The 214050-nt window shown below is 32.5% G+C and carries 201 protein-coding genes and 5 tRNA genes (1 of these 206 only partly in view); 97 read left to right on the forward strand and 109 right to left on the reverse strand.

Annotated elements, in window-relative coordinates; all coding sequences use genetic code 11:
* Both DK508_RS08810 and DK508_RS08815 read left to right on the forward strand, forming a co-directional pair.
* Positions 1-1473 carry the 3' portion of a sensor histidine kinase gene (locus tag DK508_RS08810; RefSeq protein ID WP_109300377.1) on the forward strand. It extends 573 nt beyond the left edge of the window, so 1473 of the gene's 2046 nt are visible here — the last part of the coding sequence; its start codon lies beyond the left edge, outside the window; it ends in the stop codon at positions 1471-1473.
* A 4-nt stretch (positions 1474-1477) separates the two neighbouring features.
* Positions 1478-2110, forward strand: coding sequence for a response regulator transcription factor (locus DK508_RS08815; RefSeq protein ID WP_160114624.1), 633 nt, complete (start codon positions 1478-1480; stop codon positions 2108-2110).
* A 77-nt stretch (positions 2111-2187) separates the two neighbouring features.
* Here DK508_RS08815 and DK508_RS08820 read toward each other — a convergent pair whose 3' ends face one another.
* Entirely contained in the window at positions 2188-5316 is a 3129-nt protein-coding gene (locus DK508_RS08820) for a starch-binding protein (RefSeq protein ID WP_109300379.1), read from the reverse strand.
* Positions 5317-5789: 473 nt separating this feature from the next.
* Between DK508_RS08820 and DK508_RS08825 the strand changes: the two genes are divergently transcribed.
* A complete protein-coding gene (locus DK508_RS08825) occupies positions 5790-6146 on the forward strand; it encodes a hypothetical protein (RefSeq protein WP_109300380.1) in 357 nt (118 codons plus the stop codon).
* A gap of 147 nt (positions 6147-6293) precedes the next feature.
* Here the strand turns inward: DK508_RS08825 and DK508_RS08830 are convergent, their stop codons facing one another.
* Together DK508_RS08830 and DK508_RS08835 are read right to left on the reverse strand one after the other, a co-directional pair.
* Positions 6294-6581: a hypothetical protein gene (locus tag DK508_RS08830; protein ID WP_160114625.1), complete on the reverse strand. Its 288-nt coding sequence runs from the start codon at positions 6579-6581 to the stop codon at positions 6294-6296.
* A gap of 31 nt (positions 6582-6612) precedes the next feature.
* Positions 6613-6960 (reverse strand): hypothetical protein, encoded by a 348-nt coding sequence (locus DK508_RS08835; protein ID WP_160114626.1) that lies wholly within the window; start codon positions 6958-6960, stop codon positions 6613-6615.
* Positions 6961-7403: 443 nt separating this feature from the next.
* Between DK508_RS08835 and DK508_RS08840 the strand changes: the two genes are divergently transcribed.
* Genes DK508_RS08840 through DK508_RS08850 form a run of 3 tightly spaced genes read left to right on the forward strand, consistent with a single transcriptional unit; the run spans position 7404 to position 9007 of the window.
* Entirely contained in the window at positions 7404-7985 is a 582-nt protein-coding gene (locus tag DK508_RS08840; protein ID WP_109300383.1) for an RNA polymerase sigma factor, read from the forward strand.
* On the forward strand, positions 7978-8154 hold the full coding sequence (locus DK508_RS21340) for a hypothetical protein (protein ID WP_200831854.1): 177 nt from the start codon (positions 7978-7980) through the stop codon (positions 8152-8154). Before DK508_RS08840 ends, DK508_RS21340 begins: the two co-directional genes overlap by 8 nt.
* A 25-nt stretch (positions 8155-8179) precedes the next feature.
* Positions 8180-9007 carry a mechanosensitive ion channel domain-containing protein gene (locus DK508_RS08850; protein ID WP_109300385.1) on the forward strand — a complete coding sequence of 276 codons (828 nt, stop codon included), beginning with the start codon at positions 8180-8182 and terminating at the stop codon, positions 9005-9007.
* Positions 9008-9379: 372 nt separating this feature from the next.
* Here the strand turns inward: DK508_RS08850 and DK508_RS08855 are convergent, their stop codons facing one another.
* The 7 genes from DK508_RS08855 to DK508_RS08885 form a co-directional block, all read right to left on the reverse strand.
* Complete coding sequence (locus DK508_RS08855) at positions 9380-10231, reverse strand: T9SS type A sorting domain-containing protein (protein WP_109300386.1); 852 nt, start codon at positions 10229-10231, stop codon at positions 9380-9382.
* Positions 10232-10922: 691 nt separating this feature from the next.
* Positions 10923-12032, reverse strand: a complete 1110-nt coding sequence (locus tag DK508_RS08860) for a WD40 repeat domain-containing protein (protein WP_109300387.1) — start codon at positions 12030-12032, stop codon at positions 10923-10925.
* A gap of 428 nt (positions 12033-12460) precedes the next feature.
* Entirely contained in the window at positions 12461-13324 is an 864-nt protein-coding gene (locus tag DK508_RS08865) for a helix-turn-helix domain-containing protein (RefSeq protein WP_109300388.1), read from the reverse strand.
* Positions 13325-13340: 16 nt separating this feature from the next.
* Positions 13341-14909: an HAD-IA family hydrolase gene (locus DK508_RS08870; RefSeq protein WP_109300389.1), complete on the reverse strand. Its 1569-nt coding sequence runs from the start codon at positions 14907-14909 to the stop codon at positions 13341-13343.
* A gap of 101 nt (positions 14910-15010) precedes the next feature.
* The gene (locus DK508_RS08875; protein WP_109300390.1) at positions 15011-15880 is read right to left on the reverse strand and encodes a polyprenyl synthetase family protein; all 870 of its coding nucleotides are present in this window, start codon (positions 15878-15880) and stop codon (positions 15011-15013) included.
* 223 nt (positions 15881-16103) lie between these two features.
* On the reverse strand, positions 16104-16496 hold the full coding sequence (locus DK508_RS08880) for a hypothetical protein (protein ID WP_109300391.1): 393 nt from the start codon (positions 16494-16496) through the stop codon (positions 16104-16106).
* Positions 16493-16873, reverse strand: a complete 381-nt coding sequence (locus DK508_RS08885; RefSeq protein WP_109300392.1) for a hypothetical protein — start codon at positions 16871-16873, stop codon at positions 16493-16495. Before DK508_RS08885 ends, DK508_RS08880 begins: the two co-directional genes overlap by 4 nt.
* 1063 nt (positions 16874-17936) lie before the next feature.
* Here DK508_RS08885 and DK508_RS08890 point away from each other — a divergent pair.
* The 3 genes from DK508_RS08890 (at position 17937) to DK508_RS08900 (ending at position 21166) form a co-directional block, all read left to right on the forward strand.
* Complete coding sequence (locus DK508_RS08890; RefSeq protein WP_109300393.1) at positions 17937-18743, forward strand: LytTR family DNA-binding domain-containing protein; 807 nt, start codon at positions 17937-17939, stop codon at positions 18741-18743.
* A gap of 631 nt (positions 18744-19374) precedes the next feature.
* Positions 19375-20556: a DUF3440 domain-containing protein gene (locus DK508_RS08895; protein ID WP_109300394.1), complete on the forward strand. Its 1182-nt coding sequence runs from the start codon at positions 19375-19377 to the stop codon at positions 20554-20556.
* A complete protein-coding gene (locus tag DK508_RS08900) occupies positions 20549-21166 on the forward strand; it encodes a ParB N-terminal domain-containing protein (protein WP_160114627.1) in 618 nt (205 codons plus the stop codon). Before DK508_RS08895 ends, DK508_RS08900 begins: the two co-directional genes overlap by 8 nt.
* A gap of 124 nt (positions 21167-21290) precedes the next feature.
* Here the strand turns inward: DK508_RS08900 and DK508_RS08905 are convergent, their stop codons facing one another.
* From DK508_RS08905 to DK508_RS21070, 4 genes are all read right to left on the reverse strand, one after another.
* Positions 21291-22271 carry a DUF5004 domain-containing protein gene (locus DK508_RS08905; RefSeq protein ID WP_109300396.1) on the reverse strand — a complete coding sequence of 327 codons (981 nt, stop codon included), beginning with the start codon at positions 22269-22271 and terminating at the stop codon, positions 21291-21293.
* 523 nt (positions 22272-22794) lie between these two features.
* Positions 22795-23727 carry a type IX secretion system membrane protein PorP/SprF gene (locus DK508_RS08910; RefSeq protein ID WP_109300397.1) on the reverse strand — a complete coding sequence of 311 codons (933 nt, stop codon included), beginning with the start codon at positions 23725-23727 and terminating at the stop codon, positions 22795-22797.
* A gap of 850 nt (positions 23728-24577) precedes the next feature.
* Positions 24578-24652, reverse strand: a tRNA-Pro gene (locus tag DK508_RS08915).
* A 210-nt stretch (positions 24653-24862) separates the two neighbouring features.
* Entirely contained in the window at positions 24863-25012 is a 150-nt protein-coding gene (locus DK508_RS21070; protein WP_160114628.1) for a hypothetical protein, read from the reverse strand.
* A 266-nt stretch (positions 25013-25278) separates the two neighbouring features.
* Here DK508_RS21070 and DK508_RS08920 point away from each other — a divergent pair, with 266 nt between their 5' ends.
* The 23 genes from DK508_RS08920 (at position 25279) to DK508_RS09030 (ending at position 48075) form a co-directional block, all read left to right on the forward strand.
* Positions 25279-27570, forward strand: a complete 2292-nt coding sequence (locus tag DK508_RS08920) for a TonB-dependent receptor (RefSeq protein ID WP_109300398.1) — start codon at positions 25279-25281, stop codon at positions 27568-27570.
* 48 nt (positions 27571-27618) lie between these two features.
* A complete protein-coding gene (locus DK508_RS08925; protein ID WP_109300399.1) occupies positions 27619-28740 on the forward strand; it encodes a PQQ-dependent sugar dehydrogenase in 1122 nt (373 codons plus the stop codon).
* A gap of 19 nt (positions 28741-28759) precedes the next feature.
* Positions 28760-29227 carry a cytochrome c gene (locus DK508_RS08930; RefSeq protein WP_235016342.1) on the forward strand — a complete coding sequence of 156 codons (468 nt, stop codon included), beginning with the start codon at positions 28760-28762 and terminating at the stop codon, positions 29225-29227.
* Positions 29228-29316: 89 nt separating this feature from the next.
* The gene (locus DK508_RS08935) at positions 29317-30063 is read left to right on the forward strand and encodes a hypothetical protein (protein ID WP_160114629.1); all 747 of its coding nucleotides are present in this window, start codon (positions 29317-29319) and stop codon (positions 30061-30063) included.
* Positions 30064-30112: 49 nt separating this feature from the next.
* Complete coding sequence (locus DK508_RS08940) at positions 30113-31198, forward strand: anhydro-N-acetylmuramic acid kinase (protein ID WP_109300401.1); 1086 nt, start codon at positions 30113-30115, stop codon at positions 31196-31198.
* 60 nt (positions 31199-31258) lie between these two features.
* A complete protein-coding gene (gene udk, locus DK508_RS08945) occupies positions 31259-31867 on the forward strand; it encodes a uridine kinase (protein ID WP_109300402.1) in 609 nt (202 codons plus the stop codon).
* Between the two features lie 38 nt (positions 31868-31905).
* The gene (locus tag DK508_RS08950) at positions 31906-32265 is read left to right on the forward strand and encodes a septum formation initiator family protein (RefSeq protein WP_109300403.1); all 360 of its coding nucleotides are present in this window, start codon (positions 31906-31908) and stop codon (positions 32263-32265) included.
* A complete protein-coding gene (locus DK508_RS08955; protein WP_109300404.1) occupies positions 32258-33622 on the forward strand; it encodes a methylmalonyl-CoA mutase subunit beta in 1365 nt (454 codons plus the stop codon). Before DK508_RS08950 ends, DK508_RS08955 begins: the two co-directional genes overlap by 8 nt.
* 86 nt (positions 33623-33708) lie before the next feature.
* Positions 33709-34338: a hypothetical protein gene (locus tag DK508_RS08960; protein ID WP_109300405.1), complete on the forward strand. Its 630-nt coding sequence runs from the start codon at positions 33709-33711 to the stop codon at positions 34336-34338.
* 117 nt (positions 34339-34455) lie between these two features.
* On the forward strand, positions 34456-36588 hold the full coding sequence (scpA, locus tag DK508_RS08965) for a methylmalonyl-CoA mutase (RefSeq protein ID WP_109300406.1): 2133 nt from the start codon (positions 34456-34458) through the stop codon (positions 36586-36588).
* A 77-nt stretch (positions 36589-36665) separates the two neighbouring features.
* Positions 36666-37547 carry an SDR family oxidoreductase gene (locus DK508_RS08970; protein ID WP_109300407.1) on the forward strand — a complete coding sequence of 294 codons (882 nt, stop codon included), beginning with the start codon at positions 36666-36668 and terminating at the stop codon, positions 37545-37547.
* 138 nt (positions 37548-37685) lie between these two features.
* On the forward strand, positions 37686-38450 hold the full coding sequence (locus DK508_RS08975; RefSeq protein WP_109300408.1) for a ParA family protein: 765 nt from the start codon (positions 37686-37688) through the stop codon (positions 38448-38450).
* A gap of 6 nt (positions 38451-38456) precedes the next feature.
* Positions 38457-39365, forward strand: a complete 909-nt coding sequence (locus DK508_RS08980) for a ParB/RepB/Spo0J family partition protein (RefSeq protein WP_109300409.1) — start codon at positions 38457-38459, stop codon at positions 39363-39365.
* The gene (locus DK508_RS08985; protein WP_235016343.1) at positions 39355-39990 is read left to right on the forward strand and encodes a DUF5683 domain-containing protein; all 636 of its coding nucleotides are present in this window, start codon (positions 39355-39357) and stop codon (positions 39988-39990) included. Before DK508_RS08980 ends, DK508_RS08985 begins: the two co-directional genes overlap by 11 nt.
* A gap of 39 nt (positions 39991-40029) precedes the next feature.
* Complete coding sequence (gene dapB / locus DK508_RS08990) at positions 40030-40728, forward strand: 4-hydroxy-tetrahydrodipicolinate reductase (protein ID WP_109300410.1); 699 nt, start codon at positions 40030-40032, stop codon at positions 40726-40728.
* Between the two features lie 54 nt (positions 40729-40782).
* Positions 40783-42357 (forward strand): signal peptidase I, encoded by a 1575-nt coding sequence (lepB, locus tag DK508_RS08995; protein WP_109300411.1) that lies wholly within the window; start codon positions 40783-40785, stop codon positions 42355-42357.
* 28 nt (positions 42358-42385) lie between these two features.
* Positions 42386-43012, forward strand: a complete 627-nt coding sequence (locus DK508_RS09000) for a WbqC family protein (protein WP_109300412.1) — start codon at positions 42386-42388, stop codon at positions 43010-43012.
* 64 nt (positions 43013-43076) lie between these two features.
* Entirely contained in the window at positions 43077-43307 is a 231-nt protein-coding gene (locus DK508_RS09005) for an acyl carrier protein (protein ID WP_109300413.1), read from the forward strand.
* The gene (locus DK508_RS09010; RefSeq protein ID WP_109300414.1) at positions 43286-44476 is read left to right on the forward strand and encodes a cytochrome P450; all 1191 of its coding nucleotides are present in this window, start codon (positions 43286-43288) and stop codon (positions 44474-44476) included. Before DK508_RS09005 ends, DK508_RS09010 begins: the two co-directional genes overlap by 22 nt.
* Positions 44477-44536: 60 nt before the next feature.
* Positions 44537-45919: an MBOAT family O-acyltransferase gene (locus tag DK508_RS09015; RefSeq protein WP_109300415.1), complete on the forward strand. Its 1383-nt coding sequence runs from the start codon at positions 44537-44539 to the stop codon at positions 45917-45919.
* Positions 45920-45927: 8 nt separating this feature from the next.
* A complete protein-coding gene (locus tag DK508_RS09020) occupies positions 45928-46872 on the forward strand; it encodes a hypothetical protein (RefSeq protein ID WP_109300416.1) in 945 nt (314 codons plus the stop codon).
* 32 nt (positions 46873-46904) lie between these two features.
* Complete coding sequence (locus tag DK508_RS09025; protein ID WP_109300417.1) at positions 46905-47213, forward strand: DUF6122 family protein; 309 nt, start codon at positions 46905-46907, stop codon at positions 47211-47213.
* An 88-nt stretch (positions 47214-47301) separates the two neighbouring features.
* On the forward strand, positions 47302-48075 hold the full coding sequence (locus DK508_RS09030; RefSeq protein ID WP_109300418.1) for a M949_RS01915 family surface polysaccharide biosynthesis protein: 774 nt from the start codon (positions 47302-47304) through the stop codon (positions 48073-48075).
* Positions 48076-48124: 49 nt separating this feature from the next.
* Here DK508_RS09030 and DK508_RS09035 read toward each other — a convergent pair whose 3' ends face one another.
* The 7 genes from DK508_RS09035 to DK508_RS09065 all read right to left on the reverse strand — a co-directional run bounded on the left by DK508_RS09035 (position 48125) and on the right by DK508_RS09065 (position 54424).
* On the reverse strand, positions 48125-49108 hold the full coding sequence (locus tag DK508_RS09035; RefSeq protein WP_160114630.1) for an endonuclease/exonuclease/phosphatase family protein: 984 nt from the start codon (positions 49106-49108) through the stop codon (positions 48125-48127).
* A gap of 43 nt (positions 49109-49151) precedes the next feature.
* Entirely contained in the window at positions 49152-50036 is an 885-nt protein-coding gene (locus tag DK508_RS09040; RefSeq protein WP_109300420.1) for a rhomboid family intramembrane serine protease, read from the reverse strand.
* Position 50037: 1 nt separating this feature from the next.
* The gene (locus DK508_RS09045; RefSeq protein ID WP_109300421.1) at positions 50038-50790 is read right to left on the reverse strand and encodes a rhomboid family intramembrane serine protease; all 753 of its coding nucleotides are present in this window, start codon (positions 50788-50790) and stop codon (positions 50038-50040) included.
* Positions 50791-50797: 7 nt separating this feature from the next.
* The gene (gene mutL, locus DK508_RS09050; RefSeq protein WP_109300422.1) at positions 50798-52675 is read right to left on the reverse strand and encodes a DNA mismatch repair endonuclease MutL; all 1878 of its coding nucleotides are present in this window, start codon (positions 52673-52675) and stop codon (positions 50798-50800) included.
* On the reverse strand, positions 52675-52965 hold the full coding sequence (locus tag DK508_RS09055; RefSeq protein ID WP_109300423.1) for a riboflavin synthase subunit beta: 291 nt from the start codon (positions 52963-52965) through the stop codon (positions 52675-52677). The genes mutL and DK508_RS09055 overlap by 1 nt, the downstream gene beginning before the upstream one ends.
* Before the next feature lie 112 nt (positions 52966-53077).
* Positions 53078-53581, reverse strand: a complete 504-nt coding sequence (gene ribH, locus DK508_RS09060) for a 6,7-dimethyl-8-ribityllumazine synthase (protein WP_109300424.1) — start codon at positions 53579-53581, stop codon at positions 53078-53080.
* A gap of 69 nt (positions 53582-53650) precedes the next feature.
* The gene (locus tag DK508_RS09065; protein ID WP_109300425.1) at positions 53651-54424 is read right to left on the reverse strand and encodes a tol-pal system YbgF family protein; all 774 of its coding nucleotides are present in this window, start codon (positions 54422-54424) and stop codon (positions 53651-53653) included.
* A 136-nt stretch (positions 54425-54560) separates the two neighbouring features.
* Between DK508_RS09065 and DK508_RS09070 the strand changes: the two genes are divergently transcribed.
* From DK508_RS09070 to DK508_RS09080, 3 genes are read left to right on the forward strand one after another with little or no spacing between them, the layout of a single operon-like run.
* Positions 54561-55655 carry a DNA replication/repair protein RecF gene (locus tag DK508_RS09070; RefSeq protein WP_109300426.1) on the forward strand — a complete coding sequence of 365 codons (1095 nt, stop codon included), beginning with the start codon at positions 54561-54563 and terminating at the stop codon, positions 55653-55655.
* Entirely contained in the window at positions 55648-56070 is a 423-nt protein-coding gene (locus tag DK508_RS09075) for a lipocalin family protein (RefSeq protein ID WP_109300427.1), read from the forward strand. Before DK508_RS09070 ends, DK508_RS09075 begins: the two co-directional genes overlap by 8 nt.
* The gene (locus DK508_RS09080; RefSeq protein WP_109300428.1) at positions 56070-56366 is read left to right on the forward strand and encodes a DUF721 domain-containing protein; all 297 of its coding nucleotides are present in this window, start codon (positions 56070-56072) and stop codon (positions 56364-56366) included. The genes DK508_RS09075 and DK508_RS09080 overlap by 1 nt, the downstream gene beginning before the upstream one ends.
* A gap of 8 nt (positions 56367-56374) precedes the next feature.
* Here the strand turns inward: DK508_RS09080 and DK508_RS09085 are convergent, their stop codons facing one another.
* The 3 genes from DK508_RS09085 to DK508_RS09095 form a co-directional block, all read right to left on the reverse strand.
* Positions 56375-57805, reverse strand: coding sequence for a hypothetical protein (locus tag DK508_RS09085; protein ID WP_109300429.1), 1431 nt, complete (start codon positions 57803-57805; stop codon positions 56375-56377).
* Between the two features lie 264 nt (positions 57806-58069).
* A complete protein-coding gene (locus DK508_RS09090) occupies positions 58070-59500 on the reverse strand; it encodes a hypothetical protein (protein WP_109300430.1) in 1431 nt (476 codons plus the stop codon).
* A gap of 303 nt (positions 59501-59803) precedes the next feature.
* Entirely contained in the window at positions 59804-60979 is a 1176-nt protein-coding gene (locus DK508_RS09095) for a hypothetical protein (RefSeq protein ID WP_160114631.1), read from the reverse strand.
* A gap of 167 nt (positions 60980-61146) precedes the next feature.
* Between DK508_RS09095 and DK508_RS09100 the strand changes: the two genes are divergently transcribed.
* The 3 genes from DK508_RS09100 (at position 61147) to DK508_RS09110 (ending at position 65276) form a co-directional block, all read left to right on the forward strand.
* Positions 61147-61665, forward strand: a complete 519-nt coding sequence (locus tag DK508_RS09100) for an RNA polymerase sigma factor (RefSeq protein ID WP_109300432.1) — start codon at positions 61147-61149, stop codon at positions 61663-61665.
* 142 nt (positions 61666-61807) lie between these two features.
* The gene (locus DK508_RS09105) at positions 61808-62719 is read left to right on the forward strand and encodes a FecR family protein (RefSeq protein WP_109300433.1); all 912 of its coding nucleotides are present in this window, start codon (positions 61808-61810) and stop codon (positions 62717-62719) included.
* A gap of 4 nt (positions 62720-62723) precedes the next feature.
* The gene (locus DK508_RS09110; protein ID WP_109300434.1) at positions 62724-65276 is read left to right on the forward strand and encodes a FecR domain-containing protein; all 2553 of its coding nucleotides are present in this window, start codon (positions 62724-62726) and stop codon (positions 65274-65276) included.
* A gap of 114 nt (positions 65277-65390) precedes the next feature.
* Here DK508_RS09110 and DK508_RS09115 read toward each other — a convergent pair whose 3' ends face one another.
* Together DK508_RS09115 and DK508_RS09120 are read right to left on the reverse strand one after the other, a co-directional pair.
* The gene (locus DK508_RS09115) at positions 65391-65810 is read right to left on the reverse strand and encodes a nucleoside-diphosphate kinase (protein ID WP_109300435.1); all 420 of its coding nucleotides are present in this window, start codon (positions 65808-65810) and stop codon (positions 65391-65393) included.
* A 166-nt stretch (positions 65811-65976) separates the two neighbouring features.
* A complete protein-coding gene (locus DK508_RS09120; RefSeq protein WP_109300436.1) occupies positions 65977-67008 on the reverse strand; it encodes an alkaline phosphatase D family protein in 1032 nt (343 codons plus the stop codon).
* A gap of 79 nt (positions 67009-67087) precedes the next feature.
* On the opposite strand from DK508_RS09120, the gene DK508_RS09125 reads away from it, so the two are divergent.
* From DK508_RS09125 to DK508_RS09135, 3 genes are read left to right on the forward strand one after another with little or no spacing between them, the layout of a single operon-like run.
* Entirely contained in the window at positions 67088-68095 is a 1008-nt protein-coding gene (locus tag DK508_RS09125) for a bifunctional oligoribonuclease/PAP phosphatase NrnA (protein WP_109300437.1), read from the forward strand.
* Positions 68092-68643, forward strand: coding sequence for a gliding motility-associated peptidyl-prolyl isomerase GldI (gene gldI / locus DK508_RS09130; protein WP_109300438.1), 552 nt, complete (start codon positions 68092-68094; stop codon positions 68641-68643). The genes DK508_RS09125 and gldI overlap by 4 nt, the downstream gene beginning before the upstream one ends.
* A gap of 13 nt (positions 68644-68656) precedes the next feature.
* A complete protein-coding gene (locus DK508_RS09135) occupies positions 68657-69772 on the forward strand; it encodes a peptidylprolyl isomerase (protein ID WP_109300439.1) in 1116 nt (371 codons plus the stop codon).
* Positions 69773-69847: 75 nt separating this feature from the next.
* Here DK508_RS09135 and DK508_RS09140 read toward each other — a convergent pair whose 3' ends face one another.
* Positions 69848-71308: an aminoacyl-histidine dipeptidase gene (locus DK508_RS09140; protein ID WP_109300440.1), complete on the reverse strand. Its 1461-nt coding sequence runs from the start codon at positions 71306-71308 to the stop codon at positions 69848-69850.
* A 103-nt stretch (positions 71309-71411) separates the two neighbouring features.
* Between DK508_RS09140 and DK508_RS09145 the strand changes: the two genes are divergently transcribed.
* From DK508_RS09145 to DK508_RS09155, 3 genes are all read left to right on the forward strand, one after another.
* A complete protein-coding gene (locus DK508_RS09145) occupies positions 71412-72488 on the forward strand; it encodes a DUF3810 domain-containing protein (RefSeq protein WP_109300441.1) in 1077 nt (358 codons plus the stop codon).
* Positions 72489-72592: 104 nt separating this feature from the next.
* On the forward strand, positions 72593-75586 hold the full coding sequence (locus tag DK508_RS09150) for an amidohydrolase family protein (RefSeq protein ID WP_109300442.1): 2994 nt from the start codon (positions 72593-72595) through the stop codon (positions 75584-75586).
* Positions 75587-75642: 56 nt separating this feature from the next.
* A complete protein-coding gene (locus DK508_RS09155; protein ID WP_109300443.1) occupies positions 75643-76932 on the forward strand; it encodes an amidohydrolase family protein in 1290 nt (429 codons plus the stop codon).
* A gap of 60 nt (positions 76933-76992) precedes the next feature.
* Here DK508_RS09155 and DK508_RS09160 read toward each other — a convergent pair whose 3' ends face one another.
* From DK508_RS09160 to tgt, 9 genes are all read right to left on the reverse strand, one after another.
* On the reverse strand, positions 76993-78258 hold the full coding sequence (locus DK508_RS09160) for a TlpA disulfide reductase family protein (RefSeq protein WP_109300444.1): 1266 nt from the start codon (positions 78256-78258) through the stop codon (positions 76993-76995).
* 146 nt (positions 78259-78404) lie between these two features.
* Complete coding sequence (locus DK508_RS09165) at positions 78405-79529, reverse strand: alanine--glyoxylate aminotransferase family protein (protein WP_109300445.1); 1125 nt, start codon at positions 79527-79529, stop codon at positions 78405-78407.
* Between the two features lie 285 nt (positions 79530-79814).
* The gene (locus DK508_RS09170) at positions 79815-80603 is read right to left on the reverse strand and encodes a DUF6503 family protein (RefSeq protein ID WP_109300446.1); all 789 of its coding nucleotides are present in this window, start codon (positions 80601-80603) and stop codon (positions 79815-79817) included.
* 68 nt (positions 80604-80671) lie between these two features.
* On the reverse strand, positions 80672-81988 hold the full coding sequence (locus DK508_RS09175) for an asparagine synthetase B (RefSeq protein WP_235016357.1): 1317 nt from the start codon (positions 81986-81988) through the stop codon (positions 80672-80674).
* Positions 81972-83516: a replicative DNA helicase gene (gene dnaB, locus DK508_RS09180; RefSeq protein ID WP_109300447.1), complete on the reverse strand. Its 1545-nt coding sequence runs from the start codon at positions 83514-83516 to the stop codon at positions 81972-81974. The genes DK508_RS09175 and dnaB overlap by 17 nt, the downstream gene beginning before the upstream one ends.
* Before the next feature lie 169 nt (positions 83517-83685).
* A complete protein-coding gene (locus tag DK508_RS09185) occupies positions 83686-84639 on the reverse strand; it encodes an acetyl-CoA carboxylase carboxyltransferase subunit alpha (protein ID WP_109300448.1) in 954 nt (317 codons plus the stop codon).
* 51 nt (positions 84640-84690) lie between these two features.
* The gene (locus DK508_RS09190; protein WP_109300449.1) at positions 84691-85623 is read right to left on the reverse strand and encodes a DMT family transporter; all 933 of its coding nucleotides are present in this window, start codon (positions 85621-85623) and stop codon (positions 84691-84693) included.
* Entirely contained in the window at positions 85610-86680 is a 1071-nt protein-coding gene (locus tag DK508_RS09195) for an LptF/LptG family permease (protein WP_109300450.1), read from the reverse strand. The genes DK508_RS09190 and DK508_RS09195 overlap by 14 nt, the downstream gene beginning before the upstream one ends.
* Position 86681: 1 nt before the next feature.
* Positions 86682-87812 carry a tRNA guanosine(34) transglycosylase Tgt gene (gene tgt / locus DK508_RS09200; RefSeq protein ID WP_109300451.1) on the reverse strand — a complete coding sequence of 377 codons (1131 nt, stop codon included), beginning with the start codon at positions 87810-87812 and terminating at the stop codon, positions 86682-86684.
* 176 nt (positions 87813-87988) lie between these two features.
* Between tgt and DK508_RS09205 the strand changes: the two genes are divergently transcribed.
* The 3 genes from DK508_RS09205 to DK508_RS09215 all read left to right on the forward strand — a co-directional run bounded on the left by DK508_RS09205 (position 87989) and on the right by DK508_RS09215 (position 90651).
* Complete coding sequence (locus DK508_RS09205) at positions 87989-88834, forward strand: transketolase (protein ID WP_109300452.1); 846 nt, start codon at positions 87989-87991, stop codon at positions 88832-88834.
* A 19-nt stretch (positions 88835-88853) separates the two neighbouring features.
* Entirely contained in the window at positions 88854-89807 is a 954-nt protein-coding gene (locus tag DK508_RS09210) for a transketolase family protein (protein ID WP_109300453.1), read from the forward strand.
* Positions 89808-90045: 238 nt separating this feature from the next.
* Positions 90046-90651 carry a porin family protein gene (locus tag DK508_RS09215; protein ID WP_109300454.1) on the forward strand — a complete coding sequence of 202 codons (606 nt, stop codon included), beginning with the start codon at positions 90046-90048 and terminating at the stop codon, positions 90649-90651.
* A gap of 44 nt (positions 90652-90695) precedes the next feature.
* Here the strand turns inward: DK508_RS09215 and DK508_RS09220 are convergent, their stop codons facing one another.
* A complete protein-coding gene (locus DK508_RS09220; RefSeq protein ID WP_109300455.1) occupies positions 90696-92003 on the reverse strand; it encodes a hypothetical protein in 1308 nt (435 codons plus the stop codon).
* 90 nt (positions 92004-92093) lie between these two features.
* Between DK508_RS09220 and DK508_RS09225 the strand changes: the two genes are divergently transcribed.
* Entirely contained in the window at positions 92094-92495 is a 402-nt protein-coding gene (locus tag DK508_RS09225; protein WP_109300456.1) for an RNA-binding S4 domain-containing protein, read from the forward strand.
* A gap of 130 nt (positions 92496-92625) precedes the next feature.
* A complete protein-coding gene (locus tag DK508_RS09230) occupies positions 92626-93126 on the forward strand; it encodes a phosphoribosyltransferase family protein (protein ID WP_109300457.1) in 501 nt (166 codons plus the stop codon).
* On the opposite strand, the gene DK508_RS09235 is transcribed toward DK508_RS09230, so the two are convergent.
* Positions 93118-93639 (reverse strand): shikimate kinase, encoded by a 522-nt coding sequence (locus tag DK508_RS09235; protein ID WP_109300458.1) that lies wholly within the window; start codon positions 93637-93639, stop codon positions 93118-93120. The genes DK508_RS09230 and DK508_RS09235 overlap by 9 nt on opposite strands.
* A gap of 133 nt (positions 93640-93772) precedes the next feature.
* On the opposite strand from DK508_RS09235, the gene DK508_RS09240 reads away from it, so the two are divergent.
* The 3 genes from DK508_RS09240 (at position 93773) to DK508_RS09250 (ending at position 94138) form a co-directional block, all read left to right on the forward strand.
* Positions 93773-93845 (forward strand) — tRNA-Lys (locus DK508_RS09240).
* Positions 93846-93916: 71 nt separating this feature from the next.
* Positions 93917-93989, forward strand: a tRNA-Lys gene (locus DK508_RS09245).
* A 65-nt stretch (positions 93990-94054) separates the two neighbouring features.
* Positions 94055-94138, forward strand: a tRNA-Leu gene (locus DK508_RS09250).
* 68 nt (positions 94139-94206) lie between these two features.
* Here DK508_RS09250 and DK508_RS09255 read toward each other — a convergent pair.
* A complete protein-coding gene (locus tag DK508_RS09255) occupies positions 94207-94641 on the reverse strand; it encodes a hypothetical protein (protein ID WP_109300459.1) in 435 nt (144 codons plus the stop codon).
* Between the two features lie 278 nt (positions 94642-94919).
* On the opposite strand from DK508_RS09255, the gene DK508_RS09260 reads away from it, so the two are divergent.
* The 4 genes from DK508_RS09260 to DK508_RS09275 are packed head-to-tail and all read left to right on the forward strand — an operon-like array spanning position 94920 to position 98669.
* Complete coding sequence (locus DK508_RS09260) at positions 94920-95816, forward strand: MerR family transcriptional regulator (protein WP_109300460.1); 897 nt, start codon at positions 94920-94922, stop codon at positions 95814-95816.
* A gap of 13 nt (positions 95817-95829) precedes the next feature.
* Positions 95830-97320: an NAD(P)/FAD-dependent oxidoreductase gene (locus DK508_RS09265; RefSeq protein ID WP_109300461.1), complete on the forward strand. Its 1491-nt coding sequence runs from the start codon at positions 95830-95832 to the stop codon at positions 97318-97320.
* Between the two features lie 33 nt (positions 97321-97353).
* The gene (locus DK508_RS09270) at positions 97354-98193 is read left to right on the forward strand and encodes a phytoene/squalene synthase family protein (RefSeq protein ID WP_109300462.1); all 840 of its coding nucleotides are present in this window, start codon (positions 97354-97356) and stop codon (positions 98191-98193) included.
* A 26-nt stretch (positions 98194-98219) separates the two neighbouring features.
* The gene (locus DK508_RS09275) at positions 98220-98669 is read left to right on the forward strand and encodes a beta-carotene hydroxylase (RefSeq protein ID WP_109300463.1); all 450 of its coding nucleotides are present in this window, start codon (positions 98220-98222) and stop codon (positions 98667-98669) included.
* 11 nt (positions 98670-98680) lie between these two features.
* Here the strand turns inward: DK508_RS09275 and DK508_RS09280 are convergent, their stop codons facing one another.
* The 9 genes from DK508_RS09280 to DK508_RS09325 all read right to left on the reverse strand — a co-directional run bounded on the left by DK508_RS09280 (position 98681) and on the right by DK508_RS09325 (position 109514).
* Positions 98681-99169 (reverse strand): TlpA disulfide reductase family protein, encoded by a 489-nt coding sequence (locus tag DK508_RS09280; protein WP_160114632.1) that lies wholly within the window; start codon positions 99167-99169, stop codon positions 98681-98683.
* A 247-nt stretch (positions 99170-99416) separates the two neighbouring features.
* Positions 99417-100316, reverse strand: coding sequence for an anti-sigma factor (locus DK508_RS09285; RefSeq protein ID WP_109300586.1), 900 nt, complete (start codon positions 100314-100316; stop codon positions 99417-99419).
* A 71-nt stretch (positions 100317-100387) separates the two neighbouring features.
* Entirely contained in the window at positions 100388-101056 is a 669-nt protein-coding gene (locus tag DK508_RS09290) for a Crp/Fnr family transcriptional regulator (RefSeq protein WP_109300465.1), read from the reverse strand.
* 134 nt (positions 101057-101190) lie between these two features.
* Positions 101191-103461, reverse strand: coding sequence for an aconitate hydratase (locus DK508_RS09295; RefSeq protein ID WP_109300466.1), 2271 nt, complete (start codon positions 103459-103461; stop codon positions 101191-101193).
* A 300-nt stretch (positions 103462-103761) separates the two neighbouring features.
* Positions 103762-104196 (reverse strand): hypothetical protein, encoded by a 435-nt coding sequence (locus DK508_RS09305; RefSeq protein WP_109300468.1) that lies wholly within the window; start codon positions 104194-104196, stop codon positions 103762-103764.
* A gap of 105 nt (positions 104197-104301) precedes the next feature.
* Positions 104302-105258, reverse strand: a complete 957-nt coding sequence (locus DK508_RS09310) for a MoxR family ATPase (protein ID WP_109300469.1) — start codon at positions 105256-105258, stop codon at positions 104302-104304.
* Position 105259: 1 nt separating this feature from the next.
* Positions 105260-106729: a peptidylprolyl isomerase gene (locus DK508_RS09315; protein WP_370443833.1), complete on the reverse strand. Its 1470-nt coding sequence runs from the start codon at positions 106727-106729 to the stop codon at positions 105260-105262.
* Positions 106713-107561, reverse strand: a complete 849-nt coding sequence (locus tag DK508_RS09320; RefSeq protein WP_160114633.1) for a peptidyl-prolyl cis-trans isomerase — start codon at positions 107559-107561, stop codon at positions 106713-106715. The genes DK508_RS09315 and DK508_RS09320 overlap by 17 nt, the downstream gene beginning before the upstream one ends.
* Positions 107562-109514 (reverse strand): peptidylprolyl isomerase, encoded by a 1953-nt coding sequence (locus DK508_RS09325; protein ID WP_109300472.1) that lies wholly within the window; start codon positions 109512-109514, stop codon positions 107562-107564. It abuts the gene before it with no gap.
* A 170-nt stretch (positions 109515-109684) separates the two neighbouring features.
* Between DK508_RS09325 and DK508_RS09330 the strand changes: the two genes are divergently transcribed.
* The 3 genes from DK508_RS09330 (at position 109685) to DK508_RS09340 (ending at position 111030) form a co-directional block, all read left to right on the forward strand.
* Entirely contained in the window at positions 109685-110140 is a 456-nt protein-coding gene (locus DK508_RS09330) for an SRPBCC family protein (protein WP_109300587.1), read from the forward strand.
* Between the two features lie 45 nt (positions 110141-110185).
* On the forward strand, positions 110186-110425 hold the full coding sequence (locus DK508_RS09335) for a hypothetical protein (protein ID WP_109300473.1): 240 nt from the start codon (positions 110186-110188) through the stop codon (positions 110423-110425).
* A gap of 89 nt (positions 110426-110514) precedes the next feature.
* Positions 110515-111030: an OmpH family outer membrane protein gene (locus DK508_RS09340; RefSeq protein WP_109300474.1), complete on the forward strand. Its 516-nt coding sequence runs from the start codon at positions 110515-110517 to the stop codon at positions 111028-111030.
* A gap of 83 nt (positions 111031-111113) precedes the next feature.
* On the opposite strand, the gene guaB is transcribed toward DK508_RS09340, so the two are convergent.
* Positions 111114-112589, reverse strand: a complete 1476-nt coding sequence (gene guaB, locus DK508_RS09345; protein ID WP_109300475.1) for an IMP dehydrogenase — start codon at positions 112587-112589, stop codon at positions 111114-111116.
* Positions 112590-112914: 325 nt separating this feature from the next.
* On the opposite strand from guaB, the gene DK508_RS09350 reads away from it, so the two are divergent.
* Together DK508_RS09350 and DK508_RS09355 are read left to right on the forward strand one after the other, a co-directional pair.
* Positions 112915-113697: a phosphatase PAP2 family protein gene (locus tag DK508_RS09350; protein WP_109300476.1), complete on the forward strand. Its 783-nt coding sequence runs from the start codon at positions 112915-112917 to the stop codon at positions 113695-113697.
* Positions 113698-113961: 264 nt separating this feature from the next.
* A complete protein-coding gene (locus DK508_RS09355; RefSeq protein ID WP_109300477.1) occupies positions 113962-114297 on the forward strand; it encodes a hypothetical protein in 336 nt (111 codons plus the stop codon).
* A gap of 792 nt (positions 114298-115089) precedes the next feature.
* Here the strand turns inward: DK508_RS09355 and DK508_RS09360 are convergent.
* The 25 genes from DK508_RS09360 to DK508_RS09475 form a co-directional block, all read right to left on the reverse strand.
* Positions 115090-115551 (reverse strand): hypothetical protein, encoded by a 462-nt coding sequence (locus DK508_RS09360; protein ID WP_160114634.1) that lies wholly within the window; start codon positions 115549-115551, stop codon positions 115090-115092.
* Between the two features lie 339 nt (positions 115552-115890).
* On the reverse strand, positions 115891-117168 hold the full coding sequence (locus DK508_RS09365; RefSeq protein ID WP_109300479.1) for an RNA polymerase sigma factor: 1278 nt from the start codon (positions 117166-117168) through the stop codon (positions 115891-115893).
* A gap of 15 nt (positions 117169-117183) precedes the next feature.
* Positions 117184-117525, reverse strand: coding sequence for a YciI family protein (locus tag DK508_RS09370; RefSeq protein WP_109300480.1), 342 nt, complete (start codon positions 117523-117525; stop codon positions 117184-117186).
* A gap of 24 nt (positions 117526-117549) precedes the next feature.
* Complete coding sequence (locus DK508_RS09375) at positions 117550-117897, reverse strand: YciI family protein (protein WP_109300588.1); 348 nt, start codon at positions 117895-117897, stop codon at positions 117550-117552.
* Positions 117898-117974: 77 nt separating this feature from the next.
* Positions 117975-118409 (reverse strand): SRPBCC domain-containing protein, encoded by a 435-nt coding sequence (locus DK508_RS09380; RefSeq protein ID WP_160114636.1) that lies wholly within the window; start codon positions 118407-118409, stop codon positions 117975-117977.
* A 186-nt stretch (positions 118410-118595) separates the two neighbouring features.
* Positions 118596-118982 carry a hypothetical protein gene (locus tag DK508_RS09385; RefSeq protein ID WP_109300482.1) on the reverse strand — a complete coding sequence of 129 codons (387 nt, stop codon included), beginning with the start codon at positions 118980-118982 and terminating at the stop codon, positions 118596-118598.
* Positions 118983-119035: 53 nt separating this feature from the next.
* Positions 119036-119569 (reverse strand): DinB family protein, encoded by a 534-nt coding sequence (locus DK508_RS09390; RefSeq protein WP_109300483.1) that lies wholly within the window; start codon positions 119567-119569, stop codon positions 119036-119038.
* 98 nt (positions 119570-119667) lie between these two features.
* On the reverse strand, positions 119668-120243 hold the full coding sequence (locus DK508_RS09395; protein WP_109300484.1) for a YdeI family protein: 576 nt from the start codon (positions 120241-120243) through the stop codon (positions 119668-119670).
* Positions 120244-120282: 39 nt separating this feature from the next.
* Entirely contained in the window at positions 120283-120699 is a 417-nt protein-coding gene (locus tag DK508_RS09400) for a nuclear transport factor 2 family protein (protein ID WP_160114637.1), read from the reverse strand.
* Positions 120700-120959: 260 nt separating this feature from the next.
* Positions 120960-121439: a DUF1203 domain-containing protein gene (locus DK508_RS09405; RefSeq protein ID WP_109300486.1), complete on the reverse strand. Its 480-nt coding sequence runs from the start codon at positions 121437-121439 to the stop codon at positions 120960-120962.
* Positions 121440-121507: 68 nt separating this feature from the next.
* Positions 121508-122353 (reverse strand): methylated-DNA--[protein]-cysteine S-methyltransferase, encoded by an 846-nt coding sequence (locus DK508_RS09410; protein WP_109300487.1) that lies wholly within the window; start codon positions 122351-122353, stop codon positions 121508-121510.
* Positions 122354-122442: 89 nt separating this feature from the next.
* Positions 122443-123699 (reverse strand): DUF3570 domain-containing protein, encoded by a 1257-nt coding sequence (locus tag DK508_RS09415; RefSeq protein WP_109300488.1) that lies wholly within the window; start codon positions 123697-123699, stop codon positions 122443-122445.
* A 39-nt stretch (positions 123700-123738) separates the two neighbouring features.
* On the reverse strand, positions 123739-123954 hold the full coding sequence (locus DK508_RS09420) for a DUF4266 domain-containing protein (protein ID WP_109300489.1): 216 nt from the start codon (positions 123952-123954) through the stop codon (positions 123739-123741).
* Between the two features lie 36 nt (positions 123955-123990).
* Positions 123991-124974, reverse strand: a complete 984-nt coding sequence (locus tag DK508_RS09425; protein WP_370443835.1) for an FAD:protein FMN transferase — start codon at positions 124972-124974, stop codon at positions 123991-123993.
* Between the two features lie 3 nt (positions 124975-124977).
* On the reverse strand, positions 124978-125415 hold the full coding sequence (locus DK508_RS09430; protein WP_109300491.1) for a thioredoxin family protein: 438 nt from the start codon (positions 125413-125415) through the stop codon (positions 124978-124980).
* Between the two features lie 458 nt (positions 125416-125873).
* Complete coding sequence (locus DK508_RS09435; protein ID WP_109300492.1) at positions 125874-126377, reverse strand: ferritin; 504 nt, start codon at positions 126375-126377, stop codon at positions 125874-125876.
* A gap of 161 nt (positions 126378-126538) precedes the next feature.
* Positions 126539-127051 (reverse strand): PAS domain-containing protein, encoded by a 513-nt coding sequence (locus DK508_RS09440; protein ID WP_109300493.1) that lies wholly within the window; start codon positions 127049-127051, stop codon positions 126539-126541.
* Positions 127052-127205: 154 nt separating this feature from the next.
* Positions 127206-129674: a TonB-dependent receptor domain-containing protein gene (locus DK508_RS09445; RefSeq protein WP_109300494.1), complete on the reverse strand. Its 2469-nt coding sequence runs from the start codon at positions 129672-129674 to the stop codon at positions 127206-127208.
* Positions 129655-131016: an HTTM domain-containing protein gene (locus DK508_RS09450; RefSeq protein ID WP_109300495.1), complete on the reverse strand. Its 1362-nt coding sequence runs from the start codon at positions 131014-131016 to the stop codon at positions 129655-129657. The genes DK508_RS09445 and DK508_RS09450 overlap by 20 nt, the downstream gene beginning before the upstream one ends.
* 19 nt (positions 131017-131035) lie before the next feature.
* Positions 131036-132148, reverse strand: a complete 1113-nt coding sequence (locus DK508_RS09455) for an imelysin family protein (protein ID WP_109300496.1) — start codon at positions 132146-132148, stop codon at positions 131036-131038.
* A gap of 106 nt (positions 132149-132254) precedes the next feature.
* A complete protein-coding gene (locus DK508_RS09460; RefSeq protein ID WP_370443838.1) occupies positions 132255-133478 on the reverse strand; it encodes a DUF4856 domain-containing protein in 1224 nt (407 codons plus the stop codon).
* Between the two features lie 160 nt (positions 133479-133638).
* The gene (locus tag DK508_RS09465) at positions 133639-134097 is read right to left on the reverse strand and encodes a heme-binding domain-containing protein (RefSeq protein WP_109300498.1); all 459 of its coding nucleotides are present in this window, start codon (positions 134095-134097) and stop codon (positions 133639-133641) included.
* A 10-nt stretch (positions 134098-134107) separates the two neighbouring features.
* A complete protein-coding gene (locus DK508_RS09470; RefSeq protein ID WP_109300499.1) occupies positions 134108-134974 on the reverse strand; it encodes a hydroxymethylglutaryl-CoA lyase in 867 nt (288 codons plus the stop codon).
* A gap of 296 nt (positions 134975-135270) precedes the next feature.
* Positions 135271-135432 carry a hypothetical protein gene (locus tag DK508_RS21075; RefSeq protein WP_160114638.1) on the reverse strand — a complete coding sequence of 54 codons (162 nt, stop codon included), beginning with the start codon at positions 135430-135432 and terminating at the stop codon, positions 135271-135273.
* Positions 135433-135565: 133 nt separating this feature from the next.
* Positions 135566-137290 carry an AraC family transcriptional regulator gene (locus DK508_RS09475; protein WP_109300500.1) on the reverse strand — a complete coding sequence of 575 codons (1725 nt, stop codon included), beginning with the start codon at positions 137288-137290 and terminating at the stop codon, positions 135566-135568.
* Between the two features lie 431 nt (positions 137291-137721).
* Here DK508_RS09475 and DK508_RS21080 point away from each other — a divergent pair, with 431 nt between their 5' ends.
* From DK508_RS21080 to DK508_RS09480, 3 genes are all read left to right on the forward strand, one after another.
* Positions 137722-137874: a hypothetical protein gene (locus DK508_RS21080; protein ID WP_160114639.1), complete on the forward strand. Its 153-nt coding sequence runs from the start codon at positions 137722-137724 to the stop codon at positions 137872-137874.
* A 97-nt stretch (positions 137875-137971) separates the two neighbouring features.
* Positions 137972-138196 (forward strand): hypothetical protein, encoded by a 225-nt coding sequence (locus DK508_RS21085; protein WP_160114640.1) that lies wholly within the window; start codon positions 137972-137974, stop codon positions 138194-138196.
* Positions 138197-138338: 142 nt separating this feature from the next.
* Positions 138339-138956, forward strand: a complete 618-nt coding sequence (locus DK508_RS09480) for a hypothetical protein (RefSeq protein WP_109300501.1) — start codon at positions 138339-138341, stop codon at positions 138954-138956.
* A gap of 88 nt (positions 138957-139044) precedes the next feature.
* Here the strand turns inward: DK508_RS09480 and DK508_RS09485 are convergent, their stop codons facing one another.
* Both DK508_RS09485 and DK508_RS09490 read right to left on the reverse strand, forming a co-directional pair.
* Positions 139045-139677, reverse strand: a complete 633-nt coding sequence (locus DK508_RS09485) for a LysE family translocator (RefSeq protein WP_109300502.1) — start codon at positions 139675-139677, stop codon at positions 139045-139047.
* 6 nt (positions 139678-139683) lie between these two features.
* The gene (locus DK508_RS09490) at positions 139684-140706 is read right to left on the reverse strand and encodes a quinone-dependent dihydroorotate dehydrogenase (RefSeq protein ID WP_109300503.1); all 1023 of its coding nucleotides are present in this window, start codon (positions 140704-140706) and stop codon (positions 139684-139686) included.
* A gap of 88 nt (positions 140707-140794) precedes the next feature.
* Here DK508_RS09490 and pepT point away from each other — a divergent pair, with 88 nt between their 5' ends.
* Positions 140795-142033, forward strand: a complete 1239-nt coding sequence (gene pepT, locus DK508_RS09495; RefSeq protein ID WP_109300504.1) for a peptidase T — start codon at positions 140795-140797, stop codon at positions 142031-142033.
* 121 nt (positions 142034-142154) lie between these two features.
* Positions 142155-142691, forward strand: coding sequence for a hypothetical protein (locus tag DK508_RS09500; RefSeq protein WP_109300505.1), 537 nt, complete (start codon positions 142155-142157; stop codon positions 142689-142691).
* 91 nt (positions 142692-142782) lie between these two features.
* Here the strand turns inward: DK508_RS09500 and yajC are convergent, their stop codons facing one another.
* From yajC to DK508_RS09520, 4 genes are all read right to left on the reverse strand, one after another.
* Entirely contained in the window at positions 142783-143073 is a 291-nt protein-coding gene (yajC, locus tag DK508_RS09505; protein ID WP_109300506.1) for a preprotein translocase subunit YajC, read from the reverse strand.
* A 7-nt stretch (positions 143074-143080) separates the two neighbouring features.
* Positions 143081-143560 (reverse strand): DUF1573 domain-containing protein, encoded by a 480-nt coding sequence (locus DK508_RS09510; protein WP_109300507.1) that lies wholly within the window; start codon positions 143558-143560, stop codon positions 143081-143083.
* Between the two features lie 48 nt (positions 143561-143608).
* Positions 143609-144520 (reverse strand): transcription antitermination factor NusB, encoded by a 912-nt coding sequence (gene nusB, locus DK508_RS09515; protein WP_109300589.1) that lies wholly within the window; start codon positions 144518-144520, stop codon positions 143609-143611.
* Positions 144521-144686: 166 nt separating this feature from the next.
* On the reverse strand, positions 144687-145784 hold the full coding sequence (locus DK508_RS09520; protein ID WP_109300508.1) for a Glu/Leu/Phe/Val dehydrogenase dimerization domain-containing protein: 1098 nt from the start codon (positions 145782-145784) through the stop codon (positions 144687-144689).
* Between the two features lie 142 nt (positions 145785-145926).
* On the opposite strand from DK508_RS09520, the gene DK508_RS09525 reads away from it, so the two are divergent.
* The 3 genes from DK508_RS09525 (at position 145927) to DK508_RS09535 (ending at position 150763) form a co-directional block, all read left to right on the forward strand.
* Positions 145927-147684 (forward strand): ABC transporter ATP-binding protein, encoded by a 1758-nt coding sequence (locus DK508_RS09525; RefSeq protein WP_109300509.1) that lies wholly within the window; start codon positions 145927-145929, stop codon positions 147682-147684.
* A 79-nt stretch (positions 147685-147763) separates the two neighbouring features.
* A complete protein-coding gene (locus tag DK508_RS09530; RefSeq protein ID WP_109300510.1) occupies positions 147764-148150 on the forward strand; it encodes a PUR family DNA/RNA-binding protein in 387 nt (128 codons plus the stop codon).
* A 102-nt stretch (positions 148151-148252) separates the two neighbouring features.
* Complete coding sequence (locus DK508_RS09535; RefSeq protein ID WP_109300511.1) at positions 148253-150763, forward strand: M14 family metallopeptidase; 2511 nt, start codon at positions 148253-148255, stop codon at positions 150761-150763.
* Between the two features lie 28 nt (positions 150764-150791).
* Here the strand turns inward: DK508_RS09535 and DK508_RS09540 are convergent, their stop codons facing one another.
* Positions 150792-151673, reverse strand: a complete 882-nt coding sequence (locus DK508_RS09540; protein WP_200831856.1) for an alpha/beta fold hydrolase — start codon at positions 151671-151673, stop codon at positions 150792-150794.
* A complete protein-coding gene (locus DK508_RS09545) occupies positions 151660-152124 on the reverse strand; it encodes a DUF962 domain-containing protein (RefSeq protein ID WP_109300512.1) in 465 nt (154 codons plus the stop codon). Before DK508_RS09545 ends, DK508_RS09540 begins: the two co-directional genes overlap by 14 nt.
* 178 nt (positions 152125-152302) lie before the next feature.
* On the opposite strand from DK508_RS09545, the gene DK508_RS09550 reads away from it, so the two are divergent.
* Positions 152303-152860, forward strand: coding sequence for a thioredoxin family protein (locus tag DK508_RS09550; protein ID WP_109300513.1), 558 nt, complete (start codon positions 152303-152305; stop codon positions 152858-152860).
* Positions 152861-152863: 3 nt separating this feature from the next.
* On the forward strand, positions 152864-153391 hold the full coding sequence (locus tag DK508_RS09555) for a GNAT family N-acetyltransferase (RefSeq protein WP_109300514.1): 528 nt from the start codon (positions 152864-152866) through the stop codon (positions 153389-153391).
* Here the strand turns inward: DK508_RS09555 and DK508_RS09560 are convergent.
* The 5 genes from DK508_RS09560 to DK508_RS09580 form a co-directional block, all read right to left on the reverse strand.
* The gene (locus DK508_RS09560; protein WP_109300515.1) at positions 153388-153918 is read right to left on the reverse strand and encodes a YfiT family bacillithiol transferase; all 531 of its coding nucleotides are present in this window, start codon (positions 153916-153918) and stop codon (positions 153388-153390) included. The genes DK508_RS09555 and DK508_RS09560 overlap by 4 nt on opposite strands.
* Positions 153918-154712 (reverse strand): hypothetical protein, encoded by a 795-nt coding sequence (locus tag DK508_RS09565; RefSeq protein WP_109300516.1) that lies wholly within the window; start codon positions 154710-154712, stop codon positions 153918-153920. Before DK508_RS09565 ends, DK508_RS09560 begins: the two co-directional genes overlap by 1 nt.
* Before the next feature lie 299 nt (positions 154713-155011).
* Positions 155012-155944, reverse strand: coding sequence for a peptidylprolyl isomerase (locus tag DK508_RS09570; protein WP_109300517.1), 933 nt, complete (start codon positions 155942-155944; stop codon positions 155012-155014).
* Between the two features lie 158 nt (positions 155945-156102).
* Entirely contained in the window at positions 156103-156900 is a 798-nt protein-coding gene (locus DK508_RS09575) for a tol-pal system YbgF family protein (protein WP_109300518.1), read from the reverse strand.
* Complete coding sequence (locus tag DK508_RS09580) at positions 156897-157457, reverse strand: RNA polymerase sigma factor (RefSeq protein WP_109300519.1); 561 nt, start codon at positions 157455-157457, stop codon at positions 156897-156899. Before DK508_RS09580 ends, DK508_RS09575 begins: the two co-directional genes overlap by 4 nt.
* 107 nt (positions 157458-157564) lie before the next feature.
* Here DK508_RS09580 and DK508_RS09585 point away from each other — a divergent pair, with 107 nt between their 5' ends.
* The 4 genes from DK508_RS09585 (at position 157565) to DK508_RS09600 (ending at position 162063) form a co-directional block, all read left to right on the forward strand.
* Entirely contained in the window at positions 157565-158107 is a 543-nt protein-coding gene (locus DK508_RS09585) for a hypothetical protein (protein WP_109300520.1), read from the forward strand.
* A 122-nt stretch (positions 158108-158229) separates the two neighbouring features.
* A complete protein-coding gene (locus DK508_RS09590) occupies positions 158230-160920 on the forward strand; it encodes a CHAT domain-containing tetratricopeptide repeat protein (RefSeq protein ID WP_235016345.1) in 2691 nt (896 codons plus the stop codon).
* 110 nt (positions 160921-161030) lie between these two features.
* A complete protein-coding gene (locus DK508_RS09595) occupies positions 161031-161576 on the forward strand; it encodes a hypothetical protein (RefSeq protein ID WP_109300522.1) in 546 nt (181 codons plus the stop codon).
* Positions 161577-161865: 289 nt separating this feature from the next.
* Complete coding sequence (locus DK508_RS09600) at positions 161866-162063, forward strand: hypothetical protein (RefSeq protein WP_160114641.1); 198 nt, start codon at positions 161866-161868, stop codon at positions 162061-162063.
* Between the two features lie 66 nt (positions 162064-162129).
* On the opposite strand, the gene DK508_RS09605 is transcribed toward DK508_RS09600, so the two are convergent.
* Positions 162130-164334 (reverse strand): ATP-dependent DNA helicase RecQ, encoded by a 2205-nt coding sequence (locus DK508_RS09605; RefSeq protein WP_109300524.1) that lies wholly within the window; start codon positions 164332-164334, stop codon positions 162130-162132.
* A 237-nt stretch (positions 164335-164571) separates the two neighbouring features.
* Here DK508_RS09605 and DK508_RS09610 point away from each other — a divergent pair, with 237 nt between their 5' ends.
* From DK508_RS09610 to lptB, 4 genes are all read left to right on the forward strand, one after another.
* On the forward strand, positions 164572-165537 hold the full coding sequence (locus DK508_RS09610; protein WP_109300525.1) for an SIS domain-containing protein: 966 nt from the start codon (positions 164572-164574) through the stop codon (positions 165535-165537).
* A complete protein-coding gene (tatC, locus tag DK508_RS09615) occupies positions 165537-166370 on the forward strand; it encodes a twin-arginine translocase subunit TatC (protein WP_109300526.1) in 834 nt (277 codons plus the stop codon). Before DK508_RS09610 ends, tatC begins: the two co-directional genes overlap by 1 nt.
* Positions 166370-166726 carry a carboxymuconolactone decarboxylase family protein gene (locus DK508_RS09620; protein ID WP_109300527.1) on the forward strand — a complete coding sequence of 119 codons (357 nt, stop codon included), beginning with the start codon at positions 166370-166372 and terminating at the stop codon, positions 166724-166726. Before tatC ends, DK508_RS09620 begins: the two co-directional genes overlap by 1 nt.
* Positions 166727-166805: 79 nt before the next feature.
* Positions 166806-167552, forward strand: a complete 747-nt coding sequence (gene lptB, locus DK508_RS09625) for an LPS export ABC transporter ATP-binding protein (RefSeq protein ID WP_109300528.1) — start codon at positions 166806-166808, stop codon at positions 167550-167552.
* Positions 167553-167555: 3 nt separating this feature from the next.
* On the opposite strand, the gene DK508_RS09630 is transcribed toward lptB, so the two are convergent.
* Positions 167556-168314 (reverse strand): phosphatidylcholine/phosphatidylserine synthase, encoded by a 759-nt coding sequence (locus DK508_RS09630; protein WP_370443839.1) that lies wholly within the window; start codon positions 168312-168314, stop codon positions 167556-167558.
* Between the two features lie 163 nt (positions 168315-168477).
* Between DK508_RS09630 and lnt the strand changes: the two genes are divergently transcribed.
* The gene (gene lnt, locus DK508_RS09635; RefSeq protein ID WP_109300530.1) at positions 168478-170067 is read left to right on the forward strand and encodes an apolipoprotein N-acyltransferase; all 1590 of its coding nucleotides are present in this window, start codon (positions 168478-168480) and stop codon (positions 170065-170067) included.
* 26 nt (positions 170068-170093) lie between these two features.
* Here lnt and DK508_RS09640 read toward each other — a convergent pair whose 3' ends face one another.
* The gene (locus tag DK508_RS09640; protein ID WP_160114642.1) at positions 170094-171533 is read right to left on the reverse strand and encodes a hypothetical protein; all 1440 of its coding nucleotides are present in this window, start codon (positions 171531-171533) and stop codon (positions 170094-170096) included.
* A gap of 152 nt (positions 171534-171685) precedes the next feature.
* Here DK508_RS09640 and DK508_RS09645 point away from each other — a divergent pair, with 152 nt between their 5' ends.
* From DK508_RS09645 to DK508_RS09660, 4 genes are all read left to right on the forward strand, one after another.
* Positions 171686-173557, forward strand: coding sequence for an ABC-F family ATP-binding cassette domain-containing protein (locus tag DK508_RS09645; protein ID WP_109300532.1), 1872 nt, complete (start codon positions 171686-171688; stop codon positions 173555-173557).
* Between the two features lie 49 nt (positions 173558-173606).
* Entirely contained in the window at positions 173607-174185 is a 579-nt protein-coding gene (locus tag DK508_RS09650) for a hypothetical protein (protein WP_109300533.1), read from the forward strand.
* 67 nt (positions 174186-174252) lie between these two features.
* Positions 174253-174939 (forward strand): ABC transporter ATP-binding protein, encoded by a 687-nt coding sequence (locus DK508_RS09655; RefSeq protein WP_109300534.1) that lies wholly within the window; start codon positions 174253-174255, stop codon positions 174937-174939.
* 52 nt (positions 174940-174991) lie between these two features.
* Positions 174992-176431, forward strand: coding sequence for a sodium:solute symporter (locus DK508_RS09660; protein ID WP_109300535.1), 1440 nt, complete (start codon positions 174992-174994; stop codon positions 176429-176431).
* On the opposite strand, the gene DK508_RS09665 is transcribed toward DK508_RS09660, so the two are convergent.
* The gene (locus DK508_RS09665; protein ID WP_109300536.1) at positions 176408-176770 is read right to left on the reverse strand and encodes a CoA-binding protein; all 363 of its coding nucleotides are present in this window, start codon (positions 176768-176770) and stop codon (positions 176408-176410) included. The genes DK508_RS09660 and DK508_RS09665 overlap by 24 nt on opposite strands.
* A 427-nt stretch (positions 176771-177197) precedes the next feature.
* On the opposite strand from DK508_RS09665, the gene DK508_RS09670 reads away from it, so the two are divergent.
* A complete protein-coding gene (locus DK508_RS09670; RefSeq protein ID WP_109300537.1) occupies positions 177198-179570 on the forward strand; it encodes a TonB-dependent receptor domain-containing protein in 2373 nt (790 codons plus the stop codon).
* A gap of 287 nt (positions 179571-179857) precedes the next feature.
* On the opposite strand, the gene DK508_RS09675 is transcribed toward DK508_RS09670, so the two are convergent.
* From DK508_RS09675 to DK508_RS09700, 6 genes are all read right to left on the reverse strand, one after another.
* Positions 179858-180865 carry a 3-oxoacyl-ACP synthase III family protein gene (locus tag DK508_RS09675; RefSeq protein ID WP_109300538.1) on the reverse strand — a complete coding sequence of 336 codons (1008 nt, stop codon included), beginning with the start codon at positions 180863-180865 and terminating at the stop codon, positions 179858-179860.
* A gap of 244 nt (positions 180866-181109) precedes the next feature.
* Positions 181110-181346: a T9SS type A sorting domain-containing protein gene (locus DK508_RS09680; RefSeq protein ID WP_109300539.1), complete on the reverse strand. Its 237-nt coding sequence runs from the start codon at positions 181344-181346 to the stop codon at positions 181110-181112.
* 120 nt (positions 181347-181466) lie between these two features.
* Positions 181467-182102, reverse strand: coding sequence for a response regulator transcription factor (locus DK508_RS09685; protein ID WP_109300540.1), 636 nt, complete (start codon positions 182100-182102; stop codon positions 181467-181469).
* Entirely contained in the window at positions 182095-184149 is a 2055-nt protein-coding gene (locus DK508_RS09690) for an ATP-binding protein (RefSeq protein ID WP_109300541.1), read from the reverse strand. The genes DK508_RS09685 and DK508_RS09690 overlap by 8 nt, the downstream gene beginning before the upstream one ends.
* A 198-nt stretch (positions 184150-184347) precedes the next feature.
* The gene (locus DK508_RS09695; RefSeq protein WP_109300542.1) at positions 184348-185655 is read right to left on the reverse strand and encodes an AarF/ABC1/UbiB kinase family protein; all 1308 of its coding nucleotides are present in this window, start codon (positions 185653-185655) and stop codon (positions 184348-184350) included.
* A 43-nt stretch (positions 185656-185698) separates the two neighbouring features.
* On the reverse strand, positions 185699-186364 hold the full coding sequence (locus DK508_RS09700) for a TetR family transcriptional regulator C-terminal domain-containing protein (RefSeq protein WP_109300543.1): 666 nt from the start codon (positions 186362-186364) through the stop codon (positions 185699-185701).
* Between the two features lie 260 nt (positions 186365-186624).
* Here DK508_RS09700 and htpG point away from each other — a divergent pair, with 260 nt between their 5' ends.
* From htpG to DK508_RS09715, 3 genes are all read left to right on the forward strand, one after another.
* Positions 186625-188514, forward strand: coding sequence for a molecular chaperone HtpG (gene htpG, locus DK508_RS09705; RefSeq protein WP_109300544.1), 1890 nt, complete (start codon positions 186625-186627; stop codon positions 188512-188514).
* A 123-nt stretch (positions 188515-188637) separates the two neighbouring features.
* Positions 188638-189624, forward strand: a complete 987-nt coding sequence (locus DK508_RS09710; protein WP_109300545.1) for a response regulator transcription factor — start codon at positions 188638-188640, stop codon at positions 189622-189624.
* Between the two features lie 89 nt (positions 189625-189713).
* Positions 189714-192038 (forward strand): outer membrane beta-barrel family protein, encoded by a 2325-nt coding sequence (locus tag DK508_RS09715; protein ID WP_109300546.1) that lies wholly within the window; start codon positions 189714-189716, stop codon positions 192036-192038.
* Positions 192039-192223: 185 nt separating this feature from the next.
* Here the strand turns inward: DK508_RS09715 and DK508_RS09720 are convergent, their stop codons facing one another.
* The gene (locus DK508_RS09720; RefSeq protein ID WP_109300547.1) at positions 192224-194485 is read right to left on the reverse strand and encodes a S9 family peptidase; all 2262 of its coding nucleotides are present in this window, start codon (positions 194483-194485) and stop codon (positions 192224-192226) included.
* Between the two features lie 306 nt (positions 194486-194791).
* On the opposite strand from DK508_RS09720, the gene DK508_RS09725 reads away from it, so the two are divergent.
* Positions 194792-195646 carry a DUF6503 family protein gene (locus DK508_RS09725; RefSeq protein ID WP_109300548.1) on the forward strand — a complete coding sequence of 285 codons (855 nt, stop codon included), beginning with the start codon at positions 194792-194794 and terminating at the stop codon, positions 195644-195646.
* A gap of 74 nt (positions 195647-195720) precedes the next feature.
* On the opposite strand, the gene DK508_RS09730 is transcribed toward DK508_RS09725, so the two are convergent.
* A complete protein-coding gene (locus DK508_RS09730; protein WP_200831857.1) occupies positions 195721-196788 on the reverse strand; it encodes a M12 family metallopeptidase in 1068 nt (355 codons plus the stop codon).
* A gap of 175 nt (positions 196789-196963) precedes the next feature.
* Between DK508_RS09730 and DK508_RS09735 the strand changes: the two genes are divergently transcribed.
* Positions 196964-197425, forward strand: coding sequence for a hypothetical protein (locus DK508_RS09735; RefSeq protein WP_200831858.1), 462 nt, complete (start codon positions 196964-196966; stop codon positions 197423-197425).
* Complete coding sequence (locus DK508_RS09740) at positions 197422-197769, forward strand: MauE/DoxX family redox-associated membrane protein (RefSeq protein ID WP_109300550.1); 348 nt, start codon at positions 197422-197424, stop codon at positions 197767-197769. The genes DK508_RS09735 and DK508_RS09740 overlap by 4 nt, the downstream gene beginning before the upstream one ends.
* A gap of 192 nt (positions 197770-197961) precedes the next feature.
* On the opposite strand, the gene DK508_RS09745 is transcribed toward DK508_RS09740, so the two are convergent.
* Complete coding sequence (locus tag DK508_RS09745) at positions 197962-198378, reverse strand: hypothetical protein (RefSeq protein WP_109300551.1); 417 nt, start codon at positions 198376-198378, stop codon at positions 197962-197964.
* A 207-nt stretch (positions 198379-198585) separates the two neighbouring features.
* Between DK508_RS09745 and DK508_RS09750 the strand changes: the two genes are divergently transcribed.
* On the forward strand, positions 198586-199446 hold the full coding sequence (locus tag DK508_RS09750) for an AraC family transcriptional regulator (RefSeq protein WP_109300552.1): 861 nt from the start codon (positions 198586-198588) through the stop codon (positions 199444-199446).
* A 4-nt stretch (positions 199447-199450) separates the two neighbouring features.
* Here DK508_RS09750 and DK508_RS09755 read toward each other — a convergent pair whose 3' ends face one another.
* Entirely contained in the window at positions 199451-200230 is a 780-nt protein-coding gene (locus DK508_RS09755; protein WP_109300553.1) for a S1/P1 nuclease, read from the reverse strand.
* Between the two features lie 168 nt (positions 200231-200398).
* Here DK508_RS09755 and DK508_RS09760 point away from each other — a divergent pair, with 168 nt between their 5' ends.
* The 5 genes from DK508_RS09760 to DK508_RS09780 all read left to right on the forward strand — a co-directional run bounded on the left by DK508_RS09760 (position 200399) and on the right by DK508_RS09780 (position 206265).
* Positions 200399-201328, forward strand: coding sequence for an alpha/beta hydrolase (locus DK508_RS09760; protein ID WP_109300554.1), 930 nt, complete (start codon positions 200399-200401; stop codon positions 201326-201328).
* A gap of 42 nt (positions 201329-201370) precedes the next feature.
* Positions 201371-202177: a Cof-type HAD-IIB family hydrolase gene (locus DK508_RS09765; RefSeq protein WP_109300555.1), complete on the forward strand. Its 807-nt coding sequence runs from the start codon at positions 201371-201373 to the stop codon at positions 202175-202177.
* A 2-nt stretch (positions 202178-202179) separates the two neighbouring features.
* Positions 202180-204078, forward strand: a complete 1899-nt coding sequence (locus DK508_RS09770; RefSeq protein ID WP_235016347.1) for a peptidase M61 — start codon at positions 202180-202182, stop codon at positions 204076-204078.
* An 83-nt stretch (positions 204079-204161) separates the two neighbouring features.
* Complete coding sequence (locus tag DK508_RS09775) at positions 204162-205466, forward strand: DUF819 domain-containing protein (RefSeq protein ID WP_109300556.1); 1305 nt, start codon at positions 204162-204164, stop codon at positions 205464-205466.
* 58 nt (positions 205467-205524) lie between these two features.
* Positions 205525-206265 carry a DUF4369 domain-containing protein gene (locus tag DK508_RS09780; protein ID WP_109300557.1) on the forward strand — a complete coding sequence of 247 codons (741 nt, stop codon included), beginning with the start codon at positions 205525-205527 and terminating at the stop codon, positions 206263-206265.
* A 170-nt stretch (positions 206266-206435) separates the two neighbouring features.
* Here the strand turns inward: DK508_RS09780 and DK508_RS09785 are convergent.
* The 8 genes from DK508_RS09785 to DK508_RS09820 form a co-directional block, all read right to left on the reverse strand.
* Positions 206436-206509: transfer RNA gene (locus DK508_RS09785), tRNA-Thr, on the reverse strand.
* Positions 206510-206570: 61 nt separating this feature from the next.
* Positions 206571-206837: a hypothetical protein gene (locus tag DK508_RS09790; RefSeq protein ID WP_109300558.1), complete on the reverse strand. Its 267-nt coding sequence runs from the start codon at positions 206835-206837 to the stop codon at positions 206571-206573.
* Between the two features lie 35 nt (positions 206838-206872).
* The gene (locus DK508_RS09795; protein WP_109300559.1) at positions 206873-207334 is read right to left on the reverse strand and encodes a peroxiredoxin; all 462 of its coding nucleotides are present in this window, start codon (positions 207332-207334) and stop codon (positions 206873-206875) included.
* Positions 207335-207336: 2 nt separating this feature from the next.
* Positions 207337-207747, reverse strand: coding sequence for a 6-carboxytetrahydropterin synthase (locus tag DK508_RS09800; protein WP_109300560.1), 411 nt, complete (start codon positions 207745-207747; stop codon positions 207337-207339).
* On the reverse strand, positions 207744-208262 hold the full coding sequence (gene idi, locus DK508_RS09805) for an isopentenyl-diphosphate Delta-isomerase (protein ID WP_109300561.1): 519 nt from the start codon (positions 208260-208262) through the stop codon (positions 207744-207746). The genes DK508_RS09800 and idi overlap by 4 nt, the downstream gene beginning before the upstream one ends.
* Positions 208263-208500: 238 nt before the next feature.
* Complete coding sequence (locus DK508_RS09810) at positions 208501-210462, reverse strand: OmpA family protein (protein WP_109300562.1); 1962 nt, start codon at positions 210460-210462, stop codon at positions 208501-208503.
* A gap of 32 nt (positions 210463-210494) precedes the next feature.
* Entirely contained in the window at positions 210495-211451 is a 957-nt protein-coding gene (locus tag DK508_RS09815) for a type IX secretion system membrane protein PorP/SprF (protein WP_109300563.1), read from the reverse strand.
* Between the two features lie 50 nt (positions 211452-211501).
* On the reverse strand, positions 211502-214050 hold a 2549-nt coding region (locus tag DK508_RS09820; protein WP_109300564.1), incomplete at its 5' end, for an Ig-like domain-containing protein.

Consider the following 214050-nt stretch of genomic DNA (forward strand, 5'->3'; position numbering starts at 1 on the left):
CTAGGCGTTTCTCACACTATATTAGCCAAAAATTTTTATACCGTAAATGATTTACCCAAAGCATTAATTTATATTAATAAATCCATAGATTATCTATCTAAGGAAGCATATTCTTATGACGTAGCCATATGCAGAGCTCTTATACTAAAAGGAAAGATTTTATTGCATTTAAACAAGTATACAGAAGTAGCACAATGTGCTACTTCTGTTATTGCTCTTATTAAAAACAAAAATCAACCTGAGTATATGGCCCAGGCTAATATTTTACTATCAAAACTTCATCGGAAAAGAAAACAATTCGAAAAAATTCCCTCAAGAGATTTCTTCGTTAAAAAACATAAAAATATATCCTTTGGTACCTTATTCGAATTCTATAACCTGAAATTAGAACAAGCAATTTACAGTTCATCTTGGACAGAAGCCGGTGAACTCATCAAAATATTGGATGCACTAACTCCAAAAATTAGTGGATTAAAATTAAAACAATCTTTTTATAAATTATCATCCATCTATTGGGCTGCTATTAAAGATTTTGAAAAAAGTTATCATTCACAAAATCAACATCTTCAAATAAAAGAAAAAATTAATACTAGACAACAAACCTACATGGCTTATGACTTGGATCAGAAATATCAGCTTGCTAAAAAGAATAAAGAAATAGCATTGCAAAATTTTAAAATTAAGGAGCAAGAAAATCAATTACTTCTAAAGAAAAAGCATCAAACGTATTTAACAGTATCTATTTTATCGGCCATACTTGCATTCATTTCATTGCTTTTTATCTATCGACAACGTCAAAAAATAAAAGATAACGAAATATTAGCATTACAACGTAGACAGGAAATCATAAGACTTGAATCGCTCATTTCGGGAGAAGAAAAAGAACGTAACAGACTTGCACAAGATCTTCATGATGGAATTAACGGGGATTTATCTGCTATTAAATACAAATTTACTTCTATAAAAGCTTCGAAATTGGATAAAAAAGAAAGAGTTATTCATAAAGAGGCTATAACTATGCTTGACAATACAGTGGAGCAGGTACGAAGAATTTCGCATAACCTCGCTCCTTCGTCGTTGCAAAATTTTGATTTGGTAAAAACCATACAACAGTTTTGTAATAAAATTAGTTTTTCAAACTCCCTGCAAGTTAGCTTTCAACATTTTGGAAATAAAATAGAATTAGACAAACAAAAAGAAAATGCTATTTACAGAATTGCTCAAGAATTGATCAATAACGTTGTAAAACATGCCGAAGCATCAGAAGTATTAGTGCAAGTAAATCAATATAAAAATAAAGTTCATATTACTGTTGAAGATAATGGAAAGGGATTTGACTCCAATATCAAAAGTGACGGAATAGGATTGCAAAATATTAAATCCAGAGTACGTTTTTTGAATGCTGATCTGGATATTATTTCTGGAAATCAGGGAACCTCATTTCATATCATCATCGACCTTAACAAAATCTAAAAACATGGTATCAGTTTCTATATTAGATGATCACACCATGGTGCTGAAAGGGCTTGAAACCATGCTAGAAGATTCTGAAATAATTGAAGTAATCGGCACCTATCACCTGGGGCAAGAATTATTGAACGATTTAGCAAACACTACTCCAGATGTGCTATTATTAGATATTAATTTACCTGATGGTAATGGGATAGAGCTATGTAAAGTAATAACCAAATCTTATCCAATTATTTCAATAATTGGTTTATCAAATTATAGTGATACCGGTTTTGTTAAAAACATGATACGTAATGGGGCGAAAGGATATTTATTAAAGAACACTTCAAAAGATGAATTAGAACATGCTATACAAATGGTATATCGTGGAGAAACTTACCTTCCCACCGTTTTAAAAAATAAATTACTGAATGAAAGTATCGGGATTTCATCTTCATCTTTTATCCCCAAGATCACTAGACGAGAAAAAGAGGTACTTCAATTAATTGCAAAAGAGCATACTACCGAAGAAATTGCAAAACTATTATTCGTTGCCGCAAAAACCGTAGAAGCACATCGCAGTAATCTTATTCAGAAGTTGGAGGTACGCAACACAGCAGGTCTGATTCGCGTTGCTTTTGAAAAAGGTCTTTTGGTATAATTTCGGTATAGTAATATATTAAGAAAAGCCTGTTCCCAATTTGGTAACAGGCTTTAATATATAATTGAGAATACTGTTTATTTCACTATTTTGATTACTTCAGAAATATTACCTGAACTTACTTTGATCATATAAATCCCTTTTGGTAATGAAGAAGTATTTAAGGTAATCGAATTTGAACGTAGTTCTCCTTTTGGAGTTACGTTTGCTTTCTCCCCTCTTAGGTTATACATTACTACTTGCACTGGGTTCTTATTTGCATCACCATGAACAGTTATTGTTAGAATTTCATTAAATGGATTTGGTGCAACATTTACCAAATCTGTTCTTTGTTTAATAGCAGACGTACTTGGTCGAGCTCCCGATCCAGGGCATTCACTTGGGCAAATATCAAACCATTCATTATCATACCAACCTTCTGTAGTTCTAAATACATCACTAGTTTGCGAAACCCCACTATCATTAAATACAATTCCTACTTCTACCGATTGATCAATTGTAGCCGAGAACCAAGGTGATCCAACAATTGCTTTCATTGCTACCCCAGGCCAAGCTGGAGCACCAGGAATTGCCGCATTTGCATTTTTATCATAGAGATATATAAAAGCTGTATTCCATGATACTGGTTTCTTAAAATACACATTAAACGAAGTATCTACAATATCACCAGGGCAATCACTAGGACAAGTATCTGTCCATTGATTATCATACCATCCTTCGGTTGTTCTAAATAAATCATCGGTTTGCGTTCCTCCATTATCACTAAACACTATTCCTACATCGACTGTTTGATCAATAGTATAACTATACCACGGTGTATCTTTAACTAGTTGCATGGGAGCACCCGGCCAGGCAGGGAATCCAGGGATTGCAGCGTTTGTATTTTTATCATATACATATACGAACGCACTACTCCAATCATTTGGCTTTTTGAAATAGACCTCAAAAGGTGTGCTCACCACATCACCAGGACATTCGTTAGGACAAGTATCGAACCATGCATTATCGTACCAACCTTCTCCTACTCTAGTCAAATCATCACTTTGTGCACCGCCATTATCGTTAAATACGATACCTACTTGCACATTTTGATCTACAGTATACTTATACCAGGGTGAAGTAGCTTCTTGTGTCATTTCTATCCCAGGCCAAGCAGGAAATCCAGGTAACGCTGCACCAGTATTATTATCGAATATATACACGTAAGCAGATGACCAATCTGCTGGTTTTTTAAAATGTATATCAAAAGCCGATACATCCCCGATTATATAATTTCGAGTTAATACTAAAGATTCATTTCCTTCAGAATCTATGGCAATTGCTTTTACCATTGTTGTTTCATTTATTTCGAAAGGAATAGTATATGTTTGACTTGAAGCTGATGGTGTTGTGCCATCTGTAGTGAAATGAATATTTGTCGTTGCTCCTGAGGCTGTAGATGATGCTATCATTTCTACATTTATCGGACTTGTATACGTACCTGAAGCTGGATCAATTGATAAACTTACAGAATCCGATGTATCCAAAGGTTCTCCTACTAACAAAAGGCCAAATGTAGTCCCGAAGGTAACTGTCCCATTAGAAACAGTTGCTGTTAGATCAGAAAAATAATCTTTCAATACTGTACCATCAGGCCATAATCCAAATACATTAAGTGCTCCCACAAAATCACCGTCTTGTCCTTGAAAAACTAATGTTTTGTCACTTTCATTATTTCGATTGTATTCTCTTTTAAAAATATATGGCGAATCACTTAACTTTTGATGAGATCCTGCTCCTACAGAAATATGCTGTCTTCTAAATGTTCCTATCTTTCTCCAATGAAACAACATTCCTTCATCTATAGAATCCCAATTCATATCACCTCGATACCCAGCATCTACATAGGTTTGTGCATCAAAAAATTGTCTTCCAGACTCATCTCCATAATAAATTTGAACCCCACCAGGAGAAAGTAACAAAGTAGTACCCCCATAAAACATATTTCCTGTATAGAACTCACTAAAATCATGAGATCGAAGGTAACTTACCATATTATACTCTCCAGGCGTACCAAAGCCTCCGTCATTATTATTAAGCTTTGCGGCAAAAGAACTAAATATCTCTTCTTGACCTAAATCTGTATAGGCTTCTTTTGGAGAACGAAAGTTGATCATACTATTAAATTTACCAACAGTAAAATCATCGGGTAATTGGTCACCAACATTACCAATAATATTTACACCAGAGTGCTCTCCTGTCATATAAAAATCAAGGTCATCTAATTTTTTATCCGAGTTATTCTGCTTCCACTCTTTTAAGGCTAAAACAGCTTCATCTTTAAGCTCTGCCCATGCATCAACTCCTACATGTCTTTCGGTATCTACTCTAAATCCATCTATACCATATTCTCTAACCCAATCTGTCAACCATTTAATAAGAAAATATCTTGGTGCTCTTGGTTTTCCTGTTCTCGCAAAATAAGCATCTAGTTCGTCAAGTTCTTGTTGTTTTCTACCTTCGGTTTCCCATTTATCCAATAACCACTGCGGTAGCGCTACATTATTAAATGATTCTGTTCTTATATCTGGTAATCCAAAAAGCGGAGTCGTTAAATCATCACAAGGTAGTTCTCCGTTGTCAGTACCACATTGAAGCCTAATCCAATCGCTTGGGTAATCATCATCTACGAATTCTAATTGTCCATTAACTTCTTTAAAAGTTCTATAACCAGAATGATTCATTACAATATCTATCAGCACTCTAATTCCATGATTATGTGCCTCATCAATGAATTCTTCAAACTGAGCCGCCGAAGTAAAGTTTGGATCAAAAGCTGTCCAATCATTTGTATGATAACCATGATACGGGTAATCTCTAAAAGCAGGATCATCTGCAGGAGGGTTATTAAACCCATGTCTATTTTCAACTACAGGTGTCACCCAAATTGCACTTACACCTAGTTCATCAAAATATCCTTCACGAATTTTCTCTGTAACCCCGGCAATATCCCCCCCATGAAAATCGATTTCATTGTTTCTACTATTTTGTTGGCGATCAAAATTAACATCATTCGTTTCATCTCCATTATTAAAACGATCTGTAATAAGAAAGTAAATGGTAACATTATCCCAAGAAAAAGGTAATTCTCTTAGTGATTGTCCTGTACTAACATTTGGAAGCAATACACTTAAAAGCAATCCAAAATAGAGTAAGCGTTTTTTCATAATTAGTTTTTGGTTTGTGTGTTAATAATTAAATCATCTGGGAATCAATTATTAATCAACCCCTCAAACGTTGTAATAAATATTTCTAAAAAAAAATCGGTTTTGATAACTTTAGAAGTCTCATTTTTTCTCGCAAACGTTTGAGTGTTGATATTTTGTTTTTTTTGCGTTAAAAAATTGAATACTACCTATATAAACCGTGGATATTTTATTGATTCCTAAGTTTATTTAGATTTAAAAACATATATAAATAATTCAGTTTTTTTAAAATCAAAATCATAAAACAAATAGAAATGATCATTGTTATTTTTTGATATTACATTCCAGATGATCACTTACCGAAAGGAAGAATTGATAACACTTAGGGCAAAAACTACATTTTTATGCAAAAGAATCTCCTCTACTTTTGTTGTATCAAATTATCATAAATAGATAATTGACAATAATATAGTTAACCTTAAAACATTATCAACATGGAAAATACAATTGAAAAAAATCTAAAACACATTCACGAATTATTAGCAAAGGGAGAATTTATAGAAGCTATGGATACTTATTTACATGATGATGTAGAATTAAAAGAAGCTAATGATACTCCTAAAAAAGGAAAAGCTTTTAATCTTAAGTTCGAACAAGATTTTATTGATAATCAACTTGCAGAATTCGTTAAATACGAAGTAAATAATTATGCGGTAAACGGGAATCACTCTTTTTATGATGCGGTTATGGAACTAAAACTAAAAGATGGAAGTACAATGCTTTCTGAGCAGACTGTGGTTACCGAGTGGAAAGATGAAAAAATTTATAGAGAACGTTATTATCACGCCTAAGAAATGCTTTAAGCATTCTCTAAAATCATAAAAACCAATTACAAAAGTAATTGGTTTTTTTGGTTAACAACTAAGAAACCTCAATCCTTAGATCTAACCGTGCTAAATTAAAAAAAGTGAAGTAAATTAAAACATGATACTTTGTTTTTACCAAATAGTATAAGGCACGGTTATCGTCCATAACTCAGTAACCTTTTTGATCGTATCTTTTACTTTTCCAGTTATATTTTCTTTATGAATATCTTCTATTAAAAATATATCCAAAATGGCATCATAATAGTGTTCAGTAAGCTCGTGTTCAAATTGATTTTCTGGTTTTATATCAAGAATTTCTGTTTCGGTTTGTGCTATACCAAAATTTTCTTTAAATATTTGAAGCACATTTTTCTTAACAATACGTTCCTTTTCTACAGTATTCATAAAGAATGATTTCATAATTAGAGCTTAGTCCTTTTTATCGGAGTAGTTAATTTTTAACTATGATATTTTCTTTTTTATCAATATCCATTAAAATCAATCTTTTCTTTACCTGAGAAACCTCTTTTCGATCTCCTACAATTTCAATTTTATCTTCTTCATAAGTAATCGTAAAATGAGCTCCTATATACTCCTTAGCAGTTAAGTCATATTTAGAAAGTACTTTTTTCGTAAGAATAGAAAACTCAAGTACTTTTCCATTTTTGGCATCAGTAAAATAAATTGCCTTATCAGATTGTCCATTATACGTAGCAACGGTTTCAATAATAGTCAAATCGGGCACACTAGTAAAACTTGTCATTACCACGGCTATCAAAATCAAAATTACCTTTTTCATTGTGTGAATTATTTATCGTTTTATTTTTTAGACACAGGATTTTACAAAAAGTCACTTCTTATATACTTATTTATCTCAGAAAAACATGTTTTGTTAAAAACAATGAATTAAAACATTGAAAATTAGAAAGTTTGGTATTTCATCGATTAACTATGAATCTAAGCCAAAAAAGCCTAATTAATTTGATCAAAAAAATTGAATTCTTGTAGATGTTTGACAACTTCGAATGAGTAAAAGATAAGTTTTGATTCATCAAAAGTTTTCGAAAAACTACTGATCGTAGTTCATAAGAAAATAAGCATTGTTTATTACGATACTTCGCAAATAATCTAACTCATTGTTTTTAAATCAAAAAAAACGGTTAGAACAAAAAACATTCTTAATAAGTGACTTATTTGTAATACTGGTGTCTCAATTATTGTACAACCATCTAACAACAAACCTTGGAGACTGACAATACATTCCGTAATCTAACCGATGAGGAACTTGTTGCACAAATTGTAAAAACGAAAAACTCGCTTCTATTCGAGATTTTATACGATCGATATAGCGGCCTGGTTTACAATAAGTGCTATGGTTTTGTCAAGACTGTAGATGAAACAAAAGATTTAACACAAGATATCTTTTTAAAACTATATGTAAAACTACCAAGCTTTAAAGGAACTTCTAAATTTTCGACCTGGTTATATGCGTTTACTTATAATTTGTGTGTCAATCATATTAATCGTAATACTGCAAAAAAAATAGAAAAAGAGAGTGTTCCTTTACATGAAGATAATCACTTAATGATAGAAACGGATGATTACAGTTTATTTCAATTAAAAGTAGATAAACTTCAAAAAGCATTAGAAATGGTATCGTCTGAAGATAAAATGATATTGCTATTAAAATATCAGGATGATCTATCTATCAAAGATTTATCGATCGTGTTAGAAATCGGAGAAAGCGCTGTAAAAATGCGTCTAAAAAGAGCAAAAGCAAGAATAATAGAAATATATAATGAAAAACTAAATGCTTATGGATAATCCATTCAAAAAACTGGGACATCCCCCACAACCTGTTCCTAAAGAATTAAAGAAAAAAGTAATGGAAGATGTAGCTGCATTTCAGTTTTTTATGGAATTGGCTGGTTTATTCTCGATAAACTATGCCAAAGCGACTGAAAGCTTCTTTAAAAGAAGGAATCGAGATTAAAACTAAATAACATACAAATATCATCATGGAAACAATTACCAACTGGAAGCAATTGACTTTTAATTCATTAAACGAAATGTTTAAAAATGTAATGGAAACCGTGCCTAATTTACTAGGTGCAATTTTCATTCTTTTAATAGGATGGTTAGTTACTAAGATTGTAGTATTTATCGTAAAAAGAATCCTGAAATTTGCCAAAATAGATAAACTCACAGAAGTAATTAATGAAAAAGATCTCTTTGGGAAAACAGATATAAAATTCAATATTACTAAAGTAATTACGGGGTTTATTAAATGGGTGATGTTCTTGGTATTCTTAATTGTGGCATCTGATATTATGAACTGGCAAATTGTATCTGTAGAAATCGGAAATTTGTTACGTTATCTACCTAAACTTTTTAGTGCTATTGCCTTATTTATGATTGGACTTTATGTAGCCAACTTTGTAAAAAAGTCAATCCATGGAGTATTTAAATCTTTTAACCTTAGCGGCTCTAAAGCTATTGGCAATATCGTATTTTATGCCATAACGATTATCATAACGGTAACCGCCTTAAATCAAGCTGGCATAGACACTAGTATTATCACCAACAACTTGACCATTATTCTTGGAGCATTTTTAATTGCATTTGCAATAGGTTTTGGACTTGGATCTAAAGAGATAATTGGTGATTTATTACGAACTTTTTATATGAGAAAAAGTTATGAAATAGGTCAAAAAATAAAGTATAACAATATTTACGGTACTATAGAATCCATAGATCACATAACGCTTATAGTTAAAACCGAAAAAGGAAAAGTAGTATTACCCATTAAGGAAATAGTAGAAAATCAAATAGAAATAGAAGATTAATAAAGTTTTTAGTTAATATACACTTCATGTGATGATGATATTCTTAAACCGAGATATCCTGATGCTTTACTAGTACTCGAGGGAAACATTGAAATTGGAAAATAAATCTAATGGGAAGATCCACTATTAATAGCAAGAATTAGATGAGCTATATAGTGATTTCAATGGTATACTTGTTAAAACACCAGGTATCTTAGTTAGAGCTAAACAAATAATTCATTTTGACAAAATTTTAACACTTTTGCTTAGTAGCTTAAGGACTTCTTTCAATAGCATTAGTTAAATATTTTACGGGATTGAGATATCCGTTTTTGTACTCATCAAAAAAAATAATTTACCATACTTTCCTTTTTTTATCTTCTTCTTTCATCTTTAAGCCTTATTTATAATTATTCTTTTAACTACTTTGGCTCCTGTTTTAGTTTCTATTTCTAGTATATACATCCCACTATATAAATCACTTACATCTATTTGCAAGATGCGTGAGGAATACAATTGAACACCTAGCGTATTGTATATATTTACTTCCTGTAACTCTTCACCGTCACATAACCGAATATGAATTTTATCTTGTGCTGGGTTGGGATAGACTGTAAAATCACAGGACTTATTAGTTTCATTTAAAGGCCGCACAACATTTACTGTGACGGATTTAAACGATACCCTACTATCATAGTTTTTATACAAAATTCTGTCATTTAAGGGAGCTATCAAATCCATTTCACCTCGGTAATCATCCCCAAACCAATTATCTTTAAAGGTTCTTGTCCTAACTTCAAAAATGAGAGGACTGCCAGGCTCTACTACTACAGTAGTATGATCTGGATGATCTAAAAAAGACCTAATCTTGATACCTTCCATTTTTTGGGGAATGGTTACCTGTTCCAATTGATTACAACCAAAAGCATTACTCCCAATACTTCTCACACTGTTTGGTATGATAACGCTCTCTACCAATTCTCCTTTTTGAAAAGCACTTGTACCGATATGAGTTAAGGTATATTCTGCACCATTATTAACTACTTTTTCGGGAATATTTACACTAGAAGCTGTACCCGTATAGTCCACAACCATCACTTCAGTCGAGGAGATAATTTCATATCTTATATCACCAACAGCAAAGCTTTGCCCATAAGTGACCATCATTAAAAGAAAAGAAAAAATAACGGGACTCCACTTATTTTTAGATTGTAATTGATTCCTCATAACTTCTTCGACATTCATTTTTGATACATTTTTTATTACTTAACAGCATTATCATTGCGAATAAATGATGCTTATTTATACCAATACTGTTACATATACAGGTATATGTTTCTATTAGGTGGTATGCGAGTTGTTCCCTAAACACCCCAATTCTTAATTAAACTTCTATCTATTTTCAATAACTAAGAATGTTATCGAAGCAACCTCCCCAATACAATTTAACATACCACCTTTAACTTTTATATTTAAGTATTTGCACATATATTAGAAATCTCTTTATGCTGTATATACTTACATGTCTTATGTTTGGTGTTGTTCTTTGCTTTTATATATTTCCCAAGTTGTGAATTGCAATGTAAACTAGGTTTACTACTCCAAATAAAATAACGATCATCTGCACAAATACAATAAAGTACAACAGATATAGATATGATAATTTTATTCTGTTAATTGGTTTTTGCAACGCTTTGAACAATGCCATTGTAAAGACATCTTTTTTTACCATCTTTTTTTCCATTTTTTTGATTTATTTATTTTACATATAATACATTTAGTGGTATACAGGTCGCTCTCCAAAGGATTTCAATCCAAACTCATTAAAACAATTTTCCATTATTATATTACTACCATATTTAAAGTAATACCAAAGGAGTTGAGGGAACGACGACCTACCTATACTCCCACCATATAGGCAACACATTTTTAACTTCTATATTTGAATATTTGTGTGTTGCCATAAATTGGAGCTCTTTTCAAATTTATACACACGGACATAGCTTAATACAGGCACTTGTTTATTCCTATTTCCCTCTTTTTCGAAGGCTCCTATAAGGGTAATAGTATTGTCATTACTCAAGCTCATATTATTAAAACCTGATAGATTATACCCTGCTATTTTATCATCTATATCTGCACCTTGTTGTACCCAGTTATTAGATTTATTGTGGTAAGTTCTCACACACCCGTACCTCTTCTCTTTACTAGTATTATATGAAGCTATTGCAATGGCAGCGCCATTATTAGACAAGCTGATATTCCATCCTGAAAAATTACCTGTTGGTAATCCAACGATGTCTTTACCTACCTGTTCCCAAAGCCCTGATAGGTTTTGATAAACACTTACATATCCCGATGAAATCCCACCCTGATGAGCTCCTATAGCGACCATTTGGCCATCACTCGACAAACTCACACTTGCTCCGAAATAATCTTGTGCGGCTTTTCCATTTATATCTTTACCTACCTGTGACCATTTTCCTGATATATTTCTGTACACACGTACATGGCCCGAATGTCTGCCATTACCATTATTAAGTACCGCTCCTATGGCCAGAGTAGTGCCGTCCTGAGATAAGCTTACACTATAACCAGACCAATCCCCTTGCATTTCGCCATCGATATCTCCTCCTACTTGTTGCCAAACTCCTGCATTACTTTTATACACACGTACATGTCCCGAATTTTTACCGTTACGCCCATTGTTACGCTTGGCTCCAATAGCTACCGTAGTACCGTTTCCTGATAAGCTCACACTGTAGCCCGACCAGTCCCCTATTGCTTCGCCATTGATATCATTTCCTATTTGATTCCAAATCCCCGTATCTTTTTTGTATATACGTACACTTCCTGATTTTGTACTGTTATAATTAGCTTGATATGTACCTACAGCCAAGACGGTTTCATCATCGGATAAGCTTACACTGTATTCTGATAAATCAACTACCGATTTGTTTGTATTTAAAGCTATTTGAGCCTGAGCATAGTTAGCTAAACTTAGTATCCCAAAAAGAATAACCGTATGTTTCTTCAGTTGTATCAATTCTTGTTAATTTTAAAGCGAAGATTCATCGTATTTAGCTATCCCAATAAAAAAAGTGCTGAAGTATGTTAAAATTGGGACTAAAAATTTATTTCATGGGACTTTAAAAAAAATTGAACAGTTTTAATGGGTTTTGAGATAGCTTATTTTGGTATTGATTTTCTTTAATGAGATCGCCATAATTTAACTTTGCTCATATTTTGTTGAAGATTTTACAAGAAGTTTCACCTAAGATGACCGTTCTTATAGAAAATCATCTATTGTACTAAAGGATTTTAAGGCTACTGCTAGTCAGAAGACAGCTATTTTCGGCTTAGAAATAATAGCGTTCGACATAATTAGAAAAGGAGCATTTTAATTGATGCTCCTTTTTTTTGTATATAGATACATAAATGTTCAAACTTGTTATATAACTACAAGAGGTAAGTTTATATTTTTTCCAGCTTAGCAAATCCAACCGTTTTTCTATAATTATCTGGTGAAACACCTACTTTCTTTTTAAAAAATCTGCTAAAATAAAATTCATCTTCATACCCCAAATTAGCAGCTATTTGCTTTACTGGTTTTGAGGTTAAATACAATTCTCTTTTGGCTGCTACTACAATTCTATGGGTTATTAAAGAAGTTAAGGTTTGGTTTAAATATTTCTTTACTATTCCTGCCAAAGTTCTAGAACTCATACATAGCATATCTGCATATTCTTGCGGGGTATGTAATCGAGCATAATTGCTTTCTATAGCATCTACCAAATTTTGTAAGATTTCGGATTGTCTATCTGTAAACTTAAGCACTGTATCTTTATCGAATTTCTTTTTCTGTCTTACAGCTTCAATAAGAAACACTTTTAAAAAAGCCACCAATACTTCATGTTGCGCAATCGAATCTTCATTCATTTCTCTAGAAATTTGCTTCATAAGACTAAAAAACAAAAACTCCTCTACTATTTTAAAAAAAGGTAAACCATGAAAATTACCAAAAAGCACCCCTTCTGTTTCTATTTCATTTTGATGGCGGTATGTACAAAAAAAATCCGGATGAAAATTTAATATAAATCCCGAGCATTCTTCTTCCGAACTCAACATAAATGGTTGGTAAGGTGACAAGCAAATGATATGATTTTCTTTGAGTTTATATTCTGAGAAATCTATTTTCAAATTAAAACTATTACTTCTCAATAGGATAATAGAATAATAATTTTTTCTTTGTAAGTGTCCAAACTGATCTAGGTTACTAAACTGTTCTAACCTAAATGCCAATTCATTATTTTGCTTATTAATAATCGTTTGTACCATAAAACTTAGTTTAGTCTTAACTCAATATATTTAAAGCTTCTAAGGCAAATGCCGTACTAAGTTCTCTACTTCCAAAATATGTATTAGACCTCGGTGCTATAAAAAGCCCATACACCGGCCAGCCCCCATCTGCTAGTTGCGAGTCTAATAATTTTAAAAAATCTATTCTATTCACAATTCCTAGTTTTTTTAACGCGATGATTCTTAATGCTCTTTCTAATGGAAACGTTGAACAATTTACCCGAGTTATAAGTATTTCAGTAAGCGGCTTATAAAATTTTTCAAATTTATCTGGGAAATCAACTACCAATCTGGAAAGAAAAAATAAAAAGACATCTGGCGCCGGGTAATATCGCGTACCTTTAAGGTATTCTTTATTAATTAAAAAATCGAAAACAAATGCCTCAGTTTCTTTTAACTCATTTCTTTCTCCGTACCCTATTTGGTGCATTAAATACAATACATTAATAGCAACTATAGCATCTATTCTTGGTCTATTGTCATCAAAATATACCTGGATAATACCTTCTTTATTTCTATTATTTATCATTTGTTCTGCCACAGGTATAATCTCCTCTTTATTAAACTTATTATGGTTTAACAGAAAAGATAACACCATGGATGTTGTATCTAAATCATCTGGAAAATTTTCTGGCCTAGCCTCATTTTTGTAAAAACACCAACGCAATTTGTTTTGCCCATTATGGTTTAGTATCTCATGGCACATGGATGCTATAATATCTTTTGGAAGTGAAGTGTAGGAGTGTAAAATGACCGCTGTAGAAAATATTTCTTTAGAAAAATCTTCGCCTCCTATTAACTGTACGTTGTTACTCACAAAACTCTTGCAAAAAGGAAATTTGCGTAGTCTAAAATTTAAATAGCTTTCTCCTAATATCTTCTTTTTATGTGCTTCTGGTGTTATATTTTTTAGAGATATAGACCAACCACTTTCTATGGCCGTATATTCAAAATTATCTTTATTATATTTTAAGGTGCTAATTCCAAAGTTTGCCGCTTCCCGCAGGTTTTCCAACTTATCATCTATAAAGAGGGTGCTTTTGGTATTTATTGAAGCACTTGAAATAATGTATTGAAAAATATCTGGGTTTGGTTTTCTAAGTTGTAACAAAGCTGACACGTATATCCCATCAAAATATTTCCAAAAATCAAAATGCCTATATAAGTAGGAGAAAGATTCTAAATCTACGTTTGAAAGGCAATATATTTGCTTATTCTTTTTATGTAGCACTCTTAGCATCTCTAACATGAGCGGATTTACTTTTAAACTAGCCACACTTAACTCGAGCATTTCTTTGAGCTTACCGCAAGGAGTTTCTAACTCACAGCTAAGTGCCGTAAGTGCAAATTCTTGATTAATCACATTTTTTTCTAAATCCTGCCAAATAGGATGTTTGACCATTTTTCGTACATCATCTATTCCTTTTGTCTCTGAAGTAAAATGAACAGAATCCCAATCTAAAAGGACATCGCCCAAGTCAAAAACAATAGTGTCATAACTATCTAATATTTGTGATAATTCTTGTAAGCTGGTAATGAGTTCTGGGGTTAAAACTTCTTTCATGTTATTTTGATTTATTGGTGAAACATTTGACGTGGAATCTATCTTAGCTTTTTGTTCCGAAAAAACAATATGTAAGATGAGTGTTTACTTTCGAGATGATATTAGCGCTTCCTCAGAACCGTAAATCTTGCAAGTTCTTCTAAGACGGCTACACTATCGTTTTCAAATTCATCCAAACTAGCTATAGCTTTTTCTGCTAATTTGTTGGCTTCGATTTGAGCATTTTCTACAGAACCAAAAAGGGAAGGATAGGTTAGCTTATTTTCATCTGCTTGTTCTCCTGCTGGTTTGCCCAATGATTCTGTTGTTTCGGTTCTACTAAGGATATCGTCTTTTGCTTGAAATGCAAGACCTAAATAATATCCATAATCCAATAGTTTATTTATTTTTTGTTCTGATAGTTTACTAGAAATGCACCCACCTAAAATGGCGATTTGAATTAAAGCACTTGTTTTACCCGAGTGTATAAATTGCAAGTGTTGTAATGACACCATATCGTCTGCCCATGATTCGGCATTTAAATCAGCACATTGCCCTTTATGCAACTGATTATTTAATTTTCGAAAAAGTTCTATATCCCGGCAATATTTATGAAATGGGTACAATCCTTCTTCAAAAAGTCTTGAGGCAGCCAAAGTAGCTGTGTTGACATCATATTTTAAATGACATGTTCGTGCGTTTCTTCTAACGGCATCATTGTCTTGAATATCGTCGATAATTAGGGTATAGGTGTGAATGAATTCTACTGCTTTGGCAAATTCAAACGCTTGCTGTTTATCACCATTAAACCCCTCTGATATCGCAAAAACTATCGCCGGTCTTATTCTTTTCCCACCATCTCCCAAATTTAGCATGTAATACATAGCTTCATTTGTAGATTCGAGTATATTCGTATCCGGAAATGCAATATCTCTAAAAGCAGTATCTATTTTTGTTTTAGTTCTTGTGAGAACATCCTGGAGTTTTTCCATGTTTCTATATAGGTTTTGCGAGCTGTAGATTGAAGGATTTTAGTTGGATTCAAACACTTCAATATCTAATTTTTAACGCAATACACTTCATATAAATTTTAGTGATCTCGTTAAACAATTATTAAAATATTTGCGCGATTTGTTAATGCATTAAAGTAGGATTCGAAAAAGTGAAGGTTTAAGAAATACCAGAAAAAATATCCATTGTAGTAAATTAATACAATTATTCCTTATCCTTAAATAAATAGCTATATTCAATCTTAATTTGAAAGGATAATAATGCTAAATAGATTACGAGTTCCTTTTCTTTATCATCAATTTCTGTAGAGTTTAAAATTTCTGTGATCTCTGCAGAAATCGTTGAAGCTTCTTTTTGAATATCAATCAATAAAAAATCTTGTCTATCCAGCAATTGCAAATAAAAAGCTCTCCTAAAGGCATTGTGCCAATTATGAACAGATAGTTTATCAAAAATCCGTTTTTCTATATACCTATGCCTCCTATTATCCTTAAACCGTAATTCTTTGGCAATTGCTTTTTTATCTACTCCTTGGTAAGTTAAACTCAAATAAGTTAATTCCTTATCACTAAGTAGTTTTGATAACGTATGCATCATTTTGAAGTAATTATCAAATGTTTTAAAGTAGATGTTACTGTATGATCAAAATCAAGCACTGTATCTTGAGAGAATTGATATCCATATGATATATCCTTAAAGTCCTTTATAATTTTTGATGCATATCCTAATGCTATTTTTTCTACCGTTGCATCCACATAATCTTGTTTCTTCAATATGCCAAGTTCAAATGCTTTTTGAATTAAAACTGTCCAATTTTTAGTCTTAAATTTCTTTTTTAAAGTACCTCTTACATAACTTAAATCTTCCTTTCTAAGGGAGAGAAAATCTGCAATGTATTGATCGTCGAAATTAAGAACCGACAATTTCAAAAAGTACTTTTCTATATTTGACAATGTGATTAAATTACCCTCCATAATTTATTTTTTTCTCAAAATCCTTATGAATTCAAAGATCAATTCTTAATCTAGATTATTCCAAAAAAAGTGCTGAAACTTATATAAACTGGGACGAAGAAAGATTGAAATGTGATTTTAAAAACACGAATCCAATAGAATATTATTGTGCTGCTTTTATACAGTATGCACGCACATTGTCCTTCAAACTATCACCAAGAGTGCCAACCTTTTAAGACAATGATAAAGATTAAGAATGGACAAACAATCTCTAAAATATATTTCTTTGATACGCTATCACTTTTAATGGATTGTTTGTCCCAATTTTAATTGATGTGAACACATTTTATAGTTCTGTCTTCTACTAAAGTCCCATTTTTGTTTTCAATAAACGTTTATCCAACCACAGGTATAGGCAGTGGAGTGATCGTGTAGATCCTAATCAACCATTGGTCCTATATATGGATAAGTATTTTGAGTTAGTTTCAGGTTTATTAACGGCGGCGGGAACTTACAACGACGGTTCCCGTCGTTTTTATTACTTCTCTTTTTTTAATACGTTTCAACAGCTTATCTGATTACATTTTGATTCTCAGCTCCCTCTTCAACAAAACGAAACTACCCATATTATTAACCTAACGTAACAATAGATGTTTAATCTCTAACCTATAAATACTTGTGAAAAACTGTTTTGTAAAGTCCCTTAAAACCATTTTTTAGTCCCCATTTTAACATGCTTAAACACATTTTTTTACAAGAATGGATAATTAGGATGAATATTAGCGTAGGCAAGCGAAACCCTTATTGAGGCTTTACATAAAATTATCCATGCTTAATAGATAATTATCCATGTTTTAGCATAAAGAATGAAAGTAGCTTTGTTTATAAATAATAACGATATGCGCGTTGTTATCTTGACACTAAGTTGGATAAGTCGACTATGATATTCTCACATAATGACCTCAATTTCCAACCTAGATAAGGGCAAGTTTACTTTTCACCTTAGCATGTATCTGTTAAGGTCTTAAAAAAGTAACAACCACATTTTTGAGCTTATAGTACAAAAAAGAAAATTTAAGATTTTATGACGAACAAAGTGGCAATTTTGGCGAAGGAAAAATCACAATGCACATCCTTGTTAGAAGATTTAAAGTTAAGTGGCGTAAGAAGAAGTGCGATTTTTTTTTCTTGGAAGGATATATGGTTATCAGAACAGAAAAGTGAATACGATTTTATATTAATCGACTATTACTTTTTTGATATGTTTAGAGATGATATTGTGATATATCACGTATTTCATAAATATAAATACAAAATAACTTTTTACAGTAATATTTCACAAAAGGTAAAAACTCCGGAAGGTAATGTAACCATTGATTTGTATAGAATTTTCTTTAGGCCTTTTGTTGATTTTAACAACCTGGTAAAAACAACTGCAAATAAAGAGGAGCTTGCAGGCATACTAGAGGATTCGATAGAGCCTATATCGAAAGCGGAGAAAATATCGCCTCAAAAAGAAACTTTTTTCTTAAAGGAAGGATATTCCCTAATCAAATTTAACTTGAAAGAGGTCCTATGCCTGGAGAGTGATCGTAATTATATTACCATATACCTAGCGAACAATGGAAAACACCTGATAAGAGAAACACTCCAATCCGTATCAGAAATTTTACCCAAGAATTTTTTAAGAATAAATAGGTCCGTAATCATCAATATAGACAAAGTCTATAAGGTAGTAGGCAATAGAGTTCATATTGATGGTTTAAATAGTTTTAGACCGCTAATAGCGAACAAATACAAATTAGACATTTCAAATGCAGTCCCTTTATTTAGTCAAAAACATACTGTGAATTGGAATTATGAGAAAAACGAAAAGAACTGTAAAATTTAAAAACTAATATCCCGACTAAAAAACGAATAAATAAAATATGAAGAAAACAACAAAAATCTTATTGCGCATTGCACTACTAATATCTCTTTTATATATCAGCATATGTATATACCTATTGTTTAGGACATAACCTAGGTTAATCATGAAGTTAGTACAAAAACAATATTTAATATCAATATAAACTAACCATCTCGAAGTTTCTTTAGCCAAAAATGATTTAAAATTTACCTAGATGAGGCAACTTTTTAAAAAGTGTAGTATAGCGGTAAGAAGGCAATGAAATTCGAGAGAATTTCAATCATTTCATCAGAATTAAAAAAAGTCAAGATGAATTTTATTCAATAAAAAAACTTAAAAATGAAACATTTCGCAGAAAAACTATATGCTTTATGTGCCTTGGCAGTCATAATGTTCATATGTACAGTATTATTTATAATATCATTATTCATGGAATAACTCTGGTTAATAAAATCAAAATAACAAAGTCTTCAAAATGATCTTTGAAATAATACAAATTTTACTAGGTACTGCTAATATCTTACAAACTAGTGTACCAATTTAAAAATCTAACATAGAAGAAAAATAACGATAAAAGAAGTAAATGATATTAAATAGTAGCACTATATAAAATATGCCTAAAAATTATAAAAAAGATAATGTTTATGTCGCGGCTAAAAAACGCATACAAGATATTTTTAATACGTTCCCAAAGGTATACATAGCCTTTAGTGGTGGAAAAGACAGTACTGTAATGTTACATATGGCACTTGAGGTAGCAAAGTCAGAAAACAGAATACCTCTTGATGTATTATTTGTCGATTTAGAGGGGCAATACGATACCACAATACGCCATATTGAAGAGGTGGCTCTATATTCAGAAGAAATTAATTTGCATTGGATTTGTTTGCCTTTAAATCTTAGAAACTCAGTTAGTGTTTTTCAACCCCATTGGCGCTGTTGGGATCCGGAACAATCCAACGTATGGATTCGTCCAATGCCGCAATACCCACAAGTAGTGTCAAATCCGGAGCAATATACTTTTTTTAAATATGGAATGGAATTTGAAGATTTTGTATACCAATGGGGGAATTGGTTTTCAAACGATGAAAGGTGCACTTGCCTATTGGGGATTCGGTCAGATGAGAGTTTAAACAGGTTCTTTTCTGTTACTAAACATGGTTGGCGTGGCAAAAACTGGCTAAGTAAAGCTTCAGATAATTTAGTGTTCTCCTACCCTATATACGATTGGCGCACCGAAGATATATGGCGTTATGTAGGGAAACAGAAAATACAGTATAATAAACTATATGATTATTTTTACTTATGCGGAATGTCCATTCACAAAATGCGTATTTGCCAACCATATGGTGATGATCAACGCCAAAGCCTTGTCTATTATCAGCAGATAGAACCTGATACTTGGAACAAGGTAGTGACACGAGTTCAAGGAGTTAATTTTGGAGCACTTTATAGCAAAACAGTGGTTTTAGGCAGAATAAAAGTGGTGTTACCTGAGGGACTTACCTGGAAAAGATACACCTATATCTTATTACAATCTATGCCAGCCATTACAAGAAAGCACTATGTCGAGAAAATAAACACCTTTCTCAAGTGGTGGAATAACAATGGATTTACTTTAGACCTCATCCCGGATCAAGGGAATCTAAAATTAGAAAATACAGGAAAGATGCCATCCTGGAGAAGAATATGCAAATGTATCATCAAAAACGATTGGTGGTGCCGTAGTTTGGGCTTTTGTCAAACTAAAAACACGTATAAGACCTTATATGCAAAAAAACAACATCATGAATAAGAGTGTAAAACAAGATATTGTAGACATCATAAAAGAAAGTGATTTCATTTTCGAGGATTATAAAAAGCAACTCATAAAAAAGATTGTGACTACTTTCAATCAACATAGAGAACCTATTTCAGAAGTGTTTTGGATCCCTATAAGTTCCATTTCACCAAATAGTTATAACCCCAATAAAATGGCCACTCCAGAAAAACGCCTTCTACTTAGTTCTATGTTGGATCATGGAATCACTCAACCCTTGTTGGTAGCGCCAGAAAAAAACCAACGGTATGAATTAATAGATGGGTATCATCGCTGGAGAATTATAAAAACAAACAAAGAGTTACGTGACAGGTTAAATCAAAATGTTCCTGTGGTAGTATTGAATATATCCAACAAAAACCAAATTGTAGCCGCAATTCGACACAACAGGGCACGAGGGCAGCATCAGGTAGGAGAAATAAGCGAAGTCGTAAAAATCCTATCAAACAGCGGATGGTCTCCAAGAAAAATTATGGATGCCTTGGGAATGGAGGCTGATGAAGTACTGCGGTTAAAACAGTTCAAAGGACTTGGGGAATTATTTAAAGATGAGGATTATTCGCCATCATGGTCATGGGAAGAATAGACAACCTTAAACCATATAATTTAAATATAACTTTTTAGAACATTGAATACTAAAAAAATGGAGGTAAAATTTACCTCCATTTTTTGTACCTATTTATCGAATAAACTGTTCTGGTCTCTCTCTTTTATAGCTTTTTGTAAATAAATTCTCTCACCTGTTCATTGTTATCACTATCAGTGAATGTATATTCGAGCTTAATAGTGGTATTATCTTCTAACAAAAGTTTCAATCCTGATATGTTTTTAAGTGCTATGGTTTTCTCATCTTTTATCACATATTCCAGAGTACTCGTTTTGATAAATTGACATTCTGCATCGGTATCAAAAACAACCCTATCATTTCCTTTAGTAATTGTTGCTTTAATGTTTTCTGATAAAGGATAACTAACGCTTACGTTATAATTTAACAAATCTCTTCGATTAAAGGTTTTCTTATGCTGAATGAACTCAAAAACACTTTGAGCTTTAAATTCCATAGTGTTTTTTTGAAGGCAATCTCGGTCGGAGTCAATTTGCCACTTCCCTAAAATAGCTTGTATCACCCCTGTTCCATCAAAAATGTTGTCATCATCATTATCTGTCTCTTCGTCATCTATTTCCACATTATCCGTTTCTTCTTCCGGATTTTCCGCTAATTCTGAATTGTCACTTCTAATAAAAACATCTATCTGATCTTGTTCCTTGCCGCCATTAGTAATTTTTGAGGTAATCTGTAAAGTATCCCCGATCAACTGGATCTCAGAATCAAAATTAAAAAAAGCAACACTGTCCAAACCAATTACAGTATAGGTTCCAGATTGTGTAACTGTTCTATTACAAAGAGTTGTAGAATTACTGCCTAGTTTTAAAAAAGTTAATTCATAAGTGTCATCCTGATTAAACGTAGCTGTTGAATTTTTTAAACATTCGAATTCTGCAGGTGAAACATTTTTATTGTCAATGGTGCTGCTTATCAATTTCCAATCTCCAACTAATTTTTCTTTAGTGGCCAATATTTCTTCACTGTCTTCCCGGTTAGGATTAGCGTCATCATCAGAATTACACGAGAAAAATACTAGAGTAAGTAGCACAAAAAACAATGCTTTACAGGTTTTAATACATATCATATTTTTATTAATTTATATTTGGCAATAAAAATTGCTAGCAATTCCCTTAACTATTTTTTTGTTTTCAATATGGTAGTTCTCCACTATTTTAAACATAAATTCATTTATTTCTATAAAAACGGATCACACTGATACCTTTTTACAACGGTTCAAATTTTACCTTATTTCGTTTTTTATAGGGTTTAAAGCACACTACATTTAGTGCTAATACCCATTTTCGATTTTTCCAAGTGATATTCGTTATTCCGCAACTATTTGGAAGTATATAGATTGGTCACTGTAAAGGTCTCTAAACCCATTTTATGAAAAAACCATCTACCTTACTTAACCTACCTTATATAAGTAAAGAGATTTATAGACCAACCTAAATACACTCCCATTTTATAACTCCATAGTACTTATCCAATCCTACATACAATTGGCACTATGCATTTTTGTTTATTCTTTTTGATGTATTTTAAACCGTTGTATTTATGCATAAACACATATAATTATTACTACAATATTGGTTATTACATCTATACTAATATAGTTGCTCTTGCTCTTGCGGTTGTTTTTCTGAAAATAGTGGAACTTTTACTATCACTTCGTGATTTCCTCTTCTATAATTACTGATAGCAGTTATAGCACTATCATAAGCATACCCTACCTTGATTCTATCCAACATCTTAAATAACACAACTGTACTAATGGATTCTTTTAATCTATAGCTGAGACCAAATTCTGCTTTGCCATACAGATCGAACGTACCACTAATATCCATGGAGAAAGGCACCTCGCTTATTACTCGTGTTAAAAAAAAAGGGGTAAAGGTCAAATTCTTGTTTAAAGGAAAATGATAACCCGCTCCCATAAAAAATTGCATTTTGTCGGTGGCCTGTGTTACAATGCCCGATTCCTTTTCGTATCTTTTTGTTTTTAATAAGGCTGGTGCAGATATGTTTACATAAAAGCGTTCTCCTTTTAAATAGGCACCCATCCCAACATTTGGATTGAACACACTTACATTTTCTGAAAAAAGTGGGTCCTCATCAAGTCCTATCCCTGCCAAATCAATATTAACCGAAGAACCTCCCGCTTTAATCCCTAAAAATAAATCTAATCTTTCCTTTAATTGTAACCTATAGGAAAAATCAACAAAAACATCAGTTTCTTTGAGTACAAACACACTACTGTTGGTAACAGAAAGACCCAACCCCACCTTATCACCTATACCTTCTTTTCTACGCATTGGGCCGCTCAATGAAAAACTCCAGGTTTCAGGCGCTTCATCTAGACCCGCCCACTGCGCTCTATAGTTTGAGGTGAGCTCAAATTTTTCAGCAGCTCCCGCATAGGCCGGGTTAATAATATTCATGTTATAATTGTACAGTGTAAATGTTACATCTTGTTGGGCGTAAGACTGAATGAAACATATCGCGATTGCTATAAAAAAATATAATTTGTTATTTTTCATTTGACAGTTTTTTTAACCTTTTAAATATTAATTAAAAGCAAAGAATAGTCAAATGAAGAAAACACCCAATAATTAGTGCTAAAACCAGTTAAACAAGGGATATAATTAGGTGTTTTTGGGATTTTGAAAAAGGAATCGAACGCGGTTATGTGGCGCTGTTTTTACCATGGATACGCGAACACGAACCTTCGAACCTATCCTTGCCTTATCAATAAAAGTAGTGACATTCTTAAAACAGAGATCAAAAGTGGTTAGTGCCCAGGTCAAGGATGAACAAAATCCCCAAAACATATTCCTTTCATGCCTTTATCACTTTTAATAGCCTGTTTGTCCCGGTTTCAATCGATATGGACACTTTTTATCGTTGGTCTTGTGCTAAAACCCAATCTTTGTTTTCAACAAAGAGTCATCCAACAGTAAGTTTGCACAATGGAGTCATAGCGTGGGGCCATAGCATCCATTGGTCTTATAAGGATAAAATTTGGTTCTTTGAGTTTGTTTAAGCAACGGCGGGGATATAAAATAGCGATCCCCGTCTTTTTTGTAGAACAAGACCAGATACCAAAGCCCTTGTAATGCACGATCTAAGGTGTTTGAAAATATGGGGTATATCCTTATATGGGGCATTGGTTTAACAATAATTTATAAAATCAAAAGTCAAATCATGCCTCAAAGCTCTATAAAATTAATACAATTCTAGTGAAACATTGCACACCTAATTGCACCCCTTTTATATGGTTTTAAATGGTTTTAAATGGTTTTATTTGGCATTAGAAAAAATGAACAAAAACAAAAAACACCGGTAATCATACGATTAACAGTGTTTTATTATGACCTATCTCTAGGTTAGTCGGGGTGGCAGGATTCGAACCTGCGACCTCCGCGTCCCAAACGCGGCGCGATAACCGGGCTACGCTACACCCCGATAAGGTTATGCTCTTAGCGGGCGCAAATATACGCAATACTATTTATTTCTACCTAAAAAATAAGCAAATATTAATCGCTTATTTTATAATTAAAAACAAAATACTCCAGAGAAAGACCCCGGAGTATATCATATCTCTTTAGTTTTTAAGATGTTTATGTGTGATTAAGCAATATTAAACACTACTCAATGATCTAGTTAAACTAATAATTAATGTACGTGACAACTTGTAATATATAGTGAACGCTCATGACACCCTCGTGAACCTCCACCTTTAACAGTATTTAATTCTTTTTTTTCGATTACAGAAATTGTTTGTTTTTTCAAATTTAATTTTAAATCCGATTTTAATTTTTTCATGTTATGAATTTTAGTTTAATGCATACTCTATTTCTATAGGATTTTCTGCCATCTCCTTAAAAACAAAATAGATACTTTATATATTTGTACATTTTTGTTTTTTGAAAATTAGCAAAAAAGTAAAGCGCCTGTTAAGCTTTATTCTTGAGATTTATAAATCTCAAGAAGTAATCTATATCTTTATCTAGGATTAAAAAAACAGTAATACAATCATGATTTTTAAAACCATTTGCCTTTAGTTTACGATATTTGATCAAAAATAAATCTTGAAAAAAACACTCTTATTCTTATTCTTCCTATACAGCTTATCTATATATTCTCAATTTGATGTAAAAGGAATTGTAACAAGTAGCATCGATAGTCTTCCTGTAAAAAATGTAAAGGTCATTGATGAGACTTCAAACACGAAAGTATTTACTGATATCGATGGGATGTTTTCTATAAAAACCCATGGTACTATACGTTTCAACAAAGAAGGTTATGAAGACATACAAATAGTGATACAAAATGAAACATATAATAGTAATATACCTGTTGTTATTTCTCTATCTCGTATTACCAATTTGACCGAAGTACTGATTGAAGATTATGCAAATCCACATAAAGACAAATATGCCACTAAGGCCATTTCTTATATTTCGACCAACGATATTAATCGTGCAAATCCTATAGAATTACATCCGGTTTTAAATAGAGTATCTGGTGTTTTTATGCAAAACGGAACTCTAAACACTAATAGAATCACAATTCGAGGTATTGGAGCTCGAAACTTGTTTGGTACGGCCAATATCAAAGCCTATTTTGGTGAAATTCCGTTAACAGATGGAAATGGAGAATCTTCTATAGAAGATCTTGAGCTTGGAGCATTATCAAGTATCGAAATCCAAAAAGGTTCTTCATCGAGTAGCTATGGTGTTGGATTAGGAGGAACTATTTTATTGCATCCAGAATTTGCCTTCAATAGAGCAACCGAAGTTCAGTTATCAAATACATATGGAAGCTATGGTTTGCGTAGAACTCTTATTAAAGCATCAACAAGTGGAAAAAAAGCAAATCTAAACGTTTTGTATAGTAATAACCACACAGGTGGCTATAGAGATAATAATGAATATGATCGTAATACCATAACGTTAACCTCTAATATACATGGTGGAGAAAATGATAGCTTTTCAATATTTGGAAGTTACATCGACCTTAAAGCCGGAATCCCTAGCTCGTTAAACCAAGAAGATTTTGACAATACACCTAGACAAGCCGCTTTTACTTGGGGACGTTCTCAAGCTTTTGAAGATGTAGATTATGGTATTTTGGGGATTACCTGGAAACACAAGTATACCTCTACACTATCTCAAGCTACAAGTATTTTTGGTTCTTTTAGAAATAATTACGAACCCAGACCATTTAATATATTAGAAGAAGAATCGACAGGAATTGGGATTAGGTCACGAATTTCGGGAACTGTACCTATCGTTCAAAAAGAATTGACTTGGACTATTGGAGGAGAACTCCTTTTGGATAATTATAACGGTAAGACGTTCGAAAATCTATACGAGGATTTCCCGGTAGGTACTGGGAGTGTGATAGGAGATCAGCTTTCTGATCTAGACGAAAAAAGATATTATTATAATATTTTTGCCGAAGCCAATTACAACATTACTAAAAAACTACGAACAAATATTGGTTTACATATTAATCAAACATTTTTTGATATTCGAGATCGATTCTTATCAGACAACGAAGATAATTCTGGTGAGTTTGATTTTGATCCTATTTTTTCTCCAAAATTAGGTATTAGCTACGAATTGAATTACAATGTAACCCTATTTGGGAATATTGCAAATGGTTTCTCTACTCCTACTACATCAGAGACATTACTGCCTGACGGTTTATTTAATCCCGACATAAAACCCGAAATAGGATGGAACTACGAAATTGGCGCTCGATATAGTTTTTTTCATGATCTTATCTATGGGACATTATCTGCGTATACACTTCGGGTACAAGACTTATTGGTATCTAGAAGAACAGTCGATGATAACTTTTTTGCTATCAATGCAGGAAAAACAATACATAATGGAATAGAATTCAATGTACATTTTGATATTATAAAAAGAAAAGAAACAACATTAAAATTCTTTTTCAACACATCAATATTTAATCATCAATTTGATGATTTTATAGACCTGGATAATGATTTTTCGGGTAACGACCTAACAGGTGTCCCTTCAAAAACAATTAATATTGGTTTAGATTTCATTCAAAATGGGTTTTATGGTAATCTTAATTATCAGGCTATCGGTAAGATTCCTGTAAATGATGCTAATTCGCTATTTAGTGATAATTATGACCTGGTACATGCCAAGTTTGGTTACAAAAATAAAATCGGAAGTCGTCTTTTTTACGATGTATTTGCTGGTGCTAATAACATTTTAGATACCAAATATGCTTCTCAAATTCAGATCAATGCTAGAGGTTTTGGCGGCAACGCGCCTCGATATTTCTATCCAGGCTTACCTTTCAATGCTTACGGAGGGATTAACATAAAATATAGATTATAGATAATATTTCTTTGTATTTTTCGAGATAAAACCAAACACTCGCAATCAATGAAATTATCGTCGGTCCTATTTTTTTTGGTAATTGTATTTTCGGCTTGCGGCCAAGAAACCAAAAAAAAAGATGTTCTATTGCAACCAGATCCAAAAAATTACACAACAGAACTAGTAGTTCCTGATTTACAAATCCCTTGGGGAATGGTATGGCTACCTGATGGAAGTATGCTTATCACCGAAAAAAGTGGAGAACTTATTCACTTTAAGGACGGAAAAAAAGTATCTATTACCAATGTCCCCGAAGTTTATAACAGAAATCAAGGAGGTTTATTAGATATAGAATTGCATCCCAAATACGACAAAAACGGATGGATTTATATTACATATTCTTCTAAAGAGGGCAGCGAAAAAGGAGGAAATACAGCATTAATCAGAGCCAAATTAGAAAATAATCAATTAGTAGAAATTGAAAAACTCTATAAAGGAACACCCAACACAACTCGAGGACATCATTTTGGTTCTCGTATCGAGTTTGATAACGAAGGGTATCTATATTTTTGCATTGGAGATCGAGGTAATAGAGATGTAAATCCACAAGATATTACAAAAGATGGTGGAAAAATTTATAGATTAAACGATGACGGAAGCATTCCTAAAGACAATCCTTTTGTTAATGAAGAGAATGCTAAAAAAGCAATCTTTTCTTACGGTCATCGTAATCCTCAAGGAATGGCAATACATCCTAATGGGACTATTTGGGTACATGAACATGGACCCAGAGGTGGTGATGAAATTAACCCTATTAAAAAAAGTGTAAATTATGGATGGCCTGTAATTACTTATGGAATCAATTATAGCGGTACTGCAATAACAGATATTACCAAGAAAAAGAACATGGAGCAACCTTTATATTATTGGGTTCCTTCTATCGCCCCAAGTGGAATGGATTTTGTTACAAGTAACAAATATCCCGAATGGAAAGGTGATCTTCTTGTAGGTTCCCTAAAATTTCAATATCTTGAACTACTGGAACTTACCAATGAAAAAGTAACCAGCAGAAAAAAGTTACTTGAGGGCATGGGGCGTGTTAGAAATGTAAGGCAAGGACCAGATGGCTATATATATGTTGCTATAGAAAATAAAGGGATTGTAAAAATAATCCCGAACGCAAATTAAAAGAATAAATACGAAGTAAATGCAGGTGAAAAAACATATAAAACGCCTTTTTATAATAGAAGTAATTGTCTTAATTATAAGTATTACTATCACAGCACAACAAGGAAAAACAAACGCAAATTACACAATGCTTGTCCTTGATGATAGACAGGATGAATTATCCCAAAGTATGGCAAGAGGAGAAGAAGTTTATACTGATTTTTGTATGCAATGCCACCTACCCGATGGAAAAGGAACTCCAAACGTTTTTCCTCCGCTTGCGGGTTCGGATTGGTTGGTTAATAAACGAAAAGAAAGTATTCATTCTATAAAGTATGGTTTAAATGGGCCAATCGAAGTAAATGGAAAAACCTACAATAGCGCCATGACTTCATTAGGGTTAGAGGATGAGGAAATTGCAGATGTAATGAATTATATAATGAATAGCTGGGGCAACACTCAAAAAACAATAGTTACTATAGAAGAAGTTACAGATATAAAAAAATAATCACACAACAATACTAGAGTATTAAACGTTAACGAAATATTCTATACACACAAATGAGGGGCAAAGTTTCGATTACCAAAACACTCTTTATGAGGTTTATAGCATTTTATTTCATGTTATTAACCCCAGCGATCATTAATGCTCAAAATCCAGATGATTCCCCTAACAAATATCGATTTAAATACCGATCAGAAGTATATAAAGGCACCAGAATGCAGATAACGGGGCAATTAAGAACTTTAAAAAATGAATCAAAATTCGTGGATATCCCTGATGAGATAGAACAAGAACTTCATTCACTTTTTATATCTGCCAAAAAACAACCTATACCCAAATATTATAAAAAACGAGCTATCGTATTTCTAGATGCGTTGTATAGTTATGAAGATTTTGCCGATGTATACGAAAATGCTTTATACGAAGTTGTAAAGAAAGTAAAAAAAGATATGTACGTGGTTGATTTCAAGTTTGAAAGACAATTCACAAAAAGTAAGGTAAAATTAGATCGTGCAAAAAAAGAGGAAGTCATTAGTATTGAAAAATTTGATCTACTTAAAAAAGATTTGATCGATAATCAAACCAAATTATCATCTCATAGATGGATGAAAGGTAAATTTGAAAAATATAAAAGTTTCGATATTGTTAAAAATCCAGATGATTTCATGAAAGCTTTTAAAAAATCAGAAGCTGTATATGTATACAGATTATATAATGAAAAAAGGATTGATAAAATCGAACCATACCTCGAAAATCAAATTATAGACTTCTACTACAAAAAATCACTACCAGAAATCAATCCAGAAATACTCGATCTGCAATACATTACCAAAATATAATTGGGCCAAAAGAATATCATTAAAATTATTTTATTAGTTTGGTATTAAAATGGCGATCGCACAAAAAACATATAAAGTTATCGGTTTAATGTCTGGGACCTCTCTTGACGGTCTGGATATAATATACTGCCATTTTAAAAAGAATATTGATACTTGGGATTTTTCAATAGAAAAAACTGAAAGTATTGATTACACTTCCCATTTTAAAGAAAAACTAAAAAAAACTGTACACTTAGAAGCTTCAAAATTAATAGCTTATCATAATCAATATGGTACTTGGCTTGGAGAACAGGTTAAAAACTTTATAAATACAAATAAGGTTAAAGTAGATTTTGTTTCTAGTCATGGTCATACCGTTTTTCATCAACCACAAATCGGATTAACATATCAGATAGGATCTGGGCAACATCTCGCAAATGCCTGTAAGCAAAAAGTTATCTGTGATTTTAGAACAAACGACGTTGCCCTTGGAGGACAAGGAGCACCTTTAGTCCCGATCGGAGATCAATTATTATTTGGGGATTATGATTTTTGTCTTAATCTTGGTGGGATTAGTAATATCTCCTTTAATCATCAAGAAGAAAGAGTTGCTTATGATATATCACCAGCCAACATGTTATTAAATTATATCTGTAAAAAAATCAATTTAGAATATGATGAAGGAGGTAAATTGGCAGCATCTGGATCGATCAATACGCAATTATTGGATCAATTAGATAAATTAGCATATTATAAACTCCCCTATCCTAAATCCCTAGGGTTTGAATGGTTTAGGGATATAGTTATTCCTATCATAGAGGATATCGATGATTCTGTAATCAACCTTTTACATACATCGGCATATCATATTGCTACACAAATAGCAAATGCAATAAAAAACATCAAAAAAAAGAATCCCTCTGTATTAATAACCGGAGGAGGAGCAAAAAATAATTTTCTAATTAAAGTGCTCAAACAAAAACTAGACAACCAAGTTTCTGTAGTTATCCCATCTATAGAAATTATTGACTTCAAAGAAGCTTTAATCTTTGGTTTCATGGGAGTTTTGAGAGATCAAAACGAAATTAATTGTTTACAATCTGTTACTGGTGCAACAAAAGATTCTTCATCTGGAGTTATATATAAACCTTCTTGAATAAAAAATTATAACAAAGATTGATTTGCATTCTGTAAATTTGCCACAAAAAGGATATAAATGCTAATTATTGGTATCGCCGGGGGAACAGGTTGTGGAAAAACTACAGTTGTTAATCAAATCGTTAATGAATTACCCGAAAATGAAGTCTGTGTGATTTCTCAAGATTCATACTATAAAGACACGAGTCATCTTACATATGATGAGAGGACAAAAATAAATTTTGATCATCCGCAATCAATTGATTTTGATTTATTGGGAGAACATTTACAAGCTTTAAGAAAAGGCGAAACTATACATCAACCTGTATACTCATTCGTTGAGCACAACCGTACCAAAGAGACAATACCCACAAAACCAAGTAAGGTGATGATTGTCGAGGGTATTTTGATTCTAACTAATGCCAAAATTAGGGATCTATTTGATATCAAAATTTACGTACAAACTGATAGCGACGAACGATTAATTAGAAGACTTAAGAGAGACATTGCAGAACGTGGTAGAGATATGGATGAAGTTTTAGACAGATATCAGAACACCTTAAAACCAATGCATCAACAATTTATTGATCCTACAAAAGAATTTGCTGATCTTATAATCCCAAATAACAATTATAATAATGTAGCTGTTGATATTGTTAGAACAATTATAAAAGAACGCTTGAATTAACTTTTGTACCTTTACAACCAATATTATTCTCACATCGATTGAAGCTAAAAAGTTATTTTCAGGAATTAAAAAACAAGCCGGCACTGATACCGATATTTGCCATATTTTTAAATAAATATGTGCTTATCGTATTGCTTTTTGTGATTTGGATGTTATTTCTGGATACCAATTCGTGGTTAATTCATAAAGAATTAGATCAAGAAATTAAAGAGTTAGAAGATAACAAAGAGTACTTTATTAAAGAGATCGTTAAAGATCAAAAGGATATTAATGTACTAAAAGATAGTAGTGAATTAGAGAAATTTGCTCGTGAAGAATATTTTATGAAAAAAGATGATGAAGAAATCTACATCATCGAATATGAAGATAGCCTTCCTAAAACCAAAAAAGATGACTAAACCCTTATTTGATAGTTTTGATCAAGTTTCTGCCAAACAATGGAAGCAAAAAATTCAATTTGATCTTAAAGGTGCCGATTATAATGAAGCTTTAATTTTCAAATCTTTAGAAGGGATTGATATTAAACCTTTTTACAATCAAGAAGATATAAACGAAATAGATAATGCTAATTTTTATACATCCTCCTGGAAAAACTCTATTAAAATAGAAGTTGATAATGTAGAGGTTGGAAATAAAAATGCAATAGAAGCTATTGAGAAAGGGGCAGAAAGTATATTTTTTATTATCAAAAAAGAGGGTGTCGATATAAAAGAACTTTTACAAAATATTAGTTCAGAAATTCCCATTTATATAGAAACACAATTTCTATCTGCCGACTATATTTCTAAATTAAACGATTTTTGTAAAAGCAAATCTTTAACAACCTATCTCTTTACAGATATTATCAATCACCTAGCAGAAACAGGTAATTGGTTTAATACCTTAAAGGAAGATCATGAATCTTTGAACAAAATCACAAGATCTGAATTCCTTAAAAGTACCATCAGTATCGATATGGGTTTATATCAAAATGCAGGAGCTACTATGGTTCAGCAATTGGCTTACGCTTTATCACACGCCAATGAGTACCTTAATCACTTTACTAATAATGATAGTAATCCATTAAATAACAATAAGGTAGCGTTTAAGGTAGCAATAGGTGGGAATTATTTTTTCGAAATTGCAAAACTTAAAGCATTAAGAATACTTTGGAGTACCTTGGCAAAAGCATATGAAGTGAACCAAGAATGCCATATCATGGCCTATCCTTCGCATCGCAATAAAACCATTTTAGATTATAATGTAAATATGCTTCGCACAACTACAGAGTGTATGAGCGCAATAATAGGTGGTGCAGATACAATCTACAACCTACCATATGATGATATTTATAATCTTGAAAACGATTTTGGAACAAGAATATCTCTAAATCAACTTTTAATTCTTAAAAATGAAAGTTATTTTGATTTGGTAGATAATGCTGCTTCTGGATCTTATTATATCGAAAGTCTTACAGACCAGTTAGCCGAAAAAGCATTGTCTTTATTTAAAAATATAGAAGAAGGCGGTGGTTTTTTATCTCAATTAAAATCTGGAATGATCCAGAAAAAAATAAAAGAAACTGCTCGAAAAGAACAGGAACTTTTTGATGATGAAAAAATTATTCTTACTGGTGTAAATAAATATAAAAACGCTGACGAAGCGGTTCCGACCTTCCAAAAACCTGTTTTTTTAGAAAAAAATGTAAGAAAAACACTACTCGAACCCGTGATAAAACGCCGATTAAGTGCGATTATGGAGAAAAAGATGCAATAAAACGTTAATATTTGCTAACTTATTGTTAACTTGCATACTAAATCATAAAGTTTAGCCTATACATTAACATTACTAAATCTAAATTAATGCCCCTTAAGATTAGATCTAGGATTATAATCATCTTTTTGATTATATCCGTACAGACAGCTTATGCTCAATCGAGTCACTATTGTCAAAGTGTCGATGAAACTGGAATTATAAAAAAAGCATTCGCTTCATTCGAGAATGACTTATTTAGTTACTACAAGTTCGGAAACGATTCTATAAAGACGTATAGAACTTTTCTGGCCGAAGTAGCTAGCCTATCCATTGATCTTAGAAAACTTCCTTCGGATAATTCTATTCAACTAGCACGTGAATTCAAAAAAATTGCGAGTAATAAAAATTCTCTCTGGATCAAACTAAGTGAATACGAGAATCATGAAGCCTACAAAAAATCTCACCCATCAACATCTAATCAAGAAAACGAAGAAGAAATTTTAATCTTTAATTATAGAGGTGGATTTATACAATGTTTAAAAAACTCTAGTGATAGTGATGATTTTGTAGATCTTATCAATTCTCTTGAACAAGATGGAAATATTAGCACATCTTTAATTGCTCAAAAAATATATTATATCCCAAATAAAAAATTTAGCAGTATTGAAATCAAGAACTTTATTGCTTTCGATATTTACTACTCTATACTCATGGTAATTGAAAAAGCTTTTGGGTAATTTTTAGCATATTCTCATTAAAGTGCCAAATAGCTGTGTTTTTTTAAATAAAAATCATTTCTAAAAGCTTAATTTTATAGCCTCGTTAATATAGCATTCGAAACGAAGCGTTGAGTAATGAATAGAAAAGACATACAACACATACAACTTCCGAAAAAATCAGTATCAAATAATGAACCCAGTGTTTCAATATTTAATACCTCTGAAGGGATAGATATAAAATCTGCTTATCAAAAAAGCGATATCTCTAATCTCGAGCACCTTAATTTTTCTGCTGGAGTTCCCCCTTATTTAAGAGGACCATATTCAACAATGTACGTTCGCAGACCATGGACCATCCGCCAATATGCCGGTTTTTCTACTGCCGAAGAAAGTAATGCTTTCTATCGCAGGAATTTGGCTGCTGGACAAAAGGGATTATCCGTAGCATTTGATCTTGCCACGCATAGAGGTTATGATAGTGACCATGAAAGAGTATTTGGAGACGTTGGAATGGCCGGAGTGGCTATAGATACGGTTGAGGACATGAAGGTTCTTTTTGATCAAATTCCTTTAGATAAAATGTCTGTATCCATGACCATGAATGGTGCCGTTTTACCAATTATGGCTTTTTATATTGTAGCGGCTCAAGAACAAGGTGTTGATCAAAATCTCCTTTCGGGAACCATCCAAAATGATATTTTAAAGGAGTTTATGGTGCGTAACACGTACATCTACCCTCCTACTCCATCTATGCGTATTATTAGTGATATCTTTAAATATTGCTCTAAAAATATGCCTAGATTTAATCCAATTAGTATTTCTGGATATCATATGCAAGAGGCCGGCGCCACTTGTGACATAGAATTAGCATATACCTTGGCTGATGGTTTAGAATACATAAGAAAAGGAATAGAAGCTGGTTTGGATATTGATTCCTTTGCTCCTCGATTATCGTTCTTTTGGGCTATTGGAATGAACCATTTTATGGAAATTGCCAAAATGAGAGCAGCAAGAATGTTGTGGGCAAAATTGATCAAACAATTCAATCCGCAAAATCCGAAATCTTTAATGCTTCGAACACACTGTCAAACCAGTGGTTGGAGTTTAACTGCGCAAGATCCTTTTAATAATGTAGCCAGAACATGTATTGAAGCGAGCGCTGCAGCATTTGGTGGTACTCAAAGTTTACATACCAATGCATTAGATGAAGCCATAGCTTTACCTACAGATTTTTCGGCAAGAATAGCAAGAAATACACAAATATATTTACAAGAAGAAACTCAAATTACTCGAACTGTTGATCCTTGGGCAGGAAGCTACTATGTAGAATCTCTTACAAATGATATTGCCGAAAAAGCTTGGGAATTAATTCAAGAAGTAGAAGAGCTAGGTGGTATGACTAAAGCTATTGAGGCAGGTATACCCAAAATGAGGATAGAAGAAGCAGCCGCACGTAAACAAGCAAGAATCGATAGTGAACAGGATGTTATCATAGGAGTTAATAAATATAAACTAGAAGAAGAAGAAGCTATTAGCACTTTAAAAGTGGATAATCAAGCGGTTAGAACGCAACAAATAGAAGGATTAAGAAAGGTAAAAGCTTCTAGAGATGAAGAAAAAGTAAAACAAGCTCTTATCAATTTAACCAATGGAGCTGATGATAACACGCAAAATTTGCTAGCTTTAGCAGTAGAAGCAGCAAGATTGAGAGCTACACTTGGAGAAATTAGTGATGCTCTTGAGAAAAAATTTGGAAGATATAAGGCACAAATAAAATCTTTTACCGGAGTGTACGCGAAAGAAATAAAAAACGATGAATCTTTTGAAAAAGCTAGAGAATTAGCTAATCAATTTGCAGAATTAGAAGGGCGAAGACCTAGAATTATGATTGCCAAAATGGGGCAAGATGGTCATGATCGTGGTGCAAAAGTAGTCGCAACTAGTTATGCAGATGTTGGTTTTGATGTAGATATTGGTCCTCTTTTTCAAACTCCAGAAGAAGCTGCTAAACAAGCAGTAGAAAATGATGTACATATTGTTGGTGTTTCTTCTCTCGCAGGTGGTCATAAAACATTAGTTCCTCAAATCATTGCTATACTTAAAGAATACGGCAGAGAAGATATTATGGTTATTGTAGGAGGAGTAATCCCACCAGACGATTATGATTTTCTTTTTGATGCAGGAGCCGTAGCTATTTTTGGACCAGGAACAAAGATTAGCGATGCGGCAATCACAATTTTGGAAATTTTAATTTCTACGTTTGAATAGGAATAAAAATACTATGCGCGCATAGTATTTAGAATATAAATTGTAACTTTCAGCAAATATTAGATAATCATAAACATATGAGTTATACAAATAAAATGCTTCGAGATGGAGCACTAGATGGAAAAACTATAGTAGTTACTGGTGGTGGTAGCGGATTAGGCAAATCAATGACTAAGTATTTTCTAGAACTTGGAGCTAAGGTGGCTATAACTTCACGTAATCTTGAAAAGTTACAAAATACAGCTAAAGAATTAGAAGAAGAAACTGGCGGAATTTGTCTCCCATTACAGTGTGATGTAAGGCATTATGATCAAGTTGAAGCAATGAGAGATGCCGTTATTAAGGAATTTGGATCGGTTGATGTACTTCTTAACAATGCCGCAGGAAACTTTATTTCCCCTACAGAACGTCTATCTGCTAATGCTTTCGATACAATTATAGATATTGTTTTGAAAGGAACAAAAAATTGTACACTTGCCTTTGGAAAACATTGGATTGACACACAATATAAAAACACAGTTGTTTTAAATATCGTTACTACCTACGCATGGACAGGTTCGGCCTATGTAGTGCCTAGTGCAACTGCAAAAGCTGGTGTTCTTGCTTTAACCAGATCATTGGCTGTAGAATGGGCCAAATACGGAATGCGTTTCAATGCTATTGCACCAGGACCTTTCCCTACCAAAGGAGCTTGGGATAGGTTAATGCCTGCAGATCTTAAAGAAAAATTAGATATCACAAAACAAGTACCCTTAGCTCGTGTTGGAGATCACCAAGAATTAGCAAACCTTGCAGCTTATTTAGTTTCAGATTTTTCTGCATACATGAATGGTGAAGTTGTTACTATAGATGGTGGAGAATGGCTAAAAGGTGCAGGTGAGTTTAATATGTTAGAACAAGTTCCCGAAAAAATGTGGGACATGCTAGAAGCTTCTATACGATCTAAAAACAAGAAATAAGAATTTATTAACAATTAGAAAATTAACTTAGACCATTCGTAAAGGCGAATGGTCTTTTTATATTTCACTGTTAACATTTTTCATTTTTATAATATATAATAAATTGTATTTTTACCTCTTAAATCCAAATCTCCCCACATGGGTAAAATAATAGCGATTGCCAATCAAAAAGGAGGTGTAGGAAAAACTACGACCTCTGTAAATTTAGCAGCTTCTCTAGGCGTATTAGAGAAAAAAGTATTACTAATCGATGCCGATCCGCAGGCCAATGCCACATCTGGGCTTGGTTTGGACGTTGAGAGTATCGAAAAAGGAACATATCAGATCCTTGAACATACTGCAAAACCAGAAGATGCCATAAAAGAGACAACATCTCCAAATGTGCATATTATTGCTTCGCATATTGATTTGGTAGCCATTGAGATAGAGCTTGTTGATAAAGATGAGCGCGAATATATGATGAAGAAAGCTATCAAAGGATTACGATCAGAATATGATTATATTTTAATCGATTGTGCACCTTCTCTTGGTTTACTAACGTTAAATGCATTAACAGCAGCAGATTCTGTTATGATACCTATTCAATGTGAATATTTTGCTTTAGAAGGTTTAGGTAAGCTATTAAACACGATCAAAAGTGTTCAAAAAGTTCATAATACAAATCTGGATATAGAAGGATTATTATTAACCATGTACGATTCTAGGTTAAGATTATCTAACCAAGTAGTCGAAGAAGTGCAAAAACACTTTAATGAAATGGTGTTTAAAACAATCATCCAGAGGAATATACGTTTAAGTGAAGCACCTAGTTATGGAGAAAGTATAATTAATTATGATGCTGCCAGTAAAGGAGCGAGTAATTACTTAAGTTTGGCACACGAAATTATTAAGAAAAATAGTTAAGGATTCATGGCGAAAGCAACAAAAAAACAAGCTTTAGGAAGAGGATTATCGGCCCTGTTAAAAGATCCGGATAATGATATTAAATCCGTTGAGGATAAAAATGCAGATAAGGTAGTTGGTAATATTATAGAATTAGAATTAGGAAGCATTGATGTTAATCCTTTTCAACCTCGTACCAGTTTTAATGACGAAACTCTTCGTGAGCTTGCAACTTCTATAAAAGAAGTTGGAGTAATACAACCTATTACTGTTAGAAAATTAGATTTTGACAATTACCAACTTGTTAGTGGTGAGCGTCGTTTTAGAGCCTCTAAATTAGCAGGTCTTAAAACGATTCCTGCATATATTAGGATCGCCAATGATCAGGAGTCGTTAACTATGGCCTTGGTAGAAAATATACAAAGACAAGATCTTGATCCTATAGAAATAGCATTATCCTATCAACGACTTATCGATGAGATTAGTTTAACTCAAGAGCAATTAAGTGATAGAGTTGGTAAAAAAAGATCCACTATTGCCAATTATCTTAGATTATTAAAATTAGATCCTATCGTACAAACAGGGATGCGTGATGGTTTCATTTCTATGGGGCATGGCCGTGCACTAATAAATATAACAGATCAACAACAACAATTAGACATCTATGAAAAGATTATAGGTAAGTCCTTGTCTGTGCGTGATACTGAAAAATTCGTTCGATCGTTAAACGCTCCAGAAAGTGATGAAAATCCATCTCCCAATAGAGCTGGGCAATTACCAAAACACATTGCCAAGGGAGTTAAAGATTTTTCTGAGTATTTTGGCGCAAAAATTGATGTAAAAGTTTCTGGTAAAGGAAGTGGTAAATTAATTATCCCATTTTCTTCTGAAGAAGATTTTAAACGCATAAAGAAACTTATCAATAGTGAAGATTAAATGTTGTTATATCATATTTTTTATACTGTTCTCTTTTCAAAGTGTTCACTCACAAGAAAATGAAGAATTAAAAGTTACTACTGAAGAAGTAGCTGTAAAAAAGAAAAGAAAAAAGAAGGAACGAAGAGAAAAGAAAAAGGATAAAATAAGACCTTACAAGCCTCTAGCTCCTGCAAAAGCTGCTTTTTACTCGGCAGTACTTCCAGGTTTAGGACAAGTATATAATGGCAAAGGGCTATATTGGAGATTGCCTGCAGTTTATGGTGCCATAGGAGCAGGTATATATTTCTATATCGACAACAACAATCAATACAACGAGTTTAGAGATATTTTTAAACGCCGACTTGCCGGTTTTAGAGATGACCGTTTTATAGATCAAGAAACAGGGTTAGAATTATTAACTAACGAACAATTAATCGATATACAAGATCGTTTTAGGCGAGACAAAGAATTAGCTTTGTTGTTAACAGTTGCTGCATATCTTTTAAATATAGTAGATGCAAATGTTACTGCTCACTTACAGCAATATAATATTTCCGAAGACCTTTCTTTTAAACCAAAAATAAATTTTAATGAGTTTGATGCCACTCCTAATTATGGGGTTTCACTAAACTTTAGTTTTTAAGATGTACGCATCTTATTTTTCAAAATAACCAATCAATATATGAAAATTGCACTGCTAGGATATGGTAAAATGGGTAAAACCATAGAAAAAATAGCAATCGAAAGAGGTCACACTATTGTATTAAAAGTAGATAAAGATGATACTAACTATGATCTTTCAGAAGCAGATGTAGCAATCGATTTTAGTATTCCATCTGCAGCAGTAAATAATATCACCAATTGTTTTAACTCTGGAGTACCAGTTATTTCGGGAACCACAGGTTGGTTATCCTATTATGATATGATCGTAGGATTGTGCAAGGATAAAAAAGGTAGTTTTATTTATGCCTCTAATTACAGTCTAGGAGTTAATCTTTTCTTCGAATTAAATAAAAAACTAGCTAAAATGATGCATCCTCGAGAAGGATATTCTGTAGCTATGGAAGAAATTCATCATACCGAAAAATTAGATGCTCCAAGTGGAACTGCTATTACCTTGGCTGAAGGAATTATCGAAAACACAAATCAAAATGCTTGGCAGTTGGACCAGGGAAATGAAAACACCATTCCGATTACTGCAAAAAGAATTAATAACGTTCCTGGCACTCATACGGTAACATATTCTTCTCAAGTTGATGATATAGAAATTACGCATACTGCTCACAATCGCAATGGATTTGCATTAGGTGCTGTGGTAGCCGCAGAATGGCTACAAGATAAAAAAGGAGTTTTTGGAATGAAAGACGTTTTAGGGTTATAAAAAGTGTAACACTTTCAAAGTAAATAGTACTTATACTAAAAAAATACAAGACAGATGATACTCACAGAATGGTTTATTTTTTTCCTGATATTACAGGTGATTCACTTTTTAGGGACATGGAAACTATATGTAAAAGCTGGTAGAAAAGCCTGGGAAGCACTTGTTCCTGTTTATAATGCTGTAGTTTTAATGAAGATCATAAATCGACCTTGGTGGTGGGTTATATTACTATTTATACCTGTTATTAATGTAATTATGCTTCCTGTTATATGGGTAGAAACTATTAGAAGCTTTGGAAAAAACTCTACTACAGATACCATTTTGGTAATCGTTACACTTGGGTTGTATATCTTTTATATAAGTTACATGCTAGACGTTACTTATATTGAAGATAGAAGTTTAAAACCAAGGACGGCAACAGGAGAATGGGTGAGCTCTATATTATTTGCAGTTGTTGCGGCTACTATTGTGCATACTTATTTTATGCAACCTTATACTATACCTACGGGTTCATTAGAAAGAACGTTACTTGTAGGTGACTTTTTGTTTGTGAGTAAATTTCATTATGGTGCTCGTACGCCTATGACGGCCGTATCTTTTCCCATGGTACATGACACTATACCAGTAGTAAGAACAAAATCCTATACTAGTAGTCCGCAATATCCATATTTTAGATTACCAGGTTTTCAAAAGATTAAGCGCAATGACATTGTAGTATTTAGTTGGCCTGTAGATACCGTAAATGCATTCAAACCTTATGGTGACGGAAAATATCACTATAAACCTATTGATAAAAAATCAAACTATGTAAAACGCTGTGTAGGTGTTCCAGGAGATTCATTATCTGTTGTTGATGGATATGTGCATATTAACGGAAAACAAAATGAATTGCCGGATCGGGCTCAATTACAGTTTTCCTATTTAGGAAATACGAAAGGAAGTAATTTTAACCTTCAAAATTTATACAATCGCTATAAAATAAAGCCAAACGAGTTTGGTTATAATGAATCACAGTTTCACTCGGCAGGAATGACCGATGAGGCCGCAGAAAAGTTTAAAAATCATCCTAACGTAGTTAGCTTAGAAAAAATACTAGAACCAAAAGGTCGTAAAAATCCAAATATTTTTCCGAATAACGGAAAAGTAAATTGGAACAATGACAATTTTGGACCAATTTACCTTCCTGAAGCAGGAAAAACAGTAAAAATGGATTTAAAAAGTTTTTCTCTATACCGTAGGATTATTGAGGTTTATGAAGGTTCTGAGCTAGGTATTGACAACAAACTATCGGTAAACGGGACTCAAGTATTACTAAATGGAGAACCACTAGATTCATATACATTCAAACAAGATTATTACTGGATGATGGGTGATAACCGCCATAATAGTGAAGATAGTCGTCTTTGGGGATATGTTCCTGCTAATCACATTGTAGGTAAACCTGTTTTTGTTTGGTTTAGTTGGGACACCAATGCTAAAGGTCTTTTTAATAAAATACGCTGGGATCGTATGTTTACTACGGTTGGTGGTAACGGTAAACCCGTTTCTTATTTTAGATATTTCTTGATTCTATTAGCTGGTTGGATTATCTATGACCAATATAAGAAGAGAAAAAAGAAAAAAGCATAGTAGTACTAAAAACTCTTACTAGCAAATATTGAAAAACATATTACTACATCCAATGTATTTTGGCTCTATTGGGCAATATGCCGCCATATCGCAATCTGCTTCTGTTACCTATGAAAACCAAGATAATTATCAAAAACAAACATATCGAAACCGGATGTATATCTATGGCGCAAATGGTAAATTACTTTTAACAATACCCATTAAACATCTTGGTAAAGGGAAACGTCAATTATATAGGGATGTTCGAATAGAAAACGACTTTGAATGGCAAACACTACATTGGAGATCAATAGAAACTGCCTACAGAACCTCTCCTTTTTTTGAATATTATGAAGATGAGTTGATACATCTTTTTGAAACCAAAAAAGAATTTTTATTGGATTTTAATTATGAATGCACAGAGGTTATTAAGGATTGTCTTCAACTAGACCTTTCTTTTTTTAAAACTTCAGCTTTTCAAATCAAACCAGAAGGTGTTACGGATTTTCGAGATTTCGTAAATGCCAAAAAGGAAAAACCCTATTCTCTTGAATCATACATACAAGTATTCTCGGATAAATATGATTTCATTCCCGATTTATGCATCTTGGATTTATTGTTTAATGAAGGCACAAATGCATTGACTTATCTCGAACAACAATCGATTTTTATATAATATCAAGTTTTTAAAAATTTCCAATCACAAAAACAACTAATAAACCTTAAACCCGTAAAATACCATGGATATAAAATTATGGCTTCAGGAAAAAATAGCCGAAGAAACTGAATTGCCAATCCAAGAAATAACATATGATGAAGAATTTACGAGTTTTAAAATGGACTCTCTATCTGTTCTTACTCTTGCTTTTGATTTAGAAGGTAAATTAAATATTGGAGAAATTGATCCAACTGTTTTTTCTGAATATGATACCATAAACAAGCTTGCAAAATGGATAGAAGCTCAGAAATAGTATGGAACCCTTTTACTAAAGGTTATTTTGAAAACCCATATACGCATCTCAAAGAATGTAGAGAAAAAAAACCAATACATAAAGGAGCTCATAATGAATGGATATTTTTTAGATATGAGGACGTAAGCAAAATAATACGATCAAACGAATTTGAAGCATCTGAGTTGAGTGCATATTTTCAACAAAAAGAACCCTATATTTTTAAAAACACCAATGTATGTCCTTATCTGTCTAAAGGCACTCAAAAGTGGCCAATGTATTTAAATAATGATGATCATAAAAATTTAAGGTCAATAATGGGTAGATCCTTTAAAGAATTCAATCTAGATCTTATCATTAATGATTCAATAAACATATTACATGATCGATATAAGGATTCAAAAACTATTGATATAGTTGACTACTGTGCATATTTTATTTTCTTAGTTACAGAGAAACTTTTCGGGATTAAAGATTATGAGAGTTTTGAAAAAGTGAAAAAATATTCGAATATGTTGGCAAGAAGCCAAGATATATTCATACCGAAACAGGTTTATAAAGAAATAAATTCATGGTTTTTATGGGGGCAGGATATTTTTCATGACTCTGAATACAAAAAAAACATTATGCTTTTTGCTGATCAATTGAATATAGACTACACTGAAGAAGATATGTATTCGATTATGTCAATTAGTGTAATGGCGGCTTTTGAAACTTCAAAAGACAATTTAACTATGGCATTGTTTGAAATTCTAAAAAAACCAACTCTTATAAAGTACATATTAGGAAGTGACACTAAGAGTTTAAATCTTTTAATAGAAGAGTTATTCAGATTTTCCTCCCCTTTACAATATACCGTAAGGGTAAATAAGGAACCTTTCGAACATAAAAACACAATTATACCAGCTGGATCAAAATTATACCTATGCCTAGCCAGTGCAAATCGAGATCCTGATATTTTTAATGATCCGGATAAAATTATTCCTAATAGAAATCCTAATGAACATTTGGCATTTGGAGGAGGAAATCACTTTTGCTTAGGAGCTCAGATATCACGTCGAGAAATGAGATTTTGTTTAAAACCAATGATTAATTTTTTAAAAGATTATAAAATAGACAGTACGCAACAAATAAAATGGGCTAGACAAATTTTTATGAGAACCGTTGAATCATTAAACATTACGAAATAGAATAATCCAATCTTATAAAAACTGATATTTTAATAGATTTTAAAATGAATTGTAAACTAAATGATTGAATTTAATTTACTTCTAATCCTACTTTATGTATTAAGTTCTTTGGCTTTACTTTCTTTTTTTTCTAAAGAAAATAAATGGAAAGCTCTCTTAACTACTAGCTTGCTATTTTATTACATATTAGCTGGTTCCAAGCTATTTCTTTTAGTTTTTATTGCATATATAATATACCTATTTGGCTTTGTCATACAACGTAATCATTCTAAAACCAAAGTCGCAATATTTGCTATATTAATACCTTTAGTCATAGCAAAAGTAACGAACACCAGTTTTCATTTTGAAGATTACATCACAAAGGACGTATGGCTTTTTGAATGGTTTAAGTGGTCATCATTATTTCAAATAATAGGTCTATCGTATTTCACTTTTAATAGTATTAGTTATTTAATTGATATTAAAAGAAAATACATAAAGCCTGAAAAGAATTTTTTTCTTTTATTACTATACCTAATTTACTTTCCGGCTATATTTTCAGGTCCACTGCACAGAGCAAAATACTTAATAAAACAGTTTGAGATAATTTCTATTTCTGACACTTCCATTTCGAAGGGAACTCGTTTGATATTATTTGGATTATTTAAAAACATGGTTATTGCTCAAAGAATTTTCTCTTTGATCAATAACTTATTATCCACAGATATTAGTGGTTTTTATTATTTGGTATTGGGGCTACTTTTCTTTCTTTATCTCTATAGTAACTTCAGTTCGTTTGTTGATCTTTTTCAAGGTATTTCTCAAATCTTCGGTATTCAATTAAAAGACAATTTTCGCAATAGAGTATATTTTTCTAATTCAAGACAAGAATTTTGGAAAGGGTGGCATATCACCTTAAACGAGTGGTTTAGAGATTATTTTTTCTTTGTTATTGCTAAATACGATAAAAAAAGAAAGTACACTGACTTATTTTTATTTATCACCTTTATATTAATCGCCTTATGGCACGAGGTCATATTTACACTTCTTGTTTGGGGGGTTTTGAATGGATCATGGATTATACTCGAAAAAAAATTCGATTTAAAAAAACTTCCTTATGCCAAATTCAGGAAATCGGCAGGCTATCTATACCACCTATTTTTTTCAAGTATATTAGCTTTAATTTTCATCTCTTCTGATCTTAATTTTTTGGTTCAAAAACTTTTTGATGCTTCTTTTTTTCCTCAAGAAATTTTAGAGAATGAATTAATGAATATTATAATAATATCATGCTCATTTTTAATAATGGATTATCATTATAGTAAAGCTGGAAATACAAGGTTTGATAATTACCTACAGGATAAGTCTTTTTTAAATAGATGGTTTATTTACATTAAGTTAGCGATTATAATCTTGATATTTGGAGCGGGCACAGGAGTTGACAATTATTACATTTTATTCTGACATATGGTATGAGAAGAAAAAAAACAATTCTAAAATTAATTACTTTTGGAGCTATTATCTTCTTCGTAGGGTTGTTCTTTAGGAGCATATCTCCAAAAAAAACAGAAACCCAATTTTCAACTATAGTAAAGAACATGAATAATAAAGAAAAGCCTTCTTATTATTTTATAGGCTCTAGTAGAGTTCAAAAAAGTATTAACCCAGCTATTCTTCGTGAAAAGTTTCACAATCAAAACATTTATAACTTAGGAATTAGTGGTTCGACTTTTCTCAGCAATTCTATTCTTACGGACTTTTTAATACAAAATCATACTCCGAAAGTAATTTTTGTAGAATTATCTCCTATCATTCAAGAATTGTCAACGGGTCTAATACAGTTTGCTGATGAGGCCGAACTCGATATATTCAAAAGTATTCATGAATTAAATAAAAAGGAAAATGTTCTAAAAAAAACTCGTATTGGTATTAATACATTGAACAGTTATGTTTTTGCAAAAAATCCTCTAAAAAAAGATATAAAAAGAATATTAGGAGTACATCATCAAAAAAGAAATAAAAAAATAGTAGGTTTCGTTCCTTTAGATCAAAATAATTTTGAATCAACTACTCCATTCATAACATTTAATGAAATAAATTCTTTATCAATAAAGAATAAGGACTTAAGTTCTTATCACAATTACATTAATTATTTACTCGAATTAAGTTCAAAACATAATACTAAATTGATTTTCTTTCTACCCATAACTTATAAAAACAATAAAGAAAAAAATATTGTTATTCCATTATATAATTCGTTACCTGATAGTATAAAGATAAAATATTCGAAAAAATTTATCAAAAATATTACTAATACCAAATATCTATATGACAACAATCATCTTAATAATAAAGGAGCAGAAAAGTACACCTATTTACTTTGTTCTCTTATAGAAAATTATTTTACCCCTAAGTAAAAATAGAGAATACAATACCAATTTTCAATTACATGTTACGTCCAATAATACACTATAGTCTTCATTTAATTATCCCCCTAATAGTTGCATTAATCTTCTTTCCCAAAAAGTGGAAAGAGGTATATCTCATTTTTTTATCCACTATGCTCATCGATCTAGATCATCTTCTGGCAGATCCTATTTTTGATCCCAATCGTTGCAGTATTGAGCTTCATCCTTTACACACATGCTACGCTATAATAGGATATGGTGTTCTATTTTTTTTCAAAAAAACTAGAATCATAGGTCTTGCATTATTATGGCATATTATTACGGATCAACTGGATTGCTGGATGATGTAATTATCTTTATATTATCTATTTACAAAATATTGACTACATTTATTACGTAACTGATACCAACTTATTATTTTTAAACCACCCTATATCTATGAAAAAATTTCTACTTTTTATTACGATTATTGCTGTCTTTTCATGTAAAAAACAATCTAACGAATCCAAAAATAATACTGATCAGGAAACCGAAAAAGAAGAGGTTACCACTATAATAGATTTAAATAGACAAGATTCTATCGAATATGATTCAGCTATTGTAAATAAATTATCTGAAAAAGAAATTTCATCCACATTTACAAGAAGAAAAAAAGGTCAATTAGGAATTGATTACCCCATATACCAAGCATATTCGTATAAAGATCAATTAGGAGAATACTATTTATTATTAACCGATCATTTTTCAGAAACAAACGAAGAAAATGATTCATTATATAACCATATACAAGCACTTAAAATATCAAATAAAAATAAGCAATTGAAAAAAAGTTCTTCTATCAAAGATGACATTGATGAGGATTGGGAAACTTCGATTGGGTTTTGGAATGCATACTCATCACTAACCGATTTGGATGAGGATGGTATAGTCGACCTGCTATTAGTATATGGAACGAAAGGACAAAATGACTATGTTGACGGACGAGTAAAAATTATGCTCTATCACAATAAAAGACGAATAACCATTAGACATCAAAACAGTGACATAAAAGGCGGAAGACTAACTAAAATTAGTAGTAAATTTTACGCATTACCTGAAAAAATACAAAATATCATTAAAGACAAAATGAAACTAATGATAAAAAATAGTCATGCATCTTTTGCTGAAGGCTGGGAAGATAAAATGAAAAATAGCGCTACTCGTATTGAGTAGCACTATTATATTTAATCCATATATTAAATATAATTTTATACCTCAAAGTTTATAACTTAATTCTAGACGATATTGGGTAGTGATCCGATAGCTCTTGATCAAAATTTTTAAACTCGAGTACTTCAAAATCCTGAGGTACCAAAATAAAATCTATCCGAACGGGAAACAAATCAAACTCTAAAGTTGTTCCAAACCCCCTACCCGCTTCTTTAAAAGCATCCTGAAGTCCTTTTGAAATAACCTTATTATACACATAAGAATATGCCGAGTTATTAAAATCACCCATTACAATATTTTTATACGGTGATGTTTTCATGTGTTTGATCAGTTTTTCTACTTGCTCTTGCTGTCTCTCAAACGAAATTTGAATTCTTTTAAGCAGTTTTTGAGAATCTTCTTTTGCAAGTTTATCGGTATTAGAACTTATTTTATGAGATTGCAAATGCACATTATATATGCGTACAGTATCTTCCTTAATTACAATATCAGAAAAAATAATATTATTAGCCGTTTTTTTAAAATGTAAAGACCCTTTATTAATAATAGGAAATTTAGAAAAAACTACTAAAGCCAATTCACCATTGTCATTATTAAAATCTTGATACTTATAAGGGTATTGCGTAAAATCTGAGTCTGGATTGTTATAGTACTCTTGAGCACAAAAAATATCCGGATTTTCTGCACGGATCATTTTAGAAATATCCTGAGGAATAACATCAGAATCTATCCAACGAAATCTATTAAAACTTCGAACATTAAAGCTTAATATCGAGATTCCCTCTTTATTATCATCGGTAGATTTACCACTTAACTTATACAAAGAAGAAACATGAGAGATACCTAATATTAAAACTACCAGAGAAAGTATTCCTTTTTTATTTAGTAACACAACCCAATACACCAAAAAGATTGCATTAATAACAATCAAAATAGGTACCGCCAAACTTAATACAGATAATAGCGGAAAAGTTTTTGGAGAAACATAAGGCAATAAATACGATAGTAATAGCGTACATGCCGCTATAGAATTCATCAAAAAGACAAATTTGTTTATTAATTTCCTCATACTCGTACTCCTATTCCTTACCTGCCTTAAATAAAAAGTCTTTTTCTTCTTTGGTTAAACTATCATATCCGCTTTTACTAATCTTATCCAAAATAGAGTCAATTTGTTGCTGATTAGGGTTTTTAACTTGTTTCTTTAATGAGGTAGTTTTTTTGGTAGATTTTGCATATGTTTTTGATTTATGCACTGTTTTTAAAGGACTCTTCTTTTGGGCTTTGAATAAATTTACAAATCCATCCATCATTTTTTCAAACCAGGCACCTATATCATTTCCTTTCTTGAGCTGCATGGCATAAACATATCCAAATATTGCGCCTCCTAAATGAGCAATTAAACCACCCGCATTACCAGAAGTAGGTATTTGAATTAAATCTGATAAGACTACAAAAACTCCTATTTGCCATAATTTTACATTAAAAAAGATAATTCTAACTTCTGCATTAGGCGTATATGCCGCTATAAAAATCATTATTGCTCGAACAGCTGCAGAAGCTCCAATAAGATACGCTAAGCTACCAGATAATACCGGGAACACATTATAAGACAAAACAAACAATAATCCACCACATAAAGCTCCTAATAAATATATCGTCAAGAACCTTTTCTCTGTAAATAGATTTAAGACATATTGCCCAAACCAATATAATACTAACATATTCCAGAAGATATGCCAAAAATCAAAATGCAAAAAACTATAAGTTAGTATACTCCATATTTGTATAACCAAGGCTCCAGGCTCAACTGGTAATACAAACCACTCCATAAGAACGCCTGCTTGTGTTTTAAAAATCCAAGAGCCTAACGTGGCAAATAGAAATAGTAAAACATTAATAACAATAAGCTTAATAACAATATTAGCCGTTTTAAATTGATATGTTATATTATTAACTGCCATCTTAATACCAACGATGTTGATTAAATGAATTTTTTTTCCAGTACCACATGGTAATAAAACCAATTACAGCACCACCAATATGCGCCCAATGTGCTACATTAGAAGGTCCTAATATAGCTTGACCCGTAATACCACCATATAAATCTAATAAGAAATATCCTCCTATCAAGTATTTAGCTTTAATCGGTATTGGAATAAACATAATATACAAAGGCAAATTAGGAAATAACACAGCAAAAGCGGCCAAAACTCCAAAAATAGCTCCCGATGCGCCAACCATTGGTGTTACATAAGCTCTAATCATTTTTTCGGTAACTTCTTGTGAAATGCCAGGGTATACTTTATACTGACCTGAAGAAATTGCATCCTGAATAAATGTACCAATTTCCGAAGATGACAAACCTGCTTCTAAATAAGCTTCATATCCCGGGTTAAATTGAAAATAGGTAAATAAAATTTGACATCCTACAGATCCTAAGCCAGAAAATAAATAAATAAAAATAAATCTTTTTTGACCTAAAGAGTTTTCCAAATGACTTCCAAACATATACAATGCAAACATATTGAAGAATATATGCCCTGCATCTGCATGCATAAACATATGACTAATTAATTGCCATATCTGAAAGTTATCATTTTTTGGGAACCATAATGCAAACCATGCGAACGCATTATCTCCCAGAGAAATTGATCCTATAAAAACAATCACATTGATTATCAATAAGACCTTTACTGTTTCTGTAATTCTCCCCATTTATTTTCTAAAATTTCTTATCGATTTCATCTACTGTTAACGTGATGAAAGTCGGCTTATTATCTGGTGTTACTGTTGGTTCGGTACAGGCAAATAAACTATTTGCCATATATTGTTGTTGTTCTTGAGCTAGTTCTACTCCGGTTCGTATAGCCAAACTCCTAGCTATTGATTTTGCCAAAGCATCAGTTTGCGAAAATCCACTTTCTGGCACTTCATTTTCTAAATCACTAAGTAATTGCTCTAATAATACTGCGACTTCTTTTTCTTGCACCGCAGAAGGAATAGCATTAATTTCTATTTCTCCTAATGAAGAGTCCCCAAAAACGAACCCTGCATTTTCTAACTGCTCTTTTACAGTTTCTAAAAGCGCTACCTCTTGTTTGGAAAAAGAAATTTTTAAAGGAAACAACAACTGCTGGCTAGCTGCACTAGCCATTGTAATATTACGTAATAATTCTTCGTATAATATTCTTTGATGTGCACGATGTTGGTGTATTACCACCATACCACTTTTAATGGTTGTGACTATATATTTTCTTTTAAGTTGATAAGTAGTTTGTTGACCCAAATCTTTTTTCTCATCTTCAAATAGTTCTCCGGTCACTTCGGCACTCTCAAACTCTATCGAAGAAAATTCGGTATCCTTAGTATTAAGTTTACTTACTTCAGACTCTAATCCCGCATATAAATTTTCCCAATCCCCAGCTGATTCTTTCTTAAAGGAAGTATATTGTTTAGAAGAAGAAGAACCACTACTACTAGGTACTTTTTCTTCAGTAAAAGGATTAAAGCTTCTGTCTACTTCTATTATCGGCGCCTGTGCCTCTTTACCTTTAAATTCATAAGGAGTATCCATCGATGCATCCCTATTAAAATCTAATACGGGCGCCACATTAAATTGTCCTAGACTATGTTTTATTGTAGCACGCAACATAGCATATAAAGCATGTTCGTCTTCAAACTTAATTTCAGTTTTTGTGGGATGAATATTAATATCAATAGACATAGGGTCTACCTCCAAATAGATAAAGTAACTAGGGTTTGATTTATCTTTTAAAAGACCTTCAAAGGCAGCATTAACAGCATGATTAAGATAACCACTTTTAATAAATCTATTATTAACAAAGAAAAACTGCTCTCCTCTTGATCTTTTTGCATATTCTGGTTTACCCACAAAACCACTTATAGTAACTAGATCTGTCTCCTCCTCTATCGGCACTAGTTTTTCGTTAGTTTTTCCTCCAAAAATATTTACTATACGCTGTCTATGATTCGAAATGGGCAGATTAAATATCTCAGAGCCATTATGATACATATCAAATCTTATCGAAGGATGAGCCATAGAGACGCGATGAAATTCATCAATGATATGGCGCAATTCTACAGCATTAGATTTCAAAAAATTTCTTCTAGCTGGAATATTATAAAATAAATTTTTTACGCTTATTGCAGTTCCTTTGGGCGTTGCACATACCTCTTGTGATGTCACTTTGCTACCTTCAATCTTAATTTCGGTTCCTGTTTCGTCTTTTTCCTGCTTCGTTTTTAGCTCTACATGTGCAATAGCCGCAATAGAAGCTAAGGCCTCTCCTCTAAAACCTTTGGTATCTAAGTGAAAAAGATCTTCGGCAGATTTAATCTTAGAAGTTGCATGACGCTCAAAACTAAGTCGAGCATCAGTAACGCTCATACCTACACCATCATCAATAACCTGAATAAGTGTTTTTCCTGCTTCTTTTATAATCAATTTGATATAAGAAGACTGAGCATCTATTGCATTTTCCAACAATTCTTTTACTACAGAAGCTGGTCTTTGTACGACCTCTCCAGCAGCAATTTGATTAGCAACGTGATCTGGTAATAGTTGTATGATATCTGACATCAAGAATCTGTAAAGAATATGGACAAATCAAAATCTATAAAATATAAAAAAACAAAAAGGAGTGCACCTATAATCCACAAAATTCTTGTGTTTACCTTTTTATCAGCACCATGCTTTAGTTCATCCCAAGCATCATTAAAAGTACTTTTAATGTTTTTGTTTTTTCCTACTGTAGATCGGAATTTATCAAACTTCTGTTCCATTTGATAAGGGTTCCCTTCTCCTTTATCATCCCAATACCTGGGAGAATAACTGAATTTTTTATTTTTTCTTGTCTTGAAGATTCCCATAATAAACCAAAGGTACTTAAAAATGTATTGAAATGTAAAGCTTTTAGCATTACAATAACATCAAAATATCAACAATTAGGCCACTAATAAGAGTCCGAAAACGGTGAGAATACTATTTATAAAACGTCGCATCTTTTCGCAATTGAGCCATTTTAATTGCGGCTATTGCGGCTTCGGTACCTTTATTACCATGTTTCCCTCCAGAACGATCAATAGATTGTTGCATAGTATTATCGGTTAACACACAAAAAATAACTGGTATATCACTTTTGATATTAAGATCTTTGATTCCTTGAGTAACTCCATCGCACACAAAATCAAAATGTTTGGTTTCACCTTGTATTACAGAACCTATAGCAATTACAGCATCGAGCATATCAAAAGATTCTAGCATTTTTTTACACCCATAAATCAACTCAAAACTACCTGGGACATTCCATCTCACAATATTTTCTTTTATTGCCCCACAATCTGTTAATGCATCAAACGCTCCCTGAAACAACCCTTGCGTAATTGTCTCGTTCCATTCTGAAACAACAATCCCAAACCGAAAGTTCTTCGCGTTTGGGATTATTGCCTTATCATATTCTGATAAATTTTTATTTTCTGTAGCCATACATATTTAAAGTTTTTGTGTTTTAGGTTTAAAGTTTCGCCTAAAAAACTTGAAACTTCAAACTGTAAACTATTTTTTCAATGCCTGGGCTTTTCCTAGATGAACATCTACTTGATTGGCCTCTACACTTTTTGGAAACTCATTTTTAATTCGTTCCAAATATTGAATTGCTATATCACCTTTATCTAAAGAAATAGCAGTAATTGCAGCTTTCAATAAAAATTTTGGTGTTGTAAAGTTATTCACTTTTGCTTGAGCAGCTTTTTCGTAATATCCTAATGCTTCTCCTGTCTGATCTAATTCTGAAAAAGCATCTCCAATACCACCTAAAGCCAAAGGACCTAACATTTCATCATCGCTTTTAAACTCATCAAGATAATTAATTGCTTCTTGATATTTGTTCGTATTTAAATACGAAAATCCAGCATAATAATTTGCAAGATTAGCAGCTTTGGTTCCACCGTAATTCTCAATGATTTCTAAAAAACCATACTTACCTTCTCCTCCGTTAAGAGCTAAACCGTATATCGAATCACGTGTATTTGAATTTCCATTAACTGCAAGATCAAAATACTGCTGTGCTTTAAACATTTCGTTTGCCGCTTCCTGTTCTTTGGGCTCTTGAATGAATTTTTGAAATCCAAGATATCCTAATATCACAAGTGCAATAACACCAACAGCACCAAGTATATACTTTTGGTTAGCTGCAACCCATTCTTCGGTTCTAGAAGCACCTTCATCCAAGGTATTAAACACCTCAGCTGTTGTCGAGTTATCCTCAATGTGTTCAACTTCTTCAGCTTTATTCTTTGGTTTGTATCCTCGTTTCTTGTAAGTTGCCATAAATTTTCTTTAATGAAGGGCAAAAATAAAATTTTTATTCATAATTAAAAGCACAACTATTTATTATTTTTCAATAATTTGCGCAGATTAATTGCGAATTTTATTAAAGTTACGATTCCTTGATCGTCAGTGTTTTATGATTTTAAAATCTCTTTCTTTAATCAATTATAAAAATTTTGAAGCCATCAATTTCGAATTTGACCACAAGATAAACTGTCTTGTTGGAAATAATGGGGTCGGAAAAACCAATATTCTTGATGCTATATATCATTTATCTTTTGGCAAAAGTTATTTTAACCCAATTACTAGTCAAAATATAAGGCATACCTCAGATTTTTTTGTGATAGATGGGCATTATGAAAAGGATGAGCGAGATGAAAAAGTAATTGTAAGCGCCAAAAGAGGGCAAAAAAAAGTGATTAAGCGTAATGCCAAGACCTATGATACTTTTAGTGAACATATTGGCTTTTTACCTCTTGTTATTATCTCCCCGGCAGATAGAGACCTTATCACCGAAGGTAGTGATACTCGTCGTAAATTTATTGATGGAGTAATTTCTCAAAGTGACTCTGGCTATCTTTCTACCTTATTGAAATATTCTAAAATTGTATCACAGCGTAATTCTTTATTAAAATATTTTAGTGCTAACAATACATTTGACCCTACTCAATTAGAAATTTATAATCTTCAACTTGATGAATTTGGAAGTATTATTCACAAAAAAAGAGCTGCTTTTCTAGAAACATTTATCCCGATATTTATTAATCGATATCATGCAATTAGTTCTGGGCAAGAAGAAGTTTCTTTATCTTATCAAAGTAAATTATCAGAAACCTCCTTGTCTATATTATTAGAACAAAATCTTGCAAAAGATAGAATGTTACAATATACTAGTGTGGGAGTCCATAAAGATGATTTATCTTTTGAAATCGATGGACACCCTATCAAAAAATTTGGAAGCCAAGGGCAACAAAAATCATTTTTGATTGCTTTAAAACTTGCTCAGTTTGATTTCATCAAAAAACAAAGTAATGTTAATCCGATACTATTACTAGATGATATTTTTGATAAACTAGATGAAAAAAGAGTAGAACATATCATAAAACTAGTAGATGACCAAAACTTTGGACAACTTTTTATTAGTGACACTCATGCAGATCGAACAGAAGATGTGGTGAAAAAAATATCACAATCTTATAAGATCATTAAACTTGAAAATGGCCATGCTTAAGATAAAAAACATTTTATTATATATCCTTTGCGGAACATTACTTTCTTGCACCTCATCAAATCCAGAAGAATATAAAAAACATATAACTGGTTATTGGGAAATTGAACGTGTCTTGTTATCCGATGGAAGTGAAAAAGAGTATACGTTTAATCAAAGTATAGATTTTTTTGAAGTAAATGATTCTGTTGGTATTAGAAAGAAAGTACAACCCAGACTTAATGGAAGTTTTATTGTTACTAAAGACAGCGAAACCTTTCTTCTAAAGGTGGAAGATGACAGTTTACGGATACATTATAAAACACCTCTTGATTCTTGGAGAGAAACTATCATATCAGCAAAAGAAAGTCAAATTATCATAAAAAATGAAAGTGGAAATACGTACTTTTATAAGCGCTACAAAAAGATAGAATTATAATGGCAAAACGTCACCAAGAACATCAAAGTTTAGAAGAAGTTTTAAAAGACTTTGTAACCGACAACAATCTTCAAAAAGGATTGGATAAAGTAGCTATAAAAGATGTTTGGGAAAGTGTTATGGGACCTGCTATTACTAAATACACTCAAAACATTAAGTTAGAAAGAGATACTTTATTTATTCAACTTACCTCCTCTGTTTTACGAGAAGAACTTAGCTACGGTAAACAAAAAATTATCTCTAATTTAAATGAGGAATTGGGTAAAGAATTGATCAAAAAGCTAGTTCTTAGATAAGATTTTTATTAAGGAACGGTGATGTTAACACAAAATACATTCTCTGTAGTACAGCCTTCTACTTGAGAAGTAATACATACTTCATACGTAGCTCCTGGATTAAATTCGAATGTAAATGTATTGTCTCCATTGGCACCACCATCTGTTTCTTGAAACTCGTCATTAATTGTCCAGTCATATGTAATATCCTGCATGCCCGAAAAATTAGCCGTAAAGGTATATGAGTTCGTATTCCCTTGCTGTTCTGCCTCGAAAAACAATTCTGGACAGACTATTAGTTCTTGACAAAATTTTGTGCCATTTGGACACAATTCAGTTTCTGCTATTATACATACGTTATGAATCCCCGGAGTAAATTGAAAAGTAAATATATTATCTCCATTAGCACCACCATCTCCAACTTCTATGGCCTGGTCATCTACTAGCCAATCATATGATATTTGATCTATCCCAGGAAAATTAGCCGTAAAGTTATATTGCAATGAACTTTGTTCTCTTTCGGATACAAATGCCAACTCAGGACATATTTCTTCAACCACTAATTGTTCACACACTTTTTTCCCTTCAGGACAGTTTGGACTAATTACTTTAACACAAACTTCATAAGTTCCAGGCAAAAATTCTCGTGCAAATACATTGCCATCCAAAACAGCATCGGTTATTGTTTCTCCATTAACAACAAGAAAAACCTGAAACTCATCTCTAATTTCAAAATTGGAAATAATTTGATAAAGACTGTTTCCTTCTAATTCTATATCGAAACTAATATTTGGGCAACCTACACAATCATTAATGATCTCATAAAAATCGAAATACGTGGCTACTTGAGTTGGTGTAAAATTAGGTCCAACAAGTACATTAATAGGAAACTTAAAATTAGGCTGATAGTTTACATTTTGATCTGCTATAAAGCGCACAAGACCTTCTTGATTTTCTATTGTAAATTCTGCATTTTGCGCATCGAATACTGTGAGAGGATAGTCAAACCTAAAGCACTGTCTAAAAAGGGTATTAAAATCATCCCTAAAAGTATCGAACTCACATTCTCTAATTATATTTAATAAATTAACTTCATTAGAGATAGTGATCACTGCATCATTTCCTCTATATTTAATCTGTACAGGAAATTGTAACCCTGTTATATTAAAGTTATCACTTTGTCCAGAAATCACGTTAAGTAATCCCTGAAAACTTTCAATCCTAATAGTAGAATCATTATTATACCCTAACACTATTGGATACTGAAAAGCAAAACATAAATCACCATCTGAAATTATAGACTGGTCAGCACCGAGTTCATTAAGTATTGTTACTAATGCAACTGTAGAAGTAATCTCGCCAGTCTCATCCGGAAAGAATGAATCATCCTCTACACACGAACTAACCATCACAATAAGTGCCAGTAATACTATCTTAAAATATGTTATATCTACTTTCAAAATATACTTATCTTATATATATGTAACGTACTAAAGACATTACACCCTACCCCTTCTTTTCATAAATTATAGTCAATGAATGTATAAAATTTTAGTTACATACTAAAAGTACATTCTAAAATATAAACACGAAAGATCCTAATTAATTCTTTTACTTGGATCAAAATAATATAAAAATCCCCGAAAGTATATGGCAATACTCTCGGGGATAACCTAATTAATCTAACCTAAACTAACTTATTATTAATATTATTCTGGGTTGTATTACTCTATTACAAGAGTTTTACAATACTTAACACCTTCAGGACAGTTAGGAGTTTCTGCTATGATACAGATTTCATATGTTCCCGGTTCGAACTGATAATACATATAATCGTCTTTATCTTCATTACCATCTACAATTTCTCTATCTACTACATCTCCATTTATAGTCCACTCGTATGATGTATCTTGCATTCTTTCAAAACTCGCACGGAAGTTATATCCTGGAGTATCCCCTTCTTGATCATATTCAAAAAACAAATCTGGACAATCGCCTTCAATTTCGATAACTTTACAGAAAGATGAACCATTAGGACATTCTGGAGTTTCGATCATTAAACACACTTCATATCTTCCAGGTCCGTTAAATTGATAGTAAAATGGATTGTTATGAGGAAAATCTGGTGAGTTACCTACAAAATCACCATTTACAAACCAGCCTAAGGTAATATCATCGATCCCTTCAAAAGCTCGTGGATAAAAATAGTATGCTGCATTATCTCCATCTTGTTCTGCTTCAAAAGCCAAGTCTGGGCAATCTCCTTCTATTCTAATTTCTTTACAATATGTTACTCCATCTTGACAATCAGGAGTAATTACTTTAAGGCATACCTCATATACTCCAGGTCTAAACTCTTGCTCTACAACTCTTGCTCCACCTTGTTGATCTGTAGATGCTTCTATTTCTTCTCCATTTACAAACCATAGTATTTCGCTAACCTCATCTGTTCCTTCAATTACAGCTTCAAAAACATAAGTACTCTCTGTATCTGGTTTCAAACCTTTTTCAAAAGAAATCTCAGGACAAGCCAAATCAGTTTCTTTTACTCTAATCTCTTTACAATATGAAGTTCCCTCTGGACATTCATCTGTTTCAGTTTTGATACAAACCTCATATACTCCAGGTTCTTCAAAATTCCAAATTAAATAATTACGCTCATTAGGGCTCGAGTCTTCAACAAGATCTCCGTTAACATACCATCCGTAATTTACTCTCTCAATACCTTCAAAGTCTGCTATAAACTTATATGTAGATGGTCTCTCATAGGTTCTACTATCAAAAAACATATCCGGACAAGGGTCTGTTTCGTCTCTTACCACATCGATCTCTTTACACACCTGGATAGGACAATCATCATTAGCCACCTTCACACAAACAGTATGTTTTCCTGGTTCGAATCTATAATCCAAGATCTCACCAATAATATTATCAATATTTCCTGTTGCGATTTCTTCATCATCGATCGTCCAGGTAAATCGTATATCTTCTAATTCGTCTAATTGTGCAACAAAACGGTACACTGCACTACCAGGATCATTTTCTACAACAACACTTATCTCAGGACAAGTATCAAATTCTTCATTTACTTCGCAAGAAGTAAATCCTAATATCACAGCAAAAATCGTTATCAACCAAGTACTAAATTTTTTCATCGTAAATAATTTTAGGGTTATTTGTTTTTCCAAAAGCTATAGTAGGCTTCTGTAAATGAAACGCCCTATAGAAAAGATACCCTACCCCCTTTCTTACAAAAAAACAATAATTACCATAGTTAAACCTGTTAAATTCCTACAAAAATCAAGCATTAGCGTGTGATAACACACATCGGCCATATTAGTTTCTAAAGAGTTTTTTTTTAGCTTTTAACATGTCGATACACATAAATAAAAAAAGTGAAGCAGTCCGAAAACTGCTTCACTATATTATATATCTCTATTTGTATTAAACCGTAGGCATTAAAGCCCCTTAAAGTCGATTTCAATACATTTTTCTAAAATCCCGCAATCTTGTGATTCGGCTTTATAACATACTTCATACTTGCCTACCTGTGTAAGATGGTCTTGTAAAATTAATATATGACCAGTAGCCGAAGTTGGTGTTACTTGAGCACCATCTATAGACCAAACTACAGTGTTTGGATCTACTCCAATACTAATCACTTTAGCACCGACAAACTCTGCATTTGACGTTGCAAAATATAATATATCGAATACAGAACAATCTACAGGTTGTGGTGTCGGAATTTCTACATCTACACAAAACTCTACTCCATTAGGACAATCGTTGGTTTCTGCTTTTATACAAACTTTATACGTACCAGGGTTGTATGAACTTATGTCCAACAGATCATCTCTATCCTGATTTTGTAGATCCTCGGTCTCTACTAATTGCCCATCAACAAACCATTCGTATACTTGTAGTTGGTCTATCCCTGCAAAATTCGCAAACAACATTTGTCCTTCGACTATAAACGATAAGTCAGGACAAGAATCGTTTGTATTACTATCATCAATCTTTATTTCTTTACAAAAAGGTTCGGCATTGGTACAACTAGGTCCTTCTGAAATTAGACAAATATCATACACACCTGGTTCTAAATCTTTGAGAGAGAATTTATTATCTCCTTGATTATCGGTTCCTTCGTTTTCTATAATAGTCTCATTACCTAAAGGCTCGCCAGTGACTCTCCAAGCATAAAACTCCAGAGTATCGATTCCATCAAAATTAGCGATTAGGTAATCACCATCTCTTTCATATTTTAGTTCTGGGCAAGATTGATTATTACCTTCTTCAATAACAATTTCCTTACAGAATTCTGCTCCTTCTGGGCAATCTTCTGTTTCGGCTTTTATGCAAACATTATAAGTGCCAGGATTGTAAGATTCTAAATTTAACTTATTGTCTCTTTGATTTTGAGAACTTTCAGTTTCAACCAATTGATCATCTACAAACCATTCGTAAACGTCTAAATTTTCTATCCCTTCAAAGTCGGCAGTTAACACTTTACCATCTTGCTTAAATGACAATTCTGGGCAATCAGAGTTTTGATCTATATCATCAGTTTCATCACAAGAATAGAAAGTAAGAATAAGTCCAAGCATAAGCATGCTCAAAGTTTTAAGATTTTTCATTTTAATTTTAAATTAAGTTCAAGATTTATGCAATTACTCAATTGAGTTGTGAAATGTTATAACGTAAATAGAACGAAGTTTTATTTGTATACCCTACCCTTGATTTTTTTTATTTTTTTGAAAGCTTAGAAAAAAAATCTAGATTTGGCATTCATTTTACACCCCCGATGTCTGATAAGAGTTCCACATGTAACGAAAAAGTATTCGATGAGTTTTTCAAAAGCCATGCTAAGCTTTTGCGAAACTATGTATATTACAAATTTGGGGACCTTGATCAAGCAGAAGATATTGTTCAGGACTCATTCATCAAATTATGGAATAACTGCTCCAAAGTAAATCTGGATAAAGCCAAAAGCTACGTGTATACTGTTGCGACTAATCTTGGTATAAGTATTACCCGTCATCAAAAAGTGAGGTTTAAGTACAAAGATTATGTTACGCAACGTAAAACGGATATTAACCAAGAATCACCAGAGTTTATAATGCTTGAAAAAGAGTATATGGAAAAATTCAAAAATGCAATTGCTGCATTGCCCGAACGACAGCGGGAAGTTTTCCTTTTAAGTAGAATTGACAAAAAAACATATCGAGAAATTGCAGAATTATCTGGAGTTTCGGTAAAAGCAATAGAGAAATTAATGCACAAGGCATTAGTAGCATTAAGAAAAACAATTGGGAATATTTAGTTCCTGAAAACAATAATACCACAGAAAAAAGTTATTATAAATAGTACATTTTTTAACGATAAAACCTAAAACTTGATTTTTTTAACACTATAGGGGTAGGGTAATATGAAGATAAGGCGTTCTCATTATATACATAAAAGTTATGTTAGACGATAAAAAAGACGATATATTCTTATCAAGATGGATTAGCGGAGAGCTTTCTGAAGAAGAACTTCAGAAGTTTCAAGCCCATCCGGAGTATAAGCATTATGCCAAAATTATGGCTGGTGCAGATGCTCTTGACTTAAGAAGCTATGATGTTGACGATGAACTTTCTTCTTTAAAATCTAAACGACATCAAAAGGTTCCTAAAAAAACCGGTTCTGTTATAAAGCTGTGGCCTTATTTTGCGGCAGCTGCTTCTATTGCAATTATTCTTGGTCTATTTTTATTTGGACCAAATGAATCTTTTTCTACTGACTACGGAGAAACATTAACAGTACAACTTCCTGATGGTTCAGAAATGATTTTAAATGCTAGATCTGAAGCTATTTTTGATAAAGAAAACTGGGAAAAAACCAGACTTGTCTCACTACAAGGAGAAGCTTTCTTTAAAGTAAAGAAAGGAAGTAAATTTACTGTATCTACCAAGAGTGGTGAAGTCTCTGTACTTGGTACTCAATTTAATGTTCAATCTCAAAACTCGTTCTTTGCAGTACAGTGTTTTGAAGGTAAAGTAAGTGTAGTCAATAAAAATCATACAGCAGTACTCACAGCAGGAAAAGCATATAGAAATCTTGAAAACACTCCCGAAAACTGGAATTTTTCAGGACATCAACCCACTTGGTTAACACATACTAGTTCATTTAGAAGCATACCTATACAATATGTTTTTGAAGAACTTGAAAAACAATATAATATACAAATACAAAAATCTAATATCGATCTCAAAACGATATATACGGGAACATTCCCGAACAACAACAAAGAAGTTGCTCTTAGAACAGTTTTTAGTACCTTAGGCATGGACTATAGCATATCGAAAGATGGCAAGACCGTGGTACTAGAAAAATAATAGCATGACAAGATTTTTATGTGTATGTTTTTTTTTATGGGGTGTATCTGTGTATTCACAAGAAGTGACAGAACCTATTATTTTTAAAGACACTCCTCTGTCTGAAGTGATTTCGGTTATAGAACAACAGTACTCGGTTAAATTTTCTTTTATTGATAATTTGGTAGAAGATAAAACAATAACCACCAAAATAAATCGCTCTTCACCTCTAGAAAGCGTACTTAAAGAATTACAACAGCAAGCATTTCTTAAATTTCGAATTACCGGAAATAATTTTGTCACTATAAGCTCTTTCGGAAGAAAAGATAATATCCCAATTTGTGGATATGTTTTAGACGAAGAAAACAAGCCTCTTAAAAATATTGGCGTGTTTTTTAAAGCAATCCGAGCAAATAGCACCACAGATGAAAGTGGGTATTTTGAACATCCAGGAATACCCTATAATTCTGCAATACTAATTAGCGCTCCTGGGTTTAGACAAAATGTTCTTAATTCTGAATCTTTTGTAAACGGTGAATGTATTAAAATATTTTTATCACATACCAAAGAAGAAGCCTTAGAAGCGGTTCTAATTCAAGAATATATTGCCAAAGGGATAACTCAAAACAAAAAAATAATCAACATTGATTTAAACGATGTGGAAGTTCTTCCTGGACGAACAGAGCCTGATATTTTACAAAGTGTGCAACTCACTCCGGGCGTAAATAATCCAAATGAGACGGCTTCGGGTCTATTTGTAAGAGGAAGTACTCCACACCAAAATTTAATACTCTGGAACGGAATTAAAACATATCATCAAGGGCATTTTTTTGGTATGCTCTCGGTTTTTAATCCTTATGTAGCCAAAGAAGTTAATTTTTCTAAAAGTGGTGTTAGTGCAAAATATGGAGATCGTATTGCTGGTGTAATCGATATAACTTCAGAAAATGAAGTAGCCAAACGTTTTACAGGGGGAGCAGGATTTAATATGATTAATGCCGATGCCGTTATTCACACCCCTATTATCAAAGACAAAGTATCTCTACAAATATCCGGCAGAAGATCATATACCGATATTTTAGAAACATTTACGTACAAACAACTCTCGAAGCGCGTGTTTCAAAATACAAAAATTGCAGAGACTGTTGTGTTAAACAATGAAGAGAATGATTTTTTCTATGCAGACTATAATGCTAATTTAATCATACAACCTGCATTGAATCAAAAAATAGAAGTTAATACGATATACAGTAAAAATGATCTAGATTTTGAACGAAGTGATGATATGGAATCTTTAAATGATGATCTTATAACCGAAAATGAAGGATATAACATTAGTTGGAAAAGCTCATATAACAACAAAGTCTTTTTAGACATAAATGGGTATTACACAAAGTATCTTTTAAATTATCAATTTATAACAAGAAACTTAGGAAGTATTGTTGAAATTGAAAGTAAGAAGAATAGTGTACGTGATTATGGAGCTCAGTTAAATTTAGAATATAAATTTTCTGAATATCAAAGCCTATCAGGAGGGTACCAATACTCAAACAATTCTATACAATATGCTTTCGTTACAAATACGCCCGACTACGAATTGATCTTAGATGAGGATGATCAATTTTTAAATACACATGCATTCTATTCAGAGTATAAGTTTGAAAACCCGAAAAATTTTTATTTTTCGGCAGGAGTACGATTTAATCATTATGCTGAGCTTGATAAATCTTTTATAGAGCCTAGGGTTTTTATTCAGAAAAATATTACCAAAAACTGGACTATTAATACTAGTGCAGAATATAGAAGCCAAGCTACTAGTCAAATTCAAGAATCTGTAGTAAGTAATTTATCTCTAGAAAATCAAGTATGGACCTTAGCCAATAATGAGCAATTCCCGATAATCTCTAGTTATCAATTTACCTTTGGTAGTAGTTTTAAAAAAAATAAGTGGTATCTAGATTTTGATAGTTATTATAAACAAATAGATGATATCACATCGCTAACCGCTGGTTTTATAAATCCAATAGATAACACCTATCATAATGGAGAAAGTAAAGTTTTTGGAGTTGATGTATTTTTAAAAAAGAGATTTAAAAATTACAAAACATGGGTTAGTTATTCATACATAAACACACAAAATAAGTTTGAAGATATTAACGGAGATGATTTTTTTCCTGGTAATTGGAATATAGAACACACTGTAAAATGGTCTCATTTCTACAAAATAAATAATTTCCAATTCTCTTTGGGATGGCTTTGGCATACCGGTAAAGCTTTTACTAATATTTCTGGAGTCGATGATACTGGTGATATTGTAGTATTAGAATTTGGCGAAATCAATAGTAATAATTTACCTGTATATCATCGATTAGACTTTTCTGCAATTTATGATTTTAATATCGGTCAAAATTCTAATACAAAATACCGTTTAGGATTATCTGTGCTTAATATTTATGATAGAAAGAATATATTAAATCGGGAGTTTAGAACCACCAATTCTTTAAACAATCAACTTATCAATGCCGATGTATTTTCTTTAGGTATTACACCAAATATAAGTTTCAGGGTATTTTGGTAGTGACTATCCGGGCACATTACATTATTTATTTTTTACTCGACAAATAAAAAATACAAACATAAAAAAGGCTGTTCACTTCGTGAACAGCCTTTTTTATTATTGAAATATATTTTCCTAGAATTGCTCTCTTCCTGAAAAATGAAAAGCTCCTTCGATCGCAGCATTCTCATCACTATCACTTCCATGAACAGCATTCTCACTAATAGAAGTAGCAAATTTCTTACGAATCGTTCCTTCTGCAGCTTCCTCTGGGTTAGTTGCACCTATTAACGTTCTAAAATCTTCTACTGCATTTTCTTTTTCTAAAATAGCAGCTACTATAGGACCACTAGTCATATATTCTACTAACTCTCCATAAAACGGACGTTCCTTATGTACTTCATAAAATGCTTTAGCATCGTTAGTAGTTAGTTGCGTTAATTTCATTGCCACAATTCTAAAACCTGAAGCTGTAATTTGTTCAAGGATTGCACCAATATATCCTTTTCTAACCGCATCCGGTTTTAACATTGTAAAAGTTCTGTTTGTTGCCATTATAATTTTTTTTGTCTGCTTCTAATTCAAGAAGAATTTTTTAAATCATTATATCGGATACATCCGATTTCTAAATTTTTGTGCAAAATTAGCTATAAAAGGATCAAAAACAAGAATTATTGAAAGAAAGTGGTTTCATACTAATGATAAAAGAAATTATAAAGCTTTAGTTTTTGGGGTATTGCTTCTTATATTCTTGCAATACAATGTCATTTTCTCCTCTCATTTCCATGGTAACATTATATGTATCTAAGTTAAATCTTAATATCCCATAACTTGGCTTAGAAATAACTCTACCCACTCTAAGGCTATTAGATTCTCCTTTAAAACTTGAATACGCATGTGTTAGCCCACTAGAGGTGAAATCTATTAAAGGATATTTTAATTTATCAATTTTGATTGTTGAAAATTCGGAAATATGTCGATCTCCACTTAAAATAATAGCATTTCTGACGGCCTTATTAACAAGTATATTCTTAAGCCGTTCTACCTCATGAGGAAAATTACCCCAAGTTTCATAACCATGTTCTGATGATAAAAACTGAATACTACTTACTATTACTACAAAATCAGAATAATTAGATTCTAATTCTTTCTCTAACCATTTCCATTGTTCATCTCCCAATACAGTACCTTCATTATTCATGTACGGATCGTATCTCCTATCCTCACTCTCACTTTCTTTTAAAGGAGTTCTAAAATACCTTGTATCAAGTATAATTACTTTTATACTTCCTTTCTCTATTTCGAATACTTTAGAGGTATATATCCCTTCTTGTATTCTAGCCGGGTCATTTTTAGGTAGTCCCATAAAATTTAAAAACAACTGCTGGCTTTTTTTTTTCATCTTCCACTCTACTCCCCCATCATTTTTACCATAATCGTGATCATCCCAAGTGCCCATAACAGGAACTTGCTCTTTCAACTTTCTATACTCAGGATTACTATTTTGAATAGTATAATCATCTGCTATTTTTGTTATATCCTCAGAATCTGCATATATATTATCTCCTCCCCAAATAAATACATTTGGTTCTTGTTTTATGATATTTTTCCAGAAAGGTTGCGGACTGTTTTGTTTATTACAACTTCCAAAAGCTATGACAAAATCATCAATGTTTTTTGCTTTATTGGTTTGAGTAAAAACCAATTGTATCATTGCTATGTTTATCAGGAACAGAATTTTTATGTTTTTCATAGGTAATAATTAAGGAATTCATACAAAACTAACTGATCTAATATTACCAAAATATTATTTATTGTATCTTCGCTCACTTATGAATATTAAAGAAGTAAAGGAGCTATTAACTACTCCTAAAAACATAGTTATTACGGCTCATAAAAATCCAGATGGAGATGCGATTGGCTCTTCTTTGGCCTTGCACCATTACCTTTTATCTCTTGGCCATCAGTCAACAGTTATAATGCCAAATGAGTATCCCGATTTCTTGAAATGGATTCCCGGAGAAGAACATATTGTTAAATTTAGTTTAGACACACCATTAGCACAATCTAAAATTAAGGAAGCTGATCTTATTTTTACACTCGATTTTAATTTATTATCACGAAGTGGAGAAATGGAAAATGATCTTAAATCGTCGAATGCTGTATTCCTCATGATTGATCATCACCAACAACCAGATGATTATGCTAAATTTATGTTTAGTGATACAACTATGAGTTCTACATGTCAAATGATTTATCATTTTATCGAAAAATTAGATCATCTTGATATGATTTCTGCGGAGATAGCAACATGTATCTACGTGGGAATCATGACCGACACAGGTTCTTTCAGGTTTAGGTCAACCACAAGTACCACACATCGAGTTGTTGCAGATCTAATTGATAAAGGTGCCGATAATACTAAGATTCATGAAAACATATATGACACCAATACCATATCTAGATTACAACTAAAAGGAGTGGCGTTAAATAACCTTAGAGTTTTACCAGAATATCAAGTAGCGTACATTTCTTTATCACAAAAAGAATTAGATCAAAATAAATTCAAAAAAGGTGATACAGAAGGCTTTGTTAACTTTGGACTATCTATAGATGGGATAAAATTTGCTGCCATTTTTATTGAAAATAAAAAAGACGGAATTATTAAAATTTCACTTCGTTCAAAAGGAGATTTCTCTGTAAATGAATTTTCTAGAGATCATTTTGAAGGAGGAGGGCACCATAATGCTGCAGGAGGTAAAAGTAATCTCTCTTTATCGGATACCGTTGATAAATTTATTAGTATCTTACCGTCTTATAAAAATGTCCTGAATCAATGAGAACAATTCTTTACATGATTGGTCTTTTCTTATTATTCTTTTCTTGTAAGGCTCCCGAAGCTAGAAGACCTGTAAACATAAAATCTGGTTCCTTTATTAATGAATCTATTAATCGAAATAAACAACTTGCTGCTAAACAAGAAGCAAGAATTCAAAAAATAATAGATCAGGATACCATAAATGAATACATAACATCCAAAGGAGGGTTTTGGTACTTTTACAATAAAAAAGATACAACATCTACTACTACTCCAAAATTTGGTGACATTGTAAATTTCGATTACAATGTAAAAGATTTAAATGGGAATGTTATTTACACTCAAGAAGAGTTAAACACCACCACCTATCGTATTGATAAAGAAGAACTTTTTTTAGGACTTAGAGAAGGTTTAAAATTAATGAAAGAAGGTGAAATTGTAACCTTTCTATTTCCATCTTATCAAGCATATGGATATTATGGTGATGATAATAAGATTGGAACAAATATTCCGTTAGTAAGTGAAGTAACATTAAATAAAATCACAAAAGAGTCAACAACAGAAAATTAACTAGTATTAAAAAATGAGAAAATTAAATCTTTTATTCTTAGCTATCGTTTCTTTAGCTTTTAGTAGTTGCGATGAAAAATACCCAGATTTACAAGACGGTATTTATGCAGAAATAATAACAAATCAAGGTACTGCTGTAGCGAAACTATACTCCAAACAAACACCAATTACTGTAGCCAATTTTGTGGCCTTAGCAGAAGGTACACATTCTATGGTTGATAGTATTTATGCAGGTAAAAAATTCTATAACGGTATTGTTTTTCATAGAGTTATCAAAGACTTTATGATTCAAGGAGGTGATCCTTTGGGTACCGGAGCTGGTGATCCTGGATACAAATTTCCTGATGAGATTGTAGATTCTCTTTCTCATAAATCGAAAGGTATTTTATCTATGGCAAATTCTGGCCCTAATACCAACGGAAGTCAGTTTTTTATCACCCTTAAAGATACTCCTTGGTTAAATGGAAAGCACACTATTTTTGGAGAAATTGTTATTGGTCAAGATGTTATAGACAGTATTGGAGTCACCAAAACTGGACCACGTGATAAACCTGCCAGCGAAATAAAAATGCTTGAAGTAAATATCATTCGTAAAGGTAAAGATGCGAAGGCTTTTGATGCCAATGGTCTTTTTACAGATAAACTAAAAGGAATCGAAGAAGAACGCATTGAAAAAGAAAAATTAATAAAAGAAAAAAGTGCCGCCATTGCCAAAAAATTCAATGAGTTAAAAGCAACTGCTACAAAACTAGAAAGTGGTTTAGAAATAGCCTTTGTTACTAAGGGAGATGGTGTAAAACCTAAACCAACAGATGTAGTAAACGTAAACTATGCTGGATATTTTACAGATGGAAGAGCTTTTGATACGAATATTCGTGAAAAAGCCGAAGAACATGGTATTTTAAGAGGTAACGGTCGTTATGTTCCAATACCAATGCCATACTCTCCAGATGCTAGAATGATCGCTGGTTTTAAAGAAGGAGCGCAACTAATGAATGTAGGCGACAAAACCGTACTTTTCCTTCCTTCACATCTGGCTTATGGTGAAAGAGGCACTGGACCAATACCTCCTAATACTGATCTAATATTTGAGCTTGAAATTGTAGAGATTGTAGCAAAACCTGAATAAAGGTTAGATAATTTTAAACAAAAAAAACATCCTGATTTTATCAGGATGTTTTTTTTGTTTAAAGTAAAACGTAATTTAATTTTTAGGAATATTCTTTAAAATTTCTTTTACAAATTTCCAATATTTCTGTACCGATGATATACTAGCTCTTTCATCAGGAGAATGTGCTCCTAAAATTGTAGGACCAAACGAAATCATATCCATATCCGGATAATTTTGTCCCAAAATACCACATTCTAATCCTGCATGACAAGCGGCTACATGTGCTTTTTCTCCATATAATTCTTGATACAAAGCATCCATTACTTTTAATATTGGAGAATCCATATTGGGTGCCCATCCAGGATAATCACCACTAGTGGTTACTTCACAACCAACAAGCTCAAAAGTTGCTCTAAGCTTATTCATTAAATCTGTTTTAGAAGACTCTACACTACTTCTGGTCAAACACTCTATGGTTATTTCTCCTTTACCAATTGTTACTTTGGCTATATTATTAGATGTTTCAACCAGATCAGAAATCGAAGCGCTCATCGTATATACTCCATTATGAGCTGCATACAATGCTTTTAATATTCCTTCTTGCACTCCTAACTCCATTATATTTTGAGGTAAATCGGTTTTCTTTATCTCAATATCTAATTTAGGATCTACAATAACGAGTTCATTTTTTATAGTTTTGATTAATTCTTTAATCTCAAACTCAAAAGCTTCTTCCTGAATTGCATCTACGGTTATCAAGGCAAAACTCTCTCTAGGAATCGCATTTCTAAGACTTCCTCCTTTAATTTCACTTACTTGGAGACCAAAATTTTCAAACCCGTCAAAAAGTAATCTATTCATAATTTTATTAGCATTCCCTAATCCTTTATGAATATCCATACCAGAATGTCCTCCATTAAGTCCTTTAACCGAGATCGAATATCCTATTTTTCCTTCTGGGACAACCTCTTGCTTATACGTTCTTTTTGCTGTTACATCAATTCCTCCTGCACACCCAACGCCTATTTCATCATCTTCCTCTGTATCTAGATTTAATAAGATATCTCCTTGCAACCAACCTCCTTCGAGTCCCATAGCTCCTGTCATACCCGTTTCTTCATCTATGGTAAACAATGCTTCAATTGCAGGGTGTATTAGTTCTGTAGATTCTAAAATAGCCATAATTGTTGCTACTCCTAATCCATTATCCGCTCCAAGAGTAGTTCCATTTGCTCGTACCCAATCATTATCGATATACATTTCTATTCCTTGGCTATCAAAATCAAACTGAGTATCCGCATTCTTTTGATGAACCATATCAAGATGGGATTGCATTACAACAGTTTTTCGATCCTTCATTCCTGGTGTTGCAGGTTTTTTAATGAGTACATTACCTACTTTATCTATTTCTGTGATCAACCCTAAAGACTCCCCAAATTCTTTCATAAACGCAATTACTCTCTCTTCTTTTTTAGAAGGGCGTGGCACTGCATTTAGATCTGCAAATTTATTCCAAAGTGCTTGAGGTTCTATATTTCTTATTTCTGAATTCATAAGTGTATCATTGTATTTTCGCAAATGTACTATATTAAGATAATCTTAAACACAATGATATATTAAATGTTGTAGTTTTACCAATGTATTATATTTTTATTTTATGCAATCAAAAACAAAATTATATCTCACCATACTATTACCTGTCCAGGTTATACTAATAAAGATCATTTCTTTTTTTCCAGAAATTATTGAACGCTTATATAGTAATGGTATTTTTGTTTACATATCAAAAATACTTCGGTACGTATTTGGGTGGATTCCTTTTTCTTTTGGAGATATTTTATATTCGGTTTTGATTATCATGCTCATTCGATTCATCATCCTAAAAATATTTCGAAAAAAAGTAATTTGGAAAGAGGTATTATTAGACATTGGTGCTACTTTATCCATTGTTTATGCCTCTTTTCATATTCTATGGGGAATGAATTATTATCGCTTACCATTACATGAAATATTAAAGATAGATGATCAATATACCGAACAGGAACTCATAAAGGTTACAGAAGCGTTAATTACAGAAGCGAATGCGCTACATAAAAAATTAGAATCGAATGATTCTCTTAGCATTAAAATGCCTTACTCAAAAGAAGAAATCTTTCAAAAAACTATCCCTGCCTATGATCAACTAAATGATATTATTCCAGAATTAAATTATCATCCAAAAAGCATTAAAAAATCTATATTAAGTATACCTCTTACCTATATGGGGTTTAGTGGTTACTTGAATCCTATTACTAATGAGGCTCAAATCAATGGGTTAATTTTAAATTATAAGGCTCCTACCACAAGCTGTCATGAGGAGGCCCATCAATTAGGTTTTGCCAAAGAAAACGAAGCCAACTTTATTGCTGCTCTTACAACAATGAATTATACCGATGATTATTTTAATTACAGCGGTACCACATTCGCTCTCAAATTTTGTATAAATGACCTTTATTTGAGAAATGAAGAAAAAGCAATTTGCTTAATAGAAGAATTAAGGCCAGGAATTAGAAAAAATTATCGAGAAGTAAATGAGTTTTGGGAATCTTATGAAAATCCATTAGAACCGATCTTTAAAAGCACATATGACAGCTATCTAAAAGCTAACAATCAACCTAATGGTATTGATACGTATAGCTACGTAGTTGCCTTATTAGTAAATTATTACAAAATAAATCCTTTAGCATCCAAATAGCACTTAAGCATAATAGTTATGCTGTTAAATAATTCCCAATATTTCAGCTATATTTACTCCAACTACTATCTTTAAAATCGATTCAAACACTTTACACAAATTCTATGAAAAAACTTCTATTATCACTAGTCGTGGTATGTTGGTGCTTTAATTTTTACGCTCAAGAATATTTCCCAAAAAACAACGGTGTAAAAACAACCGATACAAATTACACTGTTTTTAAAAACGCCATTATTCATACAACACCGAGTTCTGAAATTAAGAATGGAACATTAATCATTAAGGACGGAAAGATTACACAAGTAGGAAGTAATATACCGATTCCCGAAAATAGTGTAATTATTGATCTCAAAGGAAAGCATATCTATGCTTCTTTTATTGATACCTTTACCAGTTTTGGTATAAAAAAACCAAAAAGTCAAGGTGGAAGCATATTTAGTCCAGGAGCCAAACTAAATTGGAAAGCAACAAGAGAAGGTTATTATTGGAATGATCATATTAGACCAGAGACCAGCGCACTTACCACTTTTAAATATGACAATAAAAAAGCTACCGAATATATAACTGAAGGATTTGGAGTCGTTAATACTCACATGCCGGACGGAATAATTAGAGGTACAGGATTATTGATCGCCTTAAACAATGAAGGCACGGCCGGAGAACGATTATTAAGTGATCGATCTTCTCAACTCCTCTCTTTTAAAAAGAGTAATACGAGCAAACAAGTTTACCCCACCTCGTTAATGGGAGCAATGGCATTACTCAGACAGGTTTATCATGATGCCGGTTGGTATACTTTAGGTAAAGTCAATACTAAAGATTTATCTCTTGAAGCGTTAAATAGAAATAAAAATTTACCTCAAATTTTTGAAGCTGAAAGTAGAATCAATGGTCTTAGAGCTGATAAAGTAGGAGATCAATTTAATATTCAATATACAATTGTAGGTGGAGGTGATGAATACGCCCGGATTGATAAAGTAAAAGCTACCAATGCCACTTATATCATCCCTCTAGATTTTCCTGAAGCATATGATGTATCTGATCCTTTTATGGCAAATTTAGTAAGTCTAGGGGATATGAAGCATTGGAATCAAGCTCCTACAAATCCTTCTGTATTATCAAAAAATGGTATCACCTTCTCTATAACTACTCATAAATTAAAAAAACTCACCGATCTTAATACGAAAATAATGAAGGCTATAGAATATGGCCTTGACAAAAAGACTGCTTTAGCAAGTTTAACAACTATTCCCGCTCAAATATTAGGTAAAAGTGATGTGTTAGGAAGTATCAAAAAAGGGGCTTATGCTAATTTCTTAATTACTGAAAATGAGCTATTTACAAAAGACAACATCATTTTTGAAAATTGGGTGCAAGGTCGTAAGAACATCATTAATGATATGAATATCCAAGATATAAATGGTAATTACGAACTTATACTTGCCGGAAAATCTTATGATATATCCATTTCTGGCAAACCTTCTGCCCCAAAAGCAGAAGTTAAATTTGGAGAAGTTAGTTTAGGTTCTAAAATTGATTATAAAGATGATTGGATAACCTTGACTTTTACAGATGCTGACACCTTAAAAACGCAGTACACCAGTATCGTAACTGCTTTAGGCAATACCCCAAAATTTTGGAGTGGTAAAGCAATTCTACCTAATGGTACAGAAACAACATTTACTGCCAAAAAGAAACCTAAAGAAGACACTTTAGATAAGAAAGACATAGATGCATCTACCACAAAAGAAAAACCAGAAGTACTACCTGTTTCATACCCAAATATAGCTTATGGCAATTCAAAGTTACCAGTACCCGAAAACATTCTATTTAAAAATGCAACGGTATGGACTAATGAAATAGATGGTATTTTGGTTGAAACTGATGTATTAATTAAAAATGGTAAAATTTCGGCAGTTGGAAAAAATCTGAATGCTAACGGAGCCAAAATAATAGATGCAACAGGAAAACATATAACTGCAGGAATCATTGACGAACATTCTCATATTGCAGCAGATGCCATTAATGAAGCCGGACATAACTCATCTGCCGAGGTAACTATCGAAGATGTGGTTTTTCCTGATGATATAAATATTTATCGAAACTTGGCTGGGGGAGTTACTTCAATTCAAATATTACACGGATCCGCCAACCCTATAGGTGGTCGCTCGGCCATTTTGAAATTAAAATGGGGAGAAAATGCCGAAAACCTTATCTATAAGAATCCTCCAAAATTTATAAAGTTTGCATTGGGTGAAAATGTAAAACAAAGTAACTGGGGCAGTACTACACGTTTTCCGCAGACTAGAATGGGAGTCGAACAACTTTTTATAGATTATTTTGATAGAGCAAAAGCATATGAAAAAATAAAACTAAGCGGAAAACCATATCGAAAAGATATCGAAATGGAAACTATTGTCGAAATACTTAATGGCCAACGATACATTAGTTGTCACTCGTATGTACAAAGTGAAATTAATATGTTAATGAAAGTTGCAGAGAAATATGATTTTAAAGTAAATACATTCACTCATATTCTCGAAGGATATAAAGTAGCAGATAAAATGGCCGCTCATGGCGTTGGTGGATCCACATTTTCCGATTGGTGGGGGTATAAGTTTGAAGTAAATGATGCTATTCCTTACAATGCAGCCATAATGCATAATCAAGGTGTGATCACAGCCATCAATAGTGATGATGCCGAAATGTCGCGTAGATTAAATCAAGAAGCAGCAAAATCAGTAAAGTATGGTGGTGTTAGCGAAGAAGATGCTTTAAAATTTGTTACTCTTAACCCAGCCAAATTATTACATATCGATGACAGAGTAGGAAGTATAAAAGTAGGTAAAGATGCAGATTTGGTTTTATGGACAGATCATCCATTATCTATATACACAAAAGCCGAAAAAACAATTATTGATGGGGCTGTTTATTTCGACCTTGTAAAAGATAAAGCAATGAGAAAAACTATTGCAGCCGAAAAAAATAAGCTATCGACCATGATGTTAAAAGCAAAAAATAGTGGCTTAAAAACGCAACCACCAAAGAAAAAAGAAAAACAGCATTTTAAATGTGAAACGTTAGAAACAATTAACTAAAACGCGTTGTAAAATTAGGGTTAGCGATATTGTTTTAACCCAAAACAATCAATAACATGAAAAATTTAATATATATAGTGGTGTTAATTACTTTTTTTGGAAAGGTAACAGCACAACAAACCCCCTCAAATGATCAAAGTGAAGCTATCTCAATTACGGGAGCAACTGCACATATTGGCAATGGTGAAATAATCGAAAATAGTATTATCATTTTTGAAAATGGTAAAATTACGGCTGTTGGTATAAACGGTAATATTACCGTAAAAGGAAAAACAATTGATGCATCTGGTAGACATGTGTATCCAGGTTTTATTGCCCCTAATTCAACTCTTGGGTTGGTAGAAATTGGTGCTGTGCGTGCCACAGATGATGATAGTGAAATAGGAAGTTTCAATCCGCATATAAGAAGTATCATCGCTTACAATGCCGAAAGTAAAATTGTAGAAAGTATGCGACCAAATGGTGTCTTAATAGCACAAATCACTCCACGAGGAGGGGTTATTTCAGGAACCTCATCTGTTGTACAGTTGGATGCTTGGAACTGGGAAGATGCGTCAATCAAGACTGATGATGGAGTTCACATGAATTGGCCCAATATTTATAGTCAAGGACGATGGTGGATGGGCGAAGATCCCGGTTTTAAACCTAATAAAAAATATACTGAGCAAGTCGTGCAAATAGAAAATTTTCTAGCACAAGCTAAAGCCTCTATTAAGTCAACATCTATCCATAAAAACTTACCTCATCATGCTATGAAGGGTGTTTTGGATGGCTCTACACGTTTATATGTGCATGTAAACGCTGAGAAAGCAATTTTAGATGTAATTACTTTCGCAAAAGAACATCATCTTAAAAAAATAGTACTAGTTGATGCGTATGAAGCATACAAAGTAGTCGATCAACTTAAACAAAATAACATTGCCGTTTTATCGAGTAGGCCTCATAAAACTCCAAACTTTGAAGATGATGACTATGATCTGCCGTATAAAAATGCCAAATTATTAATGGATGCAGGTGTATTAGTTGCTATACAAAATAGTGGTGGTATGGAGCGATCTAACGCAAGGAACTTACCTTTCCAAGCGGGAACTGTTGCTGCACATGGTTTGGATAAAGAAAAGGCGTTACAACTCATTACAGGTAACAGTGCCAAAATCTTAGGTATTGATCAATTTGTAGGTACTCTTGAAGTTGGCAAAGATGCTACTCTATTTATTAGTCAAGGAGATGCTTTGGATATGAGAACTAATCTTTTAGAAAAAGCATTTATTCAAGGTCGGGATATTTCTTTAGAAAGTCATCACACAAAACTCTGGAAACGATACAGTAAAAAATATTCAAAATAACTATCCCGTTTGAAAGCAAAAATCCCATCAAAAAATTGATGGGATTTTTTATAATCATCTTTATCGTGTTTTTTCGGAAAGGATTTCTTTTGTTTTTTCTATTGCCTCTTCTCCAGTTCCTCTTACCAAAATATTTAAATTTTTATCTAGTAGGATAAAAGTAGGAAAAGCTTCAATTCTTAAATCTTTAAGAATATTAGGATATTTTTTCAAACCACCTTTTAAGTTTTTTTGTAAAAAAACATGATGCCAGCTCATATTATATTCTTTTATATGCTCAAACACTTTACTTTTTTCATCATCATATGCTAAACTTAAAATTGATAAGCGTTCCTGATGATCTTTATTAAGTTGTATCACTTGGGGATTAAGTTTTAGGCACGGAGCACACCAAGTTCCCCAAAAATCGATAAGTAAATATTCTTTGTTTCCTATAAGTTTGGAAAAACTAGTGGATCTAAACCTGATGTCATTAAATTTAATATCCTTTATTCTTTCACCTTCAGTGAGCCCTGTTGGTTTTTCTTTCAATTTCAAATCTTTCAAAAATAATTCTGAAAAATCCGAATTAATAGTATCTATCTTAAAATAAACCTCTCCTAATTGAATGGTATCCTTCAATTTTATTTCTACAAAATCATAATCCATTCGAGTACTAAAATCATCTCCCTTCGCTGCAAAGGCATAGGACATCCCCTTCCAACTCGGGCTCACCGAAACTTTATATTCTTTTTCATTCAAAGAAAATGTACCATTCCACACATGATTATATGCCTGCATTCTTAAGACTAGCTCTGTTTTTAACACATTATTTGGATGCACAATAGAACTATCATTTGGTATCATTTTATAAATTAAACTATCTTTTATTACTTGACCATTTAAATACTGCTCGTATGTAATAGTGTCATAGTCTGTTTCCGTATCATAGTTAACTCCTCCTTTCCATTGCCCAAATTGTCGATTAAAATAAAGTTTTTGATCATCACTTAAATCTTTATTGAAATTACGGTCATAAACAATCACATACTTCCCGTTCTCATATCCAGTATAAGCATATATCTGTTTTGGTTTTATAGAATCATTTTGTAAATAACTTTTAAATTTTAGATATTGAAGTTTCATCGTATCCAAATCGGGAACTCCCTTTAATTCTTCGGGTATAGAATCTATAATCCTAAATGTATAACGAGTCTGATCCCCTGCTTTGATATTTTTATTCAATGCAATCGAAAAATCTCCTTTGTCAAAAGTGTTTTTAGTTTCTTGAGTATGATTACATCCCAAAAATGTATAGATAAAGCTTAACAAGAGTAATTTTTTCATTGAAGTTGATGTTTATAATAAAGAATTCTTTACGTTATGTTCCGAAAAACACAAATTGTTACCCTTTGCGTTTTTTAATAGAATTAGCACGATTATAAACTTACTATTTTTCACGTCGTTTTTACATATTCCTGGTGTAAATAACCTTATCCTTTCTTAAACTCTTTAATATCCTCTAGAGCACTAATTAGCATATTTACATGGTTAAGAGTACAACTTTCTCCCATAATACCAATTCTCCAGATTTTACCGGCAAAGGTACCTAAACCTCCTCCTACTTCTATATTATATTCATTAAGCAACTTTGATCGTAGTAGAGCTTCATCATTTCCTTCAGGCAAGAAAACCGAGTTTAAATTAGGCAATCTATATTGTTCTTCGACCAAATACGTAAACCCTAATCTTTCCAATTTAGATTTTAGTGCTAAATGTACTTCTTGATGTCTTTTCCAACGATTTTCTAATCCTTCTTCCAAAACAATACGTAGTGATTCTCTTAAAGCATATACCGACGATACTGGTGCAGTATGGTGATATGCTCTTTTGGCTCCTCCCCAATAATTTTTCACCAAACTAAGATCCAAAAACCAACTTTGCACCTTTGTTTTACGGTTTTCTAAAACTTTTAAAGCTCTATTAGAAAAACTAACAGGCGATAATCCCGGAGGAGCGCTTAGGTTTTTTTGAGTACCTGTATATATGGCATCTATACCCCAATCATCAACCCTTAATTCTACCCCGCAATACGAAGTAACTGCATCTACCATCAATAATCCTCCTGCATCGTGAACTAAATCACTAATCTCTTTTATAGGTTGTAATGCTCCTGTAGAAGTTTCAGCATGAACTAAAGCCACTAATTTTGGTTTAGGACATATTTCTAACATTTTTTTTACATCTGCTGCTGACACCACAGTTCCCCATTCTTTTTCAATCTTATGTACTGTAGCACCACAACGTTCGGCAATATCCGCCATTCTACCTCCAAAAACTCCATTAACACAAATAATCACCTCATCTCCTGGTTCTACAAGATTCACTAAACATGTTTCCATACCAGCGCTTCCAGGAGCAGATACAACAAAGGTTAAATGGTTTTTAGTAATAAATGTTTTCTGAACCATCTCCTTTACTTCATCCATAATCGTAACAAACTCTGGGTCCAAATGCCCAATTAAAGGTGTAGACATTGCTTTAAGTACCCTTGGATGAGCATCTGATGGGCCTGGACCCATTAAAATTCTTGTACTTGTATTTAATTCTTTATACATAAGTATAGATTATTAAGTTTACCACTATAACGTTTTCGTACGTCCAAAATTAGACAATTCTGTTCGTTTGATTTTTGGGCTATGATAAGAACTTTTGATCAAATAGATCAAAAATTGACAATTCAATAATATAACCATCTCATAAATCACTTATTTTATCAGATTTTGAAAAGATGGTCTTAATTTTTATCAAAAAAAAGTTAAACATAAAAAACCCGTAAACACTATGATCTACGGGTTTTTATTAATGTATTCCAATATCTGTAATGCTTCTGCCTTTGTTATTTACTGTTTCTTAAACAATGACTTAGAAGGTGTTTCTTTATTCACTATTGCATTAACAAAATTTCGTTCATTTCTAACTGCTCCTACTACCCCATCTTTATATTCTCTCCATTTTAAGGTTTTAGGAAGTAACAGTCCGTTTACATCATTCCAGTCAGAATATTCTATCAAACTAATTTTTTCACTGCTTTCTTTACTGAAGAAAGTAACTGTATACCCAAGAAATTTCATCTTCTTAGTAGCATTATCGTAGTATACAAAATAATTATCTTTTGGAGAATCCCCTATACCATCACCATAAGATATCTTATATCCTGGATAGGATATATCATTCATTTTAAGATCTTCTACTTTTTCATAAGAAATCCCTTCATCACCAAGAACGAATGGCATAGCATAAAAATAAAACATTAAGTTATGATAAAAACGAGGATTTCCTTTAAAAGCAGTAGAATCTTCTTGTTTTAACCATGCCTCATTACCATCAAACCCTAAAGCAAATTTATCTGTTTCAATACGGGCGTGACGTGTTTTAAGGTCAGTCGTATGTTTTTCGTTTCCTTCCGGTTTTACCATCTCAAAAACCAAAGTATTCATTTGATCAAAAGTTTGTATACCTCCATGCGCACTAAAAACAGCTGCAATATCTTCTGGAAATTCTCCAGAACGGTCAGGAATAATTTCTTCTTTTGGAGTTTCGGAAATGACTGTTTCCTTTTCGGTTTTTGTTTCCTGTTTACAGGAGATTAGAACTGTTATACCAAGTAATAATGTGATTAGTGTTCTCATTGTATAAGATCTGTTTGAATATTAAAACGAGAATAGTCGTAATATCTTTAAAACCTTACATAATAGTATCAAGTTTTTTGTTTCTTCTTTTTGGCAGCAGGAAAAAGTACATTGTTTAAAATCAATCGGTATCCAGGAGAATTGGGGTGTAACTCTAATTCTGTTTTAGGATCTCCTACTCTATGAGTATAATCTTCTGGATCATGCCCACCATAAAACGTAAAGAAACCTTTTCCTTTGATTCCATGTATGTATCGCGCTTCACTATTGGTTTTATTTTCACCTAACACTAATACATTAGATTTAATTTCATTAGGGTTGTACGCTGTAGTTTGCCCCATAAATCCTTTTACCAAAGCTGTATGATTTTGGCAAAGCATTGTAGGTATAGGATCCCATTTTGCCGAAAAATCCATAAGCGTAAAATAATCAGTTGTTTTAGATATACGACGTTTTCTAGTCATATCAATGGATGAAAACTCATACACATTGGGGCTACGTTCTAATGTAAAATTTTTAAATGCGAAAGTTTTATTATAATCAATCTTAGATTGATATCCTGGTTCACTAGGATCACCATCAAACATAGGTTCGCAAATATCTACCCCTTCGGCTGCAATAGCAATTTCAAAACTATCCGTAGCGCTACACATGGCAAACATAAAACCTCCTCCAACAACGTAATCTCTAATTTTTAAAGCTACCGCCAATTTTTCATCAGATACCTTTTGATATCCCAGTGATTTCGCTAATTTTTCTGCTTGAGCCTTTTCCTTAATATACCAAGGAAAAGCACGATACGTAGCATAGAATTTACCGTATTGCCCTGTAAAATCTTCATGATGAAGGTGCAACCAATCATATAATATTAGATTATCTTCTAACACCTCGGTATCATATATAGTTTCATATGGGATTTCGGCAAAAGTTAACACCATAGTTACCGCATCATCCCATGGTTGATTACCTTTGGGAGAATACACAGCTATTTTAGGAGCTTTTTCTAAAACTACTGCTTCCATGTTTTGAGAAGGGCTACTTATTTCTTCAAGAATCTCTTCGGTTTCAGCATCACTCAGTACCTCATAAGTAACTCCTCGTATAGTACATTCTTTTCTAATACTCTCGGTATCCGGCAAAAGAAATGAGCCTCCCCTATAATTCAATAACCATTTAACTTTTAAATCTTTACTTAGGGTCCAATATGTTATTCCGTAGGCCTTCAAATGGTTTTGCTGTCCTTCAGAATCCATAGGAATCAGCACATATGAAGCATATGATTGAAAAGAAAAAAGAAAAATTAGAGTACTAACAAACCCTAATTTTGATTGTTTATTTACAAAAATATTTTCGAAATAATGTAATATTTTAAAATGGTACTTCATCATCGTCTTCAGAATCATTGATACTGCTCCCAAAAGCTTCGTCGGCACTAGGAAGATGACTTGTACTAAAAGGATCTTCTTCGTCTCCGTCATTCATTTTTGAATGAAACTCAAAAGGAGTGCTAAAGTCATCTAAGTTATCAAATTTACCTAAGTGACCAATGAATTTTAACCTAATATTTTCAAGACCTCCATTACGGTGCTTTGCTACAATGAATTCTCCTTGTCCCTGAGTTGGTGATCGTTCTTCATCATCCCACTCATCTATTTTATAATATTCTGGTCTGTAGATGAACGAAACTATATCGGCATCTTGTTCTATGGCTCCAGATTCACGAAGGTCACTAAGTAACGGTCTTTTACTACCTCCCCTAGTTTCTACTGCCCTTGATAACTGGGATAATGCAATAACCGGTACATTTAATTCTTTTGCCAATGCCTTAAGGTTACGAGAAATTGTCGAAATCTCTTGTTCACGATTTCCATTCTTACCCGTTCCTCCGGCTGTCATCAACTGTAAATAATCAATAACGATCATTCTAATACCATGCTGAGAGGAAAGACGGCGTGCTTTTGCTCGTAAATCAAAAATGGATAATGATGGTGTATCATCAATAAACAAAGGTGCCTTTTCTAAATCTTTTACTTTAACATTAAGTTGTTCCCACTCATGTTTTTCGAGTTTTCCTGTACGTAGTTTTTCCGAAGACAATCCAGTTTCAGAAGAAATCAAACGTGTAATCAACTGTACCGATGACATCTCTAAAGAAAAGAAAGCTACCGGAATATTCTGACCAACAGACATATTTCGTGCCATTGAAAGTGTTAAAGCTGTTTTTCCCATACCCGGACGGGCAGCCACAATGATTAAATCACTTGGCTGCCAACCCGAAGTAAGCCTATCTAGTTTGTCAAAACCAGATGGGACTCCACTTAAACCCTCTTTGTTTGATATTTCTTGGATCTTCTTTTTAGCCTGAATAACCAAATTCTGGGCCGTTTCAGTTGATCTCTTTATATTTCCTTGAGTAACTTCATATAATCTCGATTCTGCCATATCCAGCAAATCAAAAACATCTGTAGTTTCATCATACGACTCTTCAATAATTTCATTTGATATTTTAATCAAACTACGTTGAATATATTTTTGAAGAATAATACGAGCATGAAACTCAATATGAGCAGAAGAGGCCACTTTTTGGGTTAATTGTACCAAATAATAGTCTCCTCCCGCCAATTCTAGACGAGAATCCTTTTTAAGTTGACTTGAAACCGTTAATAAGTCAATTGGTTCGGAGTTTTCAAAGAGTTTAAATATTGCCTCAAAGATGTATTGATGCGATTCTCGATAAAATACATCTGGATTGAGTATGTCAATAATTTCATCGACTCCTTTTTTATCAATCATCATCGCCCCAAGCACAACTTCCTCTAAATCAACGGCTTGAGGAGGTATTTTTCCTTTCTCAAGTGAAATTACGTTCCCCCGACCGTAATTTACCTGTTGAGTTTGCTGTACTTTTTCCATAACTACGAATGTAAAAAAATTGTAAAGAGATGCACTCAATTACAAAGATACGAATGTCCACTAGTCTTCAACAAATGAACTGTTAATAAGTAAATTTTATTGTTAATAAGCATAAAAAAAATCTGAAGTCCAAAACTTCAGATTTAGGTAGTAAGTGATTCTTTAAGGGTTATCCTTTAAAGACTCCCATATCTGCATATTTATTCATTCTCTTTTCGACCAATTCTTCTGGTGATAAGTTTTTGAATTCTTCATAAGTAGATGAAATTTTATCTCGTACCGTTTTAAATATTTTTTCTCGATCACTATGAGCACCTCCTAAAGGTTCTCTTACAATTTCATCAATCAATTTTTGCTTTTTCATATCCGTTGCGGTAAGCTTTAATGCCTCTGCAGCTTGTTCTTTAAACTCCCAACTACGCCATAAAATAGAAGAACATGATTCTGGAGAAATTACAGAATACCATGTATTTTCCAGCATTAGCACTTTATCTCCTACACCTATCCCAAGTGCTCCGCCACTTGCTCCTTCTCCAATGATAACAACAATGATCGGAACTTTAAGGCGAGTCATCTCTAATATATTTCTAGCAATTGCTTCACCTTGACCGCGTTCTTCAGCTTCCAATCCTGGATATGCTCCTGGTGTATCTACAAAACACACCACAGGTATATCAAACTTTTCGGCACTCTTCATTAATCGTAACGCTTTGCGATATCCCTCTGGGTTTGCCATACCAAAATTACGATACTGTCTTGTTTTGGTATTAAATCCTTTTTGCTGACCAACAAACATAAAACTTTGGTTACCTATTTTCCCTAGGCCACCAATCATAGCTTTGTCATCTTTAACGTTACGGTCACCATGGAGTTCTAAAAACGATTCTCCGCAAATTGCATCAATATAATCAAGAGTATACGGTCTTGATGGATGTCTTGACAGCTGTACTCGCTGCCATGGTGTTAAATTTTTATATATATCTTTTTTGGTCTCTTTAAGCTTTTTTTCGATTTGCTTACAGGTGTCTGTTACATCTACTTCACTTTCTGCACCTATTGCGCAAGCCTTTTCAAACTGCTCTTCGAGTTCCTTAATGGGTAGTTCAAATTCTAAATATTCCATAATAAGAATATGATTTATATTAACTAGGGTTAGCGGACAAATATAAAAACTTTACTTCGTAATGCTATCTAAAGTTGAAGGTCTTTTTCTTTTTTTAGCATTCTTTAGTATTCCGTTTAATATTACAGTGCTAAGAATGATCAAAGCTCCCAAATAGAATTGAGAACTCATTTTTTCGGCTTCTCCAAAAATTAAGAAAGCTAATACTATACCATAAACGGGTTCAAGATTGATCGTAAGCATCACTGTATACGGGCTCAAGTACTTCATAACATGCACTGAACCTATAAAAGCATAAGCCGTACATACAGATGCCAGAATAAACATATATATCCAATCTTGTGCAGATAATTGAAAAAAAGCAACTGTAAATCCTTCAGTTTCTTTTCCAAAAATGCTTAAAATACCAAGATATACTGTGATTACACCTACACCACTTAATAATTCATAGTAAGAAATCATAGATGAGTTATACTGCTGAGCAATTTTACCGTTAATCAATGAAAATATTGAAGATAATAATGCAGAACATAATGCATATAGTATTCCTAGCAAATAGTCTCCTTCAACTTTAAATATAATATATAAACCAACAATTACTAATGCCCCAAAAAGCACCTCGTACCAAATCACTTTTCTTTTATAAAAAATTGGCTCCAAGACTGAAGTAAAAAAAGCTCCGGTAGACATCATTGCCAATGTTATTGATACATTTGAAACTTTGATGGCTTCAAAAAACGTTATCCAATGTAAAGCAATAATCACACCTGCAATAAAAAGTGTGACAAACAATTTTCTCGAAATAGTAAGAGATATTTTTTTTAGATAAACATAGAAGAAAATAAATATTGATGCCAATAACATCCGATACCAAACTAATGGTATGGCTTCTATTGAAATTAATTCCCCCAATATTGCAGTAAAACCCCATATAAATATTATAAAGTGTAAATGAAGGTAATTCTGAAGTTTAACGTTTGGCATTATATAATAAGTAAATAGCTAATAAACCAAAAGACACATTAGGAAACCAAACCGCCACAATAGGAGGAAAATCTGATTGATTAGCCAACGTACCAAGAACTTTATCAAAAAATATGAAAACAAATGCTAGCGATATTCCAACTGCAAGATTTACACCCATTCCTCCTCTTCTTTTCATTGAGGACACGGCCACTCCTATTATTGTTAGAATGAATGCCGAAATAGGTATACTCCACCTTTTATACGCAACAACCTTATATCTATTAATATCTGATGAACCTCTTTTACTTTCCTTTTTAATAAACTCACTTAGTTGAATATAATTTAAAGTTTCGGCCACATAGGTTACTGGGGTAAACTCATCAATATTAAACGGCAACACAGTATCTTTTTTCTTGGCTTGTTCTAAAACGTCTCTTTCATCTAAAATGGTACGTTGCACAAAGTCTTGTAACTCATAAATACTATCCTTAAATGTAATTTTTCTAGCCGATATTTTAGTTTTCAAAACATTACCATCAAAATATTCTAAAGTAAAATTAGTGGCAGATTTTTCTAAAGGTTTAAAATTGTTTGCATATAAAAAGATACTATCATTTAATTGTCGGTATACGTTTTTAGTCTCTTGTACTTTTCTACCCTTCTTTAGATAGGAATATTTAAACTCATTAAATCCTTGGCTCGCTTTGGGCGCCAAAAACAATCCCATAGCCAATGCACCTATGCAAATAATTATAGCACCTATCATATACGGCCTCAAAAATCTCCAAAAAGAAACCCCAGAACTTAAAAAAGCAATAATTTCTGTTTTATTCGCAAGCTTAGATGTAAACCAAATTACAGATAGAAAAACGAATAAAGGAAATAATAAATTTGCAAAATAAACTGTGAAATCAAGATAATACCCAATAACCGCCTCTACAGGAACTTTATGCTCTAGCATATTATCTATTTTCTCTGATAAATCAACTATAATTCCTATCGGAATAAATAGTAAAATCATCGTAAAAAAAGTTCCTAAGTACCGCTTAAGTATATACCAATCTAAAATTTTCAAATTATAATCTTTTATCCATTTGTTTAACCATCATATTTTTCCAAACATTAAAATCTCCTGCTAAGATATGTTTTCTTGCCTCTCTTGTCAACCATAAATAAAATCCCAAATTATGAATAGTAGCAATTTGTCTTCCCAACATTTCATTTACCGAAAAAAGATGTCTTAAATACGCTTTGGAGTATTCTGTATCTACAAAAGTAATTCCCATCTCATCTATAGCAGAAAAATCATCTTCCCATTTTTTATTTTTTATATTAATAGTTCCATGAGCAGTAAAAAGCATTCCATTACGCCCATTTCGTGTTGGCATTACACAATCAAACATATCAACTCCTAGTGCAATATTTTCTAAAATATTAATAGGAGTACCTACGCCCATTAAGTATCTTGGTTTATCCTCTGGCAAAATATTTGTCACTACTTCTGTCATTGCATACATCTCATCTGCTGGTTCGCCTACTGATAATCCACCAATAGCATTACCAACAGCTCCTGCATTAGCAATATACTCTGCCGACTGCATTCTAAGGTCTTTATAGGTACTTCCTTGAACTATTGGAAAAAAAGCTTGATCATATCCATATTTAACCGGTATTTTTTCTAAATGTTGCATACATCTATCTAACCACCTGTGAGTCATATGCATACTACGCTTGGCATATCTATAATCACAAGGGTAAGGAGTACATTCATCAAACGCCATAATTATATCTGCCCCAATAGTACGCTGAATTTCCATTACATTTTCTGGCGTGAACACATGATATGAACCATCGATATGTGATTTAAACTTAACCCCTTCTTCTTTAATTTTTCTATTTGCAGATAAAGAGTATACTTGATACCCTCCACTATCGGTAAGAATATTTCTATCCCAATTCATAAATTTATGAAGCCCCCCTGCTTTTTCTAAAATTGGAGTTTGCGGTCTTAAATATAAATGATATGTATTCCCTAAGATAATATCGGGATTAATATCATTTTTTAATTCTCTTTGATGCACTCCTTTAACGGTAGCCACGGTGCCCACAGGCATAAAAATTGGAGTTTCAATTACACCGTGATCTGTTGTTAATTTACCTGCTCTAGCTTTACTTTGAGGGTCTTTGGATAAAAGGTCAAATTGCATATTTTCTTTTTGATAGAGCGCAAAGATAGCTAACTAAAATCACATTGATAAACTAAGGTTTTCGAAAACTTTTCGTTATTAACATGAGTTTCTTAATTAAAAGCTGTCTCTACATTTTGTCGCAGCATTCAAAACCTGTATTTTTGGGGCTTTATTATCAAGAAATCAGCACCATAATGCCAAAAACAAAACAATTAGAAGATTTTGCAACACAGGTTCGTAGAGATATTCTACGCCAGGTACACAAAGTAAACTCTGGACACCCAGGTGGTTCTCTAGGGTGTACAGAATTTTTTGTAGCTCTATACCAAGAAATTCTCGAAAGAAAAGATGATTTTGATATGGATGGAATTGGAGAAGATCTTTTCTTCTTATCCAACGGTCATATCTCTCCGGTTTATTACAGCGTATTAGCTCGAAGTGGATATTTCCCTGTAGAAGAGCTTAACACCTTTAGACTCATCAACAGTAGATTACAAGGTCATCCAACAACTCATGAAGGCTTACCTGGAATAAGAATAGCTTCTGGTTCATTAGGTCAAGGAATGTCTGTAGCCATTGGAGCCGCTCAAGCCAAAAAACTGAATGGGGATGATCATTTGGTATATAGCTTACATGGAGATGGAGAATTACAAGAAGGACAAAATTGGGAAGCTATTATGTATGCTGCCGGAAAAAACGTAGATAACCTTATTTCTACGGTAGATCTTAATGGTAAACAAATCGATGGTGCCACAGACGACGTTCTTCCTATGGGAGACTTAAAAGTTAAGTTTGAAGCGTTTGGCTGGGATGTAATGGAAATTAAAGATGGTAATAACATTACTGCTGTAATTGAAGGATTAGCAGAAGCTAAAAGTAGAACAGGAAAAGGTAAGCCAGTATGCGTATTACTATATACAGTAATGGGACATGGTGTAGATTTTATGATGCATACACATGCTTGGCATGGTAAAGCACCTAATGACGACCAATTAGAGACTGCTTTGGCTCAAAACCCTGAAACTCTTGGGGACTATTAATTCCTAATTAAAAAATAAAATGAAAAAATATATAGATACAGGAAAAAAAGATACTCGTTCTGGTTTTGGAGCTGGTCTGGAAGAATTAGGTAAAACAAATGAAAACGTAGTTGCATTATGCGCAGACTTAATCGGTTCATTAAAAATGGATGCTTTTATAGCCAACCATCCCGAACGTTTTTTTCAGATTGGTATTGCTGAGGCTAATATGATGGGTATTGCAGCAGGATTAACTGTAGGAGGTAAAATCCCTTTTACGGGTACCTTTGCTAACTTTTCTACAGGTCGAGTATATGATCAAATTCGTCAATCTATCGCTTACAGTGATAAGAATGTGAAAATTTGTGCTTCGCATGCTGGTTTAACTTTAGGAGAAGATGGAGCAACTCATCAAATTCTTGAAGATATCGGTTTAATGAAGATGTTACCGGGAATGACCGTAATAAACACTTGTGATTACAACCAAACCAAAGCTGCTACAATTGCTATTGCCGATCATCATGGTCCTGTTTACCTTAGATTTGGAAGACCGAAAGTAGCAAACTTTACTGCCGAAGATCAAAAATTTGAAATAGGAAAAGCTGTTTTATTGCAAGAAGGAACAGATGTAACTATAGTTGCTACGGGACACCTTGTATGGGAAGCTCTTCAAGCTGCAGAAACTTTAAATACAGAAGGTATAAGTGCTGAAGTTATTAATATACACACTATTAAACCTCTTGATGATGAAGCTATCATCAATTCTGTAAAGAAAACAGGTTGTGTAGTAACTGCTGAAGAACATAATTTCTTAGGCGGTTTAGGAGAAAGCGTTTCAAGAGTACTTGCAAAAAGTCACCCTGCCCCTCAAGAGTTTATCGCAACCGATGATACTTTTGGAGAAAGTGGAACACCAGCACAACTTATGGAAAAGTATGGTCTAAATGCAAATGCCATTAATAATGCAGTACATAAAGTGCTTAAACGAAAATAGAGAACACTTTTTTATTTCTTACGAATATGTGACCTTCTGATAATTTCAGAAGGTCATTTTTCTTTATACAACTTTTATCATAAATCATCTATTTTGTAAAAAACCCGAATTCCTTTTACAACATATGGCAAGCTTTTTGTGTCTAGTAAAAGAATAAAAAAAAACAATAAACGTTTTATAAACACCAGCCATCACACTAAATCATTTCAATTATTTATTAATCAAAAATTATTTCACAATGAAAAATGTATTCGTTTTTTTAATGTTATTTACGTCCTGTGCAATTTTTGCACAAGACAAAAAAATCACTTTTGGGGTAAAAGCTGGTCTCAACTATGGTGATAATGGTAAAATTGAAGTTACTGATATTACCAATGCTGGTAGTAACATATTATCAGAAAGGGCAGACGACAGAGTTGGATATCATCTAGGAGTTTTCTTAAGAGGTAATCTTACTGATAACATTTATATCAAGCCAGAGCTTCAGTACACAGTAAATAATAGCACTTATGATTTTGCTGGATCAAGCCTGGATTACGACATTCAAAAACTAGATTTACCAATACTTGTTGGTATTTCCGTTTTAGGTCCTATACATGTTTTTGGTGGACCCGCTCTTCAATACATAGTAGAAAATGACTTAGAAGATGTGCGATTAGGAGATGTAAAAAACGAATTCACGGTAGGGTTACAATTTGGTGCCGGTATCCAACTAGGAAAATTAAATGCGGACATAAGGTACGAACGCGGACTTAGCAAAAATAGAGCCTCGTCTATTGATCAAAGCATTAGAGTAGACACTAGACCTAATCAACTCATATTAGGGCTTGCATTGGATCTATAAAGAAACTTATAAAAAAAAGTCCGGTAATATTACCGGACTTTTTTTTAATCATTTTTTGAATCTCTATCATCAGGATCTAGATGATTTTGAATACCATCCCCATCATCATCATAGAACGTAATTTCATCTAAGCTAATAAAACCATCTTCATTAGCATCATTAACGGTGATCTCATCCCTTGTTTGTGTTCCATCACCATCATCATCGGTATCTAGGTAATTAGGACTTGCATCATTATCGGTGTTATCATCAGAATCCAAGACCAACCTATCATTATCCAAATCCTCTAAATATGATGGTATACCATCTCTATCATGATCTGATTCGTTTACAGCATATAACTGAATATTAAAAATCAATGATTTATATGTTCCTATTCCAGTACCTAAAGGAGGCACATCAAAATATGCCAGTCCTGATGGAATAAACACTGTTAAATTACCAAAATCATCATTAAAGTCAACACTCCCATCTCCAGTAATTGTACTTCCTGAAGCTCCTCTATAATCGGTAGCAGCTTCTCTAAAACCTTCAATAATCGAAACTAAATCAAACCATACTGGTGTAACAGAACTATCAAAAACTCTTCTATTAGGATCATTGTTATCTACTGGATCTTTATCATCGATAATTCCATCTCCATCAGAATCTACTTTTCCTGGATCGGTTCCTGCTACTCCATCATCATCTGCATCACTATCATCGGCAATACCGTCACTATCTTTATCGGTTCTTGTAACTCCATCAATTTGATCAGCTACGTTATCTCCATCTGCATCAACATCTGCATCATCAGGGATTCCATCACCATCCTCATCTTCATTTTCATAAAATTGCTCTCCTCTAAACGTTACCAAAGTAGAATCTGAAAACATAGGTTGTCTTTCGGTAGCCGCTCCTCTTCTATGGTTTAACACATATAAAGTATAATTAACATCTTCTCCTGTCTCAGGATCTTCTCTCGTAATAGTTTTGGTTTCTAACAAATCTGAGTCTATTAGTGCTTGTTCTCCACTATTTGCTCCAGCAATTGTATCGAATTGTACTATTTGATAATCCGGATTTGCAGGATTATCAATTAGCGTAAAGAAATGTGTCTCTAGATACTTTCTGATTATAGGATCTTCATTGGCCTGTTGTTCAGCACGATCTCTTGGGGGTATAACCTCACCAGGAGCATCATCGTCATCATTATTACAGGCATATAAGGCTACCATAGTTAGACCAATGGCAAAAATATATTTTCTAACATTCATCGAATTACTTTTTTGAGCGCGCAAGATACGATTTTCTCGTACTTTTGTTTCATCTGTTTGTAATTTTGTTCTTTTTAATCGTTTGATGGAATTCATTAATTTTTAAACAGGCCGTTATAACAACCTTAAATTTTAGTTTATTTCAAAATCTATTTAAATATAAAACGCATTTTTTAAATTTTTTTTATGCGAGTTGACAAATATTTATGGTGCATACGATACTTTAAAACAAGAAGTATAGCCACCAAAGCATGCAAAGAGGGTAAAATAAGAGTGAATGGAGATCTTATTAAACCTTCTAGAGAAATCTATCCTATGGATAAAATTACCGTACGCAAGAATCAAGTTAATTATGAACTTCTTGTTTTAGATACACCAGATAGCCGTATTGGTGCAAAACTGGTTGATATCTATCGTAAAGACACAACTCCAACCGAAGCGTTGCAAAAATTAGACCTTTTAAAGTATTCTAAGGATTATTATCGAAAAAAAGGAACAGGTAGGCCTACCAAAAAAGATCGTAGAGATATAGATGATTGGTTTATAGATAAGAATATCAAAAACTCCACTGATGATAGCGAAGAATAGTGATGATCACACCCATATTTCTTCAGATAATGAAATAGATGAATTTACACAAGTTACATTTGTGACCTTAAAAAAATATTGTTCAAATCCCTATATTTACAGATCATAATAGTACTCAATACGTTTTAACATGCAAACCAATAACAATATTATACTAACTCATGAGCAAATACAACACAAAATAAAACGTATTGCTTACCAAATCTATGAGACAAATGTTAATGAAAAGGAGATTATAGTTGCCGGAATATCTGAGAACGGATATATTTTTGCTCAACGTTTAAAAAAAATATTAGAAGATATTTCTGACATTAAAGTTATTTTATGCGAGGTAACTATGAATAAAAAATCGCCACAAAACACTGTAAAAACGTCTCTTACTCCAGAAGAATATCAAAACAAATCATTGGTACTCATTGATGATGTACTTAGTTCGGGAACAGCCCTTATTTATGGAGTTAAGCATTTTTTAGAGGTACCTCTTACACGATTTAAAACAGCAGTTTTGGTAAATAGAAACCACAAAAAGTTTCCAATTAAAGCCGATTTTAAGGGGATTTCTTTATCAACTTCTCTTCATGAACATATTGAAGTGCAATTTGGTTCACAAGATACCGCCATCTTAAAGTAATGAAGAAATAATTTCTTCAGAAATTTGTTCTACATTTTTCTCATCCGTACTCACATTCAAATCTGCTTGATTATAATAGAATGATCTTTCGAACAAATGTTTTCTTATGAAGTCCTTTAGTTCGAATTCAGTTTTTAGATGAGCCAGTAAAGGGCGTTTGTTTCTTTCATTGAATAATCTCTTGGTTAATTCATCTAATGAAGTTTTTAGATAAACCACTTTTGTCTTAGGATGTTCTTTTATAATTTCAAGGTTTCCAGCAAAACAGGGTGTACCTCCTCCTAACGATAAAATTGCATTTTCTAGAGTATTCAAAACTTCATTTAAATACAATGTTTCCTTTTTTCGAAAGTATATTTCGCCATTATTCTTAAAAATATCTTTTATTGATTTATGCTCTTGATTTTCGATATAATCATCTAAATCAACATAATCGTAAGACACTTTTGCAGCTAGATCATTGCCTATCAATGATTTTCCGCATCCCATATACCCTATTAAAACTAAAATCATAACCTCAAAAATTATATAAATATTACCTTAAAGAAATCCCATTTTAAATAAAATGTAAATTTATATGAAATTCTTCTTGAAAAATAAATTAATGATAGTATATTTGCACCCGCATTCAAGGAAAAAAATGCAAGACCTGGTAGCTCAGTTGGTAGAGCATCTCCCTTTTAAGGAGAGGGTCCTGGGTTCGAGCCCCAGCCCGGTCACAAAAAACAAGTAAAAAGTATTTTATTTGTTATGTTCTTAATAATATTTGATAAAATTATAATTTATCAATGACCTGGTAGCTCAGTTGGTAGAGCATCTCCCTTTTAAGGAGAGGGTCCTGGGTTCGAGCCCCAGCCCGGTCACAAAAAAGTATCGTATTCCCTGCGATACTTTTTTAGTTTTATACTATATTGTAGCTTATTGTATTGCCCAGGTGCTGGAACTGGTAGACAGGCATGGTTGAGGGCCATGTGTCCTTTAGGGCGTGCGGGTTCGACTCCCGCTCTGGGCACTAAATAAATCTCTTGCGATTTTAAAAAAAATGAAAATTAGATTATGGTTAACAACAATCTACTTAACCTATTTTCTCCCACAACTTTTTATAGATTCGTAAAAAACATGATATTCTGCGGCAGGAACCACTTTTCCTTTTTTACTTAGCTTAATAGGAGTACCTTCTTTATAATTTCTGAGTGACAACAAATACTCTGCATAACCCTTATAAACAATTTCGAAGTGACTCTGATCTTTAATTCTCAATTCATCCACTTTAAACTCAAAAGCACCGTCTTCTCCTGTATAAGCACTCATGCAATCATTTTCGTCTAAATACAACTTTACGGCTGCATATGCGACTTTCTTTCGTCTTTCATCAACCACTTCACCACGAATAACTCTTAATTCTTCTGATGTAGATACACTACTATTAGTATCGGTATCTGTTTCAGAATTCTCTTTGGATTTACAGGAAACCAGAAATACCAAGCATAAACCAAAAACAACAATTTTTCTCATATATTTAAATTTTAACTACTTTAAAACAACTTATAGTTTAGGTATTTAAGAATAATTTAGATTATCAAACCGTAGTTAAATATACAAAAATAAATGGTGCTCGTTCACCAAATTAGAATGCTTTAATAAATGAAATGAAATTTTATTAAATAGTAAATACCATCTACGATTTTACACAACATTCTTTTATTTTAACAATTATCTTTATTATTTTAACAATTATTGAAAAAATATACGAATTCTTTTAACTAATTTTGTTTAACAATTTACATCAAACAGTGAACAATATTAAACAAGTTTTTAGCATTAAAGATCTAGAAAACCTATGTGGTATCAAAGCGCATACCATAAGAATTTGGGAAAAACGATATAATCTTCTATCTCCTGATCGTACCGAGACTAATATTAGAACGTACAATTTAAAAAGTTTACAAAAACTACTTAATGTAACGTATTTGGTTAATAGCGGTTATAAAATTTCACGAATTTCAAAACTTAATGAAGAGGAAATAAATGAATACGTTCGTAGTATAGTATCAGATACTAGTACTAAAAACCAAGCCATCAATTCGTTTAAGATCGCAATGTTAAATTATGATCTCGAATTATTTTTAGGAACTTACGAACAACTAGAAAGAAAAAGAAATTTCAGGCAAATATTTACAGATGTATTTATACCATTGCTTAAAGAAATTGGGCTTTTATGGCAAACAGACACTATAAGTCCTGCACATGAACACTTTGTTACTAATTTAATAAAGCAAAAGTTACTCTTAAATATTGAGAAGCTTCAATATATCAAACCTAGTAAAACTGATAAAGCATTTATACTTTTTTTACCCGAAAATGAGATACATGAGTTAGGTTTACTTTATATTAATTACGAGATATTATTACAAGGTTATAGAGCTATTTATCTTGGCCCAAGTATTCCTTTAGATAGTCTTCCTAATATGCTTACTTTTCATGAAAACACAATATTCGTATCCTATTTTACTATAAAACCCGAAAAGGATAACGTTTCTAAATATGTCGAAAATTTCAATGAATTAATTTGCAAGGATCGAATCAGTGAATTTTGGATGTTAGGCAAACAAATTATGCATATTTCTAAAAGTAGCGCTCCAAATCATCGCTATTTCGAATCTATTAGTTCATTAATCACAGAGCTTTAATTTTTCAATATTTATGTCGAAAAAAATAGTAATTATAGGCTCCGGCTTTTCTTCCCTTTCTGCGTCTTGTTATTTAGCACAGTTAGGGTATACGGTTGAAATTTTCGAAAAAAATTCGACCATAGGAGGTCGAGCAAGGCAATTACAAAAAGAAGGGTTTACTTTTGATATCGGTCCTTCTTGGTACTGGATGCCTGATGTATTTGAAAGTTTTTTTAATGACTTTAATACATCTACATCGCATTATTATACCTTGGATAAGCTAAATCCTGCCTATAAAGTTTTTTTTGAAAATAATGAAAGTATAAGTATCGAAGATACTTTAGAGAAGATATACAAAGCTTTTGAAGCTGAAGAGCAAGGAAGTGCTATTAAGTTAAAAAAGTTCATCGAAACCGCTCAAAACAACTATAAAATAGCAATTAAAAATCTTGTATATCGACCAGGTGTATCCCCTCTCGAACTTGTCACAAAAGAAACCATACAGCGTTTAGGACAATTTTTTAGTACCATTTCTAAAGAGGTTCGTAAAGAGTTTAAAAACAAAAAACTAATACAAATTCTAGAATTCCCAGTACTATTTCTAGGAGCCAAACCAAGTGATACTCCCGCTTTTTATAGTTTTATGAATTATGCCGATTTCGGATTAGGAACATGGCATCCCAGAGGAGGCATGTATCAAGTGATACTCGGAATGGGAAAATTAGCCAAATCTCTAGGTGTAAAACTGCATACCAATGCCGAAGTTGAAAAAATAGTTGTAGAAAATGGCAAAGCCAATGGCATTATAATCAATGGAGATAAAATCAATACTGATATTGTTTTGTGCGGTGCTGATTATCATCATGGAGAATCATTATTAGATCGTAAATATCGCCAATACTCTGAAAAATATTGGGATCACAAAACATTTGCACCTTCATCTTTGTTGTTTTATGTAGGGTTTAATAAAAAACTGAAAAACATAGAACATCATAATTTATTTTTTGACACTGATTTTGATGCACATGCAAAAGAAATTTATGACACCCCAACATGGCCTAAGGAACCTCTTTTTTACGCAAACTTTACCTCTTTAACAGATCCAGGTACGGCTCCTGAAGGAAATGAAAATGGTTTTTTCTTAATTCCTTTAGCTCCAGGAATAGAAGATACAAACGAATTAAGGGAGCTTTATTTTGATAAAATCATAACTCGTTTCGAAACCGTTACCGGACAAAATGTTAAAAATAGTATTATATTTAAAGAGTCCTTTTGTGTAAATGATTTTATAAAAGAATACAATTCGTATAAAGGAAATGCATACGGAATGGCTAATACATTGCTACAAACTGCATTTCTAAGACCTAAATTAAAAAGTAAAAAAGTAAAGCATTTGTTTTTTACTGGACAGCTTACAGTACCGGGACCAGGAGTTCCTCCTTCATTAATATCCGGAAAACTGGTAGCTGGATTAATTGAAGCTGAAAATAAACAAACCAAAGAATTGAACCCTATTATTTAAAAAAAAGCGCAATACACCTTAAATCCTATCCAAATGAAGGCGATCTTTGATACAGTATCTTATAATTGTAGTAAAATTGTTACTAACTCTTACAGCACATCATTTTCACTAGCATCCAAAATGTTATCCGACCACATTAGACAAGACATTTATAATATTTATGGTTTTGTAAGGTTTGCCGATGAAATTGTTGACACTTTTCATGATTACAATAAGAAAGAATTATTTGACGATTTTGAAAAAGAAATGTACAAAGCTATTACAAACAAAATAAGCTTAAATCCTATTCTTAATGCTTTTCAAAAAACCGTACATCAATACAACATACAGCCAGAATTGTATGAAGCATTTATGAAAAGTATGCGATTAGATTTACATAAAACCGACTATCTTACTGACCAAGAATATAAAGAATATATTTATGGATCTGCCGATGTAGTAGGGTTAATGTGCCTAAAAGTATTTGTAAATGGAGATGAAGAAAGATATAATGATTTAAAAGAAAGTGCAATGCACTTGGGTTCCGCTTTTCAGAAAGTTAATTTTTTAAGAGATCTTAAAGCAGACTATGAGGAACTTAATAGAACTTATTTCCCCAATACCGACTTAAAACAATTAGATGAGGCCTCTAAGTTAAGAATCATTAAAGAAATAGAAGATGATTTCGACCAGGGACTAGCTGGTATTTTAAAATTACCCATTGAAGCTAAATTTGGTGTTTATACTGCATTCATATACTATAAAAAATTACTAAATAAACTTAAAAAAACACCTTCTTTAGAAATAAAAAATACACGTATACGCGTTCCGAATTATCAAAAATTTGGTTTATTAGCAAAATCATATTTAGACTACAGATTTAATTTAATTTAGTCATATTTTTGTATAAAATTTAGCAAGTGAAAATTATAATTCAAATATTAGTATTCTTTTCTACATTTGCCATCATGGAGTTTATGGCATGGTTTACACATAAATATGTAATGCATGGTTTTTTATGGTCTTTACATAAAGATCACCATCACAAAGATCATGGTAGTTGGTGGGAACGTAATGATTTATTTTTCGTGTTTTACGCAGTAGTTAGTATGTCTTGCATATTATTTCATAACTCTGAGACTTTCTGGTTAGGCAGAGCAATCGGCTTAGGGATACTCGCCTATGGCATAGCTTATTTTATTGTCCACGACATATTTATCCACCAGCGCTTTAAACTACTTAGAAATGCTAATAATTGGTATGCGAAAGGTGTTAGACGAGCACATAAGATTCATCACAAAAATATAGGAAAACACAAGGGAGAATGCTTTGGTATGCTCGTAGTTCCGTTCAAATATTTTAGAAAATAGTTATTTGTACATTATTTTTGTGTAGTAGCTACTAACTTATCAATAATCTCTTTTACATTATTTGTATTCCAATCTGCGGCGCCCACTTTATGTATAACAATATTTCCTTCTTTGTCTAGCAAATAAGTAGCCGGAATAGTTTTGTGTTCTAATGGGCTTGGATCATGTCCAAGTGACCTATATACAGGATAATTATATTTTTTACCATTGATAAACTTATAAATATCCTCATCCACTTCATTAGTAATAAAAAGAAAAACAACATCATCTTTATATTCGGTATATAAATCTTGTAATGATGGCATTTCTGCAATACAAGGCGGGCACCATGTTGCCCAATAATTAATTAACACTACTTTACCTTTGGTACTGTTGAAATTTATAGATTCTGTGTTAACTCCATGCAATTTCCAATCGTACGATGCTATTTTTGTTCTTTCATCTACATTGATCACACCAGGGCTAAAAGAAAAAATTCTTGTTAAAAAAATCTGCATCATCCCTCTAGTATTAGGAATAAAAAATAAAATCAAAAGAATAACAAAAATTAAGTTTGATATATTTTTTTTACTGAATTTCATTGGCATAAGATCTTTGTAGAATTATTTTGTCTTCAAAAATAATATTACTTACAAATGTAGATAAATAAACAGCATAGAAAATAGTATTATCTACTTAAATTATCCTTAAAAAAATAAAGCGCAATCAATGATTGCGCTTTAAAACTAACAAAAAAACAACGAACTATTATCGTGACACACTCCCTGAAGGGAAATTATCAGTCATTAGCTCAAAATCGTATGTTGCAGGTGCAGTATCCATACCAGCTGTTCCAACCAAAGGTTTAAGAACAAATGGAGCTGGCGAATCATCTGGATCTGGCTCTACAGAAATTACTACCATTCTACCTCTAATATCCAGAGGGAAAGTAAATCCATCGGGTGCATTTCTTAAGAAATCTTCTCCTGGCAGTGGTGGACCTATAAATTCAGTTCCACTAAAACCGTTAGGATCTCCAGCATTATCGTCTGTCATATCAAATGAGGTAAATGTTCCTGTCGAAATTGGTCCATTATCTGAAACTACCCATCCTTCATATTTCCAACCTGTAAGTGTTGGAAGTGTTAGATTAGGTGATGGAGGCATTCCTGGCGTACCAAACCATACTCCATTTTCATCATTACCATTATTAGGACTTCCCATTGCTTCATCTGTTGGAGCTCTAAGGAAAAATGTCCCTGCTGCTGTGGTAAAATCTCCTACGGGACCTATACCTACAGTAGCTGTATCACCTGTACCAAATTCGGCTCTCAACAATTTTGTTGCCGCTGGCATTAATGCTGCATCACCAGTTTCTCCAGCAGGTTCTATAGAAAGAACAAATGCCGTAGCCGCTGCTAATTGCTCACGATTTACAGGGTATGTTTGCGGAAAATTGATGTTTGTAAACGTTCCCGTACTTATTGGTAAAGTTTCTCCGGGTACAATTATCCAACCTTCATATACAAAATCACTTCCTAACTCTTCTAGTCCAGAAAGGTTGAGTATTAAATTGGATTGATCATTATTAGGTGAATCGTCGTCGTCACTACAGGAGACTGCAATAAAACTTATTGCTAGTGCCCCTAAAATTAATTTTTTAAACATTGCTTTTGTTTTTATGATTACAATCATAAAAATATAGACATCTATCTTCCTAAAGTGTTAGACATCTAACATTAAGCCACATTTTTTAAACGAATTTCTTTTCTATTGAAGTCAATAATATTAGACTCTTTTAATTCATTAAGAATAATATTAAGAGTAGGTCTTGAAGTACCAATTAAATTAGCGATATCTTTTTGAGTATAAGGGTGTTCTATGACCGTATCACCCGTGTCAGGACAGCAATGACCATAATCCTCTTGTAACTCGTTTAAAAATTCGAGAAGTCTTGTTTTAGTATCTTTAAAAAGAAGTAATTGTAACCTTCTTTCGAGTCTTCTAAATCGTAGACCAATAAACTTATATATCCTAAGACTAAAAGATTGATTATCTCTCATTAATCCATGCATAGTATCCACACCAATAGGACATATAGATGTAGTATTATCTATAGATTGAGCAAATTCGGTTCTTTTATTCACTCCAAGAATTGCTTTTTCTCCAAAAATTTCACCTCTAGTAAGTATTGCTTTAACTACTTCATAGCCATCTTCGGCATAATACCCAATTTTTACTTTCCCCTTTTCAATTAAGTATACTTTATTAGCTGAGTCTTCTTCAAAATAGATGTAGTCATTTTTTTTGTAGGCGTCAAAATCGTGGTCTTTTTTATACTTCTTAAACTTATGAGGGCAGAGTACTTTAAAAAGATTAGCATCCTCAAAAAACCAGATTGCACTCATGACGATTGTGTTTAGATATTAGTTTACATTATTAGAACGAAAATCCTGTATAAAACTTACATTTTACTCAAAAAAAAACTCTCGAAATTAAAATTTCGAGAGTCATTTTACATATAAAACTTTATCTATCTGTTTTAAGAATTTTCCTTTTTAATCAAGTTCAATGCAGAACCTTCTTTAAACCATTCGATTTGAGAATCATTATAAGTATGATTTAATTTAATCGAATCTGTAGAACCATCTGCATGAACAATTTCTAAAGTAAGTTGTTTATTAGGTGCAAATTCATTCAAATCCACGAAGTTAAACGTATCATCTTCTCGGATTAAATCATAATCACTTTCATTAGCAAAGGTTAAACCTAACATACCCTGTTTTTTCAGGTTGGTTTCATGTATACGAGCAAATGATTTTACAATTACGGCGCGTACACCAAGGTGACGTGGCTCCATAGCTGCATGTTCACGAGAAGAACCTTCTCCATAATTATGGTCTCCAACTACTATAGTAGGAACTCCTGCTGCTTTATACGCTCTTTGTACATTAGGAACTCCATCATAATCTCCATTTAATTGGCTTTTTACAAAGTTTGTTTTCTTGTTATATGCATTTACGGCACCAATCAAACAGTTATTTGAAATATTATCCAAGTGACCTCTGTAACGTAACCATGGTCCAGCCATAGAGATATGATCAGTAGTACATTTACCAAATGCTTTTATCAATAATTTAGCACCAGTAATGTTTTCTCCATTCCAAGGCTCGAAAGGCGTAAGCAATTCTAAACGTTCTGAATTAGCATCTACAACTATTTCTACTCCTGAACCATCTTCTTGTGGAGCTAAATATCCAGCATCTTCGACTTCAAAACCTTTTGGTGGTAACTCCCATCCAGTAGGCTCATCAAACATTACTTCTTGCCCTTCTTCATTAATTAGCTTATCGGTTATTGGATTAAAATCTAAACGTCCCGCCACAGCGATTGCTGCTGTTAATTCTGGAGATGCAACAAAGGCATGCGTGTTAGGGTTACCATCTGCACGCTTAGCAAAGTTTCTATTAAAAGAATGAACGATACTATTTTTAGGTGCATTTTTAGGGTCATTATATCTTGCCCATTGCCCAATACATGGGCCACAAGCATTTGTAAATATTTTTGCATCTAATTGCTCAAAAATATCCAATAACCCATCTCTTTCTGCTGTATATCGCACTTGCTCTGAACCAGGATTAATCCCTAGTTCTGATTTCATTTTTAAACCTTTATCAATTGCCTGTTGCGCTATTGAAGAAGCTCTTGACAAATCCTCATAAGAAGAATTCGTACAAGATCCAATAAGACCCCATTCTACTTGTATTGGCCAATCATTGGTTTTTGCTTTTTCTGTCATAGCATTACCAACTTCAGTAGATAAATCTGGCGTAAAAGGTCCGTTCAATAATGGGCCAAGTTCAGATAAATTAATTTCTATTACCTGGTCAAAATATTGTTCTGGATTTGCATATACCTCGGCATCACCTGTAAGATGCTCTTTTACCTCATTTGCAGCATCTGCAATATCAGCACGATCTGTAGCACGTAGATAACGTTCCATAGATTCGTCATAACCAAATGTAGAAGTGGTAGCTCCAATTTCGGCACCCATATTACAAATAGTACCTTTACCTGTACAAGACATAGCCGTTGCTCCAGAGCCAAAATATTCTACAATAGCCCCTGTTCCTCCTTTTACAGTAAGAATTTCTGCTACTTTTAAAATTACATCTTTTGGTGCAGTCCAACCTGATAATTTACCTGTTAACTTCACACCGATAAGTTTTGGGAATTTAAGCTCCCAAGGCATTCCCGCCATCACATCAACCGCATCTGCTCCACCAACTCCGATAGCCACCATTCCTAATCCTCCAGCATTAACAGTATGAGAATCTGTACCAATCATCATACCTCCTGGAAATGCATAATTTTCTAACACTACTTGGTGAATAATTCCTGCGCCTGGTTTCCAGAATCCTATTCCGTATTTATCAGATACAGATTCTAAGAAATTGAACACTTCACTACTAGTATTTAAAGCAGATTGCAAATCTTTATTCGCACCCACTTTTGCTTGGATTAAGTGATCACAATGCACTGTTGTAGGTACAGCAACTTTATTTTTTCCAGCTTGCATGAATTGCAATAATGCCATTTGGGCAGTAGCATCTTGACAAGCGATACGATCAGGTGCAAAGTCCACATAATCTTTTCCTCTTGTAAATGCTGTATTTGCTTTACCATCCCAAAGATGTGCGTATAAAATTTTCTCTGCTAGTGTTAAAGGCTTACCAGTAACTTCACGTGCCGCACTAACACGATCTGCTACTTGACTATAGACCTTTTTTATCATATCGATATCGAATGCCATATACAATTGTTTTTTTAGTATTGAAAAGTCCAGCGAAAATACGAATTTTAAAGGATTTTATTAAATGAATAGTCTTAATCCTATCTTTTTACATTTTTCAAAAAATAAGGGTGTCCATTTATCGAAATTCATAAATTCCATTTATCAATACTACAAAATTGCTAAAAAAACATATAAGAAAATGACAGCCAATAGTTTTCGCTTACGAAAACGTTGTAGTAACATCTCAAAAAAATCACGAAAAAAGGCAAATTTGGATCAAAAAAGTAAAGTGAAACTATTTGGTTTCACTTTACATTCTTAATTTTTTCTTCTATCACCTTTATCTTTTCGTCCTCTCCTTTTTCTAAAGCTTTCATATTCCTGCAACTGTTCTGGAGAAAGTGTAGCCTTAAATTCTTCATTTTTTGCTTTCACTGCCTCCCTATGTTCTTTAACCATAGCTTTTTGCTCTTCGTTCATCGTAGAAGCTATCTCCTTTCTTCGTTCTTTTCTTGATAGGTTTTCATTATCTACAATTGCGAGTTGCTCCTGGGTAAATGTAGCTTCCATAGCAGATTTATGCCCCCTTAACATTTCTCTTTTAAGATCGAGTTGTGCTCTTTGATCTTCAGAAAGGTTTTGATAAAATTCTTTTTTAGGTTTCTTATTCTTTGTTAACTCAGCTTCCGATTGCGCTGATAAAGAAAAAACTGTAGTAAGTATTGCCACAGCAGTAATTAATATATTTCTCATCTTATTTATACTATTAATATTAGTTTATACTAAGACTTCGAAACAAACAAAAGGTTTAATTCTCCTCATGTTCTATAAATTCGTAAAAAAAATTAATTTAAATATTTAAAACAAACTGCTGATAACATCTTCAACGCTCACACCCTCGGCTTCTGCCTTGTAATTCTTGATGATACGATGACGTAAAATACCCATAGCAACGGCCTGAACATCTTCAATGTCCGGAGAGAATTTACCTTTAATTGCGGCATTAGCCTTTGCCGCTAGAATTAAATTTTGCGAAGCTCTTGGACCTGCCCCCCAATCAATATAATTCTTAACTAGCTCTGTTGCTGTATCTCCATTTGGTCTTGTTTTACCAACCATACCCACAGCATATTCAATAACATTATCCGCAACGGGAATACGTCTAATCAAATGTTGAAAATCAATAATTTCTTGAGCCGTGAATAATGGATTAACTGTTTTGGTATTATCACCTGTAGTACTTTTAACCACTTCAACCTCTTCTTGAAAGCTTGGATATTTAAGTTCAATCGCAAACATAAATCTATCCAATTGAGCTTCCGGTAATGGGTAAGTACCTTCTTGTTCTATTGGGTTTTGAGTAGCAAGAACAAAGTAAGGCAAGTCTAATTTATAGTGATGACCTGCAACAGTTACAGCCCTCTCCTGCATAGCTTCCAATAAAGCTGCTTGCGTTTTGGGCGGAGTACGATTAATCTCATCCGCTAGAATGATATTAGAAAATATTGGACCTTTGATAAATTTAAAATGACGTGTTTCGTCTAGTATTTCACTTCCTAATATATCGCTTGGCATAAGATCTGGTGTGAACTGAATTCTTTTAAAATCCAATCCTAAGGCTTTAGAAATTGTATTAACCATTAACGTTTTGGCTAATCCCGGAACACCTATCAATAATGCATGACCTCCAGAAAAAACAGAAATAAGTATCTGATCGATTACTTTTTCTTGTCCAATAATAATTTTGGAAATTTCTTTTTTGAGCTCGGAATGTTTTTTTACTAGTTTTTCAATAGCCGCTACGTCGTCTGACATATTATTTTTCTTTTTTTAACCAGTTACCGCTATATTCACAGTTTCTGAAATCACCATTAATTTTCACGTACGTATCTATTATTTTTTCACTCTGCCATTTTCGAATCGCATCTATTTGTTTTTTTCTAAGTGCTAATTCTTGAATCTTAAGGTAATCTTTTGAATAGTCTGCAATATGCTCATCATATCGATCAAGTACAGTTATCAATTTATACTTTTTCTTTCCTTGACGATCTTGATCAGGAATTACTAAAGACACCTCATCCGTTTTTAATTTAGATACTTGATCGTACAATATAGGGTCAATTTTGGTAAGTTCAAAACGAGTATCTCCAGTCGTTGGGTTCAATAATTGCCCTCCATCTTCGCGAGTGGCTTTTTCGTCACTAAATTGCCTAGCTGCTTCTTTAAACTTAATTGTTCCTGAAACAATATTTCTTCTTAATGAATCTATTAATTTCTTGGCTTGCTCAACACTTTGTCTTGTAACCTCAGGAGTAAGTAATATATGTCTCACGTCTACTTGTTCTCCTCGTATTCTATCAACTTTTACTATATGCCAACCAAAATCTGTTTTGAAAGGCTCACTAACCTCTTCTTCCTGCAAACTAAAAGCGATATCTTTAAATTCTTTTGCAAAACTACTTTGTCTATCCAAAGTATACTTACCTCCTGTAGATTTTGATCCTGGATCTTGCGAGTATAGTACTGCTTTGGTAGCAAAACTACTTCCTTTTTCTACAATATCTTCTCTAAATTGACTAAGGCGATCAACAACTTTCTGTTCTTCTTCTTCAGATATCTTAGGCTCAATAACTATTTGAGCTAATTCTACTTCGGTTCCAAAAAGTGGTCTGTCACCTTCTGGTATTTCGTCAAAAAATTCTCTTACTTCTTCAGGAGTAATTTCGATATCTTCGATAATCTTGGTTCTCATAAGTTCCGACAACCTATTTGCTTTATTAATTTCAAAAAGTTCTTTTTTGAAATTTTCAATATTATCCTTTTTATAAAATCTTAATACTTTTTCAACTGTTCCAAGTTCATTAGTCATGTAACTTAGTTGTTGATCAACCATAGAATTAACTTCGGCATCTCTTACCTCTATACTATCCTGAACTGCATGATGGGCGTATAACTTATTTTCAAATAAACTACCTGCAAGCTCACAACGACTTACATCTGCGGTAGACACACCTTCACTCACTAATTGCTGATATGCTATATCTATGTCACTATCTAAAATTACACTTTCGCCTATTACAGCCGCAACTCCATCAATTTTACTTCTCTTAAACGGTTCTTTGATAGGGTCTTTTATTACCTTTAATGAATCTATTGTAGCTTTTATGGTATCATTTTGAGTAATTGTATCATTTACCTCTCCCTCAATAATCTCTTGAGCATAAAGTTGCCCTGCACCAATGGTAAGCATTAAACCAAATATGGTAGTTTTAATTATAGACTTCAAATTGTTTGTTCTCGACTGCATCTCTTGTAATATCTTTTTCTATTTTTTTAATCAGCTCCAACTTTCTTTTGTTCAATATAATTTGCCGAATGGTTGGCTTAATATATTCGATAGGAGCTCTTTCATTTCTATTAAGAACACCTTTTATTTTAACCATAAAAACCCCTGTAGAATCCCTTAGTTGTATATATTTTCCGCTTCTTAAAAATTTATTTTTATCCTGTTTTTTAAGAATCGGTATTTTATTTCTTATCTGATCTAACCTAACCCAGGTAGAATCGTTCAAGGAATATTCTATATATTCATTCTTTTTCCCGTTCAACTCTTCTACATCCTCTTCATTAAAACGATTTAATTGTCGCTGCGTTGCAACAATATTTCCATAATCAGGTGGCAAATGTAAGTAACGTAATTTTACTAACTCCTCATTAAGATTAAAATTTTCTAAATTTTGATTATAATAAGAAACCATATCTTCTTGTGTGACCTCCATATTTATGGCTTTTTTGATCACAGCATTCTTGTATGCATTGATGTAAAGAGTATTTTGATAATTCTCAACCAATTCACTAAAATCATCCAATTCTGCTTCGGTAAGATTTATTTTTGATTGATCAATAAACAATTGCCTTGTAGCCCATGTGTTTATATAATTATTCACAATACTTGTACTGTCTTCCTTTGAAGCAGTATCCGGTACAAGAGACTCAATATCATCCTTATATAGATACGTATCGTTTACTCGCGCTATGACTTCTCTTTTTTTCTGATCTCCAAAACTTTGGCAAGAGAAAATCAACACAAGTAGCATTATGGATATGATATATTTCATTTAAATAGATAATTCTTTTTTTACCTTTTTTAAGACTTTGTTATTCACCTTCACGGCGTATTTTTCCTTAAGTTTTTCCATCCACTCCGTTTCCATATTTTTTTGAAAATCATTAATCACCTCCCCTTTAACTTCTTCAAAAGTTTTGATTCTTGAAGGTAGGATTTCTTTAACCATAATCAAAGCTGTAAAAGTCTCTTCTTGTACTATAGTAATATCATCTTGCTGCGTTAAAAAATCTTTAGGCAATTCATCTTCACCCTTTATTAATTCCTCATCAGAGAAAAGAACCATGACTACATCTCTTTGATTTACTTCTTTTTTTATCTCTTCAATAGATTTTTTTTCTTTTAACAATTGTGCCACTTTATCAATTGCTTCTTGTCTGGAAGATGACGCTTTTAAAACCTTATACGTTTCTTGCTGTGCATAATTATTCTTGTTCAATTCATAGAATTTCTTAAGCCCTAAAGTATCTGTTTTAGAGGCATTCCATATTTTGGTTTCCATTAGATCAAAAAGCAAAAGACCATCACGATATTCATTTAATATATTAGCAAAGTCTTCATTATCCTCTTCTAAATGCTCCTCATAATATTTAAGTAAAGAAATAGATTCAAATTTTTTATACATCTGATCAACAAATGAAGTGGAGATTTTTTGTGACTGAAATTTCATCATTTGCGGAAGAAATAAAGCCGTAAAATCTTTATACGAATATTCTTTATCTTTTATATTAAAAAACCTCTTATTCAAGTCACTACCCAGTGAATTTAATTTCTCCGCAGCATTTTCTTCAGATACTATTTTTTTGAAGTATGTTATGGCTTCTTCATTTTTTGAAATAGTATATTTTTCTCGAAGAGAGTTCATGAATGATTCTGTCACCAATTTCGATCTACTATCTTTCTTAACCTTATCTGTTAACCCTCTTTTTTGTTCTTCAAATGATTTTTGAGGATGTTTTTCTAACAATTTAATAATATGCCAACCGTATTTTGTTTCTATAGGGCTAGATAATTCTCCAGGAGTTTGAAGGCTAAACGCTGTTTTCTCAAATCTCTCTGAATTTAAAACCCCCTGAGCAAAACGTTTTATTTTACCCCCATCTATAGCCGTACTAGGGTCATCACTATATTCTTTGGCCAAAGAAGCAAAAGAGACCTCTTGTTTCAATTGTTGATTAATTTCTAATATTTTTTGTTTAGCCTCTTCATTAGATCGAGTATCATTTACTGCCACCATTATATGAGCTACGGTAACTTCGCCCAGTTTCTTTTCTCTTTGGTTTACTTTAACAATATGATATCCAAACTTAGTTCTAAACGGATTAGAAATCTCATTTACTTTTGTGCTATATGCTGCATCTTCAAAAGGATATACCATTCTAAAAACAGAAAACCATCCTAGACTACCTGCGTTCTTTGTTACCGATGGATCTTGGCTATATTGCTTAGCTATACCTTCAAATTTTTCTCCTTTAAGTATCCTTTCTCTAGCCTCTGTAATTTTTTGATACGCTAAAACAGTATCCTTTGCAGGAGCATTAGGTTTCACAAAGATCAAAATATGACTAGCGTTTATTCTTTCTAAAGATCGATCATAAGCTTCTTTTATCAATGCTTCAGAAGTTCTGGTATCGGTAAGATAACCCGAAGCCAATTGTTTTTTATACCCTTTTAATTCATCTTGATAAGATGTTTTTTTATCTAAACCTAAGTTTTTTGCTTCTTTAAGTTTTAACTTATAATTTATAAATAAGTTTAAGTATTCATCCACATTTTTCTGAGCATCATCCTGAACCAAATCTATATTTTTTAAATAAACTTTTTTAAATTCTGAAATATAAACAGGTTGATCATCAATGGTTAACAACACTTCATTTTGTTGTTGCGCATTTGCAAATGAGAAAAATATAACCCCTAAAAAAAATATAATCGATTTTTTGTGCATAGTTCTTTTATGATAAAGTCCATAAACTGGACAAAAATAACAATATTAAGATGTTATCCAAGCTACTTTCCTAACGAAGCTTAGCCTTCAATTAGTATTTACTTTTAATTTTTTTATGATCTATGTATATTGTGCGCGCTAAACAACCTAACAAACGAAACACACAAATCATGGAGTATACTCTAGACATTGAAATTGGATTACCTCGAAATGAAGTGATTACCAAGTTTGATAATGAAGAAAATATGAAACATTGGCAAAGAGGCCTTGTAAGCATAGAACATCTTAGCGGAGAAAAAGGAAAAACTGGGGCTACAGCTAAATTAAATTATAAAATGGGAAAACGAGAAATTGAAATGATTGAAACCATTACTCTTTTGGACCTACCTGAAGCATTTCATCTTACCTTTGATGCTAAGAACGTTTACAACATCCAGGAAAATTATTTTGAAGAACTCTCTAACGGAAATACCAAATGGATTTCAAAAAACGAGTTTAAATTTAGTGGTTTTATGAAACTTATGAGGTTTTTAATGCCAGGAGCATTTAAAAAACAATCTCATACCTATATGAAAGATTTTAAAGCTTTTGCTGAAGAAGGAAAAAGTGTTCTTGATAAAGCTTAAAACATATACGATTATCCATCAAATAAAAACCTGAATACACTACTATTGGAAAGAAAACTCAAATTGATCTGGGACTTTAGAGGTCCCTCTGCTCATAAGACAGCACAACATCATGAAATTCATCTAAAAGAATATATTTCTTTAGAAAAACTATCATTAAGCATTACGGGGCATACTTCCATTTCAGATATGCATAGTATCGCTTACATGGTGGTCAAAGATTCTGAAATGAAGAAAGTTCGAGATGCATTAAAACCGCATCGAGGACAATTATTTGAGGAATAAATTTTCAAAAAAATAAGTATTGGTATAGATATTGCCCTAGACCTTATATATTTGCAAAAATTTTAAAATTAGAACATAAAAAAGATAAAATGAAAAAGATACTTATATCGATCTTAGTATTCGCAGCAAGTTTTCAATTAAACGCACAATCGAAAACCGGAACTATTGACACCGAATTTATACTTTCAAAAATGCCAGAACTAACTCAGGTTCAAGCAGACTTAAAAGCTTACAACAAGAAACTTGAAGATGAATTAAAAATAAAAGTTGAGGGATATCAGGCAAAAATAAAAGAGTACCAGGATGGTGCTACTACTCTTACTGAACCTATGAAAAAAACCAAACAAGAAGAGATCATTGGTTTAGAAAATGATATTGCTAAGTTTCGTCAAAATGGTTCTCAATTAGTACAATTAGAACAAAATAAATTACTACAACCTCTATACGGGAAAATCGGAAAAGCGTTAGAAGAAATTGCTAAATCCGAGTCGTATACTCAAGTATTCACTATAACTACTAGTGGCTTGGCTTATATTGATCCTAATTACGACCTTACTAAAAAAGTAATGACCAAATTGGGTATAAAGGTAGAAGAAGGCAAGTAATCTATACTACACCATAAAAAACAAACCCCATGTATTTGATATACATGGGGTTTGTTTTTTATAGGTAAAATACCTTAATCAAATTATCTCCTACTATAATTTGGAGCTTCTTTGGTTATCGTTACATCATGTGGATGACTTTCGTGAATACCACTAGCTGTAATTTTAACAAATCGTCCATTCTCTTTTAAATTAGCTATATCTTTGGCTCCGCAATATCCCATTCCAGCTCTTAAACCACCTATAAATTGATGAATACTCTCGATTAAATCACCTTTATAAGCTACTCTTCCAACAATACCTTCTGGAACTAGTTTTTTAATATCATCTTCTACATCCTGAAAATACCTATCCTTAGACCCTTTTTTCATTGCCTCTACCGATCCCATTCCACGATATGTCTTATATTTTCTTCCTTCATAAATTACTGTCTCTCCTGGAGATTCTTTAGTACCTGCTAGAAGAGAACCTAACATCACAGTATCAGCTCCAGCAGCGATAGCTTTAGGGATATCTCCTGTATATCGAATACCTCCATCTGCAATTACTGGCACTCCCGATCCTTTAATAGCGCTAGCAACTTCTAAAACTGCAGAAAATTGAGGAAATCCAACTCCCGCAACGACTCTTGTAGTACAAATTGATCCAGGTCCAATTCCTACTTTTACGGCATCTGCTCCCGCTTCTACTAAATATTTTGCCGCTTCACCAGTAGCAATATTACCTACTACCACTTCTAGGTTTGGAAATTTTGCCTTTACGGCCTTTAAAACTGCAACCACACCTTTGGTATGACCGTGAGCTGTATCAATTACTACTGCATCTACTCCAGATTTCACGAGGGCATCTGCTCTATCCACGGCATCACCTGTTACTCCAATAGCAGCAGCAACACGCAATCTCCCTAGTGTATCTTTATTGGCCATTGGTTTTAAGGTTAATTTGGTAATATCTCTAAATGTAATCAAGCCTACCAAAGTATTCTCATTATCAACAACCGGAAGTTTTTCTATTTTATTATTTTGAAGTATTACTTCTGCTTCTTGTAAAGATGTACCCTCACCTACTGTTACAAGATTTTCACTTGTCATTACTTCTGATATTGGGCGCTGGTCATTTTTTTCAAAGCGAAGATCTCTATTGGTTACAATACCAATCAATTTGTTATTACCATCTACTATTGGAATACCACCAATACTATGTTCTCGCATGTTATTTTTTGCATCAATAACTTTTGCATCTCTTGGCAACGTAACTGGATCGATGATCATACCGCTCTCTGCCCGCTTTACTTTACGAACTTTAATTGCTTGTTCCTCTATAGTCATGTTTTTATGTAACACTCCTATACCACCTTCTTGTGCCATCGCAATAGCCATACGGCTTTCGGTAACAGTATCCATCGCAGCTGAAACGATCGGAACATTAAGCGTAATATTTCTTGTGAATTGGGTTTGGATACTAACGTCTCTAGGGAGTACTTCAGAAAATGCTGGAACTAAAAGAACATCGTCATAGGTAAGACCTTCTCCAATAATTTTGGACTCATGTGCTGTCATTGCAATTAAAATTTAATTGCGTGCAAATATACGCCTTTTTTAAAGAAATCTTAGTAGATATCACTTTATTTTACTTTGAAAAATACATTTTATGCGATTCTAAAATTTAATTATTTCCCAAATCCTTCCAACTATATCAAACATCAATAGAACACGATTAAATACGTTTTTAATCGATTAAAAGCTTTATTTTTTGTGATTTTTTTAAAAAAAGTTAATTATTTATTAACAAAAATTGATTTTTTAACATATTTTAAAAGTAAAAAAATTATCTTTCTATTGAAATAGTCCCAAAACTACTTTTGCCGCCCTAAAAAGAACACCTATGAAAATGATTGTATGCCTATCTTTGCTATGCTTATATATTAGCACTATCAATGCCCAATTTACAGAGACTCCACTAACTGATAAAGAATTTCTTAAACTCAAGAAAACAGAATTTAAACCCAAGAAAAGTTTATTTACCAAAAGAATTATACCTGTCGCTTTAATCACTACAGGTTTTTTACTTTCCACAAGTGAGTTTGAAAAATCTCTTCAGAAAGACATAAGAAGTTCTGTTGGAAAGGATTTTAAAAGTAAAATAGATGATTACACACGATATGCTCCTGTTGTACAATTATATGCAGCAGACATTCTTGGTGTACAGTCAAAAAATCATTGGTTTGATCAAACCAAAAATCTAATCCTCTCCTCAATAATCAGTAATGGTGCTTCTACTATATTAAAAAAACAGATTCATAAAGAAAGGCCTGGAAATTATGATCATGTTTCTACACATGCTAATTCTTTTCCTTCTGGCCACACTACAACTGCATTTACAACGGCTACGGTGTTGTATGAAGAGTTTATAGACACTAATCCTTTATTAGCATATAGTGGCTATGCTTTTGCTATTGCTACTGGAGGGTTAAGAATGATGAATAATGCTCATTATTTATCTGATGTAATGGTTGGAGCCGGTATAGGAATCTTAGCCACTAAACTCGTATACCATTTTGATTATCTTATTGACTGGAATCCCTTTGAGAAATTAGATGGAGTAGCATTTACTCCCCAATATAGCGATAGTCATGGCTTAGGTTTTTATTTCACTAAAGTTTTCTAGACGTATAACATATTAAGTAACAAAACATTTGTCATTTCATATAGCAATAATTAGAATAAATATGCATTTAATTCAAGTTAGCCTATAAATACAATCAATTGAGTTTTGTTTCCATAGAAAACATTGGGGAAATACCCCCTTGCCAAATTCCGTGTTTTCCCTCTACTCTTGTAAACAGCTATATATTATTTTTGGAACAGATATTGATGTTGAATATACCACTAGTAAAAAAAGAACAAAACAAACTCTTAACAAATAACAAAAATGATTGTTACACATAAAATAGAGTATTACAATATTGTAATCATAAGTGACTACGCAAAAGGGGGAGGGTATCAAATGGGTTACCTACATCTATATGGTGAAAATTCTAAATATTTAGGGTATCTCGGTATTATTAAAAATGGCAAGGTATTACCGTCAAACATACAACAACAAGATGGTACCTTAAATATCTATTTTCATGAATTAGAATTACAGACAATTCTAGATACGTTCAAAAAACCAAATCCTATTTTTGTGAAATTTAATACTGATTTAAAATCGGGATCACTTGTAATCGGTAAGTATGATATAAAAACTAATGAATTAGCAGCATAAAAGACCTGAAAGGTTAATAGCCTTACTCTCGCTTAACACATGGGCCAGCCGTATAGAAGAGTACTAGAAAATATAAATTGTGAAAAATGTAATTGGTTCGCAATTCGGCAACAGTGGAAGTGTGTTAAATCACCTATAATCCAACTTTTCAGGTTTTTTTAATTTGCATTATCAATTCATCTCTTATCTCCTAGAGTATCAATTCTGCTATGTTTTAAAAATTAATCTTCCAAAAACACTTTGGATCTAGTTGCTGTTCTCATCGAATCGCTGCTTTTAACAAAGTAAGTTTAAATAGTATTTTGTACAATTATTTCTATCGACCAAACAAAATAAAAAAAACGGAGTAAGCTTACACTTCCTCCGTTTTTCAAATGGTTTACGTCTCGTTATTTTTAAAATGCAAATATAACGAAGGCGCTAATATAAGTCTTATAGAACTTTGTAGCAAAAAATCTTGAATTTATCCATTTACGCATTCAAAAATACCTCCTAAAGCCAGTGATATCAACACTTAATGAGTTTGGCACAGCAATTGCAAATATATTATCAAGAAACAAAACAAACAATTTAAAAATGATACAATATGAAAACTTTTTATTTTAAATTCGGAATAGATTTTACACCATTTATTAACTTTTTAAAAGAGCTTCCAGCATCATCTAGTTATGCAATACATAGATAAAATAACAAATATTATGTAAAAACGGTTACACACAATAGGTCTGTAACCGTTTTGTTTTTTTATAAAAATTAATACTTTTTAGGTTACTCGAAAAAAACTTCTATGTTTTAATCTTCAAGAGGTTTTCCATACTCACAACTTCCAGACAAACCTCTAGAATACCCCATTCTGGATGTAATATCCATAACCAGATATACTTTGTTTTTTATAAGAATTGAGGCATAGTCCTTGTGCCAATGAATAGAGATATCTTTTTTCTTCAGGTTTTTAATATACCCACAAGAATTAATATATTTTTTAGGTAGTGCTTTATCTTTATTTGTATTCTCGTTTACCTTTATAGTTGATAATTTAGGATTAATCACAGTACACAAAAACCCATTAAAATCAATTCCTTTTTTATCCAACCTAAGCATGTATACCCATACATTAAAGGCATCTTCTTCGATCATAAGAGTTCTTCCTGAAATAGCATCAGAAGATGTTAGAAAAATTTTATCACTACGCTTTAGTGATTTTTCTTTAGCAGCAAACAATCCATTAATCATGGACAATATTAGGGTTTTCATTAAATCTACTTACTTTGGAGGCTTTTTGTTTTTTTACAACATAGATTCTTCAATTCATTATAATATCTTTTGATAGCACAATTTTATCTAAAGAATTGAGTCTTCTAATATCCCGTTCATGAAGCTTAAAATTTTGTTAAAGCTTATGAATCAGCTAACATAGGTATTTATTTCAATAAATCTTTGAGGTTTTCCCTAGGTTTTCGAGGGGCAAATACCCCTTTTTTTCAAAATCATCACAAATTGTCTTTATTTAGGAGAAAAAACACATGATATGCTCATAAATACCTTAAAAAGGTTGTAGAAAATATTAACATTTTTAAATAAAGGTGACTCTATTTATAATAACATTTTATCAATTTTATCTTTCAAAAACTGTTTTTCGTGTTTTGATTGAGTAAGTGCTATAGCATCTTTATAATATAATACAGCTTCTTTATATCGTTCTAATTTTTGATAAATCTGACCTAAAATCGCATGATATAGATAGTATTTCTGAAGCACTTTATCTTCACGGATTTTGTCAAAAATCCGTAATGCTTCTTTAGGTCCTTCAAGTTGCAATATTACCAAACACTTATTTAAAAAAACTATTGGATCATAAGAGATATCCAACATCATATTATAATATTTTAAAATTTCGGCCCAATTTGTATCGTCATAGGTTTTAGCATCACAATGTTGATAGGCAATCGCAGCTTCAATATGATATGTTGAAAGTTCGTTCCCAAAAGACGCTCTGTTAAGATATTGTTCACCAGAATTAATTAAATCGACATCCCATTGCGTTCTATCTTGTTTATGTAAAAGGATAAGTTCTCCTTTTGGGCCAAGTCTACTATCTACCCTAGCGGCATGAAAACACATCAAAGCCATTAGCGCAAATACTTTAGGTAACCTTGTTCTATCTTCGGATAATAATGAGTGACATAACAGCATGGCTTGACTTATTAAGTCTTTCCTAATTAATTGATCATCATGCGTAGAATTATAACCTTCGTTAAACATAAGGTAAATAGCACTCAATACTGTATTACTTCTGGTTATAATTTCTACAGAGTTGGGGATTACTGGCCGTATTTTATGCTTACGGAAATATTCTTTGGTACGATACAATCGTTTTGAAATAGTTTCTTCGTTGGTAAGAAATGATTTCGCAACCTCTTTTGTGCTAAAACCACAAAGGGATTTTAGAATAAATGTTATTTGATTTTCTTGCGATATTTTGGGATGACAGCAGGCAAACATCATACCCAAAAAATCATCTTTAACACTATCCTCTTGCCAATAATTATCCATCGTAACACCAAGAGTATAGCTTGAGGTAAGTAGTTGTTTTTCAGGATCAGAAAAATCTATGAGTTGACTATGCTTATTACGTCGTATAACATCAATAGCTTTATTTTTGGCAGTTCTATAAAGCCATGCTCTTGGATTATCAGGCATACCTCTATATTTCCAAGTTTCTAAAGCTTTTACTAATGCATCTTGAACTACATCTTCTGCCAATTCAATATTCTCTGTACCAAATATTTTAATTAAAACAGAAACCATCTTTCCTGACTCTTGTCTGAAGAGATGGTTAACTGTATTTTTTATATGATCATCATTTTCCAAATATGAAAAGAGGGTTTACATGGGACTTATTTCTCTTACCTCAACACTACACCCATATTCGAATCCAGGACAATTCTTTGTAATTTCCGCTGCATGATCTAATGATTCTGCTTTAATAAGAAGATATCCTCCTACCAGCTCTTTACCTTCAGCAAGAGGCCTATCAATTATTTTTTTTCCTCTTTCAAAAAGCGTTTTACCTTCATTCATAAGTGGTTGTCCTCCCACAAGTTTATCGTCTTGTGCTAATCCACCCATCCATTGTTGCCAATGTTGCATGTGTTTTTGCATTTCTTCTGGTGATCTAGTACCACTTATATCATGCCCGCCTCTAATTATTAATAAGAATTCTTTCATTATTTATTTTATAAGCATGTTAATTTAATGTTCGGGCCATACTTCTCGTACTTCTACACCACTGGCATCCCAATCAAAACCGGGGCAACCTTTTGCCATTTCGGTAGCTTCTTCAAGAGAAACAGCCTTTATTCTAAGGTATCCTCCTACTAATTCTTTACCTTCAGTTAATGGGCGATCAATTACATTCTTTCCCTGATCAACAACAGTATTACCGTTCGAATGCAACCTTTCTCCACTAACGAATTTACCTTGTTCTGCAATTTCGCCAATCCATTGTTGCCAATGTTGCATGTGTTTTTGTTGTTCTTCGGGAGATTTGGTATGCCAAATTTCATCTCCTCCTCTAAAAAGAAACATAAATTCTTTCATGTTTTTGTTTTTTTGGTTATACATTTTTATACTACTAGGACGAACTGATTGTTCTTATTTGGACACAAATAACAAATTTATTTATATTCTAGGCTTCCGAAAGCCACTCCTTTTCCTGTTTCGCAGTACTGGCGAAGGCTTAACAAATACCTTCCCCAACTAAAATTACAAATACCATAGAACTCATTTTGCTCTTTCCAACCATTATGTGAAAATCGTACTCGAGTTTTCCCATCGTTATCATCCAACAAAAAGACAAACGTATTACTCTCCCATCCATGATGACTGGCAATACATTTCCATTCAATTTCTTGATTTACTTCTAATTTTGTTATTTCCATTTTTGGGCCCACGGTTTCTCCAAAATCAAATTGAATAGTTCCTCCCAAATGTGTTTCTCCTTTGGTTTGTATAGTCCACCAGTTAGATAAACCCTCAATAGAAGAAATAGCTTTAAATACGACTTGTTTCGGAGCATCTATGTGAAAAAGATGCTTAATAGAATATTGCATAATGTATGTTTTTAGCATTATGACGAAGGTCGTTTTAATATTAGGACATTATTTAACACCTATATAAGAAACCTTTACTCCTTTATTAAGGTATCCCTATTAAAGAAGTTGGTAAAGTTATTATGAAAACAAAAAATATAATAGAAATATAATCCTCAAAAGCAGACCACTTTCAAAATGTAATCATTACTCTTTAAATCTAGTGTATGGAAGTTTCATTTCTTTCATTGTCAATGTTAAGGTATCTTCATATAATTCAAAATCCACGCACATTTCTGTCCCACCTTGTTTTTGATTAGCTTTTAAACAAAGTTTATTATCCTTTACAGACCAATATCGTTCTGAAGGTTCGCCTATAGATTTTTCTACTGCTACACCATTTGATTTTAACTCTATATATGTTTCATCATCTCCATCCATCATCCATTTACCTACTAACTTTTCTGGGTTTTCCTGATCAAAAAAAAGTGTAGTATTTATAGAGAAACTGGTTTCTTTTGTAACCGTAGTTGCAAAGGTTGTTAACGTTGAAAATAAGATAAAAATAACAGTAAGGAAACATTTTGATTGCATGATGAATGTATTTAAGGAACTATAAATTTAACATTTTTTTGTGTATTGTTACATTACAATGCCCTAAAATATTTTTCTTTAATCACTGATATGTGATGCAATTCATGACCGAGAATATGATATCCCAGTGCTCTAACACTCGTTTTATTATGGTTTGCTGTACCTATTCTCGATAATGCCTCATTAGACAATCCATTAAATAGGGCTATGGTAGCCAGTCTAACCGCCCGATACTCCTCAATAATACTTGTAACAGGTCTTGCGGCAATGTCTGCATGTTTTATATAATGTTCTTCTTCAAAACCTGGCAGCTGGGTCTGATCATTTCTCGCAAAAGTAAGTGCTCGGTAAGCATATATCCTTTCATCATCTATGACATGTACTAACACCTCTTTTACAGACCATTTATTTGTCGCATACCTTATATCCAGTTCTTTTTGAGTTAAAGACTTTATAAACTCTATTGTTGTCGTTAAAGTTGTGTTTAATTGTTCTATTAAACTACCATCTTTTTTAACATAATTCATATACATTTCTGCATATTCGGGGTATTCGTTTTTTGAAGGATAAGTGATTGTTCTATTCATTTATATTAAGCTAAATGTTTACGATGACCTAGTAATTCTTTATACGGCAAAATGCTTAGCACTGCATATTATTTTGCTTAAAAAGATGTCCTAAATAATTAATAATATTTATCAATCCCTCCAAAACCTTTAATTATTTTCCCCTCAGAAGTTTTTGTTATAAAATTCTTTAATCTTTTTTGAAATTCTTCTGGACGTTTACGCGCCGCATCGATATATGCAATACGTATTCTTCGATAAGGTGCAGATAATCTTTTGTATTTATCCCAAACCATTGAATCCTTTTTTATATTATCCAAAATATCATGCGGAAACACAAATCTTTGCTGTACTATATCCAATACCGTTTGATAGATCGAATGATGAATCATACCCTCATGTATCAGCCAGCTTAACCGTTCCCTATTTGCTTGAGAATAACTACTTTTAGGTTTTCTAATCGAAAATCTTTGTATGGTATGTTCTTGATCTAATGTTTTAATAATACTATCTATCCATCCAAAACATAATGCTTCTTCTACTGCATCGTTATAAACAATACGTGGTTTGGCAGAAGATTTTTTAGGGTAAATTAACCAAACTTCAGTTTTTAGTTCAAAATTTTCCTCTAACCATTTTCTCCATTCGTTTCTATTATCAAAGTATACTGTTTCTAAAGTTTCTAATGAGCGCATAAAAAGAAATAATAGAATATGTTTTAAAGGAGTATGTTTTTATTTTGTTTCGTGATTTTTTTTGAAAAAAATCTTACTTACGATTTTCCATTCTCCATCAATTTTAAGCAAATTCATATAATCAATAAATGTAAAATTAGGGTACTCAATTTCTAATTTCGCATTGGCTGCATGACCAGTTATATTTATGTAATCGATTTTGGTTTTACGGTTTTGCTTAGGGCCCGGTTTCATCTTTCCAAAAAACTCTAGTGCATTTACTTCCTTATATTCATCGGTTATATATTTCATTGTAGCAGTTTCATGAAAAGCCTTCTTTAAAGTATCGAAATCATTATTAGTACCACCGTCCAAATAATATCCTACGGCCTTCTCAATAAGTACATAATCAGATTCTTGAGCATTTATAAAAGTAGTTGCAAAAAGAAATAATAATAAAGTGAAGATACGTTTCATTATGATTGATTTTATATTAAACATTGATTAGGTGTTGCTCTAAAGTAGAAAAACATTTTAGAACCTATTCATAAAAAAAACTTAATCCTTTATTCTTATTTATATAATTATTGATTTATTCTTAGTCCAAAAGGTAGGGTATATATTTGGTAAAACGTTCTATAATAAAACACCCATAACTTATCTATAACGTAAATGGCAAAAAGGGGACACTATTTTACTGTGTCCCCTTTTTTAATAAAAATACAGCTATCCTAAAATTAAACTCTTTCTATCCTACAGATATAACAACCAGCCTCGGCATTTCTTGCGTGCAAATAGCTTATTTCAGGGTCACTATTAAATATTTCGGCAATTAAAACGTCTATATCCTTGTCTCCTACCAAACGTGTACAAATCATTTCCTGTTTTTCATTATATCCGATTAATGTTATTGGAAAATTTTGCTTATCGGCTTTGATTTTGGGAGGAAATTGATAAACCGACGCATACGGTTTAACGTCTTTTTTATGAATAAAAATAGGGCCTAGTTGATTAAACGCATTATCAATAGTAAAAGGACTATAACTCAACAGGATTCTTTTATCTTTTCCCGGAACGAATGGCTGTAAAGAAACCCTACAAGAACCAACGCCTGTTGCTACTTGCTCTATTATTTTATGACCAAAATCATCAACTTTTGTTTCACGAATATTCGATGCATACTCTTTTGAAATGGGAACAATTTTAAACTGGTTCATTCTTGATGTTTTAAATATAATACCTCAAAAATCCATCAATTTAAAAACTCGTACCACCCAAAACTTGCTCAATTTTGATTTGTTTTTGCGGCTTCCCATCCAATCATTACTGTTTTTCTTGTGCTACCCCAATGATACTGACCAAATACCCCTGTTGATTGAATAACGCGATGACATGGAATTAAAAATGCCACAGGATTATTGCCTATAGCGGTACCTACAGCCCTAGACGCTTTAGGTTTTTCAATATAGTTTGCGATGGTGCCATAACTTGTTAATCCGCCCTTAGGTATCTTAAGTAATGTATCCCAAACTTTTAATTGAAAATCTGTACCTTTTAAATGTAATTTTACTTGATCCAGTTTTCTCCAATCTTTGGTAAAAATAAAAAGTGCATTTTGCTGAATTTTATCCACTACCTGATTAAATTTAGCTTTAGGGAATTGTTGCGCCAAATTGCGAAAAGCTTTAGTTTCGTTATCGACAAATACCATATGACAGATCCCTTTGGAGGTAGATGCCACCAAAATTTTTCCGAATGTACTTTCAGCAAAGCTATAGTTGATCGACAGATTTTGACCATCATTTTTATATTCTCCAGGTGTCATACCTTCGATTTTAACAAAAAGATCATGAAGTCTACCTGTACCAGAAAGCCCGGTCTCATATGCGGTATCAAACAATGATATTTCTTGATTCTTCAAGATTTGTTTTGCATACTCCACACTAATGTATTGCAAAAATTTTTTAGGACTAACACCAACCCACTCTGTAAAAAGTTTCTGAAAATGAAAAGGGCTTAGATGCACTTTTTCTGCAATTTCATCAAGATTGGGTTGATCTTTAAAATTTTGTTTAATGTAGGATATTGCTTCTGCAATTCGATAATAATTAATTTCACTTTGTTCTACCATTTTGTTATTACTTTAAAACGAAGTAAAAATATGCCCTATGTACAACTTTAAAAACCCAAAACTTGCTAGAAAAGGTCTTTTAGAAATTACTAGTCCATCACAAAGTTAAACCCTCCCGAAAATAAACTGGCACTTAACCCTGAGTCTCGCTCGTATTGTCTAAAACGTAAGTCAATATTTTTGAGGCCAAATTTCCAAATATGCATTTTTGCAAAAATATCGGTATAACTAATTCCAAAACCATATTGATTGGCTTCAAAATCCGATAGGTCGTAATCTGAGGTATAAAATTCGCTAGTAGATAAATGCTGATTGAAAGGTGCAAAATAATCGGCATTTGTTTGCATATAAAAACGATAACTAGGATATAATGTGAATTTATCCGTTAATTTTATTGGTATTTCAATACTTGCAGTATGGGAGTTAACCCCCCAATCATCTGTATAATATCTATAAAAAGTTCGCACGGCAAATATTTCATTTATATAATAATGTAATCTTCCTCCTGCTGCGATTTTAAATCTCGTATCTGGTAACCTTTCTACATCGTCACCGAGCGTAAATTCTTGAACAACCTGATCTGCCACATCTGCAAATTGAACCCTTTGAAAAGGCGTAGATAATAAGCCATCTTGTTGAATTAAATCAAATGATAATGAGCCTTGTAGTTTTCTGGATAATATTTGAGAGAACCCTAATCCTATAGAATATGAATTCCTAGACTCGTCATTAAACGGAACAAAAGATGGGTTATCTCTTAATTCTGAAGGATAAATAGCATTCCAAGTATCAAGATATACATTAGCTTTTATACTTAATTCTGTATTTTTTTCATTAAACAGTTTTGTATAACTACCCCCAAAACCTATTGAGAAATAATCATATTCATTTGCGATCGCCAAATTTGTTGACCAAATCGTATTGCGATCATCACTACTATGGGCATATGTTCCAACAAAAGTTGCCAAAATATCATTCTTTGATGCCCCAGATGATTCGACAAAAGGATTTGCCGCTCCATTACCATCAAAAGGATCTACATTACTAGAAGATGCCGAAGAATAGGCAGATATACCTGCATCAATCATTAGCACATCATCATCATTTAACGGAATGGAAACCACAATTGTAGGGGTAATATCAGTAAGTTCCTCTGTACCAACACCTCCAGTAACAGCGGCATTATCACCATCTTGGGTATAATAACTCATTAAAAAATCCACCTCCGTAGACTCCAAAACTCTTTTTTTATAATTGGTATTATCTTCTTGTTTTTCCTGAGCAGTAGCTAATCCTACGCTTAGAATTGCGATGATAAAAATAAATTGTTTTAAAAGATATTGCATTCTATAAATAATAACTCTTTTTAATTTTAAAATATTGATTTAGTTACAGCCGCAACCACCACCTGTTTTTCCTCCGTTTGCTCCAGCTGCAGATTCACGATACGCCTGAAAATTAGTTTCAAAGCGATCACATTTTTTTACCGCTAACTCCATATCTGGATCATTCAGTTGTACTTTTTCATATTCTTTTACAACCACACAAGACTGTAAAATTGTAATTAGGACTATAAACAACGTAAATAATTTATAATTCATCTGATGTATTTTTGAACAACCAATAGACTTTATCGGCTATTTATCAATTTTAATATTATTCGAGGTATGCACATCTCCTTTATCATCAACAATAATTGATTCTACTCCTGCTAATTGATTAATCCTATTTAACCCTACCTCTATTCCCATCACAAATATTGACGTAGCCAACGCATCTGCTAATTCGGCCTTTGGAGCAAAAACTGATACACTTACAATACCTTTTGAAGGATATCCCGTTCTTGGATCTATAATGTGTGAATATCTCTTATGGTTTAAAATTACATATTTTTCATAGCTTCCCGATGTCACTACAGCACTATTTACTACCGGTAACAAAGCAAATGCATTTTCTTTATTCAATGGGTTTGTAATAGCTACTTTCCAATCGGTATTATCAGGTTGCTTGCCCCATGTATTCATATCTCCTGAGGCATTAATAATTCCTGCTTCTACTCCAAGATTAATTAAAAGTTCTTTGGCTTTGTCAGCAGCGTAACCTTTACCAATGGCACCAAAACCTATTTTCATATCTTTTTTCGCTAAAAAAACTGTAGCATTTTCTCGATCCAGTACAATGTTTTTATATCCCACTTTTTTAATAGAAGATGTGATTTTATCTTGTGAAGGCATTTCTTTCATACTTCCATCAAACTTCCAGATATTATCCATTGACGCGTAACTAATATCAAAAGCTCCATCTGTAAGTTCGGAAATGCGAATAGCTCTTTGAATCAAATCAAAAAGTTCTATATTCACTTTTACAGGTTTTATACCTGCATTGTTATTAATATTTGATGTTTGCGAATCTTTATCCCAGGAAGATATTAGTTTTTCTATTCTGGTTATTTCACTTACTCCTTGATCAATAAATTGATCTGCTTCTATTTTATCCTTAGCCACAACAGTTATATCAAAACGACTTCCCATTAATTTAAGGGTACGTTTATATATTTGCTGTGAGTATATTGTAGTATTAACTACTAAAAAAAGAAAAACAAAAGGAATTGATCTAAACACTATTTATCGAGTTATTTTTTTTAAAATCTCTATATAAGAACCAGGTGACACTTTTTTATATCCCACTGCTCCTAATTTTTTTCCGGTTTTATCCAAAACTACTGCTAAAGGAAAGCCTCCTCTCTTGTTATATGTTTCGGCCAATTTATTATTCTGATCCTGCAAAGCTTGCGATAATTGATTTTTTTTTCTTTTTGGAAAATCTGCTTTCAATAACACATAATTATCTTTTGCAAACTCCTCAAATTCTTCTGTATGTAATATCAATTTTTCTAACTTAATACATGGAGCACACCAATCTGAACCCGTAAAGACCAAAAGGATAGGTCTATTATTTTTTACAGCAATTTGCTTTGCTTCTTCAAAATCTGTTAACCATTCTTGGGCACACAATTCTTGTACCCCAAAAAAGAACAACAATACTATAATCATCTTTCTCATATACATGTAAATCTACTTTATATTAACTGTACAAACAAGTTATTTAGTATAGGATAAATTTATAAATGAATACAAATTTTAGATCATACTCTATACATTATACAGTTATCTCAATAAATACCCTACTAGTAGTATATATTTATAAAAAAAAGGAGGTATATACATATACCTCCTTTCTTGTAGATTATTCATCTACTTATTTTATTGCTTATTAACTATAACTTAGGGCACCTCTTACAATTGGATTTCCCTTTTTTCTTATATTTCTTACAACACTTCTTCTTTTTCCCTCCGCACACTACTTCACAATTCATGGCGCTACAAGGAGAATACAATGATGGAATATCTGAACTTTGCACTAATATTAATTTTTATTGAATCTAAATAAAGTACAAAAATATAAAAAAAAGACCTTCAACAAAAAGATCTTTACTTTTTCTTTATCAACTTATTAACAATCAATTAGCCTGCTCTGGCGTTTGAAAAGTGTTAATGTCTCGATCAAATAGATAATGACCAGATTTATCATCACCAATAATTTTTAATTTATCTAATAATGTTCGTGCTGTTGCTTCTTCTTCTAATTGTTCTGCAACATACCATTGCATAAAATTATGCACATTATAATCCTTGTGCTCTAAACATTCATAAATAATATTATTAATTTTTGCAGTAACAAATTCTTCACTTTCAAGAAAAATTTCAAAAAGCTCCATCAATGATTTAAAATCATCCCTTGGTTTATCAATAGCAGGTATTACAGCTACCCCACTACGTTCATTAATAAATTTAACTAGTTTAGTCATGTGCACTCTTTCTTCTTCAGATTGTGTGTAAAAGAAATCTGCAACTCCATTATATCCATGCGTATCTGCCCAACTGGCCATAGAAAGGTATTGAGCAGAAGCTTTAGCTTCGAATCGTATCTGCTCATTTAAAAGCTTTTCTATTTCTGGTATCATAGGTTATGCTTGTTTTTTGTCTTTAAACGACTAAATTAAAAAATATATCGGGTTTACAAATCATCTTGATTCTATAAACCAAATTATTCTTTGTTTTATGGAGATACAGGCCTTGATTAAGATATGTTGTTCAAATAATTAAGAACATAGAAAGTAATATCCTAGGCTACTTTCTCAAAAGCAATATAATTTATCAACTTCCCTCTTTTATTGAGAACAGGAAAACCTTTAATTATACAAACATAAGGTGTTTTATCTTTTCTATAGTTTAGAAGAGAGACTTCAAAAGGGACTCCTTTACTAACAGCGCTTCTTACTTTGGAAGAAGTTTCGACACAAGTATCTTCTCCTTGAAACATCTTTGGAGAATTGCCAACGACCTCATCAGGCGAAAAACCATTTAATTTTTCAATATTTTTTGACGCATAGACAATTTTCAAATCTGGATTCGTGATGACAATAACAGATTGTTCTTCTACAAATTCTTTTTGATAATCTCTCTCAAAATTCCAGTTTTTAGTGATTTTCTTTAATGCCGTAAGATCGTCTTTATAAATTTCTAGTGATGCATGATGTTCTCCATAAAATTCCCAAGATAATAGTGGTAAGGTATGATTAGACATTTTTTCATAATATTCTGCCATCATATGATCATAACCAAAAAACTCTTTCATTTGTAAAATTTTATTTTTGAACAAAATGCATAAAGAATTTGCATGTTTTCATTACAAATCAGAGTTGTACTCTTTTCTTTATACTTTAATTTTGTTAAAAATATATAATTAAACTCAAGTTGCTGATTGAACAAAAGTTAAATCTAATTAAGATTTATAATTTAAATTGCAGTGTTGCATACCAAGATACAGGTGCCGAAGGAATAATTCCAGGACCTGGATACCCTGTTGCCCTTTGTGTAAAATAATTCTCATCGAGTACGTTATTGATTCCTGTCTCTAATTTAAATTGTTTATAGGTATATGAAAAAGAGAGATCTAATATTGAATAAGATGGTATTTTTCCCAACGTTCCTTCTTCCTTACTACCAGGCGTTCCAATATCTGCATTTGTGACTTCAGTAAATTGCTCAGATAAATGTGTAAATTGAATGCTTCCCAAAAAATTCTTATACCCAAAACCTACTCCCGTTTTAAGGTTGATTAATGGTATGAACTCCACCTTATTACCTTCAATAGGTTCTTCTGATTTTGTGTATTCAGAATCTGTAATTGCCAAATTAGTAAATGCGTTTAACACATAATTCGTGTTATCCGAGAAAAACGAATTCGCTATATTCCAATTTAAGTAACTCTCTATCCCGTAAATAAAAGCGTCACCAATATTTCCACGAACTCTTTGCGCTCTATCATTAAACACTTCCCCAATTCTATCCTTATACCATAATCCAAAAACGCTAGCGTCGTAACTCAAAATATTATTATATTTTCCTCGTACCCCAAGATCCGCCGTAAAGCCTTCTTCATCACTAATATCAGGTCGGATGACAAATGTTGGATTTACAATTCTGATATCATTAAACGTTACAGATCTATAATTTTGAGATACATTAGCATACGCCTCTATATTAGGATTAAACTTATAACTAGATCCCAACCCTAATAAAACAAAAGATCGTTCAAAAGTTTCATCATCACGTTCGAGTGTATTATTAATAGGATTCCCAGCATTATCAAAAATAACATTGTTATAAATCCCTTCCGCTTCAGTTTTTATATACTCAAAACGAGCTCCTGGTGTAATTGATAATTTATCCGATATCGTAAAAATGTGCTCTCCAAAGACTGCTACGTTTCTATTTGGAAAATCAAATGTTGATTGATTAGCGTAGTCAGGAAAGCTATCATTTTGAAAATCGAAATTTGCATCAGTTCCTATACTTCCAGGTCCTTGCCTGGCATCGTTATCGGCTTGATAATATTTTGTTCCTATCAAGAAAACTGATTCTTTCCCGAAAAAATTATACTTGTGTAGAAGTCTAGCTTCTGCTCCCCAATTCTGAAAATTGCCCACAATTAAATCTCTAGGAGAAACGAACTCTCCATCTACGGTAGTTTCATCTTCTGCTGTTATTGGATTCGAGTTCAAATCTGTTGGTATCCCTCTAAAACCTACAGCCTTTCGAGAAGCATCTAATCCAAAAAGACTTAAACTAAAATCTGTTTTTTCAGAAAATTTATGTTCCAGTTTTAGAGAAAACAATTTCCAATCAACATCGAACCAATTTCGGGTACGATTACTAACATCGGGGTCTAGTGCAAATTGTGTATCTGTTAACCCACCGGGTTGTTGAGCTAAATAATCCAGATATGTAAACTCTCCTGTTATACTAGTTTTATCAGATATTTGATATCCCACATGTGCAAAAAAATTGTTAGAATCAAATTCTGAGTTTGGTCTAAACCCATCACCAGTCTTATAATTAAAATAGGTATAGTAACTAAACTTGCCTAATGTTCCTCCCAAACTATTAAAACTACTAAAGGAATTAAATGAACCAAAAGATTGTCTAGATATCAATTCTATCTTTTTATCAGGATTAGGTTGTTTCATTTTAAAATTTATCAACCCTCCAAATTGTGTTCCGTATTGCAATGAAGCCGCACCACGAACCACTTGGATCTCACTTAGTGCTTCTGCTGGAGGTGTGTAATAACTTTCGGGATATCCCAAAACATCTGCACTAATATCATACCCGTTTTGACGAGTATTAAAATTTGCCGTTCGATTAGGATCGAGTCCTCTACCACCGATGTTAAGCTGTAATCCACCCACACTATTTTCGTATATATTTAATCCCACAACTTGCGCATAGATTTCTCTTGCATTATTTGAAGCTAAATTACCCAAGGCATTTTCGAGTAAGACTACTTCACTTTTTTTTCCTGCGTAAATCGCTGTACCTTCAACAGGTTTTAATTGTTTAAGGCCAAAAATTTTAGCTCTACGTTGGGTAATCAAAACCTCAGAAAGTTGTTCTCCTAGAGGAGCTAATTCGAAGTTTAAATTAGTATCTAGATTTACTTTAACCTCTTGTTCCAGAATTTCATAATCATAACTGAAAATTGTAATAAAATATGTTCCTGCTTTAAGGTCTTCAAAACGAAAACTTCCATCATTAGTAGTATTAGTTTGCGTTCCTAAAGTTTGATTATATACTTCGGCATTTACTACTATTTTGCCACTTTGATCTTTTACAATACCTGTTAACCTATATTGTGAGAAAGAAAAACTTGTTATAAAAACTGCAATAAAAAATAATCTATAATCCCTTAATTTCATCTTTGAATGGAATAATCCATGTTTTGTGTTTAAATGACTCTTTTTGTGTTCCCAAATCTATATTTGGATCTATATATGTACTACTCAACCTTCCGTTAAGCGCTACATAACTTTCTACAAACACCTGTACATTTTGATGTCCCTCACTCTCAAAATGTGTTTTAAGGTATTTTGCATATTGTAAAATAAAATCTGGCTGTGTTGCCATTTGTTTTTGTTGAAAAGCAGTAAGAAAATCATCATTATCTACATAAAATCTCTTACCTGTCTTTTGATCTACAATTTTAAAATTGGCATATCCAGCTTTTTCCATTAACATAACTCGCCATGAAAAACGATACCCTTCTTCAGTCCAAAACAACTCTCCTGGGTACAGTAGATAACGAAACGGCAAAAGTAACTGAATTGCAAAAAACAATGATAAAATTGTTATGCTAATTTTTCGATAATAAGGCTTAAATCTGAAGCTCTTATTACTATCAAAAACCTTCTTATTTATTCTTAAAACTTTAGATAGTATCTCAAGTATTTTAAGATGAATATTAGCACTAAAAAATATGAGAGTACTAATAATCATAATATAAGGAAACATCCCTATTGGAAAGAGAATTCTTGTGAGCACATGGAATATAATCACTAAACCAAAAGCTACAGTTCGTGTTCTTTTCCATAAAAGTAAAAAGGGTATGCAGAGATCATAAATAACCCCTGAATAACTAAATGCATAATGCATCCATTCTTGTTGCATTAAATCTCCTAATAAAGGTGTATTGTATTTAGAGGGAAGCCAAATTTTAAGAGGCATGGCTTTTAATAACCAATCAGAATTTAACTTTGCCAAACCTGCATAAAAATAAACAATAGCCAGCAGTAACTTGATCGAATCAATGGTCCATTTCGGAATCTCTTCATAAGATTTACCCTCTTTTCTAGCATCTAATGAAAAATATGCATTTGCAGGCAAAAAAATCATTACAAAACTTAAAACACTTATAAAATAATAATGGTTTAGATAGGTCGTCTTATCCATTAATTCTATATATGTGAAGCTAAGAAAAAAGACTAGAATAGCAACTCTATACTTATATCCCAAGGCTATAAAAATTGTCGAAAGACCACAAAAAATAAAAATGAGATACGTGTATACACCAATAGGTTTTACAAAATCAAAACCATAATACGAAAAGAAGAACTCCGGCTGGATATATAATTTATCTATCCATCCATAACTTGCAAAACGAATAATGCTGATCAACATCATTATTCCAAAAAAAATACGAAAGACTGCAAGAGGAGCAGCTTTCGTATTTTTCTCAAAATATTCTTTAATCCTAAAATTCATTTAATATATAAATATGATACTAATCTCCATCGGCATCAACAAAATCCACTCTTACCGAAAATGCTTGCAACATATCCACTTTCATGTGAACTACATTTTTTTGAAGCTCATCATAAGTGTTTAACATCAAATTATTATTTGTGCGTACCTGATTAGAAAAATTATCACTTAAACCAAGCGCTGTTGTTCTAGTAAGGTTAAACTGATTATTAATTATTGTTGCCAAATCATCTCCATCCTTTATCGTATTTAGAAAATCTAAATATGACTTAAAACCTTCTCCTGTTGAGGTACTTTCAAAATGTTTACCATTAAAGAAATCTTGCATAGCATTAAGATTTGTATTAAAAAGCATTTTTGATAAATCTCCTTTATAAAAAGCTTCAACTTTATCGTCAAAAGTTTGCGTAGCAAATACTCCAGCAGGTATTCCTATTTTTCCTGCTCTTAAATGTTTCTCGTAATGAAAAAGAAAATCATTAACTATTTTATCTACAGAACTTGTCGCAGATGATCCGCTATTATCTACAAAACTATTTCTAAAAGCCCCTGTCCAATCAGCCACAACTTCTTTGGTAAGAGCATCCATTCTATCTACTAAATCATTCAAATAATCTTTGTACAGACTGCCATTTGTTGCATCTGTATAAAAAGCTGTTATATCAGCATCTGTGGCTGCTAAACCGTTAAGTATATAATCCAAACCACCAAACCCTTGCTCATCTTGTTCTGCTACAGAGGTAAGATCATACGAAGCAGAAGTAATATTTGCATTGATATCAGTAACATTAATAGGATAGACATTCATGAAGTTCCTAAAGGACAATTCTTCTGCCTTACCTATTTCGAAAATACTTACCGATTGCCAAGAAACATAGGCCTTCGACCAAGCGGCTCTTAGTGCTATTAAATTTGTTTCATTTGTAGTTATGGTAAAAGTAGATGCTGCGGCCTTTAATGCTGTCATATCATTCGAAAAACTTTGATATGCTGGTATTATAATATTATCAGCCATATTAGCCAACATTGCTTTTCTATCAAAACTATCTCCTGTAGTACCTCCTCCATCATCGCTAGAAGAACAAGCTGATACTAAGATAATTGTCAAAAACAAAAACAAAAATCTTTTCATATTATTTTTATTTATTCTTAATAAAGATGTGCAAATGTAAAAAAAGAGGTTGACAACGTGTACATTTCAACCTCTTTTTTTATCATTTTATATTTTGTTTAATCTTTTAGCTTCCCGCTTGAGCGACAGTAAAGTCAAATTTCGCAGCAATCGTTTCAGAAATAGATTGCAATATGGCCGGTGTTAAATCCCAGAATCCATTAGTTGAACCAGTTAATTGATCAATCATTGCTTGAACCTCTGCACGAGTAAAATAAGGTGCATTGGTATTAGGGTTTCTTGTAAATTGCAAACTATATATAAATCCATATCCTTCAGATAAATCATGGAAAGCACTTCCATAATCTACAGTAGAAGCTTCTATAGCATTTTTTCCTTGTTGTAAATAGAACACTGCTCTAACGGCAATAACCTGAGAGATTTTTTCTCTAATAATTGCTGCCTGCGCATCACGCACATCATATTGCTTAGCAACGATAGCTGTTCTACCTAATTTAAATGCATTATAGATATCTTCGGCTATTCCAGCAAAATCAGTATCTCCTTCTACTCTACCTATATATTTATTAAGGAAACTATCATCATCACCAATAGTAGGGTTAGGATTGGCAGTATTAACAGAAGCACCATATAAATATCCATAGGCCTCATCCCATTTGTGCTCCATTGTAGTATACGTTTTCCCTTCTGCTACAATTCCATTATCATTATTTACTCTATTATCTGCTTCATCAAGAATTAATTTACCTAGATAATTATTTAAAGCTTGATCTGTCATTAAGGCTCCTATCAAACTTTTAGCAAATGCTTGGTTTAACTCTAAACCTTTGGCATTCACATATCTATTAGACCCTCCTCCAGCTTCTTGCAGAACACCAGCTGTACCCGCTACTGCTGTAATGGCCCAGTTAGGAAAAACGTCATCAACTTGACTTTTAATATATCCATCAAATTCTTCTTTGATCGCAGTTGCATCAGTAACATTACTGAAAAAATAATCTCTAGATGCAGCTGTTTTACTTCTTACACTTTTATCTGATGCATTAAGATCGGCATCAGAAAAATCATCAGCATTTTCAACATGGGCATACATAGCATCCAAAGTAGCTTCTATTAGTGTATTATCTTTTAGAGCATCAATAATTTCTTCAGACATTGCAATTCTTGTAGTTTGTCCTCCAAAACTAACAGAGCTTTCTCCATTTCGTTCAAAAACATATGTCGCCGGTTCTTGAAGTTGAACCGTAGGGGTGTCATCATCAGAAGAACATGACCCTAGAACGGCCACTCCTGATATACATATCATTTTCAATACATTATTGATTTTCATCATTTTTCTTATTTAGACTTATTTAAAATAGCTTTCTTTTCGACGGCAAATATATTGATATAAATACAATCGACAAACTTAATTTGTAATAAATCTAAATAAAAGTAACGTTCAATAATGAATATATCGAAACGGGAAACTCTAAAAAAAACTTAAGTTATTATTTTTCAGAATATTGTAACCTTAATTGTTTTGTCCATGCTATTAAGGTTTGTTTTTCACTTTCAGTTATATTCCCATGAAGCCAGGTATACGAAGCTAGTGGCATTTCTCCTTCTTCAACTTCTTCAATAAGTTCTTCTAATTTATGATCTTTCTTTTTAGTAGAATATTCTTTCCAGTTAGAAACATTGAAGTGTTCTCTCCCTTCCTCGACATGATCAGAAATCCAATACGAAAATGGTGCTACTTCTGCATACCAAGGGTATTCTGTTTGATCACTATGACAGTCATAACATTTCGATTTCAAAATTGTTTTAATCTCATCAGAAGGGTTCGTTTCATTTTCAAAATACGCCACCGACTCATAACCAGATTCATTTTTGTCGGGCCGCACAAATTGAAGTATGACTAATGTAAGTAAAAGTAACAACGCAATTTTTTTAATAATTCCTTTCATTTTTTTTTGTTTAGTGATAAGCTGTAAATATTTTCGTTGCCTCGTTATAAGAAGATTCAAAACTAAGAGGTCTTACATTACTATCTGCTTGTACAGATGTAAAATAAGATACCATTCGTTCTGTAGGCATATTACCGGTTAGTTCATCTTTAGCCATTGGGCAGCCACCAAAACCTTGAATAGCACCATCAAATCGTGTGCACCCTGCTTTATAAGCAGCATCTACTTTTTCAAACCATGAAGTCGGTGTAGTATGCAAATGAGCTCCAAATTCTATATCCGGATATTTAGGGATTAAATTTGAAAACAAGTATTCTATGATCTCTGGAGTTGAAGTACCCACAGTATCAGACAATGAGAGAATCTTCACTCCCATATTACTTAGTTTTTCTGTCCACTCCCCTACTATATCCACATTCCAAGGATCTCCATATGGATTCCCAAATCCCATAGATAGATAAGCCACCACTTCTTTATTAGTTTTATCGGCAATATTTAAAATTTCTTGTAGAGTCTTTACAGATTCAGCTATTGTCTTATGAGTATTACGCATCTGAAAATTTTCAGATATCGAAAAAGGATATCCTAGGTAATCAATAGGTTCGTGTTGGGATGCATCATTAGCTCCTCTTACATTTGCTATTATTGCCAATAATTTACTTTCGGTATCCGAGAGATCTAGCTGCGCTAATACTTCTGCAGTATCTACCATTTGAGGAATTGCCTTAGGAGACACAAAACTTCCAAAATCAATGGTATCAAATCCACATCGCAATAATGACTGAATGTATTGCACTTTTTTTGAAGTAGGAATAAACTCTTTAATGCCTTGCATGGCATCTCGAGGACATTCAATAATCTTTATTTTTTTGGTCATTTTAGAAGATCAAGCTAAAAGATATTCAGTTTTGCCTATAAAAGTATAATTATTTTTCAAAACTCAAGGTATTCTGTCGATTCTTGGCATAATTTTATGCTAGTCAACTGGATTCTCTATTCTACTATCATTTTAAACCCGTAAAACTTATATCATTTTGTACAATTACACGAGATCAATATCTATTTATAAGAACAAACATTAACACTGTATTATTAAATAAAAAACTACCTAAATATAATTTCAGGTAGCCCTTATAGTATCAAGTGATACATACTATTTTTAGAAAGTTTTGTTTACTCCTTATTAAGTAACCAACATGTAGGCCTATAACTTCTTGATGGAGTTATAAATACGTTAACTTTTCCATGCCCCCCATTAATCATAGATAAATTATTTATTTTGGCTATTGGTAATTTTTTTAAGGCTAATTTGCTAGTATTCTTATTAGTTTTCATTGCTATTAGATTTTAATTGTTAAGTACATAAAAGTAAAGTTTTACTTCATTTTTCGAGTTATATTTTACTCAACAAAAGTCTGGTTTCCGGAAACCAGACCGAATAATTAGCAGAAAAAAATAGATCCTACGATCATTCTGAGTATTCCTCCATTTTCTTTATGAAATAAGACGGGTATAATCCTGTTTTTTTATGAAAATATTTAGAAAAAGCCTCTGTAGTATTAAAACCAATTTCTCCTGAAATAGCTTTGATTGTATAATTTCTAAACTTCTTATTGGTTTTAAGTTCTTGTATCAAATACTCGACTCTTAAATCATTTATATAATTCGTAAAATTTTTCTCCTTATAAATATTTACGATTCTCGAGATATATTTACGATTGGTTTTAAATCGTATCGCCAAACTATTGGTGGTAATATTAGGTTCTAAGTACCCTCTATTTTTCTCAAATTTTTCGATTTTAAATAAAATATCTTCTTTGATTTCTTCAGATATTTTGAGGTCTCTTTTTTTCTGAAGTTTTATTGCATCTTTTTTAATCACTTTATCAACCTGAATTTCTTTTACCTGATTATCAGACTCTATAAATTTCTTAAATCGTTCCGAATATAATTTTCTTTTACGATACTGATAATAAAATAGAATACTTAAAAACAGAATTATGCACACCAATACCCATATGAAAATTTTAAAATTAGAGTTTTTGCTATGTACAAACTCAATTAGTTTTTCCTTCTCGGCTAATAGTTCTGCGGTATCATATTTTTTTATCAATTTCTCGTTTACCAAAGCTTTATTTTGATGAAGTATACTATCAAATTTCAACAATCTTTCAACATACATTAACTGGTTTTGAAAATCTTGCTTATCCTTATAATAATTGATAAGAAAAGAATATCCTTCTCTTACTTCGGGTGTTATAAATCTGGTTTGTTTAAAAACCGAATCCACTTTTTTGTAGTAATGAATCGCATTCTTATTTTTTGATAAGGATTCATTTATTTTCCCTAGATAGAAATATGCATTAACCATTTCTCGTTTATCTTCTAATTGAACCAAATGAGGTAATACTTTCATTATGGTTTTTTCTGAGATTGAATACTTCTCCTCAGTGTAAAGGTTAACTCCTTGAACAAAAACAAATTTAGAGTATAAATCGCTATCATGTCTTAAAGAAATAGGTATCACTTTGTTAAGGTAATAATTTGAAGAATCTATCATATTATTTTTTGCATAGGATTCGGTCAAATCCACCATAATATCAAGGTAATCCAGAGTATCTACTATACCTTTTCTTTCTTCGTAATCCAGGCATTCTTTAAAAATATTCAACGCTTCTTGGTGTTTCCCTAATTTACTTTTAATAATGCCTATATTATGTTGCGTAACATATTGGAAATCTTGATTTTTATTTCTTTTAGCAAATTCCAAAGCCATTAAATAATTATCCAAGGATTGTTCATAATCCCATTTCCCTAAATAAAAACCACCCTTTATCGAATACGACGAAGCGGGATACCTGTTATGCCCTAATTTTTCAGTTAACCTAATAGATGTTTCCAAGTACGATAGCCTTAATTCTTCTTCATTTTCATAATAAAACAATAAAGAGTATGCTCTAGCCATTTCAATGCTATCCATATTAATTCTTCCTTTCTCGAGCATAGATTTTAAATACACTCTTGATCGTAAGGTGTCTTCATAATTATAAGAGAACAACTCATCAAGTTCCTCAAAAGAATAGCTTTTTAGAGAATCAGGAATTTTAAAGTGATTTGTAAGCGATTGACTATAGAAAAAGTGAGTGCCAAATAAAATACATACTAGCTGCGCTATTAAGGCTATTTTATTCATATTGTTTTAAGAGTGTATACTATAATGACATTACATTAAAACCTACAACTACTTAATTCGTTTATAAACAATTGAAATAATAAAAGCAATTCTAAAAAGGAATTAACTCAGGTTTACTATAGGATCTAAGGGTCATTATATTGCTGGTTATTGCTAAGTAAATATAGCATTTTCTGATTTAGGAATTCACCTATTCTTACATCATTAGTATATATAAAACCAATGTTTTTTCTAAACACTAATTAAAGTCTGGTTTCTGGAATCACTACTCGTGATTCCAGAAACCAGACACCAAACCCTTGTTTTTTAGACTCTTATAAAACTACTTTTGATTCATGAGGAGTTCATAATTATGCTCTTTATAGAATTTAAATTAAAGGAAGAACCTGAAAATCCTAAATAGAGTAAGGAAAATCATAAATCAGCTTACTATGAAAAATTCACAAATGTTTAACATCAACGGGATGAAAGTATTAGACAAGGAACAAACAAAAATGATCAAAGGAGGGAGTGACGATAACTTCGTATGTACCCATGTGGGCGGTGTTTATATCTGTTTTGATGTTATTGATGTTGTTGCCTGATTATTTTAAAGCAGATCAAACATTCTTGCAAGAATAGACACAAATCGTGAGTGTCTATAAACGTTCACATATATTCTCAATCTTAAAACTTTTAGTTATGTTAAAAAACATTTTAAACCTTAATGGAACTCGACAATTAAGGAGGCCTCAGCAAGCGCTCATTAAAGGAGGTGTATTGATATCTTGTTCCAGAGATTCAGATTGCCCACCTCAATTTTCGGTATGTAGTAATTCTGGGCATTGTTTCAGACCAGAATGCACATCTAATTCTGATTGTGGAGCTGGTGATGTTTGTCACAATTATCATTGTATGACTTGCTAAAACACAATTCACCTTAAATAAAATATATCAAAGGAGATTTATAAATGCCAGAGGCCGAATTCAAAACAAAAGTCTGGGGATTCTGCCTCTGTCTTACCATCAGAAAACAAATCTGCTTTTAACTTTTAAAACACTTTACATTATGAACACTCTAATTTTAAAGTCACGTTATCTTTTAATTCTTTCTATAGTTGCAGGAATATTCTTTGTTGTTTCCTGTGAAAAAGATGAAACTTTTGATGAACCTATCGAAGCTCTTGATACTTCCGATGATACACAAAAGGCTTTTCAGATACCAGAAAGGCCAGATTTTAACCCACCGAACATCCCGCAGCCACCAAGATTTGATGCACATTGCGTAGTAAGACTTTCTTATTTATCATATTTAAGAAGATGTCCAGAAAATGCAAATGTTGTTAATGGTTGGATTAGTGTATTACGTACTCGAGGATTTGCTGATTTGGCAAAAGGGTTTATTACATCGAACGAAGCAAGTGTTAAATGGAATTCTCAATACCATAGCTACTTATCAAGAAATAATTTGAACAGTGTTGAAGTACATAAATTTATTTATATCGCTTACCGAGGGTTATTATTAAGAGAACCTGATGTAAATGGCGGAAAAGGTTGGACCAATGTTTTCTATGACAGAGGTATTAGAGCAGTTGCAAATGGTATCGGTAATTCTGCAGAGTTTAGACGTAGATTAAACAATATCCAAACAGAATGTAATAATGCTGCAAATCAATGTACGTATTAATTGTTTGATTTTGATAATGGATTACCAAGTAGAGCCTTCCTAAAAAAGGAGGGCTTTTCTTGCTGTAATAGATAAACGCGTAAGCTTTCTATTTTTCAGGTAAAAGAATAAAAATCCCTATCCCTACAAAAACAATAATTTGTAACCATTTTAATACCAAACCAATTTTCGTACTCTTTTTTAAATACCCAGAAATTGATCCTGAGAGAATGGCTATTATTCCAAAAATAACGAAGGAAACAGCGATAAAAAGAAAGCCCAAGATATAAAACTGCCAAACACTACTTAATGTATCACTAAATAAAAACCCAGGGAAAAACGCTAAAAAAAATATAGAAACCTTCGGATTTAATACATTCATAATAAACCCTTGTTTAAACAATTGCCCTAGACTTTTCTTAGGCATCGTATTTTCAGTAAGATTTACTGAAGCCTCGCTTCTTAACACTTTATACGCCAAAAAAAACAGATATAAAGCTCCAAACAATTTAATAGCAAAATATAACACTTCACTTTGCTTAATAAGAATTGATACTCCAAAAGCAACCAAAGTTGTATGTATCAAACAACCTGTCATTAAACCTGCAACAACTGCTAGACCATATTTTTTACCATTCACAACACTTTGCATCAACACAAAGATATTATCCGGTCCAGGAGATACGGATAATGCAGAAGTTGCGATAATAAAAGTGTACAGAATTTCGTAGTTAAAATCCATGAAAGGTTATTTCTTTAATAATGCTTTATTAATATCCTTGATCAAACGTGGCCCTTCATAAATAAAACCGGTATATAATTGTATTAAACTAGCTCCAGCTTCTAATTTTTCTAAAGCATCCTTTGTAGAATGTATTCCTCCTACTCCAATAATTGGGAACGCCTTATCACTTTTTTCAGATAAAAAACGAATCACCTCTGTAGATCGATTTTTTAAAGGCTTACCACTTAAACCTCCGTTTTCACTAACTAAGCTAGCTTCAGATTTCAACCCTTCCCTAGAAATAGTAGTATTCGTAGCAATTACTCCAGCTATTTTAGTTTCTTTTATAATATCAATAATATCTAATAATTGATCATTAGTAAGATCCGGTGCTATTTTTAACAAAATTGGTTTAGAAGAAGCCTTCTCTTTATTTCTCTTTTGTAATGTATTCAAAAGTTCCGTCAATGGCTCTTTATCCTGTAAAGCTCTTAAATTAGGAGTATTAGGTGAGCTTACATTTACAACAAAATAATCAACATAGGCGAAAAGCGCATCAAAACAAATGATATAATCATCTACAGCTTTTTTATTAGGAGTTACTTTGTTTTTTCCTATGTTACCCCCTATAAGTACACCTTTATTTTTCTTCAACCGAAGTACAGCATCTTCGACTCCCCCATTATTAAAACCCATTCGATTAATAATAGCTCCATCTTTTTTGAGCCTAAACAATCGAGTTTTAGGATTTCCACTTTGTGGTTTAGGAGTTAATGTTCCTATTTCAATAAAACCAAAACCAAAATTATGTAATTCATTAAATAATTTGGCATCCTTATCAAACCCTGCTGCTAATCCAACTGGATTCTTAAATGTTAACCCAAAAACTTCACGTTCCAATTTAGGGTCATTAACCTGGTACATTCCTCTAAAAACAGGAGCCATTAAAGGAATTCTTGAAATAGTCTTAACCATTTTAAAAGTAAAATGATGCACCTTTTCTGGATCAAGTAAGAATAATATTGGACGAAGAAGAAATTTATACATTAATTATTATTTTGGGCAAAAATAAGTCATACAAGGTTCTAATAAAAGTGTATTTTTGAAATCTTCAGATATATAAATATTGATTGTTATGATTTCAAAACAACACATCATCGATCGGTTTATTAGTTATGTTACTATTGATACCGAAAGTGATCCAGAAAGCGATACTACTCCAAGTACTCAAAAACAATGGGATTTGGCTAATAAATTGGCCGAAGAGTTAAAAAGTATAGGGCTTAGTGAAGTTAGTATAGATGAAAATGCTTATATAATGGCTACCTTACCTTCAAACATTAACGAAGAAGCTCCTACCATAGGCTTTATATCTCATTTTGACACAAGTCCAGATTTTACTGGAGCCAATGTTAAGCCTCAAATTATTGAACATTATGACGGTAAGGATATCATTTTAAATGCATCTGAAAACATTATTCTTTCTCCTGATTATTTCGAAGATTTAAAACTGTACAAAGGCCAAACGCTAATCACAACTGATGGGACGACCCTATTAGGCGCTGATGATAAAGCGGGAATTACAGAAATCGTTACTGCGATGGAATATCTTATACAACATCCTGAAATTAAACATGGAAAAATACGTATTGGATTTACTCCAGATGAAGAAATTGGTCGAGGAGCACATAAGTTTGATGTAAAAAAGTTTGGAGCGGATTGGGCATATACCATGGATGGAAGTGAAATAGGAGAGTTAGAATATGAAAACTTTAATGCTGCTGGTGCTGTTGTAACTGTAAAAGGTAAAATTGTTCATCCTGGATATGCTAAAGGAAAAATGATCAATAGCATGTATATCGCTCAAGACTTTATTAACTCATTACCACGAATGGAAACCCCAGAACATACAACTGGACGTGAAGGTTTTTTTCACTTACATGACATAAAAGGAAGTGTTGAAGAAACACAATTACAATATATTATACGGGATCATGATCGTGAGCATTTTGAAGCTCGAAAAGAGGTTATGAAAAATTTGGCTGCGGAAATAAACAACCAACAAGGTAATGAAGTGATACATATAGAAATAAAGGATCAATATTATAATATGCGTGAAAAAGTTGAACCTGTTATGTACATTGTAGACATTGCCGAAGAAGCTATGAAAAGTATAGGTATCACACCTCTGATAAAACCCATTAGAGGAGGAACAGATGGTTCACAATTAAGTTATATGGGATTACCTTGTCCTAATATTTTTGCAGGCGGACATAATTTTCATGGGCGTTATGAATATGTACCCGTAGAGAGTATGATTAAAGCAGTTGAAGTTATCGTAAAAATTGCAGAACTAACCGCCAAAACAACTTAAAACTATAAAAGCCTTGTAAATAAAGGATATTCATTAAAATTTTAAAAAAGTAAAAAAGTTTTACGTGTTGATATTTTTTTGTTCGTCATATCTATGAACAAAACAAAAAAAGTATTTCGACATGAAAAGAATTTTAATCATATCATTATTAATTATTACGTTTAATACGCAAGCGCAAGAAAACGAGATTAAAAAAAACGAAAACAGGCACGAATTTAGGTTTGATGCATTTGGAGCTTTGGTTTTTGAAAATTTTGAAATCAATTACGAATATGTACTTAACAAATATTCCGGGGTTGGTATAGCCACTAGCTTTAGTCTGGACGACGACTTTAGTGAATACCAATCTTTCGCTATTGAACCGTATTATAGGCAGTATTTCTTTAACAAGAAAGATTTTGGGGCTCGAGGCTTTTTTGTAGAAGGTACACTACGTGTATCTGGTGGAGAAAACGAATTTCTAAATATTCAAAACAATTCGATAGTTAGAGAAGACTGGACAGATATGGGGATAGGTCTTACTCTTGGACAAAAATGGGTGAGCGATAACGGATTTGTATTTGAAATTAGTATTGGTGGAGGACGTTATTTACTTGACGAAAGTCCAGATGAAGGTTTCATAAGAGGTGGTATCCTAGTAGGGTATAGATTCTTCTAAAACGAAGATAGAAACATAAACAATATTAAAAAGAAAAGCCCGATACAAGTATTAGATATTTGTATCGGGCTTTTAACAAGTAGGCTAGTTATTACTTGGCTTCTGCTGGTTTGTTTAATTTTTGACTCATCTCCAATGAAATTGCAGATCTATCAAAAGTAAGTTTACCAGAGCCTGTTTCAATAATAACAGCATTATTTTTTTCACTGAAATCGAAAACTTTTCCATGAAGACCGCTTTTTGTTACTACTCGATCTCCTTTTTTAAGTTCTTCAGCAAATTTTCTTTCCTTTTTAGCTTTTTGCATTTGCGGACGTATCATAAAAAAATACATCACAACAAATATTAGTATAAAAGGAAGAAATGATTGAATTTGTTCCATAAAATTATTATTGGCTTACCGGTGTTCCTCCTGCTGGCTTAGCCTTTGGAGTTACCATTGCTTTAATTTTAAGAATTTCTTTTCCAGCTTCTGTATTTGCAGTTATAGTAACTTGCTTAGTTTGCTGATTTGGCTTACCGTTAGAGTTAAACTTTACTAGCATTTCTCCTACTGCTCCAGGAGCGATTGGTTCTTTTGGCCATTCTGGCACAGTACAACCACAACTTCCTTTTGCACTTACGATTACTAGTGGAGCTTTACCTGTGTTTGTAAAACTAAATTTATGCTCTACCACATCTCCTTCATTGATTGTTCCAAAATCGTGCTCAGTTTCAGCAAAAGTCATTACAGGTAAATCTGTACTCTTCGCATCACGCTCAGCAGCTATTTCAACATTTTCTTCTTTAACTTTCTTTGTAGCATCCTCTTTACAAGACACAACCGTCATAGCAAAGATTCCAGCCAGAATTAAGATTCCTTTTTTCATTACTTGGGTTTTTAATTATTGAGGGTTAAAAATACATTTTTTTTTGAACTACATAAGTCCTCGGCCAACTTTATTTAATTTGCCGCTTTCTTGGTACTCTTTAGATATCTTGTCAAGAATACCGTTGATAAAAATACTACTTTTAGGAGTACTATATTCCTTTGCGATTTCTAAATATTCGTTAATTGTTACTTTTACTGGTATTGACGGGAACTTTACAAACTCACAAATAGCCATTTTTATGATGGCTTTATCCAATTCTGCAATACGATCTTGGTCCCAATTTGGCGTTTTACCATCAATCTCTTTTGCAAATTCTACTCCATTAAGCACTGTTTTCCTGAAAATTTCAACAGCAAAAACCCTATCATCTTGGTCTTTATACAATTTGGGAAGTGATTTATCTTGATCGTGAGATGCTTTTACCTTTCGTAACATCTTAATTATTGCAGTATTTACAATAGGCAGATCATCAATCCATGTTAATTTTTTATCCTCTATATATTCGTAAAGTTTATCATTAGGAGCAATCACTTCTTTAAAAATATCAAGTAAAAAATCTTTATCTTCCTTAAAAGAACTCATTTTGGTACTCATGTAATCCAAATACAAATCACTTTCTTTAATAGATTTCCATAAAATAGCTACATATTCACTATCCAACTCCCAACAATTCATTTTTTTCCGATCAATTTCTTCTTTGAGCTGAAGATTTTTCTCGAGCGCTAATAATACTTCGTTATTAACAAATTTCGTGTTTGGATTTTTTTCTTCGGAGGTGGCTAAGTATTTTTTTTGACTCTTTGCCAAAAAATCTTCTGCATGTTTTCTAATCTCAACCAGTAGCTGAAGATTTATCAGAAACAAATCATACATCTGATCAATACTAAAAAGAAGAAATTTCTCTTCTTTATCAAGGTTATCACTTTGCGTCTGCCCCATCGAATAGAGAGACTGCATTACTTTTACTCTAATATGTCTTCTGGTTAACATAGAATAATTACAAAGAACTTTATATTAAAAAAACGGGCGAAAGTATTATTATAACTTTCGCCCTGCAAAAATACTATTATTTTTAATCTAGCTACCTAAAAACTTCTTTTTTATATAGCCTTTATTATATTCTTTAGAGTTCTTTTTTTCTAGCAGCAATTCTATCCTCGGCGATACTAAGGGCAGAGGCATTTGTAGTCATATTAGTTGCCTTTGCTTTATTAAGAATATCCAACGTAGTTTCGTAAATATTCTCAGTTTTGGTCATAATTTGATCTCTTCCGTATCCTTCGATTTCGGCATAAACGTTAATAATACCTCCGGCATTAATTAAGAAATCAGGAGCATAAACAATTCCTTTCTTTTGCAATAAAGGTCCGTGAATATTCTCTTCTGCCAATTGGTTATTAGCGGCTCCAGCTATAACTTTTACTTTTAATTTATCTATGGTTTCATTATTTACAGTTGCACCCAAAGCACATGGAGCATAAATATCTGCTGTTTCTGCATACAAATCATTACCTCTATAAATTTCTACACCATACTTAGCGCTTACTTCCTCTAATCTTTCTTGATTAATATCACTTATGATTACATTTGCACCTTCTTCAGATGCCAATCGTACGAGTTCTTCTCCTACATGACCAATACCTTGTACCAAAATTCGTTTACCATCTAAACTTTCATTACCATAAGCAAATTTTGTAGATGCTTTCATACCCATATACACGCCATAAGCGGTTACAGGAGAAGGATTACCAGCTCCACCTTTAGATTCTGATATTCCAGTTACATAAGGGGTAACTTCTCTTACCGTATCCATATCTGATGTTTCCATTCCTACATCTTCTGCCGTATAATATTTACCTCCTAGTGTATGAACAAATTTCCCAAAACGGGTCATTAATTCAGGAGTTTTTAATTTTTTCGGATCACCAATGATTACAGCTTTACCTCCACCTAGATTTAAACCAGTAATGGCCGCTTTGTACGTCATTCCTCTCGATAATCTCAAAACATCATTTAGTGCATCCCACTCTGTTTTATAATCATACATTCTAGTTCCTCCTAAAGCAGGTCCTAAAATTGTGTTATGCACACCAATAATTGCCTTCAATCCTGTATCTTTGTCTTGACAAAAAACAACTTGTTCGTGATTATCAAAAGAGAGCTGACCAAACACTGGGGCTTCCTTTTTCAATTGATTTGCAGTAAGCACTTCGGTTATCATGTATCGAAAAATTTAAACGGTTATAAATTATATAATATTCAAAATCAGACCGCTAAAATAAGGTATTTTTATGAATTTAAAATTTAAAGCTGTTAAACTTTACGAATTCTTTAATAATTAGACACTTAAACTTGTAGCTTTTATGCGTGCATTACGCCATTTAAACAAATACTTTCTTAAATATAAATACAGACTCATAATAGGATTAGTAATTACCATAATAGCAAGAATTTTTGCCACATTGGTTCCTACAATTGTTGGAAATTCTGTTGATATTGTAGAAAAATACATCAATAATGAGGTTACTGATATTGCCGAAGTTAAAACTGGACTTATTACTAATATTCTTTTGATTCTAGGCGCTGTTCTTATTTCTGCCTTTTTTACTTTTTTAATGCGTCAAACGTTTATTGTCGTTTCTAGGTTTATAGAATTTGATTTAAAAAATGAAGTTTTCCAACATTACGAAAAATTATCTCTTAACTTCTATAAAAAAAATAGAACCGGAGACCTAATGAACCGCATTAGCGAAGATGTATCTAAAGTAAGGATGTACGTTGGCCCGGCAATTATGTACAGTGTAAACACAATCACTTTGTTTGTGGTTGTAATAGGATATATGATTAGTATTGCTCCAGAACTTACATTATATACAGTTGCACCACTACCTATTTTATCTATATCTATTTATAAACTTAGTGTAGCCATTCATAAACGTAGTACGGTTGTGCAGGAATTCTTATCTAAACTGACCACTTTTACACAAGAATCTTTTAGTGGTATTACCGTGATTAAAGCTTATGGTATAGAATCAGAAACGCAAAAGAACTTTACGAATTTATCAAATACCAGCAAAGATAAAAACTTAGATCTTGCTAAGGTTCAGGCTCTGTTTTTTCCATTAATGGTATTACTAATTGGATTTAGTAATGTCCTAGTGATATACATAGGCGGAAAACAATTTCTTGACGGTACTATTCAAGAATTAGGTGTCATAGTACAATTTATCCTATATGTAAATATGTTAACTTGGCCAGTAGCTACTGTTGGATGGGTTAGTTCAATTGTACAACAGGCGGAAGCTTCTCAGGTAAGAATCAATGAATTTTTAAGTCAAGAACCTGAAATCACAAATTCAGTAACTCAAAAAACACCTATAATAGGAAATGTTAATTTTAATAATGTAACGTTTACCTACGACGATACTAATATTACAGCATTAAAAAATATTAGTTTTGAGGTAAAGAGTGGAGAAACTATTGGTATTGTCGGAAAAACAGGTTCGGGTAAATCAACCATATTAGACCTAATCGGAAGACTCTATGATGTTTCTTCTGGCGAAATAAATATTGACAACACCCCCATAAAACGATTAAATTTACTTGATTTAAGAGAAAACATAGGGTATGTCCCCCAGGATGCTTTCTTATTTAGTGATAGCATCAAAAACAATATCAAGTTTGGAAAAGAAACAGCTACAGATGACGAGGTGTATAATGCAGCAAAAAATGCCGTAGTACATAACAACATAATTGGATTTAGTAAAGGATACAATACCATATTAGGAGAACGAGGCATCACTTTATCTGGGGGTCAAAAACAAAGAGTATCCATAGCAAGAGCTATCATAAAAGAACCTTCAATACTACTTTTTGATGATTGTTTATCTGCCGTTGATACCGAAACGGAAGAAGAAATTTTAAGCAATCTTAACAAAATTTCTAAAAATAAGACTACTTTTATCGTTAGTCACAGAGTGTCTACGGCAAAAAATGCAGATAAAATCATCGTTATAGAAGATGGGCAAATCATCCAGGAAGGCACTCATAATCAACTAATCAAGAATGATGGCTACTATAAAGAACTCTATTTAAAACAACTTAGCGAAAAAGAAATATGAGTTTTTTTTGTCCGATTAACAAATTTTTTGGATTTTTGAAACCATCATAACATATTAATTAATTTAAGAAATACGGATTATGAATGACAATGAAATGATGGAGAAAGAAGAGATTTTCTCAAAAGTTTTACGAGCAGGAAGAAGAACATATTTCTTTGATGTAAGGGCTACAAAGGCGGGAGACTACTATTTGACAATAACAGAAAGTAAGAAGTTTACGAATGACGATGGGTCTTTTCACTACAAGAAACATAAAATCTATCTATACAAAGAAGATTTTGTAGGCTTTACTGAAATTTTAAATGAGATGACAAATTACATCGTTGATGAAAAAGGCGAAGAAGTAATTAGCGAAAGACATCAAAAAGATTATCAAAAATCTTACGAAAAAGACACTGTAGATAACAAAGAAGAGGTAACTGCTTCTACTGAAAGTTTTACAGATGTAAGCTTTGATGATATCTAATAAAATATAACTTACCTTAGTTAAGTTAAAGTTATGCAAACCGCTTCATTGTCTGAAGCGGTTTTTTTTATATTCACACATCAAAAAAATAACTCGACTGAAATGAAATATATCTTCATTACTTTGTTTGCCCTATTTCACTTTTTCTCCCAAGCGCAAAACAATCTTTCTTTAGACTATTACCTTCCTCAAAACGTTACATACGATGCTTCGATACCCACGCCACAAAGTGTTTTGGGGTTTGTACCAGGAAAATGGCATGTTTCTCACGACAAATTGGTTAGTTATATGACTGCACTAGCTGAAGCCTCTCCGAGAATAACCATAGAAAATAGAGGAACCACTTTTGAAGATCGACCTATCTTATTACTGACCATTACCTCACCACAAAATCATGGTAAAATTGACCAAATAAGACAACAACACGTAGAACTTACCGAAAGAAACGCAAGTTCGATTAACGTAGAGACATTACCAACGATTGTATATCAGGGCCTATCTATTCATGGTAATGAACCAAGTGGAGCTAATGCAGGTTTAATCGCGGCATATCATCTTGCAGCCGCTCAAGGTACCGGAATAGAACAACTTTTGGATAATGTTGTTATTTTATTTGACCCTTCTCTAAATCCAGATGGTTTACAGCGTTTTGCATATTGGGCCAATACTAACAAAAGTAAAAATATAAGCACAGATCCTCAGGATCGTGAATATAGTGAGATATGGCCAGGAGGAAGAACAAATCATTATTGGTTTGATATGAATCGTGATTGGTTACCTGCTCAATTACCAGAATCAAGAGCTCGTATCAAAACTTTTCATCAATGGTACCCTAATATTCTAACAGATCATCATGAAATGGGATCTAATAGCACTTTCTTTTTTCAACCAGGAATCCAATCTCGTACGCACCCTCTAACTCCAAAATTGAATCAAGAATTAACTAAGAAAATTGCTAATTATCACGCAAAAGCACTGGACAACATTGGTTCTTTATATTATACCGAAGAAAATTTTGATGACTTTTATTACGGTAAAGGATCTACTTTTCCAGATATCAATGGAGGTATCGGAATTTTGTTTGAACAAGGAAGTTCAAGAGGGCACGCGCAAGAAACAGATAATGGTATATTAACCTTTCCTTTTACTATCAGAAATCAATTTACGGCCATGCTTTCTACACTAGAAGCAGCAAAAACTATGCGGAAAGAGTTATTAAATTATAAACGTAACTTTTATGCTAATGCTAGAAAAGAAGTCTCAAAAGACGCTTATATCTTCGGAAATGAAAAGGATGCGGCTTCGGTATTTCATTTGGCCGAAATCCTTAAAAGGCATCAAATCACATTACATGAATTGAAACAGGATGTAACGGTTGCCGGAAAATCGTTCAAAAAAGGATATAGCTATGTAGTTTCTAAAGATCAAAAGCAAAAACGACTATTAAGAGCCATTTTTGAGAAGAGAACAAAATTTCAAGATAGTCTATTTTATGATATTTCGGCATGGACTTTTCCTTTGGCATTTAATCTTGATTATTCCGAAAACATAGCTTTATCTAACTTGGGTAATGAAGTTGTTGAGCTTAAACCCAGAACAACTAAACCTGTTAACAAAAGTAATTATGGCTATTTAATACGATGGCATGAATATTACAGTCCAAAAGCTCTCTATCACATACTATCTAAAGGATTACGAGCAAAAGTAGGTTTAAAACCTTTTTCTCTAGAGAATGCCACTTACGACTACGGCACCATTTTGATTCCTGTGCAAAACCAGCACTTAGACAGTGATAACCTTTATAAATTTCTAAAGAAAATTTCTGCAGATAGTCAGATAGATATAACAGGCGTATCAACAGGACTCACCACAGGGATTGACTTAGGTAGCAGTCAATTTAGAACATTATCCTTACCAAAAATTGGTTTATTAACTGGCAAAGGGATAACATCATACGACGCTGGTGAAATTTGGCACTTGATGGATCAACGTTATGATATACCCATCACAAAATTAACTACAGACAACCTAGATAAATCAAATTTATCAAAATATACCCACATTATTCTACCAAACAGCAGAGGTAATTTGGCTAAAGAAAAAATAGATAAACTCAAAAAATGGGTCCGAAACGGAGGAACATTAATAGGCTATCGAAATGCTGCTCAGCTCTTTAAAAATAATAATTTAATGAGTATTGAATTTTCAAAACCCGAAAACAATGCCAAAAATATATCATTTGAGCAACGACAAGATTTTTTTGGAGCCCAAGTAATTGGTGGAGCTATTTTTGAAGCAAAAATTGACAGGTCTCATCCTATAAACTATGGATATAAAAATGATAAAATAGCATTATTTAGAAACACTACACTATTTATGAAACCCGACAAACAAAGCTATAATAATCCAATTCAATACACCGAAAAACCATTGTTAAGCGGTTATATAAGTAATAAAAATCTAGATTCTTTGTCTGGGACTGTGCCTTTTAGAAAAAATGATTTTGGAAAAGGAAACACCATATTATTTACAGATAACACCAATTTTAGAGCATTTTGGTACGGAACCAATAAATTATTAATGAATGCTATTTTCTTTAGTGATGAGATGTAATAGGTAACAAAGCAACACCACAAACCATTTATAGACGGTCTCTAAATTCATAATAATGATGCAGTATTTCCTCAGGAGCTTCAACCTGGGGATAATGTCCTATTTCTTCAAGCACTATTACATCAGCATTAGGAACGATCTCTTTGTAAAACATGGCCATATGCTTTCCTGAAATAGGGTCAAAACCTCCATCTATAAGGCGTTTGGGCATATTTGTATGTTGTATAGCTTCACGCCATCTTATTTTATATGTATCTCTTTCTGTAAGATATTTAATAAGCTTAGGAAGCACATCTTTACCTTCATTATAATCTATTAACCTCCAAAACTCATCTATTTCTTGATCACTTGGCTGTGTATTCTTACCAAATATTTTTTTAAAATTTTTGGCTAATGTATTTCTTCCCATAAAATGTTTTAAAAGCACTCCAAACGGTGTAAGAAGTAATTTTTGCGTTATGGTAGGGAAATTTGTTTCAGGGAACATTCCTCCGTTTAAAAAAACTACTGATTTAATTTCAAACTCATAATTATCATTTTCCTTACTCCTTGCCAACATTTCTTGCACCACAGTATCACCATAATCATGTGCCAGAATGTGAAATGATGTAATATCATTTTTTCTAAGGAAAAACTCCCACAAATCAACCTGGGAGGCAATAGTATATTTAAATTTTTTGGGTTTTGAAGAGAAACCATAACCAAGCATATCCAGAGAATACACCCTATATTTTTGGATAAGATCATCCCAAATCTTAGACCAATCCCAACTAGCCGTAGGAAAACCGTGCACAAGAATTAAAGGTTCTCCCTTACCCTCTGCTTTATAAAAAATTTGATATTGGTCTTTATATGTAAAATAAGAACCAGAATTCTTCCATTTATCCAACATCATATTATTTTTTTCCAAACATTTTTTGAATCACCCATGCAGGTCCTATTAATAAAAATTTGAAATCTTCTATAAAGGATGGTTTCTGTCCTTCGATCTTATGACCGTAAAACTGCCCTACCCATGCCGCAACAAAGATGCCTATAGAGACCAACCATAAAGAGGCGTATTGACCAATATAATAATTAGCAATAATGCAAAAAGCTGAGAACACAAGAATTTGTAGAGCCATTTTTACTGATAATCTTATGTAAAAGAATAAAACTAACAATAGCACCACAAATGCCCAATTCTCTATAAAAGGATTTACTCCTGGTAAAATTGAAGCAAGAAACCCACTAGGAATACTCATGAGCAAACCAACAATAGAGAAAAATATAGCCGGAACACAAATAAAATGTATCGCAATGTTTGTTTTATTTTGGTGGCTTACAGCATATTCTTTAAACCAAGTTTCTAAAGATTTCATACGTTTAGTTTATTATTTTATCTTATAAAAATAAGATAATGAAAGATGTAATTAATCAAATTATGAAAAATCTCACATCATCTATTTTTAAAGTTAAGATTAGTTGTAACTAAGGTAATAATTTTTAGACTTATACTATATAAAATCGTAATTTGGAACCTCTCAAAAATTAAAAGTTATGGCTCGTACTCCTTCAAACATGTTAGCTCTTGGTACAAAAGCACCTGATTTTACGTTAATTGATACGATCACAAATGATCCAGTTTCTTTAAAAAATATTCAAGGTGAAAAAGGAACGGTTGTGATGTTTATTTGTAATCATTGTCCGTTTGTGATTCATGTAAATGAAGAAATTGTTAGAATAGCGAATGATTATCGAGTTCAAGGGTTTGGTTTTGTAGCTATAAGTAGTAATGATGTTGAAAATTATCCACAAGATGGTCCTAAAGAAATGTGGAAAACTGCTAGAAAAAATAATTACACCTTTCCTTATTTATACGATGAGACCCAAGAGGTGGCTAAAGCTTATGATGCAGCCTGTACTCCTGATTTTTATTTATTTGATGCAGAATTAAAGCTTATTTACAGAGGACAACTAGATGATTCAAGACCTGGCAATGGAATCCCTGTAAACGGACGTGATTTGCGTCAAGCTGTTGATGCTGTGTTACGTAATGCCAAAGTATCTGAAGAACAGAAGCCTAGTATTGGTTGTAATATAAAATGGAAAAATTAACCTATGTCATCAACAATTTCATTTCTTCCATGTACTCCGAGTAACATTTCTGATTTAGTAAAAATTAGCCAGCAATTTTATCCTGAGCATTATATTCATATCTGGAAAAATAATGACCCTAGTTATTATGTAAATCTAAGCTTTAGTCAGAAAGCTTTTGAAGATGACCTTAAGATTGACAATATTGCATACTTTCTTATACAAAAAGCTGATGAAAAATTGGGTTTATTAAAAATTAGAAAACATCAAGCAATTGAAGGCCATTCTGAATTTGATGCACTGCAGTTAGAAAAAATATACCTTTTAAAAAATAGTATCGGAATGGGAGTTGGTAAAAAAGGGGTAGAATTTGTTAAAAACTATGCCAACACCTTGGATAAAAAAATAATTTGGCTAGATGTAATGACTACAAGTCCAGCGCTTCATTTTTATAAAAAAATGAATTTTAAAACTATCTCTTACTATGAGTTGGACTATCCCGGGTTAAAAGATGGGTATCGAGAAATGCAGCGAATGACACTACCACTCTAAGATAGGCCAGCTACTATTTTAAGATGTGCTAAATGGTGATTACCATGCCATGCATAAATACCTATATCTTCACCTAAAGAAATTGCTACATCTCCTTCTGGATGAACAAATTCTTTTTCAAGATCCTGCGGTGATAAACCTTTGAGAAAATATACCCATTTGGCATGTAATGCCTTTATCATATCTAAAGAAAGGTAAATAGGTGCTGACTTAGTATCAAATAATTCTGCCCATAACGTTTCATTATACGCCTTAATAAGAGGTCTATCCTCTGTCATCGCCCATTTAAAACGAATATATCCATTATGATGGCTATCATGAATATGATGTATCACCTGTCTTGCTGTCCAACCACCTGATCGATAAGGAGTTTCTAATTGTTCCTCGGTGAAATTAGAGACCAACTCAATAATCTTAGATGGCAACTCTTCTATATCAGATATCCAATTAGTAATCTGATCTGGAGTTATATGTTGAGGGCATTCAAATTTTCCAATAGGATATTTAAGGTCCATATACTTATACATTAATCAACTTTAGCATACATAAATTCTTCATTCGAGAAAAGATCGACCAAAGTAAGAACGTTTTCATCAATATTTTCGATCTTATATCTATACATACGATCATCCATAGGAAAAAAACACACGAGTACACCTTCTTCTATTCTTGTTTTTAAACGATTTGCAAATTTTCCATTATAAAAATTAAATCGTATCGTTCCTTCAAAAATAATATAATCCTCGGTGTTTTGAACAAATACCCATTTTCCTTGTAAAGCATCATAGGTACCTTTGTTATAGAATTTATTATCCAACAATCCTTTCATTTTATTGGCATATCCTATAAAATCGGTTTCTGTAGTCACTTCGGTCAGCGGAGATCCAACGGTTTCCTTATCTATTTCATCTCCGTTACTGAAGAAATGTTTGGATTCGTATTTGGTAAACGATCTTGAATAATCTAGTACTTTTCGGCCATTTTCATCAGTTGCCGTTAAATAAGGTCTCTGCTTATAATTTACGTAAATCAACTGATCATTCCAGAAATAAAACTCTGTCGTTATGTTCGCACTTCGAGTACTTACTTTTCTTTTTATCTTTTTTAAACGATCGTGTTCATAATAGCCTTCTAATTCTGCTCCATGATCGGCCATTTTGTCCAAAAATTCTTCGGGATCCAAATAGAAGGTATCAAATTCTATATAGCCGTCTATAATTTCCATTTGGTCTTTTATACTTGTCAAAACCTCTTGTTTGTCTTGAGCAAACGAAAAATAACTACTACATAGAAGTAATAAAATGGTTAATAATTGTCTCATATCTAGGGGGTTAATCGGTTTTTGTTTAATAAATAATCAGTAGGCCTAAATATTTTTTAACAAAATGATTTTTACCAAAATATAAAAATCATTTTGTTAAAAGAAATTAATAATCCTAAAAATAGCATAAGCTATAAAATTTCTGATTTCTGATTTCTATTTAACTACATATTATTACATCAATCACAACAGAACAATATTGGTGATTTCTATAACAATTACCTCTTATTATTCAACAAAAAATCCCCAAAAAAATTAGGGATTTTTCATTTATTATGATAGTATTACTTCTATTTATACTACTTCACGTTTACCAATTCAACATCAAAAATAAGTGTTGCGTTTGGCGGTATAACTCCTCCTGCTCCTCTATCTCCATATCCCAGATAAGGTGGAATTACAAACCGTGCTTTATCTCCAACCTGCAACAAAGCAATTCCTTCATCCCATCCAGAAATTACTTGTCCCATACCTAACGGGAAATCAATAGGTTGATTACGTTTATACGAAGAGTCAAATACCGTGCCATCAGTTAAACTACCTTTATAATGCACTGATACTGTCTTTCCTTTTTCTGCTTTAGCACCATCTCCCTTTTGAATTACTTTATATCGTAATCCACTATCTGTTTTATCAAATCCGGCAGCCAATTCTTCTAAAAGATCTTCTGATTTCTTTTTTGCTTCTGCTTCTCGTTCTGCCTTTGCACCGTTAAATTGTCTAAACGTTTCTACTGCATTGAAATTTTCTGCATCTGCTCCTACTCTTATAATTTCTACAGCTTCAATAACATCTCCCTGCGCAACAGTATTTACAACATCTAATCCTTCAACAACTTTTCCAAAAACAGTATGTTTTCCATCTAACCAAGACGTCTCGACATGTGTAATAAAAAATTGACTACCATTAGTTCCAGGGCCAGCATTGGCCATAGATAATACTCCTGGTCCATCATGTTTTAAATCAGGATGAATCTCATCATCAAATTGATATCCTGGACCACCAGCACCTGTACCCTGTGGATCACCTCCTTGAATCATAAAATCGGCTATTACTCTATGAAAATTTAAACCGTTATAATATGGTTTTCCTTGAGGAATAGCTTGGTTATCTATATTACCTTCGGCTAATCCAACAAAATTACCAACGGTACCTGGTGTTTTTTTATATTCAAGATTAATTAGAATACTTCCTTTTGATGTATTAAACTTTGCGTATAATCCTTCTTGCATAGTTATTTATATTTTCGGGTTTTAATTTTTGAGTTGCAAAGATAACTAATTGCTAATGGTTTACCATATTAAAAAACAGGATTGTTTTTAATTTTAAACCAACAAAAACCACCAAAAATTTAATAAGGAATTTAGATGCTAAAGACTCCTGTTACCTACTACTCTATTAGATCAATTAACTCTTTAGCTTCAACGTATTTGAAGTTACTTGTATCGGCTGTAATAGATTGTAAGGCCTCTAAGAGCAATTCTCTATTATTTTGTTTTAAATACACCATTGCTCTATACCAATCAGCTTTTTTACTTTGCAACGTACCAGATGATGCTAGTGAGTTAAACTGACCTATGGCTTTATCAAAATTATCTACTTCTAAATACGCAATACCAGTATATATATAGCTTAGAGGATTTATCGACTCTGCCTCACTTTGATATTTTACAAAAATAGTAATAGCTTCATTGTATTTTTTATCTTCAAATAGCAATTGCGCATTTTCAATTAACTTGTCATTCTCTTCACCTCTAGTAATCAAAGAAGGGATATCATCTACCTGGATGTATTGTGCATACAATTTATCTGTACTACTATCCTTAAAAACAAAAAGAGAAATTGTCATTAACACTGCAATTGCAGCGGCTATTCCAATAAACAAAGGTCTTCGGTTACTGGTAGACAAACGATTTTCGGCAATAACCTCATTAATTGATGTTTTTAATACTGCTGTCTCATCACTTTTAAAAAAAGATTTGAGTTGTTTTGCCTCACTATTCTTTAATATTTCTTTATTTCCTTCGGCCCAATCTTCTTCATTATAGACCAAGCGCATGTCTTTTTGCAACTTTAATTCTTCGGCAAGAGTAATGTCATTACCAACCTTTATTTCAAAAGCTTGCTTCTCTTCGACAGACATCTCATTGTCAAGATATTTTTCTATTTCTAATAAAAAATCGTTCATAAATCTTTTATACTATTATATCTAGGGTCATTTTTAATCAATTTTGTTAATTGCGATTTACAATTAAAAATACGTTGTCTTACTACATTATCCGAACTATAATCCAACTTTTCAACTATTTCTTTATAGGGTGTTTTTTGAAAGAAAAGTTGAAGTAATTGTTTACAATTATCAGATATTTCTTTTAGCTTCTCTTGAAATAATTCCCATTTTTCTTGTTCCAAAACTGCCATAGTCATATCATCTTCTTCACCTACTAGTTCTATAGTATCTTCTTTTGTTACCATCCTTTTTTGTTTTTTTAGTTCTCTTAGCCATAAATTCCTACACGCACCAAATAAATAGGCCTCCAAAGAGCTCTCTATCACAAAAGATTTTACTTTATATCTCGCAATTAATTGTAGCAAAGCTTTCTGAAAAACATCCTCTGCATCGGTACGATCCCCACTATTTTTTTGAATATAACTTGCTATCTTAGGGAAAGATGTGATATACAATTTTTGTATAACCTCTTTATTTCCTGTTGCTAGTTCTTTTAAAAGGTCTATTTCTCTCACAAACGTTAAAAATTCCTTAATGTTTTAATTTTTATTACTTTTGCCCGGTAACTTTTTTAAGTAAGGGGAACATACTAATAAATTAGAAAACAAAAAAAATATTTTAAATGAAAAAATCAGCTTTATTAATTTTAGCTGCAATTTTTGTAATTGGAATACAAAGTTGCTCTATAGACAAACAAGAAGAAATCGCGCCGCAAGATTTCTCTATTACTAAGGAGGACTCCTTAGACAAAAATGGTTTCCCATTGTGTTTTAAAACAGTATATATGTTTTATGGCAACATGAGTCCTATAAATAGACGAACATTTAAACGTCTAGCGAAGGATACTTGGTATTCTAATCAGACAGTAACAATTGTTGAGTCATTGTGTCCTAATGTCGAGATATGGACTATATCCTGTAGCAATAGAACAGGGTATGCGAAAAGTGAAGGTGAGGACCCTGAGACTGTTGAAGTAGAAGACAGTTTAATACTTGGTTCGGGTGATGCGCCTCCAGCTCCTTTCCTCACTAATACTCCTAGATATGTAGAAGGTGGTTTTAATTTTAATGCATGCGTCACAGGTATCGAAGATCCTATTATTATAATACCAGATGATGATAACCCACATAACACACCGGGATCACCTATAAGAAATATTAAGTAATTAAAATTTTATTATTTTAGGTTTATCAATTCTCATTATTACTTAATCCTAACCCTTGGTACAATATGGGAACATATAAATTGTTAAAATTTCTATTATTATATTTCCTGATTCATAATTGTATGGGTCAGGAAATATCTTTTGCATTAGATTCTATTCATCAATTAGAGGGCTCTGATTATGAAAAACTTGTCTTGTATCAAGATCTTCTGGATACATACGAACAAAATAAAGATTACACACAATTAGGGCATGATGCACATCAATTAGCCAAATGGATACATTCTGAAAAAAAATGGACTCCCGCTATTGACATAGCTCAAACTGCCTATAAGGCAAGAGAAAAAGCAATTCCTTTTCATCCAGAAAACTTAAAACGTAGTTATTATAATTATGCTAATTTTCATAGAAGGATTGGCAAATACACCATAGCTATTCGTTATTTCAGAAAAATGCTCGAAGTAAAAGAATCTGATTTTTTTCATGCCAGAGCATATGGCTTGATTGGCAAGAGCTATACGGCAATTGGAGATCCATATCAAGCTCTAGAAAATCAATTACAAGCTTTTAAATATTTTGATCCGGTAAAGGACAAAGTATTGATTATATCTAATCATATTAACACAAGTATCACCTATAGCAACAAAAGAACTCAAAAAAATTTTGACAAAGCTATCTCACACTTATTAACAGCGGATTCTTTAATTAGTACCATTAAAAATCCTAGCAAACATGAACTATATGCAATTAACAATAACTTGGGAGGTATGTATTATCAAAAAATTGGCAAAGAAAATGATATTAAAGCTATTGCTTATTTTGAAAAAGCCCTAGAACTTGCCAAGGAAATGAAAATTAATAAAAATCTGGCCCAAATTAATTTAAACTTAGGTACAGTGTATAGCGCATCCGATATGAGCGTTGCAAACACCTATCTAAAAAAAGCTTTAACCTATACTACTAACAAAAAAGCGAATTATTTAATCCCCGAAATCTATACGGAATTTGGCGCGATAGCTTGTGCTAAAAAAGAATACCAAAAAGCCTTAGAATATTATACAAAATCGTTTTTACATTATTTTAATATAGAAACTGATGATATACATTGGTTACCCTCAAAAAAAGAATTAGCTAATATCAACGACAAAACTCTTGTTTTTGAGCTATTAAAAAGAAAACTAGAAGCATATCTTGCACAAGGTAAAAAAGGAAATAACAATACTGCATATACAAATGCCATAAGAACCGTAAAAACAAGTAGTGATTTGGTAGACCTTATCATGAGGGAAAATCTTTCGAATAGATCCAAGTTATATTGGAAAACCATAGCCTCTCAAATTTATATATCGGGAATTGAAGCATGTTACCAAGTACAGAATCTTGAAGATGCTTTTTATTTTATGGAAAAAAACAAAGCCTTATTACTCACGCAAGAAATCTCTAAAAAGAAAACAAATACCCCTGAAGAAATTCTTGAACACGAGAAAAAAATTGAAAAAGAAATCATTCATCTTCAAAAAATATTTCGTAACATTTCTGATATCAAAAAAGATTCGATATCAGATCTAATACTTACACAAAAAAATGAGCTACAACAATTTAAAGATTCTTTATCTAAGCAATATCCTGTATATTTTTCGTCTGTCCTTAATCCTAAAACAATATCGTATTCGCAATTAGAAGTAAAAAATAACGAAGTAATTATAGAATACACCATGACCGAAACAGTCGCTCGTGTTGTACCAAATGCTTACGGAATGGTCATATCCAAAGATCACCAAATACTTTTTAAACTTACAGATAATCAAAAACTCTTAGACAACATTTATAGTTTAAGAACGCTATTAAACACTCCTTTTAAAAGTATAGAAGATATTACAACTTATAAAAATACAGCACATGAATTGTTCACCACTCTTTTTCCTGAACAAATAAGAGATTATCTTACAAATAAAAAAGTGACCATTATAGCAGATCACATGCTTAGTTTTATCCCTTTTGAAGCACTTGTTACTAATATAGATATGGGAACCTATTTGATAGAAGATTGTGAAATAAACTACACCTATTCATTATCGTTTCAAAAAGAAAATGCAAATATTACCAGGCAAACAGACTATGATTTTTTGGGCATAGCACCAGTACAATTTAAAAATGGATTAGTACAGCTAAGCAAAAGTGAAAAAGAAATCAATACAGCCAAAACTTATTATACAGGCTCTATATTAGTTGGAGAAACAGCTACAAAAGAAAACTTTATCAAACAGGCATCAAATTATAAAATTTTACATTTGGCCACCCATGCAAATGCATCGGATACTATAACTCCTTGGATTGCATTTCATGATTCGAAATTAATCCCTGAAGAATTTAACACATTCGAAAACAATGCCGAATTAGTTATACTTAGTGCCTGTAATACGTCATTAGGAGAATTACAAAAAGGTGAAGGAGTACTTAGTCTAGCCAGGGGGTTTTTTAAATCTGGTGCCAATACTGTAATCCCTTCATTATGGAGTACCAATGACAAAACTACCGCCAGTATTACTTCTGATTTTTACAACAACCTTAGCAAAGGAAAAACAAAATCAAAGGCATTACGTATGGCAAAATTAAACTATCTTAATAATAATACTGATGCAGAGGCTTCTCCGCATTATTGGGCTCCCCTTATTCTAATTGGTGATAGTACAACATTATTACCAATAAAAGAATACAATGTAATACAAATTGTTTTTATGGTTATTATTGGCATTATTATCTGTATGGTATTTTTTTACTTTTTTCGCAAAATAAAAAAGACGTCAATTTGATATTGTTTTAAAAAATTTAACATTTTGTTCATTTTTCTTACTTTCGCGCATTAACATTTTTATGTTTGGGGAAACATATTAATGTATAAGAAACAAAAAAAACACTTTAAATGAAAAAAACAGCTTTATTATGTATAGCTGCAATTATGCTAATTGGGATACAAAGTTGCTCTATAGAAGAACAAGAAGAAATTGCACCAAAAAATTTCTCTACACCACAAGAAACATTAACTAAAAGCTTTGCACCACCTAGCCTTACATGTGAGAAAAGAATTTATGTCTATTTTGGAAATATGTCTACTAAACGAAGGCTTTTGTTTAGAGAAAAGGCCAGACGTAAGTGGTATAGCTCCATAACTCTTGAAGAATCTTTATGCCCATTAACTGAAATATGGCTTGTACCTTGTGATGCGATATTTAACCCAAAAAGTGATGGAGAGGAATCTAAAACTATTAATGCTGAAGCAAGCGAAGCTTTAGGAGATGAAGATGGAACTCAGGAAAATACCGCTAGTCGCCCCCCCGTTTATCTGCCAAGCAATTTTATTAATGTAAGAGTTTGTACTATTAATCCGGAAATCATCGACCCAAATCCGGATAATGATAATGATGATGATGGTGATACTGGTGATACCATTGGTATACCGATACAGTAATTAATTCAAATCGAGGTTACATAGATTTTCCTTTTGGTAATCTAATACTATAAAACTGGCTGATAACACTTTGTTATCAGCCAGTTTTGTTTTCTATACATTTTATTTATTCACTTCTTAAAAAAAAACATTTCGTATAGTAACATTTCATGATTTTATAAACAATAGTATAGATAACATTATCGAAGACATATCACCTGAGTGTCTATAACTGTTCGGGATACTATAAGTTCAAAAATTCATAATCATGAAGAAAAAAAAATTAGAAGGTTTATCATTAAGTAAAAATGTGATCTCAAAGCTCAGTGGACATCACGTAAAAGGAGGAGGACTTGTCACATCTGCCTGTGGTTTTGGAACAAGCAGACATTGTGAAGAAAACTCTGCTGTAATACATTGCGATTCAAGAAACTGCGATGTTATTTCACAAGGTATATGCCAGCAAACACAACAAGAATGCGGATCTTTTCAGGTAGCTTGCAATTAAATTAAAAAAACGAGATTGTTTTTAAAAACAATCTCGTTTTAAACTTTTATGATATGTGCAACGGTTTTAGTTTGCTACCTCACTAATAAATTTGATTCGATACAAACGAAGTTCCTCATCATCATAATCGCCATCAAATTCTTCAATAGCAATATCTATTTTATCATTTTCGGCATCTAGAAAATATTCATGAATTTCTTCTTGTTGATCTTCATCCAAAATTTCGTCAACCCAATAAGCTATATTCAATTTGGTACCACTATAAACGATAGCTTCCATTTCTTTGATAAAAGCATTCATATCCATACCCTTGGCAGCCGCAATATCATCTAGCGGTAATTTACGATCCACATTTTGTATGATATATAGTTTAAGTCCACTATTGGCACCTGTACTTTTTACTACAAAATCATCCGGTCGATCTATATTGTTCTCTTCAACATATTTTGCAATAACATCTACAAAAGCTGTTCCGTATTTTTTTGCTTTTCCTTCTCCTACACCATGCACATTACCTAGTTCTTCTACAGTAACGGGATATTTAAGAGCCATATCATCAATAGATGGATCTTGAAAAACTACAAAAGGGGGAACCCCTAATTTTTTGGCCACAGATTTTCGTAAATCACGTAATATTCCTGCCAATTTATCATCTCCTCCTCCTTTGGCTCCAGATTTTGCTGCCGTAATAATAGAATCATCCGTGGTTTGATCATAAATATGATCTTCGGTCATCATAAAACTAACCGGATTCTTTATGTATTCTTTCCCATCAGGAGTTACTCTAATCACTCCATAGGTTTCTATATCTTTTTTTAAATATCCTGCCACCAATACTTGACGTACCAATGCCATCCAGTATTTATCATCTTGGGCATTTCCACTACCAAAAAATGGTTGCTTATGCGTTTTATGCGAAATAATAAGGGCGTTACTTTTTCCGATAAGTGTGCTCACAAGATCTTTCGACTTATAGATTTCACCTGTTTTACTAACTACTTCGAGTACTAATTTCACTTCATCCTTAGCTTCGTGTTTTTTCTTAGGATTACGCACATTATCGTCCATATCGGCTCCTTCGCCTGTAACATCATCAAACTCTTCTCCAAAATAATGTAAAATAAATTTACGTCTCGAAATTGAAGTTTCGGCAAAAGCAACTACTTCTTGCAACAAAGCATGGCCTATCTCCTGCTCTGCCACAGGCTTACCACTCATAAACTTCTCTAGTTTCTCAATATCTTTATAGGCATAATACGCCAGGCAATGTCCTTCGCCTCCATCTCTACCTGCGCGTCCTGTTTCTTGATAATAACTCTCAATACTTTTTGGCATATCGTGATGGATCACAAACCTTACATCTGGTTTATCGATCCCCATCCCAAAAGCAATAGTGGCCACAACCACATCAACATCTTCCATTAAAAACATGTCCTGATGCTTTGCTCTTGTTTTGGCATCTAATCCTGCATGATATGGCACAGCTTTAACACCATTAACCTCTAGCGTTTGAGCAAGTTCTTCTACCCTTTTTCTGCTTAAACAATATACAATACCACTTTTACCACCATTTTGTTTTACAAAACGAGTGATATCTGCATCGACATTTTTAGTTTTCGGGCGTATTTCATAATATAAATTTGGCCTGTTAAAAGAAGCCTTAAAAGTCTTGGCATCAGTCATTGCCAAATTTTTAAGAATATCTTCCTGCACTTTTGGAGTAGCAGTAGCTGTAAGCCCAATAATAGGGATATCCTCTCCTATTCTCTTTATAATATTTCTAAGATTTCTATATTCGGGTCTAAAGTCATGACCCCATTCGCTAATACAGTGTGCTTCATCTACTGCTAAAAAAGATATTTTTTGGGTCTTCAAAAAGTCCACATATTCTTCTTTGGTAAGTGATTCTGGAGCTACATATAGCAATTTGGTGACACCATTAATGATATCATCTTTTACTCTTCTAATTTCTGATTTGTTCAGTGATGAATTTAGCACATGGGCTATTCCTTCTTCTGCAGAAATACTTCTAATTGCGTCTACTTGATTTTTCATCAATGCAATTAGTGGGGACACCACAATAGCGGTTCCTTTACACATCAAAGCGGGCAGTTGGTAACATAGGGATTTCCCACCGCCTGTAGGCATTATTACGAAAGTATTTTGCTTATTCAGAATACTTTCTATTACCTTCTCCTGTAATCCTCTAAATTGACTAAAACCAAAATACTTCTTTAGAGCATCTTGTAAGTCAGTTTCATTCAAACTCATTAAATCTCTTAACTTTTATATACCAATTAAATAAAGATTTTACCAACACCAAAATCCGTTTCCCCAGTACAGATTTAGTGGATGTTATCAGTTTCAATTTTAGTTCGTCAAATATAAGGAAACCATAAATTATTATCCTTTTTTTTGACAGTATTTAAAATTAATGCGGTATTGTATACCTTTGCGTAAATTAAAGATAATAAAATCTTTATTTATAACACGCAAATTTTTTAAATTTTGAATACCCAAGATACTATAATCTCTTATGCTAAAAAAACAATAGCAGAAGAAGCCCAAGCGATTGCCTATCTAGAAGAACTTATTGATGAAGAATTTTCGGAGGCAGTTAAAACCATACAAAACTCTAAAGGTAGAGTTATAATTACCGGTATAGGTAAAAGTGCTATTATAGCTACTAAAATTGTAGCCACTATGAATTCTACAGGAACTCCTGCAGTTTTTATGCACGCTGCAGATGCTATTCATGGGGATTTAGGAAATATCCTTAAAGATGATGTGGTAATTTGCATTTCTAAAAGTGGTAACACACCCGAAATAAAAGTACTGGTTCCATTAATTAAGAATTTCAAAAACCCTCTCATAGGTATTACTGCTAATAAAGATTCCTTTTTGGGTAAAGAAGCTGATCATATATTACATGCTTATGTAGATAAAGAAGCTTGCCCAAATAATCTAGCACCCACCACAAGTACTACAGCTCAACTGGTTATGGGCGATGCCTTGGCCGTTTGTTTACTACATTTGCAAGGATTTTCTAGTCGTGATTTTGCAAAATATCATCCGGGAGGAGCATTAGGAAAAAAATTATACTTGCGAGTAAGTGATATTACTTCGAGTAATGAAAAGCCACAAGTAGCACCCAACGCCAATATAAATACAGTAATTGTAGAAATGACAGAAAAAAGACTTGGTGCCACTGCTGTTACAGAAAACGGAACCATTTTAGGAATTATTACGGATGGAGATTTGCGTAGAATGTTAACCACTAATACTTCTTTTGAAGGGTTAACTGCCAAAGACATTATGTCTGCAAATCCTAAGCAAATCAATAACGATGCAATGGCCGTTGATGCTCTTGAGGTTTTAGAAGGAAATTCAATATCTCAATTGCTAGCAGAGGATAATGGAAATTATGCAGGTTTATTACATATTCATGATCTAATTAGAGAAGGTATTTTATAATGGCAGGATCTGATCAAAGAAACCCTCAATCGATGTCTTTTCTGGACCATCTAGAAGAGTTACGCTGGCACCTTATTAGAGCTACTTTGGCAATTCTTATTGCTGGAGTTGCAGCATTTATTGCAAAAGAGTTCATTTTTGATGTCATTATTTTTGGACCCAAAAAACCTGATTTCCCAACATATAAAGGGTTATGCAACTTATCTAAATTTCTTGGTTTAAACGAAAGTTTGTGTTTTAAAGAGCTTCCATTTAGTGTGCAAAGTAGAAAAGTAGCAGGTCAATTTTCGGTACATATTTGGACATCTATAACAGCTGGTTTTATTATTGCTTTCCCATATGTTTTATACGAATTCTGGAAATTCCTGGCTCCTGCACTATATGATAATGAGAAAAAATATTCAAAAGGGTTTATCATTATCTGTTCTTGGTTGTTTTTCTTAGGTGTACTTTTTGGATATTATGTAATCACTCCACTTTCAATTAATTTCTTAGGAGGATACCAAGTAAGCAAAGAAGTACTTAATGAATTTGATATTGATAGTTATATTGCATTGGTTCGTGCGGCTGTAATTGCCTGTGGATTAATTTTTGAGTTACCTGTAATCATGTTTTTCCTCACCAAAATAGGGCTCGTCACTCCAGAATTCTTAAAAAAATATCGAAAATTTGCATTAGTAATTGTACTAATTTTATCAGCTATAATTACCCCACCTGATATAGCAAGCCAAGTAATCGTTGCAATTCCTATTTTAATATTATATGAGGTAAGTATCTTTATTTCGAAAATTGTAATTAAAAAAGAAAAGAAAAAACTACAAAATCAAGCATAATGAGCAATATAGTAGATGAATTTAATGCCTACAGAGAAAAAATGAATTCTCGTATTCTTGAAGACAACAATAAAGTAATCAAAAGAATATTTAATCTAGACACCAATGCCTTTATGGAAGGGGCTTTGAATGTTAAAACAAAAGAATTACTAGGGTTGGTTGCTTCTGCCGTATTACGCTGTGATGACTGTGTTCGTTATCATCTCGAAACATGTCATAAAGAAGGAATGACCAAGGAAGAAGTAGCTGAAGCTCTTAGTATTGCCACTTTGGTTGGAGGTACGATCGTAATTCCGCATTTACGTAGAGCATACGAATTTTGGGATGCTTTAGAAGAAAAAGCATCACAAAATTAAAATATCAAGTTTTAAAAGAATAATGTACATTTATCGATACGTTATAGCAACACCCCAATGATAAAGAAGTCATTCTATTATGAAGTTAAAAGCAGACAATCTAGTAAAGTCTTATAAAGGTCGAAAAGTAGTAAAAGGTATATCTCTAGAGGTAAATCAAGGAGAAATCGTTGGGTTATTAGGCCCTAATGGAGCTGGTAAAACGACTTCTTTTTATATGATTGTGGGGTTAGTGAAACCTAATGGAGGAAAAATTTCATTAGAAAGCACAGACATTACCAAATACCCTATGTATAAACGTGCCCAAAATGGTATCGGTTATTTGGCACAAGAAGCATCGGTTTTTAGAAAATTAAGTATAGAGGATAACATCTTAAGTGTCTTACAGCTTACGAGCCTTTCTAAACAAGAACAACTTGACAAAATGGAGGCCCTGATTGAGGAATTTGGATTAGGTCATATTCGTAAAAACCGTGGTGATTTATTAAGTGGTGGTGAGCGTCGTCGAACTGAAATAGCCAGAGCATTAGCAACCGACCCCAACTTTATTCTTTTAGATGAACCTTTTGCCGGCGTAGATCCAGTAGCAGTTGAGGATATTCAACGTATTGTAGCCCAATTAAAAAATAAGAATATTGGTATCTTAATAACAGATCATAATGTTCAAGAAACATTGGCCATAACCGACAGAACATATTTAATGTTTGAAGGAAGTATTTTAAAAGCAGGAAAACCAGAAGAATTAGCCGAAGATGAGATGGTACGTAAAGTATATCTAGGACAAAACTTTGAATTAAGAAAAAAGAAAATAGATTTTAATCAATAAATACTAGACACCGTTACTATTTTTATCTCTCCAGAATAGTGATATCAGGATATACAGGATTATAATTAAGGGTATCGCAACAAACTGTAATACTATAATTAGGATTGCAGTAATAAGTAAGAAGATATATCGAATTTTATTTTCTTTAAACCCCCAGGTTTTAAATTTTAATGCGAATAACGGAATTTCGGCATTTAACAGATAACAGCTTACCAGAGTAGTCCCTATCAAAAACCATTTGTTCAAGATCAATTCTGATACAAAGGCTTCATGCTGAAACTTCAAAATTAACGGTAAACTAATAATTAACAACGTATTTGCTGGCGTAGGTAATCCAATAAATGAAGAGGTTTGTCTTGTGTCAATATTAAACTTTGCTAATCTATAGGCTGAAGCTAATGTGATCAAAAGTCCTAATAAGGATACATAAGACCAATCAAAACTCATTAAAATTTGATTAGTTTCCCAAGAACCTGGAGTCACATAAAACGGTTTACCAAATACTTGCGATAATAATTGATACATAACAATACCAGGTACTACACCACTTGTAACCATATCTGCCAAAGAATCTAATTGAAGTCCTAAATCACTTTGGGCATTTAGTATTCGAGCCGCAAAACCATCAAAAAAATCAAATCCAATACCTAAGATTACGAAAAAAGCTGCAAACTCAAGATTGCCGTTAACTGCAAAGATTACTGCAATACAACCACAAAAAAGATTTAGTAGTGTTATACTATTTGGAATTTGTTTTTTAATCCACATGAATTCTGATTTTGTGTAAAAATAGCAAACTATTTTGGTCTATTAATCAAGATTTAAAATATGACATTATATCCTTAACAAAAAAGAAGTATACTATTTTATAATTTGTAACTAAATAAGTTTATTTTCGTTATTCTATATAGTGTATATCTCTACTATGAAAAATATTCTATTGGCTATCCTTTCCGGATTACTCTTAGCCGTAAGCTGGCCAACCTATGGCTTTCCGTTATTTCTATTTTTTGGTTTTGTACCTCTCTTAGTTATCGAATATAATATTCGGTATAAAAAGCGAAGCAAAATAACAATTTTTGGACTTGCATTTCTTTCTTTCTTTATATGGAACATCATAACAACATGGTGGATATATAATTCCTCAGCATTTGGTATGTGGGTTGCCGAAATTGTTAACACACTTATGATGACCATTGTTTTTTGGACCTATCATGTCGTTGCTAAAAAAACAAACTTTACCATTAGCACAATATTTCTAGCTTGTTTTTGGATGAGTTATGAATATCTTCATCTAGAATGGCAAGTATCCTGGCCTTGGCTTAATTTGGGTAATGGGTTTGCTAGTTTTTCTTCTTGGATACAATGGTATGAGTATACCGGAACCTTTGGAGGAACTTTATGGATCTGGATTGTAAATATTGGAATTTTTAAAAGTGTTTTACTTTTTATAGAACACAAAGACAAAACTATTTTATATCGGTCAGCTATTCGAAATGGATTATTAATCTTAATCCCAATACTTATTTCTGTTATTATTTTAAAAACCTATACAGAAAAAGGAAAGGAGATTGAAGTGCTCCTCTTGCAACCTAATATCAATCCGTATACCGAAAAATACAATACTTCAGATAAACGCGTTGGTGAATTATTAACTACATTAACAAATTCAGAAATAACAGATAACACTGATTTTATTATTGCTCCAGAAACTGTTTTTGCAGACAACAATAGACTGCATCAATTTTCAAATTCTACTGCAAAAAAAACAGCTGAAAATATTTTACGAATCTATCCCAATGCGCATTTTCTTTCAGGAATTTCATTAATTGATGTATTCAATGATCCGTCAAGAATAAGGCCACAAACAAATATTCACAGAGAAAACCTCTTTTATGACGATTATAATTCTGCTTTTTTTGTCCGTCCAAACGGAACTAATGAGTTATATCACAAAAGTAAATTAGTCGTAGGTGTTGAGAATTTCCCTTATCAAAGTATTCTCAAACCAATTCTTGGAGATGTCATGATTGATCTTGGAGGGACTGTAGCCAAAAAAACAACGCAAGAAAATCGTGAAGTTTTCTTTACCCAAGATAGTACAGGTGTTGGAACAATGATATGTTACGAAAGTATCTATGGTGAGTTTACAACTGGTTATGTGAAAAACGGAGCTGATTTTTTATCCATAATAACTAATGATGCTTGGTGGGGTAATACACAAGGGCATAGACAACATCTCTCTTTTGCCAAATTAAGAGCCATTGAAACCCGAAGAAGTATTGCTCGTAGCGCAAATACTGGTATCTCTGCAATAATAAATCAAACAGGTACAGTAGTTTCTTCATTAGGTTATGAAAAACAAGGAGTCCTAAAAGGAACATTAAAAACTAATGACAAGGTCACTTTTTATGTGAAAGCTGGAGATTATATTGCGAGAATTTCTATTTTCTTGGCAGTTTTTATCTTTTTATTTTCGGTAACTCGGCGTAAACAAAAAATAGCAAAGCCATAAACTGTTTGATATACATCGGTACGCTATCAATAATTCACTCGATAGGTTTTTGTTCTATTGGTTATTACGGAACAACTTATTCTTAATTGGGTTACACCAGAAATTTGAAGTACAGGATCTCCAGGAAGTCCGCCATATTCAACAATATATCCTTGAGCTTGATAGGCTCCACCTCCACCTGCAATTGGTAAATCGTTCCAAGAATTTTGAATACCAATTGTGTCATCAGTGATATGTGCATAATGTTCTCCACCAGCACCAACATTGTTAGGCTCTCCAGTATTCCAAAATGCAAATTCGCCAAGCACCACAGTACCTGTTTGATTTCCTATCCAAAATGACGTTCCTGCCTCGGGGCCGGTTTCCCAGCGCCAATCACCTTCTCCTGTTCCAAAATTATCACTTGCCCCTATCCATCCGGTTCCTGTTATCTGATCTCCTGCAAAAGCTGCCTCTATAGCACTAGTAAGGGTTGTTAAATATCCTTGAAAGCCAAAAAATGTCCTTAACGCTGCCTCGTCTCTTGCATCATCCCATCTGATACCTAAAGAAGGTATAAACTCATAATAATGTCCCGTTTCTGGCAAAAACAAAGGAGTACCTAATACAACAGAAAATTCTCTCAGCACACTAACAGCTGGTGGAGTAGAAGAAAAAGTAACTGCTAGGACTGCTGCTTCGAACTCGGCTAAGGTGGCTGGACCTGCTAAGGTTAATCTTCCCTCGGTAACATCCCAAGTATCTGTAATATTTGGATGAGATCCTGTTAATGTTAGTAAATCTTGTCCGTTTTGATACCCTGTAGAAATTTGTATTGTTAACTGATCTAATTGTGTATCATCAGCATCTGTAATACTAACCGTTTGGACAACAGGGATAGAATTTGTTGCATTAGGGCAAAAAAGTTGATCTCCCGTAACACTTATAACTGGTGCCGCATCAATTAATATAACTTCTATTTGTACATCATCAGCCATAAAAATATCCCCTGCATCAGACCAATCATTGTTATTATTAATAAATCTTATGGTAGTATTTGCAGAAATGAATGCCGAAATATTTTGAGTGAAAGTACCAGTTTGAGTTCCGCCAAAAGTTGCTAATGTTGTAAAACTAGTTCCATCACTTGATACTTGGATAGACATAAATTCATTAGCATCCAAAGTCTGAGTTTCCCAATCAAAAGACAAAATAGCCGATGAAGTTCCTGATAAATCCGCAGTTCTGGTAATTGTTTCGCTCCAAATCCAATTAAAATCTAATTGATTTCCTAAAATAGCAATAAACCCACCAGCCGGATCATTATTGGTAGCAAAAGGTTCGGTTTCTATCCAATTACCAGCCCAGTTTAAAGTACCGTCATTATTAGCGTAAGAAACTGTGCCAAAATTATCAAGATAGGTCTCTTGAGCCAGTAGAAAATGTGTACACCAAAAAATAGCAATCGTAAGTAAAAATTTATTCATAGGCATTGTTATAGTTCAATTTAGGGTAATCAAAATATACGTAAAAATAAGAAATAATATATAATTGTACTCAAAAGAAAGATCATAGAACGTTTAAAACCTTTCATAGAATCTATTTCTATTTATCTTTGCCTCAATTTTAAAATTAATAAGTGAATTACGTATCTGTAGAAAATATAGCCAAGGCATTTGGAGAACGAGTTTTGTTTAATGACATTTCTTTTGGAATTAATGAAGGGCAAAAAGTAGGTTTTGTAGCCAAAAATGGAACCGGTAAAACTTCCTTACTTAACATTATCGCTGGTGATGAAGAACCTGATAGCGGTCAAGTAGTATATAGGAAAAACTTAAAAGTTTCTTTTTTATCACAAGAACCCAATCTGGACCCAAACCTAACCATCGAACAGACTATTTTTGCATCGGATAATGAAACACTGCAGATTATTAATGCCTATGAAAAGGCGTTACAAAATCCTGATGATGCAGAAAATTATCAAAAAGCGTTTGAACAAATGGATGCTTTTAATGCATGGGATTTTGAAACTCAATACAAACAAATACTTTTTAAACTAAAATTAGATGATTTAGATAAAAAAGTAGGAGATCTTTCTGGGGGTCAAAAAAAAAGACTTGCACTTGCTAATATCTTATTAAGTAAACCCGATTTACTTTATCTAGATGAACCTACAAACCATCTTGACTTAGAGATGATTGAGTGGCTCGAGGAGTATTTTGCCAAAGAAAATTTCACCCTTTTTATGGTTACCCATGATCGATATTTTCTTGAAAATGTTTGTAATGAAATTGTAGAGTTAGAAAATGGCAAGTTATATAGCTATAAAGGTAATTATGCCTATTACCTGAATAATAAAGAGGCTAGAATTGCAAATGAACAAATTGCCACAGATAAAGCAAAACAACTATATAAAAAAGAACTGGATTGGATGCGGCGTCAACCAAAAGCACGTACTACAAAATCTAAATCTAGAATTGATGACTTTTTCGAAATAAAAGAACGCGCTCATAAACGTCGTAATGATCATGAAGTACAATTAGAAATCAACATGGAGCGATTAGGAAGTAAAATTCTTGAAATCCATAAAGTTTCTAAAAGTTTTGAGGATTTGGTCCTATTAGATCAATTCGAATATGTTTTCAAAAAAGGAGAACGTATAGGTATCATCGGAAAAAATGGAACAGGTAAATCAACCTTTCTTAATATGATCACTGGAGGAATTGCTCCTGATCAAGGAAAAATTGTTATAGGTGACACCGTTAAATTCGGGTACTATACTCAAAGAGGTATTGTGATTAAAGAAGGCCAAAAAGTGATTGATGTCATTCGAGAATTTGGAGATTACATTCCTTTAAAAAAAGGCAGGCAAATTTCGGCACAACAATTATTAGAACGTTTCTTGTTTGATCGAAAAAAACAATATGATTTTGTTGAAAAGTTAAGTGGTGGCGAGCGAAAAAGACTGTATTTATGTACAGTACTTATTCAAAATCCGAACTTTCTAATATTAGATGAACCTACTAATGATCTTGATATAGTAACCCTTAATGTTTTAGAAAACTTTCTGTTAGATTTTCCTGGTTGTTTACTTGTGGTATCTCACGATCGTTATTTTATGGACAAAATTGTAGATCATTTATTTGTTTTTCAAGGGAATGGAATAATTCAAGATTTTCCGGGCAACTATACTGATTACAGGATCTATGAAAGTAGCGGTACACCATCCGAAGTTTCTAAGTCAGAAAATACTGAATCAAAAACGAAGAAAACCTGGAAAAAAGATAATAAACCTGGGCTCTCCTACAATGAACAAAAAGAGTTCAATAAAATAGAGCGCGATCTTAAAAAATTAGAAATCGAAAAAAAAGATATAGAAAGTCTTTTTGCGAAAGGTACGCTCGAAGGAGATAAAATTAATGAGGAGTCTCAAAAACTACAACAAATTATTGATAAAATTGAGGAAAATGAAATGCGTTGGTTCGAACTTTCAGAAAAAATCGAAGAATGATAAATTGTAAAGAACATAATATCTTATACGTCTAACCCCAAAACACCTCATGTTCTTCAAAACTAAATCTTTTTTAAAATTTATTTTTAAGGCTACCAATCAACATGGTGTTCATTCTCCTTTTGTTTATAATCTGATTACATTATGTTTTTACGATAAACAAGAGAAACGATCATACCCTTCTATAAAAGCAATATTTACAAATAATAATGACACTCCCCCATTGTCTTTAAAAAAAGCCAAACTCCTCAATCGTTTATTAACATATTTCAATTATAAACAGGTATTATTGCTCGAAGAACCTTCAGGCTTTGTAAGTCAGGTCTTACCTTTTTATAATGCCATTAATATTTCAAATAACATAGATCAAAAGGACGAATATGATTTTATTTATGTTGATTTAAAGAAAAATACTATTGATCTTGAAAACATTGATGAACTTTTTCGTAAGACCAATAATGATTCCTTATTAGTAATTAATGCAATTAATGCATCAAAGAAAAATGCTGATACTTGGAACCAAATCAAAAAACACCCTAAAGTAAAAGTTACTATAAACACCTTTGCTTTAGGCTTTATTTTTTTCAGAAAAGAACAAGTTAAAGAACATTTTACCATTAGATTGTAACAACTTCAATCCTAATGCGTCAAATAGGCGAATATTGTATCTTAGACAAAATTGCAGAGGCTATCATATGGAAAACGTTATAGAGATCAGAAACATTATTAGAAATTTTCAATTAGGTCAAGAAACGGTTTATGTATTAAAAGGTATTGACTTAGACATCCTAAGAGGAGAATATGTTGCTATCATGGGACCGTCTGGATCAGGAAAATCAACATTAATGAATCTTTTAGGGTGCTTAGACACTCCTACAGGAGGAACATATATTCTAAATGGTAATGATGTAAGTAAGATGACGGATAACGAATTAGCCGAAATTAGAAATAACGAAATCGGTTTTGTTTTTCAAACATTTAATCTATTACCAAGAACAACCGCATTAGATAATGTAGCATTGCCAATGATTTATGCTGGTGCATCCAAAAAAGATCGTACCGTTCGCGCTGAAGAGGTTTTAACGGATGTAGGCCTAGCAGATCGTATGGATCACAAACCTAATCAACTATCTGGTGGACAAAGACAAAGAGTTGCAGTAGGAAGAGCGCTCGTAAATAAACCATCCATCATTTTGGCAGATGAACCAACAGGAAATCTAGATTCGAAAACTTCTATAGAGATCATGAATTTATTTGATGAAATCCACGCTGCAGGAAATACTGTTATTATAGTGACACACGAGGAAGAAGTTGCGACCCACGCCCATCGAGTGATCAGATTGCGTGATGGTGTGATAGAAAGTGATGTAAGAAATAAATAGTTCAAAGTTTCAAGTTAATTTGTATTTTGGTGACTCATTTTAACCAAAATTTATGCAACCTTCTCACATCCTGCTTTTAATCGCAGGTTATTTTGGAATCCTTTTACTCATTTCATATTTCACAGGAAGAAACGCCGATAACGATTCTTTTTTCAAGGCCAATAGACAATCTCCCTGGTATATTGTAGCATTTGGAATGATTGGAGCTTCGCTTAGTGGAGTTACGTTTATTTCGGTTCCGGGATGGATAGAAGCTTCACAGTTTAGCTATATGCAGGTTGTATTTGGATATATTTTAGGTTATGCAGTGATTGGCACAGTATTGTTACCATTATATTATAAACTTAATCTTACTTCGATATACACATATCTCGATGAGCGTTTCGGGAACTATTCATATAAAACAGGCGCCTCTTTTTTCTTATTGTCTAGAGTTGTTGGTGCAAGTTTCAGATTATTTTTGGTAGCCAACGTATTACAGGCAATTCTTTTTGATGCATTACATGTTCCTTTCTGGCTTACTGTAATCATTACTATTCTTTTAATCTGGTTATATACTTTTAAGTCGGGAATAAAAACTATTGTTTGGACAGATACTTTGCAAACATTATTTATGTTGATTGCTGTTGGTGTTGCTATATATTATGTTGCTGATGATCTTGGTATCCAAGGATCTAATCTATTGGGCTACGTTATAGACAGTGATCTTTCGAAAATGTTTTTCTTTGATGATTTTAAAAGTGCAAATTATTTCTGGAAACAATTTTTTTCTGGTGCTTTTATAGCGATTGTAATGACTGGACTTGATCAGGATATGATGCAAAAAAATCTAACCTGTCGTAGCTTAAAGGACGCACAAAAAAACATGTTTTGGTTTACCATAGTACTTACTTTTGTAAACTTTGTATTTCTTGGTCTTGGATTATTACTTACGCAATATGCCGCTCAAAATGGTATAGATGCTCATAAGGATCAGTTATTCCCTGTTATTGCTACAAAAAGTGGTTTAGGTTTTGGTATTGCTATCTTTTTTGTTCTTGGCTTAATAGCCGCTGCATATAGTAGTGCCGATAGTGCGTTAACTTCTCTTACGACATCTTTTAGTATCGATATCTTAGATCTTGAGAAAAAGTATAGTCCTGAAGATCAAATAAAAACACGTAAAAAAATTCACATCCTGTTTTCATTGATTCTCGTTCTCGTTATTATTGCTTTTAAGTATATTATTAAGGATGAAAGTGTAATTGCAAAATTATTTGTGTTTGCAGGATATACATATGGACCATTACTAGGACTGTATGCTTTTGGGCTATTTACCAAACTTAATGTAAAAGATCGTTTGGTTCCTATTATAGCAATTCTATCCCCTATTTTATCCTATATCATAAGTGTAAATAGTGCTACTTGGTTTGGTTTTGAATTTGGGTTTTTTATTTTAATCCTCAATGGTTTTTTAACCTTTTTGGGACTAGTATTGATCCGTAGAAAGTAAGACTAACGTACAAGCAATCTCAACCTCTATACCTGCAGCTTTTAATAATGCATATAACTCAGGGTTTTCTGTACCTGGATTAAAAATTACTCGTTCGGGTTTTAGGTCAATAATATAATCGTAATACTCTTGTTGCCTTTTAGGATTTAAATACAAGGTAACCGTATTAATATCAGAAAAATCCTGTAACCCTTTTTCAATTACTACACCAGCAACGTCACCTTCTCTAAGGCCTATCGCCTTAACTTCATGCTTATGATTAGTTAATTTCTTAATCGCAAAATTTGAATACCGATCTGGTTTAAGAGAGGCGCCAAGTACTAATGTTTTCTTACTCATAGAATCATTTCAATTTGTGGCAATTTAGGCATCATATGCAGATCAAATAAGAGCAAAAACGTTAAAAAAATAAGTCAGAATGTTAAAAATAACTGAAGAGTGTAACACAAACCAAAGCACTCCGTCTTACATATATAAAGATATGATTTTTCATAGATTTAGTTAGTTAGTTACTTTATAATAATCAAATTTTATTCATAGTTGATGGTTAGTGTTACTATTTGGTTATTATGGAAAACCGCCTTTGGACAAGGCGGTTTTCATTTTTTATAATGTAATGTTAAAAACAAAATAATTTGTAACAGAAATTACCCATCATCGTCTTGTCTTTATATACGCTTAATCACCGTATCAATTATAACACGATATGTTTTTGAAATAAAACAAAAACATATCGTCAATATCAATCAATCAAATAAACGTTCAGATGAAAACAATTAATCAAAAAACAATTGTACTGTTTTTTCTATCCTTTTGGTGTCTTATTATCACCGCTCAACCAAAAAACGAAGCTCTAGTAGGAACCATTAAAGGTAAGGTAATCGACAAAAACCTAAAACAACCAATTCCTTATGCCACGGTTGTAATTAATGATGGATCGGATAAAATTATTAGTGGTGGAATCAGTACTGAAACTGGTGATTTTTTAATCACTGATATTCCTAAAGGAAATTATACCTTAAAAATCCAATTTATAGGATATACAACATATTCGCAATCTATAGAAATTTCAAAAAAAAACAAGGATATAGATGTTGGTCTTGTTACTCTTGAAGAAACAGCCCAGGCATTAGATGATGTAACCATAGTTGCCGAAAGAACTACTATAGAACAAAAAATTGATCGCAAGGTTATTAATGTAGGAAAAGATTTAACCACTACGGGTGGTACCGCTGCAGAAATAATGAATAATATTCCATCGGTTAATGTTGATCAAGATGGTAATATAGCACTACGAGGTAATCAAAATGTACGTATTCTTGTAGATGGTAAACCAACCAACATAAGCGCCACACAATTACTCCGACAAATTCCATCTACTTCCATTAAAAAAATTGAATTAATTACTAATCCTTCTGCCAAATACAATCCTGAAGGAATGAGCGGTATAATCAATATTATACTTCATAAAAACAGTAATATTGGATTTAATGGTAACATTAATATGGGAGTTAATTGGGACAAAAATGCAAGATTTAATAACTCTATAGATTTAAATTATAGATCCGGAAAAATTAACCTATATGGTAATTATGGAGCAAACATTACAAAGAATCAAAATGGTGGCTTTGTACTAAGAGAAGATGAAAATTATCTCACCAATTTCGTTTTCCTCGATAATAATAAATCGCATTTATTTAAAGTAGGAGTAGATTATTTTATTAATGATCGTAATACAGTATCGGTATATACTAATCAAAATTTGTTTGATGGTATAACATCAGGAACTACAGATATAATTTTCTTAGATAACAACGAAAATGACCTCACGCAAGACTTAGTAAGTGATAGCGATAATTTAGGTTCCACCTATAACTTTGATTATAAACATGACTTCAAAAAAGAAGGACATAATATTGAATTAGAAGTAGATTATAATGTCTTTGATAGTGATAGTGACGATGATTTCAATTTTATTGGTGGTACCGGAACGCTTACTGATTATAATGATCTTATTGATAACGAAAGAAAGAATACAACTATTAACTTAGATTATGTAAACCCATTATCAGAAAAAACTAAACTAGAATTAGGTTACGAAGCGCGATTAAGAAGAACAGATAATAATTATCAATCTACGTTATTTCCCAATTCTATATATAGTTATGATCGTGATATACACTCATTATATGCTACATATGGAAAAAACTTTGAAAAATGGTCCTATCAAGTTGGGGCTAGATTAGAAAACTATCAAGTTGAAGCCATTTTTAACGGTGAAAGAGTATTTGAAGATGAAATTTTTACCATATATCCTTCGGCTTACTTAACTTATAAATCAGGAGAAAAAGACACATATCAACTAAGCTATAGCAGAAGAGTGGATAGACCTGGGTTAAATCAAGTAAACCCTATTAGAGAGTGGAGTACGCCAAGAATAACTTCGATTGGTAACCCAGCACTTGATCCACAATTTACCAACTCTATAGAGGCAAATTATACAAAAAGGATAAAAGGCGGGTCTATTACAGGAGGCGTATTTTATAGATTGATTAATGATGAAATTAATCAAACTCTTATAGAAAACCCTGATGTAGAAGAAGGGCAGATATTAACCTTTGATAACTTTGATAATAATTCTGCCTACGGAATCGAGATTTCAAGTAATTACAAACCTACCAAATGGTGGAATTTTAATGCTAGTTTTGATTTATATGGCCAAACTCAAAAAGGAATTATTGAAGGCATATCTAAAGAAGTAGATGCTGTTATTTATAACTTTAGAGTAAATAACAATTTCAAAGCGACTAAAAACCTTACTTTTCAAATATTTGGGTTTTATAGAGGTGAACAAGAAGGTGTACAGTTTAAAACAAAACCTTTTTACTTTATAAATACAGGTGCCAGATATAACTTCATGAAAGGAAAAGGAACAGCAAGTATTAATTTTAATGATATTTTTAATACAATGAGGTTTCGATTTTCTAGTGATGCACCATTTCCACAAAGTGGAAGATTTCAAGGAGAAACTCAGACCGTTTATCTAGGTTTATCCTATCGATTTGGAAGTGGGAAAAATAGAAAAGTATCAAGAAAACGTAGAGATAATAACGAAAAATCTGGCGGAGGCATACTTTAATTATGTTTTTTTCACAAAAAATGTTAATACACAAAGAATATATTAATATATTAGTTAAATTTATATTTTTACAGGTGAAAAAAGGCTTAAAGTTAAATAAATGTAAAAATTTGCTACTTTTTGTAACACTTTGAAAATAATACCGTTTAATATAGTACAGTCATGGTTATAATTTATTTGAATTAGCCTTTAAAAAATAATAACCGAGTTATTCATAAATAAAACGCGATACTAATCTTAGTATCGCGTTTTCCTTTTTTATATCATTATATGGATATAATAGCGCTTTACCATTTTATGATTGCACTACCCCATGTAAATCCGCTTCCAAAAGCCGCAAGAACAACTAGGTCGCCTTCTTTTATCTTTCCTTGCTCCCAAGCTTCAGTAAGCGCTATTGGGATTGATGCAGCAGTTGTATTACCATATTTTTGAATATTATTATACACCTTGTCATCTGATAATTTAAATTGTTTTTGCACAAATTGAGAAATTCTAAGATTTGCTTGATGCGGTATCAGCATATCAATATCTACTGCACTAAGATCATTAGCTTGTAATCCTTCATTAATAACCTCTGAGAAACGAACGACTGCATTTTTAAATACAAATTGTCCGTTCATATAAGGATAATAAGGAATATTCTCCTGCGGGTTTTCTTCGATTATTTCTGGCACCCAATGATCTGTACTAGGTCCTTCTAAAGATAATTCTTTGGCATGCGCTCCTTCACTATGCAAATGTGTCGATAAGATCCCTTGCCCTTCTTTCTCACTTCGAGTTAATACAGCTGCACCAGCACCATCACCAAAAATAACTGATACTCCCCTTCCTCTTGTAGACATGTCTAAACCTCCACTATGATTCTCGCTACCAATTACCAGAACATTTTTATACATTCCTGTTTTTATAAACTGATCAGCAACCGATATAGCATATACAAAACCGCTACACTGATTACGAACATCAAGAGCGGGAATTGTTCTCATATTCATCATCTCTTGCACTCGAACTCCTCCTCCCGGAAAATACATATCCGGACTAAGGGTTGCAAAAATAATTAAATCAATATCATCTGTAGATAAATTGGCTCTTTCTAAAGCTATTTTTGCGGCCTTAACCCCCATCGTGGATGTGCTATTACCATCTCCTTTTTTGATATGGCGTCTCTCTTTAATACCTGTTCGTTCCTGAATCCAAGCATCATTAGTATCCATTAATTTAGAAAGATCATCATTAGTAACAACATTTTCAGGTACATATGATCCCAATCCTGATATTTTTGAAGTATACATATAATAAAGTATTGTGTATTGTGCGTTATATTATGCTTTAATAAGAATTGCCGCACAATATATGTATTCTTACCATCTTGATAAAACAAACAGTAATTATATTATATGCATGCATAACAACTTGATTAATTCAACTCAAAAAACATAAAACTATTTTGAAGATAAACAAAGTCTAACTCTCTTAAAATAAAAAGGCTATAAACTTTTTGAGTATATAGCCTTTTTCCCCCAATCTTCCTAAAATTTATAATTTTAGAAATTTTTTAGTCATTACCTTGCTTTCGTTTTCTACTCTTACGGTATATATCCCTTCGGGTAATGAAGCAAACGAAATTGTATTTCGAATTGCCAATTTATTTTTTTTTCGAACAATTTTCCCTTTCTTATTTAGAACCTTCAAAGATACCGAAGAAGCTTGATCTATAAGATCCACATAAACTTTACCTTCAATTGGATTTTGATATATCGAAAATGTTCTCATTACTACTTTGCGTTCAACTCTAAAAAAGAATTTCTATTCGTAATTTTTCTGATACTACAAATATATAGATCGAACCCATACCAAAACATACGTAGCCCTACGTAATTATTATAGTATCTATTATCGAGATAAGGAATCCTTATTCTTTTGAGACCAAATTAGAAGTGAATTAGGTTTTTGATCAATATCAAGTTTTTTAATGATATTGGCTCGATGTTTCTCTACCGTTCTTACAGAAATACTTAAAACCTCAGCAATTTCCGTACTAGTCATTTCGTCGGCAATATATTTAAGGATCTTAATTTCAGATGAAGTTAGTTTTTGAATATTGGGTTCTTGTTCTGAAGAATGTATAAAACGTTTATATATTTTTTCGCTAAAATAAGGTGTACCCTCACATACACTCCTAATGCATGCCTCAATTTCGCTTAAGGCAAACTCTTTTAATAGATACCCATGAATATTATATTTTATCGCATCTTCAAAGATTTTTTTTTCCTTGTGTAGTGTATTAAGGATAACTCTCGTATCTATTTGATGTCTTTTACAGTTTTTGGCTATATCGATACCAGTCATATTAGGCATTTCGATATCCAAAATGGCTATATCGGGTTTTTCTTTTACAATTGCATTATACGCAGAGAGACCATCCATACATGTAGCTATAATATTATATTTTTTTTCTTTCAAAAACTCCTCAAGACCTTTGAGCAATAGTGGGTGGTCATCAGCAATAAGAATACTTGGGTTAAGCATATTTTGGAATTTTAAAGATCAATGTAGTTCCTTTATTTATCTCTGAAAGTATATCAAAACTTGCACTAAGAAATTTTGAACGTTCGCTAAGTGTTTTTAACCCAATTTTAGAAAGTGATACTTTTTCTTTGGAAACATCAAATCCCTGACCATTATCCTTAATAACGATCTCAACGTCATTTTCTTTGTTAATTACTGTAATCTCTGCGGATCTGGCATTAGAATGTTTTAAAATATTATTAAAGCTTTCCTGAACCAATCTGTAAATATTTATCTCCCGTTCTGGATCAAAAACTTTATCTATATTATCTATCTCTGCCGAGATAAAAATATCATAATTCTCGTCTATCATTTCTACACTACTCTCTAAAGTAACCGTCAATCCAAGTTCTTCTAACTTGAATGGATGTAAGCTCCTAGATATTGAACGTACTTCATCTATAACTCCATCAACTACCTTAGCCGTTTGAGTATCCTTATTTCGGGTGACTTTATTTTTAATAATTAATAAGCTTTGTCCTACGCTATCATGCAGATCTTTAGAAATGCGTTTACTTACACGTTCTTGTGTTTGTAATAACTCCTGCAAAAAGGACTGTTGCAATTTCTTGTTTCGTAGTAATAAAGTTCTATTTCTATATAGATATACAGATAGAAATAAAAGACTAAGACCTATTCCTCCAAAAAGTATTAGGTTTCTTTTTGCTTTATCTTTTTCCTCGAGCATATCAATATTTACTTTTTGCAAAGCAATTTTATTATCTCTTTTCTCTGTCTCGTACAATGTTTGATAGTAAATAAAACTATTAGACCGCAACACATTGTAAATAGAATCTTTTAAGACCAAGTGTGTTTCCAAATGTTTAGAAGCATTAGAAAAATCATTTGATCGTTTATACGCCTGCGAAAGTTCTTTTTCTAAGGGTACTTGACCTCTAATATCTTTGGAGTTTTTAAATATTTCTATTTCTTCTTCAAAAACTGGGATAGCTTCTTGATGTTTTCCTTGTGCAACTTTTAATCTCCCCAGTGCTTTTAAATAAAATATCCTATCATATGGGCTATTGATCATATCAGGATGAAGTTTTAGAGAATCAAAATATACTTCGGCTATTTCTGGTTTTTGTTGTTTCGCATAAAATTCGCACAAATAAGACCATACTCTAAATTTATCAAGAGAAAGTTTTTCTTGTTTATTTAAAAAAGCAAGTGCCTTAAGATAAGCTTTCTCCTCTTTTTTGTATTCTTTCTTTTTCACAAAATCACGAGCATCATTAATACTCAGTTCTGCTAATGCTCGATAATTTTTATTTTTTTGGCTATCTAATAGAGCTCTGATACTTTGTCGTTCTTCAAAAGATTTATCAACTAAATAGAGTTGGCTAAATATACCGGATATACCAAAACCCGTAAAAGCCACATATGCGGTATCCTTCATTTGCGCATATAATTCTTTGGCCTCTTGATATTTTAATACTGCTTGAGTGAGATGACCTAATCGCTCATGAGCCTGACCACAAAAGTAAACCGCATCAGCTTCAAAAATGGTATCCTTAGTTTGGTGATATACTTTTTGTGCTTTATTATACTCAACAACAGCATTTTCTAAATTATCGATTTGATAATATGCACCTGCCTTTTTTATATAGAGATGTCCTAGGTTAATTCTTTTCTTAATCCTATTACTATCATTAATAATATTATTTACGATAGCTAGTGCCGAATCCGGTTTTCCAATAACTTGAAGATAATGATTAGTAAGTCGTGATGTTAGCGAAGCTGCTCTATCAAAACTATCTAACTTTTTGGACAAATCTATATGTTGTAAAGCATACTTTGAATAGTATTTTTTATAAAAATCACGATCTACACGTTGCAATTTTTGTATGCTCTTAGAAAGCGAATCTAATACATCTAATTTTTCTAAACTTTCGGGTGTATCATTAACTTTTTTAATAAAGTCCTGAAGGTCTTCCTTTTCTTGAGAAAATCCACAAAAAACCGATATCAAAAAAATAACACAAAAATAAATACTCTGTCTAAACATCCTTGAGGGAAATTTGTAAAGGTGAAGATAAGGATATTTGCATTTTTGCAGCTATAGACGTTTCAATTTTTTAAATAAAAAAATTCCTACAAATCATAATACAACACCTACTTAAATGCGGAAGGTGTGCCAACCACAGCACACCTCCCTAACAACCTAACCAATAAATAAACAAACCAAAGTTGATCGAGCGATCAACTATAGGTAATTTTCAAAATTTTTCACTCGAATTGAAGCTTTCAAATCGTGTAACAAATTGTATAAGCCGAAAAACGTTCTGTTGATATACAAGAAGTGTTTACTTCCTCTATTACCGTTCATTTTTCTAAGCTCAGTATCCTTAGAATATTTCTCACTTAACTCTGTAATTCTTCCCCAAAATTCTTCATTTGCAAAATCAAACACTGGCCCATTAAATGGTTGTGTAAATAAGCTTAACATTTCATGGAACAACTCCGAAAAGAATGTTTTTTCTTTGGGAGAATCATCTTCTCGGAGTATTTCCAATTGAAACATCTTTTGGGCAAAAAAATTAGGGTTATCAATATTTTCTTGATCAGCCAATTCAAAATAGGGTGTATAAAAATCTATTGGTATTTTTTTTACACAACCAAAATCTATAGCTATTAAATTATCGGTATCATCAACCAAAAAGTTGCCAGGGTGAGGATCTGCATGAACCGCCTTTAATACATGTATTTGATACATATAGAAATCCCATAGTGCCTGACCTATTTTATTTGCTTTTTCCTGATCCTTATTTTGTTGAGCAAACTCACTAATATGCACACCATCCATCCAATCCATAGTGATTATACGTTCGCTAGATAATTGCTCATAATATTTTGGAAACCTAAGATTAGGAATCTTGGCACATGCTTCTGTAATTTCTTTACTTTGATGTACTTCCAAGATATAATCAGTTTCTTCAAGAAGTTTACCTTCTAGTTCTTTAAAATATTTTTCAGAGTCTTTACCTTTTAAATTAAACATTCTGACGGCGATGGGTTTAACCATCGCCAAATCAGAACTTATACTGTTTGCAACTCCAGGATATTGAATTTTCACAGCAAGTTTTTTCCCATCTTTAATCGCCTTATGTACCTGTCCGATACTAGCGGCATTTATAGATTGAGTTGCAAACGTATCATATAAATCTTCTGGGTATTCTCCGTGATATTTTTTAAAAGTTTTTCTTACCAAAGGTGCAGAAAGAGGTGGTACGCTAAATTGGGCAAGCGAAAACTTCTCGACATACGCATTAGGTAATAAATTCTTTTCCATAGATAGCATTTGTGCTACTTTAAGAGCACTTCCCTTCAAACTTTTTAGACCATCATATATATCGGCAGCATTATCCTCATTTAATTGATCTTTTGTAATCTTAGGGTTCACAGCTTTTTTGCTATAATATTTAAGATAGTTACCTCCTACCTTTACTCCTGTTTTTACCAGTTCGGTAGTGCGTCCTAATTTTGTAGTTGGTATGTTATCTATCGTTTTCATTTATTTATGTACTAAGAGTCTATAATAATTTCAATTCCTTACATTAATTCCACATTGTCTTTTCTTTCCATAGAAATTTCCCAAAATCAAGCACATTATGTAGAGGAGTATTATCAAAAAGATCAAAAATTGTATTTACAGATTTTTCTATGGCTACGTCTGTTTTTTCAAAAGATGCGGATTCATCTCCAACCCAAAAATTAAGTAAAAACAAAAACTGCAACCATGCTCCTTCAGAGAAAATAGCAGAAGGGTTTTTCGTAAATTTATAATGCTTCACTTCATTATCTTGATCAATAAGTTCTTCAGCAAAACCTTTTATATGTCTGCGCAATCCTTTTAATTGATTTATATTTTTAAAAGGCATGTCATACTGTCTTAAAGCGAATAACACATAACTTCTATTTAAACTTAACATTTCAAAAAATGTATAAAAAAAAGTAAGCATCTTATCCCTGCTCGAAAACTCTGCATATTCTTTATTTTTATTCATGGCATCAACTGTGGTTGTAAAAAAGGTATTCCAAATACTTTTATTTAAACTTTCGATGCTACCGAAAAAACTATAGAAGTTGTCTTCTGAAATTTTTACTTCTTTACAGAATTTATATACAGACTTAGGAAACCCATCATTATCCAAAACATATTCCATATATTTTGAAATGATGTACTCACTATCAACAGTTTGTTTGTTTTTTGATGAAGCCATATTGATTTTTTTTATTTACAGTAAATATACAAATTGTTTAACTTTTTTAAATAAAAGTTAAACAAAAAATATGTTAATTTTTACTTTAATTGAGCGAAATACTCCTCTAATTCACATTTAGTTCGAAAACTGAAGAGATAATTACGTTTTTACCATAAAAATCCACGTAGCAATGTCAGTTTGTCAGCAAAACATAATTGGTATTTTTTTTGAAACCCCTACCAATATAAAATAGACAACAAACTAAAAATCAAATAACAATGACAACAGGAAATATTAATGTATCAGTTGAAAATATTTTTCCACTGATTAAGAAATTCTTGTACTCTGATCATGAAATCTTTTTAAGAGAGTTAATTTCTAATGCAACAGATGCTACTTTAAAATTAAAACATCTTACCAGTATTGGTCAAGCAAAAGTAGAATATGGTAATCCTTTTTTAGAAGTAAAAATTGATAAAGAAAAGAAACAGCTTCATATCATAGATCAAGGAATTGGAATGAGTGCAGAAGAAGTTGAGAAATATATCAATGAAGTTGCATTTTCTGGAGCCGAAGAATTCTTAGAAAAATATAAAGATAGTGCCAAAGATTCGGGGATTATCGGTCATTTTGGACTTGGTTTCTACTCTGCCTTTATGGTAGCAAACAAAGTAGAGATTATCACGAAATCTTATACAGATGCACCTGCTGCACATTGGACTTGTGATGGATCACCTACCTATAGTCTTGAGGCTCATGACAAAACTGAAAGAGGGACAGAAATCATATTACATATAGGTGATGATGATGCCGAGTTTCTTGAAGATACTAGAATAAGTGAATTATTGGTAAAATACAATAAATTCATGCCAGTGCCGATTAAGTTTGGAACTAAAACAGAAACTTTACCAAAACCCGAAGGAGCAAAAGAGGAAGATCCCGCTCCTACTCAAGAAGTAGATAATTTCATTAATAATCCTAATCCTGCATGGACAAAACAACCGGCAGATTTAAAAGAGGACGATTATAAAAGTTTTTATCGAGAATTGTATCCAATGCAATTTGAAGAGCCATTGTTTAATATTCATCTTAATGTAGATTATCCTTTTAACCTTACCGGAATTTTATACTTCCCAAAACTAGGTCAGGATATGAATATGCAAAAAGATCGTATTCAATTATATCAAAACCAAGTTTTTGTTACCGATAATGTAGAAGGTATCGTTCCTGAGTTTCTTACTATGCTCAGAGGTGTTATTGATTCTCCTGATATCCCATTAAATGTTTCTAGGTCATATTTACAGGCTGATGGAAATGTGAAAAAAATATCAAGCTATATTTCTCGTAAGGTAGCAGATAAACTAAATTCTATGTTCAAAAACAGTAGAGAAGATTTTGAACAAAAATGGAATGATATCAAAATAGTAATTGAATACGGAATGCTATCTGAAGATAAATTCTTCGAGAAAGCAGATAAATTTGCGCTTTACCCAACTTTTGATGGTTCATACTTTACTTTTGAAGAGTTACAGGAAAAAATAAAAGATAACCAAACCGATAAGGATAATAAGCTTGTTGTATTATATGCATCGAATAAAGATGAGCAGCACTCATATATCACTGCAGCAAAAGACAAAGGTTATGAAGTTTTACTTTTAGATTCTCCTATTGTTTCTCATCTAATCCAAAAATTAGAAACTAGTAAAGAAAATATCACTTTTGTTCGTGTTGACTCGGATCATGTAGATAACCTAATTAAGAAAGATGAGGAAACTATCTCTAAATTATCCGATGAGGAAAAAGATACTCTAAAAGTTGATTTAGAAAAAGTAGTTCCTAAAGAAAAGTATACTGTTCAGTTAGAAGCTATGGATAGTAATGCTGCACCATTTATGATCACTCAACCAGAGTTTATGCGTCGTATGAAAGAGATGCAGCAAACTGGCGGCGGAGGCGGAATGTTCGGTATGGGTAATATGCCCGAAATGTACAATCTAATCGTAAACGTTAACCATGAATTGGTTGGACAAATATCTAGTACAAAAACCGATAAAAAGAAAGAACGTTTGATCAAACAATCACTTGATTTAGCTAGACTCTCTCAAAACTTACTTAAAGGTGAAGAATTGACTGCTTTTATAAATCGTAGTTTTGATATGATTAAGTAGAAATAAAATTTTATTGATCTAATATATACCGCTTCAATAATGTATTGAAGCGGTTTTTTTATACTTCATTTTTGATATAAAGGCTAAATATTTTACATTCGCAATGATCACCAATTCGCAAACATGAAAGCTTTTCGATACTTTTTTTTATATTTTTTAGTGGTTACTGCTAATATATTTGGTCAGGCTCCTGTATCTGGTCATATAAGTATTGAGCAACCAGAAAAATGGGAAAATAAAGTATATCTAAGTCGAATGGATCAAAAAGAGAATAATGGTTCATATAAAGCAACACCGATTGCCACCGCCACTATTAATAAAGATGGTTTTTTTGCCTTTGACCAACATGAGTTTACTGCAGATGATCGAATGTATAAAATTCAGCTGCGGTCATTATCTGTACAAGAAAAAAAGAAGCTCTCAGATAAAATAAAAAATCATCGATTATTTATAGCTTCAAAAAAAGATACTATAATTTTCAATAGAAGTAAAACAACATTTGGTAGTTACACTACCACGAACAAGGCAGATTTAGAATGGCGAAAATTAAAAAAATTTAACGCTCGATTTGAAAATTTGACTTCGGATTTTGACACAAAACAATATTTACTTGAAACCAAAGGGTATGTAAAAGATTCGCTACAAATACTCTTGGTAAAACTTATTGGAATCAAAGCACTCGATGATCGAAATCTACTAGAAAAAGATATTGTTAAGAACCCGAAGTATTACATGGATTTATTACAGGAATTAAAATCTAGTGAGCTTGATCCTGCAACCTACATATACTTCGAAAATAAACTTACTGTTGTCAATCAAGAATTAACCAACAAAAAATACCACACAAGTCTTTGGGTAAATGGTATTGCTATTTTTGTAATTGTCTTATTAGTTAGTTTTATTTTTGTTTCAAAGAAAAAACAAAATACGCACTCCCCTCCTTTAAGTAAACAAGAACAAATTGTAAAACACCTCATACAATCTGGCAAAAGCAATAAAGAAATTGCTAATGAATTATTTGTAAGCATAAGTACAGTAAAAACACATATCTCTAACATTTACAGCAAACTAAGCATTTCTAACCGCCAAGAATTACTATCAAAAAAGTAAATTCATACCAGTACTAGTACCTTATTCAGCTCTATTAATATGTAGCATAGGTCATTTTCTATAGTTATTTGTTTTCAGAAAATTAAAACATGAAAAAACAAATAACTATCCTATTATTTTTGATATTTTGGCTGCCATTTTTTGCTCAGGAAACATATGACTTATCGGGTAAAGTTACCGATCAAAATGGTAACTTGATCGAGGCTGGTGATGTTTTGTTACAGGACAAGGCAAGGCAAGGCATCATTTCTTATACATTTATTGCCAAGGGTCAATTTAATTTGAACCAAATACCTAAAGGCAATTATTTGTTATCTGTTTCTTGTCTTGGATATATAAAAGAAACCCTAGAGATAAACTTGCAAGAAAATAGAGCCCTTTCGTTACAATTGACAAAAAGTTTGGTTGCTCTTGATCAGGTTACTATAAATAGCTCTAAAAACACCTTTAATTTTAAAGATGGAAACATAAAGATCAACGTCGAAAATTCGATTTTTGAATCACTGCCTTCGACTACTGATCTACTATCAAAATTACCAGGTGTTCAGATCAGCCCCAATCAAGAAACTCTTTCGATAATAGGAAGAGGTTCACCCTTATTATACCTAGATAATCAAAGAATTGATTTTGATCAATTAAAATCAATCTCATTAAGCGACATAAAAGAAGTAGAAATAATCGACAACCCTCCTGCCAAATATGAAGCAGAAGGTAAAACTTTGATTTTAATCACAGGAAAACGAAGTAAAAAAGAAGGATATAAAATTGATATATCAGAAACAGTTTCTTTTAAAAGAAAGTTTAGTAATTATTTCGAAATGCGTTCTGATTTTAAACGAAAAAAACTAGAACTACAAGCTAATATTAATTACAATCAAATCGGATTTTGGGAAAATTCGGGTGCAAGATTAGAAGTACCTTTACAAAATATCACTTCGGAATATAATGCCAAGGCCGTAGGCCCAAGACCGCAACTCATAATGGGTAGTGGTTTTTTCTATCAATTTAACAAGTACGATTATCTTTCTGGAAGAATTAATTATAGGACTCAGAGAGATAGATTTCCTATTGTTACCAATACTCTATTACGAATTAACGAAGTAGAAGATTTTATTCTATCAGAAAGTTCAAATGATGCGCCAAGAAGCTTTTTGACCTCAAATATTAACTACAATAGGAAACTTAACACAAAAAGCAATTTATTTTTTGGCATTCAATATTCCAATTATTCTAGGGATCTAAAAAGTAGTATTTTCAATAATTTCAATCAAACTGGTTTTCAGTTATCTCAAAACAGAAATCAAACCTATCAAATTGGTGCTTTTGCTTCTAGAATTGATTTTGAAAATGAAATTAGTAAACATATTAAGATCGAAATAGGTGGTTCTATATCCAAAAGCACGGCTATAGCCTTTTCAGATTTCGAATTAATAAATCCGGATCAACGTATAATCTCTACATATGATTATAATGAAGATACCTACTCTTCCTATACTCAACTATCCGGATCTCTACATAAAATTAATTATAACGCTGGTATTAGAATTGAAACCAATATAGTAAAAGGAGGCTTTAGAAATACACAGGATTTATTAGTAGATAGAGAACAAACTCTGATATTTCCAAAAATGAAGCTTAATATACCTATTGATAGTACAAAGGCATTAAAATTTAATTACAACAAGACTATAAACAGACCAGGGTACCTTAATGCAAGCTCTATAAGTACATTTATAAATCCTTTAATTGAGTTTGTACGGAATGTAAATTTAAGTCCTACGATAACCGAAGAAATTTCCACTGATTTTATTTTTAAAAAATCTAATCTTAGTCTACGCTATTTTGAAACTCAAAACCCAATATTCTTTAGCTCCATTTACAATTCACAGGAGGGTAGAATTATAACTTCTCCTCAAAATTTTAATCAAGAAACAGGATATGCTATCCAGTTTCGAAATACGCTAAATCATAAAGCAATTACCTCTACAAATGTTATTAGTCTTACCTACAGCAAAATTAAAGACCCTTTTGCCGTGAATCAAAAAACAGAACCTTATGTTTATTATTATTCGAATACAGAATTCAAAATTAAACCAAAAATAACAACGGGTATTAATTTTTGGGGATTATCAAAACGATATCAAGGAATTTTTGAAAGAAACGCAGTATTTATTTTAGGTGTTTCATTTACCAAAAGCTTTTATAATAACTTACAGTTTTCATTGAATGCCAATGACATTCTTAGAAATATGAATTTCGAAGATAAATATACCGCAAATGATATAGTGGCTAATGATGTATTTTATGTAAATGCTCAAGAACTCTCTTTTTCACTGAAATATTCTTTCGGAAAAACAAAAAAATTGTCTTTTAAAAATAAAGATATAGATGATAACCTTAACAGAATTAGATAGAACTACCATTTTATTATTCTTTAGGATTTTACTAAAAAATGAAGGGTATCACGATAGTAATAATATTAAAAACAATTTGTAATAATAAGGCATTAGACTCTCATGTTTTAAGCTTGAAAAAATATTATAAAAAAAACCTCCTGACCCAAGTTTTCAGGAGGTTTTTGTAGCAAAAAGAATCAACCCTATCCTTTTACAGGTTTCGTTTCTTCTTTTTTGCTTAAATGCTTTGCATAGAATCCCATCATTGCTTTATACATGGCTACAGAATTCTCTTCTTTACCAAAACCATGACCTTCGTCGTATCGCACCATATAAGGCACATCATATCCCTTGTCTCGTAAAGCTTTTACAATTTGATCTGATTCATCAATATTTACTCTAGGGTCATTTGCTCCTTGTACAACAAATAATGGTTTCTTAATTTTATCAATTTGATATACAGGAGAAACCTCTTCCATTATCGCTTTTTCTTCGGCAACGTCTTCATCATACCAAATCTCTTTAATAATTTTCAAATATGGTTTCCAATACGGAGGAATTGTTTTCATAAAAGTAAACAGATTAGACACTCCTACATAATCCACACCACACGTATATAAATCCGGTGTTTTGGTCAATCCTCTTAAAACTGCATATCCACCATGACTTCCTCCATAAATTGCCACTTTGTCTTTATCCACCCATCCTTGATCGATTACATATTTTAATCCATCTTCTACATCATCCATTGCTTTTCTACCTATTTGCTTAAACCCTGATTCTAGAAATTCTTTACCATATCCTCCCGATATTCTAAAATTAACTTGTAATGTAGCATACCCTCGACTTGCAAATAGTTGAGCTTCTGGATTAAATCCCCATGAGTCACGAATTCCCTGCGGCCCACCGTGAGGGTTTACAACCAAAGGTACTTTTTTGCCCTGCAAAGCCTCCTTTGGTAAAGTGATGTATCCATGAATAGTTAATCCATCTCTACTTTTAAAAGTGATAGGACGCATTTCGGCCATATCATTTTCTTTTAATTGAGGCATTAAGTTATACAACAACTTAAACTCTTCTTTTTTAGCATCATAAGAATAGTATACTCCGTATAATTTATCACTTTGTAAGAAAATCAAATACTTATCTTCTTCATCAGTTTTATCTGCTATAGAATATTGATGGTCGGGAAATTTACTGCTAATTTTAGTGTGAAGTTTTTTATAGTAATCACTTACAGGTACAACCACATTTTTTTCACCTTCATAAGACCAATAATCCAATTCATATCCTCTTTTTCGAGATACGGATAAATTAGACACATCATATTTATCATTAGAAAAAAGCTTCTTTATTACTTTATCTGCCTTTAAATCATATAAGTAAATTTGTGCTTTATCAGAATCTAAGTTAGAAACTACGTAAGCATCATGTGGGTTAGTAGTACTATAATCAAACCTTAATATCGAAAACGTATCTTTCCAATTTAGCTGCTTAATAATTTCATATTTTCCAGCTTCTTTAGCGTAGAAAAGATCAAAATTTACACCATCTCTAATTTTCGCATATGCTTTAAGGTTACCATCTTTATCAAAATTATATCCTGCAATAGGGTTTGCCGCATCTTCATTTTTAAAAAGTTGTTTGCTTTCGCCTGTGATTATATTAATTTTATAAGGTTCAAAGATCTGTTTGTTATTCTTATTCATCGATATAATCATGTGATCTTTATCTTCTTTTAAACCTTCCAAAATATTTACTTGTACTCCATCGAATGGTGTTAATTCTTTTTGATCTGAACCATCTATATTAACAGCAAATAAATGATAATCTTCATTACCTCCTTTATCCATAACATACACTAATCGGCTATTATTTGCCCAACCGTACCCTCGAATAAGTTCTTCTTTTTCTTCAATTACTTTGGTTACTTTATCAGTGGCAATCTCTTTTACATATACATGATTTTTTTTATTCTCGTCCTTCTCTCTATATGACATATACTTACCATTTGGAGAAAATCTAAAAGTTCGCGCCTTTGGTCTTGCAAAATAATCCTCGACAGAGTATTTATGATCTCCTTTTCCTAAATTCGATAGCTTTACTAATTCTTCGTCTGATGTTACCAATTCGGGATTACCTGGAATAGTTTTTTCTGATTTTTCCATTTCTAATGGCAGTTCCATTCCTCCTTGATAAAAGGTTCCTTTTAATTTTTCGGTTTCCAAAGATCCTACAAATTTGATCCCCGCTTGTTTAAATGCTAACGTTAATTGATTGTTTTCAAAAAGTACGGTATCCATAGGAAGACCTGTTGCTCCTTGAGAAGGACTATCCATGGTTGCTGCCAAAGCTCCTTCTTTTTCTTCTATATTAAATACTAGCGGAATTTCATTTCCTTGAACAGATAATTTTCCTTTCCAAGTTCCTGTAACTTCTTGCCCAAAAGATTGAGCAAAAGACATACATAACAGTGCTATAAAAGCACTCCAAAAGATTGATGTTTTTGTTTTCATTGTACTAACGGATTTATTAAAAAATAAGAGTTTTTGTATTTAGTAAGTAAGCAACTATGTTATTTTGTTACATTTTATCTTGTTATTTAACAAAGTAATAATCCTTTATACAAACTTAAGGCAATAAGTTTTTTTGTTAAATAAAGAAAAACCTAGAGATATAAAAGCACATTTGTACTGTTACAGTTTTCACAAATATTACTTTTGATTTTTTGGTTTTAGTAATTTTACCAGAGTAACACAAATTAACTTTTCATGAAAAAAATATGGGCATTGATCTTTGCTATTACTTTAGCAGGTTGTAATCAAACTAAAAAAGAAGAACGTGAAACTACTGATGTTGTAGAAGAAAATAAAAAATTGACACCTGTTGAACCCGATGGAGGTATCGGTGATGGAGCAGTTTCAATTGTGGATCATTATGTACAAAATATAGAAAATGCTCATGAAAAAAATGCATTTCTAAAACATAAAGCCGTAAGCTTTAATGTCAATATTATTTTTGGCGGAAAACAACATTTAAATGGTAAAATCACAATGTTGACTAATTCTAGCAAAATTAGAATTGACAAAAAAGATGAAAGTAAACTTATCTATACTGGTGAAAAAGTATTCCTCTGTCCAGAAGATGCTAATGATAAAGGTGCTCGTTTTGATATGTTTACTTGGACTTATTTTTTCGGACTCCCGTATAAATTAAGTGACCCTGGAACTCATTTGATGCCAGAAGATAACAGACCATTGGAAGGTGTAGATCACCGCACTGCCAGGTTAACTTTTGAAGATGGTACGGGTGATGCTCCTGATGATTGGTATGTACTTTATACCGATCCTAACAAAAATTCCTTAAAAGCAGCGGCTTATATTGTTACCTACGGTAGTGGAGAAGATATTTCTAAAGCAGAAGCAGATCCACATGCTATTCATTATAAAGATTTTAAAGTGATCGATGGTATTCCATTTGCTACAAAATGGGAGTTTTATGGATGGACTAGCGAAAAAGGAATGACAAATCAATTAGGCGAAGCGAGTATTACTGATATTACCTTCTTGGATGAAGAAAGTGAGATTTTTGAAACACCAGATAATGCAAAAGAAATAAAATTGTAAATATCACAATCAAAAAAGAAAAAATCCCTCCAAATAATTTTTGGAGGGATTTATTTTTTAAAAAACTTCACATATTAATCTTTAGAAATATCATTAAGATCAGAACCGTCTTGATCTAATGATTTACCTGAATCTCTAGAGGTTCCGCATTGCCCTATACGATCCCATCCTCTACCAGATCTTTTTCTGTATAAGAAACCGCGATAAGTTACCAGATCACCGGCCTGATACGATTGCGTACTTGACCATGGGGCAACGCCATCACAAATATCATTTCCACCACCACCTCCATCACCTGGATACATGATAGCGATTCCCGAAATATCTCCAGAAGAAAGGCCATTTCTCTGCGCATTATACGTAGATCCATTTTTTCTAACTATAGTAGGCTGTCCATTTGCAGAAAACGCAAAAGAACCATATAGCATAATGGAATTAAAATCTAATGAACTCGTATATTCATCACCGTCTATACCCTGCTGGGTATATGTTTGAAAATTAAATTCTCGATTAGCTTGAATGTTTTGGAAATTAATAGTGATAAATTGATTTCTATCTTTTCTACTTTGTTCGTGCCATAGACCAACAGCATGACCTATTTCATGAATAGTATTGCCGGTAGAACAACCATTAGCTAAATTGATGTTTTGCCTACCCCCAGTACGACCTACCGAAGAAGAACATCCACTACCTCTTCTAAAGTAAACATATGCAGATTGATTGGTTCTTCTTACAAATTTAAGATCGGTATTTGCTTCCCAATGCGCTATAGCATTAGTAACCCTAGCTTGATTTGGTAAACTACCTTCTATATCATAATGTACTGTATTATTTGGCCAACGTCTTGCGGTACGACCAGTACTTTTACTACTCATAGAAATTAGATCTTCTTTAGTGAAGATCATATCTCCACCTAAAATGTACTCACCATTTATCTCTTCAACCTCAACAGGTTCTCCATTGAGTTTGACAGTAGTAAGTTTCCCAGTGGTTTCTGGATAAGCAAGTTCTTGTGTAAAACTTTGATCAAGATCAATCTGTTCTAACGAATTTTCGGATTGTTCATTTTCGCAAGAAATGAACATTGCACACGTGGCGATCGCCAACACCTTAAGCGTGTGAATTCTAAGAGTTTGTGTCATAATTAATATTATTTAAGTTGATATAATATTAACTTGAGTATTTGGGCTTTATTGTATATACCTATATAGATAAACATCAAAACTTATCCACTTATATGAATAATGAATTCTAAATCACAAGTTTTTTTCGTATCTTTAAAAGACACACAAACATTGGCTTTAAAATTTCTTCATTATGACTCCTCTCTTTAAAAAACTACAACTCCCTCCCACCTTAGATGAGGTTTTGATACTCAATGAACCTGAAGGCTTTTGCAAAGAATTGGATTGCTTAAAAGATGTAATGATCAAAGAATCTTTAATTCAAGTATCTGAAGTTGATTTTGCTATTGTGTTTGTAATTGAAAAAAAACAAATAGAAAACCGTATTGAAACTGTTTATCCCAAATTAGTAGGAGATGCAGTTTTATGGTTCGCTTATCCAAAAAAAAGTTCTAAAAAATACACAACGGAAATCACTAGAGATCATGGTTGGGGAGTCTTAGGAGACTATAATTTGGAACCCGTAAGGCAAGTTTCTATTGATGAAGATTGGTCTGCAATACGATTTAGAAAAATTAGTTTTATTAAGAATATGACTCGTAAAAAAGAATTTGCCATTAGTAGTGCAGGTAAACAAAAAACTACTGGAGTTTGACTTGGCATCTATATATTTTATCTTTTATTTTTATTATTTCAGGAGTTTTTCACTGGATTCGTCCTAAAGCTTTTATGAGAATAATGCCATTATATATACCGCATCACAAATTATGGGTATATATTAGTGGTATTGTCGAAATCCTAGCTGGTGTAGGAACGTTTTTTGCATCTACCAGAATAATAGCATTATGGACAATAATCATAATGCTCATAGTATTCTTTCCTGTACACATACATATGTTATTAAATAAAAAAGCAGGACTCAATCTCCCTAAATCTGTTTTAGTGTTTAGACTATTATTACAATTTGGTCTGATTTATTGGGTATATTTATATGTGTAATTAATTATGATATTTATGTGTAATGTAAATTTATCTAATAATCTAAATCTGTGCATTAGAGAGTTTACATTATCTATAAAGTACTATAATAAAAACACCCTTGTTGGCGTACAAAGGTGTTTTTTATAATCAAACAAAAATCACTTATGAAAAAACACCTTTTTTGGTAAAAGGCAATATTATTTTTATAACCTATTGAATTATACGACAAGCCTGAACCTTATAATTAGGTGTACTTAAGTTATAGTTATCTTTCTTTAATAAGATTATCGAAACAAAAAAGAAAAACAAATGAATCAGTGCGCAACTATAACTATGAGCATCGAATAGAAATAAAGTTAGAAAACCAAATAATACGGATGATGCTATTAAAATTTTCCTTGTAAACAAGCCAAAGATTAGAAAAAATCCTATTAAAAATTCCTCGAATGGTACTAAGGGAGCAAGAGCTTCTACTATTCCAATGTCAAATACAGAAACTGCATTAAAGTATACATCTAATCTATCCAAGAAGCCAGAATATTTTATTACGGTATACACACTATATAGAACAAGAAATATTCCTAATGATATCCTACTAATCTGGTACAAATAAATTTTAAATTTCATGTGAAGGTGAGTATAAAAATTTATGATACAAAGGTAAAACGCACCTTTGGGGATCTTCATGTATAAATCACCGTATTACTTGTACTTTAAACCCGTAATTATCTAGTTATCAACAAAATCAAACGTTTTCGATAGATAATACTTGTAAAATACAATTCGTAAATTATTGATTTTATTTTTGTAACTTTAAAATATAAAAAATTGTTTATGAACCGCTATACATTGCATGAAACCTTTGTAGTACACCAATATGCTATCGACGAATGGGAAGCGGAACCTCACAACCATAATTACTTTGAAATTATTTTTGTAGAAGAAGGAAATGGTCATCATACAATCAATGGTGTTCGTTTCCCATATGATGAGAATAATATATTTTTATTGGCTCCTGAGGACACTCACCATTTCGAAATTGAAAGGCATTCTAAATTTACTTACTTTAAGTTTACCGAGCTTTTATTTTCTAGTAAAGTAAATCTTCCAGATAGAAAGTATTGGTTACAAAGAATAGAACAACTTTTACATCATCCTAATATCATTCCTGGCGATGTTATCTCACATGAAGAGGATCGAGGTATTATTTGGGATATTCATAATGTTGTTTTAGAAGAATTCAAAAATGAAAAAATCTATTATCAAGAAATTATTTCAAATGCCATTAGTACTATATTAAGTATTATCGTTCGCAATATTTCTGAAAAATATAATTCAAACCAAAGAGAAATTCAGATTAATCATGCCAAAATAGATCAGATTCTAAGTCATATTAGACAACAAGTGTATGATAATGATCTTACCAAAATAAGTTACTTAGCGAATAAGTTTAATATGTCTCAAAGTTCTATTAGTACTTATTTTAAAAGAAAAACGGGAGAATCTATTCATCAGTATGTCACCAAATATAAAATGAAATTGGTCGAATATCGTTTACAACATACAGAATTTACCATTGCAGAAATTGCATATCAGCTTGGATATACAGATGAGAGTCATCTCACCAAGACATTTAAAAAACATTTTTTTATGTCTCCAAAGCAATATCGAAAAGAACTAGCGCTTAGCGATTAAATCACTATCCAAATATCTGGTTTAATATTTCTGCCAATCGTATTCCTCCTTTATGTAATTGAGTGCGTACTACTGGGAAATAGTCATACATATATTTGTACCCTAATTTTTCACCAACATTGGCTGAGGCGTATACTTTTTTTGCCAATGTTTGAGATTCGTGTACCCAATCTGATACAGTTCCTTTTTTGATTTCCTCTATTTGAGGTTCTGAAAACACAACCGCATTTGTTGATAATTCTGTATAACTCATTCCGTAATAATCTAACATATCGCTATCCCAAACTCTATGTAAATTGGATCCATTTCTAAACCATTGTACTTGGATATCGTTACCTCCTTTATCTTCTCCTCGACCTACATGAAGAGGTTGATGAAGATCTCCTACAAAATGGACCAACATCTTTAAATAAAATTCTTTATCCTCGGATGTAGAATTTTCATCTTTTAATACTTCGATACATTTAGCAATACCTTTGACCAAATCACCATACTCACTAGGAGTTTCATCTCCATATTTCTTTTCAAAAGAAAAATTAACATAATGCCATGGACTATATCCCCTATATTTTTTATCACTCTTTATCTGATCTGCAAATGTAGACACCAAAGCCAAGCTTTGACCTTTTAAGATGTTCGCTATATTTCTCTTAGCTTTTTTGGTTAAATACGTATTGGCAATTTCTCCAGTAGCTCTGTGTCCTGTTTTACCCCAATCATCATTTGCAGAAATAGTATTAAAGCAAATTAGCAACAGTATAAGTAGTGTATTCTTAAGATTCATTATTATAAATTTTGCAACAAAGATAAAAAAGGGTATGTTAGTGATTCGTTAAATCTGACGCAAATTAAACTAAGATATCACCAAAGCTCTATAATTTATGTATTTGAAAAAATATGATAGAGGATTTATCGTTTCTTAATTAATTTTCAAATTTAATCTGCCCCCAATATGAAATTTAAACTTTGTGTTTTCTTTTTTATCGTTATATCTCTTAATTACGCACAAGAGAAGGAATACAATTCGGCCATTGTAAAAGTTAATAAATATACCGAGGGTTCTTTGGTTACTCCTTATTCTGACATAAAAGTTCCTTTAATTATTTTTATTATGGATGCCGGAGCTATAAATAGAGACGGTAACGACCACATGTCTAAGAATGATACTTTTAAACAATTATCATATGAAATGGCAAAGTCAGGAATTGCAACGTATCGCTATGACAAAAGATTATTTAAAATGGATGGCCTTGGAATTCAAGAACATGAAATCTCTTTTGATCATTTTATAGAAGATGCAACCGCTATCATTAATTATTTTAGAGAAAATAAAAACTATTCTCAAATTTTTGTTGCTGGCCATGGGCAAGGGTCTTTAATTGGTATGATTGCTGCAAAAGGGAAAGCTGATGGTTTTATTTCTATAGCCGGTAACGCAGATTCTTTAGATCAAGTTATTATAGAACAAATCTCTAAGCAAGCACCTGGTTTAGACAAAAGTGCCTCGGTAGCTTTTAAACAATTAAAAGAAAATGGAAGAGCAACAGGTTATGATCCAGCATTAGAATCTATTTTTAGATACAACTTACAACCATTTATGAGGTCATGGGTAAAATATAACCCAATTGAAGAAATTTCTTTATTAGAAATACCAATCCTTGTCATTCATGGTGATAAAGATATACAGGTGGAGCTTTCGCAAGCCGAAAAATTTAAAGAAGCAATACCAAATGTCGAATATTTAATTGTTGAGAATATGAATCATATTTTAAAAGAAATTAAAGGAAATAGTAGATTAGAAAATCATAAATCCTACAATGAAGCCTGGCGAAAAATTATGCCCAAAGTTTTAACTGGTATTGTTAACTTTGTGAAACAATAATTTTTTTATAACTCTTAATTAACCCAAATCCCGTAATTAATAATGCCAAATCGCATTGTATTTTCTGATATAGATGGAACTCTATTAAATCCTGAAAGAGAACTTTCGGCATATACTATTTCAGAAATTAAAAGAATAAAAAACACAACTCCTGTTGTATTGATTTCTTCAAGAATGCCAAGTGCAATGACTCATTTACAAGAAGAGTTACAAATCACAAATCAACCTTTGATATGTTATAATGGTGGATTAATTATTGTAGATAACAAACCTACTCACTCTACATATATACCAGTGGATATCATTGATGCCTTATCTGGTTTTAATAAAGATCAAAAAGTACATATTAGCCTTTATTATAATGATAATTGGTTTGTACCCGAAATGGATTATTGGGCAAATAGAGAAGCTAATAACACCAAAGTACAACCAACTGTTAAACCAATCCAAAATGTTATTAAGGATTGGAAAAACTCTGGTAAAGGTGCCCATAAAATCATGTGTATGGGAGAAGAGGCTTATATTGATAACGTATTTGATTTTCTAAAGAATAATTTTAATGAAACATTGCATCTATACCGTTCAAAATCTACGTATATTGAGATTGCTCATAAGAGTATTTCTAAATTAACGGCCATAGAAATTTTATTAAATACACATTTCAATATTCCGATTTCTGATGCAGTTGCATTTGGAGATAACTATAATGATGTCGAAATGCTTAAAGCAGTAGGAGTTGGTGTGGCTGTCGCCAATGCCAAACCTGAAGTTTTGGAAATAGCCAATGTGATCACATCAGCTGGAAAAGAAGATGGTGTAGCCGAATATATTAAAAATAACATTCAATAACTGTGCAGAGATTAACAAAACTACTTACTAACCTAGCCTTAAGCATTTCTATTTTGTACGCAGCTACTGGTTGTAAATCTGTACAACATATTACTCCAGAAAAGAACACATCTTCAATAATTGCATCGATTGATCTTCTGGGCACCAAGGATGATAAAGTAAAAGTAGAAATAAAGCCAGAATATTTTACTACAGATACTATAAGTTACTATATCCCAAAAATTGTTCCGGGTACTTATCAAAATAACAACTACGGAAAATATATCGACGATTTTAATGCTTTTGACAAAGAAGGGAAGCCTTTATATGTTCAAAAATATGGTGAAAATCGTTGGAAAATAAACGGAGCAAAGCAATTAGATAAAATTACGTATTGGGTAAATGATACTTTTGACTCTGAAGATACTCACGAAATTTTCTCACCAACCGGTACAAATATTTCTAAAGACAAAAACTTTATACTCAATCTTTATGCTTTTGTTGGTTATTTTGATGGGATGACAGAGAATAAATATAAACTGTTTATAAAACATCCCAAAAACCTAGAAGCATCGACTTCTGTGGATGAAATTATTCCTGAAAATAAAGGAGAAAACATAAATTATGATGTTGACTTTTTTCTATTTAAAAGATACGCAGATGTAGTTGATTCTCCAATAATGTATTCTGATCCTGATCGTGTGACTTTCACTGTTAATGGTATCGAAATATTACTTAGCGTATATTCACCTAATAAAGTTCATAAAGCTGCTAGAATAATGCCGCAAATGGAACGTATGATACGCGCCCAACGTAATTTTTTGGGCGATATTAATGCTACCAAAAAATATAGTGTTTTATTATACCTATCCACTACAAAACAAGATGACGCATTAGGTTTTGGTGCTCTCGAGCACAATACCTCTACATTAGTGGTATTGCCCGAATCAATTTCGAAAAAGAAACTTAATGAATCACTTACAGATGTAGTTTCTCATGAATTCTTTCATATTGTAACTCCATTAACTATTCATTCTAAAGAAATTCATAATTTCGATTATAATACTCCCAAAATGTCCGAACATATTTGGCTGTACGAAGGTACTACTGAGTATTTTTCGATCCTATTTCAAATTACTCAAGGGTTAATAGCTAAAGAAGATTTTTTTGAAAGGATTTTAGAAAAAATTGAGATTTCAAATGCATTTGATAACACTATGTCTTTTACAGAAATGAGTAAAAACATTCTGGTAGAACCTTATCGTAAAAATTATCGTAATGTATATGAAAAAGGGGCTCTTATATCTATGTGTATAGATATTATCATGCGCGAAAAGAGTAATGGCGAATATGGAATAGTTGATCTTATGAGGAATCTTTCTAGCGAATTTGGTAGTAATAGGCCTTTTGAAGATGATGAATTAATCCAGACTATAAGAGAATTTTCTTATCCCGAAATTGGCGTATTTTTAGAAAACCATGTAGTTAATGGCAATCCTATAGATTATGAGTTTTATCTTAAAAAAGTTGGTCTTCAATTTGGCACTACAACTTTAAAATCTTCCTATTTTATTAATGGACAACAACCATTTGTAAAAGGATCCGAAACTACAAAAGAGGTTGTGTTCGAATCTAATATCCAATACAATAACTTCTTAAAAAATCTAGGAGTTCAAGGAGGAGATGTCTTACTTAGTATTGATGACAAAAAATATGATATTAAAAACATTTATGATCTTTTTGGAGATTCGAATCAATGGAAAATAGGAGATACTATTTCCTTTAAGGTTAATCGTGATGGTAAAGAAATGATATTATCCTCTGAAGTAATAGAGCCTACAATAGAAAAAAGAATCCTAGAATCAAATCCTACTGCATCAGAACAACAAATAAAATTTCTTAAAAGTTGGGTTAATGATTAAAAACTTTCAAGTTAAAGTTGTTTCCACTTTTTTAAAATAATGTATTTTGCACCATTCACTCTTCTTAACACAAACATGCAATAATGGAAAATACTCCTTTTTTTACTGATGATACAATTATTTTTGGCATTTTAATGCTATGTCTAGGGTTAGTTTTTTATACATCATCGATTAAAACAAACTTTTGGAAAACATTCTATAAATTTATCCCTGGAGTTTTATTATGCTATCTTTTACCATCAATATTTAATTCTTTAGGAATTATTGCTCCAGAATGGAATGAATTAAATACAGAAGGACAATTAGTTGAAAAATCATCTAAAGTCTACTATATAGCAAGTCGATACCTCTTACCAGCTTCTTTGGTATTAATGACTTTAAGTATTGACCTTAAAAGTATTTTTAACCTGGGTCCAAAAGCACTGATTATGTTTTTAACAGGAACTTTTGGTATTATATTAGGTGGTCCGATTGCAATTTTATTAATCTCTATAGTCTCGCCAGAAACTGTTGGTGGAGCAGGATTTGATGCGGTATGGAGAGGGTTATCTACTCTAGCGGGAAGCTGGATTGGTGGTGGTGCTAATCAAGCGGCTATGTTAGAAATTTACAAATATAACCCAGATAAATATGGAGGAATGGTATTGGTAGATATTGTTGTAGCTAATCTTTGGATGGCCATACTACTCATTGGTATTGGTAAAAGTAAAAAAATTGATAAATGGTTAAAGGCAGATACTACTGCTATAGAATCTCTTAAACAAAAAGTATCAAGCTATGCAGAAAGTATTACTCGTAACCCATCTCTAACGGATTATATTATTATGCTATCCTTAGCATTTACCGTAGTAGGCATAGCACATTGGGGCGCCGGAGGGATTTCTAATCTATTATCAGATAATTTTGAAATATTTAATGACAAAAGTTCTGCTTTGTCTTCTTTCACCTCAAAATTTTTCTGGATGGTTACTATCGCCACAGCCATTGGTATTTTATTATCCTTTACTAAAGTAAAAAATTATGAAGGTGCTGGAGCAAGTAAACTAGGTAGTATTTTTATTTATGTACTTATAGCTACAATTGGCATGAAAATGGACATTGGTAGAATTTTTGAAAACCCTGGATTAATTGCAATTGGTTTAGTTTGGATGACAATCCATGCAGCCCTTCTTATCGGTGTTGCAAAATTAATAAAAGCCCCTTATTTCTTTCTTGCCGTAGGTAGTCAAGCTAATGTTGGTGGAGCAGCTTCTGCTCCCGTTGTTGCTGCAGCTTTTCACCCTTCATTAACTACTGTTGGGGTTTTGCTAGCCGTATTTGGATATGTCGTGGGAACTTATGGTGCTATTTTATGTACAATTTTAATGCAAATAGCATCTGGAAGCTAGTATTTCAATCTAATTTGTAGCATCTTTGTAACCCGTTTTTAAAACACTAAAAAATTCTATGAAAAGATTTTCTTTCATACTACTTACTGCATTATTTCTAATCAACTGTAGTTCTCCCAAAAAAAAGGGAAACGTTATCATATCTGGTGATATCAAAGGATTAAAGAAGGGAGTGCTATACCTTCAAAAAATACAAGATACCGTATTGGTTAATGTTGATTCTATAACCATTGATGGAAATTCAGAATTTATACTTCAATCTAATGTTGAAGAACCAGAAATTCATTATTTATACCTAGATAAAGATGATGGTGCGCAATATAATGATCGTATTGATTTCTTTGCAGAACCTGGTGAGATTACTATTACAACTTCTTTGATTGATTTTGAAAAAGATGTGAAAATTGTAGGAGGTAAAAATCAAACGAAATTTCAGGAATATAAAAAAATGTTGCAGCGCTTTAATGAACGAAATCTTAGACTTATGAAAGAAGATTTTGAAGCCAGTAAGCAAAATGACGATGAGAAATTAATCGAAAATGATAAAGCGTATAAGAAACTATTACGCCAAAAGTATTTGTACACGATAAATTTCGCTATATATAATAAGAAATTAGAAGTTGCTCCTTATATTACTTTAAGTGAAGTGTATGATGCCAACTTAAAATATTTGGATACAGTAGCCAAATCACTAAGTCCTCGTGTAAAAAAATCATTGTATGGTAAACAACTTATAGCGTACGTAAAGGAACGAAAAACTAAAGAGGAAGCTACTAAAAAAAATGATTCAATTAATTAGTTGAATTAGACAGAATTTAAACTTAACACAAAAGGCATTCATTTTTTTAATGAATGCCTTTTGTGTTATAATACGATTGATTCTTAATTGTTTTAATTCTATACAGCAATAACTACTTGCTTTTAAGAAACAAAAAAAGCTCTGAATTTTCATTCAGAGCTTTACAAAAGAGCCGATAGAGGGACTCGAACCCACGACCTGCTGATTACAAATCAGCTGCTCTAGCCAGCTGAGCTATATCGGCGCAAAAGCGGTTGCAAATATAATTTCTACAATCATATTTACAAATACTTTTTAAAAAAAAATTACAAAGCGTTTACTTTATCTACCAAAGCTTTTGCTGTTGTCTCTAAATCAGTACGAATAGCTTTAAAATGTTTAGAATAACTTTCTACATTTCGTTCATTTACTCTTTCTATAAAACCATCAAAAGAAGTTATTGCCTCGTCAATTATTGCTTCTCCGGCTTTGTTATCCTTTCCAGGGTTATCTAGTTCCCACACATATACTTCTTCAATAATATCTCCTAATACGTAGTTGATATCCTTTTTAAGGTTTCTTTTATTTGCCATATCATTTTTATTTTATACAAAATTACTATTTTCCATTAAATTGCGATCAATTCTTTCATTTTAGTCATCGCTTCTGTTAAATGCTTTGAAGCATTCATGTTATTAAATTTTAATCTAACAATCCCTTCTTTGTCAACAACATACGTTTCTCTTCCTGGTAACAACCCTAAGAGGTTTGACTTTACTCCAAAAAGTTTTCTAAGTTTACCCGCAGTATCAGATAAGAAAATAAACGGGAGCCTGTACTTATTTTTAAATTTCATGTGAGAAGAAACACTATCAGAACTTATGCCTATAACTTCGGCTCCCAATGATTTAAAGTCTTCATAACTATCCCTAAAGTCACATGCTTCTTTAGTACAACCTGGAGTGAAATTTTTTGGATAAAAAAATATTACTAATGGCAGCGTTCCAACTAATGTTTTGCTATCAAAATCTTCTCCGCTATCTTTTTTAGCAACAAAATGAGGTAACGTATCTCCTACCTGTAAAGCCATACTTATTCTCCTTTATAAATAACAAAATTACGAGGAGTTTCATATAATGTAACCTCAAGATCATAATCCATATTAATCTTATTGCGAAGTTTTTTCCATATAACAACTGCTATATTCTCTACTGTGGGATTTAAATCCATGAATTCTTCAACTTCTTCATTAAGATTTTTATGATCCAGATAATCTTCAACTTCAGTCTTAATATACTCCTTTAAGATTTTAAGATCCATCAAATATCCTGTTTCGGGATCTATATCTCCAATTACACTAACAATAAGATCATAATTATGCCCGTGATATTTGGGGTTGCTACATTTACCAAATATCTGAAGGTTTTTCTCATCACTCCAGTCTTTACGATATAATCTATGGGCTGCATTAAAATGTGCTTTTCTACAGGCTTTAATTCTCATATTGTAATATGTGCATAAAATTTATCGAAAATGATTTTAAACCATTCTGTATATAGCTCAGGTTGTGCAGAAATATCACTCCGAACTTCTTCTAAAGGCATCCATTTCCAATCTGCTACTTCATCAACATTGATTACAGGATCCTGCTCATAAGTACCTAGTAACACATGATCATACTCATGTTCTGTAAGGCCATTATCAAAGGGAGCTTTATAGATAAACGAAACAGAGTCTTTTAATGATGTTACAAACCCCATTTCTTCTTGCAATCTTCGAGTTCCTGCTTCAACATTAGTCTCACCATCTCTTTGATGACTACAGCATGTATTGGTCCACAGACCTGGTGAATGATATTTATGATGAGCTCTTTGTTGCAGCATTAATTCATTCTTTCTATTCAAAACGAATACTGAAAAAGCTCTATGTAAGACTGCCTTTTGATGTGCCTCTAACTTAGGCATTAAACCTATTTGCTCATCATTTTCATTAACTAAAATTACTCTTTCTTCTTCCATTATTTAGTATTGGGTCAAAATTACAAAAACACTCTAGTAATTGAACTATAAGTAATCTTGTTTTTTAAGGTTATATGCCCTTAAATAAGAAACAGTAAATACGTTCAATTATTTTAGCACATAACTCTAAAACATGTAAATGTGTTGTATTTTATTGAATCAATATAGCTATTTTGATTTAATAAAAAAACACCTTACAAGTAAGGTGTTTTTTAAATATTTATAATTGTTAAGACTATTACTTTATTATTATAAACTCACTACGTCTATTTAATTGATAATCATCTTTACTACAGTTAGAACCATTACCACAGTCATTAACTGATTCTGTTTCTCCAAAACCTTTTCCTGTCAATCGATCAGATGCAACACCTTTCTCAACCATATAGGCAACGGTAGATTTTGCTCTCCTCTCAGACAATTGCATATTGTATGCATCATCCCCATGACTATCGGTATGCGATCTTACCTCAATTTTCATTTTCGGATATTCATTCATCACTTCAATCACCTTCGCTAGTTCTATACTAGCATCTTCTCTTATATAAGATTGATCAAAATCAAAATAAATAGGTTTAAGTGCTAATACTTTTGCAAGATCATCCCCAACCTCGGCAGATTTTATTCTTTTCTCTAGGGCAAGTGGTGTATCTAAGGTCTGTGTTTCGCCTGGAGTATTTACTAGTTTTTCTAAAGTAACATATTCGTCTTTTTCTGCTCTAACAAAATATTTTGATCCGCATTTTAACTTCTCAAAAATATACTTTCCATCTTCGCCGACTACTATACTCTCCACCACATTATTACTACTATCATATACCGAAATCTTAGTACCTGGCAATAACTCACTTGTATCCTTATCGGTTGTAAGGCCCGAAATTTCAATCTCACAAAAACTTCTTAGATCTTCTAACTGCAAGAAACTATAGATATCATCGCTACCTCTACCTCCATCTCGATTTGAAGAAAAATATCCTCTTTTTGAACCATTGTCCACAATAAAAGCAAAGTCATCTTGTGGGCTATTTACTGGTTTACCCACATTTACAACTAATTTTTCTTCATCAGTTTGTGGGTCAAGATTTGTAACATAAACATCTAAACCTCCCAAACCAATATGGCCATTAGAAGCAAAATACAAGTCTCCATTATCACTGATAAAAGGAAAAGTTTCTTTTCCTTCAGTATTTATTCTTTCTCCAAGGTTTTGAGGTTCTCCAAAGCTTCCATCTCCATTAATTGCTATTTTGTACAAATCCGAATCCCCTTGTCCTCCTGGCATATCAGAAGAAAAATATAACGTTTTTCCATCTGTGCTTAATGCTGGATGAGCAGTAGAATATTCATCACTATTAAATGATAGGTTTTGTGGAGTAGTCCAACCACCTTGACTATTCTTATAAGATCGGTAAATCTGTAATTTATTTGTTCCTTTTTTATCTCTACCAATCTTTCTTTTTATAAAATTATTTCTCGTAAAATACACTGTTCTTCCATCTTTTGAAAAAATCGGTGTAGACTCATGAAATTTTGAATTTATTGTACTATTAAATTTTTGGATTTCGGATAACTCACCATTTGTAGGATTATATTCAGCCTGAAATAAATCTAAAAATGCCTCATTATTCCATTGGTGCAGTGTTTTTTTGAACATCAGTGTATCTCTTGAAGAAGAAAATACTACAAATCGTCCAAAAAAGGCAGTTCCAAAATCGGTAAAAGAAGAATTTATCGAAGAGTTTTCTATTTCAAATCTTCCAGATTGAAAATCAATTCTTTCTAGATAATCAGGCTCATCATTATATAATTTTACTCTTTGATCCTGATCCGCTAATTGCGTAAATTTTTCCATATATTGATCAGCTTCATCATAACGTTCAGCCGACTTTAAAGTCTGTGCATATCTGAAATAATATTCAGGTTCTATTTCTTTAGGGTAAGTATCGATCAATTCTTTATACCATTTCTGCGCATCTTCAAACTGACTATTAAAATAATAACTGTTTGCTAAATTTTTTAGTAGATCGGCATCCTTATAGCCTTTTTTAATGATCTTTAAATACGTTTCTTGAGCATCAATATATTCGTATCTGTTATATTGATCTTCTGCTTTTCCGAGTTTTTTCTCTTGACCGATAAGAGTCTGTCCAAATAAAAGAATTAAAAAAACTAATCCTATTTTACGTAAATATTTACCCATGTTTTAATACTAATTTTTTTATTAGTTGGTTATTAAAAGAAACGTGGTGTTAGCATTCGGTTATACTTCTTAAATAATTCAAAACGTAGCATAACTTCATAACTTCCGTCATTAAATTGTGTTTGTCCTAATTGAGTAGTCTCTCTATCATACGAAAAACCAAGCATCATAGAGTCTGATATTTGAAAACCTATAGTACCTGTTACTGCAGCGCTCCAACGATAGGCTACTCCTAGAGTAAGTTTCTGATATAGTAAAAAATTTGCAGAAAGATCTACTTGCAAAGGAGCTCCCAAAACAAGCTTACTTAATAATGCAGGTTTAAACTTTAAATCATCATTTATATCAAAAACATGACCAGCGATAAGGTAATAATTTATACGCTCTTCTGCTAAAAAACTTACAGCATTACTATTCGCGTCTGTAGTACTTTCATCAAAGTGATTCGTTTCCAACAAATTAGGCGCACTTAAACCTACATAAAAACGATTGGTATGATAATATACTCCAACACCAACATTAGGGCTAAATTTGTTATCAATATTATTCTCAAATAAAGCATCGTTACTATTAAATTGAGTTAATCGTTGAAAATCAACATTCAATAAATGACCACCTGCCTTTAATCCAAAACTTAATTTACCATACTCAGATGTAGGTATTGTATATGAGAAATCTATATCCAAATAAGTTTCATCGGTTGGTCCTATTTCATCATTCACAATAGATAAACCTAAACCTAATCTTTCACTGGTTCCTAAAGGTGTATTAAGTGTTAAGGTTTGAGTTCTAGGCGCACCATCTAAGCCTACCCATTGACTACGATGAAGGCCCATTATACTCATCACTCCACGGCTACCAGCGTATGCGGGGTTTACCGTAATAGTATTATACATATATTGCGTATACTGTGCATCCTGTTGCGCATGTCCTTGAAAGGAGAAAAACCCGAACACTCCTAGCATAAATATAATTAGTAGTCTATTCATTCGTATTTTATTTGATTTAGGGAATAACAAATATAAACTATTCCAAATAATTAATTATTGATATATAAGAATCCAGCTTTCTGCTTAAGAATACCACTTGCATTTTCATATTCTAAAACATAATAATAGGTGCCAACTGGTAACTTATCATTCTTAGATACTGTAGTTCTTCCTTCACTAATTCCAACAAAGAATCTCGCTCCTGGTTGCTCATACCCATCTTGGTCAAATACCAGTACTCCCCATCTATTGAAAATTCGCAATGTATTCTTAGGGAAATTACTTAGTCCAACTATTCTAAATTCATCATTTACTCCATCTCCATTAGGACTTAGACCTGTATAGACTACAATTTCACCATCTGATACGATAACCGTTACAGTTTCATCTTCAAAATCACCATCATTATCCAAATCAACGTCGGTATCATTTAATGGATCATCAGACACATCAGTAACATCTATACCATTAGGATCTTGTCCTGTTACTGTAGCTTGATTCGTTACGCTACCAGAAAGTAAATTCTCTTCAGTCAAAATATATGTAGCACTAAAACTATCATTATCTACCTCTCCCGCAGCAAGATCAATCGGACCTCCTTCTATTACAATTCCTGGTAATGGATCTGCAAGAACAATATTTGTAATATCTACATTACCCGTATTTTCTACAATGAATTCATATCTAATTTCATCTCCAGCGTTTGCAACTCCATCATTATTGGCATCAACATATATACCAGTTTTTCTTAAATCTAAATTTGGTAATTGCTCAATCATAGTAATTGTTGGATCATTCGTAGGATTACCATCATTATCTTCGTCTACTGTTTCATCTCCACTATCTGATACATCAACAACATCATTTCCGGTTGGATCTTGTCCTATTACCGTTGCACTATTCATAACTTCACCAAAATTGATATCTGCTTGAGTTATGGCATATGTTGCTGTTGCAGTTCCTGACTCATTAGGTGCTAATGTACTTGGAGTAATTGCCAAACTTACACTTCCTGTTAAAGGATCATCTATTGTAATATTATCAATTACAACATTTCCAATATTTGCAACAGTGAATGTATACGTAATTACATCATCAACCTGAGTTCCATCAATCTCAGAAGTCTTTATTAAAGACAGGAGAGGGTTCGCAACTTCTCCAACTGTTACCGTTACTGTAGCAGTATCGCAGCTTGGAGGCGTGTCATCATCACAAAGTGTATATGTAAATGTATCATCTCCTACAAAACCTGTTGGTGGTGTATATGTAAATGTACCATCTCCATTATTTACTACCGTACCTCCATTTGTGCTCGTTACATCAAAAGCTGTAATAGTTGCATTGTCTACAACAGTGTCATTGTCTAATACATTACCTGTAGTAACTGGTGTATCTTCTGTGGTAGTTACGGTATCATCTACTGCTACTGGGTTACCCTCATCTCCTACAGTTATTGTAACTGTTGCCGTAGAACAACTTGGTGGAGTATCATCATCACAAAGTGTGTATGTAAACGTATCATCTCCTACAAATCCAACAGGTGGGGTATACGTAAATGTACCATCTCCATTATTTACTACTGTACCTCCATTTGTGCTGGTTGTATCAAAAGCTGTAATGGTAGCATTATCAATAACAGTATCATTATCTAATACATTACCTGTAGTTACTGGTGTATCTTCTGTGGTAGTAACAGTATCATCGACTGCTACTGGATCACCTGCATCACCAACAGTTACGGTAACCGTTGCTGTGGAACAAGTTGGTGGAATATCATCATCACAAAGCGTATATGTAAATGTATCATCTCCTACAAATCCAACAGGTGGAGTATACGTAAATGTACCATCTCCATTATTTAACACCGTACCTCCATTTGTACTTGTTGCATCGAAGGCTGTTATGGTAGCATTGTCTATAACAGTATCATTAGTTAACACATTACCTGTAGTCACTGGCGTATCTTCTGTTGTGCTAGCTGTATCATCAACTGCTATTGGATTGCCAGTATCATTTACAGTAATATTAACAGTTGCTGTAACAGTACTACCGTCAACATCTGTGATAGTGTAAGTAAAACTATCTGTACCACTAAATCCTACATCCGGTACGTATTGGAAAACACCATCGCTTACCTCAGTTACTGTACCATTACTTGGACCGGTAGCCAGTGCAAAATCATCTCCATCGCCTCCATCACCACCAATATTGTCATTGGTCGAAACATCGATCTGATTGGCAACTCCTGCAGTACTATCCTCATCAACGGTTAAACTATCATCGTTAGCTGTTGGACTATCATCAACACTCGTTACATCAAAAGTAACCGTAGCCGTATCTGTATCTCCATCTGCATCCTCAATCTCATAGGTGATCGTTACTGGACCATTATAGTCTAAGGCTGGTGTAAAGTCAATCGTATCATCTGTAGGATCATTCGGGGTACCTCCATTATTCACTACGGCAGTTCCTACTGTCGCTGGAATAGCAGTTACATTGATTGTTCCAGTACTTGGACCATCGCCTCCAAAACTATCATTGCCTAATACTGCAATGTTAGTCGTTCCACTATCCTCTGCAACATCGGCAGGTGTATCAT

Source organism: Aquimarina sp. AU474, from assembly GCF_900312815.1.
Lineage (GTDB): Bacteria > Bacteroidota > Bacteroidia > Flavobacteriales > Flavobacteriaceae > Aquimarina.

What these genes read in the sequence shown, in the direction of transcription:
- idi (WP_109300561.1), bottom strand. Translation starts at nt 208,262, where the DNA reads ATGGAAGAAGAAAGAGTAATTTTAGTTAATGAAAATGATGAGCAAATA.
- DK508_RS09225 (WP_109300456.1), top strand. Translation starts at nt 92,094, where the DNA reads ATGCGAGTTGACAAATATTTATGGTGCATACGATACTTTAAAACAAGA.
- DK508_RS09590 (WP_235016345.1), top strand. Translation starts at nt 158,230, where the DNA reads ATGGGTCAGGAAATATCTTTTGCATTAGATTCTATTCATCAATTAGAG.
- DK508_RS09030 (WP_109300418.1), top strand. Translation starts at nt 47,302, where the DNA reads ATGAAAAAATTTCTACTTTTTATTACGATTATTGCTGTCTTTTCATGT.
- DK508_RS09040 (WP_109300420.1), bottom strand. Translation starts at nt 50,036, where the DNA reads ATGGCAGTTAATAATATAACATATCAATTTAAAACGGCTAATATTGTT.
- DK508_RS09680 (WP_109300539.1), bottom strand. Translation starts at nt 181,346, where the DNA reads ATGAGAACATTTTCGATATATCAAAATCCAATTGAAGGTAAAGTTTAT.
- ribH (WP_109300424.1), bottom strand. Translation starts at nt 53,581, where the DNA reads ATGGCTACAGAAAATAAAAATTTATCAGAATATGATAAGGCAATAATC.
- DK508_RS08875 (WP_109300390.1), bottom strand. Translation starts at nt 15,880, where the DNA reads ATGGAAAAACTCCAGGATGTTCTCACAAGAACTAAAACAAAAATAGAT.
- DK508_RS09360 (WP_160114634.1), bottom strand. Translation starts at nt 115,551, where the DNA reads ATGAAAACCCTAATATTGTCCATGATTAATGGATTGTTTGCTGCTAAA.
- DK508_RS09475 (WP_109300500.1), bottom strand. Translation starts at nt 137,290, where the DNA reads ATGAATAAAATAGCCTTAATAGCGCAGCTAGTATGTATTTTATTTGGC.
- DK508_RS09255 (WP_109300459.1), bottom strand. Translation starts at nt 94,641, where the DNA reads ATGAGAAAAATTGTTGTTTTTGGTTTATGCTTGGTATTTCTGGTTTCC.
- DK508_RS09150 (WP_109300442.1), top strand. Translation starts at nt 72,593, where the DNA reads ATGAAAAAACTTCTATTATCACTAGTCGTGGTATGTTGGTGCTTTAAT.
- DK508_RS08980 (WP_109300409.1), top strand. Translation starts at nt 38,457, where the DNA reads ATGGCGAAAGCAACAAAAAAACAAGCTTTAGGAAGAGGATTATCGGCC.
- DK508_RS08885 (WP_109300392.1), bottom strand. Translation starts at nt 16,873, where the DNA reads ATGGAGGGTAATTTAATCACATTGTCAAATATAGAAAAGTACTTTTTG.
- DK508_RS09675 (WP_109300538.1), bottom strand. Translation starts at nt 180,865, where the DNA reads ATGTATACTTCAAAAATATCAGGATTGGGATCATATGTACCTGAAAAT.
- DK508_RS21085 (WP_160114640.1), top strand. Translation starts at nt 137,972, where the DNA reads ATGTTAAAAAACATTTTAAACCTTAATGGAACTCGACAATTAAGGAGG.
- DK508_RS09500 (WP_109300505.1), top strand. Translation starts at nt 142,155, where the DNA reads ATGAAAAGAATTTTAATCATATCATTATTAATTATTACGTTTAATACG.
- DK508_RS08880 (WP_109300391.1), bottom strand. Translation starts at nt 16,496, where the DNA reads ATGATGCATACGTTATCAAAACTACTTAGTGATAAGGAATTAACTTAT.
- DK508_RS09230 (WP_109300457.1), top strand. Translation starts at nt 92,626, where the DNA reads ATGCAAACCAATAACAATATTATACTAACTCATGAGCAAATACAACAC.
- DK508_RS09660 (WP_109300535.1), top strand. Translation starts at nt 174,992, where the DNA reads ATGCAACCTTCTCACATCCTGCTTTTAATCGCAGGTTATTTTGGAATC.
- DK508_RS09305 (WP_109300468.1), bottom strand. Translation starts at nt 104,196, where the DNA reads ATGAGAAATATATTAATTACTGCTGTGGCAATACTTACTACAGTTTTT.
- DK508_RS09045 (WP_109300421.1), bottom strand. Translation starts at nt 50,790, where the DNA reads ATGGGGAGAATTACAGAAACAGTAAAGGTCTTATTGATAATCAATGTG.
- DK508_RS09750 (WP_109300552.1), top strand. Translation starts at nt 198,586, where the DNA reads ATGAACCGCTATACATTGCATGAAACCTTTGTAGTACACCAATATGCT.
- DK508_RS21340 (WP_200831854.1), top strand. Translation starts at nt 7,978, where the DNA reads ATGGATAATCCATTCAAAAAACTGGGACATCCCCCACAACCTGTTCCT.
- DK508_RS09440 (WP_109300493.1), bottom strand. Translation starts at nt 127,051, where the DNA reads ATGAAAGAGTTTTTTGGTTATGATCATATGATGGCAGAATATTATGAA.
- DK508_RS09565 (WP_109300516.1), bottom strand. Translation starts at nt 154,712, where the DNA reads ATGAGACAATTATTAACCATTTTATTACTTCTATGTAGTAGTTATTTT.
- DK508_RS09375 (WP_109300588.1), bottom strand. Translation starts at nt 117,897, where the DNA reads ATGAAAGAATTTATGTTTCTTTTTAGAGGAGGAGATGAAATTTGGCAT.
- DK508_RS09220 (WP_109300455.1), bottom strand. Translation starts at nt 92,003, where the DNA reads ATGAATTCCATCAAACGATTAAAAAGAACAAAATTACAAACAGATGAA.
- DK508_RS09055 (WP_109300423.1), bottom strand. Translation starts at nt 52,965, where the DNA reads ATGGGAATCTTCAAGACAAGAAAAAATAAAAAATTCAGTTATTCTCCC.
- DK508_RS09125 (WP_109300437.1), top strand. Translation starts at nt 67,088, where the DNA reads ATGAATATTAAAGAAGTAAAGGAGCTATTAACTACTCCTAAAAACATA.
- DK508_RS08815 (WP_160114624.1), top strand. Translation starts at nt 1,478, where the DNA reads ATGGTATCAGTTTCTATATTAGATGATCACACCATGGTGCTGAAAGGG.
- yajC (WP_109300506.1), bottom strand. Translation starts at nt 143,073, where the DNA reads ATGGAACAAATTCAATCATTTCTTCCTTTTATACTAATATTTGTTGTG.
- DK508_RS09420 (WP_109300489.1), bottom strand. Translation starts at nt 123,954, where the DNA reads ATGAATTATAAATTATTTACGTTGTTTATAGTCCTAATTACAATTTTA.
- DK508_RS21070 (WP_160114628.1), bottom strand. Translation starts at nt 25,012, where the DNA reads ATGAAAAAATTAAAATCGGATTTAAAATTAAATTTGAAAAAACAAACA.
- DK508_RS09105 (WP_109300433.1), top strand. Translation starts at nt 61,808, where the DNA reads ATGTTAGACGATAAAAAAGACGATATATTCTTATCAAGATGGATTAGC.
- DK508_RS09280 (WP_160114632.1), bottom strand. Translation starts at nt 99,169, where the DNA reads ATGATGCAGATTTTTTTAACAAGAATTTTTTCTTTTAGCCCTGGTGTG.
- DK508_RS09330 (WP_109300587.1), top strand. Translation starts at nt 109,685, where the DNA reads ATGGAGTATACTCTAGACATTGAAATTGGATTACCTCGAAATGAAGTG.
- tgt (WP_109300451.1), bottom strand. Translation starts at nt 87,812, where the DNA reads ATGCAATTTGACCTTTTATCCAAAGACCCTCAAAGTAAAGCTAGAGCA.
- DK508_RS09555 (WP_109300514.1), top strand. Translation starts at nt 152,864, where the DNA reads ATGTCATCAACAATTTCATTTCTTCCATGTACTCCGAGTAACATTTCT.
- DK508_RS09265 (WP_109300461.1), top strand. Translation starts at nt 95,830, where the DNA reads ATGTCGAAAAAAATAGTAATTATAGGCTCCGGCTTTTCTTCCCTTTCT.
- DK508_RS09790 (WP_109300558.1), bottom strand. Translation starts at nt 206,837, where the DNA reads ATGGCAAATAAAAGAAACCTTAAAAAGGATATCAACTACGTATTAGGA.
- DK508_RS09350 (WP_109300476.1), top strand. Translation starts at nt 112,915, where the DNA reads ATGAAAATGATTGTATGCCTATCTTTGCTATGCTTATATATTAGCACT.
- DK508_RS09810 (WP_109300562.1), bottom strand. Translation starts at nt 210,462, where the DNA reads ATGGGTAAATATTTACGTAAAATAGGATTAGTTTTTTTAATTCTTTTA.
- DK508_RS09090 (WP_109300430.1), bottom strand. Translation starts at nt 59,500, where the DNA reads ATGAAAAAATTTAGTACTTGGTTGATAACGATTTTTGCTGTGATATTA.
- DK508_RS09175 (WP_235016357.1), bottom strand. Translation starts at nt 81,988, where the DNA reads ATGAAGTACCATTTTAAAATATTACATTATTTCGAAAATATTTTTGTA.
- DK508_RS09800 (WP_109300560.1), bottom strand. Translation starts at nt 207,747, where the DNA reads ATGAGAATTAAAGCCTGTAGAAAAGCACATTTTAATGCAGCCCATAGA.
- DK508_RS08835 (WP_160114626.1), bottom strand. Translation starts at nt 6,960, where the DNA reads ATGAAAAAGGTAATTTTGATTTTGATAGCCGTGGTAATGACAAGTTTT.
- DK508_RS08820 (WP_109300379.1), bottom strand. Translation starts at nt 5,316, where the DNA reads ATGAAAAAACGCTTACTCTATTTTGGATTGCTTTTAAGTGTATTGCTT.
- DK508_RS09325 (WP_109300472.1), bottom strand. Translation starts at nt 109,514, where the DNA reads ATGCACAAAAAATCGATTATATTTTTTTTAGGGGTTATATTTTTCTCA.
- DK508_RS21075 (WP_160114638.1), bottom strand. Translation starts at nt 135,432, where the DNA reads ATGAAAACTAATAAGAATACTAGCAAATTAGCCTTAAAAAAATTACCA.
- DK508_RS09665 (WP_109300536.1), bottom strand. Translation starts at nt 176,770, where the DNA reads ATGAGTAAGAAAACATTAGTACTTGGCGCCTCTCTTAAACCAGATCGG.
- DK508_RS08825 (WP_109300380.1), top strand. Translation starts at nt 5,790, where the DNA reads ATGGAAAATACAATTGAAAAAAATCTAAAACACATTCACGAATTATTA.
- DK508_RS09715 (WP_109300546.1), top strand. Translation starts at nt 189,714, where the DNA reads ATGAAAAAACAAATAACTATCCTATTATTTTTGATATTTTGGCTGCCA.
- DK508_RS08910 (WP_109300397.1), bottom strand. Translation starts at nt 23,727, where the DNA reads ATGAAAAATAACAAATTATATTTTTTTATAGCAATCGCGATATGTTTC.
- DK508_RS09295 (WP_109300466.1), bottom strand. Translation starts at nt 103,461, where the DNA reads ATGGCATTCGATATCGATATGATAAAAAAGGTCTATAGTCAAGTAGCA.
- scpA (WP_109300406.1), top strand. Translation starts at nt 34,456, where the DNA reads ATGAATAGAAAAGACATACAACACATACAACTTCCGAAAAAATCAGTA.
- DK508_RS09725 (WP_109300548.1), top strand. Translation starts at nt 194,792, where the DNA reads ATGAAAAAAATATGGGCATTGATCTTTGCTATTACTTTAGCAGGTTGT.
- DK508_RS08890 (WP_109300393.1), top strand. Translation starts at nt 17,937, where the DNA reads ATGACGAACAAAGTGGCAATTTTGGCGAAGGAAAAATCACAATGCACA.
- DK508_RS21080 (WP_160114639.1), top strand. Translation starts at nt 137,722, where the DNA reads ATGAAAAATTCACAAATGTTTAACATCAACGGGATGAAAGTATTAGAC.
- tatC (WP_109300526.1), top strand. Translation starts at nt 165,537, where the DNA reads ATGGCAGGATCTGATCAAAGAAACCCTCAATCGATGTCTTTTCTGGAC.
- DK508_RS09480 (WP_109300501.1), top strand. Translation starts at nt 138,339, where the DNA reads ATGAACACTCTAATTTTAAAGTCACGTTATCTTTTAATTCTTTCTATA.
- DK508_RS09115 (WP_109300435.1), bottom strand. Translation starts at nt 65,810, where the DNA reads ATGGCAACAAACAGAACTTTTACAATGTTAAAACCGGATGCGGTTAGA.
- DK508_RS09395 (WP_109300484.1), bottom strand. Translation starts at nt 120,243, where the DNA reads ATGCGCTCATTAGAAACTTTAGAAACAGTATACTTTGATAATAGAAAC.
- DK508_RS09190 (WP_109300449.1), bottom strand. Translation starts at nt 85,623, where the DNA reads ATGCCAAACGTTAAACTTCAGAATTACCTTCATTTACACTTTATAATA.
- DK508_RS09490 (WP_109300503.1), bottom strand. Translation starts at nt 140,706, where the DNA reads ATGTATAAATTTCTTCTTCGTCCAATATTATTCTTACTTGATCCAGAA.
- DK508_RS09170 (WP_109300446.1), bottom strand. Translation starts at nt 80,603, where the DNA reads ATGAGAACACTAATCACATTATTACTTGGTATAACAGTTCTAATCTCC.
- DK508_RS09095 (WP_160114631.1), bottom strand. Translation starts at nt 60,979, where the DNA reads ATGAAAAATCTTAAAACTTTGAGCATGCTTATGCTTGGACTTATTCTT.
- DK508_RS09700 (WP_109300543.1), bottom strand. Translation starts at nt 186,364, where the DNA reads ATGGCTTCATCAAAAAACAAACAAACTGTTGATAGTGAGTACATCATT.
- DK508_RS09410 (WP_109300487.1), bottom strand. Translation starts at nt 122,353, where the DNA reads ATGGTAGAACAAAGTGAAATTAATTATTATCGAATTGCAGAAGCAATA.
- DK508_RS09290 (WP_109300465.1), bottom strand. Translation starts at nt 101,056, where the DNA reads ATGAGTGCAATCTGGTTTTTTGAGGATGCTAATCTTTTTAAAGTACTC.
- DK508_RS08940 (WP_109300401.1), top strand. Translation starts at nt 30,113, where the DNA reads ATGGCGATCGCACAAAAAACATATAAAGTTATCGGTTTAATGTCTGGG.
- DK508_RS08895 (WP_109300394.1), top strand. Translation starts at nt 19,375, where the DNA reads ATGCCTAAAAATTATAAAAAAGATAATGTTTATGTCGCGGCTAAAAAA.
- DK508_RS08865 (WP_109300388.1), bottom strand. Translation starts at nt 13,324, where the DNA reads ATGGTACAAACGATTATTAATAAGCAAAATAATGAATTGGCATTTAGG.
- htpG (WP_109300544.1), top strand. Translation starts at nt 186,625, where the DNA reads ATGACAACAGGAAATATTAATGTATCAGTTGAAAATATTTTTCCACTG.
- lnt (WP_109300530.1), top strand. Translation starts at nt 168,478, where the DNA reads ATGAAAAATATTCTATTGGCTATCCTTTCCGGATTACTCTTAGCCGTA.
- DK508_RS09435 (WP_109300492.1), bottom strand. Translation starts at nt 126,377, where the DNA reads ATGATACCAGAAATAGAAAAGCTTTTAAATGAGCAGATACGATTCGAA.
- DK508_RS09780 (WP_109300557.1), top strand. Translation starts at nt 205,525, where the DNA reads ATGAAAAGATTTTCTTTCATACTACTTACTGCATTATTTCTAATCAAC.
- nusB (WP_109300589.1), bottom strand. Translation starts at nt 144,520, where the DNA reads ATGCAGTCTCTCTATTCGATGGGGCAGACGCAAAGTGATAACCTTGAT.
- dnaB (WP_109300447.1), bottom strand. Translation starts at nt 83,516, where the DNA reads ATGGAAAAAGTACAGCAAACTCAACAGGTAAATTACGGTCGGGGGAAC.
- DK508_RS09640 (WP_160114642.1), bottom strand. Translation starts at nt 171,533, where the DNA reads ATGAATAAATTTTTACTTACGATTGCTATTTTTTGGTGTACACATTTT.
- DK508_RS09080 (WP_109300428.1), top strand. Translation starts at nt 56,070, where the DNA reads ATGGCAAAACGTCACCAAGAACATCAAAGTTTAGAAGAAGTTTTAAAA.
- DK508_RS09465 (WP_109300498.1), bottom strand. Translation starts at nt 134,097, where the DNA reads ATGAAAGGAATTATTAAAAAAATTGCGTTGTTACTTTTACTTACATTA.
- DK508_RS09015 (WP_109300415.1), top strand. Translation starts at nt 44,537, where the DNA reads ATGATTGAATTTAATTTACTTCTAATCCTACTTTATGTATTAAGTTCT.
- DK508_RS08935 (WP_160114629.1), top strand. Translation starts at nt 29,317, where the DNA reads ATGAGGTTTATAGCATTTTATTTCATGTTATTAACCCCAGCGATCATT.
- DK508_RS08925 (WP_109300399.1), top strand. Translation starts at nt 27,619, where the DNA reads ATGAAATTATCGTCGGTCCTATTTTTTTTGGTAATTGTATTTTCGGCT.
- DK508_RS09735 (WP_200831858.1), top strand. Translation starts at nt 196,964, where the DNA reads ATGACTCCTCTCTTTAAAAAACTACAACTCCCTCCCACCTTAGATGAG.
- DK508_RS09755 (WP_109300553.1), bottom strand. Translation starts at nt 200,230, where the DNA reads ATGAATCTTAAGAATACACTACTTATACTGTTGCTAATTTGCTTTAAT.
- DK508_RS09575 (WP_109300518.1), bottom strand. Translation starts at nt 156,900, where the DNA reads ATGAACGATTTTTTATTAGAAATAGAAAAATATCTTGACAATGAGATG.
- DK508_RS09415 (WP_109300488.1), bottom strand. Translation starts at nt 123,699, where the DNA reads ATGCAATATCTTTTAAAACAATTTATTTTTATCATCGCAATTCTAAGC.
- DK508_RS09815 (WP_109300563.1), bottom strand. Translation starts at nt 211,451, where the DNA reads ATGAATAGACTACTAATTATATTTATGCTAGGAGTGTTCGGGTTTTTC.
- DK508_RS09690 (WP_109300541.1), bottom strand. Translation starts at nt 184,149, where the DNA reads ATGTTTAGACAGAGTATTTATTTTTGTGTTATTTTTTTGATATCGGTT.
- DK508_RS09215 (WP_109300454.1), top strand. Translation starts at nt 90,046, where the DNA reads ATGAAAAATGTATTCGTTTTTTTAATGTTATTTACGTCCTGTGCAATT.
- DK508_RS09525 (WP_109300509.1), top strand. Translation starts at nt 145,927, where the DNA reads ATGCGTGCATTACGCCATTTAAACAAATACTTTCTTAAATATAAATAC.
- lptB (WP_109300528.1), top strand. Translation starts at nt 166,806, where the DNA reads ATGAAGTTAAAAGCAGACAATCTAGTAAAGTCTTATAAAGGTCGAAAA.
- DK508_RS09535 (WP_109300511.1), top strand. Translation starts at nt 148,253, where the DNA reads ATGAAATATATCTTCATTACTTTGTTTGCCCTATTTCACTTTTTCTCC.
- DK508_RS09405 (WP_109300486.1), bottom strand. Translation starts at nt 121,439, where the DNA reads ATGAACCAGTTTAAAATTGTTCCCATTTCAAAAGAGTATGCATCGAAT.
- DK508_RS09545 (WP_109300512.1), bottom strand. Translation starts at nt 152,124, where the DNA reads ATGAAATCTTTAGAAACTTGGTTTAAAGAATATGCTGTAAGCCACCAA.
- DK508_RS09390 (WP_109300483.1), bottom strand. Translation starts at nt 119,569, where the DNA reads ATGAATAGAACAATCACTTATCCTTCAAAAAACGAATACCCCGAATAT.
- DK508_RS09065 (WP_109300425.1), bottom strand. Translation starts at nt 54,424, where the DNA reads ATGGCAACTTACAAGAAACGAGGATACAAACCAAAGAATAAAGCTGAA.
- DK508_RS09340 (WP_109300474.1), top strand. Translation starts at nt 110,515, where the DNA reads ATGAAAAAGATACTTATATCGATCTTAGTATTCGCAGCAAGTTTTCAA.
- DK508_RS09100 (WP_109300432.1), top strand. Translation starts at nt 61,147, where the DNA reads ATGTCTGATAAGAGTTCCACATGTAACGAAAAAGTATTCGATGAGTTT.
- dapB (WP_109300410.1), top strand. Translation starts at nt 40,030, where the DNA reads ATGAAAATTGCACTGCTAGGATATGGTAAAATGGGTAAAACCATAGAA.
- DK508_RS08830 (WP_160114625.1), bottom strand. Translation starts at nt 6,581, where the DNA reads ATGAAATCATTCTTTATGAATACTGTAGAAAAGGAACGTATTGTTAAG.
- DK508_RS09775 (WP_109300556.1), top strand. Translation starts at nt 204,162, where the DNA reads ATGGAAAATACTCCTTTTTTTACTGATGATACAATTATTTTTGGCATT.
- DK508_RS09010 (WP_109300414.1), top strand. Translation starts at nt 43,286, where the DNA reads ATGGATAGAAGCTCAGAAATAGTATGGAACCCTTTTACTAAAGGTTAT.
- DK508_RS09145 (WP_109300441.1), top strand. Translation starts at nt 71,412, where the DNA reads ATGCAATCAAAAACAAAATTATATCTCACCATACTATTACCTGTCCAG.
- DK508_RS09745 (WP_109300551.1), bottom strand. Translation starts at nt 198,378, where the DNA reads ATGAAATTTAAAATTTATTTGTACCAGATTAGTAGGATATCATTAGGA.
- DK508_RS09655 (WP_109300534.1), top strand. Translation starts at nt 174,253, where the DNA reads ATGGAAAACGTTATAGAGATCAGAAACATTATTAGAAATTTTCAATTA.
- DK508_RS09695 (WP_109300542.1), bottom strand. Translation starts at nt 185,655, where the DNA reads ATGAAAACGATAGATAACATACCAACTACAAAATTAGGACGCACTACC.
- gldI (WP_109300438.1), top strand. Translation starts at nt 68,092, where the DNA reads ATGAGAACAATTCTTTACATGATTGGTCTTTTCTTATTATTCTTTTCT.
- DK508_RS09385 (WP_109300482.1), bottom strand. Translation starts at nt 118,982, where the DNA reads ATGCAATCAAAATGTTTCCTTACTGTTATTTTTATCTTATTTTCAACG.
- DK508_RS09400 (WP_160114637.1), bottom strand. Translation starts at nt 120,699, where the DNA reads ATGAAACGTATCTTCACTTTATTATTATTTCTTTTTGCAACTACTTTT.
- DK508_RS09685 (WP_109300540.1), bottom strand. Translation starts at nt 182,102, where the DNA reads ATGCTTAACCCAAGTATTCTTATTGCTGATGACCACCCACTATTGCTC.
- DK508_RS09570 (WP_109300517.1), bottom strand. Translation starts at nt 155,944, where the DNA reads ATGCAAGAAGGATTATACGCAAAGTTTAATACATCAAAAGGAAGTATT.
- DK508_RS09370 (WP_109300480.1), bottom strand. Translation starts at nt 117,525, where the DNA reads ATGAAAGAATTCTTATTAATAATTAGAGGCGGGCATGATATAAGTGGT.
- DK508_RS09380 (WP_160114636.1), bottom strand. Translation starts at nt 118,409, where the DNA reads ATGCAATATTCTATTAAGCATCTTTTTCACATAGATGCTCCGAAACAA.
- DK508_RS09235 (WP_109300458.1), bottom strand. Translation starts at nt 93,639, where the DNA reads ATGATTTTAGTTTTAATAGGGTATATGGGATGCGGAAAATCATTGATA.
- DK508_RS09450 (WP_109300495.1), bottom strand. Translation starts at nt 131,016, where the DNA reads ATGAATTTTAGGATTAAAGAATATTTTGAGAAAAATACGAAAGCTGCT.
- DK508_RS09585 (WP_109300520.1), top strand. Translation starts at nt 157,565, where the DNA reads ATGAAAAAATCAGCTTTATTAATTTTAGCTGCAATTTTTGTAATTGGA.
- DK508_RS09470 (WP_109300499.1), bottom strand. Translation starts at nt 134,974, where the DNA reads ATGACCAAAAAAATAAAGATTATTGAATGTCCTCGAGATGCCATGCAA.
- guaB (WP_109300475.1), bottom strand. Translation starts at nt 112,589, where the DNA reads ATGACAGCACATGAGTCCAAAATTATTGGAGAAGGTCTTACCTATGAC.
- DK508_RS09320 (WP_160114633.1), bottom strand. Translation starts at nt 107,561, where the DNA reads ATGAAATATATCATATCCATAATGCTACTTGTGTTGATTTTCTCTTGC.
- DK508_RS09035 (WP_160114630.1), bottom strand. Translation starts at nt 49,108, where the DNA reads ATGAATTCTATAGCGGCATGTACGCTATTACTATCGTATTTATTGCCT.
- DK508_RS09185 (WP_109300448.1), bottom strand. Translation starts at nt 84,639, where the DNA reads ATGGAATATTTAGAATTTGAACTACCCATTAAGGAACTCGAAGAGCAG.
- DK508_RS09120 (WP_109300436.1), bottom strand. Translation starts at nt 67,008, where the DNA reads ATGAAAAACATAAAAATTCTGTTCCTGATAAACATAGCAATGATACAA.
- DK508_RS09135 (WP_109300439.1), top strand. Translation starts at nt 68,657, where the DNA reads ATGAGAAAATTAAATCTTTTATTCTTAGCTATCGTTTCTTTAGCTTTT.
- DK508_RS09110 (WP_109300434.1), top strand. Translation starts at nt 62,724, where the DNA reads ATGACAAGATTTTTATGTGTATGTTTTTTTTTATGGGGTGTATCTGTG.
- DK508_RS08855 (WP_109300386.1), bottom strand. Translation starts at nt 10,231, where the DNA reads ATGAATGTCGAAGAAGTTATGAGGAATCAATTACAATCTAAAAATAAG.
- DK508_RS09310 (WP_109300469.1), bottom strand. Translation starts at nt 105,258, where the DNA reads ATGTCAGACGACGTAGCGGCTATTGAAAAACTAGTAAAAAAACATTCC.
- DK508_RS09445 (WP_109300494.1), bottom strand. Translation starts at nt 129,674, where the DNA reads ATGAAATTAAGGGATTATAGATTATTTTTTATTGCAGTTTTTATAACA.
- DK508_RS09270 (WP_109300462.1), top strand. Translation starts at nt 97,354, where the DNA reads ATGAAGGCGATCTTTGATACAGTATCTTATAATTGTAGTAAAATTGTT.
- DK508_RS09355 (WP_109300477.1), top strand. Translation starts at nt 113,962, where the DNA reads ATGATTGTTACACATAAAATAGAGTATTACAATATTGTAATCATAAGT.
- DK508_RS08970 (WP_109300407.1), top strand. Translation starts at nt 36,666, where the DNA reads ATGAGTTATACAAATAAAATGCTTCGAGATGGAGCACTAGATGGAAAA.
- DK508_RS09075 (WP_109300427.1), top strand. Translation starts at nt 55,648, where the DNA reads ATGCTTAAGATAAAAAACATTTTATTATATATCCTTTGCGGAACATTA.
- DK508_RS08905 (WP_109300396.1), bottom strand. Translation starts at nt 22,271, where the DNA reads ATGATATGTATTAAAACCTGTAAAGCATTGTTTTTTGTGCTACTTACT.
- DK508_RS09285 (WP_109300586.1), bottom strand. Translation starts at nt 100,316, where the DNA reads ATGTTTAAAAAATTAATTTTAGGGGCACTAGCAATAAGTTTTATTGCA.
- pepT (WP_109300504.1), top strand. Translation starts at nt 140,795, where the DNA reads ATGATTTCAAAACAACACATCATCGATCGGTTTATTAGTTATGTTACT.
- DK508_RS09070 (WP_109300426.1), top strand. Translation starts at nt 54,561, where the DNA reads ATGATTTTAAAATCTCTTTCTTTAATCAATTATAAAAATTTTGAAGCC.
- udk (WP_109300402.1), top strand. Translation starts at nt 31,259, where the DNA reads ATGCTAATTATTGGTATCGCCGGGGGAACAGGTTGTGGAAAAACTACA.
- DK508_RS09460 (WP_370443838.1), bottom strand. Translation starts at nt 133,478, where the DNA reads ATGAAAATCAATAATGTATTGAAAATGATATGTATATCAGGAGTGGCC.
- lepB (WP_109300411.1), top strand. Translation starts at nt 40,783, where the DNA reads ATGATACTCACAGAATGGTTTATTTTTTTCCTGATATTACAGGTGATT.
- DK508_RS08850 (WP_109300385.1), top strand. Translation starts at nt 8,180, where the DNA reads ATGGAAACAATTACCAACTGGAAGCAATTGACTTTTAATTCATTAAAC.
- DK508_RS09160 (WP_109300444.1), bottom strand. Translation starts at nt 78,258, where the DNA reads ATGAAAAAATTACTCTTGTTAAGCTTTATCTATACATTTTTGGGATGT.
- DK508_RS09205 (WP_109300452.1), top strand. Translation starts at nt 87,989, where the DNA reads ATGCCAAAAACAAAACAATTAGAAGATTTTGCAACACAGGTTCGTAGA.
- DK508_RS09650 (WP_109300533.1), top strand. Translation starts at nt 173,607, where the DNA reads ATGTTCTTCAAAACTAAATCTTTTTTAAAATTTATTTTTAAGGCTACC.
- DK508_RS09730 (WP_200831857.1), bottom strand. Translation starts at nt 196,788, where the DNA reads ATGACACAAACTCTTAGAATTCACACGCTTAAGGTGTTGGCGATCGCC.
- DK508_RS09430 (WP_109300491.1), bottom strand. Translation starts at nt 125,415, where the DNA reads ATGAGAAAGATGATTATAGTATTGTTGTTCTTTTTTGGGGTACAAGAA.
- DK508_RS09760 (WP_109300554.1), top strand. Translation starts at nt 200,399, where the DNA reads ATGAAATTTAAACTTTGTGTTTTCTTTTTTATCGTTATATCTCTTAAT.
- DK508_RS09140 (WP_109300440.1), bottom strand. Translation starts at nt 71,308, where the DNA reads ATGAATTCAGAAATAAGAAATATAGAACCTCAAGCACTTTGGAATAAA.
- DK508_RS09020 (WP_109300416.1), top strand. Translation starts at nt 45,928, where the DNA reads ATGAGAAGAAAAAAAACAATTCTAAAATTAATTACTTTTGGAGCTATT.
- DK508_RS09550 (WP_109300513.1), top strand. Translation starts at nt 152,303, where the DNA reads ATGGCTCGTACTCCTTCAAACATGTTAGCTCTTGGTACAAAAGCACCT.
- DK508_RS09455 (WP_109300496.1), bottom strand. Translation starts at nt 132,148, where the DNA reads ATGAAAAGATTTTTGTTTTTGTTTTTGACAATTATCTTAGTATCAGCT.
- DK508_RS09165 (WP_109300445.1), bottom strand. Translation starts at nt 79,529, where the DNA reads ATGTATAAAGAATTAAATACAAGTACAAGAATTTTAATGGGTCCAGGC.
- DK508_RS09530 (WP_109300510.1), top strand. Translation starts at nt 147,764, where the DNA reads ATGAATGACAATGAAATGATGGAGAAAGAAGAGATTTTCTCAAAAGTT.
- DK508_RS09005 (WP_109300413.1), top strand. Translation starts at nt 43,077, where the DNA reads ATGGATATAAAATTATGGCTTCAGGAAAAAATAGCCGAAGAAACTGAA.
- DK508_RS09720 (WP_109300547.1), bottom strand. Translation starts at nt 194,485, where the DNA reads ATGTCTTTTGCTCAATCTTTTGGGCAAGAAGTTACAGGAACTTGGAAA.
- DK508_RS09155 (WP_109300443.1), top strand. Translation starts at nt 75,643, where the DNA reads ATGAAAAATTTAATATATATAGTGGTGTTAATTACTTTTTTTGGAAAG.
- DK508_RS08930 (WP_235016342.1), top strand. Translation starts at nt 28,760, where the DNA reads ATGCAGGTGAAAAAACATATAAAACGCCTTTTTATAATAGAAGTAATT.
- DK508_RS09025 (WP_109300417.1), top strand. Translation starts at nt 46,905, where the DNA reads ATGTTACGTCCAATAATACACTATAGTCTTCATTTAATTATCCCCCTA.
- DK508_RS09620 (WP_109300527.1), top strand. Translation starts at nt 166,370, where the DNA reads ATGAGCAATATAGTAGATGAATTTAATGCCTACAGAGAAAAAATGAAT.
- DK508_RS08975 (WP_109300408.1), top strand. Translation starts at nt 37,686, where the DNA reads ATGGGTAAAATAATAGCGATTGCCAATCAAAAAGGAGGTGTAGGAAAA.
- DK508_RS08900 (WP_160114627.1), top strand. Translation starts at nt 20,549, where the DNA reads ATGAATAAGAGTGTAAAACAAGATATTGTAGACATCATAAAAGAAAGT.
- DK508_RS09595 (WP_109300522.1), top strand. Translation starts at nt 161,031, where the DNA reads ATGAAAAAAACAGCTTTATTATGTATAGCTGCAATTATGCTAATTGGG.
- DK508_RS08870 (WP_109300389.1), bottom strand. Translation starts at nt 14,909, where the DNA reads ATGAAAGAAGTTTTAACCCCAGAACTCATTACCAGCTTACAAGAATTA.
- DK508_RS09765 (WP_109300555.1), top strand. Translation starts at nt 201,371, where the DNA reads ATGCCAAATCGCATTGTATTTTCTGATATAGATGGAACTCTATTAAAT.
- DK508_RS09520 (WP_109300508.1), bottom strand. Translation starts at nt 145,784, where the DNA reads ATGATAACCGAAGTGCTTACTGCAAATCAATTGAAAAAGGAAGCCCCA.
- DK508_RS08960 (WP_109300405.1), top strand. Translation starts at nt 33,709, where the DNA reads ATGCCCCTTAAGATTAGATCTAGGATTATAATCATCTTTTTGATTATA.
- mutL (WP_109300422.1), bottom strand. Translation starts at nt 52,675, where the DNA reads ATGTCAGATATCATACAACTATTACCAGATCACGTTGCTAATCAAATT.
- DK508_RS09710 (WP_109300545.1), top strand. Translation starts at nt 188,638, where the DNA reads ATGAAAGCTTTTCGATACTTTTTTTTATATTTTTTAGTGGTTACTGCT.
- DK508_RS09670 (WP_109300537.1), top strand. Translation starts at nt 177,198, where the DNA reads ATGAAAACAATTAATCAAAAAACAATTGTACTGTTTTTTCTATCCTTT.
- DK508_RS09605 (WP_109300524.1), bottom strand. Translation starts at nt 164,334, where the DNA reads ATGAGTTTGAATGAAACTGACTTACAAGATGCTCTAAAGAAGTATTTT.
- DK508_RS09510 (WP_109300507.1), bottom strand. Translation starts at nt 143,560, where the DNA reads ATGAAAAAAGGAATCTTAATTCTGGCTGGAATCTTTGCTATGACGGTT.
- DK508_RS09560 (WP_109300515.1), bottom strand. Translation starts at nt 153,918, where the DNA reads ATGTATAAGTATATGGACCTTAAATATCCTATTGGAAAATTTGAATGC.
- DK508_RS09210 (WP_109300453.1), top strand. Translation starts at nt 88,854, where the DNA reads ATGAAAAAATATATAGATACAGGAAAAAAAGATACTCGTTCTGGTTTT.
- DK508_RS08955 (WP_109300404.1), top strand. Translation starts at nt 32,258, where the DNA reads ATGACTAAACCCTTATTTGATAGTTTTGATCAAGTTTCTGCCAAACAA.
- DK508_RS09795 (WP_109300559.1), bottom strand. Translation starts at nt 207,334, where the DNA reads ATGGCTTTACAGGTAGGAGATACGTTACCTCATTTTGTTGCTAAAAAA.
- DK508_RS09485 (WP_109300502.1), bottom strand. Translation starts at nt 139,677, where the DNA reads ATGGATTTTAACTACGAAATTCTGTACACTTTTATTATCGCAACTTCT.